Here is a 230,686-nt window from a genome sequence, read left to right on the forward strand (position 1 = left end):
CGCCTGCGCAGCGGCGGGGCGGGGCGCCGTGCGCCCGTGCCCCGGCTGCGCCGCCAGGGCGCCGCCCTGGGCAGCCGCTTGCGCAGGCTGCCCTTCCGGCTCCCTCACCTCCGGCAGGAGGCCGGGGGTGAGGGAGGTTCGCGGCGGGAGCAGCTGCGCCAGCTCTGCCGCGCGGGCGGCTTCCGCCTGCTGCAGGCTATCGTAGCTGGCGGAAGCCGCGGATTGCGCCAGGAGCTCGGCGCCCTGGCGCTCCAGCTCCTCCAGACGGACAGTCGCAGCGTCCGTCAATACCGCCTTCAGCCGGTCGGCAAGCACCAACACGGCCCGGCGGTAGCTGCCCTTGATTTCCTCGGCCAGCTCCCGGTTATAGTTCAATACATATTCGCCGGACACCGTCGCTTCCGAATTCACGGTCCGCGTAATCATATCCTCCCGCACACCGGGAAGTTCAGCGTCCATCAAACTTTCCCATTCGGTATTCCACTCCGTATGATACTCCACGCTTTTACGAAACAGCGAACGCAAATGCCAGTCGATCTGCGATGCGGTCTGTTCCTCCAATCGATGATGGAATGACTCCAGACGACGCCGACGCTCCTCCTCCGTCTTGCCGCCTGTGAATAGAAATCCGACTTTAAAACCACTCTTGCGGCTTTCCAGAAAGGAGAGACTTAAATCCCGAACATCCGCCGGCGTCAAATTGGCATTTGCCAGAAGGGCATCCGCTTCTTTGCGGAGTTCCGTCCGAACGGATTCCGGCAGCAGCCGGGCGGATCTTTTTTGCTCTTCCAGCTCCTGCAGCCGTGCTTTCATCGCCGCAGCTGCCTCCTCGCCACCCATTTCCTCCAGCAGCCGCTCCTTCTCTTCCTGATGGCTCCGGGTATAGACTTCCACATGCTGATCAGCAGCATGACGAATGGAGCAGGATACGCTGTAGCGCAGCAACGGTTCCTTATGGGATATCAACTCACCGATCAAAGCCTTCAGCGTTTCCCATTGGTTATAGGGATGGTCCTGAACTTTAAGCGAAGTGCATAGCAGCCCTTTATATGTGATCTTCCACTGGACGAACGCCTTCTTCACGTCGTTTAGATAAGAAGACAACGTTAATTCATCATCACGATGCTTGTCAATCTGATTGACGATCAGGTACAGCGGTTTCCCCCAATCCGACAAGCTCTTGGCAAACATCAGATTACTCTCCGACTGTACATGATTATAATCCATGACGTAAAAAACGATGTCAGCCATATGCAGGGCGGAATGCGTGGCAAGCCGGTGCCCGTCATCCGTTGAATCGACCCCGGGGGTATCCATCAAGACGCCATCTTCGCCAAGCAGCGGCACATCATCCCACACTTCAATCGCGGAATACTCCCGGCCCTCCTTGCAGTATTCGGCAAGTTCGTCAATCGTTACCGTTATGGGCTCACCAGGCTCACCAGGCTCACCAGCAGATCGGTGAATCAACGCCCGCGGCTCACCGCTTCGGATCGTAACCACATTCGCGCTCGTCGGTATCGGACCTGAAGGCAGCACCTTTTTGCCGCAAAGCGCATTAATCATGCTCGACTTCCCAGCGGAAAAATGCCCGCAGAAAGCAAGCGTCAGCTCGCCGCCTGTACCCTTGCGTATTAAATCCTCAGTCAAAGCGGAGGAAGATTCGTCATTCCACTCCAAGAAACGATCTCGAACTCTGGTTAGTTCCGTCACACTGTATCCGATTTCATGCTCAGCCATCAACTTCAATGTATTTCTCGCTCCTGTCCATTGATCTCTCAATTTCTGACACTATCTATTCACATCATTTTATTTTATCACCGCTTGTGCCGTAAAGGAATCATTGCATTTCATTTTCGGGCGCCTCTCTTGATATGACAGTCCTTATCTATGCAAAATGGCAGGTCAAGGAAGTGATCTTCCTTGCCTGCCATTAATCCAAAGCTTCATAAACCGACACATACAGAAGGAATGAGGTGAGAGTTCACACTCGATTACCCTGTAAGCACCAGGTTTATCTCATTTTTTAAAACATCAAATTTGAAGAACTTAAGATACAACGGTGTTTTCTTCTGCCGGAATCAAAATTTCGAAGACATTTCCGTGCTGCAGAATAGTTAACCCGCGTGATTTATCGCGCATGACCACCACTTCGGGCTTCTGTGACATACGCTCCAAATAATGCTCGGGAGCATCCCCGGAATGACTGAACGTCACGCCTTCGAATTCTTGCTCTTCATTCTCACTCAGCTGGCTTTGGCTCTCCACCACATGTTCAAAAATATCTGAGAACAATTCAAAATTGTCGGTGTAAACAGAGATGCATTTCATGTGTAATCCCATCCTCTTTTAAATTTAGCTCATGCCGATCCAGGATACCGTCCTCTTTCACCTCGCGAAAAACCGACCTTTGATACTGTTGTTTCCAGATCTCCATTCTCCCATGCGGCTAAAGATAGAAATCCGGAGACAAAGGCAAGCTTTGCGCTTGCTTACAATTATGTCCATTTCGCTAGCTATTCATTAAAGTGCCGTATTCCCGATGAATCAGATGAACCTCTTTTTTTGTCTATTTCTTGCTGATTTTACAATTGTTCCTTATTCTTCCTGACTGCTAAGGTTTTCATACGTTTCTTTCCTTCACGGCAAACATCCAGCAATGGACATACCGGGCATTGCGGATTTTGAGCCTTACAGTGATACCGTCCGAAAAAAATGATCCGATGATGGGTCAGCGTCCATTCTTCACGCGGTACCCGCTTCATCAGCTTTTTCTCCACTTCCAGCACGGAATCTTTCCAGGCGGCCAGTCCAAGTCGCTTGGAAACTCGCTCCACATGCGTGTCAACCGCGATGGCAGGCACACCAAAAGCATTGGAAACGACGACATTGGCTGTCTTGCGTCCAACCCCAGGTAATTTAACCAGCTCATCATGAGCCTCCGGCACTTCACCGCCATACTGTTCGATCAGAATCCTGCACAAATTCTGAATATGTTTGGCCTTATTCCGGTATAATCCGATCCGTCTGATATCCTGCTCAAGTTCCTCGATCGGTACCGATACATAATCCAAAGGCGTTTTGTATTTCTGAAACAGATCCTTTGTCACCTTATTAACCGTTTCATCCGTGCACTGAGCGGACAGCAGCACGGCGATGGTCAGCTCAAACGCATTGCTGTGATTCAGCTCGCAATGTGCATCCGGAAACATGCTCTCCATCGTGTCCAAAATATGCCGTACCGTTGCCGCATTCATATGTTTCCCTCCCGCAAAAAAAAATCTTGATGCGGAAATCCCCGCATCAAGACGGTGTTTCTCGAGCAATCCCAGGTCGATAATTTACTGTTTTACGATCTCAACAACGACACCGTTGTTTAAGTACAGTACAATATTATCATTTTCCTTAAGGGATTGCACGGACAAAGTAGTGTCACCTTGATGAACAAATACTTTATCGGATAATGCATACCGGGAATTATCGTTAATCGATTTGCGCTTCACTTGAATTTCCGTATTGCTTGCCTGCCAGAATGCACGTTCAACCTTCTCCAGAACCTGCACGATCGTTACGCCCTGAATATCTTTTCGAATCTCAATGCGATCTCCTGCGGTCAATGTGCTTAAATTCGAAGCCGTCGAACCATTCTTAACGACTTTGACCCCGCCGCTCACACCTAACGTCTGACTGTTGCCTGAATAATCCTTCACGGTCAGTGCATTTCCGGAAACATCTGCGCTTGTCACTTCGCCAAGCGTCAATTTAACTTCGGCAACCGCGACAGGCGTTAAGCCTTGGAACGTTATATTAACGAGTGCTCCCGGACGCAAGTCATTGAGCAGAATTGCTTGTCCGCTTTCACCGGTAAATATGGTTTTTTCGGTATATATATCGCTTGTAGAACCGTTCGCTTTCACTCGAATCCGATTCCTCGTTGGTTCCGTAGATACCACCTCGAATTGTGCGGAAGTTTTGAGTTTTAAGCTCTGCAAGTAATCCTGATTGTTCGACAGCTGGGCTGACACTTCGTCACCAATCCGTAAATCCGCCAGGGTTACGCCTGATCTGCCGAAGATTTCCACAACCGGACTATTGTAGTATGAGATTTCCTCCACTTTTCCGCTAGCGGTCACAATCGAAATTACTCTCTTGGATGTGTTAATGTTGCTGATTTTACCTTCAACTTTATATACCACTTCCAATGAAAGTACGCGGGTACCGATCAGAGAGACACTTACTTTGCGTCCTGAGACAAGCAAAGGTTCCACTCGATCCAGCGTCGTTCCGTAGCTTGATTCCAGCTTTGTCTTGTCATCCAAAACAATCACACGAGGCAGGTTGTTCGCATCCTTAACAGTCAGCCACCTCGTCTTGGCATCGTAGTTTACGACGGTAGCGGCATCCAACTGCTCAATTTGACGACCCGTTACTTCAATTTTCGAAATCTTTTCTTCACCGTTAATGGTCAGTGTCACTTGATCCCCGGATACCGCGTCAGCGAGCAAATCGGACAGAACCGGTTTTGCCACGCCACCCATGATGATTTCCGGCTTCTCTGCCAAATACTTCGTTTCGAGCTGTGTACTTCCACTGCGCTTGTAAGTGATTGTCTTTCCGTTTTCTTCAACAGAGTACAGTGTCGCCTGCACGGTACGATCGACGCTTTGCGTGACTTCCAACGACTGAATAACGCTGTTTCTTACCGAAAAGTTCACGGTGTAGCCATTCTTGAGCTCCGCCGGAGCCAAAATTTGATTCTGATAGCGAATAACGGTTGCATCATCCCATGTGTACGTATCCTCATAACCGGTGCTATCCTTAAGGGTTACTCTTTTGTTGGCCGTATCCACGTTCTGAACGATGCCTGCTCCCGTCTTGTTAACCAAGCCGCTCTTTACGCGGATTGACACGATTTTCTTCTGCGGGCTGTATGTTTCACGTTCAATCGTAAGCAGACTGCCGGCTGCAAGCGTCTTTGGATCGATCTTAGTACCGTTCTGATCCAGGAACACGGTACTTGGGTCGTAACTCAGCTCTTCAAAGGTGCTGCCTGTATCCAGCCAGATGAGATTGTCCGGCGACAAGCGTGCATACGTGCGGTCAAACCGCTCCACTTGCTGGGTTGGATCCGTAATTTCCACGTAAGCAGCCGTTCCGTTATTCACGACAACCACCGCTTGAGTGTAAGGATTGATCTCCGAGAATTGCAATCTCTTCTCCGAATCGGAGGTGAAATACGCTGTGGAATTATCCAGTTTGAATGAATTCAGCTTGCCATCGGCATACAGCTCCAACTTACCGTTCTCGATCGCTGCGATGGAGCCTTTGTATTGGTTCTCGTAATTTGTAGTAATATAGGCTTGAGCCCGGCTGAGGAACGTTGCAAGCTGGGCACGGGTAACGGCCCCTTGCGGATCGAACTTGTTGCCGTTCACGCCTTTTGCAAGTCCAAGCTCAACCGCTACATTCACATAACCCAGACGATCCGGGGATATCTTGGCGTTATCCGCAAAGCCTGTCGCTTTATTATTGGCTGCATTGGCTTCCGCGGTACGTCCAATGGAACGGACAAGCACTTCGGTTATCCATTCCCGGGATGCTTTCTGCGCGCCCCAAATGACTTTCTCATCCGTATATCCGGATTCTTTTTGCTTGTCGAGCAGGTTTTGCTGAAAAGCCAGTTCAACATACTTCGTAAAATAATCGTTCACTTTAATATTTGTCGGTAATGTCGCAGCACCGCTGCTTAATTGATCCTGCTTGCTTAAGAAACGGATCGCCATGGTTACAGCTTCCTGTTGCGTTACTGGATCGTTCGGACGAAACTTTCCGTTATTTCCGGTCACGATCCCCTGTGCTGCTAATTGATAAATATACTTCTCTCCCCAATATCCGGCATTAACGTCACTGAATCCGTTAATGGCCGTTTGGCCGACATTTGCCATTGTCGCATTTGCCGTTTCTTCATCTGCCGAGACGATCGAAGCCCCGCCTCCGAATGCTATAAGTCCGGCCATGACGGCGGAGACCACTTTTTTGGAATGAACATGTTTGCTGTGTCTAAGTACCATTTTCTTTCCCCTCTCAATAACTACTGCTTCATCATATACTAATATTCGACAGCAGATCGTGATCTCCTTCAACCATCATTACCGAGTCATTGGATTTTCCAAATCGACATGACCCATTAACGATTCGGTCTGCTGACCATCCACCAGAATTTGAAGTGATTGTACTTCGTCAAACTGGAAAAAAGTTTTTTTGATCGCATCGACAGCAAACGACTCCCCGCCTGCACCCAGGTTGGCTTCATCCGGGACCGTCACATCGAGTGTCAACGCCCCGTTTTCAAACTTCAGGGAATTCAGCCCGATTTTTTCCCACAGAGGAATCATTTCGGCATTACTACTCTTCTGCAATGCTTGATAAGCCGCTTCGTATTTTTCTTGATCTTCCTTATACGAAATTTCTGCGGTACCTTCTACCAGCTCCATCATATCAGGATTCGTATAATAGGCTTTGATACTCTCTGTTTTCGTTTCCGGCGTTGTCACTTCGCTGCCGTTGCCCGTAGACGATCCACCTGATCCATTCGACGTTCCATTATTACTCTGTCCTGTCTGATCATCAGGTGCAGGCGTTACTTGCCCAGGCGTATTGTCCGGAGCTGCTCCGGGTTTCTGTCCACAACCGGCACCAATCAGCATTACGGCTGTCAGTAGGCCAGCCGACCATATTTTTTTATTCAAAAGTAGCCACCTCCTGCAATCACGATCCCTGTCGTATCGTTAATCAACCTTCAAATAATTTTTGATGCCTCTGACAATGGCCTCTGCCACGCGATCCTGCGTTGCCGGATCAAATAGCTTGCTCTCATCAGTCTTGTTGCTCACGAATCCGACTTCGAGCAAGGCACCGGGCATTTTCGTCTCACGAATCACATGGAAATTACCATATCTCACTCCGCGATCCTTTAATCCCATGGCCTTGACGATCTCTTTATGGAGTGCATTCGCCAGAGCCTTGTCAGATTCATGGTAGTAATACGTTTCGGTTCCGCTTGCAGTGGAAGGGCCACTATTAGCATGTATCGATATGAAAACATCAGCCTTCAGATCATTCGCAATTTTTGCGCGTTCCTTCAGCTCGAGGAAAGTATCGTTACTGCGAGTTAAAACGACTTCGATATTTTGTTCTTTGGCCAACAGTTTCTCAACTTTTAGCGCCATTGCGAGGTTGAAATCCTTCTCCCTCTTCTTCGTTACCCCGATTGCTCCCGGGTCGTGATCTCCATGACCCGCATCAATGACCACGAGTTTCTTACCACCTGTACCAGGTACCGGGTTAGAGCCCGTATTCAAATCCACAATGAACAGGCCCGATCCGTTCTCAAGGCCTGAAACGGTGTAATTCTTGGCGTAGTTGAGATCAATGACAATGCGCACGGTCATCGGATTGCTGTTGTACAAGGAGTAACGTACGGATTTGACATCCGGATACCCCGTTACGTCCATCTGACCGGTCTTCATCACATCATCAAAGCTGGCGTTACTGCTGAACGTATCCGAGAAATTCGTGTTCACCATATCGATGACGATACGGTCCGGATTGCTAAGCTTTGATACATTCGGCTTCGCATTGCCGGTAACGGCGACCATCAGCCTGTTTTCGCTGAAACTGATACCGTCCACGGTCGACGTAGTTACGCCGGGTTCTTCACCAGGGTTACCCCCGTCATAAGACGAGGTCAGATAAACTGCCTTCTGCGCGTTATCCCATCTTACTTGAAGACCCATCTGCTCACTTACAAAACGGAGGGGAACCAGTGTTGTTCCTTCACGAAGAACGGGTGCTTTGGTCATTTGTATACGCTGACCGTTGATGTCAGCTTGCTGACTTCCAATCACCATCGTTACAGTCTGCGAGCCGTCTTGTACAGTTACCGTCTTGGTTGCCTTGCTCCAGTACACATCAAATCCCAAATTCTCGGAAATGACACGGATCGGAACCATGACTGTACCGTTATTGTTCTCGACCTTCACGCCAGATGACAGATTGATTTGTTGGCCATCCAGGTAAATCTTTGCGCTGTACGAACTCGCATCCGCCATTTTAGGAAACGCAATCATGATGACAACAAGAAACATTAAAAAACCGAACTTCTTCATCCTTCACCCCTACCATCCTATTATTTTGCCATAGATTGGCGTTCCTGCACTCGGCCTGTCCGACATTACCTGACAACCTATAGACGCAAAGTCACAATGAAAGTTGCGAAATTGTTCCCTTTTTACCAAAAAAACACCTATTTCAAAAACCGAAATAGGTGTTTAGTCCTTCGTATGAATTTCACAAATAGTTCTTTATGACTATTTTCGAGTCATTGGATGCTCCAGCTCAACATGTCCCATTAAGCTTTCGATCTGTTTACCGTCTACTAGCAATTCCAGAGACTGCACCTCATCGAACTGGAAGAAGGTTTTCTGCAAGGCATCTATCGCAAACATTTCCCCTCCAGCTCCGAGGTTGGCTTCGGCTGGTTTGGTGATATCCAGCGTCAAAGCTCCTTTATCAAACTTGAGAGACTTCAGCGTAATCTTATCCGACCATAGTGGACTGAGTGCGGCATCACTGCTCGTTTGAAGTCCTTCAAAGGCTTTCTTATATTTATCCTCTTCGCCCGAGTATGTGATCTCTTTGCTAGCCTCTTTCAGATCCATGATTTCGGGGTCCGTATAATAGAGTTTAATATTGGCCTTCTTCGCTTGATCCTCCGTGGCATTCACATCCTTTGTATCCACAGGCGTTCCAGTACTTTGACCGGTTGTATTCTGCGGCGGTGTGCTGGCTCCCTCGCCTGCATTTACTGATGTTGCGTCATCTTCCTTATGATCATCAGCCGCCGTTTCTCCCGGATTATCCTGAGGTGTTTGTACTTCTCCTGTTGCGGTCTCCGGATTTGTCTCGGCAGGGGCTGCAGTCGGCTTCTGTCCACAGCCGGCACTAAATGCAAGCAGGAGCGCCAGCAATCCTGTCATCCAATATTTTTTGTTCATGACTTTCGTCCCCCTCTAAGTTCATCAAATCTTGTACACATTATTGTACTTGAAGATATTCTTTAATACCCGCTACAATACCTTGTGCAACACGATTTTGGAAATCGTCTTTAAACAACTGGGCTTCGTCACCCTGGTTGCTCAAAAAGCCAATCTCGAGCAGGACAGCCGGCATCGTTGTTTCTCTCGTAACATGAAGGCTGCTATATTTAACTCCCCGATCCTTAAGACCTGTTGCACTCGCAAGATGTTTGTGGATCACATTCGCCAAGGATTTGCTTGAATCTCTCGTATAATACGTTTCCGTACCGTTCGGACTGCTGGTCGTGCTGCTGTTTCCGTGAATAGACACGAATATATCCGCCTTCAGGTTATTTGCGATCTTGACGCGATCACTAAGTTCAAGGTGTGAATCATCAGTGCGAGTCATCACAACATTGATATTCTTCTCGTTTTTAAGAAGCGCTTCAACCTTCAGAGAAACATCCAAATTAAATGATTTCTCCTTCTTTCCCGAAATGCTGATTGATCCAGGCTTGATTCCACCGTGACCGGCGTCAATAACAACCGTCTTCTTGCCGTTGCCTGTTACCGGGGGAACGGGTGGTACGAGGATTTCTCCCTCGGCGTTCAGATCAACAATAATGAGTCCCGCTTCTTGGGTTACCCCATAACTTTTAGGACTTGTCAGGTCGATAACGATACGCACGGTTGATGGATTGTCACTGAACATGGCATATCGTACATTCATAACGTCAGGATAATCCGTGATTACCATCGCGCCGCCGCTTTGTGCATTGGCTGCATGTCCATCCAAGAACGAAGAAGAGAAGACGGTATTTGGAAGATCGATCACAATCCGGTCCGGTCCCGTTATGCTGGATACTTTCGGCGTAACCGTACCATCTGTAGCAATCATCAACCGGTTGTCGCTAAAGCTTAGCCCTGTCATTGCAGCCTGGTTCCCTGATTCGACGGGCGGGGGCGTTTCACTGCCCGAATGGTTTCCGTCAGCAGGATCAACCTCTCCTTCAGAAACCGGTGGAATGGAGCTGGAGAGAAACACAGCCTTTGTTTGGTTGTCCCATTTCACATCAAGCCCCATCTGCTCACTCACAAACCGGAGCGGCACAAGCGTGTTCTGCCCATTTAAGACAGGGGCCAAGTTCAGTTCAACCTGGGCACCGTTCATCTCAGCCTGCTGGCTGCCGACCACCATACGAACAGCCTTCTCACTGTTCTCGACCGTTACCGTTTGACTGGCCTTCTCCCAACCTACCTTGAACCCGAGATTCTCGGATACCACGCGGATCGGAATCATCACGTTACCTTTCATGTTGGCTACCTGAACGCCCGAAGACAAATTCAATGGTTCTCCGTCAAGAAAAATGCTTGCATTTGAAGAACTGGCTTCGCCACTTTTCGGAAACGCCAGCAAGAAGACTATCAACATCATTACAAACCCTAACTTCTTCATGAATCCACCTCGATCATCCCATGATTAAATTTGAAAAGCAAATCTAGCAAAAAACTAAAAATATGTAAATCAGCACATTCCCGACAACACGCCGCCGGACAAATACTGACATAAAACAGTGGTTCCTCTTGGCTATCGCTGCATATTAATTCCATAATACCAAAAAAAACTTCCATTTCCTACACAGGAAATGGAAGTTTAATAATCTTGTAACCTTTTGCCGTGTAATTACGAGATTAAGCGAACAGACGCTCCCCATGCTTCTTCTCGTAAGCATCGATTGCACTTTCATGCTGCAGTGTCAAACCGATGTCATCCAGTCCTTGAAGCAGGAATTGACGGCGGTGCTCGTCGAGATCAAAGTCAATATGGAGTCCTTGATCATCTGTAATCGTTTTGCTCTCCAGATCGACGTTCAGCTTATAACCTTCTGTAGCTTCTGTGCGCTGGAACAGTTCCTCCACTTGCTCCTCCGACAGTTTGATCGGAAGAATTCCGTTCTTAAAGCAGTTATTGTAGAAAATATCAGCAAACGATGGAGCGATGACCACGCGGAATCCGTAGTCGAGAATCGCCCAAGGGGCATGCTCACGGGAAGAGCCGCAGCCAAAGTTGGCACGGGAAATCAGGATGGTTGAGCCTTGGTAGCGGGGCTGATTCAGCGAGAAGGTGTCGATATTGCCTCCCTCTTCATCAAACCGCCATTCATAAAACAGAAACTGTCCAAATCCTGTACGTTCAATCCGCTTCAAAAACTGTTTCGGAATAATGGCGTCCGTATCTACATTCACCCGGTCCACAGGTGCGACTATACCGTGTAATTTCGTAAATGCTTGCATAAACTTCTCCTCCGTCCTTCTTAGCTCACAACTTCTTCGGCTACAAAGTTCCAGTCACGTACATCCACGAAGCGCCCTTTAACCGCAGCTGCCGCTGCCATTGCCGGCGATACGAGATGCGTTCTGCCGCCCCGGCCTTGGCGTCCTTCGAAGTTACGATTGGACGTTGATGCGCAGCGCTGGCCCGGCTTCAGTACATCCGGATTCATCGCGAGACACATACTGCAGCCTGCTTCACGCCATTCGAAACCCGCTTCAACAAAAATTTTGTCGAGCCCTTCTTGTTCAGCCTGGATCTTCACTCGGCCCGACCCTGGAACAACGATGGCTGTTACATTGCTGGACACTTTATGTCCCTTCGCTACAGCTGCTGCTGCACGCAAATCTTCAATGCGTCCATTCGTGCAAGAACCGATAAAGACATAATCGATCGGAATCTCGGATATTGGAGTCCCTGGCACAAGCGCCATATACTCCAGAGCTTTCTCCGCTGCCTTGCGCTCATTCTCGGTCTTGAAATCCGCAGGGTTTGGAACCGTTGAGGAAATGCCAGTACCCATTCCCGGACTCGTTCCCCAGGTTACTTGTGGGATTAGAGATTCCACATCGAACTCGACCACTACGTCGAATTCAGCGCCTTCGTCTGTGACAAGGTTTTTCCAGGCTGCTACTGCAGCATCAAAAGCTTCCCCTTGCGGAACATGTTGACGTCCGCGCAAGTATTCAAACGTCGTTTCATCCGGAGCGATCATGCCCGCTCTGGCTCCGCCTTCGATGGACATGTTACATACGGTCATGCGCTCTTCCATCGACAGTTCGCGGATCGCTTCACCCGTATACTCAATAACAGAACCTGTTGCAAAATCAGTACCGTATTTCGCGATCACGCCAAGGATCATGTCCTTAGCCGTTACGCCCGGATTGCGACGACCGACAAAACGCACTTCCATGGTCTTCGCTTTGGCCTGCTGCAAACATTGGGTTGCCAGCACATGCTCAACCTCGCTCGTACCGATACCGAACGCAAGCGCGCCGAATGCACCGTGAGTGGATGTATGGCTGTCGCCGCACACAATCGTTTTGCCTGGATGCGTTAAACCAAGTTCCGGCCCCATTACGTGCACAACGCCTTGATCAATCGTATCGAGATCATACAGGGTAACGCCAAAATCCTGACAGTTCTTGGTCAGGGTATCAATTTGCTGCTTCGAAATCGGATCCGTAATGTTAAAACGGTCTTTCGTTGGCACGTTGTGATCCATTGTTGCGAAGGTCAGTTCAGGACGGCGTACTTTACGGCCGCTAAGACGCAAACCTTCAAATGCTTGCGGGGAAGTTACCTCGTGAACCAAGTGCAGGTCGATGTACAAAATACCCGGTTTGCCTTCTTCTTGATGAATAACGTGGTTATCCCAAATTTTCTCGAACATTGTCTTCTTACTCATCATCATCACCCCATTGTTCTTTACGTCCATGAGAAGATAATTGCTTGTTATCTTCTTTTAAGGAAGATCTACAACGCATCATCTTTACGTTGATAGTAATATATCATTTCCTTCTTCATTGTTCCAAGATATAATATCTATAGATGTAATAGGATTCAGCTATAACGGAGTGATGCTTAAATGGAACTGAGACAACTGCAATATACGCTGCAAATCGCGGTGGATAAAAATTTCTCCCGTGCCGCGGAGAAGCTTCATATCGCCCAGCCTTCCTTGAGCCAGCAGCTCTCCAAGCTGGAGAAAGAGCTCGGCGTGCTGCTGTTCCAGCGGAATACGAGCAACGTTGAGCTTACCCATGCCGGAGCCAGCTTTGTCGAGCATGCGCAGAAGATTATGGACGCCGTCGAGCAGCTGAAACAGGAGATGTCGGACATCTCCCAGCTTCGTAAGGGCAAAGTCGTAGTCGGCAGCATGCCGATTACAGGCTCCCACCTGCTGCCACGGGTTTTACCAGCCTTTAAAAAGGGATATCCGGATATTGAGATCACCTTGTTGGAAGACTCCTCCATGAACCTGGAGAAACTGACGGCCAGCGGCAAGGCCGATCTTAGCCTCCTTGCGCTGCCGCTGTCCGAGCCTTCGCTGTCCTGGATTCCGATCGGTGAGGAAATGATCGATTTGGCTGTTCCTCCGCAGCATCCGCTTGCTCTCCGGGCTGCCTCTGATCCCGTTCGGCCCATTACGATCGACGAAATCCGGAACGAAGCATTTGTTGTCCTCAAAAAAGGACAGGGCTTCCGGAAGCTTACCTTTGATATATGTCGGGAGGCCGGCTTTGAACCGAACGTTGTATTCGAGAGCAACAACATCGAGACGCTCCAATCTCTGGTCGCAACCGGAATGGGCATAACGCTGGTGCCTCGTTTTATCGCCCGTGCGAAACGCAGCGAGTTTATTCCGGTCTACTTGCCGCTCGCTGATCCGGTTCCGAGCCGTACGCTGGTCGTGGCTTACCGCAACGGACGGTATTTATCCAAAGCGGCGGATGCGTTCATCGATACGTTCAAGCAGGTTATGGACAAGCTGGTGGTGGAAAGCGTTCAAGATCAATAAACGCAAATGTAAGCAGCCCTATACGAATAAAGAGGCATAACCATCGTCGAATGACAGTGGCTATGCCTCTTTTTCTCCTGAAAGTAAAACGGTTACCCATTTCGTCATAAACGGAGATTTATTTGCGCAAGTTATGCTGGTCAATCAATCGGTTCTGTTCATCCGCAGTACGGGACTGATCCTGAATCGATTCGTTCTTCCCGTTACCGCCTCCGACTACATTCTCAACAAAGCTGCGGAACTGTTGTTTCTGTTCTTCTTCCTGCTCATGGTTTTGGCTGTCGAATTGGTTGTTATCTGCCATCATTCAAAGCCTCCTCTCAGACGGATTACCCATAGTATACCCGCCTCTGCCCAGATGAAACTTCATTTTTTAGAGGAGTTTAACTATAAACACTTATTGAAAATACAAATTCGGACGACGGTCTTCAAAAACCGGAATACGTCCTCTGACTTCATCCGTAAGACGGCAATCCAGCGTACCGGTCAGGATCATTTCCTGCTCATCCCCTTCGGCAATGACCTCACCCCACGGATCGATGATCATGGAGTGACCGAAAAAGTCCGTTTCTCCGCTGGTTCCTACACGATTACACGCAACGACATACATTTGGTTCTCGATCGCTCTGGCCATGAGCAGCGTTCTCCAATGATGCAGCCGTGGATGCGGCCACTCCGCAGGCACAAACAGCACTTGAGCGCCGCTGAGTGCAAGGGTGCGGGACAGTTCTGGAAACCGTATATCGTAACAGATCGATGCGCCCGCTTTCAATTGTTCCAGCTCAAAGGTTACGGTATGCTGTCCGGCTTGAAGAAACTTCTCTTCATCCATCAGACGGAACAAGTGAATTTTAGAGTATTTGGCGATCTGCTCCCCGCTCCGGTTAAACACATACATGCTGTTATAAATCCGATCTTCGATTCGTTCGGCTACAGATCCGCCCACGACTTGGATGCGGTGTTTTCGCGCAAATTCACTCAGCATCCGCGAGGTTTCCTGCCCCATGGGATCGGCAAGCTCTTGAATCCGGTCCAGCGCATACCCCGTATTCCACATTTCCGGCAGTACTATGACATCCGGCTTCATATCAGCTGCTGCGGCCTGCTCCATCATGCCGAACATTTTATTCATATTGGCATTCACGTTTCCTATTTCAATATCAGCTTGGATAAGTGCGATATTCAATTGAGCCTTTGCTTCTCCAGTCATCTTGCAGCCTCCTGTTATTCGGTTGAATCCAGCATCAGCGCCGCTGTGATCAATATATCAACGAACGGGCTATTTTACAGGTTTCATCCATTCTCCTTATGTCATCATCATAGCCTCCTCAAGCCTGCTGCTGCAACACCCAAGCTCCATTTCCCTCTATACACCCCTGATAAATCGTGTTAAATTAATCCTAATTGTTTTCAATATCAGCTGCATTTGAGTGTAATTAGATAACGGAGTGATGAAACTGCAATGAACAATAAATTAAACGAATTCCAAATAGAGCCAGCCGAGATGATGTCCCAGCTGCCCACGCAATTTTTCGCGACCTTGGTCTCCAAGGTAAACCGCCAAGTGGCGCAGGGACATGATGTAATCAATCTGGGGCAGGGAAATCCCGATCAGCCCACACCGCCTCATATCATATCCAGCTTGAAAGAAGCGGCCGACAATCCACAATTTCACAAATATTCGCCTTTTACCGGCTTTTCCTTCCTTAAAGAAGCCATTGCGCATCGATATAAGGAAGACTACAATGTTGATCTCGATCCGGAGACAGAGGTAGCGATTCTGTTTGGAGGAAAAACAGGTCTCGTACAGCTGCCGCAAGTGCTTCTGAACCCGGGCGATGTATGTCTTGTCCCGGACCCCGGTTATCCGGATTACTGGTCAGGTGTAGCTCTGGCCCGTGCCCAAATGAAATTCATGCCGTTAACCGCAGCTAACCAGTTTCTTCCTGATTATGATGCGATCACAACTGCAGACAGAGAAAAAGCGAAGCTGATGTTCCTGAATTACCCGAATAATCCGACATCCGCTGTCGCTCCTCTGTCCTTCTACGAGGATACGGTGGCATTTGCCGCCGAACACGGGATCGTGGTAGCCAGTGATTTTGCTTATGGAGCGATTGGGTTTGATGGTGATCGTCCAGTCAGCTTTTTGCAGGCAGAAGGCGCCAAAGAAGTTGGAGTAGAATTCTACACCCTATCCAAAACCTATAATATGGCCGGATGGCGCGTTGGCTTTGCCCTAGGGAACAAAAAAATCATCTCGCTGATCAATATGCTGCAGGACCACATCTACGTCAGCCTGTTCGGCGGCATTCAGGCTGCAGCGGCTACAGCTCTCACATCTCCGCAAAACTGCGTTGAGGAGTTGGTGGCACGCTACCAATCGAGGAGGGACGCCTTCTATGGCGCCCTGTCCGAAATTGGCTGGGAAGCACAGAAACCAGCAGGCTCCTTCTTTAGCTGGCTACCCGTACCGCAAGGCTTTACCTCGGTATCCTTTGCCGACCTGCTGCTTGAGGAGGCCAAGGTGGCGGTTGCGCCTGGTGTCGGCTTTGGCGATCACGGCGAAGGATATGTCCGCGTCGGCCTGTTAAGCAGCGAAGAACGAATGCGGGAAGCCGCCTACCGAATCGGCAAGCTGAACCTGTTCGGTTAACCTAATTCCTTTTGAAAAAACAAAAACGATGTGCTATTCTTGCAGTAACAATTGAATGCAGTTTTCAAAAACGCAATGACGGGACCAGTACGAAAGCATAGGGCACGATGACCAGAGAGCGAATTCCATGGGCTGAAAGAATTTGCCGTGACCCCCCTTTCCGAATCCTACCCCCGAGCGGCCTGGCTTGCCAGGACAGTGCCTTCTGTTACAGGGTTAAAGCCGGATGAGCTGCGCTCATCAACAAAGGTGGTACCGCGGAAGTTAAACTTTCGTCCTTTTTCATACTGGACGAAAGTTTTTTTATTTTCAGGAAATGGATTCGTTACAGCTATACCAACTAATCATAAATACAAGGAAGTGATCACGATGCTATCACGCATCGTCGTAAAAATCGGCAGCAGCTCCCTGACGACAGATGAAGGCGGACTTAATCTTGATTCCGTCGCCTTCTTTGCCGGAGAACTTGCCGCGCTCCGTAAGGCCGGTCACGAGGTTCTGCTCGTGACATCCGGCGCCGTTGCAGCAGGCTTTCGGGAGATCGGCTACGAAACGAGACCCAAGCTACTGCATGAGAAGCAAGCATCCGCCGCATTGGGCCAAGCGCTACTGATGCGTGCTTACCAGAATGAGCTGGCCTCCCATCAATTGAAGGCCGCGCAAATTCTGTTGACGAGAACGGACTTCGCAAACCGCAAACGCATGAATAATGCCAACATGACGATTACGGAGCTTCTGAAGCAAGGCGTTATTCCGATTATTAATGAGAATGATACCGTTTCGATTGACGAACTGAAATTTGGTGATAACGATACGCTATCCGCGCTGGTAGCGAACTTGGTCCGCGCCCAGCAATTAATCATCCTGACCGATACGGACGGTTTGTACACGGCTGATCCACGCAAGTCGCCGGATGCAACAAAATATGAGGAAATTGATGAAATCACGGGTGAGATTTACAGCATGGCAGGAGGCGCTGGCTCCAGCGTAGGTACTGGCGGTATGCGATCAAAAATCGATGCCGCCAAAATCGCCACCCGCGGCGGTGTCCCCGTCTTCATCGGCAAAGCCAACGAGACCGGGGATTTGCTTAAGGCGTTTAAGCATGCAGGCAAAGGAACTTATTTTGCCACCCACCTATCCTCCCTGCCGATGAAAAAGCAGTGGCTCGGCTTTATGTCCTCGCCGTTAGGCCGGATCGTTGTTGATCCTGGCGCCGAGAAGGCGCTGATTCACGGAGGCCACAGCCTCCTTCCCGTTGGCATTAAACGGATCGAAGGCAGCTTCCATGCAGGAGACGTGGTAGAAGTCGTTAATATGAACAACGAAACGCTCGGCAGAGGGATCGTCAATTACGATGAGGACCAGCTGCAGGCCGTGCTCGGAATGCCAAGCAGTGAAGTGATCGGCATCATCGGGGAAATCCATCGGCTTGAGGTCATTCACCGCGACGAATGGATCACGTTAAAATAATCCGGATCCCATAACCAATATTGTTTTTCCTAATCATCCAAATAAGGAGGAATTATTATGAGTGAGGTACGCAACAAAGCCCAACTCGCCAAACAGGCAGCATTTCGTCTTGGCAGACTGAGCACGGAGGAGAAAAACCAGGCTTTGCTGATCATGGCAGACGCCCTGATCCAGCGGACAGCAGATATCATGGAAGCGAACGCGGAGGATCTTCGCCGTGGGAAAGAGCTCGGCACCTCTGCCTCCCTGCTGGACCGGCTGGCACTGAATGAAGCTCGAATCGAGGACATAGCCGAAGGATTGCGCCAAATCGTTAAGCTGCCGGACCCGATCGGCGACACCCTGGAAACGATCGACCGCCCGAACGGTCTGAACATCGTCAAGAAGCGCGTTCCCCTTGGCGTGATTGGCATCATTTATGAAGCACGTCCCAACGTGACCGTTGATGCAGCCGGGCTATGCTTGAAGACGGGCAATGCGGTCGTGCTGCGCGGTGGTTCATCCGCCCTCTCCTCCAACCGCAAAATCATCGAGGTGCTTCACGAAGCTATGGAACGCACCACACTGCCTAAAGATGCGCTACAGCTTATCGAGGATCCGAACCGTTCCTCCGTGGATGAAATGCTGAAGCTCAACGGACTGCTGGATGTCATCATCCCGCGCGGTGGCAGCTCGCTGATCCAGAATGTTGTGATGAACGCCACGGTACCAGTCATCGAAACCGGAGCCGGGATATGCCATACCTATCTGGATGTTTCGGCAGCCCCGGACATGGCGGCCGCCATCAGTATCAATGCCAAGGTGCAGCGCCCTTCGGTCTGCAATTCCATGGAAACCCTGCTCGTCCATGCGGATTATGCCAAATCGCATTTGACTGGGCTGGCCGAAGCATTCCGTAAGCGTAATGTCGAGCTGCGTGGATGCCAGCGTACCCTGGATTACGTTCCATGGGCTGCAAAAGCTACGTCTGATGATTACGCTACCGAGTATAACGACTATATTTTGAACCTTAAAATTGTGGATCACCTGGATGAGGCCATTGAGCATATTTCGATTTATGGCACCAAGCATTCGGAATGTATCGTTACGGAGAATAAGGATCATGCGCAGCGCTTCTTGCAGGAAGTAGACGCAGCCGCTGTCTATCATAACGCATCGACCCGCTTCACCGATGGCTTTGAATTTGGCTTCGGCGCCGAAATCGGGATCAGTACCCAGAAGCTACATGCCCGGGGACCTATGGGGTTACCCGCGCTTACTTCCTCCAAATATGTTATTATCGGTAGTGGTCAAATACGCGAATAAATCATTCATCTAAAGCCATGAAGGAGGAAATAACGATGTGCCAATCCCCGCAGAACCGACCTTTAATAGATAAAGCAATTACCTTCTACGGCGCCGGCTCGATGGCCGAAGCGATCGTACGAGGATTAGTGAGCCGTTCTGTCGTGCTTCCGGAGAATATTACGATGCTCAACCGAAGCAATGTTCAGCGCCTTCAGGAACTGAGTGAGCGGTACGGCGTCCAGATCAACAATGACGATGCCGCTAAAATCGAAATTCTAAAAACTTCGCCGGTGATCGTGCTTGCCATGAAACCGAAGGATGCTGCTAAAGTGCTGAAAGAACTGGGTCCGAAGCTCTCAAGCGACCAATTGATCATCTCCGTGATTGCCGGATTATCGATTTATACGACACAGACGCTGCTTGGAACCCATCAACCCATTGCACGCACGATGCCGAATACATCTGCCTCTATCGGACTTGGTTCCACAGGAATTGCCTTCTCTAAGGAAATCAGCGAAGAACAGCGCCAGCTGGTCATGACTTTGTTCGAAGCTGTTGGTAATGTAACCGTCATTGAAGAAGAGAAGATGGATATCCTGACCGGTATATCCGGCAGTGGACCGGCTTACTTCTATTACATGATGGAAGCCATGACTGCCGCGGGGATTCGCGGCGGCCTGACGCAGGAGCAAAGTCGCGAGTTGACGCTCCAAACCATTCTGGGCGCGGCCCGGATGGTGCAGCAGACCGGAGAACAGCCTTCATCGCTTCGCGCGAAAATCACATCGCCGAACGGTTCAACACAAGCGGCCCTCGAAACGCTCGACAAAGGCGATTTCTTCGAAACCGTCATTGCCGCCGTAAACCGCTGCGCTGAGCGCTCCAAAGAAATGGGCGCCATGCTGAAGGAGCAAATCTCATGAGCCGCTGTATCGCAATGTACCGAATCTATGACGACCAGGCGGATTTTCGTAAGAAAGCAACTTCCATCGCCGTTGGCATGACGGTTGGCAGCTGGACCGAGCTGCCGCAAGCCAAGCGTGAAGCGATGCAGAAGCATCTTGGCGAAGTTGTTGACATTCAGGTTCACGAGGGCTGGGAGCCAGGCAGTCGTTATGCGGATGTCAGTATTGCTTATCCGGATATTAATTTCAGCCGGGATCTTCCTGCCCTACTGGTGACCGTGTTCGGCAAAATCTCCATGGACGGACGGATCAAGCTGACTTCCCTGGATTTGTCTCCCGACTTCCTGGGTGCGTTCCCCGGACCGAAGTATGGCATCGACGGTGTCCGCGATCTTCTCGGCGTCCATGATCGTCCGCTGCTCATGAGCATCTTCAAATCGGTGATCGGACTGAATGCGGACGAGCTCAGAGCCCAATTTATCCGTCAGGCGCTTGGTGGCGTGGATCTCATCAAAGATGATGAAATCCTGTTCGAGAACGACCTCACCCCGATTGAAAAACGGGTAAGCATGTGCATCCAGGCGGCTGCCGACATTGAACAACAAACTGGCAAAAAGCTGCTCTATGCTGCCAATCTAACCGGCCGGACGTCGCAGCTGCGTGAGCAAGCGCTGCGCGCGATTGATGCCGGCGCTAACGCCCTGCTCTTTAATGTGCTGTCCTACGGGTATGACGTTTTGCACGAGCTAAGCAGCGATCCGGATATCACCGTACCTATCGCGGCTCATCCTGCACTTGCCGGCGCCATTTATCCTTCTCCATACTATGGAATAACAGCTCCGGTGCTGCTCGGCCAGCTGATGCGGATCGCCGGCGCGGATCTGGTGCTCTTCCCTTCTCCTTACGGATCTGTAACGATGCCGAGAGAAGAGAATCTGGCCATACGCGACGAGCTGCATAGCGCTAAACTTGGCGTGAAACGAAGCATGCCGGTACCATCCGCAGGAATCCATCCTGGTCTCGTTCCACGCATCATCCGGGACTTCGGCACTGATGTGGTCGTAAACGCAGGCGGTGGAATCCACGGTCATCCGATGGGAACCGAAGCGGGCGGCAAAGCTTTTGTACAAGCGATTGAGGCAACGATGAAATCCGTGCCGCTCGCTCACTTTGCCGAAGAACACGAAGAGTTGAAAGCCGCACTGGACATCTGGGGAGGAGAAGTATGACATCTGGAGAGAAACAGCCGATCATTTTTTGCGATTTCGACGGAACCATCACGAACAACGATAATATTGTCGCCATCATGAAGCACTTCAAGCCGGAAGGCTTTGAGTCGATCATGCAGGATACACTTGACCGCACTATTTCTATACGGGAAGGCGTAGGCCGCATGTTCGCCCTCTTCCCTTCCTCCATGAGAGAAGAAATTACCGATTATGTTCTAAGCCATGCAGGGATTCGGGAAGGCTTCAGTACATTCCTGGATTATTTAAAATCCGAACAGATTGAATTTTACGTTACAAGCGGCGGCATCGATTTTTTTGTCGATCCTCTGTTGAAGCCCTTTGGCATCCCTGCAGACCATATCTTCTGCAACGGCTCCAATTTCGAAGGTGATCACATCGAGATAACTTGGCCTCATCCTTGCAACGAATCCTGCCAGAACGACTGCGGCATGTGCAAGGTTACGGTGATGGACCGTTTTCCGACCGATCGGTATTACCGGATTCTGATCGGGGACAGCCTTACCGACTTCGAAGGCGCCAAACAGGCGGATCTGGTCTATTCCCGTTCCTCGCTCACCGAGCAGTGCAAGAAGCTTGGTGTTCACCATGTACCCTTCGAGACATTTACCGATATTCAGAACGACATGAAAGACAAGTTCAAACAGGAGGTGCTGTAAGTGGCATTTTCAGATATCCAGCTTGAACAGAAACAGGCTGCCCTGCAGGATCTTAGAGGAATTAAGGAACGGTTTGCTTCTAGAAACTGGTTCCCGGGTACCAGCGGTAATCTATCTGTCCGTGTTGGCGAGTTCAATCCAGAGCAGTTTTATTTTGCGGTGACAGCCAGTGGTAAAGACAAGTCGGTACATACGCCCGAAGATTATCTTTTTGTGGATCAGAACGGCGTACCTTGTGAAGCAACCGGCTTAAAGCCTAGTGCGGAAACTTTGATTCACTGCGAAATTTATCGCAAAACCGGCTGCGGCGCCATTTTCCATGTGCACACCATCAATAACAATCTGATCAGCGACTGGTATGGTGAACAAGGTTATGTCCCTGCCCAAGGAATCGAGCTGATCAAGGCCTTTAACATTTGGGATGAGGACGCGGCGATTCGCATTCCGATCCTGCCGAACTATGCAGACATTCCGCGGATTGCGGAACTCGTTCCGGATGCGCTTGATCCGGCGGTACCCGGCATTTTGCTTCGCAACCACGGCATCTATGCCTGGGGCAAAAATGCTTTCGAAGCAAAGAAACATCTGGAGGCTTTTGAGTTTATATTCGAATACTCCTACCGTCGTCTGCTCTTGAATGCAACCGAATCCAAGGTAAAATAAATCCATATTTGCAGATACAGAGCTTGATCAGCCGGATGCACCGTGATCCAACGTTTTCGGGGTGCATCCGGCGTTATCTTTCCGTTAGGAGTGTATAGGGATGCTCGAAAGTTTAGCCATTGGCATCGTATTTATTTTGTATGGGTTGGTCCTCTTTTTGCTTCCGCCTAAAAGTTCCAAGAGCATTTATGCTTATAAAACTACGTCATCTCTTAAAAATGAACGAAACTTTAAAGTTGCCAATGCCTATGTAAGTCTGCTGCTAATGATCTTTGGGGTCATCCTGCTGCTGATTGCCAGGCTCACCGGCCATATCATGACAACCGGTATTGCGACCGTGATCGTTTTTATCCTAATATACATACTCGTTGAACGAAAACTAAAAAACCTGTAAATGATTCCGATCGTTTACAGGTTTTTTCTTTATATGGATTATAGCCGTTTCTGCTCATGCTCCGTTAGTGAGATCGAAGGCGCAGGTACCTGATCCGGTGATGAGTAGACATTGAAGATAAACAAACAAGTCACAACAAACAGTGCAATATACAGCAGATAATACAGATTCTTGGCCACGATATCTCCCTCCATATCTCGTTCCATATCATTTCATTGATTCGATCGTGATCAATCCCTAATGATCACTTTGACTGCAGAAGGCACGGATAGCGTCACATCAAGTTGTGAGAAGGTTCCCCGAAAGGTATAGCGAGGGGGATCATTCAACTGGACATATAGAATGTTTCCCGACTGTTTAATCTGAATCATCGACGGCAGCTCGGTCGTACTCCACATTTTGATATCTTCCGTCCGCAGGCTGCCAAAGATCAGCATCTCATTCGAACTCGAAGCATCCTGTTGGATATTGTGGTTGTAACTGCCCTGAACAATGACTTTTTTAACCCCGTCCGGAATTGTTATCTTCTGATCCGGTAACGGAATCGTTTGCTGCACGGACATCGTCTCACGGCGAATTTGATCCAGTAAACCCGTCGCACTCAGCACTCCCATGCCGATACAGCAGAAGGCCAGAAAACCGATGAGAAGAATGCTGAATATATCATACTTGACCCAACCGCGTCTCCGAAAAATCAGCGAGTAGCTGACGATCTCGGCACCTAACAGAACAAATACGATCGGCCACCATCTTGCGGCGGAGCTGTACACCTCTACGCCTTTCCAGGCGGAGGACAATACAAGCAAGCCAAGCACGAGCAAGGATAGTCCCATGGAGAGTGTACCTACTCTCCATTGCCGTGCAGACTTCGATGGAGGGCTTCCCAGATCATGAAGGGACATATCATTCGTTGTCGGTATCATAATATGAACGCCTTCCTCTCAATGCATCCTTTTTCGAGCCAGTCATCAGCTTGATTCCTCCTCCGATGAGAAGAACGGCGATAATCGCGGTCTTCAAATAGGAACGAATGCGGTAATCCAGCTGCAAATGAGGGAAATGTGTATCGATATAAGGCATCACCACGCTGGTAAATACGAAATAGACACCAAGTACGAGCAGTCCAAGCCCGAGCCAGCGCTGCTGATTCCCAAGGCCTGAGATGATCGGTCGATCGCGCAGCGGCTCCCTGCCGTAACGGCTTACTTGCTGCAGACCGTCAAAGAATGCATAAAACCAGATCAGCGGAATCAAGAACAGGAACAGCGACAGCTTGAGTACATCCAGCACATAGATGCTGCCAAGAAATAGGACCATGAGCTGCAGTCCCCGTTTTTGCAATCCCAAATACATTTGACCCGCTCCGGGAAAGGCCGATAACAAGGTGGCAAACACTTTACTCCGGCGTCCGCTCTCCCGGCCGCTCTCGAGCTCATCAAACAGCGTGCGATCGATAAGTAATTCTCCAGCTTGCTTGCGGTGAACCAGCTGAACCACATCAAACATACAATAGAGCCAAATGATGGGCAGCATGCCCAGAAACAGCAGAAATACTGATTCGTGCGTCAAGCCCGTCAAGAACAGCAGAATCGTTCCCAGTCCGAAGAATGCGATCAGGAACGACAACCCGCGCTGCATAAGTCCCAGTTGAAAATGCCCCAAACCGGGAATGAAGGACAGCAGTATGGTATAAAAGCGTTCAGACTCATCACTCTTTTCCTGGCGAATCTCCATCGGTCGTCCGTATTCATCGTGGACAATCATTACAGGTGTATAACGAATCAAAGCAATTAGCAGGTCGAGCATGCTGATCCCCCAGATCATTAAAGCACCGAGAATCCCCAGCGCAAAAACCGTATCGGAATGCGACATGATCCCGAGCACAAATCCGCCGAACAAGCCACCGAAGAACAAGAACGGATATAGCAGGGCACGTCCCTTTCTCCCCCAATAATAATGGCCGAGGCCCGGAAGGATATTTAATATAAAGGCAAACCCTTTACTTTTTTGCGGTTGCACAAGGCATCTTCCTTTCATTTTTCTTATCGGGATAATAGCTGGTCAAGCCAGCCGGTTGTTTTTTCCACCCATTGTTTACTGTAGGAAGGTGTTTCAGATAATGGAACCTCACTGTTCATTTCGCCGGGAAGAAGTCGGTCAAATGCCCCGGTGAAGAGGAACAGCATGGTAATGGAGGCGGCAATGGTGTAGTGAACGATCGCGCGTTCGTACCATCGCTTCGGACGTTCCTGAATGCGAAGAGGTGCTTTATGGGTGTATGGCTTTATTTGTTCGTGTTCCACCACCCGCTGCGTAAATGTTTCCGGCTCGGGCAGGTCAGGGAGTTCGGAATCAAGCTCGGCCAGTACCTGCATATAGATCTCCAGCACGCTGTCATCCAATAACATGAGCTCTTCATAAGAAGACCGTTCTTCTGCCGAGCCTTCTCCTCTAACATATCGTTCCGTCAGCATCTTAAGCTCGTTACCCTTTACGTTCATTTCCATTCCTCCTCCTTCCACGATTTCCGAATCCATTGTCTGGCCCGGTATAATTTCGATTCCACCGTCTTGACCGTGACATCCATCTCGGCTGCGATTTGTTCGTAGTTTTTCTCTTCCAAATAAAAAGCCGTTATAATGGCGCGGTGATTGTCCGGCAATTGTTTAATTTTCTCTCGAAGTTCCTCTCTTCTCTCCTTATGTACGAGCAGAGAAACCACGTCTTCATCCCGGGAAGGGAGTTTATCCAGCACTTCATCATGTTCGCCGTGCAGCTGCTCCGGCGGTTTACGGGAAAGCTTCCTCTTCATATCAATCGCTTTATTTAGCGTGATGCGTGTAATCCAGGTTTTAAACCCTTCAGATCGGTACTGGGGGAGAGCTTTGTATACTTGAATAAACACTTCCTGCGACGCATCTTCCGCTTCCTTGGCATCCCGCAGGACCGAGTATGCCGTATGGAACACGTGCTGGCTGTAGTGGTTCACCAGTTCCCGAAAGGCTTCTTGATCCCCTTGCAGGATGCGCGTGATTAACGTTTCAGCATCAATAACTCTCCCCTCCTTCCCAAATACATAGACGTCAGCTTTGAAAGCTGCCCCTGCACTTTTTCGAAAAAAATTTGTATCATTTAAAAACAAGACCAATACAGCTTGTCCCCTATTCTCCCCATACCGGTCAAAACAAAAAAAGAACGTCTATCGACGCCCTTTGGAAAGTGACAGGATCATGCCGCTAAGAACAAATAGAACATTCATCACAAAATGCATAACCATCACGGGAACTAGACCTTTCGAACGTATAGCCAAGCCATAGATAGATGGAATGAAGTTCATTGAACCCATATGATGGTGGCGATCATGATGATCAAGCTGGAGATAAATCCACCTAGGCGATTCGTTACTTGCAAGCTTTTCTCGCCCATTCTGTAACTCATATTATGATACCCTTCTATAATGAGCGGATCAACTAGAGATTTGCACCTCATCTATTTCTAATGACTCCACCACATTCAGCAGAAACGAACGTCCGCTCAAATATTCACGGATATAGGCTAGCGCATAGATTTGCTCACTCTTCAGACTTTCTGTCTCTCTTGGGTTGGAGGCATGGTGGCTGTAGTTCTCCATCATAATCATGATGAAAAAGCACTCCAGTGACTGAATATAATCCGAGCCCAACTTCCGTTCGCTTTCATATCCTTGAAGCACTTTAAATCGTTGGTTCGGAACAAGTGACAACATCACCGCTGCCAGATCGTAAAGAAAAAAACCGTAACCACACCTGCCGAAATCAATCGGGTGAGGAAGTCCACCTTCAAAAACCACATTCCCCAGATGTAAATCGGCATGAATGAGGCCATAATTGCTATCATCAGCGTTCATCTGATCAAGCTGGGACAAAACCTTTTCAGCTGCGAGTTGATACAGTGACCATGAGACTTCTGACAAAAAAGTTCCTGCATATCGCTCCAACTTGACGAGTGCTTCTCTATAGCTGTTCATCCCCCATATGGGTCTCCGGAAATCAGAAGAACTTTCGAAGCCAAGTGCCACTTCATGTAGTCTGGCTATCAAGACACCTACCTGATATGCTTGATCTTCTGTAAGTCTTTCATGGGCATGCACACCATCCACCCACTTCATCACGGTGACATAAGGAGATCTGAATCCATGCTCCGTACCGATTTTCAACATTCTTAATCCATTTGGAGTGGTTATACCTGACGGCACTTTGATACCTGCGGTAATAAGGGCATCCAGGAATTGAAGCTCCAGGTCTATTTCATTACTGGACCGTCGATCCGAATGAATTCTCAATAAGTATGTTTCATTTAAGTTGGTCCTAACTTGATATGTAATCGTGTCCGAAATACCGATAAACTCAATCTCAACCCATCTCAGGTTATATTGCTGAAGTGCCGATATCGCAACCCTCTTGGCCCTAGTGAGCAGCTCACACCGTTGTACTTCTGTTTCAAATTGAAAAAAATCATTCATGAACTCACCTCTGCTCTATCGTTTGAACGTTCTTCCAATGATTATAATTCCCCAGCATCTGCCCTTCCTATATAAGGATTGATTTAAAATGACTTTTACACATAAGAAAAAGCCACATCAGAGTCGTTCCAATGTGACTTTGCATTACTTGTTTTTGGTATATACGATTTTCTTGATGGAATCGCAGGATAAACAAAATTGAGAAGAAAGCTGATCAATCGTAGCGCCCGACGCAAACAACTGCCGGATTTCCAGGTTTCTTTTTTTCAAATACACCCGGCTGCCCGAATTTTCTCCCCATTTCTTACGTAATCCTTCAGGTTTAGGGATGTACACCATCCCGCCCTGTACATATTTCTGTACTTCCTTCAACAGTTCCTCTGGAAGTATAATATCCGCGTTTATATATTTCATGGTAGCTCTGCTCCTTAAAATTAAAATAAAGGTTTTAAGGATGCAAAGTCCATTAGATAAACGGCCCCTCTACACGAGGTAATCAGGCGGTAACTTTCTCATCGCTCCATGCAAACAACCGCCGTTGTTCATCAAATAGACTTTGCATAGAGCTCATTGTCAATCTTCCCTTCATGTTCAGGCCCTCCCTTCATAATAATGACATTCCGACTGGTTATGACCATTATAACCGATGTTACGCGAAAAATCGAAGTGATCTGTCTCATCACAAGCCGATTTTAAACCATTAAGCTAAGCCAGATCCTTGATTTCCAGGAGATCCCTGATCGTATAAGCAGGTCGATGATGATCACTTAAAACGGCACCCCGGCGATTATAATAACAAAAATCAATTCCGGCTCTCGTTGCTCCTTCATAATCATCCGTAAGCGAATCCCCTATGTACAGCACCTCGTCAGGACCTACCTCCAATTCCTGCAAAGCGAGTTCAAATATCTGCGGGTCCGGTTTCCAGCACTTCACCTCATCCGAAATGATAAAGGAGTCAAAATAATGAAACAATCCTCCTGTTGCAAGACGTTTGCGTTGTGCTTCGCCAATGCCGTTAGATATCACCCCTAGCGCAACATCGCCATGCAGGTGTTCCAAAATAAGATCGGCATTCGGCTCCATATGGTTGGAACTGCAGAACAACCCCCAGTAAGTTTCCGAAATCTCCCGGTACTGATGAAATTCCCGATTCAACCTCAGGAATGTGTCCGTGAAGGAATGCTCCAGCACCTGCCTGATATCGTGATTGTTCTGAATTCGGTTCATCCAATAATTAAAATTAATCGGTCCAAACGTGCTCCAGAATTCCTCCCACGTCAGTTCCTCATGCAGCCGGTAGTGCTCCAGTGCCTGCTGCATACATGTCTGCTCGCTTTGGTTGTAATCCAGCAGTGTGTTGTCCAGATCAAAAATAATCGCTTTATATCTCATTTCCAACTCCCCTTCTAGCCGTGCTGCAACGATATGAATTCGCCAATCTGGGGATGTTCTCCTGCTTATGACAGTATTTAGCTGCATATCAGCCAACCCATGACAAAAAAATATCCCCCAGAGCCAAAAGATAAACTCTGTGGGATAGATATTAATGAACGAAACTCTCCGCAATTTGTAGTACTTCCTCTTTCGTTATCGTCGCTTTGCTATTTAACGATATATGATAATAAAGATCATGCTGCTCATCGACCCAAGCCAGGCCCTGATTAAAATAAGCATCCGCATATTTAACGTAAATCATCTCGTGGCCCTTCACGAGCACTTTTTCAACATGATCCGCTTCGGTAAAATGGATTTCCTGTTTGGGGTTCATTCCGCTACGTTTGGCTGCGATTACGCCAATCGAGGTTTCCATATCACTGCCTTTTACGTAAATTAGCGAAACGCTACTCACGCTTGGCGGTTTAATCTCCTTAACGAAAACTTTTTTGTTGTTCGTTGAAGCTTCAGCCTGTCGGATTAACTCATTTTGTATTTCGTAATAAACTTCTGTCGGTTCTCCAGCATGAAATAAATCAGATAGATCCGGATTAAAGGATAGGTAACCTTCATTAAATGAATACTCATTTAATAGCCGGGAAGGAATCTTCATATTAGGCATCCCACGCTTTGTAGCTTCCTCTTGAAGCACATTGAGCGAACCCAGATAAATAGAACCCGTTTGAAATTCGAGCAATGTATCCTCTCCGTATAACTCTCTCTTCAAGTCATTCATCTCTTGGTTATGTATATAATAAGCGATGGCTTGGCCCGGCAAAGCCGAACGCCAGGCTAAGTTTGAGGATGATATATCGATAGAAGATAACCTATCCCATTTTCCTTGTAATTCCTTGGACACTTCAGGTTTAGGTTTGGTCTCCAGCACCACTTTTCCGTCTTTGCTGCGAATCTGTATCAGTTCGGTTGCGGCGTAAACCGTCACCGACAGCGAAGTCACTAGCAGCAGCGACGCTGCCATCACGAGTGGTCTTCTTAACATGTTGGGCTGAGGTTTCTTTGCGGGTAGGCAAGCAATCCGTTCCATGACTGCATCCCTGACATCAATGATATAATGGCTCTTTGGGTCCTGCTCTATCAGCTTTTCTTCCACGTCATTTCGTTTAACTTCCACTGTAGATCCCCCTCTCTGTCAACCATCCACTTTTTTATTTTTTGTATCAGGCGGCTGTAGCGTTTTTTGACCGAATCCTTGGTTTTATCGAGAATTAATCCGATTTCCGCAAAGCTTTTTTCCTCAAAAACCCGCAGAATAAGCAGGTTCCACTCCTCCGGGGACAGCCTACGAAGAGCACGCTCCATGGACTCGCCAATGATATATTTTTGGGCCTCCTGCTCTGCGCTTGCCGCTTGCTCCTTATCCTCTCTCAACAAAGGTGCAATGCTATAGAAGAATCGTTTCCTTCGCAGCATATTTAGACAATGGTGATAAGCAATCTTGTATAACCATGAAGAAAAGGAGGTCTTTGGCTCATATGTCTCCAACTTCTGATAAGCCTTGACCATAATCTCCTGCACGGCATCCTCCGCATCCTGCCGCTGGTTCAATAGCCTCCAGCAATACATGAAAATCTGCTGTTGATACGCCTCGACGATATGTACAAAGGCTTGCCGATCCCCGTTTAAAACTTGTTCTATGGATTCTTCTAGGCGCAAGTCTTTAGGCTCTGAATTCATTGGTTGAAAGCTCACTCCGTTATTCCCCCTTTCATCAGCAATCCATTGTTCAGGTGCCTTCATAAGCTTTAACACATGGCAGCGGAATAAAGGGACATCTTTTTTAAATACGGATTGTAGTTATTTTTGAATAACTACCTTCCATCATGAACCCGATGGCTTGGAAAGGGAATGCAGAATATTACACATAAAAAAGCACGCCCGTAGCGGACGTGCTTCTCATCTATCTTCCGATATTTCTGAATTTCTGCGTATAGGCCTTGGCATCCTGTGCGGTACGCACCCGATTGCGGCTCCATTCAAGCAGGATCCGGTCAATGTAGCGGAAATGCAGTTTGCCCGCAAACACCGCTTCTTTCAGAGCCAATAAGATCAACTCGTCCGGATAGCGATCCGCATCAACCCAGCCGGAGATCGTCTCCAGCTCCATGGGCGATAACGGACGGCCAAACTCTTTTTCGAAAATGGTGAACAAATTCCGCTCTTCCTTCTCAGGAACGGGATTCCCCGATGCAGTTGATTTGTCGGTAGCAGGACGGGCATTCAACAGCGGAGACGCAAACTTGGTTCCATCAGGGGTCTTTTCCTTGTGCTCTTCAGCCAGACACGAAGCGAGCTTCTCATACAATCCGTGGAGATTGTAGCGCTCGTAATGAATCCCCTGTGTTTCGTCCACATACTCATCAATTCCGATTAGCCCTACCTTCATCAAGCGCTGCAAGCTGGTAGCGATGAATCCGGTGGGAGCCCCCGTCACTTCCGCAAGCTCCTCCAGCGAAGGAAACGTCTTGAACTCCACCTGCTGATAACCAATCAAATGGATCACCAGCATGGCTTCACGGTCGCTTAACCCAAGTGACCGATAATGCAGGAGCAAGGCATAAGGAATGATCGCCATTCCTTGGCTCATGCCGGCAGCGGCGCCGGCCGTCCAGCCATTCACACTCGTGTCCACGTTACCGTCGTGGTCCATAGACTTACCTCTCACGGCTTACGGATACAACCGGTACAGGGTCCGTGGGAACGGAATCGTTTCACGCACATGGTCCAAGCCGCAAATCCAGGCAACGGTACGCTCAAGACCTAAACCGAAGCCGGAATGAGGCACGGTGCCGTATTTACGCAAATCCATATACCATTGATAGGTTTCCATCGACAGATCATGCTCCTTGAAGCGCTCTTCAAGCAGCTGCGGATCGTCTATCCGCTGCGATCCGCCAATAATCTCGCCATAACCTTCCGGAGCGATCATATCCGCACAGAGTACGACTTCCGGACGATTCGGATCCGGCTTCATATAGAAAGCCTTGATTCCCGCCGGATAATGCGTAATAAAGACCGGTTTGTCATACTTCTCAGCAATAGCTGTTTCGTGTGGAGCGCCAAAGTCTTCACCCCAAGGAATATCAAAATCTTGCGTATGCAGGAATTCAATAGCCTCATCGTACGTAATCCGCGGGAATGGTGCCTGGATCGCCTCCAGCTTCGAAATGTCGCGACCGATCGTTTCAAGCTCCTGGCGGCAGTTTTTAACCACGGATTGCACCACATGACTAATGAACTGCTCCTGCACCTGAAGACTCTCCTCATGGTCTGTGAAGGCCATCTCAGGCTCAATCATCCAGAACTCGATCAAGTGACGGCGGGTTTTGGACTTTTCGGCACGGAACGTCGGCCCGAAGGAGTATACCTTACCGAGCGCCATGGCGGCAGCTTCCATGTACAACTGTCCGCTCTGGGTCAAATACGCATCCTCATCAAAATACTTCGTGTGGAACAGGTTGGTTGTACCCTCCGCGGACGTTGGGGTCAAAATCGGCGGATCCACAAGCGTAAAACCGTTGGTATCAAAGTAATCTTGAACCGCACGGATAATTTCAGCACGGATCACCATGATCGCACGTTGTTTCTGTGTACGAAGCCACAGATGACGATGGTCCATCAAATAATCGACACCATGCTCTTTAGGCGTAATCGGATAGTTTTCCGTAAGATGTATAATTTCAATGCCGGTAACCGTCATCTCATAACCCGATTGGCTCCGCGGCTCTTCACGTATAACACCCGTCACATACAAAGAGCTTTCTTGTGTCAGGCTTTTCGCGTCATCCCATACTTGTTCGGATACTTCGCTCTTCACAACAACACCCTGGATATATCCGGAGCCATCACGAAGCTGCAGGAATTGAATCTTCCCGCTGGAACGCTTGTTGTTGATCCAGGCGCCGATCGTGACGGTCTCACCGACATGCTGGTTGACGTTACGAATCACACTTTTGGTGGCCATGCTTAAATCTCTCCCTTATATCACTACTATTTAACGGTTGGAAGCTTGTACGATACGATGCGTATCCCGAGCAATAACCAGTTCTTCGTTGGTAGGAACCACAAGTACCTCGACCTTCGAATTTGCCGCAGAAATACGGCGTGGCTCGCCGGAACGAATGCTGTTCAGCTCCTCATCCAATTCTACTCCGAGATAGGTAAGCTGCTCAAGCACTCTTTGACGAAGAACGATTGAATTCTCGCCGACGCCCGCAGTAAATACGATAACATCCACGCCATTCATGGCAGCAGCGTAAGACCCGATGTATTTACGAACACGATACTCATACATCTCAAAGGCCAACGTGGAGTTCGGATCGCCTTTTTCCATGCCTTCCGTAATCTCACGCATATCACTGCTGATTCCGGAAATCGCCAACAGTCCACTATGCTTGTTCAGCATGGAGTTCACTTCATTGACGGTCAGCTCTTCCTTGTTCATGACAAAAGGTACGATCGCCGGATCCAAATCACCGCTGCGCGTACCCATCATAAGCCCTTCCAGCGGGGTCATCCCCATGGAAGTGTCGATGGATTCCCCGCCTTTTACTGCTGTCAGGGAAGCACCGTTACCGATATGACAGGTAATGATCTTCAGATCCTCCAGCGGTCGGTTCAGGAATTCTGCCGCTGCCTGGCTGACATAGGCGTGGGACGTACCGTGCGCACCGTAACGACGTACTTTATATTTATTATAAAGTACTCTCGGAATAGCGTACAGGTATGATTTCTCCGGCATCGTCTGATGGAACGCCGTATCAAATACAACGACCTGCGGAACGCCCGGCATATTGGTTTCTGCTGCCTTAATCCCCATCATCGATGCGGGATTGTGAAGCGGAGCCAAATCGAACAAGCGACGAATTTCCGCTTTGGCATCACTGTCAACGAGCGCGGATTCTTTAAAAGATTCCCCGCCGTGCACTACGCGGTGTCCAACGGCCTGAATGCTTTCGATAGAATCGATCACACCGTGCTCCTCGTTTGTAAGCATGCCCAGAACTTTGCGGATCGCCGTGGTATGCTCCAGAATTTCGCTGACTTCCGTAACATCCTGTTTTCCCGTCGGCTTATGCGTCAGAATCGAGGAATCCATACCGATCCGCTCAACCAAGCCTTTTGCCAATACGGATTCATCCGTCATGTTGTACAGTTGATACTTCAGTGAAGAACTACCTGCATTAATTACGAGAATATTCATACCCGGTCACCATCCTTATCGTACTTGAAAAAGCCTTCTCCGGTTTTGACGCCCAGTTGCCCTGCGCGGACCAGTTTCTTCAAGACAATCGATGGACGGTATTTCAGTTCGCCGTACTCGCGGAACATGCGTTCCAGCGCAGCGAGAATGGAATCCAGTCCGAAACGGTCGGCCATCTCAAGCGGTCCATGCTGGAAGTTATATCCGATTCTCATCGCGTCATCGATATCTTCCGCCGAAGCTACGCCTTCTTGCAGCAGATGCATCGCTTCATTGATCATGAGGGTAATCATGCGGGTTGTTACGAAACCTGGAGACTCATACACCATGATGCCTTTTTTATCCGAAACTTCTTCAACAAAGCGTTTCGTTTCCGTAAACGTATGTTCCGAAGTTTTCAGGCCGCGGATGATTTCAACAAGGTCTACCTTGGAAACAGGATGAATGAAGTGCATGCCAATAACACGCTCAGGATATTTGGTAGAGCTGGCGAGCTCCGTCAAACTAAGCGTGGATGTATTACTTGCTAATATCACATGGCTCGGACATACTTGATCAAGCTGTGAAAATACCTCTTTCTTCGCTTCCAAGTCCTCTATTATGGTCTCAATCACCATATCGCAGGTGCTAAGCTCGGCAAAATGAGTTACTTTTTGAATCCGGTTCAGTATAAGTTTCTTCTCTGCCTGGGTAATTCCCCACTTCTCCAATTGTTTATCTAGACTGGTCTCGATCATTCGGTATGAATAGTCCAGTTTCTCTGGAGTTTTCTCTACGAGCAGTACGTCAAGACCTTTGGCTGCGAGCATCTCCGCAATGCCCTGCCCCATAGTCCCGCCGCCTACAACGCCGATTTTTTTGAAGTACATGGTTTCTACTCCACCCTTTCCTTATCTCTATACTTTATTGTACCCCATTTGTCGAAAAATACATTTTCAGAGCACAAAGTATAATAATATCTTAGCACGACAAAAAAGTAAAAAAAAATAACCAGCATAACAATTTATGCTGGTAAAAGCGCGTTTTCACGAAATTGACAACGAAATTGTTCCCCAGAGAGGATTTCTTCCTTTAAAAGGATATCAAGAGAATTGTCGAATATTGGCCGTTTTTGTCCCAAGAGATTCTTAGTGCGGTTCATTAACTCTTCCAAAATCACATTATTCTCTTTCATTAACTCTTCAGTTGTTACCATATTCATGTTAACAATACCCAGCGACGTCAAACCCGACTTCATCATCGTCTCCACGATGTTCAGCGATTGCTCAAAGTCATTGCTTGAACCTGTGCTTCGCCCCCCGTAAAAGATCTCTTCGGCGGCCGCACCGCCAAGCGCGATCATAATTTGCTCTTCCAGGAAGGATTTTGTGTACAGATATTGTTCCTCCTGCGGGTTATGACGAACATAACCGAGTGCCTTACCACGCGGGCTGAGGGCAACTTGTTTCACACTGCCGGGACGCACAAGCTCTGCCATGATAGCATGTCCCAATTCATGGATGGCAACGCGCTTCTTCTCTTCCAAATTCGATTCGCGATCAGAACGCTCACCCATCATGACCTTGTCAATCGCCATGGACAAATGACGATGACGGATAAACTGCTCATTCTCACGCATCGTATAAATGGCCGCTTCATTCATGACGCTCTCAAGCTGTGCACCCGAGAAGCCGTACGCTTCCTCGGCGATTTTCCCCAGGTCAACATCTTCATGCAGCGGCTTATTACCTGCATGCAGATTCAAGATATGGGTGCGCCCCTTCTTATCCGGCAGATCCACCTGAATATGACGGTCGAATCGCCCTGGACGCAGCAGTGCGCTATCCAGCATTTCCTTCCGGTTTGTTGCGGCGATAACCAGAATGCGAGGCGTATCCTGCGAATAGATGCCATCCATCTCGGTTAGCAGTTGATTGAGCGTCTGGTCATATTCTCGCTGCTGGCCGCCTTCGCGTTTACCGCCAATAACATCGACCTCATCGATGAAGATGATGGCGTTTTGCTTGTTTTCTTTTGCCGCACGGTTCCGGGCATCCTTGAACAAATCCCGGATGCGCCCTGCACCAACACCGACATACATCTCAACAAATTCACTGCCGGATGCAGCGACAAAAATCGAATCCGTGTAATGGGCAGCGGCTTTAGCCATCAACGTCTTCCCTGTTCCCGGAGGCCCGGTGAGGAGAATGCCTTTTAGCGGGCGAATGCCGAATTTCTTAATGTCTTCATGACGAATTAGAAAATCCAATGCTTCTCGCAGCTCTTGCTTGGCATTATCCTGCCCGCCGATTTCTTCGAACGTCAGCTTGGCAGGTCCGCTCTTTTTCCGTTTCCGCTCATTCCCTGCGCCTACAGCGATGCCGCCCTTCATCTTAGCAATAAACAACAAGCCGCCTACAAGTGCTGCAGCGATGAGCAAGGGCACGATGTTCACGCCGACAAACACAAGGAATACCAACAAAACGGGAATAAAGCCTAACATGACTTCTTTAGCTAATTTAGGCATGATTCCACACCTCCATGTTGCCAGGTTGACGCGGCAAGATTATAAATTTACCAGACTTGCCGTCTGACAAGCTGACATAGACATGGGTGTCATCAATCGTTGCCTTTGCTTTCAAATTCGGCGACTGATCAGCAAGCTGCTCGAGCGATGATTGAATATCGGTATACTGCTTATTGTCCATCGCTTCAGCGACTGACAGCATCGCCTTCTCCCACCATTGATCCAGTGCTTCCGAGGAATGGTCCTCGACCTGGATTTTCAATTCCCGCTGGCCAATCACAGACTTGCCTTCCTTCTTAATATGCTGAACCAAGCCTTGTAAATTCGTATCCGGAGCCAAATCAAGATTCAAAGTAACGGTATTCTGTTTAATATCTATATGAGAATCCTTCACGCCGTCATATTGTGACACAACATTGGCCAAAGGGTTCTGCAAAGCCATCTGCCGATACAGAAACCATCCGCCAAAGAGAACCGATGCTGAGATCACGACAGTCAGCATGATAGGTACAATGCGTAGTTTCATGAAGTTCCTCCTTCATTTCCTATATAAAATTTTGTCTATCATTCTGTAACACAATAATACATATAAGAACGATATATTGCGATGCATGTATTTTGTATGCTCTTTTTGTACATGTACGAGTATATCACATCTTATATACTTTTTCATGCATGTCTGTGAAAATATTTAGAACAGTTTTTCCATATTCTTTCTGAATGCGCTTACAATTACTAAAAGAAAAGAGAGGCACCCTATGAATATTAAAGGGCGCCTCTCCTCTTACTACATTTTTATTGATTTGGAAGAATAATGTCATTCCCGATGGTGTTACCATCTTGAAAACGATAAAACCGATACCCGCGCTGACCGTTGTGTTCATACTGCAGCTGCCATGCATACTCGCCCTCATACATTCCAGGCAGCAACCTCTTAATTTCCACGCCAGGCAATTCGTTATAGATCTGATCCCGCATCTGGGCTTCTGATATCCCCGTATTCAATAAAACGGACTGGACAGCCTCAGCACCTTCAACAGGTACGTTGTCATCCGTAAATTTCACCCATACCATACGATCTTGATTGTCCTGATCCTTCCCGCTTACCACCCAATAGTTATTATCCTCGCCCCACACCGATTTATAGGTCTTCCCGGACGTAACCAATTGGCCATGCTGTTTGGCGGCAACAATTGCCATTCTTTCTTCATTCCAAGTATCTTTCATAACATATGAATAATAGAGCTGTAGACCAAGCAGTAACAGCAGCACGCTGGACACACTCAGCAATATCCACTTCGTTTTTTTCTTCAAATCCGTCTTCCTCGCTCCCCTTGATTATTCCCTAGAGGGTTGTAAGACGCTCAAAGGCACGCTGCGCTTCCCGGCGGATACGTTCCTCATCGAGAGTAAGACTCGCGCCATTCTTCACTACCTGCTTACCGTCAACCCATACATGCTCAACATCCTTCGCACTAGCGGAGTAGATAGCATGAGAAATGTAATCCGTCTTCGGAAGAAAGTGCGCCTGATCCGTATTCAGTGCGATCATATCTGCTTTCATACCTACCGCAAGCGTACCGATATCCGCAAGGAAGGCTGACTTAGCTCCATACTCTGTACCCATCCGAAGCGCTTCAGATGCAGGAATTGCGGTTGGATCCCCGCTTATCCCTTTATGAATCAATGCCGCCAGACGCATCTCTTCAAACATATCCAGATTATTATTGCTCGCAGGTCCATCGGTACCCAATGACACGGTGACCCCGGCTTTCAGCAGTGCAGGCACGCGTGCAATGCCGCTGGCAAGCTTCAAATTGCTGCCTGGATTATGCGACACCATGACTTGATGCTTGGCCAGGATATCGATTTCTTCATCGGTCAGATGGACGGCATGCGCAAGCAGCGTTGGACGGGAGAACATGCCAAGCTTCTCCAAATGGGCGACAGGGCGAAGTCCGTAGTCATTTACATTCTGAGCTACTTCCGTTTCCGTTTCGGACATATGGGTATGCAAAGGCAGATTCAAATCATGGGATGCCTGAACGAATTTTTCGATGAAATCCGGCGGGCATGTATAAGGTGCATGCGGCGATATCATCGTCGTAATTCTCCCGTCAGCCTTGCCATGCCAGTCTTTCGCGAATGCAACCGCCTCATCCAGCTTCTGCTGCTGCACCTCAGGCGGACATAATCCAATCACACCGCGTGTCAGAACGCCGCGCATTCCTGAATCCTGCACAACCTTAGCAACCTGATCCATATGATCATACATATCCACAAACGTCGTGGTTCCACCTTTGATCATCTCCAGCACGGAGAGTGCGGTTCCCCAGTATACATCGTCGGCCGTGAATTTGGCTTCCATAGGCCACATTTTTTCCTGAAGCCATACCTGCAGTGCCAGATCGTCGCCATAACCGCGGAGCAGCGACATCGCTGCATGTCCGTGCGTGTTCACCAACCCAGGTAGGAAAAACAGATGAGTTCCGTCGATAATTTCTGTTCCCTCTTGGACGGGTGGCTCTTCTTCACCCAGGTAGGTTATCCGGTCATTCTCCACAACCATATATCCGCGTAACACGGATCTTCCTTCCTCTAGTACCGCAAACGTTCCGTTCTTAACCATCCACTTCGTTGTCGTCATGTGCTGCATCCTCCTTACCGTTATCCAAATAATAGGCCAAACTCTGCAAATCCGTAGTGAAATCAGCCGTATGAATCCGGATATGGGATGGGGCTTTCAGGATGGTTGGCGCAAAATTCAGGATAGCCTCGATGCCTGCGGCGATAAGCTGATTGGCTACATTCTGCGCTTCAAAATCCGGAACGGTGATTATCCCGATACGAATGCCGTACTCATGAACCGTCTTCTCCAGTTCCTCCATCGGCTGTACAACCAAATTGTTAATTTTCATACCAACTTTGGGAGAATACGAATCGAAAACCGCCACAATCTTCATATTGTCCTTCAGAAATGCATTGTAATTCGATAATGCATGTCCAAGATTACCGGCCCCAATCAATGCGACATTGATCTTCTGGTCCAGCTTTAGAATCTGGCGAATTTTCTCGATCAGATAAGATACGTCATATCCGATCCCTTTCCGTCCAAAATCACCGAAATACGCTAGGTCCTTACGAATTTGAGCAGGGTTGAGGTCCAGTTTTTGTCCCAGTTCCTGGGAGGAAACCGTGGAAACCTCCCTTTTCTGAAGCTCATTCAAATAGCGCAAGTATACAGGTAATCTGCGGACCACGGCTTCCGAAATTTTTTCCGATTTCATTCATGCTCCCCCTAAATAATAGGTTAATAACTACATTTTTTTGTGACCGATCATTTCGTTCATTGTTTCACTTTTATTCAGCTTGGTTCTCTACGCCTGCCTCTTCCTGCAGCCATTCCGAAATTCGGGGAACGATCCCCTCTGTCGGCATATGCTCCATCTTCGGCCCCGGCAAAGAATATAAGAAATATTTCCCGTAATAGGATTCAATGACCCGGGTATCGTAGACAATGACAATCCCCTTATCTTGCGCGGTCCGCACCAGTCGGCCAAATCCCTGTTTGAAGCGAATGACCGCTTGCGGAACCGAAAGCTTCATGAACGGGTTCTTCTTCTGCTGCTGCAGCAATTCGCTCTTGGCTTCGACCAAGGGATGATTCGGCGGCTGGAACGGCAGCCGGACGATCGCAAGGCAAGTGAGCGCCTCACCAGGTATGTCTACCCCTTCCCAGAAGGAGCTGGTACCCAGCAGGACCGAAGCGCTGGTATCCTGGAATCTCCGGATTAACTTGGTACGGCTGGTTCCGTCCATCCCTTGTCCCAGTACCGTAATATCGCTGGATGCCAGCGCCTCCTTCAACGGCTCGTGCACCTGACGCAGCATGCGGTACGAGGTGAACAGCACAAGCATGCGGCCATGCGTAGCGATTGCCGTATCGGCCAATGATTGCACAAGTGTATTCACAAAGAGTGCATCCCCGACCGAGCCCTTCACGCTCGGAAAATCGCGCGGCACGACAAGGAGGGCCTGCTCCCTGTAATTAAACGGGGATGGCAGCAGAACCGTGTTCAGGTTGCCGCTATCTGCCGCTTCCTGAAGACCCAAGTTCTCGATCATGAACTGAAACGATTTATCCACCGACAAGGTCGCCGATGTCAGGATCACGCTTTGTTTCTTGTCAAAAAACAATTCCTTCAAGTGGGTGCTTACATCGACAGGCACTGCATAAAGCTGCATCGATTTGCCGCGGAAATTCCCGTTAGCCTCCATCCAGTATACCGTGCCTTCATCATTCAGAGCCATGAAGGACCTCAGGTCCTCGCGGTGTGCGGCCAGGTCCTTAAACAGACCCGATAGGTCTGTTAACAGACTGTCCGCGCTGTAGTCGTCCAGATCTTCCTTCATTTCGGCGATCAGCTTGTCACCCTTGCGAACGACATCGCCTAGCGTCACATGAATTTGATGCTCCAGCTCGGCCAGCGAATCCCAATCCTTCGGCTTCTTCAGAGGCGATAAGCGAAGCGAGAATTGACCGGCATCCCCTGGAGTCGCGTCTCCGCGTTCCGGAAGCAGTCCGAACAATTGATCGCTGAGCCGGTCCCAATTCTCTTTTGCGGTGATCAGATCCGGATAAATCCGGTCTATGATGGAGGACCACTCGACAGCCTTCTCATGCGATGATGCTTGCAGCAGCTGGCGAAGAGCCGGAAGCTGACCGCTGCGGCTGTCTTTGTACATACGGGTCAGCGTATGGACAACCGAAAAATATTTCATTTGCAAGCCAAGGTGCTTGCCGGCGACGTCCTCCAGATGATGCGCTTCATCAATGACGAGACGCTCATAACTCGGAAGCAGCTGATGATTCGCTTTTACGTCGGTGAACAGCTTCGAATGGTTCGTAATGACAACATCCGCGATGCCCGCTTCATGTTTGGCCCTGTGATAGTAGCATTTGCGGAACCATGGGCAGGCACGGCCAAGGCAGGAATCCGAATCGCTGGAGATGGTCTCCCAGAAATCCCCTCCGCGACCGCCAAAGTTCAGCTCTTCATCATCCCCGTTCTCCGTCTGGGTCAGCCAGACCAGCATCTGCGCCGCGGTGATCACATCTTCCTTCGGGGAATGAAAATCTCTTCTATTTATTTTATGTTCAAATTTTCTCAAACACAAATAATGGCCTCTTCCCTTGAAAATAGCCGCTTTAAAAGGAAAAGGAACAACCTGGGTGAGCAGGGGAATATCCCGGTCACGCAGCTGTTCTTGAAGGTTGATTGTATGCGTGCTCACCATAACCTTCTGTTCCTGCTTCACGCTTTGATAAATCGACGGCAGCAAATACCCGAGGGATTTGCCTGTTCCCGTGCCAGCCTCGATTAATAAATGTTTATTGTTATCGAGTGCCTGCATCACTTCCTGGAACATCATGTCCTGGGCATCCCTGCTCTCGTAATGAGGCAGCGTTTCCTTCAGGCGTTCACGGACATCATTCATGTATTGCTCGAAGCTCACATCGGCTAAGGGATTGGGCTCCGTCTCATCCCTGACAGGCGCAATATCGTTCCAATCGTCAACGGCCAGGGCGAATTGACGATAGTACGTATGGGTGTCACCGGCTTGTACAGCCTGGAGTTCCCTGTCAGCACGGATGCCGTCAAAGAACCAGGCCAAGTCGCTGTCCTCGTCCGCAAACAGGTCACTTAACCGCTGCACGGTAAGCAGAGGAAGCTCATCGATCTCCTCCAGGCATTTCAGCAGCGCATGGGCTGTGGCAAGGGCATCGCTGTCCGCCTGATGCGGACGGTCATGCTCTAGGCCGAAATGAGAGGACACCATCCCGAGCTGATAAGAGGGTAGCGAGGGAAAACATATTTTTAAGAAGTGCATCGTATCTAGAATTCGGCCGCTGAACGGTAAATAGCCGCAGCGATCGAGTGCATTTTGCAAAAAGTTAAAATCAAAAGCGACATTATGCCCAACCAATACGACATCGTCGAGCATGGGCACGAGTTCCATCATCATTTCTTCCAATGACGGAGCATCCGCTACATCACTGTCGGAAATGCCGGTCAAACCGGTAATAAAAGGAGGGATCGGAATCCCGGGATTGACATAGGTGCCGTATACGCGGGAGATGCTTCGATCCTCTTCGATGATGGCCAGTCCAACCTGAATGATCTCATCTGCTGACTGGTTGCCCGTGGTTTCAAAATCCAATACGGCAAATTTCATTTCGATAAAATCCCTTTCCTCCAGACTAATTAACAGCATACCAGAAGTTGCGGGTTTTGAACATTCCGGGTAAAAAATCCCCGCGTTCTCCCCCACCGCTCCATACGGCAAAAAGCGATACCAAAGTCTCAGGGATGAGCTCTGGCATCGCTTCTTGTAATGGCTTGATTTCTACAGCAAAGAGATCAATTGGCTGCCGTACTGGAGCTCACCGCGATTCTGCTTGCAGACCTCCAAATTGATAATGGGGTCAGGAAGTGTCGGGTCGCTGTGAATCGCCAGTGCAAAATGCTCCTCGGCTTTCCCTTGTTGTCCGTTCAACACCTCGATGCATCCAAGCGCGTTGTAGATCATCGCTCGCATCTTCTTGTTGTCTGCCATGGGCAGGATGGACACCAATACATCGGACGCTGGTATGGTTTGCCCCAAATAAAGATGGGACATCGCAATATACAGCTTAATCAGAAGGCTATCCGGAAATACTGTGGCGGCCACCTCAAATTGCTGTATAGCCGGCTGGAACATCAACAACTTGTAATAACCTTGGCCGCGAATGAATGCATCAAGCTGCAGTTCCGGCGCTTCGGTCGGTGGAAAAACAGGAGGTGAGGCGGCACCCTCGCGGAAGATAGCCATCTTCTCTTCAAAATGGAGCCATTCCTCGATAATGCCCTCGCTCATGCTTTTGAGCATGTTCCAGTTTTGTACCAGCGCCTGTTTTTGGGGACCTTGAGCAGAAGGGTAATGCTTCACAATTTCATCTAACATGTTGTTCATTTCAGCGAATACATGTTGAAACATAGCTGCATCCCACCCTTAGCGGAAAAATGAGATCAGTGCGTCGACCTGAACTCATTTTCTGTAGAAGTCGGTCTTTTCATCCCTTTAAGGTCCCGACACATTTTGGCTCTTAGGAGACCGTTTAGAGAACCGCGGCGTGAACCTCACGATATTCCGTGTTAACCGGCTTATTCATTTCGTCAACGATCACAACCGTTGGGGTATGATTGTCGTATTCCTCTTTAGACATCATGGCATAAGAAATGATAATGACGTTGTCGCCAGGCTGTACAAGCCTTGCAGCTGCCCCGTTCAGACAAATCACGCCACTGCCGCGTTCGCCTTTGATCACGTACGTTTCCAAACGGGCGCCATTGTTATTGTTCACGATTTGAACTTTTTCATTCTCCAAAAGGTCTGCAGCCTCCATTAGATCCTCATCAATGGTAATGCTGCCCACATAGTTCAGATTGGCTTCCGTCACCGTTGCGCGGTGGATTTTGGATTTCATCATTGTTCTAAACATGGGATCCCCCTACTTTTGGTTGAAGTAACGCATTGTCAATGAGACGGGTGCGGCCAAATCGTACGGCCAGCGCCATAATGACGGTTCTGCCTTCATCCGCAATGCGATATGAATCTTCCACGGGAACAAGTTCCGGGAAAGTGAGCAATTCTGCATAATCAATATCAGCGAGCGGGGACTGGGATATAGATTCCCGAAGATGAACACGGATCTCTCCTGCCGTTGTCGCTAGTCCCTGCTGGATCATCTCCTGAGCGGTCCGCAAAGAGCCCGACAGCACAAGTGCCTGTTCCCGCTCTTCCAGCTTCAAATACACGTTGCGTGAGCTTAGAGCAAGGCCGTCAGATTCGCGGATGATCGGACAAGGCACGATGGTTACGTCCATGTTCAAATCTTGAACCATTTGCTCAATGACGGCTACCTGCTGGGCATCCTTCATTCCGAAGAAAGCATAGTCAGGTTTTACGATATTAAACAATTTGTTAACAACCGTGGTAACACCGTCAAAATGCCCGGGACGGGAGGCCCCGCACAACAAAGACGTAATTTCCGATACAGCGATCTTGGTTTTGGTCGGCTGGGGATACATTTCCTGAACCGTGGGAATAAAAACCACATTCACCCCTTCGGATTCCGCCAACGCCAGATCGCGTGCCTCATCCCGGGGATAGGTCTCATAATCCTCACCCGGTCCGAATTGAATCGGATTGACAAAGATACTGACAACCACCGTACCCGCCATTTCTCGCGCCTTACGCATCAGGCTGGCGTGTCCTTCATGCAAATAACCCATCGTAGGCACAAGTCCTACCGAACCACTGCCGGATTCCCGGCGGTCCTTAAGTTCTGATCTTAATTCCGCAATGGTGCGAATCACTTTCATGATGTCGTGCCCACCTTTTCCTTTTTGCTTCCATATAATGTTGTTGTCGTTTCTGAACCTGCATGATTCTCGGCCTTGAAGACATGCTCCTCTGCCGGGAATGAGCGGTCCTTCACTTCCTTCACATACTGCGTAATGCCTTCACGGATGACGGAGCCTACATCAGCGTATGTTTTCACGAAGCGTTTGTCCCGATAGGGAGACGCATATTTGATTAAATCATGGAATACCAGAACCTGACCGTCGCAGTAACGACCCGCTCCGATGCCAATCGTCGGTATGCTCAGCGCTTTAGATATTTCCGCCGCAGCCTCTTCTGTAACCAGCTCCAATACAATTGCGAATGCTCCAGCCGCTTCAAGTGCCTTTGCATCATTCATGAGCCGCTGAGCGTCTTGGGCATCCTTGCCTTGAATCCGGTAGCCTCCAATTTGATTCACCGACTGAGGCGTCAGCCCGATATGACCCAGTACCGGTACGCCGGACTGTACGATCCGTTTCACGGTGCCGGCGATTTCTTCGCCGCCCTCCATTTTCACGGCATGCGCATGACCTTCCTGCATCAATCTCCGCACCCCACGCAGACTTTCATCAATATCTCCGTGATAGGTCATAAACGGCATATCCGCTACGATAAAAGTTTCTTCCGCTCCACGAGCGACGGCACGGGTATGGTATACCATGTCGTCCAGCGTTACCGGAATTGTGGAGTTATAGCCGAGCACGACATTGCCGAGGGAATCGCCTACCAATATCATATCAATATCCGCTTCCTCCGCCAGCTTGGCGGAAGGATAATCGTACGCGGTCAGCATGGTGATCGGTACACCCTTCTTCTTCATGTTCTTCATCTTCACGATGTTCAGTGGTTGTTTGCCTGCCATTGTGACACAGCCTCCTTTGTGTAAATAAGTTAGACACAATAAAAAAAACCTTTTAGCACATACTTGCTAAAAAGTCCGAAAGGCAAAAAAGAGTCACTCGCGATCGTCCCTTCTGTCTCGGTCCTTTCGGCTCAGAGCAGAATCCAACGTAACCGGCATAACAGTTATGAAGGTGTTCTAAAAAAATAATGCTGTTCAATACCACTTGCTGTAGAGTGCAATTCGCTCATGGCGATACCGCCTCTTGGTCATAGTATAACAAAATCCAACTACGATTTCACCATGTTTCATTTACCTGGTATTAAAAAAGAATTTCACCGGAATATACGGGGATCAGCTCGTCATCCTGATTGCGGACCAGCAGCGCACCATCTCGGTTGAGTCCTGTGGCAATCCCGCTAAAACGGTCACGGGCCGTCTGCACTTGAACTTCCCTGCCCACCGTGCCGGATAAAGCTTCCCAGAGAGAGGCTATAGGCTCGAAGCCCTGCTCGTTGTACAATTCATATAAAACCTCCATCTCCGCCATGATGGACTTGATCAGCTCTGTCCGATTGACGGTTGCTCCGCCAGCCATGCGAATCGAAGTCGCCACGCCGCGCAGCTCCTCCGGAAAATCCGACTCTTTCAGATTGGCGCTGATGCCGATACCGGCAATGCAGTAGCGCACTCTTTCGTCTTCTGTTGCAGACTCCAGCAGAATGCCGCACACCTTTTTGCCCTGAAAGAGAATGTCGTTTGGCCATTTGATATCGGTCTGCACACCGGCGCACTTCGTGATCGCACGGCATACCGCTACGCCTGTCAACAAGGTGAGCTGCTGGGTTAAATGCAGCGGTTGCTTCGGTCTGAGCACCAGGCTCATCCATATGCCTTTGCCTCTGGGGGAGTGGAATTTCTTTCCCATTCTCCCGCGGCCGCCCGTCTGCTCTTCCGAGATCACAAGCGTGCCTTCGGTTGCCCCTTCTTCCGCCAATTGCCGGGCATCTTCCTGAGTTGACGTCGTTTTGTCAAGCAGCTTCAGCGGTTTCCCGAAGTATTGACTGGTCATCCCCGATGTCAGTTGTTCCACGCTCAGTTTGTCCGGTTCATCCATCATGCGGTAGCCAAGCCGCGGAACGGCCTCGAAATCATAACCTAAATGACGGAGCTTATTGATCTGCTTCCATACGGCCGTCCGGCTGATGGACAATTTACGGCTGATCTCTTCTCCGGACAAAAATTGGCCGGAATGCTCCTGGAACATTTTCAGAAGTGCATTGTCTTGATCATAATCCTTCATTATGAATTACCACCCGCTTTGCTTCGTCAATCAACGATTCCTTATCGTTGTTAATTAAACCTGCTGCCGATTTCTCCAGCAATTGCCCGAGAAGTTCGCCTAGCCATGGGCCCCCGCGCTTGTCCAGCGCTTCAAGCAGTTCGTTTCCGGTGATGGACAAATCCTTCAAACTCCGAATTCGGAGTTCCCGGAGCCAACCGTCAAGCTGCTCGAGTACGCTAAGTGAGGCAGACGCCGCTCCCGTTTGGTTCAACGCCGTCTGCAAATGCAGCCAGCCGTGAGCTGCCTCGGCTCCGTGGAAAAGAACCAGCTTAATCCACTGGAGCCTAGCGCTCTTGGTATCTTCCTCTTCCTGCTCTTGCAGATAGGATTCATGAAGCGCCAGCAACTTAACGATGGCTTCCCGCTGCTTATTGGAGAACGTCCACGATCTTAGCAGTCCCTCTGCTTCCTGGGCTGAAATGGCGCAGGCAAGCAGCAGCAGCGTCCAGCGGATCGTAGATTGCTCCGGCTCGATCCGATTCATTGCTTCTATCGCCTGCGTGTCATGCCCGGTATACGGAAACGGCGCCTTCATTCGGGCGTGCAAGCCGCTGCGGACAAACATCTCCAATCCGCGTAAAGGGGCCGGTCCTGTCAATATCTTTTCAAATTCACTGCGAATGCGCTCCATCGCAATCCAGTTTAAGGTATCTCTCTCCGAGAGAATCCCTCTCCATGTATGCACCGCGATGGAGAAACCGAACACGGAGGCAAAACGGATGCAGCGAACCATGCGCAGGGCGTCTTCACGGAAACGAAGATGAGCATCGCCCACGCAGCGGATCACCTGCCTGTCAATATCCGCTCGTCCGCCAAACGGATCCACCCAGGATCCATCAATCCCCCTAGCCATTGCGTTCATCGTAAAATCGCGCCGTCGCAAATCCTCCTTCACATCCCTGACGAAAGCAACCTCCGTTGGATGACGATGGTCTGCATAACCGCTCTCCACGCGATAAGTCGTCACTTCGAAAGACTGACCTTCCATCAGCACCGTCACGGTCCCATGCTTGATTCCTGTAGGAATGACCTTGGGAAAGACGGAACAGGTGACTTCCGGCAAGGCGGAGGTGGTAATATCCATATCACTGACCCTGCGTCCCATGTATTCATCACGGACACAGCCTCCGACCCAATACGCTTCATGTCCATGCCGAAGCAGAGTCCGGATCACGTCCGCACTCCGCTCGGCCATATCGGGATCCGCGTTGCGCCATCGTATTGAATTAAACATATCTGCCATAGTTTCCCGTTCCTTTATCCGAAAAACAACGAGAGGGTCGAGCTTAGCCGCAGACCGGCTTCAGCTCGCTAACCTCCCGTCCCAATACTCGGTAATATATTTCTTCGTACTTGCCCCGTATTAATTCATTGCAGAACATCGTCTTGGAACGATGTAAACAAGCCTTGCGCAGCCGCTCACTAAGCGCTTCATCCTTTAATATTTCAAGCACATGCTGAGCCATCGAATAGGTGTCTCCAATGGGAGCCAAATATCCGGTTTCGCCGTGTGTTATCAACTCGGGAATCCCGCCTGCCGTAGAGCCGACGGTAGGCACTCCACAGGCCATCGCTTCCAGAGCAACCAGGCCAAAGCTTTCTTTCTCGGAAGGAAGCAGCAGCACATCCGCCATCGATATGACGTGTGCAATTTCATCTTGCTTGCCTAGAAAATGGACCTTGCTGGCGAGTCCCAGCTCATTGATCCGGCACTGAATTTTCGGAAGCTCAGGCCCTTCCCCGACAAGCAGCAGTTTCGCCGGCACCTGTTCCTGAACCTGGGCGAATATTTCCAACACGTCCGCTACCCGTTTTACCGGTCGGAAGTTGGAAATGTGCATCAAGATCTTTTCATCCGGATCTGCGTAATCTTTACGCAGCGATTTCGAATCCCGTGGATAATACACCCGCGGATCCACAAAATTGTAGGTAAGGTCAATATCCCGGCTTATATCCAGCAGCTCCCGCGTTTCTCGGATGAGATCCTGAGAAACAGCCGTAACCGCATCACTTTCATTAATAGCGAGTCGAATTAAGTCCTTCAGCGATTCATCCTGCGCCAGAACCGTAATATCGGTTCCATGCAGCGTCGTGACGACCTTCAGCTGATCCCCAACCATCTGCTTCGCTAGGAAGGCACACACGGCATGCGGCACCGCATAGTGCACATGCAGCACATCAAGCTGCTGCATTTTGGCTACCTGAGCCATCTTTGTCGCTAGCGACAGATCATATGGCGGGTATCGAAACACATAGTAGTCGTTCACTTCAACTTCATGATAAAAAATATTTTTATGGAAAGTCCCTAACCGGAACGGAATGCTGTGAGCAATAAAATGAACCTGGTGTCCTTGCTCGGCCAGGAGTTTCCCCAGCTCTGTCGCCACCACGCCCGACCCGCCTAATGAAGGATAACAGGTAATGCCGATTTTTAATGGTTGTTGATTCATGTCAGGCCTCCTTTACGTACGCCTCTATATATTATGCCTGCTTGGAGCCGAATAGATGAACAACATACGGACTTTTACAAGCGAAACCTTCTGCATAAGGAATAAGCCTGCGCGCTCCAAGCAGTGAATCCCTGGCCCGCACACGCTCGATGTACCCCTCAGTCAACGGGGTAGAGACTGCATTTTCTTCAGCCTTCTGGAACTGAGAACGGTAACAAGACAGGGTCTGTTCCTTAACGGCATACTGATCCGTAACGTCAACGACCAGATCCGTTCTTCCGATATCATTAATGAAATAAAAATAAAGCTCGTCCACCTTAACCGGTGGCTGCTCAGGCATGTAACGACGAAGCTTGGCATTAAATACCGCTTCCTCAACTAAACGGCTGCAAGCCACATGGTCCGGATGGCGATCCTCCCAGTAGGGAGCAAACACAATCGAGGGGGAAAACTTGCGAATCTCGGCCGTGACCCGTTCAATATTCTCCGGCGTCACAAATAAACCGCGGTCCGGCAGTCCCAAATTCGTCCGGACCGTAAGATCCAAAATCCGGGCTGCTTGCTCCGCCTCCTGCTTGCGAATGTCGACGGTGCCGTTAGACGACATCTCAGCCTGCGTCAGATCGCAGATCCCGACCGACAGTCCAGCTGCCATATGCTTCGCAATCGTTCCTGCCATTCCGATCTCGGCATCGTCTGCGTGTGCTCCGAAGATTAAGATGTCCAGTTGGCTGTTCATTAGCTATCCACACCCGGTTTGTATTTATGAACAAGTTCCCGCCATGCAAAGTCGCCACGGTCCAGCGCTTTAACAAGAATCTCGGCCGTTGCCACATTGGTAGCAAGCGGAATCCCCTGCACGTCGCACAGACGAAGGAGTGCATTAATGTCCGGTTCATGAGGCTGTGCCATCAAAGGATCCCGCAAAAAAATGATGAGATCCATCTCATTGTCCGCAACAAGCGCGCCAATCTGCTGGTCGCCACCAAGCGGTCCCGAAGCGAAACGGTGAATGCTGAGTTTGGTTTGCTCCATAATACGGGTCCCCGTCGTTCCCGTCGAGTAAAGATTATGATCTTCGAATACATTTTCATAAGCAATAACGAAGTTGACCATTTCCTCTTTTTTACGGTCATGAGCGATAAATGAAATATTCATAGTAATTTCTCCCCTATGTTAGTCGATAAAATGATCAAACCCATAGACCAAGCCGGTGTACTCCATTACCTTCTCTATAGCCATCTTCACGCCCGGCATATAAGCTGCACGCTCATAAGAATCATGTCGGATCTTCAAGCTTTGTCCGTAACCGCCAAATATAACTTCCTGCTGAGCAAATACACCCGGCAGACGAACACTGTGAATACGGAAGCCGTTATAATATCCGCCTCTCGCGCCTTCAATGACCTCTTCTTCCTTCGGATTGCCTTGCCGGAGCTCTTCGCGGTTTGCGGCAATCATTTCCGCTGTCTTGATTGATGTTCCGGATGGCGCATCAAGCTTCTGGTCGCCATGGGTTTCAATGATTTCAACATGAGGCAAATATTTGGCAGCCGCAGCCGCAAACTTCATCATCAGGATCGCTCCGATGGAGAAATTCGGTGCGATCAAACCGCCGATATTCTGCTCTGTACACTGCTTGTCCAACTCTTCGATTTGCTCTGGCGTGAAGCCGGTAGTGCCCATGATCGGACGCACGCCGTGCTTAATGGCCAGAGCCGTGTTGCTATAGGCAAATTGCGGTGCTGTAAAGTCAACCATAACATCTGGTTTCGATTCAACCAGCGCCATCTCCAGATCGGATGTCACCGTAATGCCGCAGGCAGGAAGACCCACAAGCGTCCCTGCATCAGCACCTGCATCCGATCGGCCCACAGCGGCAACCAGTTCCAGTTCCTCGTCGCCCAAAACAAGCTTCACTACTTCTTTACCCATACGGCCGCCGGCACCGGCGACCGCAACTGTCCATTTGTTTGCCATTGTACATGTCCTCACTTTCAATCCGATGCTGTATCCTGCATATATAATTTCAAGCGCTGTTTGAGTTCCTCCATTATATGCTGAAGCCCACTCTCCTGCGGGTACAATGAGATGACCTCTTTTAGTGTAGAAATGGCGCGCCCATGCTCATCGAGTTCGCTATAAACCAGAGCAAGCCACACGTAGGCTTGAGCGTACAAAGGGTCCATCGCTACGGCTGATTTCAGATGAGACACGGCCTGATAGAGCTCAGACTTGGTCACATCCTTGCGATTTTCCACCATTTTTCTGGCACGCTGCACCAGCTCCGCCGCCTTGATATGCTGTAAATGAAGCGCATATTCCGGTTTGTCCGGCTGCAGCCTGACGGCTTCCTCTGCGTGAGTAATCGCCATCTCCAGCTTATTGCTTCTGCCGTAGGTAATGGAGCACCGATAATGCACTTCGGCATCTCCCGGATTCGCGATGATCGCTTGCTCAAACCAACGTAACGCCTCTTCGAAATCATTTTGAAGGATGCATCGATATGCTTTTTGTATATAACTTTCAGGTTTCACGGGCTGTCCCTCCCCACAGCGGGTTTGGTACAGCATATGTAGCAGCAGCCTAATCGGTGTTTATTTTCGTCCAACGATCAGCATCACGCGTCGCAAATTTATGCATGACTTTAGCGTGCGCTTCCGCGAGATCGATGCCAAGGGAATTGGCAAAACAAATCGTAATAAACAATATATCTCCAAGTTCCATTTCGATGGAATTGTCTGCTTCATCGGCCTTTTTCGGCTTCTCACCGAACTGATGATTAACCTCTCTGGCGAGTTCGCCCACCTCTTCGGACATCCGGGCCATCATGGATAAAGGACTGAAATAACCTTCCTTGAATTGTGATATGTATTGATCGACTTCCTGCTGCATTTCAGCCATTGATTTTTCCAAGACTCTATAACTCCCTTCACTGCGCAGTCTGCCTCAACTTGCAATATCCAAGCTGTAAGCAGCATTTTCTTATGACGAGCGATTGGTTTTAAACCTATGTTATCGTAAAGCGGATTTGAAAACAAATAATTTTTTATGGCTGGAACATGATCGGCACATACTAAGCAGGTACAAGCAACCTGACATACGGGTAATATCCACAATTGGAAATGTGAGGGGTCTTATGAAAACGTCCAAGTTGTTAAATCAGCTTCATACCATCATTCCGATCATCGCCGGTTCCGCCATTTACGCATTCGGCCTTCTGTATTTCATCATTCCGAATGAACTCATGGAGGGGGGCGTCACCGGCATTACCGTACTGCTGAACTATGCCTTTAACATATCGCCGTCCATCTCAACCATGGTGCTCAATATCCCGTTATTCTTGGTCGGCATGAAAATCCTCGGTAAACGCCAGTCGATTTACACAGGTCTCGGTATCGCCTCATTAACCCTGTTTCTGTGGCTGTTTGAAGCTTTAATCGATCGCGGCTATGTTGTACCGTTTCAGACCGAGCAGGATTATATTCTTGCTGCGCTCTACGCAGGTGTCACATTGGGGGCTGGACTCGGCATTGTGTTCCGGTTTGGCGGGACGACGGGCGGTTCAGACATCATTGCCAGAATCATCAATCGGAAATTCGGCTTCAGCATGGGCCAGATTATTCTATCCCTTGATATCTTGATCATCGGGCTTTCTTTATTCTTTATCCCGCTCGAGCGGATATTGTATACCCTCGTTGCCGTATTCATCGCTTCCAAGGTCATCGATTTCATACAGGAGGGGGCTTATGCCGCCAAAGCCTTCACCATCATCAGTGATCACGCACCCGATATCGCCCATCGCATATCAACCGAGATGGAGCGCGGAGTAACACTAATCCCTGCCATCGGCGCCTACTCCAAGCAAGCCAAGCATATGGTATACTGCGTCGTATCGAGGCAGGAAATTCGCCGCCTAACGGGAATCGCCAAATCGTTGGACCCTCGGGCATTTATTATCATTAATGATGTCAATGATGTGCATGGCGAAGGATTTAAAGAAGAATAGCCCGGTTTGCACCGGGCCTCAATCAGAACAACTATGGATTCCCGCCTACATTTTGCGAGGGAACATGGGTTTTGCGCTATACAACTGACCTCGGTATTTGCGGTATCCCGCAAACGTTAATGCCGCCAAAATGAAAGCCCCGATGACCAGTTGCCACGTCCATGGCTCCTTGACCTCTCCCAGCGGAGCTAGGGCGGGCTCATCCTTTTTCTTGCCAAACAGCGTGTTGATCATTTCCTCACCCTGCGGAACCACTTTTTGCACCTGTGCCGTGTCCCCAGATGACACCAGACCCCCGGCATAGGATATCCAGGATTCCATCATGTTAACATCCTCAGGCTTTCGCTGTATGACAACAGAAGGACGGATGAGTTCATAATGTCCACTCAGGCTGTCATACGCTCGTCTCATGCCAGCCTGGTCCTGCTGAATGGCATACTCTCCCATGACCCTCAGGTCTTCACGTATGACCTTGTAATATTGCAGCCATAACGCATCTCTGGTATGAATCAGGCTATCGGTTGCCATTCGGAGTTTACCTGCGGACACCATCCAGTGCTGCGGCTCCTGCGTGGCCCTTGCCGTGGCTTCTTTCATCTCCAAAATGCTCTCAGCCAACGCATGAATCCCTTCTACACCGGTCAATCCCTGAAATGACGAAGCCTCAAACATCCCGGATACCCGGCGAACATCCTCCAGCACGGCTTGTACATTGCCTTCCTCCACATGGCGGTATAGCTGCTCCACTTCCTTGTTCAACGCCTTAGCCTGTATGGATGCAGCGGGCGAAGTCTCCGACTGTCCGTTTGCCGGGGTAGCCCACACAACAGGATCACCCATGCTGACAGTAACCAGCATAAGCAGTGCAAACAGACACAGCAGGAGCTTCGGAAAGGTTCGAAACATGGGACATCCCTCCTACCGTATATGTATGGCAGAAGGGATGCTCATAGAACTGTATAACCTAAACGGCTAACGTTGTTTGGAATTCCCATATTTCATGAAGATCCAGCCGGCGAAACCGCTGAAAAGAGTCAAAAGATAAGTAAACAGCTCGACCGCTGATAGGTCGTCATATAACTGCCCCGGCAGCCAAGGAAATACGCCGTACGTATAATCTACGGTATCATTCACCAGTGTCCAGGCAATGGCCCCGGTGAGCGCTGTCCAGCGATAATGAAACAATCGTACGAACAATAACGCTTCCACTGCCATTGCCGTATGCGAAGCGACGAGCATCCAATCCTGCCATCCCAGCACATCCCCTTGGGCTTGTCCGGCAAATATGATGGCAACAGCCCAAATCCCATACTTCACTGATGTCACGACCGCCAGCGCCTCAATGAATTGCTGAAACAAAGAGCCCCCAAGCCCCCGTGGCGGGTAGAGGAGCAGCAGAAGCGCCAAACTGAAGAATAAACTGGCCGTCGGGCTATCCGGGACGAATATGACCTGCCATAGCAAGCCATGATCCACCGTATCGACCATTTGCCCCCCGTACCATATGTATCCATAGATCGTTCCAAGGATGTTGCAGATGAGCAGCAGCCAGAGAATCGATCGCTTGCTTAGAAATTCTCGGCTCCAAAAATACGAAATCGACAAGCTCCGTCCTCCTGTCCTGTTCCTTGTATTCTTACTTTTACGACTAATGCCGATTATACCTAAACTGTGCATATTTTTCATCTATGTACAACATTTAAAAAAGAACCTGACCGCATTCGGTCAGGTTCTTCTATGCATCTTACTCTGCAGCTGCTTCTGCCTTTTGGCTTGCAAGCCAATCAGCCAGCTGATCGAGTTGTTCTTCGGTGACACCAGCCGCAAGCGCCGTGTCTTTCATAGCCGGCATGCCGCCTTGGCCATTTGCAATAATAGCCACGATCTCTTCTTTCGTGTGGGTATCCCCGACACCGCGAAGCGACGGTCCAGATGCCCCTTTCAAATCTGCAGCATGACAAGAGATACAAGTAGCTGTCTTAAAGGTTTCCATCGCGGGATTATCCTTATCAACGATCGCTACAACACTGTCTTCAGCCTGCTTGCCACTAGTCGTTGGTAGACCAGCTGCATGCTTCTCTTCCGCCTCTTCTTCACGCTGGATATGCTCAGGCTTCTGTCCAGTCGCTTCCAGCTCATGCGCATAGTGGGTCCATGCTGCATTTGTCAGATAGATGACTGCAAATAACGACAGAATCATAAGGGCCGAAGTAATAGGGCGCTTGTAGAAGCGTCGCTCTTTCCCCGTATCAAGGAAAGGAACTAGGAGCAATGCACCAAAGGCAACGCCCGAAACGCCAAGGGTACCCAGTACTACATAATCACCGGAAGCGTATGGAAGCTTCAGGTATTCATACAGGAACAGGAAGTACCAATCCGGCATCGGGATTACAGAAGCTCCCGGATCCGCCGGATAACCGAGCGGAGCCGGCTCCGAGATGGTCAGCACAAGGAAACCGACCAGTACAACTACACCAACCATCCATTCCTTCAACAAGAAGTTAGGAATGAACGCTTCTGATTTGCCGGGATAAGCGGTGTAATCCGGTGGCGTAACCCAACCGCTGCCTTTTTTCACACGCGAATCGCCGACATAAACTACTTTCTCATCAGATTTATGACCATGTGCCATAAATATGCGCCTCCCTTCTTCTTATAGTGGACCGGAAATACCTTGTCTGCGGATCATGATAAAGTGTCCTACCAATAGAGCAAGAAGGACAGCCGGAAGGAAGAATACGTGAATCGCGAAGAAACGCGTCAACGTTTCGGCACCTACGATCGTACCACCTTGCAGCAATTCTTTAATGATAGGTCCCAGCCAAGGTACGGAGTTCGCAATCTCCAATGTAACTTTTGTAGCGAAGTAAGCTTTGTTATCCCATGGCAGCAGGTAACCTGTCAAACCAAGACCGAGCATAACAAAGAAAATGAGCATACCAACGACCCAGTTCATTTCACGCGGCGCTTTGTAAGAGCCTGTGAAGAACACGCGCATCGTATGCAAGAACATCATCACGATTACCAAGCTTGCGCCCCAGTGATGCATACCGCGGACAATTTGTCCGAAAGCAACCTGTGTTTGCAGGTACTCAACACTGTTGTAAGCGTTTATGATATCCGGTACATAATACATCGTCAGGAACATCCCCGACAGAATCTGGATGACTGTGATAAAAAACGTCAAGCCGCCGAAACAGTACACAAACGCGGAGAAATGATGCGCCGGGTTTACGTGTTCCGGTACCTCGTGATCTGCAACGTCTCTCCAAATCGGCGTGATATCGAGACGTTCATCAATCCAGTTGTAGACATTCTTCAACATCTGAATCTACGCCTCCTATTTAACTACGGTATTTGGCACGATGGCGCCGAGGTAAATCCAGCCGTTCTCGATTTTCGTCTCGTACTGGTCAAGCGGCTTCGGCGCGACTGCCAGGTTCTTACCGTCCGGTGTATAACGCGCACCGTGGCAAGGGCAGTGGTATTCATCAGGGAAATTTTTGTTGTTATTCCATCCAACAAGGCATCCCAAATGCTTACAAATTGGTGAAAGCGCTACAATTTCACCCTGATCGTTCTTACGAATCCACGCCGTCAAAGTAGCTGTACTGTTGTACCAGCCGTCCTGCTGTTTGAGCTCAAAATGGAATTCCTGTGGATCGTTAGTAATTTTGCTCTCTTCCGCGACCTTTACAAAAGACCCTTCTTCTTTATTTTGAAGAATCGGATCAACGGCAAAGCGAAGCATTGGCAAAACTACTCCAGCAGCCATATAAGCTGTGGCACCGCCCAACGTGTATGTAAGAAATTGTCTGCGGGACATCTCTTTCTGTCGGGGTGGATTGTGCGATTCTTCATGCTCGTCATTGTGGTTGCTGCTCATTCTGTGTTCAACCCCCTTTGTCAACCGTTCTTAAGTGTCATCAATGATTAAAATCACACGACTTACTAGGACATACTAATAATATCTTAGGCACCCAAGACCGTCAAGAATTTGAACCCCAAATTTGGGTTCGCTTCCAATAGCCCTTTCACAAATTGTTGGTTTTTTGTCACATTTGAACTCAGCTTTCCTGCTGCCACATTTCACTGATTTGTCCGGAAACGGTGGCTGAGAGGGGGATACCTTCATTGCCTTCCAACCTGCGCCGGGACAGTACAAGCGTACTTTCAGGCACATCCTCTTTAGAGAGCTCAACATCCGCTGTCATGATAACAACAAATTTAAACCCGATGGATTTGACATTGTGACAAACTTCATTTAGAAGCTTTATATCTTCAGTATTTCCATATTGTATAGCAGGATATGTAACCAATCTTCCCTTAAACGGAATTTCTGCCAAATCCATAAAATCCCGCAGCCGTTCAAGCGCAGCTGTAGCCTCCCATGGCGTTTCCGAACCCGATAATCCGGTAAACGGAATCAGGCACGTGTCCAAAAAAGGTTTAAGTTCCGGCCAATTCTGCTCGTCTACTTCACTAAATTTCATGCAAGGTACATCCTTTCTGCTCACTCATCATCATTTTGTTATCATTATACGAGTGGAAGGACGCGTAAAGCAAAAAAAAGAAGAAATGCGATGAAGCATTTCTTCAATTCAAAGTCCTCAGTTCATCCGTCAGGTTTCGGAAAGCCACTTCGTCGCCGGAAGCCAGCGCTTCATCAATTTCTTTATACAGCTCTTCACTCCGATGCTTGCGCAATGCTTCGTCCCACACCATTTCGGCCGCCAGGCCTAACATAACCTCGTAAGTAACCTTCATCTTATCCATTAGGATGCACCTCCAAACTAAATTTTGCGTATACCTTATATTCTTTCCCTTTAAATACTTTACTTTCAAAAATTTTTACGGCTGCTGCGAATGAATGTAACCAAACAACCATGCTAGAGGATCAGATCATTCGAATCGCTGATATGTATGCCGGCTTCCGCGGCCTTCAAGCCAAGCGCGGTCATTTTGTACGAGGTTCCCATACTCTGACTCTCCCCTATTCTGAGCATCCCCAAATGCATCAGCATGCGGATAATCCGCTGCTCCAAAATATTTTGCGGACTGTCATAATAGAAAGGACGGATTAGCCAGCCCAGCGATTCGTAAAGAGAGGCAGCGGTGACCCAATCTCTTGCGCATTGACTGATCCAGTATACAAGAGAAGAGATATTGGGAATTGCGCCTTTATAAAGTCTTAACCAAAAGCGGAATATCTGTATCACGCTAACTTGATTTCCTTCCTCCATAAACGCAGTGCCACTTTCGGTGAGGATCAACCGGGCATTGTTTTCCCTAATCCATTTTTTGGCGTAAGCATAATCGTACAGCAGCGCAAACCGATCGGGATATTCAATGCAGGAGCGGCCATACCCGAACCGCCATGCTCCCTTGGTAATGGGCGGTTCCGTTATATGCAGCGTACTCATGAGCTGCTGCTGATTTCGCCTATACATAAATCCTTCCTGATTCAACTCAATATCATGTCTGCCGACATATTTAAGAATCAGCATGAGATCTTCTGCGGCTAGTCCTTGCTCATCCCGGTACACTTCCGGGTCATCACTCAATCGCTGCAGATTTTGATGAAGCCGTTGACGCAGCACGTCACGAAAACGTTCCTTCAAATCCGAAGGCACTTGAAACAAATACTTGGTGGAATGGGTAAAGCCGTTAAACAACCAGCCGCTTCGGCGATAACGTGCGACCGCCTCACGCGGACTTTCCGTTTTGGCGGCTGCAGCTTTCTTGTTTGAAGAAGGTTGATCATCCTTCTCCTCCAATTCCGCCGCATGACGGATCGCAGCCGTCAATTCTTCCAGACTGTAGCCTGTTCGAGTGTCAAATGCCAGGTTGTTCAGAAAACGCAAATCGCTTGGTGACAAGCTGCTGACCTGCTCCTCGAAAAACTCTCTGCGTCCAAGCTTGGACAGAATACTCTGGATCAGTTCGTGCTTTGAATTCCGCTTAGCGTCACAATCATAGTGATTCGCTATATTGCTAAGCTGTCCAATATCGGCATATGTGAGCATATCCGCTAGATTCATCTTCCATCGCCTCGCCGTTTTACAACCATTATGGGAAGGTTTGGGACATTTGATACCTGATACGCTTCGGTTTAACGAAATATTTTTTTATTTTTTTGTATATAGAAATGACTATGCTCTCTTATTAAATGATAGAATACTTACTAATTGTTACAGAGAATTCGCTTATAATGTATTGCATCTAAATCAAATGAAAAACCGCTTTATATGAAGGTAATTATTCAATCACTACAGGAGGAATAAAATCATGAGAACTCCAGAACATGAGATATAACTAGGTGCAAATCGAATTCGAGGGCCTCCCTTAAGAGCTTTTTATAAAAATGAAAGAACCATTCATTATAAAAGCTTGGAGGTTATGTGAAATGATAAAAGATGCAGAATTTATGGCCTTTATTCAAGATATGGATCAACCATTTTCAGGATGGGACTTCTCACGAATTACAGCTTCAGGCCGCATGCAGTCCCATGCTCTCCCCTGGTCTTTGGGCAGCATGGTGATCCCGCTAATGCGAGATGCCACTACGATGCTGGACATGGGTACGGGTGGAGGAGAGTTCTTATCTTCCCTCCAGCCACTTCCGGAAACGGTCTATGCAACCGAAGGGTATAAACCAAACGTACCGATTGCACAGCAAAAACTTGAACCGCTTGGCGTAAAGGTTGTCTATTTTGAAGAGGATTCCTCACTTCCGTTGAAGGATCATTTTTTTGATCTGATCATCAATCAGCATGAATCCTATTCTGTGGCGGAAATCAAAAGAATTCTTAACGATCATGGTGTGTTCGTAACCCAACAAGCCGGGGGAACCGACTGTTATGGAATCAACGATTGGTTTGATGTTCCGTTAAATGAAGAGTTCGCTCATTGGGGTCTGAGGACCGCTGTCCAAGAACTGCAGGATCACGGTTTCAACGTCACCTTCAGCCGGGAGGACTTTTCACCGCAGCGGTTTTACGACATCGGTGCACTGATCTATTACCTACAGGCGATCCCTTGGCAGATTCCTGATTTTACGGTGGAACGCTACCTCGAACCTTTATATCAGATTCATCGGGTTATCCGGACTAAGGGTTACTTCGAGGTGCAGCAGCATCGGTTTATTTTAATAGCAGAAGCGTAAAAATTATCCTAGAAACAATAAAAGAGCCTTCCCGCGGGAAGGCTCTTACTACTATTCATGAAGCTCCATGTTACGACTGTTTTGTCAACAGATGCTTGGTACAGTTAAAAAGCAAGGGCGACCAGTCATCATCTTTTCTCTCCAGGACGGTGAGCGACAGATTACCGATCCGCTCGCTCAGGACGCCACGGCACACCAGCTTGTATAGCTGCGCTAAAAAACCACCGTGGCTGACAACCAGAATATTGGCATCCGGGTGTTTATGCCACATATCATCCAGAAAGACAAGCCCCCTGGATTGAAGCTCCAGATCCGTCTCCTGTCCCAAATCGAGCAGGTGCCAATCGGCACCGAACCGCGATTCACGCTCTTCCGCTGTCAATCCTTCCACCTGACCGTACTTGCGCTCACGCAAACGGTTATCCGGTGGCATCAATGGAATGTTCAGCATGGACGAGATGATCTTTGCTGTTTCCTCAGCACGGGAGAGCCCGCTGCTAACCGCAAAGTCCCATTGGTAAGGCTCCTGCAGAAGTCTTTCCCCAAGCAAACGCGCTTGACGACGACCTTCCTCATTCAGTGGTATGTCCGTTTGGCCTTGGATTTTGCCTAACGCATTCCAATCCGTTAATCCATGACGGACCAAGCCGATTTGCATGCCGCATCTCCTCCATCCTAACCATTTTTTATCTTCTGACCCGATTTAATTTCTTCAGGAAGAACATGGCGAATCCGATGCCCAATAGGGATAGTATCATCCAATATTCTGGCTGGGTCGGGCTCATATCAACCACAAAAGGATCAATAATGCCGCTGTTGGTTTTCGGAATGTTATAATCGTCCTGAGTGTTCAGGGTTTGGGCCGTGTCGGCCACCCCCGTAGGGATTATCCCTGTCGTTACCGCTTCCGGAATCGGCTCCGGCTGGTTGCCGGTCGCTGCAAAATAAACGAAGCTGCATACAAACAGAGCCAAAAAACCGGCAATCATAAGTGTCAGCCGTTTGCGGAACACTCGGCTTACCGCCCGACTCTTAGATGTTTCCTCCACCAGCCATGGGAAATCACGATAAATGCGGTCCATCACGTTGCGGTTGATCTGTTCAGCGTCCATGTCGGGGATCTCATGCTCCAGAACATGAACCATGTTCTGGCTTTCCACCCACATTTCGTACTCCGCTGCACATGAGCTGCAGGTTTGAACATGTGCGATCAGCCGTTGTCGCCGCAGATCATTGTCCGGCAAATCCCAGACAGTTTCCATCAGCTCTTGGGCTTCATCGCAAGTCATCTATTCTTCATCCCTCTCAGATCCTCATAAACCGGCTCATAAAAATAGGGTTCGAGCTGAATTTTGACACTGCCGCGAGCTCTGAACAACAACGACTTAACCGAACTGACACTTTGACCTAAAATATCTGCGATTTCCTGATAATCCAGTTGATCATACTCCCGAAGAATCAGCGCCGATCTCTGTTTCTCCGGTAAATTATTTATTGCTTCCCTTACCATATGTACTCGTTCACTGCGTAGTATGGCCTGCTCCGGAGCAACTTCCATCGGAGCCACTGGCACGACCCCACTCTCCTCCAGCGGCAATGTGCCGCTTCGATGCTTGCGCAATTCGCTGAGCACGGTGTTGCGGGCAATGGTATAGAGCCAGGTCGAGAAGGATGCATCCACTTCCCGGAATGAGTGCAAGCTCCGGAAAGCCTTATAAAATGTTTCTGAACATAAGTCTTCAGCCATAAGCTCCATGTGCGAACTTTTTAACATATGATAGACAAATGCTAATATTTTTCTCTGATAACGCCGCATTAATTCGGAATAAAGTTCGGTGTTGCCTTGCTTAATTTCTTGGATTAGTTGGGAATCCGTCATATGATTTTTCGTTCCTCCTTCACCATCCGGTGCCTCTTCCCTGTCCTATACATCTCCACGGATGCAATGATCAAGGATTTGTGCAAAAGTACCGTCAAACCATATATAGTTACGCCTCAAGATGTCTGACTATTCTATGTATTTGGCAATTTCCCCAAATCTTCTACACTAGCACTCTAGCATTATAGCACATCTTGGAGAAAAGTTCAGGTTTGTGGCAGTAGGTTTGCCATGGATAGGAAAAAAGACAAAAAAAATCCGCCTTCAACATTGAAGGCGGTTGCACACAGTGCAATATTTTGGATAGGAGTGGAGAGAAACCATACTGTACTTTTATTATATGTATACGTTTTCATTTTGTCAACACTGAAAACGCATTTATTTCCGGTTGTTTAAAAAACAACCGGAAAATTACTGGTACACCGAGTGCCCTTGCGACAACAATAGCTCCTTAGCCCGCTCCTGCTCAATTTCATTGCGGAAGGAAAGGCGCATCACGCCCGGCACATCTTCTCGACTCTCGATAATCTGCATGTTGCTGAGGTTGATGCTATTCGTCCCCAAATCCGTCGCGATGCGGCCGATGATACCCGGATGGTCAGGCACGTCCAGATACAGATCGTATTGGGATACAATCATCCCCTTCCGTCGCTCTGGGAGCACGCTGCGGAATTCCCCCGCTCTGCGGAAGGCCTCTTCAATAGCTGCCCCGTCCTTCGACTCCAGCATATCCATGAAACGCTGAATTCCTTCGTTCCAATCTCGTAAAAGCGGCAGCATGACATTACGATTATTTAATAGAATGTCCCGCCAAACGACCGGGTCACTGGAAGCGATACGGGTAATATCCCGAAAGCCGCCTGCAGCCAGCGTACGGTACAACGGATTATCGTCATTATAGGAGCTGATCTGGTTCACCAAAGCCACTGCGATCACATGAGGCAGATGACTGATGGCTCCAACAATCTCATCGTGCAGTCTCGGCTCCACCTTTACAATGTGTGCACGCGTATACGATAGAAGCTCTACAAGTACGTCCACCTTCTCCTGAGGGACTTCATCCGGCGGAGTAAGCACATAATATGCATTCTCGAATAATACGGTGGAAGCAGCGCCTACACCGGATCTTTCCGAACCAGCCATCGGATGTCCTCCGATAAAGTAGGCATCCTTCAGCGCAAGTTGGGATGCGCATTCGGCAATACTCGCTTTGGTACTGCCTACATCCGTAATAATGCATCCGGGTTTAAGCCGCAATTCACTCAGACGTTTTATGTACATCTCGAGACTTCCCACCGGAACACACAAAAATATGATGTCCGCGCCCTGGGCAGCTTCTTCTACCGAAAGCGTAACTTTATCGACAACTCCCTTAGCGATAACCTGGTCGGCATACTCATGTGTGTGGGCATAACCGGTCACGGTTATGCCTGGTTTTCCTTTGAAGTTTAATGCTAACGAACCGCCGATCAAGCCGACGCCGAATATAGAAATTTCCATGGTCATGTTCTCTCTCTCACTCGTTTCTAGCTGCGATTATTGTTATGTCATTAGATTAGGCTGGAGCATTTACTTCCTGGAGCACTTGTTCCAATGCGCCGATGAAAGCCTTATTCTGTTCTTCAGAGCCAACGGTTACGCGAATGTAGTTCGGGTAAACTTCAAATCCCGGACGTACGATAATGCCTTTACTTAGCAGGGACTTGAACACTTCGGTGCCCGGCTTCTTCACATCCACCATGATAAAGTTACCGTTCGCAGGGAAATAGGATAACCCAAGACGATCAAACTCCCGCTGGACATAAGTGATTCCCTCGGCATTCAATTGACGGCATTTAGCTACGAATTCCTGATCTTTCAGGGCTGCCTTTGCCGCCACTTGGGCCAGGCGTCCTGTATTAAACGGCTCACGTACCCGGTTAATCAAGGAAATAACCTCAGATTGCCCGATGCCGTAGCCGATGCGAAGGGCAGCTAGGCCGTATATTTTGGAGAAGGTACGCAGGATTACCAAATTCGGATAACGTTCCATTAACTTGATGCTGGCCGGATACGAGGCGTCCGTTACATATTCAAAATAAGCTTCATCGAGAACAACCATCACGTGAGCCGGGACTTCATCCAGGAAAGATACCAGCTCGCTTTCGGAAACGATGGTTCCGGTCGGATTATTCGGATTGCACACCCAGATGATTTTGGTTTTGTTCGTAACGGCTTTGACCATGCCCGGCAGATCATGCTTACCGTTAACCAGAGGTACCTCAATGCTTGTTGCGCCTTCAATATCCGCATTCGTTTTATACACCGAGAAGGTCTGATCGGCCATAATGGTTTCGTCTCCCGGCTCCAGGAACGCCCGAATGATGAGGGCGATGATTTCATCGGATCCACATCCGAAAATAATCTGATTGCGTTCAATACCAAGCTGCTCAGCAAGCTCCGCCGTTAAATCAGCCGCACTTCCATCCGGATACAGGCTGAGCGTACCGAGTTCAGCTGTAATCGCTTCGGTTGCTCGGGGCGAGCAGCCGTATGGATTCTCGTTGGAGGCCAGTTTAATGACAACATCCAAGCCTAATTCTTTTTTGACTTCTTCGATGGGCTTTCCGGGTTGATATACAGGAAGATTAACAATTTGTGCTTTCGGTTTCATACGATATTCGCCTCACCTTTCATAACTGCTATGGACAACACTAACCCTTTAATTGTGACACAAACTCCCTGATTTGCAAAAGTCCCTGCTGTCTTGTCTCTTCCTTCTCAAGAAAAGGAATCGTCGATTCGATCTGACGCACGATGGCACTGCCAACAACGACGCCGTCGCAGATTTTCGAGAATCTGGCAACCTGTTCCCCGGACGAAATGCCAAAGCCAATCGCGATGGGCACGTTGCTGTACTGCTTCACCGTTTCAAGAAATGATTCCACTCCCGAATAAAAATCGGTGCGCTCGCCTGTCACGCCAAGCGAGGATACGCAATACACAAAGCCGGTCGCTTCCGAAGCGATACTCGCAATCCGTTCATGGGAGGTAGGTGCCACCAGCGGAATCAGGTGAACGTCCGCGGCATGAGCCCGTTTCCGAATCTCTTCGGATTCTTCCACCGGCAGATCCGGAATGATCAACCCGCTGATATCATTCCTTACCACTTCTTCAAAGAAAACATCCAGTCCGGTCTGCAGAACCGGATTGTAATAGGTGAACAGAATGAACGGCAGCTTACTGCCCCGTTCTCTCGCCAGGCGCGCAGTCTCCATGCAAGTGCGAATGGTCACCTTGCTCTTCAGGGCGCGCTCGGAAGCACGCTGGATGACCGGGCCATCGGCGAGGGGATCAGAATAAGGAACACCGAGTTCGATGATATCGACTCCTGCAATTTCAAGCTCATGAATGATATCTAGCGTCGATTTCACGTCCGGATCCCCAACGGTCAGATAAGGAATCAAGGCCGTCTTGTTTTGTTGTTTCAACGACGCAAAGGTCTGGTCAATTCGGTTCATTCGGTTTTCCCTCCCGTGTAAGCCATGATGGACTCCACGTCCTTGTCACCGCGACCGGACAAATTAATGACGACGATATCGTCTTCGGTCCACGCGGGCGCCATTTTTACTGCTTGTGCTACGGCATGCGCTGATTCCAGCGCAGGAATAATACCTTCCGTGCGGCATAGCAGTTGCAAGGCATCCAATGCCTCTTGGTCTGTTATAGGCACATACTGCACACGCTCAATATCTTTTAAGTAGGAGTGCTCAGGTCCAACGCCGGGATAATCAAGGCCGGCAGAAATAGAATGCGCCTCCTGTACCTGTCCATACTCATCCTGAAGCAAATAACTCATCGATCCCTGGAATACGCCATGGGTCCCCTTGGACATGGTAGCCGCATGAAAATCGGTATCTACCCCTTTGCCAGCCGCTTCGACACCGATCAAACCGACTTCCTTATCTTCCAGGAAGGGGTAGAACATGCCGATCGCATTGCTCCCTCCACCGATTGGTGCAAGGATCACGTTGGGCAGTCTTCCTTCCGTATCCAGAATCTGCTTGCGGGTCTCGTCACCGATAATCCGCTGGAAGTTCCGCACCATCATCGGATACGGATGCGGACCTACTGCGGAGCCAAGTACATAGAAGGTATCCTCTACGTTGCTGACCCAGTAGCGAAGCGCCTCGTTGCCGGCATCTTTCAGCGTTCGGCTTCCGGACGTCACCGGAATCACTTCGGCTCCGAGCATTTTCATACGGAATACATTCAATTGCTGCCGCTTGGTATCCTCTTCGCCCATGAACACCTTGCATTCGAGACCGAGCAGAGCGGCTACGGTTGCAGTGGCAACGCCATGCTGCCCGGCTCCCGTTTCGGCAATGACCTTGCCTTTGCCCATACGCTTGGCTAACACGCCCTGAGCAATGGCGTTGTTGATTTTGTGTGCGCCTGTATGGTTCAAATCCTCACGCTTCAGATAAATTTTAGCCTTGCCGAGGTGTTTGCTGAGCCGCTCGGCATAATATAACGGCGTTTCCCGTCCGGAATACTGTTTAAGCAAATAAGCAATCTCCTCTTTGAACGCAGGATCCTCCGAAAAGCGGTTATACTCTTGTTCAAGCTCTATTAAAGCGTTCATGAGTGTTTCCGGTACGAACCGGCCACCAAACACTCCGAAACGTCCATTACGATCAGGAAGCTGTGTCATTTCCCCTTCACCCTTTCTACGAAAGCAATCACTTTGTTTATGTCCTTCACGCCAGGTTCACTCTCAACGCCGCTGGATACATCCACGCCGTACGGAGCGTATTGACCTATTAAATGCGATACATTATCCGAATCCAATCCGCCGGCTACAAACAAGGGGATCCCTTGCCGTTTCGCCCACTGCTGGTAAGGTGGGATGAGATCCCAGGCAAATGTCGTACCAGACCCTCCGCCATATACCGGATCGTACGTGTCGATCAACAATCCGTCGATGCTGCCCGCATACGGATCCAGTGCTGACAGACGTTCCGCTTCCGAGCGGTCACTCTCGATCGATACTGCCTTAAAAACGGAAACCGGGAAGCGCTCCTTCACTTCCCGGCAAAATTGCGGCGATTCCTGACCATGCAGCTGCACGACGTCGAGCGCTGCTTCTCGTAGAAGCTCTTCCAGCTCATCCAAATCAGGGTTAACCAAGACGCCGACGGCGGCGGGAATTTTGTCATGATCCCATTCCCGCAATACTTGCATAAGCTGCGCAGCCTGCCGCGGAGATACCTTCCGCCGGCTCTTGGCAAATACGAATCCGATATAATCCACAGGTAAGTTTATCATAGATTTTAGCACTTCAACGCTTTGAAGTCCACATATTTTTAGCGCCGTACTCATCACTTAATATCCCCTTTATTCTATGTCTGCAGCGATCGGCAAGGGTCCCATCAGATCGTTTACTGCACGGAACACATCCTGCTGGCGCATGAAATGCTCCCCTACCAGAACACCATGTGCCCCAACATAATGCAAGTAGGAAATATCGGCGGGGCCTGATATTCCGCTCTCGCTGATCAACGTAACTCCCTGCGGAACTTGTGCCGCGATATCCGCCGTTGTCTGCAGTGATGTTTCAAAGGTCTGCAGATTGCGGTTGTTAATTCCGATAAGCTGAGCTGTTCCCAGCTTAAGAACCGATTCCAGCTCCTGCCCATCATGGACCTCAATCAGGCAATCCAAGCCAATAGAGCCGGCGATGTCTATAAACTCCGCGATCCGTTGCGGCTCCAGTATGCTCGCGATCAAGAGAACCGCGTCCGCACCCAACAGGCGCGCTTCGTAAATCTGAGTCTCGTCGATAATAAAATCCTTGCGCAGCAAAGGAATATTGACAGCCGCCCTTACCGCTTTCAAATACTCTCCACTACCCTGAAAATAGTCCTTGTCGGTCAGCACGGATAGGCAATCGGCATCGGCTGCCTCATAAGCTTTGGCGATCATAATCGGGTCAAAGTCCGGACGAATTAACCCTTTGGATGGCGAAGCCTTCTTCACCTCGGCGATTAACCCCATGCTGCGTTTACGCCCCGTGGACAACGCCTTCTCAAAACCGAGAGTCGGCGGTAAATCCGCGATTTGCCTCTTGGCCTCCGAGATGCTGAATGTTTCTCGCAGTTGGGCAACCTCTCTGCGCTTCGTTTCGACTATTCGATCAAGATACATAACTCATTTCCCCCGTTCTTGAGATCAACTGCTCCAGCTTGGACTGAGCCAGCCCTGAATCGATGGCTCCCGCTGCGCGCTGCACACCTTCGGCCAAACTATCCGCAAGCCCAGACACATAGATGCAGGCACCGGCATTGGCAAGCACGATATCCCGATATGCACTGCGCTCACCACGCAGCACCGATCCGATGATGGCTGCGTTCTCTTTGGCATCACCGCCCAGAATATCGCTCATCGGATGAATTGACAGTCCCAGATCATGCGGATGAATATCATAAGTTCGGACTTCTCCGCCGCGGAGCTCGGAGACTCGCGTAGGCTCAGAGATGCTGATTTCATCCAAACCATCATGGCTGGTCACCACCATGGCCCGCTTTAAGCCAAGCTCCTTGAGCACTTGCGCGATGGTTTCCGTTTTGTTCATATCGTAAATCCCGAGCATCTGCCGATCAGCACCCGCCGGATTTGTCAAAGGCCCCAGCATATTAAATACGGTTCGAACCCCGAGCTCTTTGCGAGGAGCAGCCGCATGTTTCATAGATGGATGATAGATTTGGGCAAACAGGAAACAGATTCCGATGTCGTTCAGACAGGCTGTGGCTTGCTCTGCCGTCAAGTGGATATTGACGCCCAGCGCCTCCAGCACATCCGCGCTGCCCGCCCGTCCCGATGCCGAGCGGTTGCCGTGTTTGGCCACTCTGACCGATACCGAGGAGGAGATTATGGCGGATACGGTAGAGATGTTAAACTTATGAATCCCGGATCCTCCGGTGCCGCATGTATCCAGCAGCTGGTTTCGCTCGGTAACGACGCGCCCGCCCGCACCACGCATCGCCTCGGCGAAGCCGGTGATCTCTTCGACCGTCTCCCCCTTCATTCTCAAAGCAGTAAGCAGCGCCCCGATTTGAGAATGGGTTGCCTGGCCTTCCATAATGGACTGCATGACCCCGCGTGCTACGTCCCGGCTCAAATCTTGACCTTGAATCAGCTTCGTAAGGCTGGATTGCATCGTTTCCATGACGTTCATTACGTTCTCCTCCTTCGGTTTAAGGTGTGTATTGGTACAGATAATCCTGATTAATTAAATCGTTAGCATCCGTGCTGGACGGGAACATCGCTTCCGCGACGCGGATCGCCTTCAGCATCCCTTTGGCTTTGTTGACGGTTTCTTCATATTCCTTCTCCGGTACCGAATCCCATACGATGCCTGCCCCCGCCTGAACATAAGCTTTACCCTGACGGAAAATGATCGTACGGATCGTAATGCAGGAATCCATATTGCCGCCAAAGCCGAGATAACCGATGGCCCCGGCATACGCACCTCTGGCCTCCCGCTCTAGCTCCGCAATGATTTCCATTGCCCTAAGTTTCGGAGCTCCGGATACCGTCCCTGCCGGCAAGCAGGACAGAAAAGCATCGAAGAAATCCTTATCCTCACTCAGTTGACCGGATACGCTGGATACCATATGCATCACATGGGAGTATTTTTCAATCTCCATGAACGTGTCGCACTTCACCGTGCCGAACTCTGACACACGGCCCAGGTCATTACGCCCCAGATCCACCAGCATCAAATGCTCGGCGCGTTCCTTCTCGTCCTGCAGCAGCTCATCGGCCAGCGCCTGGTCTTCGGCCTCATCGCTGCCTCTAGGCCTGGTGCCTGCAATCGGTCTTGTTTCCAGTCTTCGTCCATCCACCTTCACCAGGGCTTCCGGCGATGTGCCCACAATAATGTCGTTGTCCATTTTGAGATAATACATATACGGTGAAGGATTCAGCGTTCTCAATACTCGGTAGACGTGAAGCGGCGATACTTCGGTCTCAATATGGAAGCGCTGAGACAATACCACCTGGAAAATGTCCCCTGCGCGAATGTACTCCTTCGCTTGCTCCACGTTGGAGAGGTACTTCTCTTTTGTCATATTGGATTGAATGTCGCCCATATCAACATCCGCCGGAATGCCTTTGGAGTTCACGTTCTCCCGCGGTCCCTGCTCTTGCAGCTGCTCGGCTGCTTCTTCCAAGGTGCGGCATACATCCCGATAGCTTTGCCGAATGTTTTCGTCCGAATCACCCGGTTTCACGTGTACGTTGCCAACCAGCATGATCTGCTGTTTCACATGGTCGAAGACAATGACTTGATCGCAAAACATGAACCTTATATCATCCATTCCGAGATCGTCCATCGCATGTGCCGGAAGCTTCTCATAATATTGGAGCAGGTCATATCCAAAAAATCCGATAGCCCCTCCGGTAAAAGGTGGCATCTCCTTCAGCTGCGGGCTGCGGTACGTTCGCAGCAGCGCTTTTAACTCCTCGACAGGCTTTCCTTTCAGCAGGGAACGCTCTCCGTTCCTTTCAATTTCGATCTTGCCTTTTTTACCCGTGATCATTAAGAAGGGGTCTGTTCCGATAAACGAATACCGTGCCCACTGTACTCCACCCTCAACGCTTTCAAGTAAAAATGCCCGCTTCCGTTCCGCATACCGCTGAAAAATGCGAATCGGGGTTTCCATATCGGCTAACAGTCTGATCGCTACCGGAATCAGGTTATATTCACCTGCCGTAGCCACCACTTGCTCCATTGATGGATTCGCCATGTCAATCCCTCCTTAATTGATCGTATACAACAACAAAAAAACCTCTACCGAAGTAGAGGTTAACGTTCAGAATAAGTCTATGAAAAAAGAGCGTGGTCAAGGAATTCCAACTATTCAACGACAAACTACAGCGGCTGTTGTTCCTTAGACGGATACAAGAAATAGGCTTGTAACCAGCCGTGTGAACGTGCTGTACTATTCATCATGAAATCAAGTTCATCCTTAATCCCGATTATGTTATTACCTAAAATGCCTCAGCTCTTCTCAACTCAACTCATCTGTAAAACCTAACTCTACTCAGCTATTCTGATATCACTATACAGGATGATGCCGTGTTACTGCAACCCTAAATTTCAACATCAAGCGTTGGAGCCTGATAAATCCGGACGCAGCCGCTTGGCTTCGTTCAAATACACATGCTTGATCTCGCTCTGGCTTTTGTCCGTATTGACCTGCACCATAAACCGGATGCAGCGCGGCAGACTGCCTTGAACCGGTATTTCAACCGAACACATTAAAGGGACGAGATCCCAGCCCTCCAGTTGGCGTATCGCTTTGGCCGGAAACGTCGCATCCAGATCCTGTGTCATCGTAATCCATATGTTGCTGATATACTCCGGCTGGAGCTCGTTGCGTCTCACCATCTCTTCAAGCAGCCGCAGCGTTTCCTGTACAATCTCCTGCTCATCGTTACGGGTGACGGTTGTCGCCCCCCGGATTCCCCGATTCATCATGAACTATCCCTCTCCCTTCAACTGTTCGACCACAGTTCGAACAGCTTCTACCGGTACATCCTTAACGATGCTGACGGAGCCGATGGATTCCGGTACGATAAATACCATATTCCCCTCGGCAAACTTTTTATCGTGCTGCATCGCATCCATAATCCGCTCAACCGAGACGTCACCCGGCAAGGTTACCGGCAGATTCACCGCCTTCAGCATGCTCACTGTCTCGTTGTACAGATCCGCAGATCTGCCAAGCTTTTCGGCAAGACGGGCCGAGCCCGCCATTCCGATTGCAATCGCCTCACCGTGCAAAAAGCGTCCGTAGCCGCCAACCGCTTCAATGGCATGGCCGATGGTGTGCCCTAGATTAAGGATGGCACGCAAACCACCTTCCCGCTCATCCTGGGATACGACGTTCGCCTTGATCGCACATCCGCGCTCCAGGCCGTATATCAGTGTATCGGGATCGAGGCTCAGCAGCTTCGAGCCGTTCTCCCGGCACCAATAGGCAAAATCACGGTCCAGGATCAAGCCATGCTTCACCATTTCTGCAAGACCAGAAGATACCTCACGCGGAGGCAAAGACATCAGCGTATTCACATCGTAAACCACCATCACCGGTTGATGAAACGCGCCGATCATATTTTTAGCTAACGGATGGTTGACCGCCACTTTGCCGCCGACGCTGCTGTCATGGGCCAGGATAGTGGTCGGGATCTGAACAAATGTCACGCCGCGCATGTACGTTGCCGCGACGAATCCGGCCAAATCACCCACAACACCGCCGCCCAGCGCAAATACTGCCGAGCTGCGGTCCAGCTTACCGTTGATCGCTGTCGTCATTACCTCTTCATAGACCTGAAGCGATTTGGAGGATTCACCGGAGGGGACAATGTGAGAAATAACCGTATATCCTTCCGACTTTAACTGCTCCTCCACTTGAGACAAATAATGAGGTGCTACCTTATCATCCGTTACGATCAAATGCGGGCTCTTGCGTGTAATTCCATGCTTCGTGCTTAACTCACCAATCGTATCCAAAATCCCCGCTCCGATATAAATCGGATATGAACGCTCTCCCAGCTCCACCTGAAGTGTTCTCATATCAGTAGTGCTCCAGCTGCTTCAGGTAGTTCTGGTAATTCGCATGAATTTCTTCCATCGAATCACCGCCAAACTTCTCAAGAAACGCCCTCGCTACCTCCCAAGTCACCACATGCTCCATAACAACGCTGGCTGCCGGAACCGCACAGGCATCCGAGCGTTCAACCTGAGCCGTGAAAGCTTCCTTCGTATCGATATCCACGCTTTGAAGCGGCTTGTACAGCGTTGGAATCGGCTTCATGACGCCGCGAACAACGATCGGCATGCCGTTGGTCATCCCGCCTTCAAATCCGCCCAGGCGATTGGTTGCGCGGTGGTATCCGCGCTCTTCACTATACATTATCTCGTCATGCACCTGGGAACCGGGCAGTTCGCCTGCTTCAAATCCGATGCCGACCTCAACACCCTTAAAAGCATTGATGGACATCACGCCTTGTGCGATGCGGCCATCCAGCTTGCGGTCATATTGGACATGGCTGCCCAGTCCGACCGGCAAGCCTTCGATGATACATTCCACGATGCCGCCAATGGAGTCGCCCTCTTTTTTGATCTGATCTATGTAGGCTTCCATCTTCTTCTCCGTCTCTTCATCCACGACGCGAACCGAGGAGGCTTCCGTACGCTCGATCAGCTCATCAATCGAAAGATTATGCGGGGGAGCTTCGATCTCGCCAATCCGGATGACCTGGCCTGCCACTTTGACGCCGAATTGTGCCAGGAATTGTCTGGCGATAGCGCCAACCGCTACGCGGACTGTGGTTTCACGGGCACTGGAGCGTTCCAGCACATTACGCAGATCCTTCAGGTTGTACTTCAAACCGCCGTTCAAGTCAGCATGCCCCGGTCTTGGGCGGTGCACCCGTCTTTTCACCTCGTCGTTACCTTCAATCGGCTCCACATTCATAATGTTCTGCCAATGCTTCCAGTCGTTATTCTGCACGACCAACGCGATTGGCGCACCGGTTGTATATCCGTGACGCACACCCCCAAGGATTTGCGCGGTATCCTTCTCGATCTGCATGCGGCGGCCCCGGCCATATCCCTTCTGTCTCCGATGAAGCTGAAAGTTCAATGCTTCAAAATCAAGCTCCAAATTGCTTGGAAGTCCTTCGATTATGGTAGTCAACTGAGGACCGTGTGTTTCCCCAGCAGTTAAAAAGCGTAAGCTCATGATGCTTTTCCCCCTTTAAACTTTTAAGCGTTAAACCGCTAAACTCCGTAAATATCTTCTGCTCATTATAGTATAGGTCTAACGCTTTGACAAGAATGCCACGGGACAAGCAAAAGCGCCTCTCATCCTCCGGATTGAAAAGCGCTTATGCGTTATGATAGCCATTTCTATTAAATTTTGCGGTAGAAGAAAGTCTCGTTGCTCTCCAGATTATATTGTCCAGGATTAAAGATCTGCTCCGTGCTGCCCACAAACAAAAATCCGCCTGGCTTCAGGCTTGACGCAAACTTCTGGTACAGCTTATGCTTGGCCCCTTCCGTGAAATAAATCATCACGTTTCGGCAAACAATCAGATCATATCCAGTCTCAAACCGGTCCGTCAGCAAATTCTGCTTATGAAAGGTTACTTCCTTCTTCAAATGCTCACTGAAGCGATACACCGAACCTTCTTCCTTAAAATAGCGGGCGGCTACATCCGGAGGCACATCCTTCAACGACCTCTCGACATATAGGCCTTCCTTCGCTTTATGTAATGCCCCATCATCAATGTCTGTCGCCACAATACGCGCACGGCTCAGCATGTTCTGTTCGGACAGTATCATGGCAAGCGTAAATGGCTCCTCACCCGTGGAGCAGGCGGCACTCCATATTTTCAATATCCCGGGATTCTGCCGGGATATCTCTTGTAATATTTTGTCACGGAGAACTTCCCACCGGTTGGGATTGCGCCAAAACTCCGAGACATTAATTGTCATCCGGTCCAAAAACTCATGAAATAATGGCTTGTCCTTCATCATCGCGTCATAGAAAGCCGAAAAGGTTTCAAACCCCTTCTTCAAACGCAGCGTTGTCAGCCTTCGCTTCATCTGCGCCTCTTTATAATCTGCCAGATTGATCCCCGTGCTCCGTTCGATACTGCGAACAAAGCCGATGTAATCCGGATCATCCAGCACAGGTTCATGTTCCGTCATCGTATCATCCTGTTTAATCAGATTATGCCGCTTCCTTAGCTTACAGCCAAGGGGACAGCGTCTTGTTATACTCAATCAATTCCTTCTCTTCAAAGAAATTGGCCATTTCGCGTTGCGCGCTCTCCGGTGAATCCGATCCATGAATCAGATTGTGCGGGGTATGGGCTGAAAAATCCCCCCGAATCGTCCCGGGCAGCGCATCCTTCACATTCGTTTTGCCGATCACTTGGCGGGACAAAGCAATGATGTCGTCCCCTTCCCAAACCATCGCAAACACCGGTCCGGACGTTATAAACCCAACCAGGTTTTCAAAAAAATCTTTGCCTTCATGTTCCGCATAATGGCGCTTGGCCTGCTCGTCTGAAATCTGCAGGAACTTGCCTGCAACCAGCTTGAATCCTTTATCCTCCAAACGGCCGACGATTCGGCCGATCAGCCCACGCTGTACACCATCCGGTTTAATCATTAAAAAAGTACGTTCCATTGGCCTCATCACGCTTCCCCTCATTCTAGGATATTGAACAATCATTCCATGCTCAGGTGATGTTACATGTTTGTACCCGTATTTTAACAGAAAGCAACCTCATGGTTAAGGCTAATATGACCGCTTCGTAATAAAATTTGCGATATCTCTAAGCTGTTTTTTGGTCTTGATGTCAGGCAAAGTATCCAATGCGTCCAATGCTTTACGGATATACTGATCAGCTAGTGCCTCAGATCTCGATATACCATCGCTAGAGGTTACAAGCTTCACAGCGTCAGTCACATCACACAGACCATTCAGTGTATGAATCCGATCCAGCTCTTGCAGCAGCGGCTCCCTCCGCTTGCTATCTTCGAGCGCAAATATAACGGGCAGCGTAATATTCCCCTGCCTCATATCGCTCCCCGGCGGCTTGCCAATCTGCTTCTCCGTCCCGCATAGATCCAAAAGATCGTCTTGAATCTGAAAGGCCATGCCGACGTTATATCCGAATCGATACAGGCTGTTTGCGACCTTGCGGTCTGCATCCGCAGCCAGTGCTCCGAGCTGGCAGCTGACGGCGATCAAGAGCGACGTCTTGCGACGAATGCGAAGAAGATATCTTCTGACGTCCTGATCGGTATTAAAGAAATCGCGAATCTGCTCCATTTCGCCGATAGACATTTCGACTATGGCCTTGGCGAGAATCTGATGAATCTCTGGCTGCTTCAGGTGGGTCGTCAACTCCAGCGCCTTGCCGTAAATATAGTCGCCGGTATACATGGCAATCCGGTTATCCCATTTCGCTTTTACCGTTGGCTTCCCGCGCCGCGTGTCCGCATCATCGATCACGTCATCGTGAACGAGCGATGCGCTGTGAATCATCTCGAGCGGCACGGCCACATATTTCAGCTTGTCAATGTCATAGTCGCCGAACTTACCGCCCATCAGTACAAAAACAGGACGAAGCCGCTTGCCTCCTGCTCTAAGCAGATGCAAGGAAGTCTCTGTTAGCTCGGGGCTGTCGCCCTCGACGCTGAGATAGAGTTCCTTCTCGATAACGTCCATATCTTTTTTTAATGTTCCGAATATGTCAAATCGTTTCATCTTTTCACCCATATGCTTAGATTCTCATTCCATAACTCCGGCACTACCTTGCGATCTTAGCAGGCCAAGTTGATCTACGACTTGAAATATAAGCTTAACCCTTCCTGTTGTCGTTCGTCAAAATCGCAGCACAGGTTCGTAGAGTCGTCATTTCAACAGCCGCTAACGCCTTCGATGCACCCCGGGCCTGCTAGTCTCCCCATCTCGTATACAGTTGATGTTCGATTCGCAAGCTGTCCAATACCTTGCCGACCAGAAAATTCACGATATCATCAATGGTCTTCGGTCCGTAATAGAACGCGGGCATCGCGGGAATGATTTTGACACCAAGCTTGGCCAGCGTCAGCATGTTCTCCAGGTGAATGGCATGCAGAGGCGTCTCTCTCGGGACAAGCACCAGAGGACGGCCCTCTTTCATCATCACATCCGCGGCGCGTCCCATCAGATTGTCGGAAGATCCGTGTGCCACTGAGGATAATGTCCCCATGGAGCATGGCATGATGATCATGCCTTCCACCAGGAAAGATCCACTGGCGATCGTGGCCCCGATGTCGGAGATCGGATGGTACATCACACTCCCCTCGTATCCGCCGAATTTCTCGGCCAGCACTTCTTCGCGGTTTCCTGCCTGAAAGCCCATCTCCTCCTTCAGGACACGCCACCCCGCATTGGAAATGATCAAATGCACATCATAACCCAGCGAGAGCAAGCTCTCGGTGAGGCGAACACCGTAGATGCTGCCGCTGGCTCCCGTAATACCGACAACCCAGCTTTTTCTGCGCATGGATTTCATCAGATATACCGCACCACCAAATCAATTAAAGTGAATACAAACAGGATGATGCTCAGTGTACTGTTCATCGTAAAAAAGGCGGTTTGCAGACGGCTCATATCGTTAGGCGACAAGATGTAATGCTGATAGAACAAAATTCCGCAGGCGATGATCATGCCGATCAGATACCACCAGCCAACCGGCGTGACAAAGAAAAGAATGATAAAGCCGATGGCCGTTACAATGTGAAATCCGCGTGCGAACCACAATGCTTTATGCAAGCCGAACCGGGATGGAATTGAGTACAGCTTTTCTGTTGCATCAAACTTCTCATCCTGGCAAGCGTAGACAATATCAAATCCCGCCGTCCAGAACGCAAGCGCGATATAGAACACAATGGCCTTCCAGTCGATTTGACCGGTTACCGCAACCCATCCGCCAAGAGGAGCCAACGCTGTTGTAAGCCCGAGCACCAGATGACAAAGCCAAGTAAACCGTTTGGTGTATGAATAAATAATAAGCATAAAAATAGCGATAGGCAGCAAACGGAAAGCAAATGGATCCAGCATGTAAGTGGCCCAGAAAAACACCGCGAAAGACAGAATAATGAATAAGATAACTTCCAGCGGCTTCAGCAGCCCTGCCGGAATGGCGCGATTTACGGTGCGGGGGTTCTTGGCATCGATATGCTGGTCCGTAAGCCGATTCAATCCGAACGCAGCGCTGCGTGCACCGAACATGGCAAGAAAGATCCAGCCGATATCTCCCCAGGATGGTAATTGGTCAAACACTACGGCCGATCCTAGAATCGCCCCCATAAAAGCGAAAGGCAGAGCAAACAGTGTATGCTCCACTTTAATCATTTCAAGATAAGTTCCTATTTTCTTAAACATCCAGATTCTCCTTGATCCCAATATGTAAGGCTGCTATGCCACCAGTCAAGGGATAGGCCTGAACCTGTTTAAGTCCGGTCTGACGGAAAGCTTCGGCAAGCTCCTCTCGTCCTGGGAACAAAGCCAGCGATTCCGGCAGCCACTTATACTGCTCGTAACGCTTGGCTACCAGTTTCCCCATCCGAGGCAGCACTTGTTGAAAGTAGAAATAATAAATGCCTTTGAACGGCTGCCAAGTCGGCTTGGACAATTCCAAACATACAACCATCCCGCCAGGCTTAACCACGCGTTTCATCTCATGCAGAACCTGCATGTAATCCGGCACATTGCGAAGACCGAAACCGATCGTCGCGTAATCGAACTGATTGTCTTCGAACGGCAGGCTCATGGCGTTTCCCTGAACCAGGTCTATCTGTTGGTCCAGCCCCTGTTTGGCAACCTTCCCCCGGCCGACATTCAGCATCCCCTCACTGAAATCGAGTCCGACTATGTGTCCTGATTCACTTGCCTGGGCCATACTGATCGTCCAGTCACAAGTACCACAGCATAAATCGATAGCTGTATTGCCTTGGCGCATATTCATCTTTTTCATCGTAAACTTGCGCCAGGCTTTATGTCTTCGAAAGCTCAGAATATCATTCATAATATCATATTTTCCCGAAATGCTTTCAAAGACGGAGTGGACGTATTGCTCTTTCGGATTTTTGCCATCATGTTTATTCATGTCTAACTTCGTTGTTTGATTATCCACAGCATCCCCCTACCCTTCACTTACGACGGACCTATACGTGCTGAGCCGTTTCAGGAACGGGTCCAGCATACCGGCGTACGGGCTCTCTCCTACACGGCTTGCCAGCAGCAGCTGTACGGCATTAACGGATTCGCGCAGCTTGTCCAGCAGCTTCTCCGAAACCTTGTGCCTCAGGATCAGCTTCCTCCAGTCCTTCATATCCGTCTTCTTGCTAACCAGCATTTTCCGTTCCTCGTCGCTCCCCGATTCGATCAGATGCCAGTACACGTAACCGCATCTGCCAATTTCAGGCGTCGCACAGCGTTCCATCTCCCGCACAAGCGTTTCACATTCCGTAAATTCCTTGAGCAGCTTCTCCCATGTTTCTTGTACGGACTTCTCAAGCAGCGGAGTAAAAGAAAGAAACAGCTGCATATTCAGCTGTACCGTTAGCCGTAGATATTCTTCAGAAGGCAGCAGCGTTTTCTTCATTTTGCCGTACAATCTCATCTTCAACACGTTCACATCGCTAACAGCCTTGCTAAGAAGCGAGATGACAGCAATTTCGCCCTTTAAGGCAAGGAGTTGATAAAAACGACTGCTGAAGTAATCCCCTGCAAGCACCTTTAACTGCCGGGATCGCATCATCGCCTCTCCTTGATTGCCCTCCGTAACGTCGATGCTCTCATGCGTATCGAGTCCCACTTGAACCAGTGAGGTAACCAGTGCGTACAATTCTTCATGACCGGCAAGATTTCGTCCCGAATCCTTTAAAAATATGTATAGCAAATGAACACGGGCATCCGGAAAATTCGGAAGTTCCGTGTGGTTTTGAATCATATCATAATTTAAATATTTCTCTGCCAGTTCTGGTACGCGATACGATTTCATTCTCAGCCTCCGTGCACTTGATGTTCTTTTGTCCAATTGAGCCCACAATCCAATCTATTATAACACATGTTCAAGACACGTACATGCCCTGTCACTTACTATTTTACCCCTATCATGGGCTGCTGAACTGCTTTAGCCAAAGATTCGTAAACGTTAGGTTAAGAGCGGCGGCAATAGATGGCGGAACATCGCCGTTCTCAAGTTGGGTTAGAGCTTCTGCATAGCGTGAGTCCCAGGTATCCTTGCTCATATTCGAAGCCAGCAGCATATACCGCTTCCCTCCCCAACGATCGATGGCTACTACTCTTAGATACAACTGCTGCACATTATCCGTTCCCTCGAACGTAAAGGACATAATGCTGGCGATATCCTCATAAACCTCGGCGGCCGTCTCCGCGGGGTCGCTCAATTTGATATCCAGCGTCAACGCGCCTTCATCATAATCTGCCCGGCTTATTTTCAGATGAAGAGGAAGATTCTTTAGGGAGTCCACTAATCCGGCATCGCTTAATTCGCGGCTGTGATAGGGTATCGCCGCTGTCACAGCGCCGACCTTATAACGGGCTTGCGATTGAAGCCCCATTAACAGTGCGAGCATGATGAATGCAATCGCCGCGGGCAGGAGTACGGCTCGTACAGATTGCCAGTGCTTCATATCCTAAACCTCCTCTATTCCTAGTTTCTTCTGGTCCTCATTAGTCCATACCTCATTGTATAAAGAAAAAAAGCAGGCTATGCCTGCTTCAGGTAAAACGAACCGTATTCGGTTTAGAAAAAAGGGTCAAGTCAATGCCACTGCTACCCCCAGCGCGGCGATCCGCGCCAGATTCATGAGCACGAAATTTTGCACCGCGATCACAAATGTCTTCTCTTTGGAAGGATGGGCGGTGAAAACGGCGCTTTTTTTATAAATCGGGACAAGGGTGACAAACACCAGAAGCACTAACACGGGGTGCACCTTCATCAGGAGAAGAGCCGCCAGGTCCAGATATGCAAGACAATACAGAATTCGGAACAGCTTTAGAGAAGGTCTGAATCCTATATATACCGGCAGCGTATACCGCTTATTCTCCATATCCTCATCCATGTCGCAGATGTTGTTGGCCAGCATGATGTTGGCAATCCCAAGTATGGCCGGCAGTGATACCACCAGCAGCAGCAGTACCTCAGGAAGGTTCACCTGAAGGGACAGAACGCTGCCGTGCAGGTCCAAAACCGCCAGATAGCTTCCCTCCGCATGGATCCAAGCCGAAATAAGTATAATGACAAATCCCATAAACAATCCGGAGAACAGCTCGCCTAGCGGCATCCGCGAGATCGGAATCGGTCCGAACGAATATAATATCCCTACGGCAAAAGACAATCCCCCGAGCAGCAGGATCAACCAGCCCGTAGAGAGGAATAGCGCGATCCCCGCACCAATGGCTGTCAAGAGCAGCAAGATGATGACGGACACCACGGCAGGCTCCTTAAGATTATAACGTACAATGGCATTGTGCTCCTCGTAACCGAAGCCGTTCTTTTTAATCGCTTTTTTATAATCGTAATAGTTATTGATTGCCGTCGTTGCCATATCAAACGACAGCAATGATGCGAGCATCAGGGCAAAATGATACCCATCGAACTGCTGAAAACGAAACAGTGCATACAAAGTTCCGAACAGGAACGGAATCATGCTGGCTACCTTTGTCTGAATTTCCACCAGTTTAAAAAAAGCTCGGATTCCCATGACCATCATCCTTTATCCAATTGATCTGATTTCAGATTAAAGGATTTCATGGCCGCGGTCTGTTGGAATTGTACTTGACAAACGCGTTTGCAAAAGTGACGAATGTTACTTTTAGAGTAAAATCAAATTTATTCTGGAATGTCCTGATCCTTGCGCCTGCGGCTCCAAGGCGTACCCAGCAGCGGCAGCGCCCAACGGTCCAGACCATACCAGCCCGCCACTTTCCAGGCCATTACCAGCCATGTGGCCAATATAAAGAATAACGGATTGGAGCTTACCGTGCCCGCGAATAAAAAGCTGGCATTCATTAATCCGCCGAAAAACGCGGCAATGCCCGTCAGCAGACCCAAAATCAGCCCGAGTCCGACCAACACCTCACCGAAGGACACCATATACGAAAACAGCTTGGCGTTGGGAAGCACAAACCCTTCGAGAAAAGAAGCATACCATCCGGTGACGTCCTTCCCCTCTTCCGCCTTAGCCAGCGCTCCCCCGACAAACCCCTGAATGGCCGCGCCGGCTTCGCTTCCCGTCCAGGCTTCCGCCGTCAGCTTTTTCAGCCCCGACGTTAACCAAGAATAACCGAGATACAGCCTCACTAGCAGCCAAATCCAGCCGGAGCGAGTACTGCTGAACAGAAACAGGGATACCGGATTTTCAGGGACCACCACATATTGTCCCTCTCTAAATTGCTTTGCCATGATTTCTTTAAACATCCTTTCGTATTTTTATTCATTCCGCTAGTATATACAACGTTCGCGAATCCAACAAGGGTCCTTTAACAATTGATTAACACACAATCTTTCCACGGAAACATCAAACATAAAAAAGCCCCACCAATTTGGTGGGGCTTAGCCAAGATGATAAGTCTAATCAGATGCCGGATTCAATCTTCCCGTGTTTGGTCATGACCTCAGCTTTGCCGCGGATTTTGACCGCAGATGTATGATCCGTGAACTGGGCGATGATGACCTCGCCTTTGTCCAGCTTCTCGGTATGATGAAACCGGGTGTCCTGACCGCGGGTAAGGCCAATCACCTGCACGCCATGGTCCAGCGCTTTAACGATAAAATAATCCCCGTTTTGAACGTTCTCCATTGTTCAGACCTCCTCACCGTAAGCTAAAAGAAAAGGCCGTGAACGAATTCACGACCTGTGCTCTTAGGTAATATGTAGAAATCTTTATTTGATTCCGTCTTTGAGCGCTTTACCAGGTTTAAATGCAGGAATTTTGCTCGCAGGGATTTCGATTTCTTCACCTGTTTGCGGGTTGCGGCCTTTCCGTGCGGAACGCTCGCGAACCTCGAAGTTGCCAAAGCCGACCAGCTGTACCTTGTCTCCACTTTGCAAAGCTTCGGAGATTGCATCGAAAACGGCATCAACCGCTTTAGTTGCATCCTTCTTGGAAAGCTCAGTAGATTCAGCTACTTGTGTAATCAGATCCGATTTATTCATTCTTTCACCTCCCCAATAAGGAATGTGCTCCACTTGCTATTCACTGTTTCCGTTTTACCGCAAATTATACGTGCAATCGGGTATTTTACCCCTATCTCGCGTTTAGAATGCATGACGCGGAACAAATTTATAGTAATACAGCCACCTCATAATTTCAAGCGTTTTGCTCTGCCCAACCAAAGAAAACACGAAAAACAGCCGCTAATCGGGACTTTAGACCCGTTAGCGACTGCGTATTCAACACCTTATCGATACTCACTTAAAGAATGATCGCGATCAAACCGCCGGAACCTTCGTTGATGATCCGACCTAAAGTTTCTTGCAATTTATATCTCGCATTATCAGGCATCATCGCGATTTTGCCTTGAATGCCTTCACGGACGATCGAGTGCAGCGAGCGTCCGAATATATCGGATTCCCAAATCTTGATCGGATCGTTCTCGAAATCCTGCATCAGATAGCGCACAAGCTCTTCGCTCTGCTTCTCTGTGCCGATAATCGGCGAGAACTCGGATTCCACATCGACTCGAATCATATGGATGGAAGGCGCGGTCGCTTTCAATCTTACCCCGAAGCGAGTGCCTTGACGGATAAGCTCAGGCTCATCCAGCGCCATCTCAGCCAGGGAAGGAGCAGCGATACCGTAACCTGTCGTTTTAACCATTTCAAGCGCTTCAGCAAAGCGGTCGTATTCCCGTTTGGCATGGGAGAACTCCTGCATCAACTGCAGCAAATGATCTTTACCGCGAATCTCGACACCCACAACCTCCATCAAGATCCGGTCATACAGTTCATCAGGTGCGAAGAGATCGATCTCGGCAACGCCCTGACCCATATTCATGCCGCTAAGTCCAGCATGGTTGATGAAGTCATACTCCATGAACTGGCTGACCACCCGATCCACGTCACGCAGACGGCGGATATCCTTCACGGTATCTCTGACCGAGTTCTCATAGTTGCTGCGCAGCCAGTGGTTCTCGTTAAGCACCATAACCCAGCTAGGCAGATTGACGTTCACTTCATGCACTGGGAACTCATACAATACTTCACGAAGAACACCGGTTACATCATCTTCGGTCATCGTAGCTGCACTTAGTGTCATTACTGGAATGTCGTATTTCTCAGCCAGCTCATTACGCAGCTGAAGCGCTTCTTCACTGCGTGGACGCGTCGAGTTAATGACCACCACGAATGGCTTGCCGACTTCCTTCAGTTCCTCGATGACTCGTTCCTCAGCGTCAACATAAGAGCTTCGCGGAATTTCCGCAATGCTTCCGTCTGTTGTGACGACAACGCCAAGTGTGGAGTGCTCCTGGATGACTTTGCGGGTTCCGATTTCTGCCGCTTCCTGAAACGGAATCGGCTCTTCGAACCATGGCGTCGAGATCATTCTTGGGCCATTCTCATCCTCGTAGCCCTTAGCGCCTTCAACGGCATAGCCTACACAATCCACCAATCTGACGTTGACCTCAAGACCTTCCGTAACTTTGATCTGTACCGCATTGTTTGGCACAAATTTCGGCTCGGTTGTCATGATTGTTTTCCCTGCAGCACTTTGAGGCAGCTCATCGACAGCTCTTACTCGATCCGCCTCGTTCGTAATGTTCGGGAGAACAACCGTCTCCATAAACCGCTTGATGAAGGTTGATTTTCCCGTACGGACGGCACCGACAACACCTAAGTAAATGTCCCCTCCGGTCCGTTCGGCAATGTCCTTAAAAATGTCCACTTTTTCCAAAAGAGATCCCCTCCTCAAATTACTCCGAAGGAAAAATGCTTTAAGAGCATCCGCTTCGTGTTCCACTCATAGCCAAAGCCATTGCAACAGATGAGCAGCCTTTACAATGTCGCCAGCATCCCGCCGCCGGTGTTCCATGAGTTTTGATGGAAACGGCAAAGCGGCGTAACTCGTACATGCATTTGGACTAGTAACATCATATGTACCGGGTTCAAAAATATGACGGTTGCCCCTTAAAGTCCGTCCAGTTTTTTTTAAGATATCGAACAGGCCTAAACCAACTAGACACCGCCATCGATACCGCAAAGAAAACTACCGCTGGGGCGCGGTTTATCTTCATGCTGTGCGCCTTCAGACGTTTTCGTATGCCTCATGATGTGGGCAACCGGCTCTTGCCCGCACTACTCTTTCAGATTATGAATATGCGCGCACTTTAATAGATATTCCAAAGAGATTCAACCATTTTCAAAAAAATCTATCGAAGAAGGGTTTCATGGAAAAAATGTAGGCACGCATCATGGCTTCCGCATACTCATTCCTCAACCGATATGGGTCACCATGCGGGATCAACAAAAATACCCGCCGATAACGGCGGGTATAGGTTTAGGATAGCGGCTGAGCAACGGGCTGCCCATCCTTCCATGTATAAGGTACGGATTTTACGGGCACATAATAGGATTCCTGCTCCAGGAACACCCGTAAATCCTCTCCTTCTTGAGGGTCGGAACCGTTTTTCTGGATCGCCTGCATAATATCAAAGGCATAATCGGCGTACACCGTTCCCTCTTCATCCATCATAAAGGCCATCTCCTGACCCGAGTATACACTCATCAATGTAATGGATTTGGCATCGGTCTTGGACAGGTCCACTGCCGTATACCCCGGGTAGAGGGCTTCTCCTGCAGGAAGGGCGTTGTCATGCGCCATTTTGTACACATTCACGGCTCTCTGAACGTCATTCACCTTCTGGGCCGTGGTTAAGTCCATGACCTTCACAGTTGGCTCGGTTTCCTCATTAATAATGAGAAAATATCCGCTGCCGCCCTTCTCAAATGCCGTATTCGGAATTTGGTCGATGTATCCCCGGTTCTTCAGCTGATCCAGATCGACCCGGTATTTCTCATACCGCGGAATTTCCGGACCCGCTGTAATTAACGGCAAGATTCCCTGTTCTTTATAAAAATCATCTACAGCCGATTGTATCCGTTTGACACTTTCCCTATACGAAACCTTGTTCTCCTGCAATTTCTCGTCAGGATAAAGACATCCTGTCAGCAACATCGGAAATAGCACCAGGATTAAGACTGCAGACGTCCGCTTCGAACGGGCTGCCGCTTGGGTCATCCAAGTGATCATACTCAACTAACATCATCCTTCGCTTTAAATAAAGTCATCGGACTCCCGGTTTCTCGCAGCTTCCAGCTGTTTGCGTATCGCAGCTTTGAGCGGATCCTCGGGAATCATTACCTTAATGTGATTCGTAATTCTCGTCTGGCAGGATAGCCGGTAACCTTGTTCAATCATCGAAGTCCCAAGCTTCCTGATTTCCTTGGGCTCCGGAGCAGAGCAATGATTGCGCTCCTCGCTCGGAACGATGATCTTGCACATCAAACAACCGGCTTTGCCTCCGCAACGGGTAGGAATATGCACACCAGCCCGACGCGAGGCATCCAGAACAATCGTGTGCGGACGAACCTTGACCTTTTTCTGATCCGGCTGAAATAGCACCTCATAGTCCAACGGTAACGCGCTCCTTTTCTTATGTACACATTCTGCTAAGCTCCCTGGCCATTTTTCACAGCACTTCGGTTACAATCCGGTTAATCGGTTTAAAATCATTCGATGCTCCCCATGCAGATGGTTCCGGCTTAACAACTGCTGCAGAAGCGGCAGATGATGGTCCACGTCCCGTCGGATCGCTTCCGCAATGGCGACGTATCGATCCGGCCTGTCTCGAAGCACATTAAACACCAGTTCATGGGATAACGGCATCAGGCGCACCGTGACGCCCTGTATATGACTCTCTAGTGCTGCAGGATACAGCAATTGCTCGATCTCAACGCAGTAAGAGGACCTGTTTGAATTCACTTCAAATCCGCCTACCAGTTCAATCGGGACTTTCTCTATTTCATAGTGGCTCAGAATCGAAGAATATATCCCTTCTTGGTCTAAGTGAGGAGCATCCACGGCCATCGAAGCCAGCGACTCATGCAAAGGCTGTACACCCCCTGCATCGGTATAGATATCGATATCTCTCGGCGGCTTGTCCAATGTTACATCCTGAAGAAGCAAGCTGCAGCTTCCACCTAGCAGCCAAGCATTAGGTGCCTGATTCATCTTATGAATGGCAGTAGCTAACACATTCTCCAATTCTGGCAGATCATTCAGCGTCATGCTGCACCCCTTTACCGTATCGTCCGGATTGGCTACCTACGTTATATGATGGAGGCCAGTCCAATAATAAAACCGAAAATCATCATCATAAAGGCTACGAACGACAGTGCCCCGCGCAGAAAACCCTTGGTCTTGCTTCGCGCAAGCGTAACCACAATGACGGACAGTGCCATAATCAATAATGCGACTAGGGACAGCCACATCTTTTGCATTGGATCCATGTCACGAAACTCTCCAATCTCTCATCAATTTCAACCTATTATATCACGAAAATGATAGCGCCTCACCTCAGGTATGTCGAAAAAAAGAACAAAAGCCGCTATCCCATCAGGAGCGTCTTTTGTTCAACATTATCATCGTATCTTATTTGTTCATCATCATTTTCATCAAGGCTTCCATATTGCTCGGATTCATGCCACTCTTCTTCACCGCGCCGACAATCTCCTGGATCGTGTCCTCACTAACAGGTATGTTTGCCATCGAAGATACCTGCTTGATCAACTGGCGGAGCTGGGCTTCATTTTGCATTGTAGACGGCTTAACCGTGCTAGCCAGCTTATTGACAGCCCCTGAAGAAATTTTCTTGCCGCTTTTCTTGTTAATTGCATTCAGTACATCCTTGTGAAAGCTTTTGCTCATTTCCACCCCTCCTCCGACATCCTCACATCAATATATGAGTCAATCATCAGAATGGTGAATAAGCTAGGTGTGCCATTGCTCCCATGTTTCAAGCGGCATCATTTCCATCTCGGTCTTGGGATCCCTGCCCATCAAGGCTTCAACAGCGATGCGGGGATTGCGGTCTTTAAACAACACATGGTACAGCTGGTCGGCAATCGGCATCTGTACGCCGTATTTCTCGGAGATGGCATGTGCGGCTTGGGTCGTGCGTATTCCTTCCACAACCATACCCATGGAACCCAGAACCTCATCTAACTTCTTACCCTGACCCAGCATCGAACCAGCCCGCCAGTTTCGGCTGTGCTGGCTAGTGGCGGTAACCACGAGGTCACCGATCCCTGCAAGCCCGGCAAACGTCATTGGATTCGCGCCCATTTCCATGCCGATTCGCAAAATTTCTGCCAAACCTCTCGTAATAAGCGCTGCCTTGGCATTATCACCGAAGCCTAGTCCGTCGGACATCCCGGCGCCCAAAGCAATGATATTCTTCAAGGCACCGGCCAGCTCAACACCAATCATATCCCGATTCGTGTACACTCTGAAATATGTGTTCATAAACAAATCCTGAGCGGCTACAGCCGCCTCGGCATCCAAAGACGCCACAACGACTGTTGTCGGGCAGCGTCTGACCACTTCCTCCGCATGGCTGGGTCCTGATAATACCACCACGCGGCCTTCCTCACAGCCAAGCTCCTCGGATATGACGGTGGACATCCGCTTCAAGGATTCAATTTCAAATCCTTTAGTCGCATGAATCACCAGCATGTCCTCGGTCCAAAACTGCTTCAGCTGCCCCGTCACTTCCCGCATCGCGGACGAAGGTGCAACGATAACCACAGCAGCAGCCGACGAGACAGCCTCTTTCATATCGGTTGTAGCGCGGATATTCGGTGATAACTCCACCCCGGGTAAATAACGGTTGTTGGTATGCGACTCGTTAATTTCACGAGTCTGTTCCTCTGTTCTTGTCCAGACGACAACATCCAGATCATTATAAGCGAGAACACTTGCCAAAGCGGTTCCCCAACTGCCTGCCACCAGAACAGCGACTTTGTCAGACAACGCGCTTCCCTCCTTTGCCCTTTCCTTTTCCGGAACCCAGCTTGTTTTCACGCCCCTGCACAAGCTTTACGATATTCGAGCGATGCCGCCAGAAGGCGAATACACATATGATGAAGCTCGTCCAAAAGATTGGCCACGAATAATCCGCGATCAATAGAAAAACAGGGGTAAGCACTACAAAAATAAGGGAACCCAAAGATACATAACGGGTAAAAACAATGGATAGAATTGCGATAATGCCTGCTATAACCGCGGGTATAAAGCAAAGCGTAGCAAGCACTCCAATGGCGGTTGCAATCCCTTTTCCGCCTCGAAAACGGAAGTATAGAGGCCAATTATGACCGATAATGGCCGCAATACCGCACAATCCCGGCAGCCAGTCATTGTCCCCCCCGAGCCATCGTCCGATCCAAACCGCAGCGATGCCCTTAATTACATCCAAGACCAATACAAGTATGGCAGGTCCCTTTCCCAGGACACGAAGGGTATTGGTTGCCCCGGCGTTGCCGCTGCCATGCTGACGAATGTCAATCCCTTTCAGGATTTTGGCAAGCAGTACGCTAAAGCTTACCGAACCGAGTAAATAACACACTACTATCGCTACGATCTCCAAAATCAAGCTATTCTCCCCTAACTCTCATCAGACTTTCTTCGAGTAAATATCCTGATGGGTGTACCTTCAAAGTCAAACGCGGACCGAATCTTGTTCTCAAGGTAACGCTCATATGAGAAGTGCATCAATTCGGGATCGTTGACAAATACGACCATGGTCGGCGGCTTAACCGCAACCTGTGTTGAGTAGTTAATACGCAATCTTCTTCCCTTATCCGTTGGAGGCGGATTGATGGCAATCGCATCGGATATGACATCATTAAGGAGGTGTGTCTGTATACGAAGTGAATGCTGATCAGCCACATGCTTAACGACAGGGAGCAGCTTTTGCAAGCGCTGCTTCGTTTTGGCCGACAAGAACACAACCGGCGCGTAGGTCATGAACAAGAAATGATCCCGAATCTTTTTCTCGAACTGCTGCATCGTTTTGTCCTCTTTCTCGACCAAATCCCATTTGTTCACAACGAACAACGATGCTTTACCGGCCTCATAGGCGTAACCGGCAATATGCTTGTCCTGCTCGATGATGCCTTCTTCCCCGTTTATGAGGACGAGAACAACATCCGCACGCTCGATAGCGCGCATGGCACGCATGACGCTGTATTTCTCTGTGGTCTCATAGACTTTCCCGCGTTTGCGCATGCCTGCCGTATCGATGAGCACATACCGCTGCCCATCCTTCTCAAACGGCGTGTCGATCGCATCGCGTGTAGTGCCGGCAACGTCACTGACAATGACACGCTCTTCTCCCAAAATGGCATTAACCAGGGAGGACTTGCCCACATTCGGTCTGCCAATCAGGGCAACTCGAATAACATCCTCGTCATATCCATCGTCTTCCAGCTCAGGCAGATTCTCAACTACAACGTCCAGCAGGTCGCCAATCCCTGTGCCGTGACTGCCCGATATTCCGACAGGATCGCCAAATCCGAGGGAATAGAACTCATAGATATCATCAACGCGCTTCAAATTATCCACTTTGTTTACACTTAGAATGACAGGTTTACCTGAACGGAACAGAATCTGTGCAACTTCCTCGTCCGATTGGGTAACCCCTGCCTTTGCATCGCACATAAATACGATGACGTCCGCTTCTTCAATTGCAAGCTCGGCCTGCATGCGTATGGATTTCAATATCATGTCATCGCCATCAATTTCAATACCGCCGGTATCAATGACACTGAACGCTTTACCATTCCATTCGGCACTACCGTAAATCCGGTCACGGGTAATACCCGGTTTATCTTCAACGATGGCTAATCTGTCGCCAATCAATCGGTTAAATATGGTCGATTTACCGACGTTAGGCCGTCCAACGATAGCCACTACGGGTCTTGCCATAGTCACTCCTCCTGTCAATTCTTACGATTATCATCATAGCAAAAAACGTTACAATTGGCTAACCTTTCATCCTTATTTCTATTATGCTCTACCCCATGTTACAACATCCGTAAACGTTCGTCCCCTAAAAAAACAAATGGCGAACCCAGATTTCTGGGTTCGCCGACTTCGTTATGATAGGTCAATAGACCGAACAAAACTGTTCCCGGGCTTACTTGAATTTGCTCAGCTTATCGCCGAAACGCTCTCCAAGCGTAACGCTCATGCCTTGATTGTTCAAAGAAACGTTCGGATTGTCTTTCAGGTCGATTTTAGGACCTTTGGACGGTTTTTCAGCTCGAGGAGTTTGAGCTGGAGCTTCTTCCGTTTCTTTGATGCTCAGGCTGATACGTTGCTCAGAAGTGTTGATATCAAGCACTTTAACCTGAACTTCTTGGCCTTCTTTCAATACTTCTTGCGGTGTACCGATATGCTTGTGGGAGATTTGGGAGATATGAACCAAACCTTCAACACCTGGTGCGAGCTCAACGAAAGCTCCGAAATTAACCAAACGTTTTACAACGCCTGTTACGATGTCGCCAGTGTTGAATTGCTCGCCAGCTGTTTCCCAAGGACCTGGAGCGGCTGCTTTGATACTGAGGCTGATTTTGCCTTTTTCAGGATCTACTTTCAGTACCTTCACACGCACTTGATCGCCTTCGGACAATACATCAGCAGGCTTGTCGACGTGGCTCCAAGCGATCTCGGATACGTGAACCAATCCGTCTACGCCGCCAACATCAACAAATGCGCCGAATTGCGTAAGGCGTTGTACTGTACCTTCCAGCACTTGGCCATCTTGAAGCTCGGACATTACTTTTTGTTTGTTAGCTTCGAACTCTTCTTCCAGAACATCTTTCTGGGAAAGAATCACTTTGTTGTTCTCGCGGTCCAGTTCCTTCACTTTCACGCGAAGCGTGCGGCCTTTGTAGTCGCTGAAGTCTTCGACGAAATGACGCTCTACCATGGATGCAGGAATAAATCCGCGTGCACCAACATCAGCTACGAGTCCGCCTTTAACCACGTCAGCCACCGTTACTTCGAATACGTCCTGATCCGCAAAATGCTTCTCAAGCTCTTCCCATGAATTCTCGGTGTCGATCGCGCGCTTGGAAAGAACCAGGCTTTCCTTATCGTCGTTAATGCTAACGACTTTGCACTCTACCTCTTGGCCAACCTGAACCGCATCAGATGCATTATCAAGTTGTACAGAAGACAGTTCGCGAACAGGAATTACGCCGTCATATTTATATCCAATGCTTACATAAGCTTGGTTGTCCTCCAGTTTGACGATCGTCCCTTTCACGGTGTCCCCTTTTTTCAAGGATACGATTTGGTCCAGCTGCTCTTGGTTTTCAGCAGCCTCTTGATTTCTTGTTTCTTCCGACATGTCAAATAACCTCCTCAATTCAAACCCCATTTATTTAAACTCGCATTGGCGAAGTTCAAAACATAATTGCTGTAGTATCTTTCCAATCTTCCCATGCTTTTTATGCATGAAGCGAATAAATCAGTTCACGGTTGGTTTGCCGCTTGCGCGCATTTCGTGAATCTTGGCCATGATCAACTCGGTTGCCGCATCCAGAGCTTCCGGTGACTTGTCACCTTCAAACCGGGATAGATCCACAGGTGCACCATAGATGATCTTCACTTTGCGGAAAAGCTTGTAATCTCCAATGATAGCAGCCGGTATGACCGTCGCCCCGCTGCGGAGAGCGAAGCTTGCCGCACCCCGTTTGGCCGCCGTTGAATCGGAATTACGCGTACCCTCAGGGAAAATGCCCATGATCTCACCCGTGCGCAATATCGTGAGCGCGGTTTTGATCGAATCTTTACTTACTCCGTCGCGCTTGACCGGAAATGCTCCAAGCTGACGAACCAGCCATCCGAACACCGGAATGTTGAACAGTTCCGCTTTGGCCATGAACTTAACCTGGCGCTTGACGTGAATGCCTACAGATATCGGATCTCGAATGCTAATATGATTGCTGCAGATTAGCACGCCGCCTTCTGAAGGTATGTTATGTACTCCGACAGATTCGAATCTGTAAAGAATAGCGAACAAACCGCGAACCACCGCTCTGCAAAAAATATAAATCATGCCCATTTCTCCCCATCCCACTTAAGTTTCGCAATATGAAAGAATTGCTTCCACAACCTGGTTGATATCCATATGTGTCGTATCCAGTATGATGGCATCCTCTGCGCATCGGAGCGGCGACACTTCACGTTCCTGGTCAAGCCTGTCACGTTCTGCGATATCTCTTTCCAGTTGTTCCAGCGATATGCCTTCATCACTCAACTCATTGAAGCGGCGGAGAGCACGTTCCTTGACACTGGCCGTCATGAAAATCTTCACCTCGGCATCCGGCAAAACCGTTGTGCCGATGTCACGTCCATCCATGACAACACCCTTGTCTTGTGCCATTTGCTGCTGTAAACGGACAAGCTTTATCCGCAAACCCTCGATTCGTGCATATTGGGATACCACTGCACTAACCTGATGTGAACGAATATATGGTGTGACGTCTTCCCCGTTCAGCCAGACCATTTGACCATGTTCATGCGGTTTTAATTCAATCACCATGTTTTGTGCATGTTGAAGCACTTTTTCGGGATTTTCTGGAGAAATCCCTTGGTTCAGCATGAACCAGGTGACTGCCCTGTACATGGCTCCGGTATCCACGTAGATGTAATGCAGCCTGCTGGCTACCATACGCGCTACGGTGCTTTTACCCGCGCCTGCCGGACCGTCGATGGCAATATTAATTCTGTCGCGATAACCTGTCCCCTGCGTAACCAACGGGGCATTCCTCCTCAAACATATACCTCGAAATCGAAAGGGCTTACCATCCGTTACGGACGGGATCACCGTTTCTCTAGTGAAAACTTATAAGAAAACGCGAATGAAACAAAGGCGTAATCTTATATTTCAAGAAAAAAGCAGGCGCCCGCCTGCGACGTGAAAATTATACCACACTAGCTAGAGTGATGCAAAAGAGAAGGGGTGTTTTCCCCCATCCAATCGTTTACATTTGGCTCGATAACGGGAACACCCTCCATCTGCTGAATGGGCGAAATATAGGGCCGGCTAGGCTCATAATGTAATAGCAGCTGGATGATCACCAGAGCAAGCACAAGCCAGATCAGCAGCTTAAGCAGCATGATTCCATATCGGTCATGAAGGGCTTGTCCCTTCTCCTCATGCTTAACTTCCAGTCTTGTTTTTTCAAGCAGACGGTCTTGATCGTTTACTACTTCTGACATGGCAGACAGCCCCTCCAGGACAAAATTTTCGGATAGTGTGCCACCGGCATGTCCTTTTTATGCATTAACGATTGCGAAAATCAAACTGTCTCTCAAAACAATAACGAATCAGCTTCTGGCGCTCCATATCTGCGATCTGACTAAACTTCAGCATCACGATGCTTCGATTGGTAGGCAGCTCCTTCACCCTCACAACCTCGCCTTCAAACGGAACATGCTCCACGGATCCGTTCTTAAACGGGATGAGTATCCAGCATGTCAGTATACTCCCTTCCGCAATCGTATGATCCGGCTGCAGATAAAAGGATACGCCGCCGCCGCCGACATCATCGGTTTTGGCTAAAAACTGGGTGCCGTCTTTGGTCATGACTGCTACCTCGAGCTCGGCTTGCACCCTTAGGAAGCTTCTTCTCTGTACCTTCGTAATTTGATCCTGCTCCGGCTTCTTGATGCGAACCAGACGGATAATATCCTCATGGTGACTCAGGACGTAGGAATTGAAGAAATTCTTGACTCCTCCTTCCGTTAAAAAATAAGCGGACAACTCATCCCCGATGTACAGCTTTTTCAGCTTGCCCGTCCCTTCCTGCAGCGGAACCTCCATATACATCGACTCGTCATCCATGTCGGAAATGCGGGATTTGTATACAATATTGGCTTCCTTCTCATCCCCCGTATCCAACTGGATATAGAGGACATCGTTAATCTTTGGATACAATTCGCTCACCCACTAATTCATCATAATCATTATTTTCCATTATATCATGGGATGCCACGGCCCATAGGACAAAATCTTCAAACAAAGGTCGAATCCTGTCTATCCTTGGGAAACATGGGACCATCCCCGCTCTTTCATCTCCTTCAGCTCCTTCATCCAAGCAAAAAGCCGGTTCAGGATATCTCCTGAACCGGCTTGAAGCAATACTTGAATTATTTAATTCCTGCCTGTGCATCCTTCACAACCTCAACCGTTTCCTCAAGGCCGGTATCCGAATTAATGTAAATTCGATATTGGGACCCGTTGATTCGCCCGCCAAACTCATAACACAGAACATCCTCGGAGCGGTCGTTTTTGATTAAGGCCTTACGGTGGTAGAGCACTTTGAGCTCAGGATTCAAGACCTTCTCCGCTTCGGCAAGACTAAGTTTCGGCTGCGGGATTTCTCGCTTGATCTGATGCTCATACACAAAGTCGCTGGCCTGGAATCCAATGACATCCCCATTGTCCAGCGCAGAACGAACGGTAATTTTTTCAGGGTAAATCAGCACGCCGTCCTCTTCACGGACAAAGGAGAAGTTGGCCAGGTTGTCATACTGGTCCGCCGAAACAACCGTCATGTCGGAGTAGCCTTTTTTCGTCAGGAATTGCTGGGCTTTGTCGATAGCACTTTGAACGGACGCTTTCTTCGCGCCCACATTCCGCTCATCCGTATAGGAGATCAGCTGGCCGCCTTTTTCGGTAAAGTCCATGCTGAGCATATGACCCTTCGGATGTTGTACCTTCGCCGAATAAGATACCCACTCGGTGCCATTGCCGTTCTTCGTCACTTGTACTTTGGCATTATTACCCACATCCGAGAACTTCAGCGCTTTACGCTTCACATCCGCTTCCGATATCGGCATACCTGCCAATTGCTTCACAGAACGGCGGTCATAAATGCTGCTTACGGATGGTCCCCAGTCAAGCTCAGGGTAGGACTCCACCTTTTTATCAACCGTTTTGAAACCGTCAATAATGGAATTGTCCTCGACTTTATTCGTAGCCAGAGCCGTCTCTACATCCATCCAGCGCAAACTGTTTGCGATAACTTTATTCTGCACATGCTGCAAATCCTTCGTAATTTCACCGGAGTTGGCGTACAAGGATTTCAACGTTTTGACTTCACCCTCACTGAGCGGCTCCTTCGTTAAATCACGTACACCTGTTTTGTAAGCAAAATTCGAAATTCGGGAAAGGAACTCTTCCGTCTTGTTGAAAGGAAGGAGCGTAAGCGGCAGCTGGCTAATTTCATTCTGAGCCTGGCTGGTTAGGCGCCATACATTCATCAAGCCCTTCCGGTGCATCCCTTGGGAGGTAGAGCTTACCGCAAGCGTATTGCCGAGCTCGGCATGAATCCTGTCCATATTGTAAGACAAGTCATGGAACGCCCGTTGGTATTGGTTCTCCGCATTAATCAATATGGCGTTTTTCTCTTTATTCTCTTGATAACCCCATACCAGAGCCCCGATCAATAAAATTGTGGCCACAGGAAACAGAATAGCGCTTAATCGTTTGTACATGATGCGATAGTCTCCTTTCTTCTACTCACTGCCGTTAGTTTGACTAGAAGAAAGAAGTCTTATGCATATCTGTATAATTCCCTTCATCCTTTAAAAATCTTCCTCAATATCGAAGTGATCGCGATTGTTGCACAGACACTGCTTAAATCCGGTTTCGATCCGGCCCTGCTCCTTTTTTCCCCGCAGCACAAAACGTTCACCGCAATCCTTGCAAAGAATTTTCACTTTTACACGCAAAAAAAGACACCTCCCTTTCTATGATTCCCTGGCTGTCAGCCGAGGTCTATAGAAAGAAGTGTGCCCTGATTTGTTAAGTGTTAACCTCTTCCTCCCGCTTGATGAAACGAAAAGGAGAACGGTTGTTAGCTCTAGAGATTTTGCCCATGCCGCCATACCATAGCAGCACCATGAGCGGTACGATGAACCATACCCATGTGTGGGTCAGCAGATTCAGAATCAGGTCGTACAGACCATGCCACATCCAAGGTAGGAACAAGGATAGAACGAGAAAGAACCTTCTTCGTTTTCCTTCCGTGAACCTCGCATGTCCCATGTAGTATCCCATGATGACGCCAAACATCGCATGCCCCGAAACGGGCAGCAGGGCTCGCAAGAACATCGGACCAAAGGCTGCCTGGCTGTACCAGGCGTAAAGCAAATTCTCTACTGTAGCAAATCCCAGCGATATTGCCACTGCATAAAGGATACCGTCATAAGGCTCGTCAAATTCCGTATGGTTAAAAATAATATGGTACATCACGAACCATTTCAGAAATTCCTCAACGCCCGCCGAAACGAACAATGAGTTGACTACCGGATTGTCGCCAAGCCATAGTATCATTCCCCGCTGCAAAATCATAACCGGGAAAACGACCAGAACCCCAAGCATGAACACCTTGATCACCATGTGTAGGGGCTCTTGATCATACCTATCTTTCAGGTAAAAATACGTGAGCAATGCGAGTCCCGGCGCCAAAGCTGACGCAATTACCGAGAACACCAGCACTAAAATTCCCCTTCCGTTAGTTGCGGGCCTGAAGTCCGGCACGCACGCCCACTTGATTAATGCTGACGCTGGAAGTGTGCACAGATAACCTCAACCGCTTGCTGAGGCATGACTTTCTTCCCGTATTCCTCCAGCATAGCCTCCGTTACTGAGGAGGATTCACCGAATTCAGCCAGCATCGCAATCACCGCCGGCAGCTTCTCGCTATCCAATTCCTCAGGATCGAAGAACAAAAACCATCTATCCATATAGTGATAGAGCTTACCCGCTCCGCCTACAAGGTCCTTCAACATATGCGATGCTTCAATGAGCACTTCAAAATCTTGAAAAACATAGACGATAGTATCACTTTGATCCAGCGTTACTTCCATTTCATAAATCTCGTCCGGCATATCTTCTTCGGACAAGCCGCCGAAATGATGATCGTATTTCCCTCTCGTCACAATAACCACCATGCCCTGGGCAGGCAGTGCAAACACCTCAACGGCAAGAGGTCCGGTGGCATCAAATCCGAGTTCACTGTATGCCTGATCCATCATCTCCGTAAACAGGTCATAAACTTTCGGTATTTCCTGCCACATCTCTTCCTTCTGGATCCCTCGCTCACTCAGATCGTCAAACGTGAGGAAAATCCGTATCTTATCTTGACTCAAACGCTCTATTTTCATGACAGGATCCTCCTTACGTAAACAAAAGTTTATAACAAATTATGATGTCTGGATTATGACGTGATAAAAATGGTTTTATATAATTGATTTTATCATTTAATAACCACAAATGCACGCAAATATGTAGCTGTAGAAAAAAGAATCATTCACAAGGGATTCATGTGGCCGCTCCCCGTGAATGATTCAAAATGGTTCATGCCGTTTACAAACCCGGTATGACGGTGTGGGTCTCTTTCAAAATCTGTTCGACTTCATTCTTGACATCAGGATTGTTTCGGATGAAATCCTTGACTTGTTTCAGGTTGGCAGCCTTCGAATGTGTCGATGTCTGTACCCCTGCAGTTCCATTGGAATGAGTGGAATCATGTCGGCCTGAACTGGGAGACACGCTTTCTTGGCTCGAACCAGAATACTTCTGGCTCTTAGTGCCCTGAATTTTACTCATCGCGGTATTCGCAAATCGGCCAAGATTCGCATCTTTCATCATCGAGGAGAAGAGCCTGCTGTTATTACGGGAAATGATTCGGCATGCAACGGCACCGATAATGACACCATATAGAAATGACGAAGTCTTCACACATGATACCTCCTTCTATGATAAACTCGAGATTATTGTTCTCGCACCGCCAGAAACTCATGCTACATAAATATAGGAAAGTGAGATGGAATCATGGTTAGAACACGAACAGTACTTCTGCTGGTTTGCTGCCTTATGCTCAGCGCATGCGGCAACAACGGAATGGATCAGAAACAAAGCACGGCCACGGAAGTCGGTAATGACAAAGCAACGCAGCAAAACGAAACCTCAGGAGCGGTGTCCACTCCGAAAGAAGGTACCGAGAAGGCAACCGAAACGGACAAGCCTAAAGCCGAGCCTGACGTGGATAAATCCGCGGACCCATCAGATGAAGCCGTCAAGGGTCCCGATGCCGAGGCACCGGTTGAACCGAAGTATCACATGAATAAGGTGTATCGCATCGTTCCTAATGATGAGTCCGTCCCCGAAAAAGTAGTGCTGCTCACGTTCGATGACGGCCCCAAGGATGAAACCATGATCAACCAAATGATCGACACGCTGGACAAACATGATGCCAAGGCGATTTTCTTCGTCAATGGATACCGTGCGAAGGCGCATCCAGAGCTGTTGAAACTGATTCATGATCGCGGTCAAATCATTGGGAATCATTCCTGGGATCATATTGACCTGAAAAAAGAAACCAAACAGACAGTGAAGAAACAGATCGGGGATGTCCAGCAAATCGTCAAGGAAGCAACCGGATCGGAACCGAAGTTTTTCCGCCCTCCTTTCGGCTCTGGCGGAGATACGGTCAAGGAAGTTGCCCTGAATCATGACCTGCTGTTTATGACCTGGTCCAACGGTTCGCTCGATTGGGAAAGCAAAAATAAAAACAAACCCGATGCCGTAGTCAGCAATGTGCTGGAACAGCTTCACCCTGGCAGCAACATTCTGATGCATGAGCTTCCATGGACCGTAGAGGCCCTTGATACCTTGCTGACCAAGCTTGAAGCCAAAGGGTACGGCTTCGTGGATCCGCAATTCATCGAACCTAAAATAAGATAAATCCGAAATAAGATAATCCGAGAAACACAAAAACCTTAATTCTGCCGTCACCATCTGACGATCGAATTAAGGTTTTTTGCGTAGTGTAATCACATGATATTCTGCGGGACATTGCAAGCGCAGCGGGATATGGGAAGTACCGAATCCCCGGCTGATCAGCATCCTGGAAGAATGTTTGGTTTCGCCCGCCTTTCTCGGCAGCGTATACCATCCGGATTTAAACTTCTTGTAAAAGCGCGTTAATCGAACGGCTCCGACAATTGGCAGTACAATCTGTCCCCCATGGGTATGTCCTGCCAGTACGAGATCCCCATGCATCGCATCCTTGTCTTTGACCCATATTGGATCATGCACCAGAATAATGTGATACTGGTCTTCGGCTGCATTCCCCCGAAATCTTGTATACGGGTGCTTCCGACTTGCCGGCTGCCTTACCCCGCTGAGAACCATAAGCTCGTTACTGCGCTTTAACGTAACAGTCTTGTCATTCAGCAGAGTAACGCCGCTCTCCCGCAATACTTTACGGACGGCGTCCTTGCCTGCATTCAGATCATGATTCCCCAAGACGGCATACACGGGTGCGATACGGACCAGCACCGACATATTATGCCTCATACGCTGAAGGGGCACGCCTATTTCCGTAATATCTCCTCCAAGCAGTACGCAATCCACCGATGATAGATTGGATAATAGCTTTACTTCTGATAATTGTCTGCGATGTATATCGGTAATGAACAATATCCGAAACCCGTCAAACGAGTGAGGGATACGTTCGGATACCACTTCTTCTTCACGCACCCGATAGCCCCTGGCTTCAGCCCCCATCCAGCCGATAGCGCCTGCTCCGAGTGCCGCAGCACCTGCTATCCACATCAACACACTCATAAAAACTCCTTTAACAATTCCTTTAATGGAGGTGCTCCGATAAGTCCCCACCACAGAAGACCTACCATTAACAATATGAACATGACGATCAATGAGTTCACAAACCATTTGCTCATTCTTACGCGATACGAGGAATATGTATTCGTTCGTTTAGGAGCAGACGCTTCTTCTGCTTGACGCTGGCGGGACCGGGTCGATCTGGAACGGCTCAATCCATCCCCTGTATTGCTGCTCTGGGGCTTTTGTTCCACGGAGCTTGTGGAGGGTGGCGATTTAGATCGACTCCATGTTTCATCTGTTTGTTGCGATTTCGCTGCCGCTCTTTTTTCTGATTGAGCCATTGACTTGTTTTTGCGGCTTTTATTTCGGCTCTGATGTCGCTTCATTCTGCTAAGTTCGTTCATGTTACTCTTTCCTCCGAAACCGAATCAACATTCCTGATATGAAATCAATCAGAAAATGGCACAAGATGGGCGCCCAAATGGTACCCGTTTGAATATAGACGTAACCCAGACCGTAACTGCTCAAGAAAACCCACCCAGTTGGAAGCCAATGTTTTAAATATCTGACATGAATAAGTGCGAACAAGATACTTGTCCAATACGGTCCGAACGCATGCTGGATAGCTCCTCGAAACAATAACTCCTCACAGATGGATACGATCAGAGCTATAACAAAAATATGCCAGACCGGCCTTTTCCGGAACAACATTTCATTGATTCCGCCATCGTCCATACTATCCTCTGACACAAACCGGGATAATACAAAATCCACGACCAGCATTGCTCCTGCAAGTCCGAGCCCCCAATATACAAACTCGATATCCTTCGGAATGACAAAGAGCCCAAACGGATTCCTCTGCTGAAACAGGATCCAGATCAAACCTGCAATTAGTGTCAATGCTTGGGTAAGATACAGATTAATAAGCAGCAGCCGATCATTTAATTGATGGGCCTCAATTCTTTTTACGCGTATTTTAAATTTTTTCATAGAAGATGGGCCTGTCTTTCATCTTGATTTTTAAAGATTATTTTCGTGGACAACCATAGTAATATCAGAATAATTCAATCATAGGCGGGCATATGCATCATAGCAAATTAACGGCATGACATTCAAGGCTAACCCTTGTTTCTTCCCCTACTATAAGGCCTATGGACGGAATAAACACCTATTGACACAATGTTAGAGCCATGATACATTATGAAAAAATTAATCTGTGAAAACCGATGATGGAAAAGAGAAGCTGTAACGTCCTCAGAGAGCCGATGGTTGGTGTAAATCGGTGACGTAAAAGTATTCTTTAGCGTTCCTGAGATATTTCGCTGAAACTTGAAGTAGGCGCAAATCGGATGATATCCGTTACCAATCATGGTCTGAACAGACCGCTTGAGGCTGCCGCATCTTGGCAGCGAATAAGGGTGGCACCACGAATAACTCTCGTCCCTTACTACGGAGGTAGTATGCGGATTGGGAGTTTTTTTATGTTCCTGTCTCTTTGCCACGACACCGCGTCAAACCTGTATAGACCTCTTGCAGTCTTATTGGAATCTTTGGTGTATAACGGAATACGCCCAGCGTAATCCTTATTCAATATTGCAATACCGCAATTTATAGAGGATTTTAAGGAGGAAGAGAAACCATGTTTAAAGTATTGGTATCGGATCCGATCAGTGATTTGGGGATCCAGCAATTAATGGATGCCGCCGATGTGCAGGTAGACAAAAAAACAGGGCTTAATGAAGATGAGCTCACTGCCATTATCGGTGAATATGACGGGCTCCTCGTACGGAGTCAGACACGTGTGACAGAACGCATTATGAATGCAGGAACCAATCTCAAGGTTGTCGGCCGTGCTGGTGTTGGTGTTGACAATATTGATCTTGAAGCCGCTACGAAACGCGGGATCGTTGTTATTAATGCGCCTGACGGTAACACGATTACCACAGCAGAGCATACATTTGCCATGATGATTGCCCTCGCCCGCCACATCCCTCAGGCCTATGCCAAGACCATAGGCGGATCCTGGGACCGCAAATCCTTCCTCGGCGTTGAGCTGCGCAACAAAACGCTGGGCGTTATGGGAATGGGACGGATTGGCAGCGAGGTAGCTAAACGCGCCAAGGCTTTCGGCATGAACATCCTTGCCTTCGATCCGTTCCTGACGGAAGAGCGTGCGGACAAACTGGGCGTGACACTCTCCTCGGTAGATAACATTATCCGCAGCGCAGACTTCATTACGGTCCATACTCCGCTTACGCCGGAAACCCGCCATATGATCGCAAGACCGCAATTCGAAGTCATGAAGCGCGGCATGCGTATCGTGAACTGTGCCCGTGGCGGCATTATTGACGAACGTGCCCTCGTGGAAGCGATCGATGAAGGCATTGTTGCCGGAGCCGCATTTGACGTATTCGAACATGAGCCGCCTGAAAACGATCATCCGTTCCTGAACCATCCAAAGGTTATTGTAACCCCGCATTTGGGTGCATCTACCGTTGAGGCTCAGGAGAACGTTGCGATTGATGTATCGGAACAAGTGCTTCATATCCTGCGCAACGAGCCGTTTAAGAATGCGGTCAACTTCCCGCTGGTAGCGGCTAGCGTGATGAACAAGCTGCAGCCATACTTCTCGCTCGGCGAGAAACTGGGCAGTGTAGCTGCTCAGATCACCGCACACGCGGTGAAGGAGATTCACGTTGACTATGCAGGCGAGCTGGCTGAAGTCGATACGCAAGCCCTGACCCGATACATCGTGAAGGGTGTGCTGGAACGCCACCTCGGTAGCGAAGTGAATATTGTAAACTCCATGCATTTGGCGAAAAGCCGTGATCTGCACGTCGTTGTGTCCCAGACACCAAAAACCAAAGACTTTACCAACCTCGTTACCGTTACGCTTAAAACGCAAAACGGTTTGGAGCGAATTGTTGCAGGTACCCTCCTGCTGGGTTACGGCGAACGGATCGTCCGTTTGGATAAATTCCCGGTCGATATCTCTCCGGAAGGTCATCTGATTCTGATCTCCCATAACGACAAGCCGGGCATTATCGGTCGTGTCGGAACGCTGCTCGGCGAGAACGATGTCAACATCGCCTCCATGCAGGTCGGACGTAAAGTCATCGGCGGGGAAGCCATCATGCTTCTGACGGTGGATAAAGACGTTCCTAAGGACGTTCTGATCAAGCTTACCGGGCTGTCGGAACTGAACACCGCGCAGCAAATTGCGCTGGCCTAAATTCAGGCCAATATAAGATTTAAGGGGTTAATCATTGTTCCACGTAGAACAAGATTAACCTCTTAATTTCAACAAAAAAACACGCTCCCTGTGAGCGTGTTTTGTCTTTTGTGGAGACATTCCCTAAGATTCTCCCGATTTTGTTGGAATGATCATCGTAAACACCGTTCCTTCGCCTACTTCACTTGTTGCGTTAATCGTACCATGATGCGCTGTCACGATATTTTTCACGATGGCGAGGCCAATACCGGTTCCCACCGTCTCCCCCCGCACACGCGCTTTATCGGCCTTGTAGAATCGCTCAAAAACAAATGGCAGATCTTCAGGCGGAATACCGACGCCTTGGTCGCTAATCTTCACCTGGAGAGCCTCTGTGTTCGATACGGTAATCCGATCTGCAATGATTAGAATCTGCTTGCCTGAAGGCGTATGACGAAAAGCGTTGTCCAGCAAATTGGTCAGCACCTGTTCTAGCTTATCTTCATCCGCCGCTTCGAGCAGAAGATTCGAGTGAAGTTTATTAAGCTGAAGATCAATACCGCGCTCCTTGGCACGAACAGTGAACTTCCGGTATACCCTCTCACACAATTCACCTGCATCCATCTCCCGCAGGGACAGCTCTGCATGCCCCGCTTCCATACGGGTTAAATCAAGCAGATCCTTCACCAGTCGGCCCATACGAAGCGATTCCTCATGAATCACCTGTATCAGCTCTCTGCTCTCTTCCGGTGAAGCTGCCATTCCGTCAAGCAGCGCTTCACTGTAGCCCTGCATCATGGACAGTGGTGTACGGATTTCATGCGACACGTTGGCGATGAAATCTGTACGCATCTTCTCCAGCGTAACTTGCTCGGTAATATCTCTTAATACGACAACGGCGCCGCGGATCATATCATCCGAATATAAGGGAGCCATATGGGCTGACCATATTCCCTGCTTCACATGCAGGTCAGCGCTTTGGTCATTTCCTTCGTTCACGGTGGCATAATAAAGCTCACTGAGCGGTTTTGGCATGACATCGGCCGCCCAGCCTCCGCCCTGCAGCTCATCATCCCACTGCAGCCCTTTCCAGGTTTTCATGATTTCCTGCCCTGGCGGGTTCACCAGAATAACCTGACCATGATTATCAAAAGTAATCACCGCGTCGCTCATGCTTCTCAGCACACTGGACAGATGCTCCTTCTCATGGTTCAAATTGCGGATATTCGTCTCCAGCTCTGCCGCCATATGGTTGAACGTATTGGCCAGCTCGCCAATCTCATCACTAGTTACCAAATTTAACCGAGTGCCATACTTCCCTTTGCGGATGTCGTTGGCAGCCTCAATGAGCTGCTGCATGGGCTGGGTAATCTTTGTTAACAGAAACAACCCGAAAAAGGTAGTCATCGAAAAACCGATAATGGCCACATAAGTAAATAAACGTTTGATGGCATCCGAATTCGCAAACGTGGTATCGATATAGGGGAGCAAAAATAATCCGAGCGTCAACAGTACGCACGCGACTAAACAGGTTATCGTAATCCACAACTTGCCGACGAGTGATCTCCAGAAACTCACGTTACTTCGGTACCTCCAGCTTGTAGCCTACTCCCCATACGGTCGTAATCATAGCTGCGGATTCCGCGGATACCTTATTTAACTTCTCGCGCAGCCGCTTTACGTGGGTATCGACGGTGCGAAGATCACCGAAAAATTCATAATTCCATACGTCCTTAAGCAGTTCTTCGCGGGAGAATACTTTGTCCGGGGACGAGGCCAGGTAGTGCAGAAGCTCATACTCCTTCGGCGTCAAACTGATTTCATGCCCTCCAGCCGTCACGCGGTGAGCATCATGTTCAATGATCAAATGCGGGAAAACAATGCTGTTGCTTGGGTTCGGTTCCTTGCTCAAATAAGCCGTAGCGGATGAGCGGCGTAAAATCGCTTTAACACGATAGATCACCTCGCGCGGACTGAACGGCTTCACAACATAATCGTCGGCCCCCACTTCAAATCCCTGTACGCGATTGATCTCCTCACCCTTGGCAGTCAGCATGAGAATAGGCGTAGACTTCACCTGACGGAGACGCGTGCATACTTCGACACCATCCATCCCGGGCAGCATCACATCCAGAATGACGAGCCCGTAATCTTCGGAGCTTGCTTTGCGAAGAGCAGTTTCTCCATCCTCCGCCTCTTCGATTTCATACCCTTCCTTCTCCAAATACATTTTTAACAATCGGCGAATCCGTTCTTCATCATCAACAACTAGTATGCGATTTCCGTGCTCTGACATTGGCAGCCAACTCCTTCATTTTTATAGGGAAAATCAGAAGTGGCCCTCTTGATTAAGAAAGGGCCCTTCTGATTGATCATTCACTGCTATTCGATTTACAATTAATCGGTTCCCGCATAAGAATGCAGACCCGCGATAATCAAGTTGACGCCGACCAGCGTAAACATGACCACGATAAAGCCGATAACGGACAGCCAGGACGAATGTTTACCCTGCCAGCCGCGCGATAACCGGAGATGAAGGTACACGCTGTAGAACAACCATGTAATAAGCGCCCATACTTCCTTCGGATCCCAGCCCCAGAACCGGCCCCATGCAATTTCTGCCCAGATCATGGCGAATATGAGACCTCCCAGTGTAAATACCGGGAACCCAATCGCAATGGCGCGATAACTGATTTCATCCAGATCGTCCGGATCCAATCTATTAAGGGCAGGCTGAATGAACTTGGCCAGCGGCTTGCGCAGGATAAGGCGGAGCAATCCGTACAGAATCAATCCCGTGATCAGCGACCATATCACCGTATTCAGCTTACGTCCAGCGTTCACGCCGTGCATCCAGGACGGAGCTTCCATGAGTGGAGATTTCATGCCCAAGAAGGACTGCATGCTCTCCGTTTCGCTTTTATAAGGTGCGACAAGCGGTGGCATGTTATATTCCACTTTTACTATTGTACTATTTTCTGTCTTCGGGTCAACCAAAGTCTGGTTAAATTCAGCCTGATATCCGCTCGCACGGAAGCTGTATACCGACAAAATAAATCCGATCAAGATCACGATGGCAAACATGCAGAGTTCAAGCCAGCGCTGTTCCCTGCGCGCGCCCTTGTCTGTTCCGCTAAAGTTAACGGTACGGAGCAAGTGCATCAGGCCGGCGATAAAACCGACCGCAAAAAATGCATCGCCCAGCGCAGCCATGGTTACGTGAATCCCCAGCCAATAGGACTGAAGCGAAGGAATCAGCGGCTGCACCTCCTGCGGAAACACAGCTGCATACGCCATGATCAGAATAGCCAGCGGCAGTGCAAACAATCCGAGCAGCGATTTTTTGTAGATAAAATAAAGTACGAGGAAGGCAATCATGATTGCCATCGACAAGAAGGTCATAAACTCATACATGTTGCTGACAGGCACATGTCCAGAGCCCGCCCATCTCGTAAAGAAGTACAGCAGATGTCCGATCAAACCGATCGATGCCGTTACAAATGCAATCTTCCCCCATTTAGCCAAATGGGCTTCCGGGTCCCGCTTGCGGAACCGTCGTCCCATAACGGCAAGTGCATACATGATAAATGCCGCACAATACAAGGTAAAAGCAACGATAAATGCGTTGCCGCTAAAATCAATTAGATTCATGCTTAGTCCCCCTGTTATTCTCCAATGACTTTTCATCGACTTCGATATTCATTTGCTTGAGGATCGCAGAGATCTCCTTGCGAAGCCCAAACCAGTTCTTGTTCGTATGTGCGCCAAGGGTCAGCGTTTGGTTATCAATACGCAGCCAGATCCGGCGATGGGTGAAATAAAAGCCCATGATCAGGCCGAGCATACCGATAAAACAACCAATCCAAATGAACGGCATGGCTTTATCCACACGAATATTCAGATAAGTCGTAGATTCCGAAAAGTCCACATCGTCCATGCTCCGTACATCCAGTTGTACGAGTGCTTCCCCACCCGCCAGCTGTGCATTGATCGCTTCCTGATTAAAGCGTTCCTTATCAATCTGTTTAGGGAAGTAGAAGTATTGAATGCCTTCCTTCGGCAGTTCAGGCCCCTTAATCAGAAATAAGAATGCAGGCGCATTCGGGTTAGGTGACAGGTTTACCGGTTTGCCGTTATCGCCAAGTCCAAAATCGGTAAAGGATTGTGTAAGCGTTAACGTATATTCTCCCGCCTGATACTCTCTTTGAGGATCGTCGATCGACAATGTGATTTTTCCGTATTCCTTCCCGCTCTTACTGTTAATCAGCACTGGCGAAACCGAACGGAGAATCGGGGTCAGATCATAATCGAATTGATAAGCTTTTAACCCTTTGTAATTGAGAGGATGATTCACCTCAATGTTATGGCGTGTCAATTCCACGAGCTGAGGCTTTTTATCAAAATCGTCGCAATTGGCCTCGCACATATACAGGATCGCCTGGGTTTGGAACTCCTTCGGCAGTACTTTATTCTTGCCTTTAAATTCCTCAGGCATATCGTCCTCGGTGTAGAACTCCACCTTAAAGCCATCGTTCAATAAATAGTAACTGGTGTTCTTGATGTGCACAGGCTCATCTTGAGGGAAAGCCATGTGCTCGTCCATATGCAGTCCAGGAAGATTCCGTCCAAGAACAGCAAGCAGAAAAATAATCAGACCGATATGAAGAACATAGGGGCCCCAGCGGCTGAACCGCTGCTTCTCCGCCAGTAGGGTCCCGCCATCCGTTCGCACGCGGTAGCCCTTCTTCTTAATGATTGGCTTCACCCGTTCAACCCAGTCGGCACCGTCTTCATCAACATGCCCTTGGTATACCACCTTCTGGCGGGTAAGGAAGGACATGTGCTTCGGAATCCGCTGTCTGCTGAGCGCTTTGTACAGGGGCAGGACCCGGTCAAGACTGCAAATGACAAGCGATGCGCCGATCATGACAAGCAGCAGCACGAACCACCAAGACGTGTATGTATGAGACAGCCCGAGCAAGTAATAAATATGCCCCAGCTGTCCGTACTCCTCTTTGTAATAGACAGAGGGGTCAATGTTTAGGAATGTGCTTTCCTGCGGAAAGATGGTCCCTAGCGAGGAGCCAATCAGCGTAAGCAATATCAGATATATTGCTACTTTTACCGAAGAAAAGAAATTCCATACCCGATCGATCATACCGGGGTTTTCTTTCTGTGATCGACGAGCAACGCCGTCATACCGCATTTCCAGAATCGGCTGGGCCTCCGCTTCCTCGGTCAGCGGCTTCCCGCAAGCCTCGCAGAGGACCGTCCCCGTTGGATTCTGGTGTCCACAATCACACTTCGTGTTCTGGATCAAAGGCTTGGAACCTTGACTCATTTCGCATTCACCAACTGTTCAATTTGTTTATCAAGGGTGTTCAAATCCAGTTCGCCTATACGAATATGGTCAATCTTGCCAGAGGCCGTAACAAAAAAGGTGGTTGGCATGGGCCCAACCCCGAAGCTGGCAACAGCATTCCGTTTCGGATCCATTAGTATGGGGAACTTTACGCCGGTTTGAGCAACGAAATTCTCAACGGTCATTTTGTTCTCTCCCACATTAATTCCGATGATCTCAACGCCTTGACTGCTCCATTTCTCCCACTGAGCTTGAAGAGCCGGCATTTCCCGCACGCATGGCGGACAGTAGGTGCCCCAGAAATTAATCACCCTGGCCTTACCCTCGTATTCACTCATGGTATGTACGCCGCCATCCATGCCTAGAAGTTCAAAATCCGCTGCCTTTTGACCCACTTTGGGAACCTCATCAGAGCCGAATACAACGGTTGCAACGGCGTACACTCCAACCAGGATAATGGCAAGCAGAATCACAATCTGTACGCTTTTCCTTGATTTGCCCATAAAGCAGCAGCTTCCTTTCTATGACATTCATCATATCGTATACTATGGGTGTGAACATCCTATGAACAATTATAACGAAATTTGTCATAAACGCCGCTCGCCATTTTGAATATTATGTGTCGGGTTTAACGTTTTCTCTTCGGTTTCCCGCCCGGCTTAGCGGCTTTCGCCATCTGCAAAAGCTGGTTGATTTCATCCGCTGTCAAATGGCGGTACAAGCCCCGTTTTAAATTTTGCAGCAGCAGATCCCCGTAAGATATACGCTTCAATCGCGTTACCGGATGGGAAATCGCTTCGAACATCCTTCTCACTTGACGGTTGCGGCCCTCATGAATGGTAATCGATATGACGGATTGTTTATTATCCGGATCCACATCCTTATACTCCACCTCGGCAGGAGACGTCATGCCGTCTTCCAGCATAATCCCTTGGCGAAGCTTGTCCAGTTCGGTGCCATGCGGCACCCCTTTCACGGTAGCCAAATAAGTCTTGGGTACATGATATTTAGGGTGGCTGAGCAGATTGGCAAATTCGCCGTCATTGGTCAGCAGCAGGAGTCCTTCTGTATCATAGTCCAAACGTCCAATCGGATATACCCGCTCTTTAATGCCCTTGAGATAATCCGATACAATTTTTCGGCCTTCGGGATCAGAAGCGCTTGTAATGACTCCCTTCGGCTTATTCAGCATAATGTATACCTTTTTCTCATTCTTTATCGGTTTGCCTGAAACCGTAATGATATCCTGGGCTGGATCGGCCTTTGTGCCGAGTTCGGTAACGGTCTCTCCGTTTACCTGCACCTTGCCTTCAAGAATCAATTCCTCGCACTTGCGGCGGGAAGCGACTCCGGCCTGTGCCATAATTTTCTGTAATCTCTCCATGTTCGTTAGGTCACCTCATTCCTAATGATAACCATCGACAGGATAAATCACAAGCGCGTTCCATGGAAAATGTGCCCCAGGACAGGTGTCGGAGTGAGGAAACAAGTATAACGGGGAAATATCATGGAGTCTGGATAGCTCCAAAATGATTTTGCTGGCGGTAAAAAGCTGTGTTTTCTGGTCCAGCGACATGGACTGGTAGCCGATATTGAAGTCGCCCTCAAGACAGATGTGAATCTGTCCCGGCTGAACCAGCATGGATGAAGAAGAGACCGAGCCGTCCGGGTGGATTTTAAAATCCCAGTTCCGCGGTTCCCGCTCGCACACGGTATGATGAATAACAAAACCCTCGAATTCCATTTCATCACCCCTACTACAATTTGTAACTGCAGCAGTATATGACGCGATGGAATCGAGGGTATAGGCATACGTCCTGTTACATAGAAAAAACGCTCCGTCTTTCTCAGACCGTTCGAATGATCTCAATTAACCGAACACCAGCAGGCAGACAGCAATCGCCGCAATAAAACCGATCAAATCGGAGAACAGCCCCACCTTCAGCGCATACCGGCCATTGCGGATTCCGACGGCGCCAAAGTAGACGGTCAGTACATACAAGGTCGTATCCGTGCTTCCCTGTATGGTCGACGCGATTCGACCAATCATGGAATCTGGACCGTATGCCCGGATCAGTTCAGTCGTGTAAGCGAGAGAGCCTGTACCCGTCAGCGGTCTGAGAATTCCCAAAGGCAAAATCTCGCTCGGTACCCCTAGCGATTGCAGAAAGGGGCCCGTCCAACCCACAAAAAACTCCAGCGCACCGGAAGACCGAAATACGCTAATGGCGACCATCATGCCGACCAAGTGCGGGATGATCCCAATCGCCGTGGAGAAGCCGTCCTTGGCTCCATCCACAAACGATTCATATACGGGCACTTTGCGCGTATAAGCATAAAGCGGAATGAATGCGATAATAATGGGAATAGACCAGGCGGACACGAGATTAATCCATGATAGCAACGCTCATCACCCCTTCACATCCGGGCTCAGGCTTGTACCGATTCCCGGCGGCTTCTGGCGGCGTATCGTCCGTCTTCGATACCATCGGTCAGCCATAATGGCGGCCGCCGTTGCAATCGCAGTGGCCAAAAGCGTGGTACCAACGATTTCCGAAGGATTGGCGGACTCATAATTTAGCCTGATCGCGATTAGCGTTGTCGGTATCAGCGTAATGCTTGCTGTGTTTAATGCAAGCAGCGTACACATCGCCGGAGAAGCTGTGTCCTTATCCGGGTTTAACTTCTGAAGCTCCTGCATCGCTTTGATTCCCATCGGAGTTGCTGCATTGCCCAGACCGAACAAATTGGCGCTCATGTTAGACAATATATATCCCATAGCGGGATGATTCTTCGGTACATCCGGGAATAGGAAACGGACAACCGGGCCCAGCAGCTTGGCAACCTTCTTCAGCAGGCCAGCATCCTCTGCCAGGCGCATCATGCCAAGCCAGAACACCAGTATGCTGATGAGACCGAAGGAGACAGTCACTCCCGTCTGGGCTCCGTCAAACGCGGCTTTTGTAACACTTTCGATGTTTCCGTTCACTGCCGCAAAGCAAACGCCGATCAGTATCATCCCCATCCAAATCAAATTGATCATCTCTTCGCCCCCGTTTGCTGCCCCGCTGCGTGGAGAATCCACGATCTCTTTAGCGAAGGCTAGTTATGATTTGGCCCTGAACAGATGCCTAAGCACTTCTCCTGCGGACTGCCACAGCGACAACGAACCGAGTGGTCCGGATGTGCTTCTGGACTTCTGCAAGACCTCAGGGACTTCAGGAAGCTTGCTTCCTTCCGCATAGACTGGAACTTTGCCGATGCTGACATTATCCAGCAGCAGTTCAATATGACCCCGCAGTCCGAAAGACAAGTCGGGTGTGCTCGCTTTATGCAGCACCAGTCTCTTCACGAGGCGTGCTTCCTCATCATGAGCGAATGCATACGTAAAGGAACTGCCCGTGACGAGTGAATAGCCCTGGACCTTCTGCCCTTTCTCCGTAACTTTTTTCAGTGGAAAATGAGCAAATCCATAATCCAGCATCTTGGAATGGTCATTCCAATCGTTGCCGTCATTCAGCGTGACCGCCGCGATCTGCTGCCCGTTTCGGGTGGCAGAGCTCACCAGGCAGCGGAATGCTTTTTTGGTGTAACCGGTTTTGACGCCGTCCGCTCCCTCGTAGAAACGAAGCATCTTGTTTTTGTTATCCCATTTGTAGTCCCACGCTTCATTCGGATTGGGCGCTTTCTTCGTCGGGGTTTTGACAATCTCGCTAAAGATAGGGTTCTTGAGGGCATACGCCGTCAGTTTGGCTACGTCATTAGCAGAAGAGTAATGTTCATCATGATCCAGTCCATGTGGATTCATAAAATGCGAGTTCGTCAAGCCGAGCCCGGCAGCCTTCTCGTTCATCAGCAACACAAAGCCTTCTTCCGTCCCCCCGACATGTTCGGCAATCGCTGTCGCGGCATCGTTGCCTGATCGCAGCATTAAGCCGTACAGCAAATTCTCAAGCGTCATCTCCTCACCAAGCTTCAGGAAGAGTGAGGAGCCCTCTTTGGCAAAAGCATTTTTGGAGATCTTGACGCGATCGTCCAGCTTGCCGTGTTCAATTGCCACGATAGCTGTCATGATCTTGGTCAGGCTTGCGATTCTTAAACGCTCGTCCCCGTTCTTACTGTACAGCACTCTACCGGAAGTGACATCAATCAGTGCAGCTGCCTGCGCATGATTGGTGGGGCCATTCTCATGATCTGCATGCACGGGGACAGCCGTAACCAGCAAGCAGCTTATGACCATCAACATGGATAACAAAGACTTGCAGTTCGTCCATTTCATTTTCATCATTTTATCCTCCGGTGTTAAGAAATCTTGTACAAGTATATGTCGTTTACGCTAAAGGTATGTCCATTTCGCAATAGAAACGTCTGTTGACGTACTTTTACCAAGACCGACCCCGTTAAAGTGAAGTTACTCCAGCAATGATCGGTTTAAGTTAGCTTCGGCTGAAAGCTTATAAATTCACTAATCTTCACAGCAAAAATCCCTTTCGTTAAGAACGAAAGGGATTTGCTTGCTCCGTCAGTACGCAGGCGGAGGCGTGGTGTCGTTCGCGGCATTGCTGCCTGATTGAAACATCGACTGGATTTGATCGAGTAAATACGGAGTCGCATCAATAATCCGTTCAAACAGATGGGTTTGATTGTCGAGCGGCACGATGTGCACGCCTTCTTTACCCACGACCAGGAAAGCAATCGGCCGAATGGACACGCCACCGCCGCTGCCGCCGCCAAAAGGAAGGGCACTATGATCGTTATGCGTCCCGTTAGTGGTAGTTGAGTGTGTTCCTCCCGCCTCAACGTTGTAGTCGCTACCGCCGGCAGCGAAACCAAAAGCCACTTTACTGATTGGCAGGATAACGCTGCCGTCAGGCGTATTCACCGGGTCGCCTACAATCGTATTAACGTCCACCATTCCCTTGATGTTTTCCATAGCCGTTTGCATCAAGCCTTGAATAGGGTGTTCTGCCATGATCTAATTCCTCCTTTCACCTTTAACACGCGAACTATAAGTACCAGTCCAGCATACATAGCTTTTCCGCAGGAGATTTTCGCTATGCAGTTTAGCTCTGTGGAAATTTGCGGCGGACCGTTAAAGATTGGCACCACATCGATTTGGGGCATCTCTTCCATGATCAGGCGATACGACATCCATCCCAGAAGTGTATGCTTTATGCCATGCAGCAGCCCGGTCGCTACCGCCGTATCGGCCGCATGCTCAAGCGCAATCCGGGTTGACCAGCGCACATCCATGAGATGAACGGCCGCCATCGTCTGCCTCGTCCATTTTTTGAACCCTTTTGTAGACCACAATACCCGCGCATAGTCTCTGTATCGAATGGTTCTGCTTGAAGAATCCTCCTGCTCTTTCGAACGGAGTGGAATCCCCTGCTCTACGGGAACGGTTTCCTTCTTAAACTCGATCCCACCGTTCGCCAGGTGAAAGGGGACTGTATATTTGCGCGTAATCAATCCGAAGATCATTTTAATTTCCGCCAACAGTTTATATTCATCTTTTCTTAGAACCACATCCAGCTTAATCGTTACCTTGGAGCTAAGCACAACGACCAGCAATACGATGAGGAGAACGACCAAACCGACCGCCAGAAAGATCCATACCCTCACGAAGTAACCCCCAAGACGTACTTAGTAAAATGTTATCCGCTTGGCTTAGTATGGCAAAAACGCCCCCAAATGATGCGAAACGATTCCAAGTCCCTGATTTCAAATTTTCGCAAGTGACATTAAAAAATCCCGGACAGTGGATTTCTCCACGCCCAGGATTCTATTACAAGCCAATGTGTTGTATAATGGCTAACTTTCCTCTACATCATCGAACGTAAGCTGACGACCATCAAGCTTATCGAACAACAGCTGCGTTTCCTCTTCCAAATTATCATTATCCTCAAATTGCGACGGCTCCGGTAAATCCTTGATATTGGCAAGTCCGAAATATTCCAGGAAAGACTTGGTTGTTCCATACAAAATCGGTCTGCCAATCGCCTCGGCCCGTCCGACTTCTTCGATCAATCCTTTGCTTACCAGCGTATGGATCGCCCGTTCGGCCTTGACGCCGCGGATGTCTTCAATCTCAACGCGCGTAATCGGTTGACGATAAGCAACGATGGAGAGTGTTTCGAGTGCGGCTTGCGACAAGGAGGAACGGGAAGGCGAATACGCCAGGCGCTCGAAATACGGAGCATGTTCGGCCAGCGTAGCGATTTTGTAACTCCCCGCAATCTGTACGATCTGAATCCCCCGCTCATAACGCTCCCATTCTTCCTTCATGTCCTCAAGCGCTTCGCCAACCAGGCCATCCGACTGCTCGGTGATCTCAGCAATTTGCCTAACCGACAAGCCCTCTTCTCCCGACAGGAACAGAAGCCCCTCAATAATCGATTTCAGCTTCGGATAATCCATCAATGCGTCCTTCCCCTCTCCACTCCATGACGATATCTTCAAACAACTTCTCTTGGTAGCACAAAATTTGCTTCATTTTCATCAGTTCCAAAATGGCCAGGAAGGTTACCACGATTTCATGCCGTACCATTTCTTCGTGAAGCAGCTTGGAGAACAGGATCCTGCCTCCTGGCCCAACCTCCTCCAGGGCATCCATGACCTGACGGATCCGGTCCTTAACCGATATTTCATCCCGCTGAATGCGGGCATACGATGTGCGTTTGACTGCTTTGCTTAATGCTTTTTGAAAAGCAGCGATCAAATCCGAAATATGTAATCCCTGCACCGGATTCTCTTCCACTTCCGGCATGTAAGGCGTGAGGTCTTCGGCTTCCTTGGAATAAATTAAACTGCGTTCCCATTCCTTCTCATGCAAATGGCGGGCGATGCCTTTGTACTTGCGGTATTCGATCAGCTTGGCAATGAGCTCTGCTCTCGGATCCATGTCATCTTCTTCATAAAAATCAAACTCGTCCATCTCGATAACCGGAGGCTTCGGAAGCAATAACTTGCTTTTTATAGACAGCAGCGTTGCAGCCATCACCAGAAACTCACTCGTAATTTCCAGCTCCAGCTCCTGCATGTTGTGCAAATAGGCCATGTATTGTTCGGTAATCTCGCTGACGGGAATATCCTGGATGTCGATTTCCGCTTTATCAATCAAATGCAGCAGCAGATCGAGCGGTCCTTCAAACGTTTCCAGCTTGTATAATACGGTCACGGTGAATCCTCCCGCCAAAAAATAAAATGCAGTGCTCTAAAAAAAGAGCACTACATTAAATAAGCACTATTTTAGGCTTTTCGTCAAGTTCGCCATCTCGATGGCAGCCATCGCGGAATCCCAGCCTTTATTGCCGGCCTTCGTTCCCGCACGCTCCACGGCCTGTTCGATATTCTCCGTCGTGACGACACCGAAAATCGTTGGTACACCGGTCTTCAGGTTAATTGCGGATACCCCCTTGGCCACTTCGTTGCACACATAATCATAATGCGTGGTAGAGCCGCGAATGACGGTTCCCAAGGTGATGATTGCATCGTATTTGCCGCTCTCTGCCATTTTTTGGGCAATGAGCGGGATTTCAAACGCGCCAGGCACCCACGCGACATCCACTTCGTTCTCCTGTGCGCCGTGTCGCTTCAATGCGTCCAGTGCGCCGCTCAGCAGCTTGCTGGTGATGAACTCGTTGAAACGACCTACGACGATACCGTACTTTAATCCCTCGGATACTAATTTACCTTCAAATATAGTTGCCATGATGGAAAACTTCCTTTCGGTTTGGAGTTTATATAAGGTCATGGTGGGAATGACTTCGATGCTTGTTGCCCGCTGCGCTGACGGCTGCTGCTTCCGATCACTGTTAAATCCTGATTTCATGATCTATGATTACAAGGTAGAAATCAGGATTTAAAGGCGACCGCTACCGCTTCTCCAGCAGCATTCCGTCCTCTTCGCTGGGCCATACTAAGAAGCAAACCACCCCACAGGATTGACCTTTTGTTATGTGGTGATTAGTTGGTGCTTTCGTTCTGCTCGATATCGTTGAATTTCAGCATATGACCGAGCTTGGCTTGCTTGGTATGCAGGTAGCCCGTGTTATCCTCGTTCTCCGGCATTTGGATCGGAACGCGCTCAACCACCTCCAGGCCGTATCCTTCGAGGCCTTTGATTTTGCGTGGATTGTTTGTCAGCAAGCGAATTTTTCTGATCCCCAAATCCTTCAGGATCTGGGCTCCGATGCCGTAATCACGCAGATCCGCCGCAAAACCGAGCTTCAGGTTGGCGTCTACAGTGTCGAGTCCCTCTTCCTGGAGCTTGTAGGCTTTCAGTTTGTTGATTAAGCCGATGCCTCGCCCCTCCTGGCGCATGTAGAGAAGAACGCCTCTGCCCGCTTCATCGATTTGGCGGAGGGCCGCCTCGAATTGGGGACCGCAATCGCAGCGATGGGAGTGGAACACATCTCCTGTCAGGCACTCGGAATGCACGCGTACGAGGACAGGCTCATTCCCATCGATCTCCCCTTTTACCAAAGCTACATGCTCTTTATTGTCCACGTCGTTGGTATAGGCGACTGCCTGAAATACGCCGAAGTCGGTCGGCATCCGCACAGCTACCTCTCGCTGGACAAGCTTTTCTTTTTCATTGCGGTAATGAATCAGATCCTTGATGCTGATCAGCTTCAGATCATGCTTCTTCGCAATCTCCACAAGGTCCGGCAGCCGTGCCATTGTGCCGTCTTCCTTGATCACCTCGCAGATGACGCCGGCCGGATAGGACCCGCTCAATCTGGCAAGATCGACAGCGGCCTCCGTATGCCCTGCCCGGCGCAGGACGCCTCCATCTTTTGCGATCAGTGGGAACATATGACCCGGTCTTCGGAAATCGGATGCAGATGCATTCGAATCCAAGATACCTTTGACGGTGATGGACCGCTCATAGGCCGAGATGCCTGTCGTCGTATCCTTATGATCAATGGAGACCGTAAAGGCCGTTCCATGATAATCCGTATTTTGGGTAACCATCGGTTTGAGGTCGAGCTCCTGAGCTCTGGCCTGCGTCATGGGCAAACATACCAACCCTCTGCCTTCGGTGATCATAAAATTAATGACCTCCGGAGTTGCCATATCAGCTAATGCGATAAAATCGCCCTCATTCTCACGGTCTTCATCGTCTACGACAATGACGACTTTGCCTTCCTTCAAATCGGTTAACGCCTCTTCGATTGTATGAAATGAAAAACGCTCATCCATCGCTACTCCTCCTTCTTCTCATGGAGACTCTATGTGAAGCACTCGGCTTAGGCAAATCCATGCTCTGCAAGATAATCCCTGCTGATTCCCGGTTTTGTCCCGCCTCTGCTCCCGGCCCCTTCTGAGCCGTAATGCAGCAGGTGATCCACATATTTCCCTAAAATGTCGCATTCGATATTAATCGTATCCCCTGCTTTTTTATATGCCAGCACCGTTTCCGCCAGCGTATGGGGGATGATCGATACCGTAAAGGAGGAATCTGTTGTTTTGACAACGGTCAAGCTGATTCCATCCAGTGTGACGGAGCCCTTCGGAATGATATATTTGAATACATCCCCACTCGCGGGCGCAATCTCGTATACCACGGCATTCTGATCTGCCTGCACATTCCGAATGACGCCGACGCCATCCACATGCCCCTGAACGATATGGCCTCCAAATCGACCTCCGGCCGCCATTGCCCGTTCCAGATTCACCTTTCCGCCTGGCTGCAGCTCCTTAAGATTAGTATTTCTATAGGTTTCCGGCATCACATCGACCGTAAATATTCCTTTGTCAATCGTTGTGGCTGTCAAACAGACGCCATTAACGGATACGCTGTCCCCCAGCTTTAAATCATCCATGATCCGGCTAGCGGAAATGCTCAGCAGCATGGCTTCGCCTTTCCGTCCGATACGCCTCATTTCGCCGATCTCCTCAACCAATCCAGTAAACACAGGCTTCCCTCCTTTCTTTCTACTTATTTCCAGACCGGAATCCCGGTGACATAAATATTGTCGCCCAGTCTTTCCGTCTCAAGTCCTGTAAGCATAATCGCTTGGTCCATCTGTTCATATCCGCTGAACATGTAATTTCCAGGTGCATCATACCCGCCGATAATCTTAGGGGCGATAAACTGGATGAGGCGATCCACCAGCTTCTGTTCCAGCATCGAGCCATTTAGAGTACCGCCACCTTCCAGCAAAATGGAGGCAATCCCCTTCTGTCCGAGCTTCGCCAGCGCAGCCTTCAGATCCACACGTGGACCTGGCCCGCAGGGGATGACCTGAACGCCCAGCTCTTCCAGCCCGATCCGCTTCGTCTCATCGGCCTTCTCCGTGGTCAAGATCCACGTTGGCGCCAATCCGTCTGTCACGACATGGCTGTCGGGCGGGATTCGCAGGCTGGAATCCACGATGATCCTAATCGGATGCAAACCTTTCACGCCAAGTCTCGTTGTCAGGCTCGGATTATCCGCGATAACTGTTGACACGCCAACCATGATGCCTTGATGGCGATGACGCAGCGTATGCACAAGCTCTCTTGATTCTTCATTGGATATCCACTTGCTATCGCCGGTTTTTGATGCGATTTTGCCGTCCAGCGTGCTGGCTGTCTTTAACGTTACGAAGGGCTGACCCGTCGTAATGAACTTAATGAAGGTTTCGTTCAAGCGAAGCGCACGTTCCTTAAGGACACCGGTCTCAACCCGAATTCCCGCTGCGCGCAGCATTTGAATCCCTTTGCCCGCAACCAGAGGATTAGGGTCCTCGCAAGCAACAACCACTCGCTGAACACCCTCGGCAATCAGCCTCTCGCTGCAGGGCGGCGTCGTACCATAGTGACTGCAGGGCTCCAGTGTCACGTACACCGTACTTCCCGCCGCTTTGTTGCCAGCCATATTCAGGGCATGAACCTCAGCGTGCGGTGTTCCGCGCTCCAAATGTGTTCCCACCCCTGCAAGCGCGCCATCCTTAACAACGACACAGCCAACAACCGGATTTATCCCAGTTTGACCCTGAGCACGTTCAGCCAGGTCCAGCGCAAGTGACATATAGAATTCATCGTTGACGATATCCATGGTAAACATGCCCCTTTCCCAATGTTCACATAAAAAAGCCCTGCCAAAGATTCGGGGAATCCTTAACAGGGCTTGATGGAAGTTAATCATTGACACACTAAATAACCGTCATCAATGCAGGTTTTGCCTATAACAAACGACCCGAATCCGTTACCGGCGACATCCAATCATCGCAAGCACAGATTTGAATTGCATGTGAAAACCTGCACAAAACGTCACGTTGTGTGCGTAGACACAAATAGTACATGTTGCTTATGTGTCTCTCACTCCTTCTCCCATCCAGACTATACTGTCGGTCCCGGATTTTCACCAGGTCCACCGCATACGGTGTGTAACAACACACGCGTATCCGGGTCACGGACTAAGACACAGCCATCTGCTTTCAAAAGCTCAATCACTGCGTTCATCACCGCCGGTAGGGAATTTCACCCTGCCCCGAAGGATAAAACATATGAAATTGTTTGATCTTATGAAGAATCTTATCACCACCTTTTGATAATTGCAAGGAAAAACAACTAACTTTTTTAAAGTTTATAACTTTAATACCAATAAATGCGTTAACTATTGAAGGAGAATACTCCCCCAAGGGAGAACAGTTAAACAAGATAAATACGGGAACTAGTTATAGTTAAAAAGGAGCGCTCTACGATGAAAACTTCGCTGGACATTATCGTCCGTCCTACGGAAATCGACGTGAACGGACATGTAAACAACGCCAAATACCTGGAATATCTGGAGTGGGGCCGTGAGGAATGGTATGAAGCAGGAGGTCTTCAATATGATATGCTGAAACGGCTTGGCGTCCAGACCGTTACCGTCAATATCAACATCAATTACCGCAAGGAGTGTGGCCAAGGCGAACGGCTGACCATCGTGACCGAACCGCATTCTATGGGTCGTACGAGTTATGTGCTGATTCAGGAGATTTACAACAAACAGGAAGAGCTTTGCGCGGATGCCGCCGTTACCAGTGTGGCGATGGATGTACATACTCGTAAAAGCCGGCCTGTTCCGGAAGAGCTTCGTCAATTATTTCCCGACCCTGCGTAACCCCTACCGGAATAACAATAAAAACAGGCTCACCCTTAAGAGTGAGCCTGCCCTGAACAGAAGCTATTTTTATGCTTCGTATACTTCTACTTTTTCCATTTTATCACGGCCTTTGAATGCATCCACGTACTCCATGCCCTCAACAACTTTGCCAAACACCGTATGTTGTCCGTCCAAATGCGGCTGCGGCTCGTAGCAAACATAGAACTGGCTTCCGCCCGTGTTGCGGCCAGCATGCGCCATGGCCAAGCTTCCACGCTCATGCTTGTTAGGGTTGATCTCGCAGTTGATGGTATAGCCAGGACCGCCTGTTCCCGTTCCCTGTGGGCAACCGCCTTGAGCCACGAACCCAGGGATTACGCGATGGAATACAAGACCGTTATAAAACCCGGAGTTTGCCAATTTCTCAAAATTAGCTACCGTGTTCGGTGCATCATTCTCAAACAGATCCAGCACTACCTCTTTGCCGTTCTCCAATGTGATCTTTGCTTTTTTAGCCATATGTGTTATCTCCTTCCGTTATTAGAACGCTTCAATCGATTTTTTTACAATGCATTCTATAGTTTACTATGAATTGAGCCTCGAAGCAAAATGATCTTGTCCCCGTTTGCACATTCCATACCAAGTCCAAGGCATGCCAAAGAGCCCTGACCGCAGCTGGTGGCATTGGCGGGCCCTCTAGGATATTAGAGCCGTAAAACAAACATCCGTTTAGTTCGTTACGGTTTCTTTGGTTACACTTGCCGGCACTACATCGTGGCTGATGATGTCCGCAAGCGACTCGCGGCGTACCACCAGCTTGCTCTGTCCGTCCTTTACGAATACAACCGCAGGTTTGCGGATCCGGTTGTAGTTGCTAGCCATGGAATAGTTGTATGCGCCTGTGCAGGATACGGCCAGCAAATCGCCTGTTGCTACCTTCGGAAGCTCCAGATCCCAGATCAGCATGTCTCCGCTCTCACAGCATTTGCCGGCAATCGAAACCGTCTCCTCCGGCTTCTCGTTTGCACGGTTGGCAAGCAACGCTTCATATTTCGATTCGTACAGCGCCGGACGCGGGTTGTCCGTCATTCCGCCGTCTACGGCAACGTATTTACGGACTCCGGGAATATCCTTGCTTGTGCCCACCGTATAAAGGGTGGTGCCTGCTTCACCGACAATACTGCGCCCCGGCTCTACCCAAATTTCAGGGAGCGTGCTGTCAATGCCGGCGAAGTGGGTCTTCACCGCATCCGTAATCGCTTTTACGTAGTCGGATACATGAAGCGGAGTGTCCCCGTCCACATATCGGATTCCAAATCCGCCGCCAAGATTTACAACCTCGAACGTGATGCCGAGTCCCGCCTTGACCTTGGCCGCAAATTCTGCAACGCGTGAAACAGCCATCTGAAACCCTTCTACCTCAAAAATCTGGGAGCCGATATGGGAATGAATGCCCATCAAATGAATATTCGCTTGAGCCTCGGCAAGCTTTACCGCTTCATAAGCGGAGCCGTTGCCGATATCGAAACCGAATTTCGAATCCGTTTGGCCTGTTGAAATATACTCATGCGTATGAGCCTCAACTCCCGGTGTCACGCGAAGCAAAATGTTGACCTTCTGATTCTTCTCGGCAGCAATCGCTTGCAGCATATGCAGTTCAACTACGTTATCGACAACGAAACAGCCGATTTCCGCATCCAGCGCCATCTCAATCTCTTCCGGCGTTTTATTATTTCCGTGGAAATGAATCCGTTCCGCTGGGAATCCGGCCTCAAGTGCAGTGTACAGCTCTCCGTCGGAAACAACGTCAAGCGACATCCCTTCCTGGTCAGCCAATTGACACATAGCCATCACGCAAAACGCCTTACTGGCATACGCGACTTGGAACTTCAAACCGGACGCCTTGAAGGCCTCGATGTATTCCCGGCAGCGATTACGGACCGACTGCTCGTCTACAATATATAGTGGTGTTCCATATTGAGCTTTTAAATCGGATGTGTCACACCCGCCGATTTCCAAATGCCCCTGATCGTTAATCTTGCTAGTACCGTGTAAAAACATGCTTACAATTCCTCCGATCCATTGATTCAAAATAGGGTAATCGAATAATTGTTCACAGTATAGCAGACAACGGAAGGTAATCAAAATGGATTTTTCAACACAACATTTGTGTTATTGTTAATGCTCGCCTCTCGGATTCATTTCAGGGCCCATCTTCGTGTTATCACGTGTTTTGTTGAGAGCCGGACGTCTTCTTGACATGAGCAGCGGTTTGCGAAACAAAATTTCGCCCATCGCTTTTGCACTAAATGGTATAAACGGCCACAAATAAGATGAGTTATAGGAACGGTGGGTTGTCAGGAGCAGAATCAGAAGCGTCGTCCCGATGACAAAGCCCTTCACCGCGAATAAAGCTGTGGCGAGCAGTAGAATTAGTCTGACAATCCGGTTGGCAAGTCCCAGCTCATAACTCGGGGTCGCGTACATCCCAATGGACGCAACCGCCATATACAGGACGACCTCGTTGACAAACAATCCGGTCTTAACAGCGATATCGCCGATCAAAATCGCAGCGATCAACCCCATCGCCGATGCAAGCGGTGTCGGTGTATGAACGGCAGCCAAACGGAGCAGATCCACGCCGAATTCAACGATCAGAAACTGCAGGATAATCGGAATTTTAGCGTTCTCATGCGGACCGATGATATCGAGTCCCGGCGGCTTCAGTTCAGGATGGACAACCAGCAGCATCCACAGCGGGAGCAGGAACATGGATGCAAAAATACCTATAAAACGTATCCAACGGAGATAAGTCCCCATAAACGGAGTCTGGCGATTCTCCTCGGCATGCTGACAGAGATCCAAAAACGTAGTGGGCATAATCATCACACTCGGCGAAGTATCTACCATGATCACAATTCGGCCTTCGAGCAGATGGGAGGATACAACATCCGGCCGTTCGGAATATCTAACCAGCGGAAAAGGGTGCCAGCCTTTATTCACAATAGCTTCCTCGAGCTGCTTATCACCGAGAGGAAGCCCCTCTAAATCCACTTCCTGGATTTTGCTGCGAATTGCCTCAACCTGGGTGCGGTCCGCGATGTCATCAATGAAAACCAGGCACACATCCGTTCTCGTCCGCCTTCCAACCTTCATGACCTCTACATGCAGTCCCGGATCACGAACTCGTCTTCGCACCAGGTTCACGTTGGTAACGAGTGTCTCCGTAAACCCGTCCCTTGCCCCGCGAACCACGCGTTCCACCGCAGGCTCCTCGAGCCCACGCACAGGATATTTCCGGGTATCCAACAAAATGGCGGAATGCGCGTCTTCAATGAACAGGGCACATATACCGGAAAGCACTTCGTTAATCACTTTGCTTAGTCTTTTATCCTGCTCCACTTGGACATGTGGAATATAGCGGGTCATCATCTCGGTAAGTGCCTGGTTGCTCACATCCTCCGGGGTCAGGTACGTCAGCCTTGTCAATATATCCGTCACCACGACATCATTCGTGAAGCCGTTTAAGAAGAGAAGCCCTGCATTTCTGCCGGCAAAGTTCATTTCACGGAATACCACATCAAAAGAAACCCCAAGACCGATAACTTCCTTAAGCACTTTTTTCAGGTCACTCAGCTTCGCGGGGACATGGTCGGTTTGCTGCCAGTAGATGACGGATTCCTCAGTGCTGTTGGAGGTTTCGGCCTCTCTTTTCTCCTTCAGCTCTTGTTCCCCCAACGCTTTGATGGGAATGACCGGAATATCGCTATCCAGTTCGCCGCTATGTGTTGTTTTATCGTCCATAACCTACCTCCTAGCCATTACTATCACTTGCTGTAAACAAACCAATCGAACAGAGAGCCCGCCACCTTACCTGCCACCATGGCCATAAGAAGACCAAACAAATACCCCGTCAATCGGAGCCGCTTGGCCAGAATCGGCAATACGTTCAATACTTCTGTCAATGCAGCTGCCAGCATGCCGATGAATATCCCGCACATTAATCCGATCACGGTACTCACAACCGGTCCCAATGGAATGGACCATCTCCAGAAATCGGCCACCGTGCCGATGAAAGATCCCGCTATTAAAGCCCCTTCATACCAATGGACCCGGCTGTAAGTTTCCGTCAGTTGGGACAATCTCGGGATGATGTCCAGTACGATGATGAGCGCTATGACTCCGCCGCCGACGGCGATGCCCCCTGCTACGCCAAGAAAACAGATGAATATCCCTTGCAGAATGGACAATATCATGGTTCCTTACCTGTCGTATCGGCGCTGGCGTTCATTTTCCGATATTCTTCGGCGACCACGAACTGATCCAGATTTTCCTGATAGAGGTACATTTCCACCTCAAGCGGTGTCGGCTCTTCATTCCATTTTTTCTTGAACAAATGATTGAAGAACACCGTCATGCCAAATCCGAGCCCCAGCGAGTATGCAATCTGGAACAAATAGGGATGCTCGTCTCTTTTCCCCGTCACCATTTCAACGATTCGGATATGAACCTCAAGCATGTTGACATCGGCATGGAAGTTCATAATGGTCAGTGCGGAACCGAAAAACAAGAGCAGCCAAATGAGCGGGAACCACAACTTTGACCGCTTGCTCTCCGGACCGACAAGCTCCACCAAGGTATGATGGTTTCCCATCGGTTCGATATGGGCGCCAGGAATCAACGCTTGAATCCTCGGGATGATTTGAATCAGATCCATGACAAGGCGGTTGCCATCGAGATCCTTCGGCTGCGTAAGCGGCAGGGCTCTAAGCCGTATCTCCCAGTCGGGATCGCAGACAATGAAGGCGACATCACCTAGTTTGACGGTCTGGTCTCTTGGTAACCGTATGCGGCTCCTTAGCTGCAGAAACACCGTCGGAGTGGGATTAACCTTCATCCGAAACACTCCTTTACTGCTAAATTACCGTTAGTATGGGAAATCTCTCTCCTTTCTACTCGGATTTACCATACTTTCTTATCTGCCAAACGACCAAAAGGTTTTCTAAAAAATGAAAAAACGCCGTCCTCTAAGGGCGGCGTTAAGTTTGAGCAGACTTTCGAATAACGGCTGAGGCCCGCTACTGCGCGATCTCGTTCCGTATGCTCTGCAATATTTTTTTCTCAAGTCGCGATACCTGCACCTGGGATATGCCCAGCCGGCTGGCAACTTCCGACTGCGTCTGATCCCGGTAATACCGCAGATAAACTATGAGCCGCTCCCGTTCGGTCAAGCCTCCTATTGCTTCATTCAAGGCCAGCTTGTCGAACCAGCGTTCTTGCGATTCATCAGCTATCTGATCCATTAGCGTTATGGGATCCCCGTCATTTTCAAATACGGTCTCATGAATTGAGGTTGGCGGTTTATTCGCCTCCTGGGCAAACACCACTTCCTCGGGGGTTACCCCAAGCTCTTCGGCAACCTCTTTCACCGTTGGAAGACGATCGAGCTGCTTGGACAGCTCGTCCCGCTTCTTCCTGACTTTGTTGGCCATTTCCTTAAGCGATCGACTGACCTTCAGGGTCCCGTCATCTCTTAAGAAACGCTGAATTTCTCCGATGATCATCGGTACGGCATAGGTCGAGAACTTTACGTCATAACTGAGATCGAACTTGTCCACGGATTTGAGGAGACCGATACAGCCGATCTGAAACAGATCATCAGGCTCATACCCCCGGTTCATAAACCGCTGAACGACAGACCAGACAAGACGAATATTACAGTTGACGAGCGTGTCCCGGGCGACATTATCCCCGCTTTGGCTAAGTGCAATGAGTCGTTTGACCTCCGCGTCGTCCAAATAAGTCTGCGAAGTTTTCTTCACATCGGCATCCATTTGTCCAACCCCTAATTATATAAAGCTTTCTTAGATTCGATCCTCTTTTTCATTTTGATCGACGTACCGTTGCCTGGTTCGCTGACCACTTCAAATTCGTCCATGAAATTTTCCATGATGGTGAATCCCATGCCGGATCGCTCCAGCTCTGGCTTTGATGTATAGAGTGGCTGCTTGGCCATTTCCAAGTCTTCGATCCCATGGCCGGAATCTTCAATGCACAGCGTAATCATATCCCCGTCTATGGAGGCTTCAATCTTGACAATCCCTTCCGAATCACTATCGTACCCGTGGATAATGCTGTTTGTGACCGCTTCAGAGACTACCGTTTTCAGATCACTCAGCTCATCCATGTTGGGATCCATCTGGGAGATGAACGCAGCCACGGCGACACGGGCAAAGGATTCGTTTTCCGACTTTGCGGCAAACTGCAGAGTCATAAAATTATGCTGTGCTTTTCCTTCATTCATGACACTACCTCCAAACCCGAGAGTGCCGTGCCCTCGTTCTCATATATCGGCATGATCTTGAACAGCCCCGACATTTCAAGCAAGCGGTAAACCTGCGGCTTGACATCGCATACCGCCATCTTTCCGCCCTTTTGCTTGATGAATTTATAGCGTCCCAGGATGACCCCAAGTCCTGAGCTGTCCATAAAGTCCAAGTCCTTTAAGCTCAGTACCAAGTGCTCTGTTTGACGTCTCTGAATAGCTTCATCCAGCTGCATCCGGACATGATCGGCCGTATGATGATCCAGTTCCCCGGACAGTCGGACGATCAGTACATGCCTGTGATGCTCCATATCAACATGCAGATTCATGTTTGCTCACTCTCCTCCCTGACATGAACAAAGATTTCTACATTTGAAAAAGACATTCCTGCATCCCGACAAAACTAGAAGAAAACTCCTATGAATCTACATGAAACAACTTGCCGGTTGTCCGCTTGAACAGCTTCCAGAACCCGGCCTTCTTCACCTCGACAGGAGATGTCAGCTCGAACTCCTTCACCACGTGTTCACCTTGATAGACGGTTAGCTTGCCGACAACTTGTCCGGCGGCTACCGGCGCCTTCAAATTCCGGTCCATCTGGATTTCATGACGGATATCCGGACTTTTTACGCCCTTCTTAACCAGCACGCTGTAATCTTTATCCGCTTGAATCGAAATCTCGGGCACGGTTCCCTTCTGTACCTTCACGATACCCAACACTTCACCCGGTTTATAGATGGAATGCATCGAATACTGGGAAAAGGCATAGTCAAACATGCGAGAAACTTCAGTGTTCCGCGTCTTGGTATCCGAAGCTCCCATAACTACAGCAACAGCGCGCAGTCCGTCCCGCTTGGCCGTTGCCGACAGACAGAACTTGGCCTCTGATGTATATCCGGTTTTCAATCCGTCAGCGCCTGTGTAGAATCGAACCAGCTTGTTCGTATTGACCAGCCAGAACGGTTTGTCCGAATCTTTACGCAAATAATCCTGATAGGCGCCTGTATATTTGGTGATCTGGTCGTATTTCAGCAGTTCCCGGCTCATGACCGCAATGTCGTGGGCCGAAGTATAATGATTCTCAGCAGGAAGGCCGTTGCAGTTCACAAAATGTGTATCCTTCATTCCCAGCTCGGCTGCTTTCTCATTCATCAGCTTCACAAAGGCTTCCTCCGAGCCGGCAATTTTCTCCGCCACTGCGACGGAAGCATCATTGCCTGATGCCATGGCAATGCCTTTGAGCATCTCGTCCACCGTCATTTCTTCACCAGGCTCAAGAAAGATCTGGGATCCGCCCATGGAGGCCGCATATTCGCTGGTACGCACCTTATCTGTCCACTGCAATTGTCCTTCGTCGATGGCCTCCATCGTAAGCAACATCGTCATGATCTTGGTGATGCTCGCCGGAGGCAGCTTATCATGGCTGTTTTTCTCGTAAATAATGGTTCCGGTATCCGCATCCAGCAATATAGCAGAACGAGCACCTGGTGCCAGTTCCTCTTGAGATGATCCTTCGCCGGGTTTGCTATTTTCTGCATAACTTGGTACAGCTACACTGGACAACCATACAAATAGAACCAGAAATCCAGCGATTAACGCTTTTTTCACTTCCATCCCCTCCTGACATTCGTAATGGCATCCCGAAAAGAAACGGGTCTGTTATTCATTGTCGTCAGGATGAAAACAAATTATTCCAGTTTTTACGGAAATATTATCGCCTTGAACTTAAGGGAACATAGAATAGCCCCACAAAGTGGAGCCTATGCTTCGATGCTTATTCCAAATACTTTGCGGGGACCCCAAAAACATATAAATGCGAATAGCTTCGCTGAAAACCTATACATTCTAGAATCTTAAGCAAAAAGGGGGTGTCCCAAAAGATCTTAGATCTGGCGGAATGCCCCCTTTTTCTGTGAGAAGACGCTCCGTGTACGAATCGATCCTCCCATCGCTGTTGCCCCCAAATTTCTTGAAATGGTACTAGGCAAGGATGAAATTCGGGGGCAAAGGCGACCGCTCTCGCTTGTCCGGAATCGTTTCGTCCTCTCCGCTACGTTGTGCGAAAACATACTCTAGACATACGAAAAGAAACCGTTTCTTGGTAAAATGGAAGTGCGACCCACCATCTACGAAAGGAACGATTTCTTTGTACATTCAATATACCATGGACCAACTTTATCTGCCAATGGACTTGGAGGATGACATTCCTCCTTATCATCTTGTTCGCATCGTCAATGAATCGGTCAACCGCTTGGACGACCGCATCTTTTCAGCTGCCTATCCCGGCGGCGGACGAGACAGCTACCATCCCAAGATGCTGACCAAAGTCATCATTTACGCCTATACGCAGCGAATCTACTCCTGTCGTCAGATCGCCAAAGCCGTCCGTGAGAATGTCATGTTCATGTGGCTTGCTGGGAGACAGCGCCCGGACTTCCGCACCATCAATCGTTTTCGTTCCGAGCGTATGAAAGATGTGCTGGAGATCGTCTTCACGAGCGTGCTTCAGTTTCTTGCCCAGGAAAAGTACGTCAATCTGGAACACTATTTTGTCGACGGCACCAAGATCGAAGCCAATGCCAACCGCTACACGTTCGTATGGGGCAAAGCGGTCGTCAAGCACAAGGCGAAGCTGCAGGAGAAAGTCCAGACGTTGTTTTCAACTATCGAAGAGGCCGAGAAACAAGAAGAAGATGAACGAGTGGGACAAGACCTCGCCGAACTCGGCGAGTCGTCCGCGTGGACCAGCGAAACGCTGGAAGTTGCTGTTCAGCAGTTGGAAACGAAACTGCAATTCCGGCCCACGTTCATGCGAATGAACTTAAACCAGGCTACAATGTGCAGATCGGGACGGAAAATCAGTTTATTATCGGTTACAGCTTACATCAACGTCCGACGGACACGCGTTGTCTAAAGCCACATTTAGAGAAGGTCAAAGCCGCTCTGGGAACACTTCCGAAAACGGTGGTCGCGGATGCAGGATACGGCGGGGAAGAAAATTACGCTTACTTGGAAAGCGAGGAACTGGAAGCGTTAGTCAAGTACAGCACGTATCATAAGGAAAAATCAAAGAAGTGGCAACAAGATATCAGCAAGCTAGACAACTGGCAGTACGACGAAGCGGAAGATACATGGACGTGTGCGGCTGGGCGAAAGCTGCGGTTTCGCTATGAAAGTAAGGAAACGACGGAAAGCGGATATGAAATACGGAAGCGACACTACCGAAGCGTGAGCTGCGAAGGGTGTTCATTCAAAGCAGCTTGCACGAAAGCCCAAGGGAACCGGGAAATCAGCGTAAGTCTCAGGTATCTTCGTTACAAGCAGCAAGTGAGAGAGAAACTTCGAAGTGAGGAAGGCTATGCGTTGTCGGTGCGGCGAATGGTCGAACCGGAGAGTGTGTTTGGGCAGTTGAAGAATAACCGGGGATTCCGGCGATTTCTGCTTCGAGGACTGACGAAAGTGAGCCTAGAGGTCGGATGGCTTTCGCTTGCCCATAATCTGCTCAAGCAAGAGGCAACGGACCGAAAAGCAAGAAATGGCGGTGCAAGGAGATAACATCCTGAGCACCGCCATTTCTTTATTTGACACATTTTTTAATCGGACGAACCGTCCGTCAAGTGAGCAAACCTACTTATGAGACAGCTCCCCAGTACTAGAATGATGTTACATTTTTGGGATAATGGCCATGACAAGCGCAAGGAATTTCTCCCGGACCTTCTCCGCTGTCTCCATAACCTCGTCATGGGATAGCGGTTGATCCAATATGCCGGCTGCCATGTTGCTGATGCAAGAGATGCCCAGCACTTCAAGACCGGCATGTCTGGCCACAATGACCTCAGACACGGTGGACATACCAACCGCATCCGCACCGAGCGTACGCAGCATGACGATCTCGGCAGGTGTTTCATAGGTTGGTCCGAGCAAACCTGCATAGACTCCTTCTCTCAGCGCAACCCCTTGACCCACGGCAACTTCTTTTGCCAATTGGCGAAGCTGACGGCTGTAAGCCTGGGACATATCCGGGAATCGCACGCCCAGATCCGGATCATTCGGCCCGATTAACGGGTTGGTGCCTGTCATGTTCAGATGATCGGAGATCAGCATGAGGTCACCCGGCTCGAAGGACGTGTTGATACCGCCGGCCGCATTGGTAACCAGCAGACTCTTCACACCGAGCTCTTTCATGACGCGCACCGGGAAAGCAGTCACTTCCGGACCATAGCCTTCGTACATATGGAACCGGCCCTTCATCAGAACGACAGGTCGATTGTGAATGGTGCCCAGCAGCAATTCTCCTTCATGGCCTTCTACAGTCGATACAGGAAAATGAGGAATGTCCGTGTACGGGATCGAGACCGGATTCTCAATCAATTCCGCCAGCACGCCGAGTCCTGAACCCAAAATCAGGCCGACCTCGGGCTCGACACCCTTCTGCCCGCGTATGTATGCCGCTGCTTCCTTAATGCTTTGCTGATGAATTGAACTCATGTTCATACCTCTCCTAACTGAGAATAAGTTGTAGATCCTAGTAGAGTAGGTCCCGACTAAGATCTCGGGTGATAATGATCGTATACTTCCTTCATGCTTTTCTTGGTGGATTGATACATGCCGGTGGTGGATAATGCCGAGTGACCCAGCATCTCCTGAACCGAACGTAAGTCGGCACCGTTCTGCAGCAAATGAATGGCAAACGAATGACGAAGGGTATGCGGTGTGATCTCCTCATCGATTTCGGCCAGCTTGCCATACTTTTTAATAATTTTCCAAAATCCCTGCCGTGTCAAGCGCGTACCGAGTGAATTCAGGAATAATGCATCCGCATCCGCATCAGCATCTCGAATCAGCTTGTCCCGCATATCTTGCATATAAAAAGCCACACTCTCGGCTGCGATCTGAGTAATCGGAAGAATTCGCTCCTTCCCTCCGGAAACGGCACAGCGCAGGAAGCGCATCTCCATGTTGATGTCATGCGTGCTCAAGTTCACCAGTTCCGATACCTTGATGCCTGAAGCATACAGCAGCTCCAGCATCGCTTTGTCCCGGGCCCCCTGAGGGGTTCCGGAATCCGGGGCCGACAGCAGCTTGTCCACCTGCTCAACGGATAGCGACTTGGGCGGCTTACGTTCCGGCTTCGGATTCTCCAGCAGTTGGGTCGGATCTTGTCCTATAACGGCTTGACGAACCAAATATTGAAAAAAGGAACGCAAGGACGCCGTGCAGCGAAGCAGACTCGATGCCGCCTTGCCCTGCTGCCTCAGTCTTCCCATGTATAATCCAAGCATGGTTCGTGTTACTTCCTGCGGATGGATAACGTCTCTATCCGCGGCAAAAGCCATGAATCCTTGTAAGTCGGCCCGGTACGATTCAATCGTACTTCGGGACAGTCCCTTCACGTCTTCCAGATAGGTTACATATTCGTCCAGATATTGTTTCATAATCTTTTTGCTCCTATTCCCGTGTGCCCTTTACAAGCACGATCACTCCCCATACCAGTAGTACAATCGCAGACGTTCCGCCGGCGAATATCGGGAGTCCATGGTGCTTTCGGGCTGAAAAGCCTTAACCGCTTGACCGGAAGGTGCACGATAAGGATCCATTGGGGTCAGCCAATCTCCCACCCATCCCAGCACGAAGTAAAAAAACATCGTCAGAACGGCAAACATCGTAATAAATCGGATCAGTGAGCCTATTTTTCGGATCGATATAATCACTGGCAGCGCCTCTCTTTCATCTTTGCAATGATCACCAAATGAAAGTGGATATTACAGGTATCACTTCACGTAAAGCCTATGATACAAGCTGCAGGATTATGACGGATTTCACTGATCGTTCTTTAGTCATTAGACTTGACCGTTATTGGGATAGAATAAAAAAAACGTCTTCTCGACGTACGTTGATGATGTAGAAAGCTAGATTGTTCTTGCGTGAACGGTACGGATTCGTGCATGTTCCATCTATATTAGGTTACCATCTAAAAAACCCTCCCGGCTTACCGCCGTAGAGGGCTTGCCGCGATGGTCATCACTGCGGTTTGTTGCATGATATAAATTTATGATTTGTCCTGGTCATTCTTGCCCTTCTCTTTGCAACGGTAGCATATACCATGGAAATCAAGCCGATGGTCATGAACGGTAAAGTTGAACTCTCGCTCTAACCGCTCTTCCAATGGACCGAGCCAATCCTCGCGTATCTCATCCATGCTTCCACATTGAGTACATATCAAATGATGATGGTGATGCTTCGAAGTATCCGTCCGCAAGTCATAACGGGCGACACCATCGCCAAAATTTATCTTCTCGACAACATGAAGCTCACTGAGCAGCTCTAGGGTACGGTACACGGTTGCCAGACCGATCTCCGGAGCCTTCTCTTTCACGAGCATAAATACATCCTCTGCGCTAAGGTGGTCGTCTTCATTTTCCAACAATACGCTTACCGTGGCTTCCCGTTGGGGCGTTAATTTGTATCCTTGGGATTGTAGCTGCTGCTTAATTTTGTCGATCCGCGCTTCCATCGTTTCCCTCCCCCTTGGAAATCACTGCACGTTATTGTTCACTTCCTTCATTATAGGGGGATTTGACAAACAAAGTCAAACGGTTTTGCTTTATGGAAAAATTCGCGGATTATAGCAACATTGGCGTGACCCAGCGCATCATGGCCGGGGTTACCCAGGTTTCAAATGAAGCGACTCCGAGCGTTAACAGGACCATGAAAAAGGTCAGCATCGCATACGAAGCAAAGGGCTTTACCATGCTCCCGCCCCGATTCATAATAAATCGGTCCCTGATGATGTATAGAGAGAAGGTTATCGCCGCTACACTGCACATCATGAGCACGGGGATGATGAGCAAATTTTGCGGCGCAATCGACACCAGGGCGAACAGCAGGCCTTTCCAAGAATACTGTCCGACCAAGTAACCGACCGTAAACCCAATAAGCACTCCTTTTAAGAAGTCCAATATCAATATTCCCGGAAGCCCGATGACGGACAATCCCAGAATCCATATCAAACCAATCCATTTCAGATGAAGGGCTGCGATGCTCCAGTAAGAAGACTGACTCATGGTTTCTCCACCATCCTGCACGTTTACAAAAAAGTGGTTTAAATATCGGGCCATTTCTTGCTGCTGCTCCAATGAAAGTGCATTGACCATTAACGCTCCAAACAGCACCCCAACTAAAAACAAGACGCCAACGAATACATAGAGCATGGTCTGATCCTTAAAGGCTTGGCGGAATGATTGCATAGAATAGAGTCTCCTTTCTGTGTCTCTACTCTACTCTATGACCATCACCCTCCTTGTATGACCTGCGATTGAAAGAGTTGATTGATTTACCGGAGAACCTTTCCGTAAGAGCCTCCGCCGCCATCCGATAAGGACAATGTACCGTTTCGGGCCATCACAATGCTTGCAGCAAGCCCCTCTCCGGCAACAGCGGCAAGCTCCGCTTCCGTAGCCTGGTGAAGGATTTTCATTTCGGTACCGAAAGCCCCCAGCAGCTTCGCCATCGCCGATTTGCCCAGGCCCGGAATGAACTCTAGCGGAACCTGATAGTGATATGCCGGTCGGCTTTCCGGTACAACGGGCTCTTTGCGGTCCGCGATGTTCAGAATCCGATCAAACACGCCCTGTACCAGCTTGGTACTGCCGCAGAATGGACATCGCACCAATTCATGTATATCGCTGCCCTCCTCCAGTATGCTGTCGCAGCCGCTGCAGTAAGAACGATGGTATTTTCCAAGTCTGGGATTCAGCCCGTAGTTCGCGCTGATTCTTCTGCCGTTTCTTGTTCCAAGCGCCTGGCGAAATTCTGCAAATGAAGGCTTTGCCATATCGATTCGGTTGTATTCCCTGCCGATTTTCCCAAGCGAATGCGCATCCGAATTGGTCAGAAAGGAGTAGGCGTCCAGTTCGCTTATCCGCCCTGCCATCGAGGAGTCGGCACTGAGCCCAAGCTCTATACCCGCAATACCGTTCAGGTCCAGCACTTCGCTCATTCGATCCGCCATGTTGCCGTACAGTCCTTTATGAGGCGTAAAGACATGGGCGGGTATCAACAGCCCGCCGCGGTCTAGTATCTCCTGCTGCAGCTCACGGGGGCTGACATAGATACGCTGCGAACTAAGCTGCACGTTCTTCATATATTTTGCCATCCAGGCAGTGAACTCCTGAATGGTGTTCAGGTCAGGGAAATAGGCCAGTACATGGGCTGCACCACGGCCGCTTTCGCGAATTTCAATCTCGCTTCCAAGCAGGATCACCGTATCCTGATACGCGATTCCGCCCCCATCTATCTCCTGCATGACGCCGCTGTCCAAACATTGGAGAATATCGTGCTGTACCGAAGGAGAATGGCAATCGATGATGCCAATCATTTGAATGCCTTTCCGCTCCGAGGCCTCCACGGCTATATTTTCAAAGGTCAAATTGTTACTTGCGCTAATTTTCACAGCTTGTCCGCTGCTTGTGCGCCCTATGTGAATATGCATGTCGCAATAATAGGACTGAAGCTTCTGCTCGGTTGACATGTTCTTTTCAGGCTGCAGCATATCAGATCTTTCCTGTCAGGCTATACATATTCCAAGCATAAACGGCGAGAATAGTCTTCGCATCGCTGATTCTCTCTTCTTGGATGAGCGAATACGCCTCTTCCAGCGAGATTTCCATCATCTCTATAAATTCATCCTCGTCCGGGTTCATGTCACCGCTGACCAGATCCTCTGCCAAATATAAGTGAATAATCTCATCCGCAAACCCCGGGGATGTATAAAAGGAGTGCAGCTTACGAATGGAACCGCAAGTATAACCTGTTTCTTCCTGTAGTTCGCGCTTCGCGGCTTCCAGCGGATCTTCTCCCCGCTCCAGCTTGCCTGCAGGGATTTCAACCTCACAGCGCCCAAGCGGCTGTCGAAATTGATTTACGGCCAACATTTTGTCGCCTTTTAAGGCGAGCACTGCTACTGCACCAGGATGTCTGACAACTTCACGTTTCGCGGTCTGCCCATTTGGCAGCTTCACCGTATCGACCTGCAGTGAAATAATCTTCCCTTCAAAAATCGATTGGGTAGATAGTGTGGTTTCTTCCAGCAATTTATCCGAGGCTTCTCGGTTCTTACTGCCGATATCGCTCACAAAATGACCTCCTCTGTTTAAAAACGGCATGACTGACCATGCGATTGCATAAGGTGTATTATATCAAAATTTCCAAGAAAGAAGGAACTGCCCATGAAAAGCTACAAAGGGGATCATTCAATACATATGGTAGGACAGGCCTGGCAGATACGGATCATGCTGAAACAGTGGCAACAGCAATGGGGCCCGGAAACGAAGATTATGGATATTATTTCTAACTCTTCTAAAAATATTTGCGAAAACAGGATGTGAAATTAGGTCTTTAGACTTGTTTTTCGACTTTTTTCTATTTTTTTCGAATATGGACCATGACCTTTACACCTATACGGGTGTTATATCATTGGGAGGCTTCGACATGCGACATATACCTATTATTGAAACCGAACCAATTACTAATCCACCTTCAACTGAATATGAGCGCGGAAAATGGTACAAAAGACGCGGGTATCTTGAGAAGGCGCTAAGGAGCTTCAAGGAAGCTGCACAATCCGCTCCAACCGACAAGACGAGCTCGGGATGGAAGGAAGTTGATCTAAGCTGGCTCGAATACGGGTTATTGAGCATGCGGATGCGCTCCTTCGGCAAATCGGAGGAAGCTTTCAGAACCGTCGTACAGCATTCCGGTACCTACGTCCAAGAGGCGCTGAATCAATGGGCCGCACTCTTGCACATGCAGGGGATTTCGGATCAAACGATTGGTGAACGCCTCCTAGACGAAACGCGGAACTTTCCATCTTCCAATATCATGGTTGGCAGGTCACTATTCTACATAGGAGCTTATACATATGCTGCCCATTGTTTTGCAAAACAGGGGAGTTTATATCCAGATACCTGCATTCAATATGTGACTTGCTTGATCATGACGGGTCAAGTATTGGAAGCCTTGCCGTTCATCGACAGCTACCTTCGCGATTTGACACACCACCTGCGCGAATTGCCTCGACCAAGAACATTTGAAGGGGCTCAGTTGGCCAGAATCAGGCAGCTCTGCGAGTGGAACATAAAGAATTCAATTCCTGACCGATTTATCGTCATGTCGGAAACTTTAGAATTAGCACGCGCTGCTGTATCACTAAATATGATTTCCATAGCCGAACATCTGCTAACCAATAGCGGCGACCATGCTTATTATGCTCTGATCTGTTTTCTTTATGATGAAGGCCACAGAGGTCTCGCGATTTCAAAATTAAACCAATTGGAAGCGCTGCCGCTTCAAGAGCAAGACAGCCACAGTCTGAAAGTATGCTTTATAGCCGCGGAGAATTTATATGATCAAGGGAGATATGATGAGGCTGCATCTCTGCTCGAGCAGCTTAGACTGGCTTACCCCGGGCGTACAGAGATACGATTCGGCGAAGCCGCTTGTTATTTACAGTCAGCCTTGATCTCCCTCTCTGCCCGCCTTGAGGAGCAATATGCCTCAGCAACGGCGAGGAAAGAGATCGAACAATACCTGGACAACATCAATGCCGCATTGCATGTGGTCGAGAACACAAACTGGCATACCTCCTGGTCGCCTGCCCAAAAAAGACGGGAGAACCACTCGCCCTTGTCATCCTTGAATTAATAAACAAATCTAAAAGCCCGCAGCGGATGTAGAACGTCCGCTGCGGGCTTTATGCATTTTCATATGATCTAATGATCGACTAAGCCTTAGCCGTTTCCTGGATGATCCCCACCACGATCTGCGCAGCCTTGATCAAATCAGAAGCTTGAATACGCTCTTTCGTGGTGTGAATGTCTTGATATCCAATTGCCAAATTGACGGTTGGAATTCCAAGGCCGTTAAAAATGTTGGCGTCACTACCGCCTCCGGACCGGAACGTGCGGGTTGGCAAGCCCAAGCCGCCGATGGCCCGCTGCGCAAGCTGAACAACCTCATCATGTTCGTTAAAACTGAAGGCAGGGTATACGATTTCGCTAATAAACTCACAATTGGCGTTGTACTCACGAACGGTGGTTTCGAGCGCCTCACGCATATCGTTCACTTGCTTATCTACTTTCTCTTGAACGATACTGCGTGCTTCAGCATCAATCTGAACATGGTCACAGACGATGTTGGTTGCGCCCCCGCCCTGGAACTTGCCGATATTTGCCGTGGTTTCTTTGTCGATGCGTCCCAACTTCATTTTGGCTATCGCTTTAGAAGCGACCTGGATGGCACTGATGCCATCCTCCGGATTCACACCGGCATGAGCTGACTTGCCTTTGATAATCATTTTGATTTTCGCTTGGGTCGGTGCGGCGACTGCGATAGATCCTAATTCACCATTGGAATCCAGGGCAAAACCGAGATCCGCATCCAAAACATCAGGGTCAAGCGCCCGAGCTCCCACCAGACCCGACTCCTCACCTACTGTAATGACAAATTGGACTTGTCCATGAGGGATGTTATTTTCCTGGATGACCCGAATACCTTCCAGCAATGCCGCGACGCCCGCTTTGTCATCCGCACCAAGGATGGTCGTTCCGTCACTTCGAATCCAGCCGTCATCACCTAGCGTCGGCTTAATGCCTTTACCCGGCGTTACGGTATCCATATGGCAGGTAAATAGCAGCTTAGGCGCTTGCTGGGCCGCCTCGTCCGCTTTCCAGGTAATAATCAGGTTCCCTGCTCCGTGTCCTGTCTTTTCTTTGGCATCATCTTCAATGACATCAAAACCAAGACTGGAAAATTTATGTTTGAGAACGTTGGAGATCTCCTCTTCATGCTTGGTTTCGCTATCGACCTGAACCAATTCCATAAACTCTTGGATGATACGCTCTTCTGAGATCACTGGACTTCCCTCTCTTTCGCAGATACGATACAATGTCTTTATATCTATATCTCAACTAAATGATGCTGCTGCATGTATGTTCATCATTAAACCTATTTCAAAGGAGTTACACAATGCAACGTAAAAAGTGGTTTCGAATTGTTATCTATCTCATGCTGATTGCCATGGTCGGATCAACACTGCTGGTTATCCTTGAGCCATTGTTCTTTCGCTGATCCCCTGCATTTACGAGCGCCTGAAGTTACAACCAACGAGCCTCATATGGAAATACCCGGGTGAAGAAAGGCACGATCTCCCGGGCTACTTCCTCTACATCAAAAACCCGCCCCGTGCAGTCCTCCAATGAAGTTACACCGTATTCCTGTATACCGCAAGGAATGATGCCTGCAAATCCCGCGTCTGCGATTCCGGATTTAATATTAAACGCAAACCCATGGCTCGTCACAAATCCGCGATGCTGGCGACCTTTATTGAATTTAACGCCGATGGCGCAAATTTTCAAATCCCCTACCCATACCCCGGTGTACTCGGGTTTGCGGCCGGCTTCGATGTTGTATGATGCCAGGTAATCGATGATGACCTGCTCCACATCGCGCAGAAATCCGTGCAGATTCAAATTTTTGCCGCCATCCAGCAGTAACAGCGGATACCCGACAAGCTGCCCTGGACCATGATATGTAATGTCTCCGCCACGATCGATTTCAAACAGGCCGATGCCCTGTTTTTCCAATTCCTCTTTACTTAGGAGCAAGTGCTCCGGATGACGCTGTGACCCCATGGTATAGGTCGGAGGATGTTGGAGGAGCATCAATCGCTCGTGCTGCTCTCCCTGATCGATGGCGGAAACATGTTTTTTCTGAAGCTCCCAAGCCATGCCATAATCTACAATCGGCGTGTACGATACATCTAACGGTTTATTCATGTGCTAACGCCTTCTTTCATAGGGTTCCCACTAACCAATGAATGTCCTGCGATTGACTTCGGTATGAATGACGTCTGCGAACCTTCTTCCGAAGAATCAGGTCCGCAGATCATAGACGAAATTAATAAAGCTTCGTATCCAGGGTATAACCTTCCAGGTTATCTTTAACCCGCTGCAGGAATCTTCCGCAGATTACCCCATCCAAAATCCGATGGTCCAGAGATAAACACAGATTCGCCATCGAACGGACAGCGATCATGTCATTGATGACCACCGGCTTTTTGACAATCGATTCAAACGTCAGAATCGCAGCCTGCGGATAGTTGATGATCGGATAGGACAGAATCGAACCGAAGGATCCCGTATTGTTCACCGTAAAGGTACCGCCCTGCATGTCGTCTAGTTTCAGCTTGCCTTCACGGGTCTTCCGTGCAAGCTCCTCGATCTCTCTTGCCAAGCCGGCAATATTCTTCTGATCGGCACGGTGGATGACCGGCGTCAGCACGGAATCCTCTGTTCCGACAGCCAGGGACAGATTGATATCGCGCTTCACCACGATTTTATCCACGGCCCAGAACGAATTCATGATCGGATAATCTTTAATTGCGTTCACAACGGCTTTCAGCAAAAAGGCCAGGTAGGTCAGATTAACGCCTTCCTTGCGCTTGAACTCATCCTTCAACTGATTACGCAGCAGCACGATGTTGGTCACATCGACCTCAATCATCGTCCATGCATGCGGAATTTCCGTAACGCTCTGACGCATGTTTCTGGCAATGGCATTACGCATCGGGGTAACATCAATAAAGTATTCCGATCTTCCGCCTTCCATTCCTTCCACTTCGATGGTCGGAATTTTCGGTGATTCCGTCAAATGCAGCCCGGAATGACGCACATTCGGAATGGCTGTGCCGAGAGGAGGCGACGGTTCCGCAGTCGTTTGATGCTGCAGCCCTTGAAACGGCGAATTTCCGCTCGGCTGTACCGCTTCCTTCGGCGCTTGGGCGCTCTGGGCAGGTGCTGCTCCGGCAGGAGTGCCTTGGCCTTGGCCTGCCCCTCCCTTTTCAATATAAGCCAGTACGTCCTTACGGGTGATTCTGCCGCCCATGCCTGATCCCTGTACTTGCGAAAGGTCAATCTGATGCTCGGCTGCCAGCGTCTGCACAGCAGGCGAATACCGGAAACGCATCGAACCCTCTTCGCTGCCGCTTCCCTGATGCTGACTCACGGGAGCACTTGCAGCCGCCTGTGGCGAAGGGTCTGCACCTTGACCGGAAGCCACAGAGATCCGGCAAATGATCTCGCCAACATTGACGGTCTGGCCCTCCTGGGCAAGAATCTCTCCCATGACGCCATCCAAGGTGGATGGAATCTCGGCATTGACTTTGTCGGTAATGACTTCACAGATCGGTTCGTACTGCTCGATGGCATCCCCCGGCTTCTTCAGCCACTTGGCAATGGTCGCCGAAACAAGGGATTCCGCCAGCTGAGGCATCGTAACATCGGTCAATTTCTGATTTTCGGACATGCTCACACTCCCTGTTCTTAATAAAGCGCCAATTGACGCATGGATTCTTTGACTTTGTCCTTGTTAAGCATGAAGAATTTCTCCATCGGTGGACTGATTGGCATAGCCGGTACATCCGGACCGCACAAGCGCATGATCGGGGCATCCAGATCATAGAGGCAGTGCTCGGCAATAATCGCGGATACTTCCCCGCCGACGCCGCCGGTTTTATTATCTTCATGAACGATCAGCACTTTACCCGTTGCACGGGCCGCTTCAATAATCGATTCCCGGTCAAGCGGCTGTATGGTACGCAGATCCAGTACATGCGCGCTAATGCCTTCTTCCTTCTCTAGCTCTTCAGCAGCCTGCATCACAAAGTGCAGCGGCATACTGTAGCTGATCACCGTAATATCCGATCCTTCGCGCAGCAGATTCGCCTTGCCGATCGGTACAACGTAATCATCGTCCGGTACATCGCCAGTAATCAGCTTGTAGCATTTTTTGTTCTCAAAGAACAATACCGGATCCGGGTCGCGTATCGCGGCTTTCAGCAGCCCCTTGGCATCATAGGCAGAGTACGGCGCAACGATTTTTAGTCCCGGTGTTCCGAAGAACACCGATTCCGGGCACTGCGAATGGTACAACCCCCCGAATATTCCGCCGCCAATCGGTGCACGAATGACGACAGGACAACTCCAATCGTTATTGGAACGATAGCGGATTTTCGCTGCTTCGCTAATAATCTGATTGGTTGCCGGGAACATAAAGTCCGAATATTGCATCTCGGCAATCGGCTTCATGCCATACATAGCTGCGCCGATAGCCACACCGGCAATCGCGGACTCCGCGAGCGGGGTATCGAGCACCCTCATTTCGCCGAACTGATCCATCAAACCCTTGGTGGTTGTAAATACGCCGCCTTTGACGCCTACATCCTCGCCTAACACAAATACGGACTCGTCACGCTCCATCTCTTCCTTCATGGCCAGACGAATTGCATCGATATATTCCATTACTGCCATCCTTTACACGCTCCCTTCGTCATCGGCATATACGTGAAGAAGCGTATCTTCTGGCTTCGGAAATGGAGCCAAGTCTGCAGATTCCGTCGCTTCTTTGATCTCCAGGTTTAATTGTGCGATCAAATCCTGATCGCGTGCTTCGTCCCAGAGCCCGCAGTCGACCAAATAATTCTTAAAGCGGGCGACGCCGTCTTTCTTCCAATTCTCTTCGACCTCTTCTTTTGTCCGGTACGCCAAATCGTTATCCGATGTGGAGTGCGGAGACAAACGGTACATCATGGATTCGATCAGCGTCGGGCCTTCTCCGCGAATCGCACGTTCACGCGCTTCCTTCACGGCCGCATAAACCTCAAGCGCATCGTTGCCGTCTACTCGAATGCCCGGGAATCCATACCCCAGAGCGCGGTCGCTTACCTTCCCGCTAATCTGTTTATGAAGCGGCACCGAAATGGCATATTGGTTATTCTCGCACATGATAATGACAGGGAGCTTGTGAACGCCCGCAAAGTTGCAGCCCTCATGAAAATCCCCCTGATTGCTCGAGCCTTCGCCAAACGTAACAAACGATACAAAGTCCTTCTTCTGCATCTTCGCCGCCAGCGCGATACCCACTGCATGCGGAAGCTGTGTTGTTACAGGGCTGGAGCCGGTCACAATTCGCAGTCGTTTACTACCAAAGTGTCCCGGCATCTGCCGTCCGCCGCTATTCGGATCTTCAGCCTTGGCAAAAGCCGACAGCATCAGTTCGCGAGGCGTCATGCCCACTGTCAATACGAATCCATAGTCGCGGTAATAGGGTAAAAAGTAATCCTTCTCCCGGTCAAGGGCAAAAGCAGCAGCAACCTGACATGCTTCCTGCCCGATACCGGATACGTGAAAATTAATTTTGCCCGCACGCTGCAGCAGCAAGTTGCGCTCATCGAATTTTCGCGCCAGCACCATATATTTGTACATGTCTAGCACTTGTCCGTCGGTCAGTCCAAGCTGCTCATGCCTATTGTTGTTTGCCGTAACCGTTTCATGTTCTTTCATGGAGATCCCTCCTTTATGTGAGCCATGACTTCAGGCTTGATCATCGGCCTCGTAACATGAGGTTAAAGGGCGTGTTTGATCAAGTATTAAAACCTGGTACTAAGACTTGGCTTAATGTTATTATAATCCCTTTCTCGGCAAAAAGAAATGAGGGATTCCACAAAAGGATGTTCAAATCCTTACAAACCGATGGCTCCTCCATCCACCGCAAGCATCGCTTCGCCGATGATTTCGGATAATGATGGATGGGCATGCACTGCCGCTCCCACTTCCCATGGAGTTGCATCCAGTACTTGTGCCAGCGCCGCTTCGCCGATCAGCTCGGTTACATGCGGTCCAATCATATGCACGCCCAGAATATCCTGCGTCTTCTGATCGGCAATGACCTTCACGAACCCCTCCTTCGTTCCGTGGATCAACGATTTGCCAATCGCCGAGAACGGGAATTTACCGATTCTGATCTCATGTCCGCGTTCTCTGGCCTGCTTCTCCGTCAGTCCGACGCTCGCTACCTCATGCCTTGTATAGATACAGCGAGGAATCCATTCACTGCGGTAGGCTTCTGTCTTCTCGCCAGCCAAATGGTTCACGGCTGCAATCCCTTCGTGGCTTGCCGCATGGGCAAGCTGAAGACCCCCGATGCAATCGCCGATCGCGTAAATATGGGGCTCCGTTGTTTGCATATGGGCATTCACCACAATGACGCCATTTGCAACCTGAACGTCGGTATTCTCAAGCCCGATATTTTCAGTATTGCCGATTCTTCCGACAGAGAGTAACAGCTTGTCCGCTGACAATGTTCTTGTATCGCCCTTTTGCTCGATCGTGACGGACACGCTTTGATTCCGAATCTCACAGCTGTCGGTTTGAAGTGATACGTTGGTGAGCACCTCTACGCCTCTGGCGGTGAGCATCTTTGTCAGCTCACGTCCAATCTCCTCGTCTTCGGCTGGCAGCAGATGGGACGAAGCTTCCACAATCGTGACCTGAACGCCAAAATCATTCAGCATCGAAGCCCATTCCACGCCGATTACGCCGCCGCCTACGATGATGATGGATGCAGGAAGCTCATCCAGCTGAAGCGCATGGTCGCTTGTTAGTATATGTATGCCGTCAGGCTCAAGCCCCGGTAAGTGACGCGGACGCGAGCCGGTCGCGATGATCAGATGAGTGGGAACCACCGTTTCCATCTCGCCATCCGGAAGCTCAACCGCTACGGCCCCGCTGCGCGGAGAGAAGATGGACGGGCCAATGACTCTCCCTTTGCCCTGCACGACGGTAATTTTATTTTTGCGCATCAAATATTGAACGCCCTGGTACAGCTTATCGACGATACCGTCTTTCCGCTTCTGCACTTTGTCAAACGATAGCCGGACCCCGTCCGTCTCGATTCCATAGCTCTCGCTATCCTTCATTTCTGAATACAGTTCGGCACTCCGAAGCAATGATTTGCTCGGAATACAGCCGCGGTGCAAGCAGGTTCCCCCCAGTTTGTCCTGCTCGATGATGACCACATTTTTACCGAGCTGGGCTGCACGGATGGCCGCAACATATCCACCGGTTCCCCCGCCAAGAATTGCTACATCACATGTTATCGCCACTAACGGCACCTCCATAATAAGTCCAATTATACCCTTTCATTGTACTCTCTTTTTTTCGGATTACAAAATCATCACCCATAATCGAAATAGACATTACCCTATGAAAAAGGTATGATAAACGGTAGTTCATTACATCAGTCGCAGGAAGGAATCTTCTATGAAAATGTTAATTTCCCGCTTTATTGCCATCTTGATTTTGGTTATCCCGGGTTTTATGGCAATGATGGGTTTCTTAATGATGAAAGATGCGGTTTTTCTATATATTTCCGTTCATGGGGATGACAGTGTGGCAAACCCCGCTTTCGGTTGGTTATCTTTTCTAGGCGGGCTGGCGCTGTTTGTCATCGGTATCGGATTCTTGGGCGGCTGGATTCTGTTCCGGGACCGCAAGCGAAATTACGTTGGACCAAGATTCAAAAAGAAGCGCCAGGCGCCGAAGTCAGGAACATCATCTAAAAACTAATTCATAAGAAAAATGTCTATCGACGTACTTCAAAGAAGACAGACCGCGGTTAGCTGTAATTTTTCTTGCGATATCAGGAAGCCCATGCTTCGTATGTTTACACTTTATGATATCTTCCAAAAAAACACCGGGGAGCCTCCCCGGTGTTTATCATATGTTCTGGACTCCGCCGTTTATTCCATCAGTGCGTCCTTCAGTTTACTCGACATTCTTGTTTCTCTGGACGTCGCTTTCAGTGCGGTTTTCCGCAGATTGAAATTTTGCTTCGTCAAAGCTTCCAGCTCTTCATACATAGCATGGATTAACGTTAGGGCTTCCGGAGATAAGTCTCCATTGGATTCTACCTTTCGAATACGCTCTTTCCATGCTTCCATCTTGTCGCTCATGCTGATCTTCCTTTCAGGGCACTTCCCTCTTATCTTTCTTCAAATGATAACAATCCTGCCACTTTCGCTAGCGAACCTTTAAATCGGCGGACAATTCCGCAATCAATTTCGGCATCCAGTCGTGCAAATCCCAGAATTTAAACCCGGCAGCTGCCGCTTTGCCATGATCCATCGTCCAATCTCCCGGAATTCCGAACGGAGACATGTGATCAGGTGCTGCTGAAGACTGCAGGGGTGCCGCGCTACCAATTTCCTGCTGAATCAAGTTCATCATTTCTCGGACCGAAATCGTTCCGCTGGAGCAAGCATTTACAGGACCTTCCAATTGCACTTGACCTGCCCATTCCAGAAACTCCGCTGCTTCCTCGGCATGCACAAACGAGATTTGTGCGTCTGGATCAGGCAATCCAATCGCTTCTCCTTGCGCTGCATGCTCAATATGAAAAAGCAGTCTTCGCGTGTAATCATCCGGTCCCAGCACAATCGGCAACCTGACAGCCGTAACGTTCAGATTATGGCGACCGAATAATACCGCCTCTGCCTGGCGTTTGCCTTCCTTATAGCTGTAGTCCCTGCTTTCGTTCGTCATAACAGGGTATCTGTAGGGATCAAACTCCTCTTCCCTCACCGGATGATCCGCAAAATCATATACCGATAACGTGGAGGTCAGCACGTATTGTCCAATTCGTCCGGCAAAGATGTCTGCAGCTTGTCCCGCTTCTTCCGGAGTATAACATATATTATCATATACGATATCAAAGTCCTGGCTTCCCACTGCCTGTTTTAAGCTTTCCGGGTCCTTCCGATCCACGGCAAGCCGCGCAACGGCACCTCCGAAAGAATCCTGGTGATGTCCACGCGTCAAAATCGTAACGGCATCGCCTTTAGCCAGCAGCCGGTTAACCAGCCTTTTTCCGAAAAAGCGGGTCCCGCCCAATACTAATATCTTTGCCATTTATAATTCCTCCTTACCAGGAAATAAGAATATGTTAATTAGAACTACGCTTAATACATCCTTAACCATCTCATAAATCGATCTGTCCTTTTTTCTCCATCCATATCGAAGACTCCTTCTTTTTTCCTACTTTATATTATGCTCCTTACCTCCTAAAATGTAAAAAACCGACCAAGCTGTTAAGCTCAGTCGGTCTGATGTTTGCAAATCCATCCGGTCTCAACCCCAATTACAAAGTCGGCATCATGGCTTGGAGACCGGTTCATGATCCGCTCTTGGCACCCCAAAATTCGGTGTTCCGTCTTCGTTCCACCCGATCACCTGTACTCGCGTATGACGGTTCGGATCATATAGTGGATCTCCCACGATCTCCTTGTAACTTCTTGCATGGTACACCAGCATGTCCTGCGAGCCGTCCTCGGAAATCGTGAAGCTGTTGTGCCCCGGCCCATATTGGCCATTGACCTCAGATGTCTTAAATACGGGTACAGACGATTTAACCCAGGAGCTCGGATTCAGCAAATCACTGTCCTCATCGGCTGTCAACAGCCCCATCGCATAGTTGTGGTCCGTGGCGCTCGCGGAATAAGTCATGAATATGCGCCCGTTGCGCTTAAGAACGGCGGCCCCTTCATTTACAAGATACCCGATCTTCTCCCAGTCATACTCGGGAATCGATATGCATACCTGTTCCCCTGTCAAGGTCCAGGGATTCTCCATCAATGAGATGTATAGATTGGAATTGCCTGGAATGCCCGGATCTTTCTGAGCCCATACATAATACCGTTTGCCTTTATGCTCAAACGTTGTTGCGTCCAAGGCGAAAGATTCCCACTTCGTGATCACTTGCCCCTTCTCTACCCATTCCCCTTCAAGCGGGTTCGCCGAAGCGTTCTCCAGTACGAACATGCGATGATCGAACAATCCGTCTCTCGTTTCTGAAGTATGGGCAGCGGCGTAATACACATACCATTTGCCATCCATATAATGAATCTCGGGTGCCCATATGTTGGCACTCATCAGGCCTGACTCATGCTTGCGCCAGATCGTAATTCCTTCGGCATCCGCAAGCCCTTGAATCGTTTGCGAGCGTCTAAGCTCAATTCGGTCGTACTCCGGCACGGAACCGGTAAAGTAATAATAACCATCGGTATGTTTATAGAGCCAGGGATCTGCCCGCTGTTCGATCAGGGGGTTTTTTATATATATTTCAGTCATGGTGACGACTCCTATACCTTATAGTTTGACTTCCGCTAGCTTTCTATTTTTACTCGACTTTTTGAATCCAATCTTCTTGCTATCCTTTGATGCCTGCGTTTAAGTTGATCGACTGCACAAAATATTTCTGGGCAAACAGGAACAACAGCAGCGTCGGAATGATGGCCAGGATCGCAGAACCCATCAATTGTCCGATCATGCGGTAATTGCCGTAAATGTCCTGTAACAACAGCAGTCCTGCTGTAACCGGCATCTTCTCCACATCCGTATACACGATGACGGGCCAAAGGAAATCATTCCAGGAACCCGTAAATGAAAACAGGCCGCATACAATCAATACAGGTTTCATGAGCGGCAAAATAATAGAGGAATAGATTCTAAAATCTCCCGCTCCATCCACGCGCGCCGATTCATCCAAATCCTTGGGAACGCCCATCATGAATTGTCTGACCAAAAAAATATTCCCCATCCCGGCCAAACCTGGAATGATCATCGCCCAAGACGTATTCACCCATCCCAGCGCATCAATGATTTTATAAGATGGGATCAGATTCACTACCCCAGGAAAGAATGAAATCCCAAGCAAGGTAAAGAACAATGTGTCCCTTCCTTTAAAGTTCATGCGCGAGTATCCATAACCGGTAATGGAAATGACAACGATCACGAGCAGCGTATGCATCGTTGCAATAAACACGGAGTTCATCAACCAGCGTAGGATGGGCGCGGTCGACGTGTTTTGCAGGATCGTGACATAATTATCGAAAATCCAGTTATCGGGCAGCAGTCGGAAACCGCTGGAAACCACCTCCGCCTGGGACCGAAAAGATGTGGTGATGCCAAATATGACCGGAATTGCCCATATCACACACAGGATGATCAGAAATGCGTAAGCTATATATTTGGACACGCTTATGTTGGATGAAATCTTCTTCGGACCCGAGCGACCAAGCTTGGAATCCGTGTTCACTTCATGTACTACCGGGTTCGACATTGCACAGTACACCTACCTTTTATCGTTTCCGTCGTTTGCAAGCTGAACGTGCCGCTAGGACGCGTTTCGGTTCATCACATAATACTGAAGGGCTGAAATGACGAGAATGACCAGTCCGAGCAAAACGGCCATCGCGGAAGCCATGCCGGCAATCGATTCCCCGTGACCGAAGGCTAACTGCCGGATGTACATCATCAACACGGTTGTGCTCTGTCTAGGTCCTCCGTCCGTCATCATTAATGGCTGACCGAATACGTTAAAGGCTCCGGCTGTCGTCATAACAAAGGTATAGATCAGCGGAAAACGAATGGAAGGCAGCGTAATGCTTGAAAATCTGCGGACAGGCCCCGCTCCATCCATCTCGGCCGATTCATACAAATCCTTGGATACCCCGCTGATAGAAGCGCGGTAGATAATCATGTTCCCACCGACTCCGCCCCACACCGTAATGACAATAATGATCAGCCAGGCATAGGGCTGGTTGGCTGCCCAGACTGTTTCGGAGCCGAAGATATTATTCGTGATCCCAAGCTGTTTATTGAAGATTAAAGACCAGATCAGTGCCGCTGCGGAGATTGAAATGAGTCCTGGAATATAGAGAATGGACTGAATGACATTTTTCATCTTCACTTTTTTGTGTTCCAGCGATACGGCAATCATTAACGGAATGATGATTAATATAGGTACACTTAGAACAACAAAGATCAGCGTGTTTTTTAATCCATTCATAAACTGGGTGTAGAAGGTGGACTCCGAGTCAAACAGGATCGTTTTATAGTTGGCCAAGCCAACCCACACAGGATCACTGATCAGATTCCACTGCGTAAAGGAAGCAAAGATCCCGTATAGGGTCGGCAATAGAATAAATACGATAAAAAGTATCAGATGGGGACCTACAAAGAAATAAGGCGTCAACGACTTCTTATTCATACCCTTTCATTTCTCCTTTGGAAAAGAAAAGTGTCATGAAAGCAAGGACATTTTTCTTTTTTTCAATCTGCTCTGCTGTCATTTACTTTACGGCACTGCTTCCTTCCGCGATTTTATCCTCTACAAATTTCTGCATCGTCGCCAGAGTTTCGTCGATGTCAACATTCCCCCGTACGATATCCGCTGCATATGTATCTACAGCCTCCGCTACGTATGGATAGTACTCGTAAGTGTAAATGTACAAGGATTCAATTTCTTTTTGGTTGGAGGTAAAGAATGACTGAATATAGTTATTGTACTCCGGGCTCTCAATGACTTGTTTACTCGCTACGATCTGTCCCGCTTTTGCCCACTCAATCGAGTTTTGGCGGATGAATTCCAGGAACTGACCGATGGCTTGCTCTTTTTCATCCGTTCTCTTATCGTTCTTCAGCATGGTGAATAAGTGCGAAGAAGCTCGGTTCGTATACTTGTCTGCACTCGTCGAATAAATGTTGGTTACGCCGAAGTCCAATCCATCCACTGTTGCGTGTGCCGTTGAGCTCCATGTACCGTCTGTGGAAAATAAAACGTTTCCAGCTTGGAACATCAGATAGCCGTCCTCACCAAATGGGGTCATCAAGCCCGCATCTGATATTTTCTTAATCTCCGTAAACGCTTGTTTCATGGCTTCTGTGTTCACGGCCGGCTTGCCATCTTGTTGAATGTCGCCGCCCAGGTTCTGGATTTGCGCTAACACAACCCAGCCCAAGAGAGCGTCATTGATCACGTAATCGCCTTCATCCAACTTGCCTTGCAGCGACAAAATTTCATCAATGGTCACGACATCATCATCCAGGAAGCTTTCGACATTGTATTTTTTGAGCAAATTTTTGTTGTAGTACATCGCATTGCTGTGAATATCAAGCGGTACCGTATATTGGGTGCCCTCTACGTTTCCGGTCGCCCAGGCCTGCGGCAAATAGTTATCCGCTTTCAATTCTGGTTGTGCTTGCATGACTGCCGTCATCGGCTCCAACACACCTTGCTTCACGAAGCTTGGAACGCGGTCCGCATGAATAATGGACAAATCAGGAACGCCTTTGCCGGAATTAAGAACTGTTGATATTTTTATATACATATCCGAGGTAATCACATGCTTCACTGTGTACTCGGGATTGGTGGCGTTGTAATCCTTTACAAGTTGATCCATGTAAGCCCCGTCATCACCCGTCAAAGGTGTCCAAAAGGTAATGGTGTTCTTATCCCCGTTGCCACATCCCCCTAATACCGCCACCGCTAACAATACAAGTATCAGTGAAACCCCCATTTTTTTCTTCAACAAACTCTCCTCCTATTACTAATCATTTGGTTAATCATTCACCGGCCTGGATGATGAAAACGATTAACTTTGGTTCAGTATACACTCGTTTTGAAAACGGTGTCAATAACATAAATATAAATCTTAATCGATAATATTATATTTAATTAACTAATATGTTAATCATAATATTGGAATTTTGTTGTATTAAATGGTGAGATTTATATGCGAGTTAATAAAGCATGTGTTATGATGCATATTAGTTAATAAATTTTGTTTATGAAAAAATTTGTTGAAAGAAGTGGTCATATGCAATTGGAAATAGACAAGTCATCGCTTGTGGTTTACGAGGCTTTGGCCAGCGAAGTTCGAATCAAGATTATTCAGCTGCTCTCCAAAAACAAAATGAATATCAAAGATTTGGCCCATGAACTTCAAATCAGCAGTCCGATTGTGACAAAACATATTAAAAAACTCGAAGATGCAGGCATTATCCGCACAGAAAAAGTGCCGGGAAAATCGGGCCAGCAGAAAATTTCGATCCTGAAGGTGGATCATATCGAAATCAACTTCCCGAAAAAAATCTTTCATTCCTTTGCTTCTTATGAGGCTTCCGTGCCGATCGGACATTACACGGACTATGACCTGAAGCCTACCTGCGGCCTTGCGACCGAGAAGGAATTTATTGGGCGGGTGGACGAGCCCAAATACTTTATGGATCCCAAACGCGTGGATGCAGAAATACTGTGGTTTACCGAAGGCTTTATCCAATACAACATCGCTAACTTCCTTCAAAAGGATGAAAAGCTGCAGCAGTTCGAAATCAGTTTGGAGATTTCCTCAGAATTTCCTTTTTCCAATGATGTCTGGCCTTCCGACATTACCTTCTCCTTAAACGGGATCGAGCTTGGCACGTGGACAAGCCCGGGGGATTTTGCAGATACGCGGGGGAAATATACGCCTGCATGGTGGCCGCACAACATCAACCAATACGGACTGCTAAAAACGATACGAATTACGAGCCACGGTACGTATATCGATGGAGACCCGCTCTCTGCTGTCTCCGTAGACGATTTGGATGCAACCTGTGATCGCTGGACCTTCCGAATTGAAGTGAAGGAAGATGCAAGACACGTTGGAGGCGCCACCTTATTCGGCAAGAAGTTCGGAAACCACGAGCAGGATATCCAGTTCAAAATGTATTATCTGTGAGGGCAATCGAAGGTACGTAACGTCGAAGGGCGTTTAGCGGGTAAAGTTACCGAAATGAAATCAAACCAGCCGGATTAACGGCTGGTTTGATTTTTTGTTGAAAGTCCATAACCAAACAATAAAATCACTCCTTCACAGATTACGACATCGCAACCAATAAAGGAGTGATTTCAATGTTCCGCACAGGTAGACATTTAGGGCAACCACTTGCATTACCCTAAATCCCTTCCTCAGTCCTTACCCTTTCAAGACACCTTATGCTCAATTCTCAGCTTATCAGCGACCATCGCGATAAACTCGCTGTTGGTTGGCTTGGATTTGCTGATGTTGATGGTGTAGCCAAACAGATGGCTAATGGAATCGATGTTTCCGCGAGTCCAGGCTACTTCGATAGCATGACGGATTGCACGTTCCACACGGGAAGGCGTTGTTTTGAATTTCTCTGCGATCGCTGGATACAATGTTTTGGTGATCGCCCCAAGAATTTCGATATTGTTGTATACCATGGTAATGGCTTCACGCAAATACTGGTAGCCCTTGATATGAGCAGGAACACCAATCTCATGGATAATCGAAGTGATATTCGCGTCCAGATTTTTGCCTTTGCCCATAGGAACCACATTGGATTTCATACTTGTAAATGACGCGCCTGACGAAATGCTGCTGGACGAGCCTACGAGTTGACGAATGCGGCTGGCGAGCACCTCCATATCAAACGGTTTTAAAATATAATAGGAAGCACCCAATTGTACAGCTCGCTGCGTAATATTTTCCTGACCAAATGCCGTAAGCATAATGACTTTCGGCTGCGGAGACAAATTCATATCGCGTAATCGTTCAAGTACGCCAAGGCCGTCCAAATGAGGCATAATAATGTCAAGGATCAGCACATCCGGTACTTTTCCCGTTTCCTCAATCATGCTCAGTACTTCTTCGCCATTATAGGCGATTCCGGATACCACCATATCTTGTTGATCCGAAATGTATTCACCAAGCAGGTTTGTAAACTCACGGTTGTCGTCTGCCAATAATACTTCGATCTTTTGCAATTCGTGCTCCTCCTTTATCAGATCAGTTGTTATTTTAGAACATTTTTCTTGTGTATAAAGTTTTCGACATAGTGATTTAAATTCCTTCTGTCGAAAATTATTTTTCTTTATTTTTTTTTGAAGTTGATTTATAATTAAATATTTTGTTTCAAATTAATCTCTATTTCGTTATTTTACGACAAAAAAATCTCAAGGCACTAACCTGCCTTAAGATTTTGAGGAGTTGATTCTGTAGATTGTAATACGCCGGAGTCCTGGAGCATCCATTCAATAAAGCATCCATACCCCGATTTAGGATCATTTACAAAAACGTGGGTAATCGCTCCAATCAGCTTGCCGTCTTGAACGATTGGACTACCGCTCATGCCTTGTACAATCCCGCCTGTCTTCTTAAGCAGTCTTGGATCGGTAATACGGAGTACAAGCCCTTTCGTTGCGGGAACATCCTGCTTAGAAACATGAACGATATCCACTGTAAAACGTTCAACCTCTTGCCCTTCAACGACCGTTAAAATCTCTGCCGGACCTTCCTTGACCTCATGAGATAAGGCTATCGGAATTGGCTCCTGATACAAACCATGCTCAGGAAGATTATTCATTTTACCGAAGATGCCAAAATGGGTATTGCGCTCAACATTGCCCAAAATCTTGCCGTCTTTTGTGAAGGTTGCCCGTTTTTCTCCCGGCTCGCCTTCTTCACTTCGGCTAATGGATGTAACTTTGGACTGAACAATCTGGCCGCTTCCAACATCAATGGGTGTTTGAGTATTCATATCGGTAATGACATGGCCCAAAGCCCCGTAGACTTTCTGGTGAGGTGCGTAGAAAGTTAAAGTGCCTACACCTGCTGCAGAATCACGGATATACAAACCAAGGCGCCAGCTTTGATCTTCTTGATCATATGCCGGGCTCAGCTTGGTTTCCATTTCTTTGCCGCCACGCTTAAAGGAGATATCCAAAGGCTTGTTGGCTTTACCGGCCTTCTCGACGATATCAGCAACCTTTGTTACATCATTAAGCGACTTTCCATCCATCGTGGTCAGCAGATCGCCAACTTTCAGGCCGGCTGCTTCTCCAGGGGACACTTTAGCACCGTTTTGAACACGTACCAGATGATGTCCAACGACCAGTATACCGGAGGATTTCACTTTGACGCCGATGGTCTGACCTCCAGGAATGACCTTGAGCTCGGGGATTACCTTCACATGAACTGTCTTCAGAGGAATTTTACCAAATAATTTCAGGGTAACTTCGGCATTTCCGCTTTGCTGGGGATTCAGCTGAAGTGGATGCTTTAGCGATACTTGAAGTTTTGACTCGCGGGAGCCGTTGAGCTGCAGGACATCCGGACGATCAACTGAGGCGAGGGCTTGAACAGGCATGGCAACATCAAGACGGGACTGCTGACCGGAAATCAATCTCAGCTCATTAGGCAATGAAGCAAAAGACTGGACAGGATCAGCAGTTCCAATGAAACAAAGAAGGAAAGCAAGAACGAAACCGAGCAGTTTTCTCCTGAGGTTGGGCTTCAATGGCTGTCACGCTCCCTTTTTCTTCTTTCGCTTGACGAAAAGGTGGTCGCCAATTGCGTACCTTTAAGTTACCCTGCCCTTATGGATTTATAACTGTCAATCATTGACCCAGAGCCTTTCTGGAAGCCTTTTGCGCTGCCGCCAGATTGAGCATTTCTTGGGCATGATGAAGTGTTTTTTCGGTGATCTCAACTCCGCCAAGCATCCGTGCAAGCTCTTTTACACGCCCCTCTTCATTCAGGTTTTCTACTTGCGTCATCGTTCTGGAGGCTTCCAGCTTCTTCTCGATTAGATACTGATGATCTGCCATGCATGCGACCTGTGGCAAATGCGTAATGGAGAACACCTGACAGGTTTTGGCCAGCAAAAACAGCTTCTCCGCAATCGATTGGGCAGCCCTTCCACTGACACCTGTGTCGACTTCATCAAAGATTAAGACCGGTATTTGATCATGACGGGCAAATATACTCTTCATCGCCAGCATAATTCTGGACATTTCTCCACCCGAAGCAATTTTGGCAAGCGGACGCAGAGGCTCACCCGGATTGGCGGATATGAGGAATTCGGCCGTATCCATCCCTTGTCTGGTCAACCTTACTTTATGTCCTTCATATTCGTAACCGTTAGGATCCAGCTGCAGTTCCATACGAACCTCAAGCGAGGTGCGCTCCATTTGCAGATCCTTCAGTTCTCCCTCCACTTGCCGTGCTAAATCTTGCGCACACTGCTTGCGGGCAATACTAAGCTCTTTAGCGCTAACCAACAGCACGCTTAATAACTCGTCACGACGCTGTTCCAATGCTTGGATAAACTCATCCTTATTCTCCAGCATATCGGTTTCCTGCTGAATTCTCACGTAGTATTCCAGAATTTGCTCAACATTATCCCCATATTTTCGGCGCAATCCGGAGATCATATCTAAACGAAGCTCAATATCGTTCAGGCGTTCCGGATTAAATTCAATGCTGTCGCGGTAATCCCTTAGCTGGAAAACCGCATCCTCCAGCTGATAATAAGCGGATTGCAGCTGCTCAACAAGCGGCTTTAACCCCTTCTCATCGTAGCCTGACACATCCTCCAATTTGGATAGGGCACGGCTGACGGATTCCAGTCCCGAGGACCCGAACAATAGGTCGTATGCTCCGGCAACGGAATCCATCATCTTCTCGCTGTGGGACAGCTTGGTTCTTTCTTCGGACAATTCCTCGTCTTCACCGGATTTTAGCTCCGCCGCCGCAATCTCCTCCAACTGAAACCGATACATATCGAGCATTTGATACGCCTTCTGGCTTGTCTCCTGCAGGTCCTTGAGATCTCGCTCTACTTTGCTGAATTCTCCGTACAACGCTTGATAGTTCCGCTTGACAGGCCCTATGACCTTATCTCCGTACGTGTCCAGAAGGCTCATATGCTGCTCTGAACGCAGCAAGCTTTGATGTTCATGCTGACCATGGATATTTATGAGCTTTTCTCCAACCTCACGCAGCATGCTTAAATTCAGCAGCTGTCCGTTAATACGGGACGTGCTTTTTCCTTGAGCTGTCAGTTCTCTCCGTATCAACAAATGCTCTTCTGGATCCGCTTCAACACCCAGCTTCTTCAATGTATCCCATACGGGATGCCCCCCAGGCAGCTCGAATAAAGCCTCAATCTCTGCTTTGTCGCAGCCGTAGCGAATCAGTTCAGCCGAGCCGCGGCCGCCGGCAATTAATCCCAGCGCATCGATTATGATGGACTTACCTGCTCCGGTCTCCCCTGTCAGAACGTGAAACCCCGGATAAAAATGCACATCCACGCTTTCTACAACCGCCAGATTCCGAATGGATAGCGTGTTTAACATGTTTCCCACCTCCGCTACTGCTTAAAAAACTGCCAATGAGTCACAACATTGATTACGAAATGAAATTTTTGATTTGGGCAACCACATGTTCTCCATCATCTTCCGTTCGGCAAATCAGCAATATCGTGTCATCGCCACATATGGTCCCCATGATCTGGGTCCATTCCATATTATCGAGCAGCACGGCTACGGAATTGGCTGTTCCAGGCAAGCACTTCATGACGACAAGATTACCAGTACGATCAATGTAAACAAAATTATCGATAAGCGCTCTTTTGAGCTTCTGTACAGGGTTATAACGCTGATCTGTCGGCATGGAGTATTTATATCGCCCATCATCTGTAGGCACCTTGATGAGCAGCAGTTCTTTGATATCACGTGAAATTGTAGCTTGAGTAACCTGAAAACCTTCCGCACGTAATGCGTCTACAAGCTCATCCTGTGTCTCAATATCCTGGTGGGTAATAATATCCCTGATTTTAATATGGCGTTGTCCCTTCATAAAGAGCCTCCTGAGTATTAACTGTTGTAATCATCTTGACCAATCCATTCTTCGTCCGACCAATCCATGCTTAAACGGTGAATCGACTTCTCGTTCACATCAATATAGAGCAGACAGGCACATTCGGGATACAGCAGCAAAAAAGGCATCAACCGATCGCGAATGCCGGCGCCCGTCCAATCGACCGGCATCCGTTCCCGTGCCAGCTTGACCAAGTACAACTCGCCACTGTCATCGGATGCAACGTAATCTATAAACAACCGACTCAAGATGGGTCTCTGCCCCGTTTCAAACGATAAATTTATTTTTACTTTACCCCCAACCACGTCATATCCTTCTTGTTCGAGCATCCCAATGGCTGGGTGATCTGGAATGTGTTCATTGATCGGGATGCCCGGCAGTCGATCCGGTGACGGCGACATCAGCCAACGATTCAGCCTATAACCGATAAGCAAGGCAATGACGACACCAAGCAATATCATTAATAACCAATCATAACGCTCATTCATCCTCTCACCTCGAATTTTGTATTCGCGGATGAGAACATCAATTCCTCTTTTTCAGCAAAAGAAACCCATCATTTCGATGAGTTTCCTGTGAATGTATGAGCCGCTTGTGTTACGACGGTATCAATCCATTGACTCAAATGGACAGATTCTTGTCCATCTCCCTGAGTCGGTTCTTCCGAGCTTTCAGAAACCTCCGGCTCTAATCGCCAGTGGGCCAGGAATTCGATATTGCCTTCCCCTCCCGTAATCGGAGAGAACGTAAGATTTTTTAATTTGAACCCAATTTCATCTGCAAAAGTCAGCACTTGCGTTAGGACTTCCCTGTGAACCTTAGGATCTCGAACCACGCCAGACTTACCAACCTTCTCCCGCCCTGCTTCAAATTGAGGTTTGATCAGAGCAGCCACATCTCCCGGTTTGCCCAGGAGCATCTTCAGAGGTGGCAAAATAATGCGAAGGGATATAAACGAAACGTCTATGCTGGCAAAATCAGGCTGAGGGCCATTCAGGTCGTCCGGCGTCATATAGCGAAAATTCGTACGCTCCATGACACACACGCGTTCATCGTTACGAAGCGACCAATCCAACTGGTTATAACCGACGTCGATCGCGTACACATAACTTGCTCCGTGCTGGAGCGCGCAATCCGTAAAGCCGCCAGTCGAAGAGCCGATATCCAGCATCGTACGTCCCTTCATATCGATATCGAATGAACGAATCGCTTTCTCAAGCTTTAATCCGCCACGGCTGACATAGGGATGAACCGAGCCTTTGACTTTCAGTTCGGACGTCCTCGGAATTTTCATGCCGGCTTTCTCGATCCGCTCGGTTCCGGCATACACCAGACCCGCCATAATCGCGGCTTTGGCTTTTTCGCGACTCTCATAATATCCCTGCTCCACGAGCAGGACATCAATCCGTTCTTTCTGAGATGAATCCATATTATACTCCCGATGGTTTACTAAGACATAAAACTTCTCTTACCAAGTACGGCTGTCCGAGCATTCTTCAAGCTCCGGATCTCCTGACAAAGCGATTCCAATGTCAGCCCTACTTCTTCACGCTGCTGCGGTATGCTTCCATGCTCGATAAACCGGTCTTCGATCCCCATTAAAGATACAACCGCATCATGGATTCCCTGCTCCGCAAAAAACTCTAAAACCGCGCTGCCCATACTACCCGCTTGCGAAGCTTCCTCCAGAACCAGCATGGACGTCCCCGTCTCGGCCAGATTCCGCAGCATACCTCCATCAAGCGGTTTAAGGAAACGGGCATTCACGATTTGCACCGTAATTCCTTCCCGTTTGAGCTGCTCCGCCGCTTCTTCAGCCAATTGAACCATAGGACCCGCTGCCAGAATAGCGTATCCTTCGCCAGGACGAACGACTTCCCAAGTTCCAATAGGAATCGGTACCAGCTCGGTGTCCATTGGAACACCGCGCACATTGTTCCGAGGGTAACGGTATGCGATAGGTCCCTCATTATAATCGAGCGCTGTTTTCATCATATGACGAAGCTCGTTCTCGTCTTTTGGCATCATAATGACGATATTCGGGATATGACGCATGAAGGCTACGTCGTATACCCCTTGATGAGTCTCGCCATCTGCACCGACAAAGCCGGCACGGTCAATTGCAAACATCACGTTGGCGTTATGGCGGCAAATATCATGCACGATTTGGTCGTACGCACGCTGCATGAACGTGGAATACACCGCAAATACAGGTTTCATGCCTTCCATTGCCAATGCTGCGCACAAGGTCGCGGCGTGCTGCTCGGCAATCCCTACATCGATCATACGGTCAGGGAATTTCTTGCTGAACGGGATCAAGCCGGAGCCGCCGGGCATCGCCGGCGTGACGGCCACGATCCGCTTATCTTGCTCACCCAACTCGATCAAGGTTTGCCCGAACACCTCAGTGTACATTGGGTTACCAACAGTTTTGAGCATTTGACCGGATTCGATCTTATAAGGAGTAGAAACACCATGCCATTTATGAGAATCGGATTCAGCTGGCCGATATCCCTTGCCTTTGGTTGTGACGGCATGAATCAGAACAGGTCCGTCCACATTGTCGGCCTGCTTTAACGTATCGATCAGTTTGTTTAGATCATGTCCGTCTACAGGGCCCAGATAGGTAAGTCCGAGTTCCTCGAATAAAACGCCGGGAACCATCATATATTTAAGGCTGTCCTTCATCTTCTCCGCCGTCTTGGCGAGTTTGCCGCCGATGGCAGGAATTTTCTTCAGGAGCATTTCCACTTCGTCCTTGGCACGAAGATAATAACGATCGGAACGGATCTTGCTTAAGTAATTGTGCATGGCACCCACATTCGGTGCAATCGACATTTCATTGTCATTCAGGATGACCATCAGCTTTTTCTGCTCGTGGCCAATATGGTTGAGCGCTTCAAACGCCATGCCGCCGGTAAGGGCCCCGTCACCGATCATGGCGATAACCCGGTTGTTGTCACCTTTCAGATCACGCGCCATCGCCATACCCATTGCAGCAGACAGCGAGGTGCTGCTGTGTCCGGCTTCCCAGACATCATGCTCGCTTTCAGAACGCTTTACGAAGCCGCACAAGCCTTTGTATTTACGGAGCGTATCAAATTTATCCATCCGTCCGGTCAAGATCTTGTGTACATAGGCTTGATGGCCCACGTCAAAAATCATCTTGTCACGAGGGCTGTCAAAGCAATAGTGCAAGGCCAGCGTGAGTTCAACCACTCCCAGATTCGGTGCAAGATGGCCGCCGGTAACGGACAGCTTTTCGATTAGAAAATGACGGATTTGTCCTGCTAAATCCTCGAGTTCGCCCACCGATAGATGTTTAAGTTGTTCGGGATGCTTGATATTTGGAAGAAGCACGAAGAATCTCCCCGCTTTCCTTGATTAAGTTTACGTTTCTTTAGCTGATATAAAATTCAGCCATTAACAGACATTATATCACAAAAAAAACCGTTTGCATGTAAAGCGTGCTTAGTGGTCCCGCGCCATCAAGAAATCGGCAATCTCCAGCAATCTGGAGGGATCATTGAAGTTCCCTTCTGAAATGACCCGCTTAGCTTCTGCTGTCAGGCGCTCAACTTCACGCCTGGATGCGTCCAAACCGATGAAGTACGGATACGTTACTTTTTCCTGTTTCACATCGCTTTGCACCGGCTTCCCAAGCTTGGACTCATCCCCGACCAGATCCAGAATATCATCTTGAATCTGAAAAGCAAGGCCGATATGATGCCCAAAGGTTCGCAAGGATTCAATTTGGGATTCCGAACACCCGGCAATATGCCCGCCTGCCATCAGCGAGAACATGATCAGATCACTCGTCTTGTGCAGGTGGATATACTCAAGCTGCTCCAGCGTCGTTATCCCTTGTTCACCCTCCATATCGGCAACCTGCCCGCCTACCATTCCCCGCGGACCTGCATACTCTGCAAGATCCTCCACAATTGACAGCACACGCTCAGCCGGAATTCCATGCTTTCTGGAAGCCTGGATAACGCTGTAAAAGGCATGCGTCAGCAAGGCATCGCCAGCCAAAATAGCGCTCGCTTCGCCAAAAACCTTATGATTTGTTGGCTTGCCGCGGCGATAATCATCATCATCCATCGCTGGCAGATCATCGTGTATAAGGGAATATGTATGAACCATCTCAACGGCGCAAGCGACCGGAAGGGCTGCGTCACGGTTGCCGCCTCCCGCCTCGCATGCCGCAATGACAAGCAGCGGACGCATTCGCTTCCCGCCTGCCATTAAAGAATACGACATGGACTGGCGAAGGGTTTCAGGAACTTTCCAACCTAGGGGGAAAAGATTGGTTAGCTCGCTATCCAGTCTGTCCCAAATATCATTCATATATTGATGAATCGAAAGTCTGTTATTCACCTAGTTCACCTGTCTCATCCAGCGATCCTCCAAAAGGCTTGCGCTTCAGTTCTCCGCCTTCTTCTACGATCATTTCGATTTTTTGCTCCACCTGCTCCAGCTTTTTGCTGCACATCTGTGACAGCTTCATGCCCTGTTGAAATAAATCGATGGCTTTTTCCAGCGGCACGTCTCCATCTTCCAATTGCTCTACAATCGTCTCAAGCTGAGCCATCGCTTCTTCAAAACTGATCTCCAATGTTTCATTCGCCACTCTCTTCATCCTCCTTCATTCCCCACACTTGACATTGCAGCTGTCCATCGCTGACCCTGACGTTAACCAAATCACCTAACTGAACATCTTCGATGGATTTGACAAGCTTTTGCTCCTGCTCGTCATACACGAGACTATATCCTCTGGACATAATTTTCAGCGGACTGAGTGCATCGAGATGCCGCATTTCGGTTTGCAGCTGCGACATCTTGGATTTCATAATCGACTGCATCGCGTTCATTAACTGCCGGCTCACCTGATCTTTTCTTCTCGCCGCGAACTCCGCTTGGGTCCGCGGGTTATACCGGATTAATCCCTGATGCAGTGATTTTTGCCGCTGGCGGACCAGGGACAGCCGGGATTTCAGGTTGCCCTGCAGCCGCTGGGACAGCATGTCCAACCGTTCGGCATGCTGCAGCATATACCGGCGAGGATGAACCAGAACCGGAGAACGCTGGAGCGAAACTAAACGGTCACGGCTTCGCTTAAGTCGCTGCTGAAGTCCCTGGTTCAGCTGGCGCTGCCTTTGTACAAGCTGCCCCCTCAGTTCCGCACTGCTCGGTACCGCGAGTTCCGCGGCCGCCGTTGGCGTAGCGGCTCGTAAATCCGCTACAAAATCGGCGATCGTAAAATCCGTTTCGTGTCCAACGGCGGAAATGACAGGAATATCGGATTGATAAATAGCTCTTGCAACGATCTCCTCATTAAATGCCCACAGCTCTTCCAGTGATCCGCCGCCGCGCCCAACAATGAGCACATCGGCCTCAGCCATGTCATTCATCATTCGAATAGCCTTCACGATCGAAGGAGCAGCCCCTTTGCCTTGAACCAGCACCGGATACAATATCGCTCTTGCCTGAGGGTACCGTCTCCGGATCGTAATCATAATATCCCGAACAGCGGCACCCGTCGGCGAGGTAATAACACCAATCGTCTTGGGATAACGCGGCAAAGGCCGCTTGCGCTCGGCTGCAAACAGGCCCTCTTCTTCCAGCTTCGACTTCAGCTGTTCATAAGCAAGGTACAAACTACCGATCCCGTCAGGCTGCATTTGAACCGCATAGAATTGGTACTGACCATCCCGTTCATATACCGACACATTACCCCTGGCAATAACGCGAGAGCCTTCCTTCGGTATAAAAGGGAGCCTCTGGTTATGAGTCGCAAACATGATCGCACGAATCCGGCTGCCTTCATCCTTTAAGGTAAAGTACATATGTCCGCTGGAATGATGGGTGAAATTCGAAATTTCACCGCGGATCCATACGTCGGAGAGCCTGGAGTCGCCTTCCATTTTCATACGGATATAACGGTTTAAATCCTTAACGGACAATACTCGTCCTGGATCTGCCGACTTCATATCAGCTCAACCCATTCAGCCTTTTGGCGGCTATCAAGGTATTCTGCATGAGCATCGTAATGGTCATGGGTCCCACCCCTCCGGGAACCGGAGTAATCGGACCTGACACTTCCTTCACGCTCTCAAAGTCAACGTCCCCGGCAAGCTTTCCGTTCTCCAAACGGTTCATGCCGACATCGATCACGACCGCACCGGGCTTCACGTAACTGGCATCAATCATATTCGCTCTGCCGATCGCAACGACCAGGATATCCGCTTGACGAGCGATTTCAGCCATATTCCCCGTTCTGGAGTGACACATCGTAACGGTGGCGTTCTCACGCTGGAGGAGAAGGGATACCGGTTTACCAACGATATTGGATCTCCCGATTACAACAGCATGCTTGCCTGCAATCTCAATGCCTGTTCGCTTGATCATTTCAATCACGCCGGCAGGTGTGCACGGCAGCAGGCTGTCGTCGCCAATTACGAGGTTACCCACATTAACCGGATGGAAACCGTCCACGTCCTTTTCCACTGCAATCGCATCAATGACCGCCTTCTCATGGATGTGTTTGGGCAAAGGGAGCTGGACCAAAATTCCGTGAATCGATTCCTGGGCGTTGAGCTTGTCCACAAGCGCCAGTACTTCTTCCTGGCTGGATTCCGCGGAAAGACGATGCACCTCGGAATAAAAGCCCAGATCCTGACATGCTTTCTCCTTGTTGCGAACGTAAACATGCGAAGCCGGATCATCCCCTACAAGTACAACAGCCAAACCAGGACGTACATTCTGCTTGGACAATTGTTCTACTTCTAACGCAATCCCCTTGCGAATTTCTTCAGAAATCTGTTTTCCGCTAATTATCGTTGCTGCTGTCATCCTAATCTCTCCTCCATTATGATGGAATGATATCGTTTCAAGTTTAGCTTATGCGTACAGATTAAGACTGACGCAGTTTCACCTTGACTTGATCCAGCTCCTGAATCATCCGGCCCAGTACGCCGTTGACGAATTTCCCTGACTCCTCGGTTCCGAAATGCTTGGACAACTCAATCGCTTCATTAACAGCTACCTTGCCAGGCACATCTTCACGGGAAGTCAGTTCATATACAGCCAAACGCAGGATTTGACGATCCACACGGGAAAGACGACTTACCTGCCAGCCTTTTAAATAATGAGCGAGCAGTTCATCAATCGAATCCTTGGATTCCCAGGTTCCATTGACTAATTGCAGCACATACTCCTTCACTTGAACTTCGTCGCCGATGACCCGCTCGGTCTCATTTTCTTCGGCCGCTTCCGAGAGCAGCATCGACACGGCTTCCACACTGTCGACTTCGTTCATCTCCATCTGGTAAAGGCTTTGAACGACAATCTCTCTTACTACACGTCTTTTCATTTTGTTCCTCCTGTGGACCCTGCTGAATCCATTTTTCTAATTATTATGATCCATTTGCCGTCAAGACTTGACAACATTTAAAAGGTCAAAAAAAAAACCTGCGAATATCTCTCTCCGCAAAAAGGGCGCACTACACCTGTCCTCAGCATTTTTTCCGGAGAAAGCATATCACAGGGTTCATTTAAACGGCCGCCAGCGCTCGGAAAGCCATCGTCCCCATTCCTGAAAGTGGAATATGGAACCCTGCTTCAGATCCTTACGCTTGCCAAATATATAGCCGATAAATACCACTAATGCAAAGAACAGCATATCCCAAAAACCGGATAATAAGTAAATCAGTCCGCACACAAGCCCGCCGGTCACCCCGGCAATTCTTCCTCTGTGACTCTCCCATATTTCTTTCCAAGGCATTTGGGAAGCTCACCTCTATTCCACGCGGCTCTTGAAGCTTGGTGCCTGAACCACGTTAGCAATATACACGGATACGGATGACACGGGTATTCCTGTTGTATCTTCAACAAAGTCGTGCACCTGCTTCTGCACTTCCGTTGTCAGCGTAGGAATGGACTCCTCACCATCAACCACGGCGCGAATCGCAATATCAAGACCCGATTGGGATACCTTGATCCGGGATTTCAAATCCTTGATTCCACGGACGCGCGAAGCCGCCTTGAGGCAGAGATTCTCAATCGTCTCCACAGAGATTTGGATGTCACCAAATTCCGTGCGCTGATCGATGGAATTCAGGTTCGAGCGATCGCGCCTTACGGAGATGTAGAAGAAACGGATGCTCAGCAAAAACAAAACCGCAGCTACGATAATTCCAGCCCAGAAAAGGCGTTGTTCCTGAACGCTTGTTAATTCATACGGAACAGCGCCACTCAACAGGAGGATGGCAACTACGGATATAACACCGATACTTAAGCTGTAGATAAACAGCAAAAGTCTGTCCATTAATTTGGCCACGATTCAGCACAGCCTCCTTAAAATTAGATTAAACCCTCGACATCGCTGCCCAGGGCTAGCCTGAAAGTATTCTTATTTCACGCGCTGAGCCAGATCCAATTCTTCCGTCTTCTCTACGGATTTCATGAAATGGACATCATGAATATGTACATTGACTTCAATCACCGTAAGCCCTGTCATATTCTCAATCGAACGTTTCACGTTGCGCTGGATTTCTCCGGCTACTTCAGGAAGACGATGACCATACTCCACGATAACGGATACGTCAACAGCTGCTTCCCGTTGTCCAACTTCCACTTTAACACCCTTGGATAAATTCTTGCGTCCGAGCAATTCGGCAATGCCGCCTGCAAAGCCGCCGCTCATCCCTGCAACCCCACGTACTTCTACCGTAGCAAGTCCAGCGATGACTTCAATAACTTCCGGAGCGATCTGAATTTCACCAATATCTGTACGTTCAAATTCTGTAGGCAAAGTTTCCGCCATTGTCTCAACACACCTTTCGGAATAAGTTAGCGGATGCACCCCAACTGCTTAAGGCATGCGCTCTTATTACTCATACTATACCATTTGGCCAAGTTTATGACAAACTTGGCCAAAGGTTTCAAATCTCATTTTCTTCCAGAAATTTAATATCGAAGTCACCCTTCAAGAAGGTAGGATGCTTGAGCAATTTCTGGTGGAACGGGATGGTTGAATAGATCCCTTCAATCTCGAATTCCGCCAGTGCGCGCCTCATCTTCGCGATGGCTTCATCGCGGGTCGGCGCCCATACAATCAGCTTGGCAATCATCGAATCATAATAAGGCGAAATGGTATAACCGGGATATGCCGCACTGTCTACCCGCACGCCAGGACCTCCTGGAGGCAAATAGAACTGAATGGTTCCAGGCGCAGGCATAAAGTTCTTGTCAGGATTCTCGGCATTAATCCGACATTCGATGGACCAGCCATTAATAACAACTTCCTCTTGCGTGAAAGAAAGCATGTTGCCCTCGGCAACGGAGATCATTTCCTGAATCAGATCAATCCCAGTCACCATCTCGGTCACCGGATGCTCCACCTGAATCCGCGTGTTCATCTCCATGAAGTAGAACTGACCGTCCTGGCCGAGCAAAAATTCAAGTGTACCTGCCCCGGAATAGTTAACGGCCTTTGCGGCCCGAACGGCGGCTTCGCCCATCCGGCTGCGTACCTCTTCACTTAGCACCGGACAAGGAGCTTCCTCAACTAGCTTTTGTCTCCGGCGCTGCACAGAACAGTCACGCTCCCCGAGATGCACGGCGTTGCCATGTTTGTCGGCGATAATTTGAATCTCTACATGCTTCATGCCAGTCAAATATTTTTCCAGATAGACGCCTGCATTGCCGAAGGCCTTCTGGGCTTCCTGCTGTGCGTTTGTAATCTGTTTAACCAGCGATTCTTCATCCTCGGCGATCCGAATTCCTTTACCTCCGCCACCTGCAGTAGCCTTGATAATGACGGGATATCCGATATCGCGGGCAAGCATAACGGCCTCATTCAAATCCTCGACCAATCCGTCGGATCCCGGAATAACCGGAACACCTGCATCCCTCATCGTCTGCTTCGCAACAGCCTTATCTCCCATACGGTTGATCGCATCAGCGGAAGGACCGATAAAGGTAATGTTGCAGAATTCACAAATCTCCGCGAAATCTGCGTTCTCGGCCAAAAAGCCATACCCGGGATGAATGGCGTCACACTCGGTCAGTGTAGCAACGCTCATGATATTGGTAAAATTCAAATAGCTGTCTTTCGATAACGTAGGGCCGATGCAATAGGCCTCATCCGCCAAGCGAACATGCAGGGATTCCCGGTCCGGCTCCGAATATACGGCCACCGTTGCGATGCCAAGTTCCCGGCAGGCCCGGATGATACGAACAGCAATCTCTCCCCGGTTCGCGATTAGCACTTTTTGAAATGTCATGCAGTAACCTCCTTCGGACTCTTGCGACTCTCGTTCTTGGCGAGTCCCTCCATATTACTCCGGTTTCACCAGAAACAGAGGCTGCCCGAATTCTACAAGTTGACCGTTCTGTGCAAGAACCTCTACGATTTCGCCTTTGATCTCTGCTTCCAGTTCATTCATCAGCTTCATGGCCTCAATGATGCAGACCGTCGATTTATCAGTCACCTTGTCCCCGGGGCTGACAAATGGCCCAGCCTCAGGCGATGGGGAACGATAGAAAGTTCCTACCATCGGTGATACGATTTTATGTAATGAGCTGTTGCTATCCTCCACGGAATCCTGCTGTGGTGACGCTGCAGGTGCTTGATTCGCCGTATTCGGCTGTACGATCTGTGGTGCCATCACTTGCTGTGCCGGTATGAACGCTTGCGGCGCTGCCTGATAGTTGTTAACCACCTCGGCTGCATTGGGTTTCTTAATGGATAAGCGTGTACCTTCGCTCTCAATTTCCAGCTCATGCACGGATGTTTGATCCACCAGCTTAATAAGTTCCTTGATTTCGTTTAATTTAAACATTATCGACGTTCACTCCTTCACTTTCTTGGAAGCCCTTGCTTAGGACAGTCAGTCAATAGCTTAGAGTATTATATCACAATCGAGCGAAATAGAAAGAGCCCAAGGCAATCCTTAGACTCTTTCGGTTTTATCGTATATCCGTGATTTATGTTGAAATCTGCGGACAAGCTTATGGCGCAACATATTGAACGGTTACTTTATCCGGCGAAACCTTCAGTTCCTTCATCACAAGACTCACGATGCCGGCTGCACCTTTGGCATCGAGTTTCTCACTCAGTACGACCACATTATACTTCTCGCTCTCTTCCTTCACAACGGCGTTTCCGTATTGCTGCTGAAGGGCTTCTTCGATGCTGAGAATCACTTCCTCTCTCGCTTCGGCCGATTTCAGCTGCTCGGTAGCTTGAGCTGTTTGCTCCGGCTTGTTTTCATGATTGTCGATCTTTGTCATTAACTCATCGTATAATTTCATATTTTTTTGTGAGCGGTCCAATTTATAGGACTCCAACTGGGATGCTGCAGATGTTGCATTGGCAGCCACTTGCTCCAGAACTTCTTCATCCGATTTCTTACCGTTGCTGGTGCTGCTTGTGTCTTTGGAGTCCTTGGCTTCCTCTTTGCCTGTGCTGCTAGCATCTTTGGAATTCTCAGCTCCCTCTTGGGATTCCTTCACTTCCGGCTCTTCCGTTTTACCGGCTTCGCCGCTGGCTTTTCCTTGATCCCCTTGCTCACCCTGTGTTGCTTCTGCAGGGTCTTCCGTACCGGCCGCACCTGTATCGCCCGTTGCAGTCCCCTGCTCATTGGCACCGGAATCACCATCAGTACCTTCTTCAAGCACTTCGTTCACAACGAGCTCGTCGCCAGTGCCTGCGGTTCCGTTTGCTTCTTGTCCGGCGCCTGGCTTCTGACCGTCCACTTGCGTGCTCTCGGCAACCGGTGGCGCTTTCGTTCCCGAATCGTCGGTGAATAAGTAGTAGGCTGACAGGATGACCATCAAACTGAGCATGGATACTAACCATATGGTTTGTCTTTTGTTATTCATTTGAACGTTTCCTCCTTTGAATGAAAACCTTGGCACGAATGATCGGATCATTCGAGAGGCTGCGGTTATTCCTGTTTACGCGGGACAACGGATATACGATAAGACGGGACATTGAGGCCTCGCTGGATCGCATCCACGATCAAGCTCTTTACAACATCATTCTCGGCTCCCTTGGCTACGACGAGCACCCCCCGGACTTGAGGTTTGATCTTCTTGGTGACGATCGGCGTTTCTTCCCCGGAAGATTCATAGGTGACAATCTGGCCATCACGCTGATAACTTGTTACATGGCGCTTACCTCCGCTAGCATCGGTTTCCTCCGTCAGTTCCTGTGTATCTTTCATGTCACGCTGGACGACCAATTCCTCTGTAGATTCCACAGTCACCATGACATCGACGGACCCAACCCCAACAATCTGTTCCAGCATGGTTTTAGTGCGCATTTCAAAATCCTGCTCGATACTTTCAAACTCACCGCCGCCGCTGGTTGAAGTTCCGCCTTGGGTCGTTGAGACCGCGGCCGTCTCCGGCGGCGGCTCGCGACCGATATTCTCATGATCCAGCTTCTTCACATTGACGAAGGAGTTGAACAGCATAATCGCAACGCCGATCAGACCAAGAATGATCAACCACCTGAAGGTTTGCATTTTTCTTGCTCCGCCAGCGCTTCCGCCCAGCCATTGCTCCAACCGCTTCAACCAATTTCCCATCATCCTCACCTCCGCTACAGCTTTTTATCCTGCTCCTGCCCTGGCATATAGATCGTGATCAGATCCGGCTCCAAATCCCACCGGCGGCTAATGTAATTCCGAACCGGCTCTGCTCTTTCTTCCTCGGCCTTGCTCACTGCTTCTGCATTCGTTTTCGCCGCAGTCTTCCCATCCCGTTCCGATTGCGCGGATTCAACATTCACCTGAACGGAATCGACAGGTTCTATGCCGATGGGTTGCTTATCATCGCCGTTCTCTACCTCTGCATTCTCCGATTCACCTCCAACCAGTCTTACGTCAACAGATCGTATCGTAGCGCCTGAATACCCCTTGTCCTGCCTAGCAACTGCAGCCAGCACCACCTTGACCTCCTGAACCGCTTCCCCCGTTTCTGCCGCAATCTCTTCTTTCATCACCCGGGCTAATTCGTTGCCTGCCCACTGAAGGCTTTGACTCTGCTGCGTTTCCTTCAGCTTCTCGGCCTGTGCCAGAATATGCTCCAGCTGAACCTCCTCCGGCAGACCTTTCTCCTGCCGCTCCAGCTCCATCGCCAGTTGATTCTCGGGGGGATCCGTTATCAATGTGATAATCGGGCTAAGCAGCGTAAGCAGAATCAACAGACTCAGGACTAATCTGGCGTATCGTTCAAGCGCCTTGCCAGGCAGTATCAAATCAACGAAGGCTGCAAAGAGAACCACCATGATGACGCTTTTCAACCAACCTCCAAGCCAGTCCATTCGTCATTCCTCCTAAAGATTAGCCGCCGCTATATTCTGCCTCACCTCATCATGACGGTAATGTTGCCTGCCGTGAGCAGAATCGTGATGGCCAGGAAGAACATCATACTGACTGCGGCCAAAGCTGTAAAAACATACAGCATCGTCTTTCCGATCGTCTGCAGGCAGGTGCCGATCGGAGTGTCTCCGAGCGGCTGCATGACGGCCGCTGCAACGTTATATATCAAGGCAAGTGTCAAGATCTTGATCGCAGGGAATGCGCAAAGGAACAAAATAATGATGACCCCTGCCAGCCCGATGGAATTCTTGACGAGTAATGAGGCCGAGATCACGGTATCCGTTGCATCTGCGAACATCTTGCCGACTACCGGAACGAAATTGCCGGTTACATATTTGGCTGCCCGGATCGTCACACCGTCCGTAACCGAGCTGGTAAGTCCTTGAACGGAGATAACCCCCAAGAACACGGTAAGCAGCACACCCAGAACGCCCATCGAAACTCCTCGGAGCAGGTTGCCCAACTGGGTCAGCTTGTACTTTTCGGATAGCGAACTAACCAGATGCAGCAGAGCCGAGAAGAACAGAAGCGGGAACACAATCGTGCTGATCAGCGTACCTACCGTATGTACCATGAAGATGACTAGCGGATGAGCCACCGAGACAGTCACGACATTGCCCATCGAAGCCATCAGTGCAAAGAGCAAGGGAAGCATCGCCATCATGAAATCGATCATTTGGGTAATGGCATCCCGGGCATATCCAATCGCGATGCTGAAGCTGTTAACGGCAATGACCAGGACAACCATGTAACAAATGGTATAGGCAACCCGACTCACGGTGCTTTTTTCGAAGGCCGTCTGCAGATTCTCCAGGATCAGACTCATGATGCTCAGCATCACAATGGTCGCCAGCAGCTTGCCGTTATAAAGAACCTCGTGCCACAAATACTTTCCGATTCCGGACATAACCCCTTTGAAGCTAAGACCATCGCCGCCCGGCAGCAGCATATCCATCAGGGACGGCGTCTTTCCATCCGGGAAGAAACCGCCGTAATCCTTCATGAGCCGGTCCCAGTATTTCTCAACCTGGTCTGTCGGCAGCTGCTGCGTCTGCTGCTCTACCCACTCATCGGCCGGATTTGCTGCGGCAGCCGCACTTATCGTTCCGCAGAACAATCCGGACATAAACAACATCAGGATCAGTAGACGAAACACGGCCAAGCCTTTTCGAAGTATAACTCCTGTAACCATGTCCCCCCACCTTTTTCAAGCCGGGAGGAGCTTCAGGACCGTCTCGATGATGATCCCGATAATCGGTACAGCGAGCACCAATATGAGCACTTTTCCCGCCAGTTCTATTTTGGATGCGATCGATTCCTGTCCGGCATCTCGTACGATCTGGGCCCCCATCTCCGCAATATAGGCAATTCCGATGATTTTCAGTACGGTCTTCAGATAAATGATCTGGACACCGGAGTTCTCCGCCAAATCTTCCAGCATGGATAAGACATTTCCGATCTTCCCGATCAGGAACAGGAAGATGAGGAGTGAGGTCGCCACTGCCAGAAGAAAGGCAAAGAGCGGCTTCTGTTCCTTGACAACCAAGATCAGCACGGTAGCGATGATGCCCAGTCCTACCACCTGGATAATTTCCATATAAGTCCACCTACTGGAATAGAAAAATACTTTTGATTTCCTTGAGCAAATCGTCAAGCAGTCTGACGACCATAAACAGCACAACCACAAACCCGATCAGGGTTACCCAATGTGCCATATCCTCTTTCCCCATCTGTTTCAGGACGGTATGAATCATGGCAATGATGATCCCGATACCGGCAATCTGGAAGATGGCGTTCACTTCAATGTTCATTTCCCTTGGCACCTCGCTAAAAGATCAAAATGACGATCAATGCTCCAATGAGCAGTCCCAGACTTTTGCTCATCTTTTCATATTTGACCTGGTCATCCCTTGCCGCTGCTTCTTCATGCTTGAGCTGTCCCACGGCCAGAGCGATATGTTTGATCTGGTCCTGCCTGTCACTGGTGCCAAGAACGCCGCTTAGCTGCTCCAACACCTCACGCTCGGCACTCTTCATTGATGTTCGCTTCCAGTATTCGCCCAGTGCCTTGCGGATGCTGTCCTTTGCGGATAACCCATAATCGGGTCTCATGTAAAGCGCGGCTGAGGCAAATAAGGATCTGAGCGGTTCACGAAGGGAATCGCCAATTCGTTCCAGCGCATCGGGTAGCGGCGTCAAACCGTAGCTGATCTCCGTTTCAAGCCGTTGAAGCGCGAGAATAAGTTCTCGCAGCTGCCTGGGTCTTGCTGCGAATTGCTGGGCCTGGAAAAATCCGGCTAAAGTTCCTGCTCCCAGCACGAGCACAGCCCCGACCAGTTTAAGCATAGGCATCACCGCCCGGCGGACCGACTGCAGCCGTCTGAAGCGTTCGCTGACCTCCGTCATACAGTTTGTATGTTCTTTGGTCGCTTGTTCTACTGATAACGGCATACATCTCAAACATTCGGTTCTCCAAAAGACCGGCAAGTGCCGGTCGCCCCCGCATATCTTGTATGGATGAGCCATGTGCCGTTGCAATCACGCTAATTCCTGCATGCAAGGCTTCAATGACGGCTTCCGCATCCTCAGGCCGACCGATCTCGTCCACAATCAGCACATCCGGGGACATCGAACGGATCATCATCATCATCCCTTCAGCTTTCGGACAACCATCCAGCACATCCGTACGCGGACCTACGTCGAATCCAGGGACTCCGCGCAAACAACCGGCAATTTCAGAGCGTTCGTCGATGATGCCTACCTTCATTCCCGGCCAATGCACGGCCGAATTCCCCCACTTGCCGTAACTGATCTGCCTCGCCAGATCCCTGAGCAGCGTTGTTTTGCCCTGCTGAGGCGGGGATAAGATCAGCGAGTGCATCACCCTTTTCCGTTTCCGGTCGAGTAAATGCGGGATGATGTCATCCGCCGCTCCCTGAACCTCCTTGGCAATCCGGACATTAAATCCGCTAATATCCCGAATGTGTTCAACCTTACCACCGCTGAGCACCGTCCGGCCGGTGAGCCCGACCCGATGCCCCCCAGGTATCGTGATAAACCCTTTTCGCAATTCCTCTTCCATGGTGTAGAGGGAATGGTTACTGATTAGATCCAGCAACCGATGGGTATCTTCACGCGTCGGCTTATACGCCTCATCAGGCCGCAGTGTAAGCCCGCCACGCCGATCCAGAAAATGATGCTTGCCCGCCGAATTAATCTCCAGCGGACGTTCCTCCCGGATACGTACCTCCTCCACATGATTGAGAAGCTCATTCGACAGGCTCAGCAGCATTCGTTTGACGGTTTCGGGAAACAGGTCTAACCAATTCACTGTCATATCAATTTCCCCCAGGTTGTCCTTTTTGATCATCTTCTAATAAGAGAACTTCATATCCCATGTGTATGCTTGTACCTGAAAAATATGCAGCGAATCTATCATTTTTTTAGAACGCCGTATAAGAGACAGGAGACGCCGCACAAAATCCAGCCGATCTTCCCCCACGACAATTTATCCGCCATTCCCACAAGGCCTATGGTTGTTGTCAGAATCAGTACCAAAGGGCCCATGAAAGCCAGGGCCGAATTCACAGCCAGCGCTTTATCGACTTGGTTCAGACGCAGCATGATGATGGCCGCCACAATCTCGAGACTGCCGGAGAAAAAACGAAGCGTGGCCATACTAGCGACAAACTTGTCCAGCATGCTATATATCCTCCTTCTTCCTTGTTCACATGTGTGATGTTTAAAAATATGCGAGGTACTCTCGTTTTATCTCTATTTTTTCAATTTCATAGAAGCGAACTTTGAATCTTTCGGACAACGCAAAAAATCCCGGTCGCTATAGACCGGGATTACTCTATTTAATATCGATATTATTGCAGAAAATGATTACATAAAAAAAGGTTATCGCCGAACCTGCGGTCCGCCAACGGAAGCCTGCTGATCCGTATCCAATCCGTACGCGGTATGAAGCGCTTGTACGACACCTTCCAGATTGGCTCCTTCAATGACGCAGGATACCTTGATTTCGGACGTGCTGACCATTTTGATGCTGACCCCCTGCCGGGAGATAACATCAAACATTTGTGCGGCCACACCCGGGTGGCTGACCATGCCAGCGCCAACAATCGATACTTTTACCAGATGGTCTTCTGAGGTAACATCACGATACGGAGTTTTGCCGCGAATTTGTTCGATAACTGACAACGCACGCTCCCGATCGGCCAAGGAAACGGTAAAGGAAAAGTCTGCTTCGCCGTTCTGCACACCGCTCTGTACGATAATATCAACATCAATCGCTTCTTTTGCAAGCTCTCCGAACACTTGAGCCAAAACGCCTGGCGTATCGGAAACGCCCAGAATACTGATTCTTACCACATTCTTGTCAAATGCAATTCCGCTGACAACCACACCTTGTTCCATGCTTGTTTCCTCCTTAACAACCGTACCCTCGTTATGATTAAAGCTGGATCTGACAACAAGCTTCACTTGATTATGCTTCGCATACTCCACCGCACGCGGGTGAAGAACAGCTGCACCAAGATTGGCTAACTCCAGCATCTCGTCATAGGAAATCTCCTTCAACTTCCGCGCACATTTGACAACCCGCGGATCCGTGGAGTAAATCCCGTCCACATCTGTATATATTTCACATACATCCGCTTGGATGGCAGCCGCTAGAGCAACCGCCGTGGTATCTGATCCCCCGCGTCCAAACGTTGTAATCTCTCCGTCTTCAGACATTCCCTGGAATCCCGCTACAATGACGACATTTCCTTCGTCAAGAGCTTTAAACACGCGCTCTGGCATAATATCCGTAATGCGGGCTTTGCCATGGACCGCTTCCGTACGGAACCCCGCCTGCCAGCCGGTAAAAGACTTTGCCTTGCGTCCGAGACCGTGAATGGCCATGGATAGCAGCGATATGGATATCTGTTCTCCCGTGGTCATCAGCATATCCATTTCCCGCGCCGGCGGATTCTCGTTCAACAGCTTTGCCTGGTCAATCAAATCGTCTGTCGTATCCCCCATAGCAGACACCACGACTACACATTGATGACCTTCATCTTGTTTCTCTACAATTCTTCTGGCAACACGCTTCATACGTTCTGTATCCCCTACAGAGCTGCCTCCGAATTTCATGACGTACAGTGACAATGCTTCTTTCACTCCCCACTAATATCAGTATGTAACAGCATTCAGGTGGTTTCTCACTTTAAAACAGTATAATACGAAAGTAAGTCATCCCGTCAAGGCTTTTCAAGGCAAAAAGAACTCGGGCTTACCGCATCGGCTTTCGCCCATCACAAAAAAGACTCCCGTACATACGTACAGGAGTCTCGTTGTTTAGAAGATATTGGCACCCCGTCAATCGTTGAAGGGTCCCGTTTAAAGCCTGCTATGCACGGGAGATGTATTTACCTTCGCGTGTATCGATCAGAAGCACATCGTCTTCATTAATGAACAGCGGAACTTGTACATTCAGGCCGGTTTCCACTTTCGCACTCTTCGTTGCGCCCGTAGCCGTGTTGCCTTTGATTCCCGGCTCGGTTTCAACAACTTTCAGCTCCACGCTGTTAGGCAGGTTGATCCCGAGGATTTCCCCTTGGTAGCTGATGATGTTTACATTCATGTTCTCTCTCAGGAAGTTCAGTTCCCATTCCAGCTGCTCGCTAGTCAAGCTGAACTGATCGTAAGTTTCGTTATCCATGAATACATGCTCTTGACCGCTGGCGTAAAGATACTGTACACCACGATTGTCGATGATCGCGCGGCCAATCGTTTCACCTGCACGGAACGTCTTCTCAACGGTGTTGCCGTTGCGAAGGTTTTTCAATTTGGAACGTACGAAAGCTGCACCTTTACCGGGCTTTACGTGCTGAAAATCCAAAACGGTGAATATATCGCCATCTACTTCTACGGTCAAACCTGTTTTAAAATCGTTAACTGAAATCACTAAGATTCCCTCCTAAGGATGCGGTCTAATTAATATAGTACATCATTTTCCTAAAGTACAAATTCAAAAAGCTATCTTTTTGAACAGCCTTTTATAGCACAGTGTAGTCTTTGGACGAGCTTGTTAGTATATGAATACCCGATTCCGTAATGACGATATCATCTTCAATTCGGACACCGCCAAGCCCAGGCAAGTAAATGCCCGGCTCCACCGTTACCACCATACCCGGCTTCAGTACATCATCACTCAGCTTGGACAGTCTCGGAGATTCATGAACCTCCATACCCAATCCATGCCCCGTGCTGTGGCCAAAATATTCCCCGTATCCATAACGGGTTATAATATCACGAGTTAAGGCGTCTGCCTCGCGTCCTGTCATACCAGGTTTAATATGATCCAGTGCATGAAGCTGTGCTTCCAGCACGATATCATAAATCTCCTTCAGTTTAGGATCAGGACTTCCGAGCGCAACGGTTCTTGTGAGATCAGAGCAGTATCCGTCAAGCAGCGCACCGAAATCAAACGTAACGAATTCGTTCCCTTGAATGACACGCTCGCTGGCAACGCCGTGCGGAAGAGCCGAACGCTCACCGGAAGCGACAATGGTATCAAAGGAAGACGCTGTGGCGCCATGCTTGCGCATGAACATTTCCATCTCCAGATCGATTCCCCGCTCCGTTTTGCCGGCAGCCAGAATGGTCAGCACATAGCTGAACGTTTGATCAGCCAAATCGGCAGCCCGCTGCATAATGCTCAATTCTTCCTCATCCTTGAATATCCGCAGATCCTCTACAAGACCCGAAACCGGCACCAGGCTAATTGGCGCGAGCTGTTCCGAATAGGTGGAAAATACGCCGTATGTAACATGGTCCTGTTCAAATCCAAGCGATGTAATCCCCTCGGAAGATAGCAAATCCTTGACCGTCTCCATAACCTTCGGTCCATGCTCAACCACTTGAAACCCGACGGCTTGCTGTGGAGCTTGAGTCATATAGCGGAAATCCGTCAAGAGATAGGCATTATCCCGTGTGATCAACACATAGCCGGCAGACCCGGTAAAGCCAGTCAAATATCTGCGGTTGATCGGGCTTGCAACCAGCATAGCCGTTACGCCTTTGCCTTGAAGTTTCTCGCGCAGTTTAACCACTCGTTTGTTACTCATTCTAACCTCTCCTCTCACCCATTTCCCAAGCTATCCTTCTGGGTCGTTCAGGACTTGCAAAAGGGCCGACAAGCCCAGTGTGTAACTCGCTGCGCCAAAACCCGCGATTTGTCCGACAGCAACAGGTGCGATGACGGAGGTATGACGAAATTCCTCCCTGGCATGAATGTTCGATAGATGAACTTCCACTGTCGGAATACGGGCAGAACTGATGGCATCACGTACAGCGTAGCTGTAGTGGGTCAGTGCTCCCGGGTTAAGTAGTATGCCGTCCGCCTGTCCAATAGCTTCATGAATACGGTCGATGATAGCACCCTCATGATTAGACTGATAGAAGGTAATACCGATACCGGCGAGATCCGCCTGTTTACGCAAATTATCTTCGATCGCCTGCAGGCTGAGTGAACCATAAATGCCCGGTTCACGGAAGCCGAGCAGGTTTAAGTTCGGTCCGTTTATCACCCATATGGATTTCATAGGGCTTCCCACCTTTTCGTCAAATAACCAAAAGCTATTTTACCATAGGCGGCATAGGGTTGAGAAGTTTTTCTTGCTTAGCCCGTCACCTTCTTCGGTTCACGCAGTTTCTCGTCGGTGAATTCCTGCGCAATCGTATAACCGATAAATAGTCCCCATAATATAAAAATACAAACCTCCGAGATGTTTGTATCCCAAGACAGCTTCTTCACCGGGTCTGTCAGCCGAAGCCACGGATTGAGCGCGACGAACAGCACCGCCCACCATATGATTCCGTAAGCAATACCGGGCCACGGGCCCTTCAGCTTCCTGAACAAGGTGACATAGATGAGGGAAGCGATGACAGAAAACGCGATAAAGGACAGCCAACCGGCGATTTGTCCGGCAGTCGTCTTTAGGAACTCATGCTTGAAGAATGGCTCCAGCAAAAAGCCCGGAAGCACCTTCGTGAATTTTAACCAGTAAAATATCCAGACCACGCCCCCCCAAATCAGACCTGCGTAATAGCCCAGTTCCAGGGCAAACACAAATGGATTGGTGACCTGGTTCTGCTGTCGAAATCGATGTTCATGCATCTAATGATTCTCCTCTCTAAGTCATCGAAGTATTGCTCTTACTCCGTTCTTCTCTCAAAGTAGTATGCTCCGGTTCCCTTACGGCTAATCCAACTAGAAATTACTTTCAAAATTCGATACAATAGTTCATAGAACGAAAAACATGTCAGGGAGGGTGAACTGGTTGTCCGATAAGTCAACCCCGATCAGCTATGGAGGCCAAGCTGTAATCGAAGGCGTTATGTTCGGCGGAAAACATGTGAATGTGACGGCCGTGCGGCGTAAAAATAACGAAATCAAGTTTCTCGAGGTGCCTCGCCAAGACAAGACATGGGTTCGGAAGCTGCGGAAGATTCCGCTTCTTCGCGGCATCGTCAGTCTCATAGATTCTACAATTAAGGGTTCCAAACATTTGAATTACTCTGCGGATGCATATGCTGACGATACCCTGGAGCCGGAAGAACGTGAGAAACAGAAGGAGAAAGAAGACTCAGGCTGGAGTTTAAGCATGATTATCGGTGTGGCCGCCGTCAGTGTGCTTTCCTTTGTATTCGGCAAGCTACTGTTTACACTCGTTCCTGTTTTTGTAGAGGATTTCTTTTTTGGCAATACATTTGATCACTATATTGTGCATAACCTGATTGAAGGCGTAATTAAATTAATACTGCTCCTTGTATATTTATGGGCGATCTCCCAGACACCTGTCATTAAAAGACTGTTCCAGTACCACGGTGCTGAACATAAAGTCATCAGCGCATTTGAAGCTGGCGAAGAGTTGACGGTGAAGAATGTTCAGAAATATACACGACTGCATTATCGCTGCGGCAGCAGCTTCATGATGCTGACCATTGTTCTCGGCGTTGTTGTCTACTCGGTGGTGCCATGGGATACCATGACGCAACGGGTCATTCAAAGAATCGCGCTTCTTCCGGTCGTGCTTGGCGTTTCCTTTGAGTTCCTGAAACTTACCAATGCCATGCGAGACATGCCGGTACTCCGTTTCCTCGGTTATCCCGGTCTGTGGCTGCAGCTTCTAACGACGAAGGAACCTAATGATGATCAAGTTGAAGTATCCATCGCATCCTTTAACAGAATGCGTGAGTTAGATGCTCAATACGAGAATGTTACAGTTCACCAATCTGTGACAGGAAGTGTGCTGGATCCCGCGAAAGGGTGATAATTCATGAGAAGGCATGCGATCATTTTTTGGACGGCGATCACGTTAGCCGCCATAGGGCTACTGGTACTCCTGTTAGACCCTGGATCAAGACTGAATATTTTGATTCCACTCATTATTGTTGCTGTCGTGTATGTGCTCTACAAGTTTCCGCCCCGCCGTATGAACAAGCGACCCAAGGTAAAGCCTTCTAAGCGAACGGCAGCAAAGCTGGCGGCAAAAAACAGCACCGTACGGAAGAGCAGTCCAGCTGCAAAACGTAAACAGTACCCGTTTCAAGTCATCGATGGGCAAAAAGGAAAACCCGACCCATCCGATGATGTTCCTAAATATCACTAACAAGAAAACCGTCCAATCGCGCAAAATCATGCCGGTTGGACGGTTTTTTTAATGATCGGATTTCCAGCTGGTGAAAAACATCGTACCTGCCGTTAATCCCGAATTGTATAAATTCTCGCTTTCTTCCTTGGTCAGATTAAAATGTGTGGTGCCAATGCCAAGCGTCGGAATTTTGATCGTTCGATTGCGATTTTGCTGTTCAATATAGCGTTCATCGTGAGCGGAAAGCATCGTCTCGAACATGGCGGTTAACATGCCGATCGGGCCTTCGATCAGATGGGGCAAGTTACTATTCTTTCCGACCATCTGAAAGCCAAGCACTGGCAGCGGCCTAGGTCCTCCCTTCGACTCACGATCAAATAGCCATAACGGAAAGTTGCTCAAAAGCCCCCCATCCACGATATAAACAAACTGTTCTCCGAACGATTTGCCCTTGGCGGCCCTGCCCAATAAACGAAGAATGACGGGATCGAAAAAATACGGAATGCTGCAGCTCATGCGCACAGCCTTGGCCACGGGAAATGTTGCAGGGTTTATGCCATATTGGCGAAGATCGTCCGGAAGCACCAGCAGCCTTCCATTCGTAATGTCGGAAGCCACAATATATAGCTTGCCTGCCGGGATGTCCGAAAAAGTAAATATCCCTTTGGCAAGCAGGATTTCCCGAATCCAGTTCTCCAGGGCTTCTCCGGAATACAGCCCCTTCTTAATCAACACCCGCAAGGCAGGACCGATCAACTTCGTGTTAAAGATCGGTGCTCGCTGGAGAAACGAATGAAAAGGTGTCTCTTCAATAATGCGCTTGATTTCATCTGCTCGGTAACCTGCTGCCAGCACGGATGCCACAATGGAGCCGGAGGATGTTCCGGCAACGCGGCTGAATTCCATGCCGGCATTCTCCGCTGCCTTGACAGCCCCGGCAAGCGAGATTCCCTTGACCCCCCCGCCTTCAAATACCGCATTGATTTGCATATAAAATCCCCCGCCTCACATGGTCTAATGACTATGTATGAGCGCGGGGGATGTTTCATACCTATAGGACGTGCCGATTTATCTATAATATGATTGCAATTGATCTTTAATGCCTAACGGATTGTTTAAAATATTCTCTGCTCTAAAGAAAATGCTGCCTTTAACCTCGGCATAATTCTGATTATACTTCAATTGATTGATGATCTCCGATGCGCTCTGCCAACCGATCTCACTGGTTCCCAGTTTGTAGGGCGCATGACCGATCAGAAGGTCGACGCCGGTTCCTTGCACTTCACTAACCCACCAGTCAACCAGCTTATCATAATCGGCAGCAGGGTTATTCATGCTCCAGTAGATCTGCGGAGCCACGTAATCGATCCACCCATTCTGGATCCAGCCCCTCACATCGGCATACATGCTGTCATAAGCCGTCACACCGGCTTTTGTATCCGATCCCGTCTTATCCACGGATTGGTTACGCCATACGCCGAAAGGACTGATTCCGTATTCCACATCAGGTTTTACACGGTGTACGCTCTCTCCGAGCGTTTGCACAAATGAATTGATATTTCCTCGGCGCCAATCCGCAAGGCTGGAATAAGCACCTTGGTTATATTGGCGGTATGCCGCATCATCGTTGAAAACCGTATTGGATGGGTAGAAATAATCATCCAAGTGAATACCGTCAATATCGTATCCATTCACGACCTCCATAATGGTATCGATGATATGCTGCCGAGCTTCCGGGATCCCTGGATTAATGTACAGCTGCTTACCTATGTTCACGATCCAATCCGGGTGGCTGAGCGCAACATGGGATGGATCGAGTGATGCTGTCAAAATATCGGTGTTTGCCCGGAAAGGATTGAACCATGCGTGGAACTCCATATTCCGTTTATGCGTTTCCTCGACCATGAAAGCTACCGGATCATACCCCGGATCAAGGCCTTGAATGCCTGTCAGCACCTTGGACCATGGCACTATAGTTGAAGGATACAATGCGTCGCCAGCAGGACGTACCTGCACGTACACGGTATTAATGCCCACTTCCTGGAGCGAATCCAGTAAGGCGATGTAAGATGCCTTTTGCTGATCTGCGCTGGTCTTTGTTTTCGGCCAATCCAGATTAAACACTGTGGATATCCAGGCCCCTCTGACTTCATCCCCCGTGGATACCGGTGGTGGAAGAACGACGTCCGTGCCTGTCGACAGCGAGATGCGCTGTGCCGCTTGGTTCCATTCAACTTGCACACCCAGGTTCTCGCTGATAAACCGCAGCGGCACCATAACCCGGCCGGTCTTAACTTCAACCGATGCATCCAGCGGTATGGATGAGCCGTTCACAAGCGCGGTTTTGCTGCCGGATGTCAATTGGAGGCTCGAACCGTCCATCCCGATCGTTACTGTCTTTAACTTCTGATTCCAGGCTACCGAAGCGCCCAGGCCTTCACTGATAATCCGCGTAGGAACCATGGTTACGTTAACCTTCGGCAATATGTAAGGAGATACGTCACTGTTTAAGGTTACGCCGTCCAACTGAATACTGATTGGAGCTGCCTTCGCTTGCGCAGTTGGGACCACCGACGGGAGACACAATAGTAACATAATCAGTACCAACAACCATCTACGAAGCTTCATTTCTATTAATCCTCCGAAAATATGAAATTTGCAGGTAATCTAACTTATTAATATAACACTAGAAATATGACGATTCAGTTTAAAAAAGCATCTGTCACAAGCGGACAGATGCCACATTACGATTCGTTGACTAATTCATTATGAACGTCACGCAAATCCTGAAGTCGATTCTCATCGCGCTTGAAATACTCCACAAGCGTCTCAATTCTCATAATGGAATCCCAGCTTAAATGATGCTCGATTCCCTCAACATCCCTATAAATATTTTCATCCTGTACACCTATCATCTCAAGGAATTCCTCAAGCAAATGATGACGTTCCATGAGCCGTTTGCCCATTTTTTTGCCTTTGCTGGTCAAAACCAAACCACGATATTTTTCATAGATCAAATATTCGTCTTTGTCCAGCTTTTGAATCATTTTCGTGACGGATGAGGGGTGAACCTCCAAGCCTTCGGCAATATCCGAAACGCGCGCATATCCTTTTTCGTCGATCAACTTGTAGATGCGCTCCAAATAATCCTCCATGCTAGGTGTCGGCATCTTATTCCCTCTTTTCTATAATTACATAACCCGTGCAAAAAACTGTTTTACCTGCACTAGTAATGATACATGTTTTTGAGACCGGTTGGCAAGTCCTGGTCCAATCCTATGCCAATAATGACTTATAAATTGGACCAGCCTTCCCTCCAGCTTTAGAATTTAAGCCACTCCGGCGTAATGCCTTGCAGCCAAATCGTAATTTTGTACATTTGATCCGTGAAGAGCAGAACCCCCATCAGAATCATCAAGATACCGCCGACCTTCATCAAGATGTTTGAATACTTCAGAATCCAACGGGTGGAGCCAATGAAAAAGGCCAGAATGAAAAACGGTACTGCAAACCCCAGAGAGTAAGAGGTAATCAGCGGGAACCAGGTTCCCGGATCGGAAGCTGCCAGCGCGATGATGGCCGTTAAGATCGGTCCGACACATGGCGACCAGCCTGCAGCAAACCCGATGCCAAACAGAAATGTTCCTATGTATCCAGTCGGTTTGGATTTAAAATTGAATTTCCGGTCCTTCATTAGAAACCTGGGCTGGAAAACACCAATCAGCATAAGTCCCATTACGATGATAAGCAGCGCGGACAGCTGACGGATCAGGTCCTGATATTCCGTGAAGAACTCCCCGAATAAGCCAGCACCCCAACCGAGGGTATAATAAACGGCAGAAAAACCAAGGATGAACGCGAGTGTATGCGTCATGGTCCGGAATCGGACCTCCTTGCGGTTCTGTTCGCTCTTCAGGTCATTGACCGACATGCCTGTAATAATAGATAAGTAGGACGGGTACAGCGGTAAACAGCATGGAGATATAAAAGAAGCAAAACCGGCAGCAAACGCGATGCCGATATTAATATCAGCCATTTTATTTCAGAACCCCCTTATGTCGTAAAGCCCTTTTTGCCGACAAGCGTAATGATAAGCAAGCTGATTAGCAGCAGCACGATAGTCGCGCCAGGTGCCAAATTAAATATGCCCGCAAGCATCAGTCCCCCGATAACGGCAATTTCGGAGATGATTACCGATAATACGATGGAGCTTCGGAAGCTTCTCGCCAGCAATAAACTGATTGCTACCGGAATCACCAACAATGCGGATACCAGAAGCGCACCCACAATTTTGATGGCGGTGCTTACGACAAGTGCGGTCAGTACCGTAATGATCATGTTCATCATTTTGACAGGCAGGCCGCTGACACTGGCTGCATCCTCCTCGAAGCTGAGCAGGAAGAACTCCTTGAAGAACATAACCACAACCGCAATGACAACGACGGTTACACCACCCACCATATAAATATCGGTAGAATCCAGCGTATAAATGCTGCCAAACAAATAACTCATAACATCCGTATTATAGCCCATTCCCAAGGTGAAAAACAGCGAAGCAAGCGCAACGCCGCCAGACATAATAATGGCGATTGACAGCTCGGCATAACTTTTATATGCCTTTCGCAGCTTCTCAATCGCAAACGAGGCCAGCACCGCAAATACAAGTCCTGCGGCAAGCGGATATACTTCGATCAGAAATCCGAGTGCCACACCCGCAATCGTGACGTGTGACAACGTATCGCCGATCATGGACAGCCTGCGCAGCACGAGGAATATCCCGATTAGCGGGGCTGTGATACCAATCAGAACTCCTCCGATCAGCGCCCGCTGAAAAAAATCGCTAAACAAAATATCAAGCAATGGTAACGTCCCCTTCTCCTGCTTCAAAAAGTTTGTTTCTATACATTATACGAGCGAATGCTGCAGATCCACTTCTGCGCAGTTTTCGATATCATGAGAATGTCTGACAAAAAACTGAATTTTTCCGTTCTGCGATACCGGCGATTCTCCCAAGTAGTCTTTAACCATGTCCAAATCATGGGTGACCATCAAAAACGTCATGCGATGATGGGCATGCATATGGGTAATCAATTCAAAGAATCCGGCCTGGGTATCGGCATCAATGCCAATCGTAGGCTCGTCAAGTATGAGCAGATCCGGACGATTAATGAGCGCCCGGGCGAGAAAAACGCGCTGCTGCTGCCCACCGGACAAAGCGCCGATCCGCTTATCAGCAATATCCTGAATGCGCATCACTTCCAGAGCATCCTCACATTTCTGGTGGTCCAGACGGTTCATACGGCGAAACATTTTCTTCAGATTATATAGCCCGGACATGACGACTTCGCGCACAGTGGCGGGGAACAGCGGATTAAACGAATTTTTCTGCGGAACGTACCCGATTCGCTCCCAGTCCTGAAACTTACGGATCGGCTGACCGAAGAGTTCGATAGACCCTTCCGCGGCAGGCAGCAATCCAACGATCATGCGGAGCAAAGTGGTTTTTCCTGCCCCATTAGACCCGACAATACCTACAAAGTCCCGCTCTTTTATGGTGAAATTGAGATCCTTGATCACCTGTTGCTCGCGGTAATGAAAGGATACATCCTTGATTTGTACAATAGGTTGGTGGCAATCCTGTGCTGCCGGCTCCATAACCAGGCCGCCTTTCTCTCTGTAGTCTTTCTATCTAAATATATGAACATCATAAACATTCATAACACGAAAGAAGAGGGGGATATGCTCCCCCATCTTCCTTATTGTAAAGCCTTCGTTAGATTTTGCAAATTTTTCTCCATCAGCGTGAAATAATTGTCACCGCCGCTTGCCTGCTCCTTCGTCAGTCCCTCCACGGGATTCAATACCAAGGTTTCCACGCCCGCTTCATTCGCCAGCGTTTTGGCAAGTTTATCCGATACAAGCTCTTCGAAGAAAATATATTTGACTTCCTTCTCTTTCACCGTCTTGGTGAGGTTCACCATATCCTGCGCTCTGGGCTCCGCGTCCGGCGATAGTCCCATAATCGCATGCTGCGTCAAGCCATAATCCCGGCACAGATAGCCAAATGCCTGGTGGGAAACGACAATGTCTTTTTTCGGCGTTTGGGACAACTCGTTCGTAAAGTCGTTATCCAGTTTGACCAGCTTCTCTTTCAAGGCTTCAAAGCGCTGCTCATAACCGTCCTTATGTTCAGAATCCACCTCGACAAGACTATTCTTGATATTCTCTGCCATGACCAGTGCCGATTTCGGGCTTACCCATGTATGCGGATCCGTATGATGTGTGTCGGCGCTAGTCCCAGCGGCAGCTTCCTCGTGTTCATGGCCCGCGTGGTCTTCTTCCGTGCCTTCATCATGGCTGTGATCGTGCTCTTCTTCATGAGCTGCTGCCCCGTGTCCATGACCATCGTCTCCCACGGCATCGATCAGCTTGATCCCCTGACTGACTTCAACCGGCTTAACTTGCGTATCTTTGTCAAGTCCCTTCAGAAACCCAGGTACCCAGCCTTCCAGTCCGGCACCGTTATAGAGGAACAGTTGGGCCTTGGAAGTATTCACGATATCCTGGCTGCGCGGTGTCCAATCATGCGGTTCCACGCCCGTTGGCAGAAGATTTACGACATTGACGTCGTCCCCGCCAATTTCCTTCGTAAACTCATAGATTGGATAAAAGGTCGTAATGACGTTTACCTTGCCTTCGACAATGCTGCCGCCGGATTTACTTCCGCACCCCGACAGGATGAGTACCGCCAACAATATAGAGGTTACACTCCAGGTCCAACTGTTAAGTTTGCTTTCTCTCTTTCTTTTGTTCATGTTCATCTCCCATATCCGCTCCGTTCAATTAATCGTAATCTTTACTAATAAGATTATAAGAGCAGGCAGACATCATTGTCAACCAAATCGTAAAAATTACTATTAATTTTCAATAGAGATGTTATATCCCCCGTATTAAAGGAAAAAATAACGGCGTACCCTTTAACAGGGTACACCGTCTATCGCGACTTAATTCAATGAGAAAGCATTTTATTTGACAACGGCGCCGTTAGGCATGCCGTCCGGTACCGTTGCAAGCGTCAGCTGGTCGCCGTGGGAGGCGGCCAGAATCATACCTTGCGACATTTCACCTCTAAGCTTCACCGGCTTCAAGTTCGTTACGCAAATCACTTTGCGTCCGACTAATTCCTCCGGCTTATAGAACTTCGCAATGCCGGATACCACTTGCCGCTGCTCAAATCCGAGATCAAGCTGCAGTTTGAGCAGCTTATCTGCTTTCTTAACCGGCTCAGCAGCGATTACCTGCGCTACGCGCAGCTCGACCTTGGCAAAATCCTCAATGCCGATTTCCTCTTTAAGCTCTACAGGCTCCTCCGTGCTTTCGGCGGACGAAGCTGCTGCCGAGGTCGTAGGTTCCTCCTGGGCGGCCTTCGTACCGCCTGTCATCGCCTCTGCGATGTAGGCCACTTCCTGCTCTGTATCCAGACGTGGGAATATCGGCTCGCCCTTTTGAAGCTTCATGCCGGCCGGTACGGTTCCGAACTGGCGTCCGCTTTCCCAAGTTGTCCATTCGCCTTCCGCCAGACCGAGCTGATCCCACATTTTCTTCGGCGTACGGGTCAGGAACGGCTGCAGCAGGATCGATGCCACGCGGAGCGTCTCCACCAAATGACTCATGACAGATGCCAGTTCATTTCGTTTGCTCTCGTCTTTGGCTAACGTCCATGGCTGTGTCTCATCAATGTATTTGTTGCTGCGGCTGACAAACTGGCTGATCGCCGTCAGCGCAACCGAGAATTCCATATTCTCCATGGCGGTTTCGACTTTCTCATAAACCGACTTAGCCGCTTCCTCGATCGCTGCATCAAACGGTGTTACGCCAGCGGAGAAAGCCGGAACGACTCCGTCAAAATATTTATCGACCATCGCCACGGTACGATTCAACAGATTACCCAAATCATTAGCCAGGTCGGAGTTCACCCGTTCCACGAAGCTTTCCGGCGTAAAGGTACCATCCGCCCCAAATGGAACTTCGCGCAGCAGGTAATAACGAAGCGAATCGAGACCATACCGGTCAATCATCGTAACCGGATCGACCACATTCCCCTTGGACTTGGACATTTTGCCGTCCTTCATCAGCAGCCAGCCGTGAGCAAACACCTTTTTCGGAAGCGGAACATCGAGTGCCATCAGAATAATCGGCCAATAGATCGTATGGAAACGCACAATCTCCTTACTCATCAGGTGTACGTCGGCCGGCCAGTATTTGTCATACAGGCTGGTGTCCTCTGTACCGTATCCGAGTGCCGTTATATAGTTCAGGAGTGCGTCAATCCACACATAGATCACGTGTTTCGGATCGCTCTTTACCTTCACGCCCCACTCATAGGTCGTACGGGACACAGCCAGATCCTCAAGACCCGGTTTAATGAAATTGTTGATCATCTCATTCTTGCGGGATACCGGCTGAATGAAATCCGGATTCTCCTCGTAATACTGGAGCAGGCGGTCCACATATTTGCTCATGCGGAAGAAGTAGCTCTCTTCCTTCACAAGCTCTACGGGTCGGCCACAGTCCGGACAGTTGCCGTTGACAAGCTGACGTTCCAGGAAGAACGACTCACAAGGCGTGCAGTACCAGCCTTCGTATTCACCCTTGTAGATGTCATCCTGCTTCAGCAGACGTTCAAATACCTCCTGCACAACCGTGGTGTGGCGCTGCTCCGTTGTGCGAATGAAATCTTCGTTGGATATGTCCAGCTTCTTCCACAGGTCCTTGATGCCTGCCACGATGTCGTCAACGAACTGCTGCGGGGTTTTTCCAGCCTCCGCCGCTTTGCGTTCAATCTTCTGTCCGTGCTCATCGGTCCCCGTCAAATAACGGACATCGTATCCACGAAGCCGTTTGTAACGAGCCATGGCGTCGCCGGCCACCGTAGTATAAGCATGGCCGATATGCAGCTTGTCGCTTGGATAATAGATTGGTGTTGTAATATAAAACGTCTTTTTGTCTGCCGTCTTTTTGTCTGCCATAGTAACCTTCCTTTACCGTGAAATTGATTGTTTGGTTTGTATCAGGCCATCTCTTTGTTGAAGAACAGCAGTAAACAGCAAAAAACCCCCGTCCCCATGGGACGAGAGTTGTTCTCACGTGTTACCACCCAAATTCCCTGTCCCCTTACGGGTAACAGGCTCATCTGCCGTCATCCGGCCGTCCATTAACGCTGGCTCACGCCGCTTCTTTACGGCAGCCTTCCTAACGGACTGCAGCGCTCAAAAGCGGATCCTCCAAGACCATTTTCCGAAATTCGCCAAGACCGGTTTCCAGCTGCTCCGGCTCTCTGTTCAAGGCAAGCTTTTCGTACTTATCTCTTCCTCGGATATACCTATAATTTCTTACATTTTAATCAAACGGGCTGCGGTGTGTCAAGGTGAGTCGCGTTCTGTGGGATTGCTATGTCCAAAGACAGCATGCAATTCCGCTTCGTATCGATTAGGATACCCAAAAAACGCTATTTCTCTGTCAATGAAGACGACACCTTATCCTTGCGCGGCGGAACCATGTCAATGCCGCCAGGATGAAACGGATGGCATCTTGCTATTCGCTTGGCCGCCAGCCAAGAGCCCTTCAGCGCGCCGTGTACCTCAATCGCTTCCAATGCATAGGCCGAGCAGGTTGGGTAGAATCGGCAAGTCGCCGGTTTCAACGGAGAAATGAATTTCCGATAGAAGTGTATCGGCACCTTCACTACCCTACGTGCCGTGCTCATACCCGGCTGTCCCGCTTTCCTCCACTGGCTGGTGAAGTTTCCTTATCGGTATTGTCCTTGCCGCAGTCCCGGCAGTAGCCGAACACTTCGAATTTATGCTGAACCACCTGGAAATCATCCGGTGCATCGGTCAGCTGCATCGGACAAAACGTAATCGGGTACGTCTTCTGGCACTGCAGGCAGATCATATGATGATGGTGATGCTCTTCGCTGCATCGTCCTCGAAACTTGATGCCTTCCTCGAACACTACCTGCTCCAATACACCAAGCTCGTACAATACCCGAAGATTCCGGTACACGGTATCAAAGCTCAAACCGCTGTACTTCCGGCCCATATATTCGTACACATCCTTGGCCGTCAAATATCCAGGATGTTCCCCAAACAATTTGGCAAGCGTCTTGCGCTGATCGGTAATGCGCAGCCCATGTTCTGACATGGCGTCGATGATCTGTTCCGTCGTAAGCATACGGAGGTAACCTCCTCTACTTGAAGATACTCTCTCCTTATAATGCCTGAAAAATAAGACAGCGTCAATGAAAGCGGTTGTGGATAGACTAAACCCCTGCAAGGTACTGCGCCGGCCGGAACGCGAAACGCTTGGCATTTGACGAGATCCCTTGGCAAGAGCCAACAAATAGGACAGCCCTAACCATATGCTGGCTGTAAGGCTGTCCCTTTGTTATGAATAAATAATGGATTAGTTCTTCACTTGCGGAAGCGGCTGAAGCAGGAAGTTGATTGGCAAACTGCTTCCCGGCGCCGCCGTAAACAGGATTTCCACGGCCTGCTCGTAATTCCCCGTACGGTAGAGAACGGCAGCTTCATTCGGTGCAGATATAGCGCCTCCGCTTGTATTCGGCGTCTGAATGATAGTTCCGTTCACCATCATCGCACCCATGTACTTGCCTCCACGCGGATTCAGCGTGATCAGCGTATTGGGCGCTACGCGGTGCAGCTTGATTTTGTACAGCACACCGAAGTTCCCTGCATTGGATTGATATGAACCGTTAATGCCGTCATACCCTTCCAGATTCGGATCGTTTGTCTTGTCACCGAGCGCGAGACGGGTAGGTGTGTTGCCAACCAGATCATAGGAATCAATGATCCGTGTCGAGTCCGGATACGTCCCCCGGTTATGAACGCCATCGCTCGGATGGAGCTTCAGGTAAGGAAGCTTTTGAATCGGATCCTTGGCTTCATCAATCATGATGACATCATATCGGATCGGCGAATCCGAATAGAGATCAGCAAACATGGACAGCACCTGCTGATTTCTCAAGGTTTGCGCGCTCAAGTCTTGCAGAATGACCCGGCTTTCCCCAGGCGCGAGCGAGATCGTCTTGAAGGAATCAGCTGATTGCATAGACTCGAGGTAGCGCTGAACAGCTGCTTTTCCCGTGGCAGTCGGTATATTAATCGGACCGCCTAATCCCGTATACTCGGTTGTCAGACGCGCCGTCATGGTGTTGATATTAGTGGCGACGACGTACATCTTCATGTTCTTCCCGGTTGCGTTCAAGTGGTGGATCATGAATCGCGTGCTGGCATTGCCGACCTCGCGGTAGACGATACCCTCTTGATAGACGGTTTCAGGAGAGTTGCTGCGAATCAACAGATAAGGTTCAGAGCTTCTTGTAATCGGCATCAGATTCCATGTCGGCACAGCGGATCCGTCAAAGGTATATTTGTCCCCAATGCCCGTAAATAATTGATTGAATTGATCACGCGTATACAATACTTCGCTTGTTACGTTGATAATTTTCTCGTATGAGCTGGTCGCTCCATGTTTATCAGTAACAATCAACAGCACTTTATGCGATCCTGCCGTAAAAAAGGCCTGATCGTTGTTTTCCCACTTATACGTAAGCTCATCGCCAGGATCGTTGTCATAACTCATATTCATGTACGTTATTTTCTCACCGATCTTATATTCCTGTTTATCCGTTTCGAACATGGCAACAGGCGGCGTATTCGGTGCGGATACTTGAATGCTCAATATATACGGTTCGCTCCACTCCCCGCTGGAATCCTGTACCGAGTAGGAAACCGTATGCACGCCGGGTTCGTCAAAAATCTCTTCCCGGCCTTCCCAATGCTCGTCAACAATAGCCAAGCCCGTCGGCGAATAGGCATTCGTCTTATACGTAACCGTTGTTTGTCCAGCGAGGATCTCACCAGGCTGCACCGTGAAGGAAGCTACGGGCTTTGCGCTCAAGCTAAGGATAACCCGCTTATTCGGCTGGTCCACCCGATAGGTGATGTCCAGCGCCTGCGTAATGCTGGTCAGCGGCACCATGAACGTATTGTTGGACTGGTAAGCCGGTCCCTTCATCGATTTTCTGACCCCGTTTACGGTGTAAACGCTGCTGTTTGTCTTAAAACGAAGCTCATCGTTACCACGGATAATAATCGTTTCTTTTGTCTTTCCGTCATAGGTCAGCTTCAGGCCGACACGATCAACGAGGGAGCGAATGGCAACATAGGATACGCCGTTCTTTACGGCCATCGGCTGACCCGCCGTATACGCTTTCCCGTTCTGATACATCTTGTTGCTGTTCATCATCAGGATGAGGTCATTGGACCCGAGATTCGGTATATTCGGAACCTCACTGCCAGATCCCCCGCCGTTATTTCCGCCTGGCTGTTCGCCGTTACCGTTGCCGCTGCCCATACCGGATAGATCGAGAATAACCTTCTTCTCGGGCTGGTTCACCTGGTATGGAATATCAAGCGCTTGCGTGATCGCGGTTAACGGAACCATAAACACATTGTTGCTCTGGTAGGCAGGGCCTTTCATCGGACGTACCTGTCCATTGACTTTATAGTTGCTGCTTCCTGTCGTAAACCGAAGTTCATTACCATCCTTAAGGATGATGGTTTCCTTCGTTTTGTTATCGTAAGACAGCTTCAGTCCTGCACGTTCAACCATGGCGCGAATGGCGACATAGGATACCCCTTGCTTCACAGCCATCGGCTGTCCCGCTTTGTATTTCTTCCCATTATGGTACATCACATTGCTGTTCATCATCAACACAAGTTCATTTGCCGAAACATTGGAAGTACTGACTTCGGGCTCTCCAGATGGGCTGCCCTCTTCGTTCTCTGAAACCTCATTATCGGAAGGATCGTTTTCCGTATCCTCCTGCTGTTCATTGGGTGCAGAAGGTTCGGCATTCGGATCGCTAATCGTACCTTCGACTGAATCAGAAGATGTTTCCTTTGGCGTTGCTGATGTTTCCTCCGCTTGCTGCAAGTCCGTCTGTTGTTCTCCACTCTGCTGGCTTTGTCCTTCCACCGGGGACTGCAGCGCTGATTGGCTATTTAGCGCCGGAGCTGTAATATCCGGTGATTCAGCTGCCGCGGGAAATGCCATGGATACCTGGGCCGCGGCAAGGACTGTAATCATCGAGATTCTCTTGAAATTCATTCTCTACTCCTTTAAAACTCTCAGTATAGTCTGTCTGCCTCTATTGGACATACTATTAGACGCGGACTTTCCCGAAAAGTTGCTCAGAAAAGGCTGGAAAATAGGAAAACCGGAGCATTCCTGGGTAGGAAGACTCCGGTTTGAGCAACCCTTATTTAATTATTGACATAGTCCTGATTACCGCTCCAGCCAAGCGGATAAGTCTCGCTGATTCCTACCGGGAGCTTGCCCTCAGGCGTAACCCGTCCTATTAAGACACCCGCGGCTGCATTCATATAATAAGGTGTGTTCTCGTAGCTGCACAAATATGTCGGAACCGGCGGAAGGTCATTGATATCATAGGGATTACGGGTAGCGACGATAACAAGTGCCACATCCTCAAGTTCAACCAGCTTGTTCACCAGCTTCTGCTGACCCGCGGGAAGACGGCTCTCGGAGGTGTACGTAGCTACTACAATCTGTCTATATCCTTCAGCTGCCTTAACGGCTTGCTCTACCTCTTCATCGGACATATCCGTTCCGACACGCAGATCGTCTGCCTGAACCCCGTAACTTCTCAAAGCATCCCCTAAGGTGTAGCTCTTGCTCCATGCTTCATCCACCTGGGTTGCCTGAAGCAGCTCAGGCCAGATCACCGCAACAGCCTGCTCCGGCTTAAGAGGCAGCTGCCCTTCGTCTTTCACCAGCGTGATTCCTCTGCCTGCAATTTGAGCCAGCAATTGTATGGTCTCTTCCGCAACCTCGCCAATCGGATAGACCGGAAGCTCCTCAGCGAGCTTCGCATTACGCTGCTTAAGCGCCAATATCCGATCTACGACCTTGTCGATCAGCTCTACCGGGAGTCTCCCGCTGCGGACAGCCTCAATGACGGCCGTAATCGCCGCCGTCTGCTCCGATAGATTATGGCTGACCAATACGCAGTCCGCACCCGCTTCGATCGCGCGTATCGCGCCCTCCGGTATCCCGTACTCTTTGGAGATTGCGTGCATCTCAAGGCAGTCTGTTATGATCAAACCTTCAAACCCCATCTCTTCCCTCAGCAAACCCGTTAACACGGCATGGGAGAGCGTTGCCGGCAGATCACTCGGCTCTATCGCCGGGAAACTGACGTGAGCCGTCATGATGGCATCCACGCCGTTCTGGATCGCTTGCGCAAACGGATACAATTCCACGCTGCGGAGCCGTTCCAAATCATGCGGTACAGAAGCCCTCCCGAGATGAGAATCGACGCTGGTGTCGCCATGGCCCGGGAAGTGTTTGGCCGTAGCGGATACACCTTCTTCCTGGTATCCCTTCATCGCCGCAGTCCCAAGAGCGGCAACAGCTTGAGGATCTTCACCGAAGGAACGCACGCCGATGACCGGATTACGAGGATTGTTGTTCACGTCGAGACAAGGAGCGAAATTCATATTTACACCAAGTGAACGCAATTCGCGTGCCCCGATTTGCGCTACCCTGTACGAATCCTCCGCGCTGCCCGCTGCTCCAAGCGCCATATTCCCCGGAATGCGGCTGATGCCTTCATGATCAATTCGTGCAACCATACCGCCCTCTTGATCAATCGAGATCAGAAGCGGGAACTTCTGGCTGTCCGATGCGAGCTGCTGTAAGGACTCCGACAGTTCGGCAAGCTGAGGCAGCGTTTTCACATTCCGGCGAAAATAGCACATACCCCCGACCTGATATTGTTCAATTAGTATTTTGGCATGCTCATTCGGCGTCAGCGCGTTGAAGCCGCATATAAACATCTGTCCTACCTTTTGTTCTAACGATAAGTCTGCTGCCGTCCATTTCATTGATTTCATACCTACCTTCTATCAATTTAAAGGATTTGCAAGCCAGGCGGGATTGATCTAGTGATGACTTTAGCAGCCTGCATGGGTCCTATCAAAACCTATACCGTTGCCTCTCCGGACATTTCCCGGAATTCGGATGGCGTCATGCCGGTAGCCTTCTGAAATACCTTGGTAAAATACCGCCGCTCATGGTAACCGACAAAGGAGCCGATCTGTGCGATATTCTTATCGCTGTTCACCAGCAGGAACTTGGCTGCCTCCATCCGCTGTCTCGTCAAGTACTCCACAAAGGTGAGTCCGACATGGTTCTTAAACAATAAACAGAAGTAGCTGGAGCTGATGCCCAGATGCTCCGAAAGCTCCTCAATCCCCAAGTCCTGCCCCATATGGGTATTGATATATTCCAGAGCAGACGTTACCAATTGTTCCGGCGTTTTCTTTACGGCTTCGGGATTCGGAGCTTCATCAATAAGCGAAACGGTGCTGTAATACTTCTCTTTCGCCCTCTTCTTGCGGATTTCCTCCCCGATATCACGAATCTTCATCTCAAGTTCCCCGTAATGAATCGGCTTGCTGATGTAGTCCTTGACGCCCAGCTTAATTGCTTCCCGGGCATATTCAAACTCCTGATATCCCGTCAGCAAAAAGATCTCTGCCCGGCTTCCTTTCTCCCGAATCTTCGTAATAAAGGTCAGTCCGTCCATGACGGGCATCCGGATATCACACAGAATCAGATCCGGGTTGTACTGATCCGCTACTTCAAGCGCTTCCATCCCGCTTCGGGCAAGTCCGACAACCTTCATGCCCATCTCTTCCCAAGGCAGAACCTTGCTGAGATTGTTCAGGATGGGAGCCTCATCATCAACTAATAATGCCTTCAACATGCTGCCCTTCCCCCCTGTCATAATTGGGTATGACGCATTGTATAACGGTGCCGCCGGGGCGGCTTGAGCATATGAACAGACCGTAATAATCCCCGTATTGAATTCTAAGTCGGTCAGCCACGCTCCGCAGCCCAAGTCCCCGTCGTTCCTGGTTCACTTTGAGATTCTGCAACGTCGTCTGTTCGGATCCGTTATCCTCGGATACCATATATTCAAACATGGACAACTGCTCAGCGGTCATGCCGAGTCCGTTATCCTCGACCCGAATCATGACATTACCGAGTTCCTTCCATGCAGAGATGCGTATCCATCCCGTATAAGAAATGCCTTCAAAGCCATGCTGTATGCTGTTCTCAACCAGCGGCTGCAACGTCAGCTTCAAGATACGGCTGTGCATAAGCTCTTTCGGCACGTCAATCTCGTATTCGAACAGGTCCTCAAACCGAAACTTCTGGATTTCAAGATAACTCTGCAAGTGCTTGATTTCTTCATCCAGCGTAATTTCTTCCTTCTCCTGTATACTGATCCGCAAAATGCTGGCAAGCCGGTAAACCATCTCACTGACCTTGCGTCCTTCATTCTGGACAGCGAGAACATTGATTGATTCCAAGGTGTTAAAGAGGAAGTGCGGCTTGATCTGCGCTTGCAGCACACGCATCTCCGCGTCGGTCTTCTGCCTCTGCTCCTTTTTGATCTGCGCAAACAGATTGTTGATCCGGTTCATCAAGTTGTTGAACCCTTTCGACAGCAGCAGCAGTTCATCCTCTCCCTTCTCTTCAACTCTCGCGTTCAAATCCCCATCTTCCACACGGCGCATAAACCGCACGATAACAGCGATCGTCCCGGTAATCCGATTCATGAACAGACGATTGAACACAATCGCGGTAACAAGACAGAGGCCCATAATGACGAAGAACCACTTGGCAAAGGAAGTAACCTCTTGCGATAGCGAGTTCCAGTCGGTCACCGAGACGAGATTCCAGCCGTAATCATTCAGATGATAGATAGAAACAATATTCTCTTTGCCGTTAAACTTGGCTTTAAAACTTTGGTAGCCTTGCTCAAACTCAACGTCATGCTTCATATATTGACTGATATTTTGACCATCCATATCGTTATTGGGGTCAAATAGAATGAAGCCTTCATTGTTGACCAACATAAAAGATGTGTTCTGCCGATTGTTAGGGAGAGTCAAATTGCGGAAAATCTCTTCAAACTCCCACCTCTTGATCTGGACGACAAGAATGCCCAGCTTGCGGAGTGTTGTGACATCCTTAATCAGCCGGATCTGGGTGAATACCGGCTCCGCGCCCGTCAACTCCGGAAATTCGTGCGGAGCCAGCCATTTGGGAATTCCGTTAAGCCGAACCACCTCTTCATGTAAGGGACTATTCTTAAACTTTTCATAAGGCAGCGTTCTGAAATCTTCTTTACTGAAAATAGGAATCGATGGTGACTCTTTATTAAAATGATATAAAAACGCATAGCTAATCGCTGGATGATTATATAGAAGATTCCGAAAGCTCCGCTGTCTGTCGTTCAATTTCAGCTGGTCCGCATTGGATTCCTTAATCAGGTTCTGCGCATCGGGATCCTTGGCGTTCAGCGCCATGGCGAAGACGGAGGTGGCAATCCCGTTATCCGTGACGTACTCCATCTCCTTAAACACGTTCAGAATGCTGTAACTGATTGCTTTAAGCGAATATTCGGCTTGCTGGCTGTACTTTTTCTCAATCGAATTGTAGGTAATAAAGAATGTAAATAGGCCCAGCACAAATAACGGAATAATAATGAGCCCCAAAAAGGCCGTGAATAGTTTGTTCCGCAAATTCATACGCATGCTCCTGCTCCTCGTATTACCCCTTGACGCTTCCTGCGGTGACGCCTTCAATGATCTTCTCTTGCAGAACGGCATAAATGATAAGGACCGGCAGCACGCTGAATATGATACCCGCAGACATTTGTGCGTAGTTCATATTGTAGGCGTCCCTGAAACCGACCATGCCGACAGGCAGCGTTCTCAGTTCATCATTCGATAGGAAGTAGTTAGCAAGCAAGAATTCGTTCCAGTTACCCAGGAAATTGATAATAAATACGGTAACGATAGCCGGAACAGTCAGAGGTAAGATAATTCTAGCAAACAACCCTCCGGACCTCAATCCATCAATAACCGCAGCCTCCTCGATTTCACCGGGCAGCGACCGCATGAAGGCAGCCAGTATAATAACCGAGAACGGGATGGCATTGGCAACATACGGTAGAATCAAGGCCATATGCGTGTTCAAAATATCCAACTGCCTCATGATGCCATATATCGGCAGCATGAGAGAGTTATTCGGAATCAGCATGCCGATCAAAATACATTGAAAGACGATGGCGCTAATCCGGTTATATCTCATCCGCGTCACGGCAAAGGCCAGCATCGCTGCAAACAGAATCGACAAGCAGGCTGACAACACACCGATGTATAAGCTGTTCCAGAAATACGTGCTAATCTTGGCGTTCACCCATGCGTTCACATAGTTATCAAATACCAGCGTGCTCGGCAAACCAAAAGGGTTCGTTGCAATAGACTGGTTATCCACCTTCACGGAAGAGAACAGGACGAACAGGAAAGGATATAGTATGACGAGCAAGTAAGCCATCAGAAAAATGTGCGGGATCAGTTTCTTTATTGCTCTCATCAGTATTCAATCCTTTCGTTGCGTCTTGCGACCAGCACCTGGTAGAGCACCGTTACGATAATCGTGAAGAGGAAGATCAACACGGCGATCGAGTTGCCAAAGCCATGCTTGAAGCTCGTGATCGCATATCGAATCATATATGTCGCCATAACGTCGGTTGAGCCGGCTGGCCCGCCCTTGGTCATAACCAGAATAATGTCCGCCGCTTTCATGGCTCCCGCGATCGAAAGCATGATCACAACAGAGATAATTGGCATAATTAATGGAAGCGTGATTTTGGTTGCTCTTTGGACCCCTGTCGCGCCATCAATTGCCGCGGCCTCATCCAGCTCTTTAGGTATGGATAGAATTGCGGCAAGAACCATCACGATGTAAAAGCCAGTCCATTGCCACGCATTCGTGATCAGGATGGCAATCATGGCCCATTTGCTATCCGATAACCAGTAGATGGGTTCAATTCCAACCAGCCCTAAAATCTCATTCATCAGGCCAAAGTCCGGGTTGTAAATGAATCCCCATAAAATGCCGATCACAGCCGTCGACATGATGGATGGTGCAAAAACCGCCGTTTTATAAAGCCCCTTCAAACGCTTCACGTTTGCGATTAACAGGGAGAAGAATACGATCGTCGGAACCTGGATCAAACAGGAAAAGAGAATGAAATAAACATTGTTCCTGACAGCCTTCCAAAAAGCATCATCATTCAAGGCTATCACATAGTTATCGAGCCCAATGTACTTCACATCTTTGGAGATGCCGTTCCAGCTCGTAAAGCTGTTGTCAAACGCAGTAAAGATCGGGTATATGAAAAAAGCCAGAAACAATAAGAATGCCGGCAGCACAAAAATGATGTAAATCAGAGGGTTTCTCAGCGCTTTGTTCATGGTAACCTCCGTATTTATGTCTGATGTTGTTTAGGCAAAAGGGCACCCCCATGTACCGCAGCGGGTGGCGCCCTTTCGTCTAGAATTTTAGTTATTCCTCTGAAGCATTGGCGGCTTCTTGCGCTGCTTGCACATTCTCCAGCATCTTCTCGGCATCGAGCTCGCCGCCGATGACCTGCTGAATGCCCATGCTCAGTGCAGTGTTCACGTCTGCTTGAACAAGGCCATCGAAGGCAGGGAAGGACTTGCTGATCTCACTCACGCCTTTGAAAATGTCCTGCATAAGCGGATCATCCGAAGTGGAGTTCATTGTTGCCAGCTCCATCTTCATGGCCGGCAGTACACCGTCTTCTTTCAGACCGCGCAGCTGCATTTCATCTGTCCACATATTTTTAATGAATTCTTTAACCGCTTGAAGTTTACGAGGGTCTTCTGCTACCGCTGCCGAGAATCCATACCCGTTGTTTGCGTCCTGCATGACGATGACAGGGTCACCCTCATTAACCGGAGGCAGGTTGAAGTATCCGACCTTATTTACCAAATCACCTGCTTGAGCCGGATCTCTAAATACGGAGTTTGCCCACGATCCGTCCATCATCATGATGGCTTCGCCAGTGATCATTTGGTTTCTCATGTCCGCATATTCGAAGCCGAGCTCGCCTTTTTTGAAGTACCCCTTCTCAACCCATTCCTGGTGCTTCTTCACACCTTCCACGACTTTTGGATCGGTCCATTTGGTTTCCCCGGTTTTGAAGCCGTAAGTAACCTCTGGCCCTGCGTAATAGCTCCACAGGTTGTTCGTGGTCATGAGCGGAATCCAAGCATCCTTGGAGGATTGGGCAAAAGGAATCTTCCCGTCGGTTTTGATCGTTTCAGCAATTTGCTCCAATTCAGCCAATGTTTTAGGAACATTCAAACCTTTTTGGGTGAAGTAATCCTTGTTATAGAAAATACCCTCAATGGAAATGCCAATCGGCAATCCGTAGATCTTGCCGTCATGTGTAAATGGATCCAGTGTTGAAAATTTATCTTTAATGCCTAGCTCTTCCAAAATCGGGGTCAAATCAAGCATCAAGCCTTCTTTGGAATATACGCCTGCATCCGGGCTGCCGAATACATCGAATACTTCCGGCGGCTTACCGGCTGCCATCTCGCCTCTCAGTTTCTCTTTCCGGTTCACTTCAGAGTCTACAGCGTCCAGCTTGATTTTCAGCCCGGGCACCGCTTCTTCGGTTTTACTAACAACATCGTTCAACATTGCCAGACGAAACTTCTTGGATTCACCTACTTGCGTATGGCGGATGGTGATTTCAAACGGCTCATTGCTGACCGTTCCTTCCGAACCACCTGACGGTTTTTCCGCTGCCTTATTGCCGCCGCATCCAGATAGAAGTGCAGATGAGACGAACAGAAGTGACATTAATAATGCCAGACCCTTTTTTTTCATTGTCTTTGACCCTCCCGAAGTGTTTGTTTATTTGATAGGCGTTTTCCTTACATCTTCATTATAGAAAGCGATTCCATTTTTCGATAGGCCGATATTTTTCTTGCCAAGGGATAAAATCCTCTACAAAAAAACAACAACCTTTCCATATGGGGAAAGGTTGTTGTCAATTATTATAACGCAAATGTGAATTTAGATAGAATTCTTTACTTCTGGACAGTCTGTATTTTCTCGGGTATCTCACCAATCAATCGATAAGCGCGCGCCACTTCCTCCTCAGACGGTGAAGGTACGCCTTCTAATGGATAAGCCATGCCGAGCTCCTTCCATTTGTAAACGCCCATCTGATGGTAAGGCAAGATTTCGAATTTCTCGACGCCGTGCAGCGTCCGAATAAATTGACCGAGCGCAATCAAGTCTTCTTCGCTGTCATGGATGCCCGGCACATAGACGTGGCGGACCCACATGTTCCGATCATGGTCAGACAGCCAGCGGGCCGTCTTTAACGTCCTTTCGTTCGACTTCCCCGTGAGCTTGATATGCTTCTCGTCGTTGATATGCTTCAGATCAAGCAGCACCAAGTCGGTAAACTCCAGCAATTCCGAGATTTTCTCCGGTTCATTATAGCCGTTGCTGTCCAGCGTCGTATGCAAATTCCAGCGGCGTTTCACTTCCTTGAACAGCTCCGTGACAAAGGGATACTGCAATGTCGGCTCACCACCGGAGACGGTTAACCCGCCGCCCGATGAACGGTAGTAGCTCAGATAAGGTTCAATCTCAGCCAGCACGTCCTCCACCGTCATCTCGCGTCCTTCATGCAGTCCCCAGGTATCCGGATTATGACAGTATTGACACTTCAAGAGACAGCCCTGCATGAAGAGCACAAAGCGGATACCCGGACCGTCCACCGTTCCGAACGTTTCTATGGAGTGTACATGACCTTTTAGCATGGTGCGTCATCCTTTCTGTATCCGCTAGGGTTGTCTTCCATCCTTACATCGATCCGTGGAACGTACGGTTGATGACATCGAGCTGCTGCTCACGCGTCAGTTTGACGAAGTTAACTGCATAACCGGAGACCCGAATCGTTAACTGCGGATAATTCTCCGGATGCTCCATCGCATCGATCAGCTGCTCCCGGTCAAATACGTTGACGTTCAGATGATGTGCCTTGCTGCCAAAATAACCGTCCAGCATCGCAACCAGATTGTTCACACGGATATCACTTTCTTTACCAAGGGCTTTCGGCACGATCGAGAACGTGTTCGAGATGCCGTCAAGACTATCCTCATAAGGCAGCTTGGCCACGGAAGTCAGCGAAGCGAGAGCTCCCTTCTTATCGCGTCCGTGCATCGGATTTGCACCCGGCGCAAACGGCTCGCCTGCCTTACGTCCATCCGGCGTGGTTCCTGTTTTCTTGCCGTATACGACGTTCGACGTAATCGTGAGCACCGATTGGGTCGGCATGGCGTCACGGTAAGCCTTGTTCTTGCGAATCATGCTCATGAAGGTCTCGACCAATTCAACGGCGATGCTGTCCACGCGATCATCGTTGTTGCCGTAGCAAGGGAACTCGCCTTCGATTTCAAAATCCACTGCAATTCCTTGCTCATTGCGTACCGGCTTCACCTTCGCATATTTAATTGCACTCAGTGAATCCGCTGCTACGGACAGGCCTGCAATGCCGCATGCCATCGTGCGCAGGATATCCCGGTCGTGAAGCGCCATCTCAATCCGTTCATAGCTGTATTTGTCATGCATGTAATGGATAACGTTAAGTGTATTCATATAGAGCTTCGCGAGCCATTCCATCATCGGCTTGAATCGCTTCATGACTTCATCATAACTCAGGACATCGGCGGAGATAGCCGGGTATTCCGGTCCAACTTGGGCGCCTGATTTCTCATCCTTACCACCGTTGATCGCATAGAGCAGCGCTTTGGCGAGGTTTGCTCTGGCTCCGAAGAACTGCATCTGTTTCCCGATGCGCATGGCGGATACGCAGCAGGCGATGCCGTAATCGTCTCCGTAAATCGGACGCATGAGATCATCATTCTCGTATTGAATCGAGCTGGTTTCGATGGAAACTTTCGAACAATATTTTTTGAAGGCTTCCGGCAGCTTCTCCGACCATAACACCGTCAAGTTCGGTTCTGGAGCAGGTCCCAAATTATACAAGGTATGCAGGAAACGGAAGCTGTTCTTGGTCACTCTCGTCTCACCGTTTATCGACATACCGCCGATGGATTCCGTTACCCACGTTGGGTCCCCGCTGAACAGCTCGTTATAATCTGGCGTACGCAGGAATTTCACGATCCGAAGTTTCATAACGAAATGGTCGACCAGTTCCTGAGCTGTTTCTTCCGTCAGCTTGCCTTCAGCCAGATCCCGTTGAATATAAATATCAAGGAAAGAAGATACTCGGCCAAGCGACATCGCAGCGCCATTCTGTTCCTTGATCGCGGCCAAATAACCGAAATACAACCATTGGAATGCTTCCTTCGCCGTATTCGCAGGTTTGGAAATGTCAAAACCGTGCATACCCGCCATTTCCTTCAGTTCCTTAAGGGCCCGCATTTGCTCAGACAATTCTTCCCGCAAACGGATGACCGGCTCATCCATGGCATCCACTTCAAGCTCGCCGAGTTCTCTCAATTTGTCCTGAATAAGAGCATCTACACCGTATAACGATAGTCTGCGATAGTCACCGATAATACGTCCGCGACCGTACGCATCGGGAAGTCCCGTAATAATCCCGGCTTTGCGCGCTGCTCTCATCTCAGTAGTATAGGCATCAAACACGCCTTGGTTATGCGTTTTGCGTATGCCGTTAAAAATATCCACAACGGCCTGCGGCATTTCAAAGCCGTATGCGTTGCACGCATCAATCATCATCCGGATCCCGCCAAAAGGCTGGATCGAGCGTTTGAACGGTTCATCGGTCTGAACGCCGACAATCTGTTCTTTATCCTTATCCAAATAGCCAGGTTGATGGGAGGTGATGGTTGAAGGTGTATGGACATCCACGTCCAGAACCCCGCCGTTGTCCCGTTCTCTCTTGGTTAAATCCGATACGATGTCCCACAATGCTTTGGTGTTATCCGTGGGTCCTGCCAAAAATTCATCAGAGCCATAATAGGGAGTAATGTTCTCTGCAATAAAATCATTAACGTCAATTTGCTTGGTCCATTTACCTGATTTAAAACCTTTCCAGCCTGTTTCTTTTTCAATCACCGACATATTGAATCCCTCCTAGATTTGCTGGGGCTTGCAGGACAGGCGAGGCCACACCTTGATCTATCTCAGATCTTTAAATGTGATTATTTTCACGATCAATGATGCCACTACCCCGCCTTGTACCTTCAAGCTTCTTTATCAAAGACCTGAGATTCAGCTTCTTGCTACACCTTTATTGTAGTCCTGTTAATCCCTCGCATCTGTGATATTAATCACAAAGTCATCTTTTTCCGTGATTTTTATCACTCTGAGTCTGGTCCTGGATCACTTACCTCAACATCCTCACGGATCTTCATGATCGGCATTCAGAGCCTATCCTATTTAGAACCGACCGTAGAATGCGTTGCGGTAAACTTCTGCGAGCTCTGTCACCAGCGGCAGCTTCGGATTGCTCGTTGTGCACTGGTCTTCAAAAGCCCGGTCCGCCAAATGCTCAACATTTTTCTCGAAATCTTTAGCATCGATGCCAAGCTGCTGGAACGACTCCTCGATACCGAGCTTGCTGTTCAGCTCCCGGATCGCGCCAATCAGACTGTTTACGCCCTCTTCCGTTGTTCTTGCTGGCAGCCCGAGAATCCGTGCGATTTCAGCATATCTCTCATCTGCCACAAAGTGGGTATATTTAGGCCATGCCGCGAATTTTGTTGGCTTCTTGGCGTTGTAACGAATGACGTGAGGCATCAGGATCGCATTGGTGCGTCCGTGTGCCGTATGATACTGGCCGCCCCACTTATGCGCAAGACTGTGGTTGATGCCAAGGAACGCATTCGCAAAAGCCATGCCGGCAAGCGTCGAAGCATTATGCATTTTCTCGCGGGCGAGTTTGTCACCGGTCAGCGCCGACTGCTCAAGATATTGGAACACCAGCTGTATGGCCTTGATGGCAAGCCCATCCGTATAATCGCTGGCCATCACCGATACGTAGGCTTCAATGGCATGTGTCAGAACGTCCATACCGGTATCGGCTACCGCTGTTTTAGGCAGCGTGTATACAAATTCCGGATCGATAATCGCCACATCCGGTGTCAGCTCATAGTCAGCCAGCGGGTACTTGGTATTCCCCAGCCCTTTGTCCGTGATGACGGCAAACGAAGTCACTTCCGAGCCCGTACCCGACGTTGTTGGAATGGCAACGAATTTCGCCTTCCGTCCAAGCTTCGGATATTTGTAGACCCGCTTGCGGATATCCATAAATTTTTGCTTCAGATTGTTAAAGTCCGTATCCGGGTATTCATAGAACAACCACATCGCTTTCGCTGCATCCATTGGCGATCCGCCGCCGAGGGCGATAATGCAGTCCGGCTGGAATCGGGTAAGCATCTCCGTTCCGCGTTCTACTGTCGTTGTTGAAGGATCAGGCTCGACCTCCGAGAAGACCTCGATGGCCACTGGCACTCTGCGCTGACGCAGATAATGCTCTACCCGCTCCACATAACCCAGCTTCACCATCATGGGGTCGGTAACGATCGCAACACGGGTAATTTCCGGCATTTTAGCAAGATACTGCGTGGAGCCTTTTTCAAAGTAAATTTTGTCCGGTACTTTAAACCACTGCATATTCACGGTTCTGCGGTTCACCCTTTTCACGTTGATTAGATTGACAGCCGTCACGTTCGACGAAGTGGAATTACGTCCATACGAGCCGCAACCCAGTGTCAGCGATGGCAGGTTCGTGTTGTAGATATCCCCGATACCGCCTTGCGAAGAAGGCTGGTTCACCAGGATGCGGCAAGTTTTCATCCGATCCGAGAATTGCATAATAATGTCCTCATTGTGCGAGTGGATCACCGACGAGTGGCCCATGCCGCCAAAAGCAACCATCTCTTCAGCGCGTGTTATGCCTTCCTCGGCATCCTTCACCTTATAGCAGGCCAGAACCGGACTCAGTTTCTCGGCGGACAGCGGGTAAGCCGGACCGACCCCTTCCAGCTCGGCGATCAGGATCTTGGTGCTTTCCGGTACCTCGAAACCGCAAGCCTCGGCAATCTTAGCTGCCGGCTTTCCGACGATGGACGGATTAACCGCACATTTCTCCGATACCATCGCATGCGCCGTCAGTTTCGCCAACTCTTCCTTGTTGACAAAATAACAGCCGCTGGCAATCATTTTTTTCTTCACTGTATGATAGATAGGCTCTTCGATAATGACAGCCTGCTCGGAAGCACAGATCATGCCGTTATCAAAGGTCTTCGATAAAATCAAATCGTTCACTGCTTGATCCAGGTCCGCGCTCTTCTCTATAAAGCAAGGCACGTTACCTGGTCCTACGCCGAGGGCCGGCTTGCCGCAGCTGTATGCCGCCTTGACCATCGCCGAACCGCCCGTGGCCAGAATGCAGGCGATGTCAGGATGATTCATGAGTGCATTGGTTTTATCCATGGAAGGAGCTTCGATCCACTGGATGCAATCGGCAGGAGCACCTTGTTTCACGGCGGCATCCCGCAGTATCAGCGCGGCTTCCCGGCTGCATGCCTGCGCGGATGGATGGAATCCGAAGATGATCGGGTTTCTTGTTTTAATGGAGATCAGCGCCTTGAATATGGTTGTGGAGGTCGGATTGGTTACCGGTGTTATCCCCATGATTATCCCGATCGGCTCTGCTATTTTTTGAAAGCTGTCATAGGCGTTGTCTTCAATAATACCCACCGTTTTGTCGTACTTGATGCTGTTGTGGATATACTCTGTGGCGAACAGGTTCTTGATAATCTTGTCTTCGTACACGCCGCGTCCCGTTTCCTCAACCGCCATCTTCGCCAGTTGCATGTGCTTCTCAAGGCCTGCCATGGCCATCGCCTGTACAATCCCGTCGACTTGCTCCTGATTCAATTCCATAAAACTTTCTTTGGCCCGATTCGCCTTGTCAATCAGACCTTGAATGTACTCCGATGCTGTTTGTCCCTTAACTTCAACCGTTCCTTTGCTCACAGCCATATCTCTCATCCTCCCATGGTTCATGGTTTCTTTCTTCTCTACGCTTTGATCGTAACACAGCCGCTCTCAAATTCATGTGAAATATTTCACAATATAATGATTTATATTTTCTGTGTGATTTATACCTGTCTTTCCCTCCTTCTAAGTGAAAGAGATCACAAAGTTTGAAAATTCGCCACGATTTCCCTCATATTCTCCCCCAAAAGTGAATGTTTTCACGTTATAATGTATTTAAAGATTAAACAGATCAAATTTTAGGATGTTAGGGGATACCAACATGAATACTACTGTAGACCATGTAATGGAAATCGAAAACTTAGGGAACACGCAGTGCTTCTCGGAACAAAACCGCAACCGTCTGCTGGTCAGCATGAAGGAAAGGGTACTCCCTGAAGGATCCCATTTGTTCTGGGAAGGTGACTTTGCCGACAAGCTGTACTACGTTAAACAAGGAAGAATTAAATTAACTAAATCGACTGATGAAGGCAAAGAGCTTATTCTATATATGTACCATCCAGGAGACATGGTCGGGCAAGCCGATCCATTCTTCAGCAACAATCACAGTTTCTCGGCAGAGGTGCTGGAGGATAGTGTTGTCGGTGTCATCGAGCACAAGGATCTGGAGCTGCTGATCTGTCAGCATTGCGATTTCGCCATTGATTTTATGAAGTGGATGGGCATTCACCACCGCATTACCCAGACCAAATTCCGTGATCTCATGATGTACGGTAAGCCCGGTGCTTTAACATCGACACTGATCCGTCTGAGCAACACCTACGGACAGCATCAAGCCGATGATACCATTCTCATCAACAAGAAGATTACCCACACCGATCTATCGAACATGATTGGGGCAACCCGGGAAAGCGTCAACCGTATGCTGAGTGACTTACGCAAAAAAGATGCCATCGAATATGCCGGCGGAATGATTGTCATTAAAGATCTTCCGATGCTGCAGGAAATCTGCCATTGCGAGCTGTGTCCGAACGAAATCTGCCGGATTTAATCGGCCTGCTCCCTTCTGTGCATAATATACAGTCATCTGCTTACAATAAACCTTGTCTTTCCAAACCAAATTAAAGGGAGTGCTCAGCATGCGTGAAGGATTGATTCCTGCTGTTCTTGGAACTGTGGTTTCTGCTTCGGGTGCCGCTCTGCTTGGCAGCAAGTATAAACTTGCCGCAACCGGTATTCTCGGCTTCGGACTGGCTCATATTGTGCTTGGTGCGATTGACCTGGTGGAACATCGGTAAAGGATTTGGAAGACAAGGTACACACAGCTGTCCTGTTCAGTCATTGAACTGAAGGGACGGCTTTTCTTTTAGTTGTGCAGATCCCTCACTTTAATTAGACATTCAAAGAGAAACCGTTTCTTTGTATACTCATTAATTAGGTTCAACTTTATCTGCTATTGGCTTGGAGGGCGAAGCCTCCAAATCATCTCGTTTGTATATCGTTAAAGAAGCGGTCAACCGTTTGGTTGACCGCTTCTTTTCTGCTGTCTATCAAGTGAGCAAACCTGCTTACGGAACTGCTCCTACTCTTCGATGTCACCTACAAAACCTACTTTTGCTTGTTCCCTTTTCCCGATGAGATAAACCAATAAGCCATCCCTACAAACAATCCGCCGCCAAGGATGTTCCCCAGCGTGACCGGCACCATGTTGCTTATCCATCCGCCGATGGATATGGTCTCGGGATGCCCCGGTAAAATCGTCGCGAGTGTCAGAAGTGTCATATTAGCTACGCTATGCTCGTACCCTGTTGCAATGAAGGCAAACAGACACCACCATATTAAAATCAGCTTTGTTGTTTCTCCCTTGGCCCGAATTCCCATCCACAAGGCCAGACAGACAAGCCAGTTACACAAGATGCCTCTGAAGAACAGCTCCATAAACGGATCATTCATTTTCTTGGCAGCAGCCGTGAAGATGAGGTGGTCCGGCGGCAGGCCTTTGAACAGGCCGGAAGCATACACCAGATAGCTGAGCAGAATCGCTCCAGCCAGATTGCCGATAAACACGAGTACCCAGTTTTTCAGCGTATCCCCCATCGTCGTTCGTCCGGATAATGTGCTTATCGTAAAAAACATGTGATTTCCGGTAAACAGCTCTGACCCGGCGAACACCACCAACGTGAGCGCGATCCCGAATGCAGCTCCCATGGCGAGGGATTGGAAGGGTGAACCGGCAGCTGCGAGCGGCGCCCCCAGCTTAAAGATTAATACAATCCCTATGCCGACATACGCGCCGGCCAGCATAGCCGATACCATATAGCGCAGCAGATTATGATTCATCTGCTCTTTTTTACCGACGGCGGCATTGACAACGGCTTCCACATCTGTTTTAAACATGGGATACCACCCCTTGATTTCGTCTGTTTATTATGCGATTGCTGGCCTTAAACACCCACCTCAACCTTTCCGTCCACGGCGCGAATCGGGTATACACGAACCTGACCCTTATCCGGAGCCTGTACGAGCCCGGTTGAAAGCTCGATTTTCCAATCGTATAACGGATCGTAGATGTAGTGCCCGGATACGATGGCTTCCGAGAGTGGCCCACCTTTGGGATGAGGGCTTTGATTGTCCAGCGCAAACCATTGATGATCCGAAGTCCGGAAGACGGCAATCTCCCGATCTCCGAGTTGGACCACCCTTCCGAGCTGTGACAGAAAATCATGTTCATTCCCTACCGTAATAAATTTTCCGGTTTCCATAACATTCGACCTCCACTTTTCTTTTCTATCCCCATCCATACTGCGAAAAGCTCTCTATGTTCAGGCGGCAAGAGGGATGTAGATTCCTCCCTCTTTTATTTGCTGCTGACCGGTTTTGCATCCTCAAATAACGTATTGCGCAGCTTCTCGTCGTTCAGCACTTTCTTCCACGGATCCTCGACTTGCTGCAAGGCAAGCTCGATTCTCTCCACCAGTTCCTTACGCTGCTTGGTATCGTCCAGGATAACCGCTCGGATATGTTCCAGTCCCAAGCGCTCTACCCACTCCGATGTTCTCTCCAGGTACTTGCCGGTTTCACGGTAATACTGCATCAAGGCTCCGCAGATTTCGACCAGCTCTTCATCCGTTTTCACTTTGCAGAACGAATCAGCCAGACGTGCCTTCGTTCCGCCGTTGCCTCCAACGAATATTTCCCATCCACCGTCATTGCCTACGATCCCGATGTCTTTCGTGCACGACTCGGCACAGTTTCGCGGACACCCGTTGACTGCCAATTTAAATTTCGCCGGGAAATCCAGTCTTTCGAATTTCTCCTCGAGGAATGCCCCCATGCCCATCGAATCCTGCGTACCGAAACGGCAAAATTGGGAACCTACACAGGTCTTCACGGTCCGCAGCGATTTGGCATAAGCATAACCCGACGGCATATCCAGCTCTTCCCAAACACTCGGTAGATCTTCCTTCTTAACACCGATGAGGTCCAGACGCTGTCCGCCGGTAACCTTTACAACCTTCACATTATATTTAAGCGATACATCCGCGATTTTCTTTAAATCCTCCGGTGTGGTAACGCCGCCGTACATTCTTGGGACTACCGTGTACGTGCCGTCTTTCTGAATGTTGGCGTTCATTCGTTCGTTGACAAAACGGGATTCCCTCTCCTCTTGATGGGTTACCGGGTTCAGCATCGCCAGATAATAATGAATGGCCGGGCGGCATTTCGAGCAGCCTTCCGGGTTGCTGAAGTTTAGAACATGCATGACTTCTTTTGTTGTCTTGAGTCCTTTGGCACGGATTTCGGCGACAATTTCGTCCCGATCAAGGGTTGTGCATGGGCATATGCCTTGTTTGCCTGCCGCCTTAAAGCCATCGCCCAATACGCTCTGGAGTATTTGCTCCACGACAGGTTTACAGCCGCCGCACGAGCGGGTAGCTCCTGTACAAGCTTTGATCTCATCCACAGTCGTATGACCTTCGAGAGTAATAGCATCCACAATGGCTTTTTTGGTTACGCCGTTGCAGCCGCATACGATTTCATCATCGGGCATCTTCTCCAGTGAAAATGCCTTGCCGTTTCCTGTTCCTGCGCTGTCCGTACCCATGATCGAATCGTAAATTTCATCTGTCATGGCTGTCTTTTTCCGAATCATGGATTGAAGGCTTGCCGAATCGCTCACATCTCCGAACAATATCGCCCCAACGATGATATTGTCGCGAATTAATATTTTCTTATAGGTCTTGCGCCAATCATCTTTAGCGGTGATCACCGAGTGCTCGGCTTGCTCCATGAACTCGCCTGCAGAGAAGACATCCACACCGCTGATTTTCAGCTTCGTCGATACAATGCTTCCCTCGTAAGGCTTGCCTTCCACGCCGCATAGATGCTTCGCCAGTACCTGTCCCTGTTCGAACAATGGTGCAACCAGACCGTAGCACGCGCCCCGATGCTCGCAGCATTCGCCAACCGCATACACATCCAGCCAGGAAGTCTGAAGATAATCATTGACGACGATTCCCCGGTTCACTTCGATCCCGCTCGCTTTAGCGATCTCGGTGTTCGCTCTGATGCCCACTGCCATGACCACCAGGTCGGCATCAAGCTCATCCCCATCCTTGAACCGGAGTCCCGTGACTCTGGTATCTCCCAATATTTCGGTTGTTTGTTTACCTAATAAGAAGTTGATGCCCTGCTGTTCAAGCTCCCTTTTCAGCATGCCGGATGCCATCGAATCCAACTGGCTCTCCATCAAATCCTGCATAAGATGAACCACCGTCACCTCCATGCCCAGACTGACCAATCCCTTGGCAGCTTCCAGACCCAGAAGTCCCCCGCCAATGACAGCCGCTTTCTTGTACGCCTTAGCGGCTTGAAGCATCTGCGTGCAATCGGCAATGTTTCGGAAACCGATAACGCCTTCTTTGTCACTGCCCGGTACGGGTAAAATAAAGGGCTTCGAGCCCGTTGCTATCATGACTTTGTCATAAGGCACCGTCAATCCGTTATCGGCGGTCACGACCTTGCGTTCCCTATCGATGGCAGTTACAGTGGCATCCGTGTGCAGAGTGATGTGGTTATCCTCGTACCATTTCCAATCATTCAATACAATGTCATCCAAGGTTTTGCTGCCTTCCAACACATACGACAGCATGATGCGGTTATAATTCGGATGAGGCTCCTGTCCAATGACGGTGATGTCAAAATTTCCACCCAATTTAATGATTTGCTCGACCGTACTAATCCCGGCAATACCGTTGCCAATGACAACTAACTTTTCTCTCTTTATATTGGACATCGATTGATTCCTCCCCAACACATTTATCTAGATCGTGGTATTCCGTTGCTTTCACATAAATTATATCGTCTGACGGCATTAATTTTTGTGATATATTTCACATAAATCGTTAAAATTTAAAATAAAAATGCCAAATAACCCTGTCCGCATCGGAACAAGGTTATGATGAGGCATGCTCTATATAATATCGGCTTCCATATAGGCTCGTTCGCCGCTAGGAACCTTCAAATAAGGACGAATCCCGGCAAATCCCTTCGCGTCCAGGTTCACCCCGGTCATCCAGTTCCCCTCTAATAAACCTCGATCCGATTGCATAATGACGGCAGGTGCCTGGATATGCTCCTGATACAGAACGATGTCCGCTTGAATAGTCTTAAAGGCTTTTCCTTGTTCCACCAACGGTACGGCGCTGATATACGTAGGCACAAAATAATTTGCGATCACATCCAGCTCCTCCCCGTCAAAAAACGGCTCACTGCCAAGGAAAGGATGCAGCATTACGATTTTCTCATAGAGTGACCAGATGATCATCTGCAGAAATCTTCCCGTGCGTCCTATATTCTGCCCGGTGGACGCATGAAATCGATCGGTTTCATAACCAATGAACTTCCATCCGCCGGGGGCTTTGACCCATTTCTGAAACATATCAACAGCATCGGCACCGCTATGGCTAACGGATTCTGCAGATTCCGGGCTTGTTCCAGACGCAGCTAACCACAAGGAATCCGGCACATACTGGCTCAGCATCCGCTTGGTCTTCTCAAAAATATGAAGCACTTTTAATGAAGCGTTTTCAAGTTCTGAGATGTCCTCTTGTCCATAATGGAAACGGGAGATATACGTTCGCTTGGTCATAGGCTCGCCTCCTTGATATGCCGCTCTCGGTATTTACATCATATAGCAGCTGCCTCCGCTTGGTGCATGTCCACCTATTCTTGCCGTAAAGAAACAGGAATCATACTTCCATTTAGAAAAAAAACCCTGAAATGAGGATGTCTCATGCCAGGGTTTAATCATCAAGGGGAGTCTTAAGATGACTCATCTTTCGACCCATTGTTCTGCCCAGGATGCAATTTGCTCCATTACCGGACGTAATGCTTTGCCTTTTTCAGTCAGTTCATATTCAATACGTACCGGTGTTTCCGGATAGACATGACGAATCAAAATGCCTTCGCATTCCAAATCCTTCATCCGCTCGGAGAGCATCTTATCGCTCATGGACGGAATCAAATTCGAAATATCCTTAAAGCGCTTAGGCCCGCTCATCAACGTTTGAATAATCAAACCGTTCCACCGTTTGCCCAGAAAAGAAAATGCAGATTCAAAACGGGGACACATCGTAACATTTGTAACTTCCATATCCCTTCACCTCTTTACGAAGTCACCTTGTTTATAGAAATTCATAAGCTTAACTAAAAACCTAGAAAACTTACGAATTGTAAGTATGTTTCATTTTAGCACATTTCCGAGAAACTGAAAACCACCTAGCCCCTTTTTCCCATAAAATCAGCGCTTATCCCATAATATACGAGCCAAAATATCCAAATCTTTCTCGATCCAAGTGGATAATTTCCTATTATACAGTACCGCCGCTGGATGGAATAGAGGGAATATCTTATAGGTTTCCGCCGAGAACATGTAGCCCCTATCTGGATTCTCCGGATCGGTTGCTTGCTGGACCGGCCCCTCCATCAGTTTGCCGTGCAGCGATGTCACCGTTTCATGGCTTCCGATTAACCGGTGCAGCGCCGTATTTCCCATGGGTGCGATAATGTGCGGGCGAACCCATCGAATCTCTTCATCAAGCAAAGGTGCATGGGCCAATATTTCCGCCTTTGTCGGTGTGCGATTGGAACGGCTGATGACACTCTCGCCCGTGGACCTCACGATTACCTTTTCCTTATAAGGCCTGCTTCTCATGGCACTGGTAATATACACTTGCTCCCGGGTCAGGTTCAGGCGTTCCAGGTAGGCGTTCATCTCTTGTCCGGCCTGCCCTACAAAAGGTAAGCCTTCCAGAACCTCATGGGCCCCGGGTGCTTCTCCAATAAACATAATTTTGGCGAAGCGGACTCCTCTCCCGAGCAGGAAGCCCTCAACGGGTTGATGGGCCAGCTTGGCCTGGCATATGGCGATGGTTGCGGGATCTACAGGTGCGCTTTGTACTTCACTCATGTGTACAGCCCCCCCCTTCTTGTATATCATACAATACCCCATACTTAGGTATATTCTATCCCTAGCCGGCAAAAACATTTCCGTGAACATTCATCGTTAACGATAAAACGAGCCGCTCAAGGACTACACCCTGAACGACTCGTGAACTCATTGCTTTTTAAAAAATGCTGCTCATAGCTTAGACTAAAACGGGAAGCGCACGAACCGGCTGGCTGTTACCGAAGGTTTGCTTGCCTGCCGTGGAATAAGCCCAGTTAATCGCATTAGTGATCACTTTCAGCACTTCGGGGTTGTAGTAGGTTGGATAGGTCTCATGCCCCGGACGGAAGTAGAAAATGTTCCCATGACCGCGCTTGAACGTGCAACCGCTGCGGAATACTTCGCCGCCTTCGAAATTGCTGACAAATACCAGCTCATCTGGGGCTGGAATATCGAAGAATTCCCCGTACATTTCCTCATGCTCGATGATGATCGGACCTGTAATTCCCGCCGCGATTGGATGCGTTGGATTCACGCTCCAAATAATTTCCTGTTCCCCTGCTTCGCGCCATTTCAAATCGCAGCTCGTTCCCATTAACGCTTTGAACGGCTTGGAAAAATGTCCGGAATGAAGAACGATCAGCCCCATCCCATCCTGCACGCGCTTTACGACCTTGCTTACGATTTCGTCACTAACCTGGTCATGAGCCATATGCCCCCACCACAACAGCACATCGGTTGAATCCAGTACATCGTCCGTCAATCCATGCTCCGGCTGGTCGAGCGTTGCCGTTCTGATGACGAAATCCGGATTTTGCAGACCCTCCGCCAATGCTGTATGAATCCCTGTCGGGTAAACGCTGCGAACCTCGTCATGGATTTTCTCGTGCACGAATTCATTCCAAATGGTTACGTTAAGCATGTTGCTGTTCCCCCTAATTGCTTATTCGGCTTACTCTACGCTGTTAAACCCACCACATGTCCCCAAGCGGCTCTTCGATCAGCACTTGCTGAAGGTTTTGCACCGCTTTGGAGAAGCCTTCTTCAATGGACATCAGTCCATCTTCATGTTCAATACTTACAACATAATCATATCCAACCAAACGAAGGGCACTCATCATATCCGCCCATTCCTTCACATCATGTCCATAGCCTACGCTGCGGAACTGCCAAGCGCGATCCAGCATGTTGGCATAAGACTGCATATCGGTCAGACCGTGCTTGTTCACGTTGATCGGGTCAATGCTTGTATCCTTCGCGTGGAAGTGGTGGATTGCCCCTTCGCGGCCCAAAATTTGAATCGCTTGAACAGGATCAATCCCTTGCCACCACATATGACTCGGATCCAGGTTGGCCCCAATCACTTCGCCTGCGGCTTCACGCAAGCGGAGCAGCGTGCCCGGCGTATGAACGGAGAAGCCGCCGTGCAATTCCAAGCCAATCTTCACATTGCGGTCTGCGGCAAATTTACCCCATTCGGTCCAGTAAGGAATGACCTTGTTATCCCACTGCCAAGTCAGAATCTCTTGGTAGTCGTTAGGCCAAGGCGCAACGGGCCAGTTCGGGTATTTGGCATCCTCATGGTCGCCTGGGCAGCCGGAGAATGTGTTAACAACAGGTACTTCAAGTTTCTCGGCAAGTTCTACCGTTTTTACGTATGTGTCATGGAACTCTTTCGCGATTGCTTTTTGCGGATGAAGCGGATTGCCGTGGCAGCTCAGTGCGCTAATAATCAACCCACGGGATTCCACCGCATTTTTGAAGTTTTTCAGCGCGGTTTCATTCTCCAGCAGCTCGACCGGGTTGCAGTGCGCATTTCCCGGATAACCGCCTGTTCCGATCTCAACCGCTTTTAGCCCTTTGGATGCCACGTAGTCCAAAGCATCCTCCAATTTACGTCCGCTCAGCAATACCATAAATACGCCTAATTTCATTGTATACCTCCTGGTTTACCTTAAGTATTAGTAGTGATGGTAAGAATTAGTTATCGAAATAAACCGCTTTTCCTGTCTTCGCCGATTCATAGACCGCTTCCAGAATTTGCGTTACAACAAACGCTTGCTCCGGCTTAACCACAGGGTCCTTATCCTCAATAATGGCTTCCAGCCACATTCTGGCTTCACGGTCCGCATCATTTTCCTTGGATCCGGAATAGAACGCGACGCCGCCAGCATTCAAATCCACTTTGGTTTCATACAATCTGCTCATTTTCTCGCCGTTAATACGCAAACCGTCCTTCATGTCAGCTCCGCCTTCCGTACCAGCAAGGACGGCTTTGGCTTCGCCCGTCTCAACGACGTTAAGAGCCCAACTGGATTCCAGAATAATCGTTGCCCCGTTCTCCATCGTGATGAACCCGAATGCCGAATCCTCTACCTTGAACTCATTCGGATCCCAAGGACCGAACGCATTCGCCGCATTCTCGCGTTGACCCAGTTTATGGAACGTGGATCCAAGCACGCTCTTCGGCTTGTAGTTGTCCATCAACCACAAGGTTAAATCCAGTGCATGGGTGCCGATATCGATCAACGGACCTCCGCCTTGCTTCTCTTCGTCAAGGAATACGCCCCAGGTCGGAACCGCACGGCGGCGAACAGCCAGCGCTTTACCGTAGTAGATCTCGCCCAGCTCGCCTTCCTCGCAGACCTCTTTCAGATACATGCTATCATCCCGGAAACGGTTATTGTAACCGATGGTAAGTTTTTTTCCTGTACGCTTAGCGGCGTCCAGCATGGCTTTAGCTTCGGAAACGGTTTTCGCCATTGGTTTCTCGCACATAACATGCTTGCCTGCTTCCAAAGATGCCACCGTAATCTCGGAGTGCGAATCGTTCGGCGTACACACATGAATGACATCGATACTGCCGTCTTGCAGCAATTCTCTGAAATCCGTGTAGACTTTTGCGCCTTCAACCCCGTATTCGGCAGCCGCCTTCTGTGCGCGCTCTTCAACGATATCGCAAAAAGCTACCAATTCGGCCTGCACCTGCTTCTTCAAGCTCGGCATATGCTTGCCATTGGCAATTCCCCCGCAACCGATAATTCCGATCTTCAATGTTTTCGACATGTCCATTTCCTCCCCATAGGCATTTGATCATTTTGGAAACTCTCCAAATATTAGTGCAACGCTTTCATGCGGATCCTTGCCAAGAACTCATCATCCTGTCAGATCCGTCAGAAGCTGGTTTGCATGTCGTTCATAACCAGTGTACAAGAATATGAACCGGGCTGCCAGTTCGCTACTCCACCTTGTTTGCCTGCTGTGGGGCCGGAAGTTTGCCGTAGCGGTATGTGCTTTGCAGAACGATATGTCTGCCCTCCAGCGAAGACTGCTGGAACGACTGCATAATCTCCAGCACGTGGTATGCCAGACGGGCACTGACGCGATGGTCCTTCTGCTCATGAATCGATTGGATCATATCGTTGATACCGAGCCCCCGCTCGTTCTTCCCGCATTCAAATGCAGGGTCAAGCAGCTCCCATTCATCGGAGCCGTGCTTTCGGAGCTTCACTTCACCGTTAAAGAAGTTCGGATCCCCGAGACTCAGGCTTCCCTGCGTGCCATAGATTTCGATCCAAGGCAGATTCGATCCGCCAAAGATATCAAAACTGGTAATCATGGTTGCAATGGCACCGTTCTCAAAATCCAGCGTCCCTGCCAAATGCGTTGGGGTCTGAACCGTGATCGGTTGTCCTTGGCGCGGACCAGAGCCGATGGCGCGGTCTGGAATCTGGATCCCTGTGGATGCGCTGATCCGGTTTGCAGGACCAAGCAGCTCTACCAGAGCCGATACATAATAAGGACCCATATCCATCATTGGACCTCCACCCGACGCGTAAAAAAATTCAGGATTAGGATGCCAAGCTTCCGGTCCTGAACCCATCATAAACGCCGTTGCGGCAACAGGTCTGCCAATCAGCCCGGATTCAATAGCGGCTTTAGCCGTCTGTACGCCGGAGCCCAAAAACGTATCGGGCGCGCAGCCGACGCGAAGTCCTTTTTGATCTGCCACATTTAGCACGCGGCGAGCTTCATCAAGGGTAATCGCCAGCGGCTTTTCACTGTACACATGCTTCCCTGCTTCCAGGGAGGCGATATCCACATTGGCGTGGCTGGCCGGAATGGTCAGATTAATAATAAACTCAATGTCAGTCTGTGCAAGCATCTCCTCGGTGGTATACACGTTCGGGATGTTGAACTCTTCGGCCTTTTTCTTTGCGTTGTCCGGAATAAGGTCAGCACATGCCACGATTTCAACCCAAGGGCTGTTCTTTAAGTTCGTGAAGTATACGCCGCTGATGGTTCCGCAGCCAATTATACCTGCTTTCATTTTTTTCATCGCTGTCACTCCTTGAGCTTTTAGATGTGCTCGGACTAGTACCATGGTATTCTTTTATGCTTTCGTTTAAAATGAAGAATATGATTAAAACATGAACAATCTGGTCATTATTTTCTTATTCTTCAAAGGGGACTTTAGCAATGGATTCAAATCTTTCCAACCAAGTCGTAGCAGCGGATTTCTCATTTCATCGTAAACCTTTCAAGATGTCCCTGGCTGACGGTTTCGACACCTACTTGATGCGATGGCAGACCGACGGCAAATGCCGTGCCAAAATTGATGACAAGCTGTCACTCGTTGAGGCAGGGGATCTGTTAATCTTCACGCCAGGACAACCCTATGAACTACGAATAGATGACGAATATAACGCTTTGGGTGAGTTAACCATCGAAAGCGGAGATTACCATATTTTCTTTAAGGGGCCATGGGCTGACGCGTGGTGGAATTCTAAGAAACGCCCAACCAAAATTCGAGTTCCACTGGAAGAGCGTTACCTGAGTCTGTTTCGGCAAATTCTGCTGGAGCAGCGTCGTGTATCGGATCCTTATCCGGAAATTTCGGATTACACGGTACGGATTCTGTGCCTCGAAGTGGACCGCCTGTTATCGGAACAGCCATCGACCACGCCCAAGACGTATTTAGCCTACCGCATGAAAAATTACATTGAAGAGAATGCCTCATCGATGTTCAAGCTGGAGGATGTCGCCGCCCATGTCGGCATCAGTGTCTCCCGGGCAGTCCATCTGTTCAAAGAAGCGTTTGGCACCACTATCATGCAATACACCATGGACGTTCGCCTGAGCATGGCCAAGGAACGAATTGTGTTCAGCCCTCTCTCACTGGAGGATGTCGCCGAAACTTCCGGCTTTGCCAACTATACTTATTTTCACCGCGTTTTTCGGTCCCGATTCGGCGTTTCGCCTAAACAATTCCGCATGGCCAGCCGAACGTCAAATTGAGCCGTGCCGTCTGTACGATAAAAAAGCGGGTCGACCAAGGTTTTTCCTTGGTCGACCCGCTTCTCTCTTGAATCACATGTAAGATATGCCATGATTCCACATTTACTTCTTATCAGGGCCTAGCGTGGCCGCTGCCTCGGCTACAACGATAGCCAAGTCTTCATTACCGAATAACGACAGGACACCAAGCAGGGTCTGATCCGGTATTTCACCAGCTTCTTCCTTGGGCACCGTTAATTCCAGCACCCGTGCCAGCCGCTCATTATCCGGCTGATTCGGATATGCCTTACGGTACAGTTCCGCTGGGTCCAGTCCGTGATTCACACACCACTGGGCAAACACGAGGATCATCATATCCTCGTCCTGGCGGTACGACTCCGCAATCCGTTCTTCTACGGATTTTTCCGTAAATTCCATGTATTACCCCTCCTCATGCGAAAAGGGCTTCGGCGCTCTCTTCGTTCATGAAGACATTATACCGTTTACTTTGAGCTCAGACAAAGTCTAAACTAGTCGACCATCTTAACCTGTACCGGGTTGCTCTTCGCTTTTTGGTGATTCTTCTTCTTCATCCAAGTTCCAAGACTGATGATTATGGCGATAACGAGAATTTCAAAACCGTACTTCAGAACGCCATTGGTAAACCAGCTGTGAATCATTGGCTCTTCCACAATCATCTTTGATGCGGTCCAGGCTAACACCGCAGCACCGATCGTGATGATAATTGGAAAGCGATCCGTCAACTTCAGGATAATGGTACTGCCCCACACCATAATTGGAACCGAAATCGCAAGTCCGATAATAACCAGCATGAAGCTTTCTCCAGCAGCGCCAGCTACAGCAAGCACGTTATCCAGTCCCATCATCGCGTCCGCAATAATAATCGTACGGATTGCCGCCCACATCTGGTTGCCAGCGGAAATTTCATGCTGCTTCTCATCCACTATCAGCTTGTAGGCAATCCACAACAGAGCAAATCCACCGATCAAGCGTAAGCCAGGGATCATTAAGAGCTGTACAACGAGGAGTGTGGCCACGATACGAATGATAATCGCTCCGACGGTACCCCACAGGATGACCTTCTTCTGGTCCGCTTTCTGGACATTACGAGCGGCAAGCCCGATAACAATCGCGTTATCGCCTGCCAACACAAGGTCAATGAGGACAATCGATAGCAGCGCCGTCCAAAATTCCATCGACATCAAATCCATGCTTCTCCCATCCTTCCTTCATTTTCTTTAGATTTACCTACCGATGTCCTCCATCCAAAAAAAACGCTGTTGCCTTAGTTAATAAGGTCTACAGCGTTTTTTGGGCGCAAAAATAGACCTCCACCTCATTCATAAATAAATCAGGCAAAGGTCTCGCTAAACAACATAATCGTTGCCAATAAAGCCGGGGATGGTTAATCCCGTAATGACGACTTTACTTATGAAGCTACTCCCCTTTGGGAACTATTCGGTTGGACATATTATAACATATGAAAAATCGCTTGTATATTCAATTTTTTCCACCCTAGATACGATGCTTAGCTGTCCGAAATGTGGGCAGCATTCCTGTTTTTTTGCTATTATGGTGCTATTCTGGTTGAATTTCGCAAAGTGAGGATTCTTCATGAAGAGATGGATCATACCCGCAATTTATACAACAGCACTGACGCTGGCTTTTGCATACCGACAAGAAATCATGGACTGGTTAGGAGGAAATCCCCCACTCTACCTGATGATCCTGCTGGCAACCCTGCTTGCCTTATTTCCCATTGCACCCTACAAAGTCATCATCGCTATTCTTGGCTATGCATATGGAACCGTCTGGGCTGCTGCCATTTCGTGGTTCGGAACCACGATAGCGGCCGTCATCCTGTATGCGGCTGTACGGTCCTTGTACCAGGAGCCCGGCAGGCGACTGCTCAGTAAATATGCGGCTGTCAATAGGTTTACAGCCGTGGTCGAACGGCGCCCCTTTCAGTCGATCCTGCTCGCGCGCCTACTGCCCATCATACCGCAAATGGCCGTCAATATTTATGCAGGTGTCGCATCCATACCATTCTGGACGTACACAACCGCTTCAGCCATCGGTAAAATCCCTGCGATTCTCCTGTATGCTTGGCTAGGCAGCGGGTTTGCCGATCATCCGCTCCTCTTTGCGAGTATCGCGGGCGGACTCATGCTAGTTACCGCATTATGTCTGGCCGCTATCCGGTGGTATAAAGGGAGACAGAATTAAATGGAGCATTGTTTTGGTTTCCCTGACCAAAATGATTATAATATAGAGTAAGACTTACATTTAAAATGTTATAACGATGGAGGGATAATAGATGAATAATCGTTCAACCCCAAGTGAATTGGCTACCTTTGCGGGAGGCTGCTTCTGGTGTATGGTCTCTCCTTTTGATGAGCTGCCGGGCATTCTGAAGGTCGTTTCCGGCTATACGGGCGGCCATAAGGAAAATCCGACCTATGAAGAGGTATGCTCTGATACAACGGGTCATTACGAGGCCGTTCAAATCACATATAACCCGGAAGTGTTCCCTTATGAAAAGCTGCTTGAGCTCTTCTGGCAGCAAATCGATCCTACGGATGAGGGCGGACAATTCCATGATCGGGGGACATCTTACCGGACCGCTATTTTTTACCATACGGAGGAGCAGCGCAAGCTTGCCGAACAATCCAAAGAAGAGGTAGCTGCCAGCGGACGATTCGACGGGCCGATCGTAACGCCCATCATACCAGCCAGCACTTTCTATGAAGCTGAAGAATACCATCAGGATTATCACAAGAAAAATCCGAGCCATTACAAACGCTATCGCAAAGGCTCGGGACGCGAGGATTTCATTGAGCAGCATTGGTCGGATTCGGTAGACCCCGCCGAGCTTAAACAGCGCCTGACACCGATCCAATATGAAGTAACACAGAATAACGCAACCGAACCTCCGTTCCACAATGAGTTCTGGGACCATCACGGAGAAGGCATTTACGTGGACATCGTATCCGGCGAGCCGCTCTTTAGCTCTACGGACAAATATGATGCCGGCTGCGGATGGCCGAGCTTCACCCGTCCGATTCGCGAACACAACATCAAGGAAAAAATGGATCTCACCCATATGATGGTCCGTACCGAGGTAAGAAGCAAAAATGGAGACTCACACCTCGGCCATGTATTTGACGACGGACCTGGACCGAACGGACTTCGTTACTGCATCAATTCCGCGGCACTGCGGTTTGTTCCGAAGGAAGAGATGCAAAAGGAAGGTTATGGCGAGTATTTGCAGTTGTTTGAATAAATCGAAGTATCCCAAGTACATTGTCCTTCAGGGGCAATGTACTTTTTTTGTGCCATTGAACCCGCTTATTCAATTTGGTTACACGGGGTAATATACACTACATACGAATAAACTTGAACTGGAGGGATCGCAATATGCCTTGGAACAAACATGATTATCCGCCATCCATGAAAAATCTGGAGCCGCGGGTGAGGAACAAAGCTGTGGAAATTGCCAATGCCCTGCTGGAGGAAGACTACGACGAAGGACGTGCCATCGCTATCGCCACCGCCAAGGCACAGGAATGGGACGAGAATCATCCCAAAGACGAGGAGTAACCCTAACATCATAGATATACGAAAGAAGCTCACCCTGCATGCGGGTGAGCTTCTCTTAGTTGGACCGTATTATGAACGGCCGCTAACGGTTGGCTGCGCTGTCTTCGGAGTAACCGAAGTGCTTGGGGTACGGACCGCCTTCCGAATCGGTTTCTTTTCCGTTTTCTCGGTACCGTACGTCACGGTGATGGTGATCACTTGTCCGGCAATCGATACGGCTAATATAGTGTATAAGGTTTCAACCAATGGCATGTAGAATAGCGATAATAGCAGAACTACGGCATCCATCAGGAAAAACACCGTCCCTACCTTAAGCCCGCTCCACTCGCTGAACAGCACGGAGATCACGTCGTCACCGCCTGTCGCCCCGCCATAGCGGAGCACGATACCTGCGCCAAAGCCCGTCAATAAACCGGACAGCAGCGCGGCTGCCAGCAAGTTATGATTCAGATCGATCACAAGCGTGGAATACCGCTCGATCAATGCGTAGAACAACGTGAACATGCTCGCCGCAACAACGGTATTGACAATGAACTTCCGACCTTTGATAAACAAGGCAATCAGCAGAACCGGTATGTCCATGAGGACCATACTTAATGCGGGCGGAATATCAAGCGCATATTTGCCAAGCAGCGCAAGGCCGACAAAGCCGCCTTCGGTTAAATGATTATGAAAATTAATGTGATAATACGTAAAAGCCATTAAAAACGTTCCGAACAACATCGCCGACATCGTGATAATTGTGTTTTGTCTTTTCCTCATACAGGATCCCTCTTGTCGTAGTAAATTGGTCAGACATAGGCCAATCTCTACATAGAGGCAACCTGGAGGAGTTCATCCTTCGAACCATAGTTCCCATCCTTTCGTGAGAGACCGTCCTTGTCTTCAGACGTCCGACTTCGCTCTACGAAGGAAGCTATGTGTATGAGAGATCATAACGTTTCCAAATCGTCCTTTGGGGATTCGTCCTTCGGGGACACATGGTATCCTGATCCTTTCTCGTTTTAATTAGACTGCTAATATTATTATAACACAGTTGGCATACAAGCTAAACAGCTGGCTAGAATGAACTGGAATATATATATGGAATATGTAAAAAAACTCGCTTTCAGAACTCTACTCCATAAAAATATCGCTGTTCTGTTCACATATTCGCTAAATCCGATGTGACCAAAATCACAAGTACCCTTTCTTCCCTTGTCTATACTTAAATTGAACACGAATTCGACTTATGAATCAGGGGGAGTCCACATGTTAAGCCAGCATACGATTGAAGTCGTTAAATCGACCGTTCCTGTTCTTGAAACTCATGGAACGGCAATCACGACTGCATTTTACCAAAAATTATTTCATCATCATCCGGAGCTTCTTAACATATTCAACCATGCGAATCAACGAGAAGGAAAACAACCCTTTGCCCTTGCCAATGCCGTGTACGCCGCCGCAGCCCATATCGACCGTCTTGAAGCGATCGTGCCGGTTGTTAAGCAGATCGGACACAAGCACCGGGCATTAAACATTTTGCCCGAGCATTATCCAATCGTCGGCGAAACACTGCTCGCCGCCATGAAAGAAGTGCTGGGAGATGCCGCAACACCCGAAATTATCGAGGCCTGGGACGAAGCTTACGGCGCCATTGCCGATGTCTTCATCGGCATTGAAGCAGATATGTACCAACAAGCCGCGAACGAGACCGGCGGTTGGAGCGGATACCGCAATTTCGTGATTGACCGGAAGGTGGAAGAAAGCTCTGTCATCACTTCCTTTTACCTGGTCCCACAGGATGGCGGTGAGATTTCCGCTTATGAACCCGGTCAGTACATTACGCTCCGGGTAAAACCTGAAGGTGAAACCTATTATCATAATCGTCATTACAGTCTCTCGTCCGCACCGGGTCAGCCTTACTACAGAATAACGGTCAAGCGTGAGGATGAGTTAGAAGGAAAACCTGCCGGCATCGTCTCCACTTGGCTGCACCGTCAGGCTGAGGTTGGGACCGTTCTCGAGGTCACGGCTCCGGCCGGTACATTTACCCTGGATACGGACAGTGATCTTCCGCTTGCCTTGATCAGCGGCGGTGTCGGTTTGACCCCGATGGTGGCTATGCTGGAAACCGTGCTGCTGAATCAACCCGGCCGGAAAGTAACCTTTATCCATGCGGCCAAGTGCGGTAGTCAGCATGCAATGAAGTCTCATATCGATGCACTCGCCTCCAAGCATCCGCAGCTAACCTCTTACGTCATTTATGAACAGCCGGAATCGGAGGATCAGTGCCACCAAGCAGGCTATATTGATCTTGATTTCCTTCGCAAAACCGTCGATGCGAAAGCCGACTTCTACTTCTGCGGTCCGGTTCCGTTCATGCGTGCCGTTAACAGTCAACTGAAATCCATGGAGGTACCTTCCGACCGGATTCATTATGAATTCTTTGGCCCGGCAGGTACATTGGAAGATTAATTAACCATATTAAAGAATCGAACCTAATCAAAGGGTGCCTGTCTTGCATAAAGACAGGCACCCTTTTTGGATTGAACATGTTTGCTGTTAACAATTATTCTGCGAAGAGGTGAACCTTTTGCTAATTCTGGTCGTGAGCATTTTATAAACCTATGTATCCTGGCGTGCATATCGTCCACAAATTTCGGGCTATAGGGCTATATGTGCTTGCCCTGTTCCCGCAGCAGCCGGTTTACCGTTTCTCTTCTCACGCCGATCAGCTGTCCGATCTCTTCCTGAGTCAGATACTCGGTCAAGTGTATTCCCTGTGAATACTCATCCAGCCACTGGATCAGCAGTTCAAGCCGCTCCGCAGGTCCTCCTACCGTCAAGTGATCCAGCCTCATCTGCATGAACCGCACCTTTTCCTGCAGCAATCTGGCGACCTCGAGCGGTTTCTGCGGATCCTCCTCGAGCTGGCGGTACCAAGCTTCAGCCGATATGAGCTCCACTTCGCTCTGGATCAGAGCGATCGCCGTTCCATGTGTCTCCTTCGGGCTGATCAACGAATGATGCGGCACCGTTTCACCAGGATATAAAATATTGAAGAGCACCATATTGCCGTTCGGATGGAGACGGGTCACCTTGAACAATCCGCTCCGGATGTGATATAGATGGTCCCCGCTATCTCCTTGCCTGAACAATATTTCGCCTTTATGAAGAATCATTAATGAATCGCCTCCTGATAATGCAGTTATCAGGAGTGTAAACGATATGCCGCCATGAATCCACTGGGATCAATAAACAATTGCCAATATTTAATGGTTGCACGCCGTATATTGTTGGCATACCATGTGTATGATAGAACATACGTTCTTATGCATTTCATGTCTTAGGATGTGTCTCTTATGATGAAGCCTTCCACGCCTCCTCCGCCTTCACTAGAAGACGAAGCCCTGATCCGAGCTTATCTGCTGCATCACTTCATTCAGTCTGTTCTCGAGCGGGATATTCAAATTCTCAAGACCCTTACACTCAAAATGGCTGACCTCTATATCTTAAATCTGCAGCTAATTAAAAAAGGAGATTCGGATCAAGCCTGGATCATGCAGCAGCAGATGAGGCGGCGCGGCATCCGGATTCGTAGCCAGAGCCGTACAGCCTCGGAAGGACTGCAGGTTCAGTATTTGTGCCGCGGTTATGAATGCAGTCTGCTCTGCGAATGGCATTCCCTGAAGGAAGAGATAAAGGATCGGCTCTTTTCGTATCTTGGCACGGATTTTGCGGCATACTAGCACCAACTACGTACAAGACAGGAGCGCTCATGAAGAATATCTTCCACATATATTCTGCCGATATCCATAGAATCATCCGTAATTGGGCTGCAGGCGTCATCATAGCCGGGCTTGCTATTCTTCCTTCTCTGTATGCCTGGTTTAACATTGAGGCCTCTTGGGATCCCTATGGCCAGACCTCCGGTGTATCCATTGCCGTTGCCAACCTGGATAAAGGCACCACTCTTCGCGACCAACCCATTAACCTGGGAAAAGAAATCGTGGATTCCCTCCATCACAATGAGAAGCTGGGGTGGCGGTTTACGGAGGATAGTGAGAACGCCATTCAGGGTGTACGGCACGGTGATGATTATGCCGCCATCATTATTCCGGAGAACTTTTCTGCCCGGATCGGCACCGTGCTGAGCAATGAGCCTGTCAAAGCTCAGATCCTCTATTATACAAACGAGAAAATCAACGCTATTTCTCCCAAAGTGACGGCCAAGGGTGCATCCGGTGTTGTAGAGGAAATCAGCAAAAATTTCATCAAAACCGCCAACGGCACCATCTTCGAGATTTTCAACACACTCGGGATTGAGATCGAGAACCAGCTTCCGGCCATCAATAAAGTACGAAATCTTCTGTTCCGGCTCGAAAAAAGCTTTCCGGCGCTCAATGAAGCGGTGGGCACAGCCGCAAAGGATATTAAGCTGGCCAACCGATTGGTTCAGCAAGCCGGCACCGCCCTGCCTCGCCTTGAAGGGATTGCCACGGACGGCAAGGCCATGGCCGGTGCGCTGGCGGAGTTCGCGAATGAGGCCGCTGGTGCCTCGAAATCGCTGGAACCTGCTCTGCGTCAGGACTTGGAGGTACTGGCTGCAACCACCGGAGCGCTCTCGCAAGTGCTGGACGCTCTAGGACAAGCCGACATCGACCCGAAAGAGCTTGCCAGCCGCTTGAACGCTGCGCAGGAACGCGCAAAGACAGCAGCGCAAGCCGCGGCCCGGCTGGGTCAATTGTTCAAGCGACTGGGCTCGATCTCCCCGGCGGCAGCTTCCGGGGCGGCGAAGCTTGAGGATATTGCCGCACGATGGACCTCAGCCCAAACCGTGCTCCAAACCATAGCCCAAGCCGTGGAACGGGGAGAAGAAACACCTGCAGATGCCATCGATAAGTTGAAGAAGCTAAACGATGACATTACGGGACTAACCAACACGGTGTTAAGCCGCTACGATACGGAGATCGGTCCAGCGATAAGTAAAGCCTTCACCAAGGGCGCAGGCACGGCCAAGCGTGTTCAGCAGGAGCTGACCCAGGCGCTTGCCAGCGTGCCCGACATTCAGCATTTGCTCAAAGATGCCCAGAAAGGGCTCAAGGTAGGCGGCGAAGAAGTGCAGCTTGCCCAAAGCCGTCTGCCGGAGGCCGAGCTTCGAATTACACAGTTGGCGAATCGGCTGCGTGAGATGGAAGCTGCAGGGGATATCCAAGAGGTTATCGATTTGCTTCAAAATAATTTCGAGCTCGAAAGCCAGTTTTTTGCCGAGCCTGTTACGCTGGAAGAGAATCGACTCTACCCTATCCCGAACTACGGGTCCGCCATGTCTCCCTTCTTCACGACGTTATCCTTGTGGGTAGGTGCCCTGCTGCTTGTTTCCCTGCTCTCCGTTGAGGTTCATGATGAAGAGAGAAGCTTCCGCAGCATCGAGGTTTACTTTGGACGCTATTTAACCTTTCTGACCATTGCCCTGTTCCAAGCGCTATTCGTCACCCTGGGTGATATCTATTTGCTGGGAACCTATGTGGTGAATCCGGGCTGGTTCATCCTGTTTGCGC

General features: G+C 49.2%; 241 protein-coding genes, 1 pseudogene, 1 riboswitch and 1 other annotated feature (1 of these 244 cut by a window edge). Of the genes and pseudogenes, 31 read left to right on the forward strand and 211 right to left on the reverse strand.

Annotation, left to right across the window (positions count from 1 at the left end; genetic code table 11):
* The 10 genes from J7E85_RS05360 to leuC all read right to left on the reverse strand — a co-directional run.
* On the reverse strand, window positions 1–1,740 hold a 1,740-nt coding region (locus J7E85_RS05360; RefSeq protein ID WP_215156228.1), incomplete at its 3' end, for a dynamin family protein.
* A 309-nt stretch (window positions 1,741–2,049) separates the two neighbouring features.
* The gene (locus tag J7E85_RS05365) at window positions 2,050–2,331 is read right to left on the reverse strand and encodes an NAD/NADP transhydrogenase alpha subunit (RefSeq protein WP_215155783.1); all 282 of its coding nucleotides are present in this window, start codon (window positions 2,329–2,331) and stop codon (window positions 2,050–2,052) included.
* Between the two features lie 254 nt (window positions 2,332–2,585).
* Window positions 2,586–3,257, reverse strand: a complete 672-nt coding sequence (nth, locus tag J7E85_RS05370; RefSeq protein WP_076321029.1) for an endonuclease III — start codon at window positions 3,255–3,257, stop codon at window positions 2,586–2,588.
* 84 nt (window positions 3,258–3,341) lie between these two features.
* Window positions 3,342–6,071 (reverse strand): S-layer homology domain-containing protein, encoded by a 2,730-nt coding sequence (locus J7E85_RS05375; protein ID WP_215155785.1) that lies wholly within the window; start codon window positions 6,069–6,071, stop codon window positions 3,342–3,344.
* 78 nt (window positions 6,072–6,149) lie between these two features.
* On the reverse strand, window positions 6,150–6,749 hold the full coding sequence (locus J7E85_RS05380) for a GerMN domain-containing protein (protein ID WP_215155787.1): 600 nt from the start codon (window positions 6,747–6,749) through the stop codon (window positions 6,150–6,152).
* A 39-nt stretch (window positions 6,750–6,788) separates the two neighbouring features.
* Window positions 6,789–8,168, reverse strand: a complete 1,380-nt coding sequence (locus J7E85_RS05385; protein WP_215155788.1) for an N-acetylmuramoyl-L-alanine amidase family protein — start codon at window positions 8,166–8,168, stop codon at window positions 6,789–6,791.
* A gap of 201 nt (window positions 8,169–8,369) precedes the next feature.
* Complete coding sequence (locus J7E85_RS05390) at window positions 8,370–9,056, reverse strand: GerMN domain-containing protein (protein ID WP_215155790.1); 687 nt, start codon at window positions 9,054–9,056, stop codon at window positions 8,370–8,372.
* 40 nt (window positions 9,057–9,096) lie between these two features.
* Entirely contained in the window at window positions 9,097–10,533 is a 1,437-nt protein-coding gene (locus J7E85_RS05395) for an N-acetylmuramoyl-L-alanine amidase family protein (RefSeq protein WP_215155792.1), read from the reverse strand.
* Window positions 10,534–10,769: 236 nt separating this feature from the next.
* The gene (leuD, locus tag J7E85_RS05400) at window positions 10,770–11,372 is read right to left on the reverse strand and encodes a 3-isopropylmalate dehydratase small subunit (RefSeq protein ID WP_076321023.1); all 603 of its coding nucleotides are present in this window, start codon (window positions 11,370–11,372) and stop codon (window positions 10,770–10,772) included.
* Between the two features lie 20 nt (window positions 11,373–11,392).
* Window positions 11,393–12,817 (reverse strand): 3-isopropylmalate dehydratase large subunit, encoded by a 1,425-nt coding sequence (gene leuC / locus J7E85_RS05405; protein ID WP_215155794.1) that lies wholly within the window; start codon window positions 12,815–12,817, stop codon window positions 11,393–11,395.
* A gap of 180 nt (window positions 12,818–12,997) precedes the next feature.
* Here leuC and J7E85_RS05410 point away from each other — a divergent pair, with 180 nt between their 5' ends.
* Window positions 12,998–13,930, forward strand: coding sequence for a LysR family transcriptional regulator (locus tag J7E85_RS05410; RefSeq protein WP_215155796.1), 933 nt, complete (start codon window positions 12,998–13,000; stop codon window positions 13,928–13,930).
* A 118-nt stretch (window positions 13,931–14,048) separates the two neighbouring features.
* On the opposite strand, the gene J7E85_RS05415 is transcribed toward J7E85_RS05410, so the two are convergent.
* Together J7E85_RS05415 and J7E85_RS05420 are read right to left on the reverse strand one after the other, a co-directional pair.
* Window positions 14,049–14,234 (reverse strand): hypothetical protein, encoded by a 186-nt coding sequence (locus J7E85_RS05415; protein ID WP_215155798.1) that lies wholly within the window; start codon window positions 14,232–14,234, stop codon window positions 14,049–14,051.
* 93 nt (window positions 14,235–14,327) lie between these two features.
* Entirely contained in the window at window positions 14,328–15,140 is an 813-nt protein-coding gene (locus J7E85_RS05420) for a carbon-nitrogen family hydrolase (RefSeq protein WP_215155800.1), read from the reverse strand.
* A gap of 252 nt (window positions 15,141–15,392) precedes the next feature.
* Between J7E85_RS05420 and J7E85_RS05425 the strand changes: the two genes are divergently transcribed.
* The 8 genes from J7E85_RS05425 (at window position 15,393) to J7E85_RS05460 (ending at window position 23,214) form a co-directional block, all read left to right on the forward strand.
* Complete coding sequence (locus J7E85_RS05425; protein WP_215155802.1) at window positions 15,393–16,586, forward strand: pyridoxal phosphate-dependent aminotransferase; 1,194 nt, start codon at window positions 15,393–15,395, stop codon at window positions 16,584–16,586.
* Between the two features lie 369 nt (window positions 16,587–16,955).
* The gene (gene proB, locus J7E85_RS05430; protein ID WP_251035493.1) at window positions 16,956–18,059 is read left to right on the forward strand and encodes a glutamate 5-kinase; all 1,104 of its coding nucleotides are present in this window, start codon (window positions 16,956–16,958) and stop codon (window positions 18,057–18,059) included.
* Between the two features lie 57 nt (window positions 18,060–18,116).
* Window positions 18,117–19,364 (forward strand): glutamate-5-semialdehyde dehydrogenase, encoded by a 1,248-nt coding sequence (locus tag J7E85_RS05435; RefSeq protein ID WP_215155807.1) that lies wholly within the window; start codon window positions 18,117–18,119, stop codon window positions 19,362–19,364.
* 35 nt (window positions 19,365–19,399) lie between these two features.
* Complete coding sequence (proC, locus tag J7E85_RS05440) at window positions 19,400–20,269, forward strand: pyrroline-5-carboxylate reductase (protein ID WP_098743065.1); 870 nt, start codon at window positions 19,400–19,402, stop codon at window positions 20,267–20,269.
* Window positions 20,266–21,480, forward strand: a complete 1,215-nt coding sequence (locus J7E85_RS05445) for a 2,3-diketo-5-methylthiopentyl-1-phosphate enolase (protein ID WP_215155809.1) — start codon at window positions 20,266–20,268, stop codon at window positions 21,478–21,480. Before proC ends, J7E85_RS05445 begins: the two co-directional genes overlap by 4 nt.
* A complete protein-coding gene (locus J7E85_RS05450; protein WP_215155817.1) occupies window positions 21,477–22,157 on the forward strand; it encodes a 2-hydroxy-3-keto-5-methylthiopentenyl-1-phosphate phosphatase in 681 nt (226 codons plus the stop codon). The genes J7E85_RS05445 and J7E85_RS05450 overlap by 4 nt, the downstream gene beginning before the upstream one ends.
* Window positions 22,158–22,820, forward strand: a complete 663-nt coding sequence (locus J7E85_RS05455; RefSeq protein ID WP_215155819.1) for a methylthioribulose 1-phosphate dehydratase — start codon at window positions 22,158–22,160, stop codon at window positions 22,818–22,820.
* Window positions 22,821–22,920: 100 nt separating this feature from the next.
* Window positions 22,921–23,214 carry an SdpI family protein gene (locus J7E85_RS05460; RefSeq protein ID WP_215155821.1) on the forward strand — a complete coding sequence of 98 codons (294 nt, stop codon included), beginning with the start codon at window positions 22,921–22,923 and terminating at the stop codon, window positions 23,212–23,214.
* Between the two features lie 38 nt (window positions 23,215–23,252).
* Here J7E85_RS05460 and J7E85_RS05465 read toward each other — a convergent pair whose 3' ends face one another.
* From J7E85_RS05465 to J7E85_RS05620, 32 genes are all read right to left on the reverse strand, one after another.
* A complete protein-coding gene (locus tag J7E85_RS05465; protein WP_215156260.1) occupies window positions 23,253–23,420 on the reverse strand; it encodes a hypothetical protein in 168 nt (55 codons plus the stop codon).
* Between the two features lie 24 nt (window positions 23,421–23,444).
* Window positions 23,445–24,137 carry a hypothetical protein gene (locus J7E85_RS05470; RefSeq protein ID WP_215155823.1) on the reverse strand — a complete coding sequence of 231 codons (693 nt, stop codon included), beginning with the start codon at window positions 24,135–24,137 and terminating at the stop codon, window positions 23,445–23,447.
* Window positions 24,118–25,233 carry a hypothetical protein gene (locus J7E85_RS05475; RefSeq protein WP_215155825.1) on the reverse strand — a complete coding sequence of 372 codons (1,116 nt, stop codon included), beginning with the start codon at window positions 25,231–25,233 and terminating at the stop codon, window positions 24,118–24,120. The genes J7E85_RS05470 and J7E85_RS05475 overlap by 20 nt, the downstream gene beginning before the upstream one ends.
* Window positions 25,234–25,256: 23 nt before the next feature.
* On the reverse strand, window positions 25,257–25,715 hold the full coding sequence (locus J7E85_RS05480) for a hypothetical protein (RefSeq protein ID WP_215155827.1): 459 nt from the start codon (window positions 25,713–25,715) through the stop codon (window positions 25,257–25,259).
* Window positions 25,712–26,362 (reverse strand): RNA polymerase sigma factor, encoded by a 651-nt coding sequence (locus J7E85_RS05485; RefSeq protein WP_285228786.1) that lies wholly within the window; start codon window positions 26,360–26,362, stop codon window positions 25,712–25,714. The genes J7E85_RS05480 and J7E85_RS05485 overlap by 4 nt, the downstream gene beginning before the upstream one ends.
* Window positions 26,363–26,680: 318 nt before the next feature.
* Window positions 26,681–27,715 carry a phosphotransferase enzyme family protein gene (locus tag J7E85_RS05490; protein ID WP_215155829.1) on the reverse strand — a complete coding sequence of 345 codons (1,035 nt, stop codon included), beginning with the start codon at window positions 27,713–27,715 and terminating at the stop codon, window positions 26,681–26,683.
* 144 nt (window positions 27,716–27,859) lie between these two features.
* On the reverse strand, window positions 27,860–28,129 hold the full coding sequence (locus J7E85_RS05495) for a CD3324 family protein (RefSeq protein WP_071218363.1): 270 nt from the start codon (window positions 28,127–28,129) through the stop codon (window positions 27,860–27,862).
* Window positions 28,130–28,420: 291 nt separating this feature from the next.
* Entirely contained in the window at window positions 28,421–29,110 is a 690-nt protein-coding gene (locus tag J7E85_RS05500; RefSeq protein ID WP_251035495.1) for an HAD family hydrolase, read from the reverse strand.
* A 151-nt stretch (window positions 29,111–29,261) separates the two neighbouring features.
* Window positions 29,262–30,284 carry a DUF4367 domain-containing protein gene (locus J7E85_RS34775; protein ID WP_215155833.1) on the reverse strand — a complete coding sequence of 341 codons (1,023 nt, stop codon included), beginning with the start codon at window positions 30,282–30,284 and terminating at the stop codon, window positions 29,262–29,264.
* Complete coding sequence (locus tag J7E85_RS05510) at window positions 30,248–30,862, reverse strand: RNA polymerase sigma factor (RefSeq protein ID WP_215155835.1); 615 nt, start codon at window positions 30,860–30,862, stop codon at window positions 30,248–30,250. The genes J7E85_RS34775 and J7E85_RS05510 overlap by 37 nt, the downstream gene beginning before the upstream one ends.
* Before the next feature lie 208 nt (window positions 30,863–31,070).
* Window positions 31,071–31,820: a DnaD domain-containing protein gene (locus tag J7E85_RS05515; RefSeq protein WP_215155837.1), complete on the reverse strand. Its 750-nt coding sequence runs from the start codon at window positions 31,818–31,820 to the stop codon at window positions 31,071–31,073.
* 18 nt (window positions 31,821–31,838) lie between these two features.
* On the reverse strand, window positions 31,839–33,134 hold the full coding sequence (gene asnS, locus J7E85_RS05520) for an asparagine--tRNA ligase (protein ID WP_215155839.1): 1,296 nt from the start codon (window positions 33,132–33,134) through the stop codon (window positions 31,839–31,841).
* A 30-nt stretch (window positions 33,135–33,164) separates the two neighbouring features.
* On the reverse strand, window positions 33,165–34,373 hold the full coding sequence (locus J7E85_RS05525; protein ID WP_215155841.1) for an acetate/propionate family kinase: 1,209 nt from the start codon (window positions 34,371–34,373) through the stop codon (window positions 33,165–33,167).
* Window positions 34,370–35,242: a 3-hydroxyacyl-CoA dehydrogenase family protein gene (locus J7E85_RS05530; protein ID WP_076321003.1), complete on the reverse strand. Its 873-nt coding sequence runs from the start codon at window positions 35,240–35,242 to the stop codon at window positions 34,370–34,372. Before J7E85_RS05530 ends, J7E85_RS05525 begins: the two co-directional genes overlap by 4 nt.
* A 134-nt stretch (window positions 35,243–35,376) precedes the next feature.
* Window positions 35,377–36,879: an AAA family ATPase gene (locus tag J7E85_RS05535; protein ID WP_215155848.1), complete on the reverse strand. Its 1,503-nt coding sequence runs from the start codon at window positions 36,877–36,879 to the stop codon at window positions 35,377–35,379.
* Window positions 36,872–37,405: a hypothetical protein gene (locus J7E85_RS05540; RefSeq protein ID WP_215155850.1), complete on the reverse strand. Its 534-nt coding sequence runs from the start codon at window positions 37,403–37,405 to the stop codon at window positions 36,872–36,874. Before J7E85_RS05540 ends, J7E85_RS05535 begins: the two co-directional genes overlap by 8 nt.
* Window positions 37,406–37,674: 269 nt before the next feature.
* The gene (locus J7E85_RS05545; RefSeq protein ID WP_215155852.1) at window positions 37,675–38,193 is read right to left on the reverse strand and encodes a cell wall elongation regulator TseB-like domain-containing protein; all 519 of its coding nucleotides are present in this window, start codon (window positions 38,191–38,193) and stop codon (window positions 37,675–37,677) included.
* A gap of 31 nt (window positions 38,194–38,224) precedes the next feature.
* Window positions 38,225–39,526, reverse strand: coding sequence for an amidohydrolase (locus J7E85_RS05550; RefSeq protein WP_215155859.1), 1,302 nt, complete (start codon window positions 39,524–39,526; stop codon window positions 38,225–38,227).
* Window positions 39,501–40,166, reverse strand: a complete 666-nt coding sequence (locus J7E85_RS05555; RefSeq protein ID WP_076320998.1) for a redox-sensing transcriptional repressor Rex — start codon at window positions 40,164–40,166, stop codon at window positions 39,501–39,503. The genes J7E85_RS05550 and J7E85_RS05555 overlap by 26 nt, the downstream gene beginning before the upstream one ends.
* Before the next feature lie 73 nt (window positions 40,167–40,239).
* Window positions 40,240–43,116, reverse strand: coding sequence for an ATP-dependent DNA helicase DinG (gene dinG, locus J7E85_RS05560; RefSeq protein ID WP_215156233.1), 2,877 nt, complete (start codon window positions 43,114–43,116; stop codon window positions 40,240–40,242).
* Between the two features lie 171 nt (window positions 43,117–43,287).
* Window positions 43,288–43,893 (reverse strand): hypothetical protein, encoded by a 606-nt coding sequence (locus J7E85_RS05565; RefSeq protein ID WP_251035496.1) that lies wholly within the window; start codon window positions 43,891–43,893, stop codon window positions 43,288–43,290.
* 145 nt (window positions 43,894–44,038) lie between these two features.
* Complete coding sequence (gene panD, locus J7E85_RS05570) at window positions 44,039–44,422, reverse strand: aspartate 1-decarboxylase (RefSeq protein ID WP_076320996.1); 384 nt, start codon at window positions 44,420–44,422, stop codon at window positions 44,039–44,041.
* Window positions 44,415–45,305, reverse strand: coding sequence for a pantoate--beta-alanine ligase (gene panC / locus J7E85_RS05575; RefSeq protein ID WP_215155863.1), 891 nt, complete (start codon window positions 45,303–45,305; stop codon window positions 44,415–44,417). Before panC ends, panD begins: the two co-directional genes overlap by 8 nt.
* Complete coding sequence (gene panB, locus J7E85_RS05580; protein WP_098743047.1) at window positions 45,302–46,189, reverse strand: 3-methyl-2-oxobutanoate hydroxymethyltransferase; 888 nt, start codon at window positions 46,187–46,189, stop codon at window positions 45,302–45,304. Before panB ends, panC begins: the two co-directional genes overlap by 4 nt.
* Window positions 46,190–46,490: 301 nt before the next feature.
* On the reverse strand, window positions 46,491–47,471 hold the full coding sequence (locus J7E85_RS05585) for a biotin--[acetyl-CoA-carboxylase] ligase (protein WP_215155865.1): 981 nt from the start codon (window positions 47,469–47,471) through the stop codon (window positions 46,491–46,493).
* Window positions 47,458–48,756 (reverse strand): CCA tRNA nucleotidyltransferase, encoded by a 1,299-nt coding sequence (locus J7E85_RS05590; protein ID WP_215155867.1) that lies wholly within the window; start codon window positions 48,754–48,756, stop codon window positions 47,458–47,460. The genes J7E85_RS05585 and J7E85_RS05590 overlap by 14 nt, the downstream gene beginning before the upstream one ends.
* 43 nt (window positions 48,757–48,799) lie before the next feature.
* Window positions 48,800–49,963 (reverse strand): N-acetyl-alpha-D-glucosaminyl L-malate synthase BshA, encoded by a 1,164-nt coding sequence (gene bshA, locus J7E85_RS05595; RefSeq protein WP_215155869.1) that lies wholly within the window; start codon window positions 49,961–49,963, stop codon window positions 48,800–48,802.
* A 31-nt stretch (window positions 49,964–49,994) separates the two neighbouring features.
* On the reverse strand, window positions 49,995–50,702 hold the full coding sequence (gene bshB1 / locus J7E85_RS05600) for a bacillithiol biosynthesis deacetylase BshB1 (RefSeq protein WP_215155871.1): 708 nt from the start codon (window positions 50,700–50,702) through the stop codon (window positions 49,995–49,997).
* Complete coding sequence (mgsA, locus tag J7E85_RS05605; protein WP_098743043.1) at window positions 50,702–51,121, reverse strand: methylglyoxal synthase; 420 nt, start codon at window positions 51,119–51,121, stop codon at window positions 50,702–50,704. The genes bshB1 and mgsA overlap by 1 nt, the downstream gene beginning before the upstream one ends.
* A gap of 18 nt (window positions 51,122–51,139) precedes the next feature.
* On the reverse strand, window positions 51,140–51,943 hold the full coding sequence (dapB, locus tag J7E85_RS05610; protein WP_215155872.1) for a 4-hydroxy-tetrahydrodipicolinate reductase: 804 nt from the start codon (window positions 51,941–51,943) through the stop codon (window positions 51,140–51,142).
* Window positions 51,944–51,960: 17 nt separating this feature from the next.
* A complete protein-coding gene (locus tag J7E85_RS05615; RefSeq protein ID WP_215155874.1) occupies window positions 51,961–52,500 on the reverse strand; it encodes a tetratricopeptide repeat protein in 540 nt (179 codons plus the stop codon).
* Between the two features lie 49 nt (window positions 52,501–52,549).
* Window positions 52,550–52,879 (reverse strand): nucleotide pyrophosphohydrolase, encoded by a 330-nt coding sequence (locus J7E85_RS05620; RefSeq protein ID WP_076320987.1) that lies wholly within the window; start codon window positions 52,877–52,879, stop codon window positions 52,550–52,552.
* 223 nt (window positions 52,880–53,102) lie between these two features.
* Here J7E85_RS05620 and J7E85_RS05625 point away from each other — a divergent pair, with 223 nt between their 5' ends.
* A complete protein-coding gene (locus tag J7E85_RS05625) occupies window positions 53,103–53,972 on the forward strand; it encodes a YitT family protein (RefSeq protein WP_076320986.1) in 870 nt (289 codons plus the stop codon).
* Window positions 53,973–54,017: 45 nt separating this feature from the next.
* Here the strand turns inward: J7E85_RS05625 and J7E85_RS05630 are convergent, their stop codons facing one another.
* The 8 genes from J7E85_RS05630 to J7E85_RS05665 form a co-directional block, all read right to left on the reverse strand.
* On the reverse strand, window positions 54,018–54,878 hold the full coding sequence (locus tag J7E85_RS05630) for a sporulation protein YpjB (protein ID WP_215155876.1): 861 nt from the start codon (window positions 54,876–54,878) through the stop codon (window positions 54,018–54,020).
* Window positions 54,879–54,944: 66 nt separating this feature from the next.
* Window positions 54,945–55,577: a DUF1405 domain-containing protein gene (locus J7E85_RS05635; RefSeq protein WP_215155878.1), complete on the reverse strand. Its 633-nt coding sequence runs from the start codon at window positions 55,575–55,577 to the stop codon at window positions 54,945–54,947.
* Between the two features lie 139 nt (window positions 55,578–55,716).
* Window positions 55,717–56,604 carry a menaquinol-cytochrome c reductase cytochrome b/c subunit gene (locus J7E85_RS05640; protein ID WP_076320983.1) on the reverse strand — a complete coding sequence of 296 codons (888 nt, stop codon included), beginning with the start codon at window positions 56,602–56,604 and terminating at the stop codon, window positions 55,717–55,719.
* Window positions 56,605–56,625: 21 nt separating this feature from the next.
* Window positions 56,626–57,297: a menaquinol-cytochrome c reductase cytochrome b subunit gene (gene qcrB, locus J7E85_RS05645; RefSeq protein WP_006209500.1), complete on the reverse strand. Its 672-nt coding sequence runs from the start codon at window positions 57,295–57,297 to the stop codon at window positions 56,626–56,628.
* Window positions 57,298–57,312: 15 nt separating this feature from the next.
* Entirely contained in the window at window positions 57,313–57,858 is a 546-nt protein-coding gene (locus J7E85_RS05650; protein WP_015734548.1) for a Rieske (2Fe-2S) protein, read from the reverse strand.
* 181 nt (window positions 57,859–58,039) lie between these two features.
* Window positions 58,040–58,465 carry a DUF2487 family protein gene (locus J7E85_RS05655; protein ID WP_215155880.1) on the reverse strand — a complete coding sequence of 142 codons (426 nt, stop codon included), beginning with the start codon at window positions 58,463–58,465 and terminating at the stop codon, window positions 58,040–58,042.
* A gap of 103 nt (window positions 58,466–58,568) precedes the next feature.
* Window positions 58,569–58,748, reverse strand: a complete 180-nt coding sequence (locus J7E85_RS05660) for an IDEAL domain-containing protein (protein WP_006209497.1) — start codon at window positions 58,746–58,748, stop codon at window positions 58,569–58,571.
* 113 nt (window positions 58,749–58,861) lie between these two features.
* Entirely contained in the window at window positions 58,862–60,013 is a 1,152-nt protein-coding gene (locus J7E85_RS05665; RefSeq protein WP_215155882.1) for a hypothetical protein, read from the reverse strand.
* Between the two features lie 365 nt (window positions 60,014–60,378).
* Here J7E85_RS05665 and J7E85_RS05670 point away from each other — a divergent pair, with 365 nt between their 5' ends.
* Window positions 60,379–61,137: a methyltransferase domain-containing protein gene (locus J7E85_RS05670; RefSeq protein WP_215155884.1), complete on the forward strand. Its 759-nt coding sequence runs from the start codon at window positions 60,379–60,381 to the stop codon at window positions 61,135–61,137.
* A gap of 70 nt (window positions 61,138–61,207) precedes the next feature.
* On the opposite strand, the gene J7E85_RS05675 is transcribed toward J7E85_RS05670, so the two are convergent.
* The 45 genes from J7E85_RS05675 to J7E85_RS05895 form a co-directional block, all read right to left on the reverse strand.
* Complete coding sequence (locus tag J7E85_RS05675) at window positions 61,208–61,795, reverse strand: histidine phosphatase family protein (RefSeq protein ID WP_215155886.1); 588 nt, start codon at window positions 61,793–61,795, stop codon at window positions 61,208–61,210.
* Window positions 61,796–61,823: 28 nt separating this feature from the next.
* The gene (locus tag J7E85_RS05680) at window positions 61,824–62,426 is read right to left on the reverse strand and encodes an anti-sigma factor family protein (protein WP_215155888.1); all 603 of its coding nucleotides are present in this window, start codon (window positions 62,424–62,426) and stop codon (window positions 61,824–61,826) included.
* Window positions 62,423–63,016, reverse strand: coding sequence for an RNA polymerase sigma factor (locus J7E85_RS05685; RefSeq protein ID WP_215155890.1), 594 nt, complete (start codon window positions 63,014–63,016; stop codon window positions 62,423–62,425). The genes J7E85_RS05680 and J7E85_RS05685 overlap by 4 nt, the downstream gene beginning before the upstream one ends.
* Before the next feature lie 411 nt (window positions 63,017–63,427).
* The gene (locus J7E85_RS05690) at window positions 63,428–64,516 is read right to left on the reverse strand and encodes a prephenate dehydrogenase (protein ID WP_215156235.1); all 1,089 of its coding nucleotides are present in this window, start codon (window positions 64,514–64,516) and stop codon (window positions 63,428–63,430) included.
* A 55-nt stretch (window positions 64,517–64,571) separates the two neighbouring features.
* Window positions 64,572–65,669, reverse strand: a complete 1,098-nt coding sequence (gene hisC / locus J7E85_RS05695) for a histidinol-phosphate transaminase (protein ID WP_215155892.1) — start codon at window positions 65,667–65,669, stop codon at window positions 64,572–64,574.
* Between the two features lie 40 nt (window positions 65,670–65,709).
* Window positions 65,710–66,516, reverse strand: coding sequence for a tryptophan synthase subunit alpha (gene trpA, locus J7E85_RS05700; protein ID WP_215155894.1), 807 nt, complete (start codon window positions 66,514–66,516; stop codon window positions 65,710–65,712).
* A complete protein-coding gene (trpB, locus tag J7E85_RS05705; RefSeq protein WP_215155896.1) occupies window positions 66,513–67,709 on the reverse strand; it encodes a tryptophan synthase subunit beta in 1,197 nt (398 codons plus the stop codon). The genes trpA and trpB overlap by 4 nt, the downstream gene beginning before the upstream one ends.
* Window positions 67,706–68,377, reverse strand: a complete 672-nt coding sequence (locus J7E85_RS05710; RefSeq protein ID WP_285228787.1) for a phosphoribosylanthranilate isomerase — start codon at window positions 68,375–68,377, stop codon at window positions 67,706–67,708. The genes trpB and J7E85_RS05710 overlap by 4 nt, the downstream gene beginning before the upstream one ends.
* Window positions 68,378–68,392: 15 nt before the next feature.
* Complete coding sequence (trpC, locus tag J7E85_RS05715) at window positions 68,393–69,202, reverse strand: indole-3-glycerol phosphate synthase TrpC (protein ID WP_215155900.1); 810 nt, start codon at window positions 69,200–69,202, stop codon at window positions 68,393–68,395.
* Window positions 69,192–70,232 carry an anthranilate phosphoribosyltransferase gene (gene trpD / locus J7E85_RS05720; protein WP_215155902.1) on the reverse strand — a complete coding sequence of 347 codons (1,041 nt, stop codon included), beginning with the start codon at window positions 70,230–70,232 and terminating at the stop codon, window positions 69,192–69,194. Before trpD ends, trpC begins: the two co-directional genes overlap by 11 nt.
* Before the next feature lie 19 nt (window positions 70,233–70,251).
* Window positions 70,252–71,805: an anthranilate synthase component I gene (gene trpE / locus J7E85_RS05725; protein WP_215155904.1), complete on the reverse strand. Its 1,554-nt coding sequence runs from the start codon at window positions 71,803–71,805 to the stop codon at window positions 70,252–70,254.
* Window positions 71,806–72,164: 359 nt separating this feature from the next.
* Window positions 72,165–72,539, reverse strand: a complete 375-nt coding sequence (gene aroH, locus J7E85_RS05730; RefSeq protein ID WP_009595253.1) for a chorismate mutase — start codon at window positions 72,537–72,539, stop codon at window positions 72,165–72,167.
* Between the two features lie 3 nt (window positions 72,540–72,542).
* Window positions 72,543–73,637, reverse strand: a complete 1,095-nt coding sequence (gene aroB, locus J7E85_RS05735; protein WP_215155906.1) for a 3-dehydroquinate synthase — start codon at window positions 73,635–73,637, stop codon at window positions 72,543–72,545.
* Between the two features lies 1 nt (window position 73,638).
* Entirely contained in the window at window positions 73,639–74,808 is a 1,170-nt protein-coding gene (gene aroC / locus J7E85_RS05740) for a chorismate synthase (protein ID WP_215155908.1), read from the reverse strand.
* A 170-nt stretch (window positions 74,809–74,978) separates the two neighbouring features.
* A complete protein-coding gene (locus J7E85_RS05745) occupies window positions 74,979–75,779 on the reverse strand; it encodes a CheR family methyltransferase (protein WP_215155910.1) in 801 nt (266 codons plus the stop codon).
* A gap of 40 nt (window positions 75,780–75,819) precedes the next feature.
* Window positions 75,820–76,263, reverse strand: a complete 444-nt coding sequence (gene ndk, locus J7E85_RS05750; RefSeq protein ID WP_215156237.1) for a nucleoside-diphosphate kinase — start codon at window positions 76,261–76,263, stop codon at window positions 75,820–75,822.
* A 111-nt stretch (window positions 76,264–76,374) separates the two neighbouring features.
* Window positions 76,375–77,349 carry a polyprenyl synthetase family protein gene (locus J7E85_RS05755; RefSeq protein WP_215155912.1) on the reverse strand — a complete coding sequence of 325 codons (975 nt, stop codon included), beginning with the start codon at window positions 77,347–77,349 and terminating at the stop codon, window positions 76,375–76,377.
* Between the two features lie 190 nt (window positions 77,350–77,539).
* Window positions 77,540–78,142 (reverse strand): UbiX family flavin prenyltransferase, encoded by a 603-nt coding sequence (locus tag J7E85_RS05760; protein ID WP_213645127.1) that lies wholly within the window; start codon window positions 78,140–78,142, stop codon window positions 77,540–77,542.
* The gene (locus tag J7E85_RS05765) at window positions 78,142–79,014 is read right to left on the reverse strand and encodes a UbiA-like polyprenyltransferase (protein ID WP_215155914.1); all 873 of its coding nucleotides are present in this window, start codon (window positions 79,012–79,014) and stop codon (window positions 78,142–78,144) included. The genes J7E85_RS05760 and J7E85_RS05765 overlap by 1 nt, the downstream gene beginning before the upstream one ends.
* Window positions 79,007–79,738 (reverse strand): demethylmenaquinone methyltransferase, encoded by a 732-nt coding sequence (locus J7E85_RS05770; protein WP_215155916.1) that lies wholly within the window; start codon window positions 79,736–79,738, stop codon window positions 79,007–79,009. The genes J7E85_RS05765 and J7E85_RS05770 overlap by 8 nt, the downstream gene beginning before the upstream one ends.
* A gap of 36 nt (window positions 79,739–79,774) precedes the next feature.
* Window positions 79,775–80,635 (reverse strand): heptaprenyl diphosphate synthase component 1, encoded by an 861-nt coding sequence (locus J7E85_RS05775; protein ID WP_215155918.1) that lies wholly within the window; start codon window positions 80,633–80,635, stop codon window positions 79,775–79,777.
* A 112-nt stretch (window positions 80,636–80,747) separates the two neighbouring features.
* A complete protein-coding gene (locus J7E85_RS05780; RefSeq protein WP_215155920.1) occupies window positions 80,748–81,290 on the reverse strand; it encodes a hypothetical protein in 543 nt (180 codons plus the stop codon).
* Window positions 81,291–81,416: 126 nt separating this feature from the next.
* The gene (locus tag J7E85_RS05785) at window positions 81,417–82,364 is read right to left on the reverse strand and encodes a 1,4-dihydroxy-2-naphthoate polyprenyltransferase (RefSeq protein WP_215155922.1); all 948 of its coding nucleotides are present in this window, start codon (window positions 82,362–82,364) and stop codon (window positions 81,417–81,419) included.
* Window positions 82,365–82,492: 128 nt separating this feature from the next.
* The gene (locus J7E85_RS05790; protein WP_076320960.1) at window positions 82,493–83,065 is read right to left on the reverse strand and encodes a DoxX family membrane protein; all 573 of its coding nucleotides are present in this window, start codon (window positions 83,063–83,065) and stop codon (window positions 82,493–82,495) included.
* Window positions 83,066–83,237: 172 nt separating this feature from the next.
* Complete coding sequence (mtrB, locus tag J7E85_RS05795; protein WP_071223937.1) at window positions 83,238–83,462, reverse strand: trp RNA-binding attenuation protein MtrB; 225 nt, start codon at window positions 83,460–83,462, stop codon at window positions 83,238–83,240.
* 84 nt (window positions 83,463–83,546) lie between these two features.
* The gene (locus J7E85_RS05800) at window positions 83,547–83,819 is read right to left on the reverse strand and encodes an HU family DNA-binding protein (RefSeq protein WP_006209463.1); all 273 of its coding nucleotides are present in this window, start codon (window positions 83,817–83,819) and stop codon (window positions 83,547–83,549) included.
* Between the two features lie 259 nt (window positions 83,820–84,078).
* Complete coding sequence (spoIVA, locus tag J7E85_RS05805; protein ID WP_076320959.1) at window positions 84,079–85,557, reverse strand: stage IV sporulation protein A; 1,479 nt, start codon at window positions 85,555–85,557, stop codon at window positions 84,079–84,081.
* Window positions 85,558–86,160: 603 nt separating this feature from the next.
* Complete coding sequence (locus tag J7E85_RS05810) at window positions 86,161–86,913, reverse strand: hypothetical protein (RefSeq protein ID WP_251035509.1); 753 nt, start codon at window positions 86,911–86,913, stop codon at window positions 86,161–86,163.
* A 24-nt stretch (window positions 86,914–86,937) separates the two neighbouring features.
* Window positions 86,938–87,297, reverse strand: coding sequence for a 2Fe-2S iron-sulfur cluster-binding protein (locus J7E85_RS05815; protein WP_215155924.1), 360 nt, complete (start codon window positions 87,295–87,297; stop codon window positions 86,938–86,940).
* A gap of 69 nt (window positions 87,298–87,366) precedes the next feature.
* Window positions 87,367–87,951: a hypothetical protein gene (locus J7E85_RS05820; RefSeq protein WP_215155926.1), complete on the reverse strand. Its 585-nt coding sequence runs from the start codon at window positions 87,949–87,951 to the stop codon at window positions 87,367–87,369.
* 41 nt (window positions 87,952–87,992) lie between these two features.
* A complete protein-coding gene (locus J7E85_RS05825; protein WP_071223929.1) occupies window positions 87,993–88,172 on the reverse strand; it encodes a DUF2768 family protein in 180 nt (59 codons plus the stop codon).
* Between the two features lie 142 nt (window positions 88,173–88,314).
* Window positions 88,315–88,590, reverse strand: coding sequence for a stage VI sporulation protein F (locus tag J7E85_RS05830; RefSeq protein WP_006209456.1), 276 nt, complete (start codon window positions 88,588–88,590; stop codon window positions 88,315–88,317).
* Between the two features lie 63 nt (window positions 88,591–88,653).
* Entirely contained in the window at window positions 88,654–89,694 is a 1,041-nt protein-coding gene (locus J7E85_RS05835; RefSeq protein WP_215155928.1) for an NAD(P)H-dependent glycerol-3-phosphate dehydrogenase, read from the reverse strand.
* Entirely contained in the window at window positions 89,687–90,313 is a 627-nt protein-coding gene (gene plsY / locus J7E85_RS05840) for a glycerol-3-phosphate 1-O-acyltransferase PlsY (RefSeq protein ID WP_215155930.1), read from the reverse strand. Before plsY ends, J7E85_RS05835 begins: the two co-directional genes overlap by 8 nt.
* Window positions 90,314–90,324: 11 nt before the next feature.
* A complete protein-coding gene (gene der, locus J7E85_RS05845; RefSeq protein ID WP_215155932.1) occupies window positions 90,325–91,647 on the reverse strand; it encodes a ribosome biogenesis GTPase Der in 1,323 nt (440 codons plus the stop codon).
* A gap of 211 nt (window positions 91,648–91,858) precedes the next feature.
* Complete coding sequence (gene rpsA, locus J7E85_RS05850) at window positions 91,859–93,076, reverse strand: 30S ribosomal protein S1 (protein ID WP_215155934.1); 1,218 nt, start codon at window positions 93,074–93,076, stop codon at window positions 91,859–91,861.
* A 120-nt stretch (window positions 93,077–93,196) separates the two neighbouring features.
* Entirely contained in the window at window positions 93,197–93,787 is a 591-nt protein-coding gene (locus J7E85_RS05855) for a lysophospholipid acyltransferase family protein (RefSeq protein ID WP_215155936.1), read from the reverse strand.
* A gap of 21 nt (window positions 93,788–93,808) precedes the next feature.
* A complete protein-coding gene (gene cmk, locus J7E85_RS05860; protein ID WP_076320951.1) occupies window positions 93,809–94,489 on the reverse strand; it encodes a (d)CMP kinase in 681 nt (226 codons plus the stop codon).
* 176 nt (window positions 94,490–94,665) lie between these two features.
* Entirely contained in the window at window positions 94,666–94,953 is a 288-nt protein-coding gene (locus tag J7E85_RS05865) for a DUF5359 family protein (RefSeq protein WP_215155938.1), read from the reverse strand.
* A gap of 64 nt (window positions 94,954–95,017) precedes the next feature.
* On the reverse strand, window positions 95,018–95,680 hold the full coding sequence (locus J7E85_RS05870; protein ID WP_215155940.1) for a flagellar brake protein: 663 nt from the start codon (window positions 95,678–95,680) through the stop codon (window positions 95,018–95,020).
* A gap of 203 nt (window positions 95,681–95,883) precedes the next feature.
* Window positions 95,884–97,233 (reverse strand): germination protein YpeB, encoded by a 1,350-nt coding sequence (gene ypeB / locus J7E85_RS05875; RefSeq protein WP_215155943.1) that lies wholly within the window; start codon window positions 97,231–97,233, stop codon window positions 95,884–95,886.
* Between the two features lie 90 nt (window positions 97,234–97,323).
* Window positions 97,324–97,470 carry a hypothetical protein gene (locus J7E85_RS05880; RefSeq protein ID WP_009595221.1) on the reverse strand — a complete coding sequence of 49 codons (147 nt, stop codon included), beginning with the start codon at window positions 97,468–97,470 and terminating at the stop codon, window positions 97,324–97,326.
* Window positions 97,471–97,543: 73 nt separating this feature from the next.
* Window positions 97,544–98,239 (reverse strand): glutamic-type intramembrane protease PrsW, encoded by a 696-nt coding sequence (gene prsW, locus J7E85_RS05885; protein ID WP_213645533.1) that lies wholly within the window; start codon window positions 98,237–98,239, stop codon window positions 97,544–97,546.
* Between the two features lie 56 nt (window positions 98,240–98,295).
* Window positions 98,296–98,907: a genetic competence negative regulator gene (locus J7E85_RS05890; protein ID WP_215155945.1), complete on the reverse strand. Its 612-nt coding sequence runs from the start codon at window positions 98,905–98,907 to the stop codon at window positions 98,296–98,298.
* Between the two features lie 202 nt (window positions 98,908–99,109).
* Window positions 99,110–99,484: a hypothetical protein gene (locus J7E85_RS05895; protein WP_215155947.1), complete on the reverse strand. Its 375-nt coding sequence runs from the start codon at window positions 99,482–99,484 to the stop codon at window positions 99,110–99,112.
* 93 nt (window positions 99,485–99,577) lie between these two features.
* Between J7E85_RS05895 and J7E85_RS05900 the strand changes: the two genes are divergently transcribed.
* The gene (locus J7E85_RS05900) at window positions 99,578–100,489 is read left to right on the forward strand and encodes a polysaccharide deacetylase family protein (RefSeq protein ID WP_215155949.1); all 912 of its coding nucleotides are present in this window, start codon (window positions 99,578–99,580) and stop codon (window positions 100,487–100,489) included.
* Window positions 100,490–100,555: 66 nt separating this feature from the next.
* On the opposite strand, the gene J7E85_RS05905 is transcribed toward J7E85_RS05900, so the two are convergent.
* The 3 genes from J7E85_RS05905 to J7E85_RS05915 all read right to left on the reverse strand — a co-directional run bounded on the left by J7E85_RS05905 (window position 100,556) and on the right by J7E85_RS05915 (window position 102,364).
* Window positions 100,556–101,374: a metallophosphoesterase gene (locus tag J7E85_RS05905; protein WP_215155951.1), complete on the reverse strand. Its 819-nt coding sequence runs from the start codon at window positions 101,372–101,374 to the stop codon at window positions 100,556–100,558.
* Window positions 101,371–101,625 (reverse strand): hypothetical protein, encoded by a 255-nt coding sequence (locus tag J7E85_RS33880; protein ID WP_251035499.1) that lies wholly within the window; start codon window positions 101,623–101,625, stop codon window positions 101,371–101,373. Before J7E85_RS33880 ends, J7E85_RS05905 begins: the two co-directional genes overlap by 4 nt.
* 154 nt (window positions 101,626–101,779) lie before the next feature.
* The gene (locus J7E85_RS05915; protein WP_215155955.1) at window positions 101,780–102,364 is read right to left on the reverse strand and encodes a CPBP family intramembrane glutamic endopeptidase; all 585 of its coding nucleotides are present in this window, start codon (window positions 102,362–102,364) and stop codon (window positions 101,780–101,782) included.
* 227 nt (window positions 102,365–102,591) lie between these two features.
* Window positions 102,592–102,822: a binding site (T-box leader), on the forward strand.
* 191 nt (window positions 102,823–103,013) lie between these two features.
* On the opposite strand from J7E85_RS05915, the gene serA reads away from it, so the two are divergent.
* Window positions 103,014–104,606, forward strand: a complete 1,593-nt coding sequence (gene serA, locus J7E85_RS05920) for a phosphoglycerate dehydrogenase (RefSeq protein ID WP_215155957.1) — start codon at window positions 103,014–103,016, stop codon at window positions 104,604–104,606.
* 123 nt (window positions 104,607–104,729) lie between these two features.
* Here serA and J7E85_RS05925 read toward each other — a convergent pair whose 3' ends face one another.
* The 18 genes from J7E85_RS05925 to ribD form a co-directional block, all read right to left on the reverse strand.
* Window positions 104,730–106,163 (reverse strand): ATP-binding protein, encoded by a 1,434-nt coding sequence (locus tag J7E85_RS05925; protein WP_215155959.1) that lies wholly within the window; start codon window positions 106,161–106,163, stop codon window positions 104,730–104,732.
* 1 nt (window position 106,164) lies between these two features.
* A complete protein-coding gene (locus J7E85_RS05930) occupies window positions 106,165–106,881 on the reverse strand; it encodes a response regulator transcription factor (protein WP_009595176.1) in 717 nt (238 codons plus the stop codon).
* Between the two features lie 101 nt (window positions 106,882–106,982).
* Window positions 106,983–108,236: a c-type cytochrome biogenesis protein CcsB gene (ccsB, locus tag J7E85_RS05935; RefSeq protein WP_215155961.1), complete on the reverse strand. Its 1,254-nt coding sequence runs from the start codon at window positions 108,234–108,236 to the stop codon at window positions 106,983–106,985.
* Window positions 108,223–109,926, reverse strand: a complete 1,704-nt coding sequence (gene resB / locus J7E85_RS05940) for a cytochrome c biogenesis protein ResB (protein WP_213645142.1) — start codon at window positions 109,924–109,926, stop codon at window positions 108,223–108,225. The genes ccsB and resB overlap by 14 nt, the downstream gene beginning before the upstream one ends.
* The gene (locus tag J7E85_RS05945) at window positions 109,923–110,450 is read right to left on the reverse strand and encodes a redoxin domain-containing protein (RefSeq protein ID WP_215155963.1); all 528 of its coding nucleotides are present in this window, start codon (window positions 110,448–110,450) and stop codon (window positions 109,923–109,925) included. Before J7E85_RS05945 ends, resB begins: the two co-directional genes overlap by 4 nt.
* A 125-nt stretch (window positions 110,451–110,575) precedes the next feature.
* A complete protein-coding gene (locus J7E85_RS05950) occupies window positions 110,576–111,331 on the reverse strand; it encodes a pseudouridine synthase (protein ID WP_071223906.1) in 756 nt (251 codons plus the stop codon).
* Between the two features lie 21 nt (window positions 111,332–111,352).
* Window positions 111,353–111,691 carry an N-acetylmuramoyl-L-alanine amidase gene (locus J7E85_RS05955; protein ID WP_098742998.1) on the reverse strand — a complete coding sequence of 113 codons (339 nt, stop codon included), beginning with the start codon at window positions 111,689–111,691 and terminating at the stop codon, window positions 111,353–111,355.
* Window positions 111,692–111,817: 126 nt separating this feature from the next.
* Window positions 111,818–112,351 (reverse strand): spore maturation protein, encoded by a 534-nt coding sequence (locus J7E85_RS05960; protein ID WP_076320934.1) that lies wholly within the window; start codon window positions 112,349–112,351, stop codon window positions 111,818–111,820.
* A gap of 6 nt (window positions 112,352–112,357) precedes the next feature.
* Complete coding sequence (locus J7E85_RS05965; protein WP_215156242.1) at window positions 112,358–112,990, reverse strand: nucleoside recognition domain-containing protein; 633 nt, start codon at window positions 112,988–112,990, stop codon at window positions 112,358–112,360.
* 63 nt (window positions 112,991–113,053) lie between these two features.
* Complete coding sequence (locus J7E85_RS05970; protein WP_215155965.1) at window positions 113,054–114,235, reverse strand: D-alanyl-D-alanine carboxypeptidase family protein; 1,182 nt, start codon at window positions 114,233–114,235, stop codon at window positions 113,054–113,056.
* Between the two features lie 234 nt (window positions 114,236–114,469).
* Entirely contained in the window at window positions 114,470–114,919 is a 450-nt protein-coding gene (ytfJ, locus tag J7E85_RS05975) for a GerW family sporulation protein (protein WP_215155968.1), read from the reverse strand.
* On the reverse strand, window positions 114,892–115,572 hold the full coding sequence (locus J7E85_RS05980; protein ID WP_215155970.1) for a DUF2953 domain-containing protein: 681 nt from the start codon (window positions 115,570–115,572) through the stop codon (window positions 114,892–114,894). Before J7E85_RS05980 ends, ytfJ begins: the two co-directional genes overlap by 28 nt.
* Window positions 115,573–115,761: 189 nt before the next feature.
* Complete coding sequence (scpB, locus tag J7E85_RS05985; protein ID WP_098742993.1) at window positions 115,762–116,367, reverse strand: SMC-Scp complex subunit ScpB; 606 nt, start codon at window positions 116,365–116,367, stop codon at window positions 115,762–115,764.
* Window positions 116,336–117,127 carry a segregation and condensation protein A gene (locus tag J7E85_RS05990; RefSeq protein ID WP_071223898.1) on the reverse strand — a complete coding sequence of 264 codons (792 nt, stop codon included), beginning with the start codon at window positions 117,125–117,127 and terminating at the stop codon, window positions 116,336–116,338. Before J7E85_RS05990 ends, scpB begins: the two co-directional genes overlap by 32 nt.
* A 66-nt stretch (window positions 117,128–117,193) precedes the next feature.
* Window positions 117,194–117,661, reverse strand: a complete 468-nt coding sequence (gene ribH / locus J7E85_RS05995) for a 6,7-dimethyl-8-ribityllumazine synthase (RefSeq protein WP_006209422.1) — start codon at window positions 117,659–117,661, stop codon at window positions 117,194–117,196.
* Between the two features lie 254 nt (window positions 117,662–117,915).
* Complete coding sequence (locus J7E85_RS06000; protein WP_076320927.1) at window positions 117,916–119,154, reverse strand: bifunctional 3,4-dihydroxy-2-butanone-4-phosphate synthase/GTP cyclohydrolase II; 1,239 nt, start codon at window positions 119,152–119,154, stop codon at window positions 117,916–117,918.
* A gap of 47 nt (window positions 119,155–119,201) precedes the next feature.
* Complete coding sequence (gene ribE / locus J7E85_RS06005; protein ID WP_098742989.1) at window positions 119,202–119,870, reverse strand: riboflavin synthase; 669 nt, start codon at window positions 119,868–119,870, stop codon at window positions 119,202–119,204.
* A gap of 23 nt (window positions 119,871–119,893) precedes the next feature.
* On the reverse strand, window positions 119,894–120,994 hold the full coding sequence (gene ribD / locus J7E85_RS06010; RefSeq protein WP_215155971.1) for a bifunctional diaminohydroxyphosphoribosylaminopyrimidine deaminase/5-amino-6-(5-phosphoribosylamino)uracil reductase RibD: 1,101 nt from the start codon (window positions 120,992–120,994) through the stop codon (window positions 119,894–119,896).
* A gap of 263 nt (window positions 120,995–121,257) precedes the next feature.
* Window positions 121,258–121,441, reverse strand: a riboswitch (FMN riboswitch).
* 201 nt (window positions 121,442–121,642) lie between these two features.
* Here ribD and J7E85_RS06015 point away from each other — a divergent pair.
* Window positions 121,643–122,044, forward strand: a complete 402-nt coding sequence (locus J7E85_RS06015) for an acyl-CoA thioesterase (RefSeq protein WP_215155973.1) — start codon at window positions 121,643–121,645, stop codon at window positions 122,042–122,044.
* A gap of 69 nt (window positions 122,045–122,113) precedes the next feature.
* Here J7E85_RS06015 and J7E85_RS06020 read toward each other — a convergent pair whose 3' ends face one another.
* The 9 genes from J7E85_RS06020 to J7E85_RS06060 all read right to left on the reverse strand — a co-directional run bounded on the left by J7E85_RS06020 (window position 122,114) and on the right by J7E85_RS06060 (window position 129,959).
* Window positions 122,114–122,545: a peptidylprolyl isomerase gene (locus J7E85_RS06020; protein ID WP_009595227.1), complete on the reverse strand. Its 432-nt coding sequence runs from the start codon at window positions 122,543–122,545 to the stop codon at window positions 122,114–122,116.
* Window positions 122,546–122,755: 210 nt separating this feature from the next.
* Window positions 122,756–124,087 (reverse strand): diaminopimelate decarboxylase, encoded by a 1,332-nt coding sequence (gene lysA / locus J7E85_RS06025; protein WP_215155975.1) that lies wholly within the window; start codon window positions 124,085–124,087, stop codon window positions 122,756–122,758.
* A 117-nt stretch (window positions 124,088–124,204) separates the two neighbouring features.
* Window positions 124,205–125,830, reverse strand: a complete 1,626-nt coding sequence (locus tag J7E85_RS06030) for a spore germination protein (RefSeq protein ID WP_215155977.1) — start codon at window positions 125,828–125,830, stop codon at window positions 124,205–124,207.
* A gap of 23 nt (window positions 125,831–125,853) precedes the next feature.
* The gene (locus J7E85_RS06035; protein ID WP_215155979.1) at window positions 125,854–126,282 is read right to left on the reverse strand and encodes a stage V sporulation protein AB; all 429 of its coding nucleotides are present in this window, start codon (window positions 126,280–126,282) and stop codon (window positions 125,854–125,856) included.
* The gene (locus tag J7E85_RS06040) at window positions 126,279–126,923 is read right to left on the reverse strand and encodes a stage V sporulation protein AA (protein WP_215155981.1); all 645 of its coding nucleotides are present in this window, start codon (window positions 126,921–126,923) and stop codon (window positions 126,279–126,281) included. The genes J7E85_RS06035 and J7E85_RS06040 overlap by 4 nt, the downstream gene beginning before the upstream one ends.
* Window positions 126,924–127,104: 181 nt before the next feature.
* Window positions 127,105–127,860: an RNA polymerase sporulation sigma factor SigF gene (gene sigF / locus J7E85_RS06045; protein ID WP_006209412.1), complete on the reverse strand. Its 756-nt coding sequence runs from the start codon at window positions 127,858–127,860 to the stop codon at window positions 127,105–127,107.
* 11 nt (window positions 127,861–127,871) lie between these two features.
* Window positions 127,872–128,330, reverse strand: a complete 459-nt coding sequence (gene spoIIAB / locus J7E85_RS06050) for an anti-sigma F factor (protein WP_098742982.1) — start codon at window positions 128,328–128,330, stop codon at window positions 127,872–127,874.
* The gene (spoIIAA, locus tag J7E85_RS06055) at window positions 128,327–128,680 is read right to left on the reverse strand and encodes an anti-sigma F factor antagonist (protein WP_076320918.1); all 354 of its coding nucleotides are present in this window, start codon (window positions 128,678–128,680) and stop codon (window positions 128,327–128,329) included. Before spoIIAA ends, spoIIAB begins: the two co-directional genes overlap by 4 nt.
* An 88-nt stretch (window positions 128,681–128,768) precedes the next feature.
* Window positions 128,769–129,959: a D-alanyl-D-alanine carboxypeptidase family protein gene (locus tag J7E85_RS06060; protein ID WP_215155983.1), complete on the reverse strand. Its 1,191-nt coding sequence runs from the start codon at window positions 129,957–129,959 to the stop codon at window positions 128,769–128,771.
* Window positions 129,960–130,497: 538 nt separating this feature from the next.
* Here J7E85_RS06060 and J7E85_RS35105 point away from each other — a divergent pair.
* A pseudogene (locus J7E85_RS35105) lies at window positions 130,498–131,906 on the forward strand (IS1182 family transposase).
* Window positions 131,907–132,014: 108 nt separating this feature from the next.
* Here J7E85_RS35105 and J7E85_RS06070 read toward each other — a convergent pair.
* The 7 genes from J7E85_RS06070 to J7E85_RS06100 all read right to left on the reverse strand — a co-directional run bounded on the left by J7E85_RS06070 (window position 132,015) and on the right by J7E85_RS06100 (window position 137,485).
* Window positions 132,015–132,839: a purine-nucleoside phosphorylase gene (locus tag J7E85_RS06070; RefSeq protein ID WP_076320916.1), complete on the reverse strand. Its 825-nt coding sequence runs from the start codon at window positions 132,837–132,839 to the stop codon at window positions 132,015–132,017.
* A gap of 56 nt (window positions 132,840–132,895) precedes the next feature.
* A complete protein-coding gene (locus J7E85_RS06075) occupies window positions 132,896–133,786 on the reverse strand; it encodes a site-specific tyrosine recombinase (RefSeq protein WP_215155985.1) in 891 nt (296 codons plus the stop codon).
* Window positions 133,787–133,828: 42 nt separating this feature from the next.
* Window positions 133,829–134,062 carry a YqzK family protein gene (locus J7E85_RS06080; RefSeq protein WP_098742979.1) on the reverse strand — a complete coding sequence of 78 codons (234 nt, stop codon included), beginning with the start codon at window positions 134,060–134,062 and terminating at the stop codon, window positions 133,829–133,831.
* Window positions 134,063–134,400: 338 nt separating this feature from the next.
* Window positions 134,401–134,865 carry a ferric iron uptake transcriptional regulator gene (fur, locus tag J7E85_RS06085; protein WP_006209405.1) on the reverse strand — a complete coding sequence of 155 codons (465 nt, stop codon included), beginning with the start codon at window positions 134,863–134,865 and terminating at the stop codon, window positions 134,401–134,403.
* A 109-nt stretch (window positions 134,866–134,974) separates the two neighbouring features.
* Window positions 134,975–135,598: a stage II sporulation protein M gene (gene spoIIM, locus J7E85_RS06090; RefSeq protein ID WP_076320913.1), complete on the reverse strand. Its 624-nt coding sequence runs from the start codon at window positions 135,596–135,598 to the stop codon at window positions 134,975–134,977.
* An 86-nt stretch (window positions 135,599–135,684) separates the two neighbouring features.
* Entirely contained in the window at window positions 135,685–136,902 is a 1,218-nt protein-coding gene (locus J7E85_RS06095) for an endonuclease Q family protein (protein WP_215155987.1), read from the reverse strand.
* A 1-nt stretch (window position 136,903) separates the two neighbouring features.
* A complete protein-coding gene (locus tag J7E85_RS06100; protein ID WP_213645160.1) occupies window positions 136,904–137,485 on the reverse strand; it encodes an NUDIX domain-containing protein in 582 nt (193 codons plus the stop codon).
* Between the two features lie 93 nt (window positions 137,486–137,578).
* Here J7E85_RS06100 and mciZ point away from each other — a divergent pair, with 93 nt between their 5' ends.
* Both mciZ and J7E85_RS06110 read left to right on the forward strand, forming a co-directional pair.
* Window positions 137,579–137,737, forward strand: coding sequence for a Z-ring formation inhibitor MciZ (mciZ, locus tag J7E85_RS06105; RefSeq protein WP_215155989.1), 159 nt, complete (start codon window positions 137,579–137,581; stop codon window positions 137,735–137,737).
* 103 nt (window positions 137,738–137,840) lie between these two features.
* Window positions 137,841–139,052, forward strand: a complete 1,212-nt coding sequence (locus tag J7E85_RS06110) for a tetratricopeptide repeat protein (protein WP_215155991.1) — start codon at window positions 137,841–137,843, stop codon at window positions 139,050–139,052.
* Between the two features lie 79 nt (window positions 139,053–139,131).
* Here J7E85_RS06110 and J7E85_RS06115 read toward each other — a convergent pair whose 3' ends face one another.
* Window positions 139,132–140,262 carry a tripeptidase T gene (locus tag J7E85_RS06115; RefSeq protein WP_215155993.1) on the reverse strand — a complete coding sequence of 377 codons (1,131 nt, stop codon included), beginning with the start codon at window positions 140,260–140,262 and terminating at the stop codon, window positions 139,132–139,134.
* Between the two features lie 113 nt (window positions 140,263–140,375).
* On the opposite strand from J7E85_RS06115, the gene prli42 reads away from it, so the two are divergent.
* Window positions 140,376–140,477, forward strand: coding sequence for a stressosome-associated protein Prli42 (prli42, locus tag J7E85_RS06120; RefSeq protein ID WP_098742973.1), 102 nt, complete (start codon window positions 140,376–140,378; stop codon window positions 140,475–140,477).
* 26 nt (window positions 140,478–140,503) lie between these two features.
* On the opposite strand, the gene lipB is transcribed toward prli42, so the two are convergent.
* The 5 genes from lipB to lpdA all read right to left on the reverse strand — a co-directional run bounded on the left by lipB (window position 140,504) and on the right by lpdA (window position 146,349).
* Window positions 140,504–141,184 carry a lipoyl(octanoyl) transferase LipB gene (gene lipB, locus J7E85_RS06125; RefSeq protein ID WP_215156001.1) on the reverse strand — a complete coding sequence of 227 codons (681 nt, stop codon included), beginning with the start codon at window positions 141,182–141,184 and terminating at the stop codon, window positions 140,504–140,506.
* Between the two features lie 121 nt (window positions 141,185–141,305).
* Window positions 141,306–142,712, reverse strand: a complete 1,407-nt coding sequence (locus tag J7E85_RS06130) for a dihydrolipoamide acetyltransferase family protein (RefSeq protein WP_215156003.1) — start codon at window positions 142,710–142,712, stop codon at window positions 141,306–141,308.
* Between the two features lie 17 nt (window positions 142,713–142,729).
* Window positions 142,730–143,716 carry an alpha-ketoacid dehydrogenase subunit beta gene (locus J7E85_RS06135; protein ID WP_215156005.1) on the reverse strand — a complete coding sequence of 329 codons (987 nt, stop codon included), beginning with the start codon at window positions 143,714–143,716 and terminating at the stop codon, window positions 142,730–142,732.
* 3 nt (window positions 143,717–143,719) lie between these two features.
* Window positions 143,720–144,748, reverse strand: a complete 1,029-nt coding sequence (locus J7E85_RS06140) for a thiamine pyrophosphate-dependent dehydrogenase E1 component subunit alpha (protein ID WP_076320904.1) — start codon at window positions 144,746–144,748, stop codon at window positions 143,720–143,722.
* A gap of 179 nt (window positions 144,749–144,927) precedes the next feature.
* Complete coding sequence (lpdA, locus tag J7E85_RS06145) at window positions 144,928–146,349, reverse strand: dihydrolipoyl dehydrogenase (protein ID WP_215156007.1); 1,422 nt, start codon at window positions 146,347–146,349, stop codon at window positions 144,928–144,930.
* A 157-nt stretch (window positions 146,350–146,506) separates the two neighbouring features.
* Here lpdA and J7E85_RS06150 point away from each other — a divergent pair, with 157 nt between their 5' ends.
* Window positions 146,507–146,812 (forward strand): DUF2627 domain-containing protein, encoded by a 306-nt coding sequence (locus J7E85_RS06150; RefSeq protein ID WP_215156009.1) that lies wholly within the window; start codon window positions 146,507–146,509, stop codon window positions 146,810–146,812.
* A 173-nt stretch (window positions 146,813–146,985) separates the two neighbouring features.
* Here J7E85_RS06150 and J7E85_RS06155 read toward each other — a convergent pair whose 3' ends face one another.
* The 6 genes from J7E85_RS06155 to J7E85_RS06180 all read right to left on the reverse strand — a co-directional run bounded on the left by J7E85_RS06155 (window position 146,986) and on the right by J7E85_RS06180 (window position 152,616).
* Window positions 146,986–147,198, reverse strand: coding sequence for a hypothetical protein (locus J7E85_RS06155; protein WP_215156011.1), 213 nt, complete (start codon window positions 147,196–147,198; stop codon window positions 146,986–146,988).
* Window positions 147,199–147,265: 67 nt separating this feature from the next.
* Entirely contained in the window at window positions 147,266–148,153 is an 888-nt protein-coding gene (locus tag J7E85_RS06160) for an NAD-dependent epimerase/dehydratase family protein (RefSeq protein ID WP_215156013.1), read from the reverse strand.
* A gap of 243 nt (window positions 148,154–148,396) precedes the next feature.
* Window positions 148,397–149,371, reverse strand: a complete 975-nt coding sequence (locus J7E85_RS06165; protein WP_215156014.1) for a glycoside hydrolase family 43 protein — start codon at window positions 149,369–149,371, stop codon at window positions 148,397–148,399.
* A gap of 79 nt (window positions 149,372–149,450) precedes the next feature.
* Window positions 149,451–150,362, reverse strand: a complete 912-nt coding sequence (locus J7E85_RS06170) for a carbohydrate ABC transporter permease (protein WP_215156016.1) — start codon at window positions 150,360–150,362, stop codon at window positions 149,451–149,453.
* Between the two features lie 54 nt (window positions 150,363–150,416).
* On the reverse strand, window positions 150,417–151,292 hold the full coding sequence (locus tag J7E85_RS06175) for a carbohydrate ABC transporter permease (protein ID WP_215156017.1): 876 nt from the start codon (window positions 151,290–151,292) through the stop codon (window positions 150,417–150,419).
* A gap of 82 nt (window positions 151,293–151,374) precedes the next feature.
* Complete coding sequence (locus tag J7E85_RS06180) at window positions 151,375–152,616, reverse strand: extracellular solute-binding protein (RefSeq protein ID WP_251035502.1); 1,242 nt, start codon at window positions 152,614–152,616, stop codon at window positions 151,375–151,377.
* A gap of 285 nt (window positions 152,617–152,901) precedes the next feature.
* On the opposite strand from J7E85_RS06180, the gene J7E85_RS06185 reads away from it, so the two are divergent.
* The gene (locus tag J7E85_RS06185; RefSeq protein ID WP_098742961.1) at window positions 152,902–153,804 is read left to right on the forward strand and encodes an ArsR/SmtB family transcription factor; all 903 of its coding nucleotides are present in this window, start codon (window positions 152,902–152,904) and stop codon (window positions 153,802–153,804) included.
* 245 nt (window positions 153,805–154,049) lie between these two features.
* Here the strand turns inward: J7E85_RS06185 and spo0A are convergent, their stop codons facing one another.
* From spo0A to J7E85_RS06340, 31 genes are all read right to left on the reverse strand, one after another.
* Complete coding sequence (spo0A, locus tag J7E85_RS06190; RefSeq protein WP_076320894.1) at window positions 154,050–154,853, reverse strand: sporulation transcription factor Spo0A; 804 nt, start codon at window positions 154,851–154,853, stop codon at window positions 154,050–154,052.
* 197 nt (window positions 154,854–155,050) lie between these two features.
* Complete coding sequence (spoIVB, locus tag J7E85_RS06195; RefSeq protein WP_215156018.1) at window positions 155,051–156,385, reverse strand: SpoIVB peptidase; 1,335 nt, start codon at window positions 156,383–156,385, stop codon at window positions 155,051–155,053.
* A 100-nt stretch (window positions 156,386–156,485) separates the two neighbouring features.
* On the reverse strand, window positions 156,486–158,225 hold the full coding sequence (recN, locus tag J7E85_RS06200; RefSeq protein ID WP_215156020.1) for a DNA repair protein RecN: 1,740 nt from the start codon (window positions 158,223–158,225) through the stop codon (window positions 156,486–156,488).
* Window positions 158,226–158,277: 52 nt separating this feature from the next.
* On the reverse strand, window positions 158,278–158,727 hold the full coding sequence (ahrC, locus tag J7E85_RS06205; protein WP_076320891.1) for a transcriptional regulator AhrC/ArgR: 450 nt from the start codon (window positions 158,725–158,727) through the stop codon (window positions 158,278–158,280).
* Between the two features lie 17 nt (window positions 158,728–158,744).
* Window positions 158,745–159,236, reverse strand: coding sequence for a hypothetical protein (locus J7E85_RS06210; protein WP_215156022.1), 492 nt, complete (start codon window positions 159,234–159,236; stop codon window positions 158,745–158,747).
* Between the two features lie 68 nt (window positions 159,237–159,304).
* Window positions 159,305–160,177 carry a TlyA family RNA methyltransferase gene (locus J7E85_RS06215; RefSeq protein ID WP_076320889.1) on the reverse strand — a complete coding sequence of 291 codons (873 nt, stop codon included), beginning with the start codon at window positions 160,175–160,177 and terminating at the stop codon, window positions 159,305–159,307.
* A 20-nt stretch (window positions 160,178–160,197) separates the two neighbouring features.
* Window positions 160,198–162,108 carry a 1-deoxy-D-xylulose-5-phosphate synthase gene (dxs, locus tag J7E85_RS06220; RefSeq protein ID WP_215156025.1) on the reverse strand — a complete coding sequence of 637 codons (1,911 nt, stop codon included), beginning with the start codon at window positions 162,106–162,108 and terminating at the stop codon, window positions 160,198–160,200.
* A 111-nt stretch (window positions 162,109–162,219) separates the two neighbouring features.
* Entirely contained in the window at window positions 162,220–163,095 is an 876-nt protein-coding gene (locus J7E85_RS06225; protein ID WP_215156246.1) for a polyprenyl synthetase family protein, read from the reverse strand.
* 22 nt (window positions 163,096–163,117) lie between these two features.
* On the reverse strand, window positions 163,118–163,378 hold the full coding sequence (gene xseB / locus J7E85_RS06230; RefSeq protein WP_076320886.1) for an exodeoxyribonuclease VII small subunit: 261 nt from the start codon (window positions 163,376–163,378) through the stop codon (window positions 163,118–163,120).
* The gene (xseA, locus tag J7E85_RS06235; protein WP_215156028.1) at window positions 163,368–164,738 is read right to left on the reverse strand and encodes an exodeoxyribonuclease VII large subunit; all 1,371 of its coding nucleotides are present in this window, start codon (window positions 164,736–164,738) and stop codon (window positions 163,368–163,370) included. The genes xseB and xseA overlap by 11 nt, the downstream gene beginning before the upstream one ends.
* Before the next feature lies 1 nt (window position 164,739).
* On the reverse strand, window positions 164,740–165,600 hold the full coding sequence (gene folD, locus J7E85_RS06240) for a bifunctional methylenetetrahydrofolate dehydrogenase/methenyltetrahydrofolate cyclohydrolase FolD (RefSeq protein ID WP_100536241.1): 861 nt from the start codon (window positions 165,598–165,600) through the stop codon (window positions 164,740–164,742).
* A 61-nt stretch (window positions 165,601–165,661) separates the two neighbouring features.
* Window positions 165,662–166,120 carry a transcription antitermination factor NusB gene (gene nusB, locus J7E85_RS06245; protein WP_215156030.1) on the reverse strand — a complete coding sequence of 153 codons (459 nt, stop codon included), beginning with the start codon at window positions 166,118–166,120 and terminating at the stop codon, window positions 165,662–165,664.
* 177 nt (window positions 166,121–166,297) lie between these two features.
* Window positions 166,298–166,531 (reverse strand): DUF2273 domain-containing protein, encoded by a 234-nt coding sequence (locus J7E85_RS06250; RefSeq protein ID WP_215156032.1) that lies wholly within the window; start codon window positions 166,529–166,531, stop codon window positions 166,298–166,300.
* 15 nt (window positions 166,532–166,546) lie between these two features.
* Complete coding sequence (amaP, locus tag J7E85_RS06255) at window positions 166,547–167,086, reverse strand: alkaline shock response membrane anchor protein AmaP (RefSeq protein WP_215156034.1); 540 nt, start codon at window positions 167,084–167,086, stop codon at window positions 166,547–166,549.
* A gap of 72 nt (window positions 167,087–167,158) precedes the next feature.
* The gene (locus J7E85_RS06260) at window positions 167,159–167,572 is read right to left on the reverse strand and encodes an Asp23/Gls24 family envelope stress response protein (RefSeq protein ID WP_009591235.1); all 414 of its coding nucleotides are present in this window, start codon (window positions 167,570–167,572) and stop codon (window positions 167,159–167,161) included.
* Window positions 167,573–167,690: 118 nt separating this feature from the next.
* Window positions 167,691–169,034: an acetyl-CoA carboxylase biotin carboxylase subunit gene (gene accC / locus J7E85_RS06265; protein WP_215156036.1), complete on the reverse strand. Its 1,344-nt coding sequence runs from the start codon at window positions 169,032–169,034 to the stop codon at window positions 167,691–167,693.
* A gap of 54 nt (window positions 169,035–169,088) precedes the next feature.
* Window positions 169,089–169,592 carry an acetyl-CoA carboxylase biotin carboxyl carrier protein gene (gene accB / locus J7E85_RS06270; RefSeq protein WP_215156038.1) on the reverse strand — a complete coding sequence of 168 codons (504 nt, stop codon included), beginning with the start codon at window positions 169,590–169,592 and terminating at the stop codon, window positions 169,089–169,091.
* Window positions 169,593–169,761: 169 nt separating this feature from the next.
* Window positions 169,762–170,634, reverse strand: coding sequence for a SpoIIIAH-like family protein (locus tag J7E85_RS06275; protein ID WP_215156040.1), 873 nt, complete (start codon window positions 170,632–170,634; stop codon window positions 169,762–169,764).
* Window positions 170,635–170,699: 65 nt separating this feature from the next.
* Complete coding sequence (gene spoIIIAG / locus J7E85_RS06280; RefSeq protein ID WP_215156050.1) at window positions 170,700–171,344, reverse strand: stage III sporulation protein AG; 645 nt, start codon at window positions 171,342–171,344, stop codon at window positions 170,700–170,702.
* Window positions 171,345–171,358: 14 nt separating this feature from the next.
* The gene (gene spoIIIAF, locus J7E85_RS06285) at window positions 171,359–172,081 is read right to left on the reverse strand and encodes a stage III sporulation protein AF (RefSeq protein ID WP_215156052.1); all 723 of its coding nucleotides are present in this window, start codon (window positions 172,079–172,081) and stop codon (window positions 171,359–171,361) included.
* Window positions 172,082–172,122: 41 nt separating this feature from the next.
* On the reverse strand, window positions 172,123–173,274 hold the full coding sequence (gene spoIIIAE / locus J7E85_RS06290) for a stage III sporulation protein AE (protein ID WP_483311302.1): 1,152 nt from the start codon (window positions 173,272–173,274) through the stop codon (window positions 172,123–172,125).
* Window positions 173,275–173,346: 72 nt separating this feature from the next.
* Entirely contained in the window at window positions 173,347–173,736 is a 390-nt protein-coding gene (spoIIIAD, locus tag J7E85_RS06295) for a stage III sporulation protein AD (RefSeq protein ID WP_071223846.1), read from the reverse strand.
* A 10-nt stretch (window positions 173,737–173,746) separates the two neighbouring features.
* Entirely contained in the window at window positions 173,747–173,950 is a 204-nt protein-coding gene (gene spoIIIAC / locus J7E85_RS06300) for a stage III sporulation protein AC (RefSeq protein ID WP_007129715.1), read from the reverse strand.
* 16 nt (window positions 173,951–173,966) lie between these two features.
* On the reverse strand, window positions 173,967–174,485 hold the full coding sequence (gene spoIIIAB / locus J7E85_RS06305) for a stage III sporulation protein SpoIIIAB (protein WP_215156056.1): 519 nt from the start codon (window positions 174,483–174,485) through the stop codon (window positions 173,967–173,969).
* A complete protein-coding gene (spoIIIAA, locus tag J7E85_RS06310) occupies window positions 174,478–175,476 on the reverse strand; it encodes a stage III sporulation protein AA (RefSeq protein WP_215156064.1) in 999 nt (332 codons plus the stop codon). The genes spoIIIAB and spoIIIAA overlap by 8 nt, the downstream gene beginning before the upstream one ends.
* Window positions 175,477–175,574: 98 nt before the next feature.
* Window positions 175,575–175,841 (reverse strand): YqhV family protein, encoded by a 267-nt coding sequence (locus J7E85_RS06315; RefSeq protein WP_076320872.1) that lies wholly within the window; start codon window positions 175,839–175,841, stop codon window positions 175,575–175,577.
* A gap of 201 nt (window positions 175,842–176,042) precedes the next feature.
* Window positions 176,043–177,296 (reverse strand): aspartate kinase, encoded by a 1,254-nt coding sequence (locus J7E85_RS06320; RefSeq protein ID WP_215156248.1) that lies wholly within the window; start codon window positions 177,294–177,296, stop codon window positions 176,043–176,045.
* A gap of 241 nt (window positions 177,297–177,537) precedes the next feature.
* Entirely contained in the window at window positions 177,538–178,095 is a 558-nt protein-coding gene (efp, locus tag J7E85_RS06325; RefSeq protein ID WP_076320870.1) for an elongation factor P, read from the reverse strand.
* 91 nt (window positions 178,096–178,186) lie between these two features.
* Window positions 178,187–179,257 carry a M24 family metallopeptidase gene (locus tag J7E85_RS06330; protein WP_215156066.1) on the reverse strand — a complete coding sequence of 357 codons (1,071 nt, stop codon included), beginning with the start codon at window positions 179,255–179,257 and terminating at the stop codon, window positions 178,187–178,189.
* 30 nt (window positions 179,258–179,287) lie between these two features.
* Window positions 179,288–179,734, reverse strand: a complete 447-nt coding sequence (gene aroQ, locus J7E85_RS06335) for a type II 3-dehydroquinate dehydratase (RefSeq protein ID WP_076320868.1) — start codon at window positions 179,732–179,734, stop codon at window positions 179,288–179,290.
* Between the two features lie 77 nt (window positions 179,735–179,811).
* Window positions 179,812–180,309 carry a YqhR family membrane protein gene (locus J7E85_RS06340; RefSeq protein WP_215156068.1) on the reverse strand — a complete coding sequence of 166 codons (498 nt, stop codon included), beginning with the start codon at window positions 180,307–180,309 and terminating at the stop codon, window positions 179,812–179,814.
* A gap of 163 nt (window positions 180,310–180,472) precedes the next feature.
* Between J7E85_RS06340 and J7E85_RS06345 the strand changes: the two genes are divergently transcribed.
* Entirely contained in the window at window positions 180,473–181,465 is a 993-nt protein-coding gene (locus J7E85_RS06345) for a DUF1385 domain-containing protein (RefSeq protein WP_215156070.1), read from the forward strand.
* A gap of 6 nt (window positions 181,466–181,471) precedes the next feature.
* Window positions 181,472–181,804: a hypothetical protein gene (locus J7E85_RS06350; protein ID WP_215156072.1), complete on the forward strand. Its 333-nt coding sequence runs from the start codon at window positions 181,472–181,474 to the stop codon at window positions 181,802–181,804.
* A gap of 48 nt (window positions 181,805–181,852) precedes the next feature.
* Here the strand turns inward: J7E85_RS06350 and J7E85_RS06355 are convergent, their stop codons facing one another.
* From J7E85_RS06355 to adhE, 20 genes are all read right to left on the reverse strand, one after another.
* Window positions 181,853–182,776, reverse strand: coding sequence for a patatin-like phospholipase family protein (locus tag J7E85_RS06355; RefSeq protein WP_215156074.1), 924 nt, complete (start codon window positions 182,774–182,776; stop codon window positions 181,853–181,855).
* A 78-nt stretch (window positions 182,777–182,854) separates the two neighbouring features.
* Window positions 182,855–184,414, reverse strand: a complete 1,560-nt coding sequence (locus J7E85_RS06360; RefSeq protein WP_215156076.1) for a family 10 glycosylhydrolase — start codon at window positions 184,412–184,414, stop codon at window positions 182,855–182,857.
* Window positions 184,415–184,530: 116 nt separating this feature from the next.
* Window positions 184,531–184,956 (reverse strand): transcriptional regulator MntR, encoded by a 426-nt coding sequence (gene mntR, locus J7E85_RS06365; protein ID WP_076320862.1) that lies wholly within the window; start codon window positions 184,954–184,956, stop codon window positions 184,531–184,533.
* Between the two features lie 152 nt (window positions 184,957–185,108).
* Window positions 185,109–185,822: a cytochrome c biogenesis CcdA family protein gene (locus J7E85_RS06370; RefSeq protein ID WP_098742939.1), complete on the reverse strand. Its 714-nt coding sequence runs from the start codon at window positions 185,820–185,822 to the stop codon at window positions 185,109–185,111.
* Window positions 185,823–185,839: 17 nt separating this feature from the next.
* On the reverse strand, window positions 185,840–186,646 hold the full coding sequence (locus tag J7E85_RS06375; RefSeq protein ID WP_076320860.1) for a metal ABC transporter permease: 807 nt from the start codon (window positions 186,644–186,646) through the stop codon (window positions 185,840–185,842).
* 45 nt (window positions 186,647–186,691) lie between these two features.
* Complete coding sequence (locus tag J7E85_RS06380) at window positions 186,692–187,441, reverse strand: metal ABC transporter ATP-binding protein (RefSeq protein WP_215156078.1); 750 nt, start codon at window positions 187,439–187,441, stop codon at window positions 186,692–186,694.
* Window positions 187,442–187,542: 101 nt separating this feature from the next.
* Entirely contained in the window at window positions 187,543–188,601 is a 1,059-nt protein-coding gene (locus tag J7E85_RS06385; protein ID WP_215156080.1) for a metal ABC transporter solute-binding protein, Zn/Mn family, read from the reverse strand.
* A 210-nt stretch (window positions 188,602–188,811) separates the two neighbouring features.
* Window positions 188,812–190,815: a methionine--tRNA ligase gene (gene metG, locus J7E85_RS06390; RefSeq protein ID WP_215156082.1), complete on the reverse strand. Its 2,004-nt coding sequence runs from the start codon at window positions 190,813–190,815 to the stop codon at window positions 188,812–188,814.
* Window positions 190,816–191,294: 479 nt separating this feature from the next.
* Entirely contained in the window at window positions 191,295–191,552 is a 258-nt protein-coding gene (yidD, locus tag J7E85_RS06395; protein WP_076320856.1) for a membrane protein insertion efficiency factor YidD, read from the reverse strand.
* Entirely contained in the window at window positions 191,549–192,019 is a 471-nt protein-coding gene (locus tag J7E85_RS06400; RefSeq protein WP_076320855.1) for a Fur family transcriptional regulator, read from the reverse strand. The genes yidD and J7E85_RS06400 overlap by 4 nt, the downstream gene beginning before the upstream one ends.
* A 231-nt stretch (window positions 192,020–192,250) precedes the next feature.
* Window positions 192,251–194,980 (reverse strand): copper amine oxidase N-terminal domain-containing protein, encoded by a 2,730-nt coding sequence (locus tag J7E85_RS06405; RefSeq protein WP_215156084.1) that lies wholly within the window; start codon window positions 194,978–194,980, stop codon window positions 192,251–192,253.
* Between the two features lie 155 nt (window positions 194,981–195,135).
* Entirely contained in the window at window positions 195,136–196,776 is a 1,641-nt protein-coding gene (nagZ, locus tag J7E85_RS06410) for a beta-N-acetylhexosaminidase (RefSeq protein WP_215156250.1), read from the reverse strand.
* Between the two features lie 98 nt (window positions 196,777–196,874).
* The gene (locus J7E85_RS06415; RefSeq protein ID WP_076320853.1) at window positions 196,875–197,660 is read right to left on the reverse strand and encodes a response regulator transcription factor; all 786 of its coding nucleotides are present in this window, start codon (window positions 197,658–197,660) and stop codon (window positions 196,875–196,877) included.
* Window positions 197,638–199,494, reverse strand: a complete 1,857-nt coding sequence (locus tag J7E85_RS06420) for a cache domain-containing sensor histidine kinase (RefSeq protein ID WP_215156252.1) — start codon at window positions 199,492–199,494, stop codon at window positions 197,638–197,640. Before J7E85_RS06420 ends, J7E85_RS06415 begins: the two co-directional genes overlap by 23 nt.
* Window positions 199,495–199,516: 22 nt before the next feature.
* Window positions 199,517–200,344 carry a carbohydrate ABC transporter permease gene (locus J7E85_RS06425; protein WP_213645192.1) on the reverse strand — a complete coding sequence of 276 codons (828 nt, stop codon included), beginning with the start codon at window positions 200,342–200,344 and terminating at the stop codon, window positions 199,517–199,519.
* Entirely contained in the window at window positions 200,344–201,228 is an 885-nt protein-coding gene (locus J7E85_RS06430) for a carbohydrate ABC transporter permease (RefSeq protein ID WP_215156086.1), read from the reverse strand. Before J7E85_RS06430 ends, J7E85_RS06425 begins: the two co-directional genes overlap by 1 nt.
* A 91-nt stretch (window positions 201,229–201,319) precedes the next feature.
* Complete coding sequence (locus J7E85_RS06435; RefSeq protein ID WP_215156088.1) at window positions 201,320–202,675, reverse strand: ABC transporter substrate-binding protein; 1,356 nt, start codon at window positions 202,673–202,675, stop codon at window positions 201,320–201,322.
* A gap of 203 nt (window positions 202,676–202,878) precedes the next feature.
* Window positions 202,879–203,622 carry a pyruvate formate-lyase-activating protein gene (gene pflA, locus J7E85_RS06440; protein WP_215156090.1) on the reverse strand — a complete coding sequence of 248 codons (744 nt, stop codon included), beginning with the start codon at window positions 203,620–203,622 and terminating at the stop codon, window positions 202,879–202,881.
* Window positions 203,623–203,665: 43 nt separating this feature from the next.
* A complete protein-coding gene (gene pflB, locus J7E85_RS06445) occupies window positions 203,666–205,912 on the reverse strand; it encodes a formate C-acetyltransferase (RefSeq protein WP_215156092.1) in 2,247 nt (748 codons plus the stop codon).
* Between the two features lie 318 nt (window positions 205,913–206,230).
* Window positions 206,231–208,840: a bifunctional acetaldehyde-CoA/alcohol dehydrogenase gene (gene adhE / locus J7E85_RS06450; protein ID WP_215156094.1), complete on the reverse strand. Its 2,610-nt coding sequence runs from the start codon at window positions 208,838–208,840 to the stop codon at window positions 206,231–206,233.
* Between the two features lie 277 nt (window positions 208,841–209,117).
* Here adhE and J7E85_RS06455 point away from each other — a divergent pair, with 277 nt between their 5' ends.
* A complete protein-coding gene (locus J7E85_RS06455) occupies window positions 209,118–209,846 on the forward strand; it encodes a Crp/Fnr family transcriptional regulator (protein ID WP_098742928.1) in 729 nt (242 codons plus the stop codon).
* A gap of 88 nt (window positions 209,847–209,934) precedes the next feature.
* On the forward strand, window positions 209,935–210,093 hold the full coding sequence (locus tag J7E85_RS06460; protein WP_071223816.1) for an asparagine synthase: 159 nt from the start codon (window positions 209,935–209,937) through the stop codon (window positions 210,091–210,093).
* Between the two features lie 310 nt (window positions 210,094–210,403).
* Here J7E85_RS06460 and J7E85_RS06465 read toward each other — a convergent pair whose 3' ends face one another.
* The 10 genes from J7E85_RS06465 to J7E85_RS06510 form a co-directional block, all read right to left on the reverse strand.
* The gene (locus J7E85_RS06465; protein WP_215156096.1) at window positions 210,404–211,192 is read right to left on the reverse strand and encodes a formate/nitrite transporter family protein; all 789 of its coding nucleotides are present in this window, start codon (window positions 211,190–211,192) and stop codon (window positions 210,404–210,406) included.
* 47 nt (window positions 211,193–211,239) lie between these two features.
* Window positions 211,240–211,557, reverse strand: coding sequence for a nitrite reductase small subunit NirD (gene nirD / locus J7E85_RS06470; RefSeq protein WP_076320844.1), 318 nt, complete (start codon window positions 211,555–211,557; stop codon window positions 211,240–211,242).
* Between the two features lie 95 nt (window positions 211,558–211,652).
* The gene (gene nirB, locus J7E85_RS06475; RefSeq protein ID WP_251035503.1) at window positions 211,653–214,091 is read right to left on the reverse strand and encodes a nitrite reductase large subunit NirB; all 2,439 of its coding nucleotides are present in this window, start codon (window positions 214,089–214,091) and stop codon (window positions 211,653–211,655) included.
* A 177-nt stretch (window positions 214,092–214,268) separates the two neighbouring features.
* Complete coding sequence (locus tag J7E85_RS06480; protein ID WP_215156098.1) at window positions 214,269–214,946, reverse strand: hypothetical protein; 678 nt, start codon at window positions 214,944–214,946, stop codon at window positions 214,269–214,271.
* A gap of 183 nt (window positions 214,947–215,129) precedes the next feature.
* Window positions 215,130–215,450: a winged helix-turn-helix transcriptional regulator gene (locus tag J7E85_RS06485; protein ID WP_071223811.1), complete on the reverse strand. Its 321-nt coding sequence runs from the start codon at window positions 215,448–215,450 to the stop codon at window positions 215,130–215,132.
* 147 nt (window positions 215,451–215,597) lie between these two features.
* On the reverse strand, window positions 215,598–216,266 hold the full coding sequence (locus J7E85_RS06490) for a uracil-DNA glycosylase (protein WP_213645198.1): 669 nt from the start codon (window positions 216,264–216,266) through the stop codon (window positions 215,598–215,600).
* A 178-nt stretch (window positions 216,267–216,444) separates the two neighbouring features.
* Window positions 216,445–217,167 carry a ThuA domain-containing protein gene (locus J7E85_RS06495; RefSeq protein ID WP_076320839.1) on the reverse strand — a complete coding sequence of 241 codons (723 nt, stop codon included), beginning with the start codon at window positions 217,165–217,167 and terminating at the stop codon, window positions 216,445–216,447.
* 43 nt (window positions 217,168–217,210) lie between these two features.
* The gene (locus J7E85_RS06500) at window positions 217,211–218,179 is read right to left on the reverse strand and encodes a sugar phosphate isomerase/epimerase family protein (protein WP_076320838.1); all 969 of its coding nucleotides are present in this window, start codon (window positions 218,177–218,179) and stop codon (window positions 217,211–217,213) included.
* A 46-nt stretch (window positions 218,180–218,225) separates the two neighbouring features.
* On the reverse strand, window positions 218,226–219,311 hold the full coding sequence (locus tag J7E85_RS06505; RefSeq protein WP_215156100.1) for a Gfo/Idh/MocA family protein: 1,086 nt from the start codon (window positions 219,309–219,311) through the stop codon (window positions 218,226–218,228).
* A 172-nt stretch (window positions 219,312–219,483) separates the two neighbouring features.
* Complete coding sequence (locus J7E85_RS06510) at window positions 219,484–220,584, reverse strand: Gfo/Idh/MocA family protein (RefSeq protein WP_215156102.1); 1,101 nt, start codon at window positions 220,582–220,584, stop codon at window positions 219,484–219,486.
* Window positions 220,585–220,724: 140 nt separating this feature from the next.
* Between J7E85_RS06510 and J7E85_RS06515 the strand changes: the two genes are divergently transcribed.
* Window positions 220,725–221,543: an AraC family transcriptional regulator gene (locus J7E85_RS06515; RefSeq protein ID WP_098742920.1), complete on the forward strand. Its 819-nt coding sequence runs from the start codon at window positions 220,725–220,727 to the stop codon at window positions 221,541–221,543.
* A 102-nt stretch (window positions 221,544–221,645) separates the two neighbouring features.
* Here J7E85_RS06515 and J7E85_RS06520 read toward each other — a convergent pair whose 3' ends face one another.
* Complete coding sequence (locus tag J7E85_RS06520) at window positions 221,646–221,960, reverse strand: hypothetical protein (RefSeq protein ID WP_076320834.1); 315 nt, start codon at window positions 221,958–221,960, stop codon at window positions 221,646–221,648.
* A 92-nt stretch (window positions 221,961–222,052) separates the two neighbouring features.
* Window positions 222,053–222,754: a TerC family protein gene (locus J7E85_RS06525; RefSeq protein WP_215156104.1), complete on the reverse strand. Its 702-nt coding sequence runs from the start codon at window positions 222,752–222,754 to the stop codon at window positions 222,053–222,055.
* Window positions 222,755–223,157: 403 nt separating this feature from the next.
* Between J7E85_RS06525 and J7E85_RS06530 the strand changes: the two genes are divergently transcribed.
* From J7E85_RS06530 to J7E85_RS06540, 3 genes are all read left to right on the forward strand, one after another.
* On the forward strand, window positions 223,158–223,769 hold the full coding sequence (locus tag J7E85_RS06530) for a TVP38/TMEM64 family protein (RefSeq protein WP_076320832.1): 612 nt from the start codon (window positions 223,158–223,160) through the stop codon (window positions 223,767–223,769).
* 91 nt (window positions 223,770–223,860) lie between these two features.
* Window positions 223,861–224,826, forward strand: coding sequence for a peptide-methionine (S)-S-oxide reductase MsrA (gene msrA / locus J7E85_RS06535; RefSeq protein WP_215156106.1), 966 nt, complete (start codon window positions 223,861–223,863; stop codon window positions 224,824–224,826).
* A gap of 134 nt (window positions 224,827–224,960) precedes the next feature.
* The gene (locus J7E85_RS06540; RefSeq protein WP_076320830.1) at window positions 224,961–225,143 is read left to right on the forward strand and encodes a DUF2188 domain-containing protein; all 183 of its coding nucleotides are present in this window, start codon (window positions 224,961–224,963) and stop codon (window positions 225,141–225,143) included.
* 69 nt (window positions 225,144–225,212) lie between these two features.
* On the opposite strand, the gene J7E85_RS06545 is transcribed toward J7E85_RS06540, so the two are convergent.
* Window positions 225,213–225,905, reverse strand: a complete 693-nt coding sequence (locus J7E85_RS06545; RefSeq protein ID WP_215156108.1) for a YitT family protein — start codon at window positions 225,903–225,905, stop codon at window positions 225,213–225,215.
* 489 nt (window positions 225,906–226,394) lie between these two features.
* On the opposite strand from J7E85_RS06545, the gene hmpA reads away from it, so the two are divergent.
* Complete coding sequence (hmpA, locus tag J7E85_RS06550) at window positions 226,395–227,600, forward strand: NO-inducible flavohemoprotein (RefSeq protein ID WP_215156110.1); 1,206 nt, start codon at window positions 226,395–226,397, stop codon at window positions 227,598–227,600.
* 197 nt (window positions 227,601–227,797) lie between these two features.
* On the opposite strand, the gene J7E85_RS06555 is transcribed toward hmpA, so the two are convergent.
* On the reverse strand, window positions 227,798–228,307 hold the full coding sequence (locus tag J7E85_RS06555; RefSeq protein WP_076320827.1) for a Crp/Fnr family transcriptional regulator: 510 nt from the start codon (window positions 228,305–228,307) through the stop codon (window positions 227,798–227,800).
* A 180-nt stretch (window positions 228,308–228,487) separates the two neighbouring features.
* Between J7E85_RS06555 and J7E85_RS06560 the strand changes: the two genes are divergently transcribed.
* Together J7E85_RS06560 and J7E85_RS06565 are read left to right on the forward strand one after the other, a co-directional pair.
* Window positions 228,488–228,874 (forward strand): YhjD family protein, encoded by a 387-nt coding sequence (locus J7E85_RS06560; RefSeq protein ID WP_215156112.1) that lies wholly within the window; start codon window positions 228,488–228,490, stop codon window positions 228,872–228,874.
* A gap of 29 nt (window positions 228,875–228,903) precedes the next feature.
* Window positions 228,904–230,686 carry the 5' portion of a YhgE/Pip family protein gene (locus J7E85_RS06565; protein WP_215156114.1) on the forward strand. 365 nt of this gene lie beyond the right edge of the window, so only the first 1,783 of its 2,148 coding nucleotides appear in the window; the start codon lies at window positions 228,904–228,906; its stop codon lies beyond the right edge, outside the window.

The sequence above is a fragment of the Paenibacillus sp. ISL-20 genome (assembly GCF_018613005.1).
Classification (GTDB): Bacteria; Bacillota; Bacilli; order Paenibacillales; family Paenibacillaceae; genus Paenibacillus_AQ.

What these genes read in the sequence shown, in the direction of transcription:
- J7E85_RS05365 (WP_215155783.1), bottom strand. Translation starts at nt 2,331, where the DNA reads ATGAAATGCATCTCTGTTTACACCGACAATTTTGAATTGTTCTCAGAT.
- nth (WP_076321029.1), bottom strand. Translation starts at nt 3,257, where the DNA reads ATGAATGCGGCAACGGTACGGCATATTTTGGACACGATGGAGAGCATG.
- J7E85_RS05375 (WP_215155785.1), bottom strand. Translation starts at nt 6,071, where the DNA reads ATGGTACTTAGACACAGCAAACATGTTCATTCCAAAAAAGTGGTCTCC.
- J7E85_RS05385 (WP_215155788.1), bottom strand. Translation starts at nt 8,168, where the DNA reads ATGAAGAAGTTCGGTTTTTTAATGTTTCTTGTTGTCATCATGATTGCG.
- J7E85_RS05390 (WP_215155790.1), bottom strand. Translation starts at nt 9,056, where the DNA reads ATGAACAAAAAATATTGGATGACAGGATTGCTGGCGCTCCTGCTTGCA.
- J7E85_RS05395 (WP_215155792.1), bottom strand. Translation starts at nt 10,533, where the DNA reads ATGAAGAAGTTAGGGTTTGTAATGATGTTGATAGTCTTCTTGCTGGCG.
- leuD (WP_076321023.1), bottom strand. Translation starts at nt 11,372, where the DNA reads ATGCAAGCATTTACGAAATTACACGGTATAGTCGCACCTGTGGACCGG.
- leuC (WP_215155794.1), bottom strand. Translation starts at nt 12,817, where the DNA reads ATGAGTAAGAAGACAATGTTCGAGAAAATTTGGGATAACCACGTTATT.
- J7E85_RS05410 (WP_215155796.1), top strand. Translation starts at nt 12,998, where the DNA reads ATGGAACTGAGACAACTGCAATATACGCTGCAAATCGCGGTGGATAAA.
- J7E85_RS05415 (WP_215155798.1), bottom strand. Translation starts at nt 14,234, where the DNA reads ATGGCAGATAACAACCAATTCGACAGCCAAAACCATGAGCAGGAAGAA.
- J7E85_RS05420 (WP_215155800.1), bottom strand. Translation starts at nt 15,140, where the DNA reads ATGACTGGAGAAGCAAAGGCTCAATTGAATATCGCACTTATCCAAGCT.
- J7E85_RS05425 (WP_215155802.1), top strand. Translation starts at nt 15,393, where the DNA reads ATGAACAATAAATTAAACGAATTCCAAATAGAGCCAGCCGAGATGATG.
- proB (WP_251035493.1), top strand. Translation starts at nt 16,956, where the DNA reads ATGCTATCACGCATCGTCGTAAAAATCGGCAGCAGCTCCCTGACGACA.
- J7E85_RS05435 (WP_215155807.1), top strand. Translation starts at nt 18,117, where the DNA reads ATGAGTGAGGTACGCAACAAAGCCCAACTCGCCAAACAGGCAGCATTT.
- proC (WP_098743065.1), top strand. Translation starts at nt 19,400, where the DNA reads ATGTGCCAATCCCCGCAGAACCGACCTTTAATAGATAAAGCAATTACC.
- J7E85_RS05445 (WP_215155809.1), top strand. Translation starts at nt 20,266, where the DNA reads ATGAGCCGCTGTATCGCAATGTACCGAATCTATGACGACCAGGCGGAT.
- J7E85_RS05450 (WP_215155817.1), top strand. Translation starts at nt 21,477, where the DNA reads ATGACATCTGGAGAGAAACAGCCGATCATTTTTTGCGATTTCGACGGA.
- J7E85_RS05460 (WP_215155821.1), top strand. Translation starts at nt 22,921, where the DNA reads ATGCTCGAAAGTTTAGCCATTGGCATCGTATTTATTTTGTATGGGTTG.
- J7E85_RS05465 (WP_215156260.1), bottom strand. Translation starts at nt 23,420, where the DNA reads ATGGAACGAGATATGGAGGGAGATATCGTGGCCAAGAATCTGTATTAT.
- J7E85_RS05470 (WP_215155823.1), bottom strand. Translation starts at nt 24,137, where the DNA reads ATGATACCGACAACGAATGATATGTCCCTTCATGATCTGGGAAGCCCT.
- J7E85_RS05480 (WP_215155827.1), bottom strand. Translation starts at nt 25,715, where the DNA reads ATGAACGTAAAGGGTAACGAGCTTAAGATGCTGACGGAACGATATGTT.
- J7E85_RS05490 (WP_215155829.1), bottom strand. Translation starts at nt 27,715, where the DNA reads ATGAATGATTTTTTTCAATTTGAAACAGAAGTACAACGGTGTGAGCTG.
- J7E85_RS05495 (WP_071218363.1), bottom strand. Translation starts at nt 28,129, where the DNA reads ATGAAATATATAAACGCGGATATTATACTTCCAGAGGAACTGTTGAAG.
- J7E85_RS05500 (WP_251035495.1), bottom strand. Translation starts at nt 29,110, where the DNA reads ATGAGATATAAAGCGATTATTTTTGATCTGGACAACACACTGCTGGAT.
- J7E85_RS05515 (WP_215155837.1), bottom strand. Translation starts at nt 31,820, where the DNA reads ATGGACCACGACGGTAACGTGGACACGAGTGTGAATGGCTGGACGGCC.
- asnS (WP_215155839.1), bottom strand. Translation starts at nt 33,134, where the DNA reads ATGGCCACCAAAAGTGTGATTCGTAACGTCAACCAGCATGTCGGTGAG.
- J7E85_RS05525 (WP_215155841.1), bottom strand. Translation starts at nt 34,373, where the DNA reads ATGAATATTCTCGTAATTAATGCAGGTAGTTCTTCACTGAAGTATCAA.
- J7E85_RS05530 (WP_076321003.1), bottom strand. Translation starts at nt 35,242, where the DNA reads ATGTACTTCAAAAAAATCGGCGTTGTAGGCGGCGGGACTATGGGGCAG.
- J7E85_RS05535 (WP_215155848.1), bottom strand. Translation starts at nt 36,879, where the DNA reads ATGCCTAAATTAGCTAAAGAAGTCATGTTAGGCTTTATTCCCGTTTTG.
- J7E85_RS05540 (WP_215155850.1), bottom strand. Translation starts at nt 37,405, where the DNA reads ATGAAACTACGCATTGTACCTATCATGCTGACTGTCGTGATCTCAGCA.
- J7E85_RS05550 (WP_215155859.1), bottom strand. Translation starts at nt 39,526, where the DNA reads ATGACGACAACGAAGTGGATGGTTAAGAACGGAACGTTTGCGGTACTA.
- J7E85_RS05555 (WP_076320998.1), bottom strand. Translation starts at nt 40,166, where the DNA reads ATGAAATCGGAAAAAATTTCGGAAGCCGTGGTCCGCAGATTACCTGTA.
- dinG (WP_215156233.1), bottom strand. Translation starts at nt 43,116, where the DNA reads ATGAAATTTGCCGTATTGGATTTTGAAACCACGGGCAACCAGTCAGCA.
- J7E85_RS05565 (WP_251035496.1), bottom strand. Translation starts at nt 43,893, where the DNA reads ATGAACAACATGTTAGATGAAATTGTGAAGCATTACCCTTCTGCTCAA.
- panD (WP_076320996.1), bottom strand. Translation starts at nt 44,422, where the DNA reads ATGTTTAGAACAATGATGAAATCCAAAATCCACCGCGCAACGGTGACG.
- panC (WP_215155863.1), bottom strand. Translation starts at nt 45,305, where the DNA reads ATGAAAGTGATTCGCACCATTGCGGAATTAAGATCAGAACTTAAGGAC.
- panB (WP_098743047.1), bottom strand. Translation starts at nt 46,189, where the DNA reads ATGGCAGGCAAACAACCACTGAACATCGTGAAGATGAAGAACATGAAG.
- J7E85_RS05585 (WP_215155865.1), bottom strand. Translation starts at nt 47,471, where the DNA reads ATGAAGGATTATGATCAAGACAATGCACTTCTGAAAATGTTCCAGGAG.
- J7E85_RS05590 (WP_215155867.1), bottom strand. Translation starts at nt 48,756, where the DNA reads ATGGCAGATATGTTTAATTCAATACGATGGCGCAACGCGGATCCCGAT.
- bshA (WP_215155869.1), bottom strand. Translation starts at nt 49,963, where the DNA reads ATGAATCAACAACCATTAAAAATCGGCATTACCTGTTATCCTTCATTA.
- bshB1 (WP_215155871.1), bottom strand. Translation starts at nt 50,702, where the DNA reads ATGAACAGCCAACTGGACATCTTAATCTTCGGAGCACACGCAGACGAT.
- mgsA (WP_098743043.1), bottom strand. Translation starts at nt 51,121, where the DNA reads ATGAATATTTCATTTATCGCTCATGACCGTAAAAAAGAGGAAATGGTC.
- dapB (WP_215155872.1), bottom strand. Translation starts at nt 51,943, where the DNA reads ATGGCAAACAAATGGACAGTTGCGGTCGCCGGTGCCGGCGGCCGTATG.
- J7E85_RS05625 (WP_076320986.1), top strand. Translation starts at nt 53,103, where the DNA reads ATGAAAACGTCCAAGTTGTTAAATCAGCTTCATACCATCATTCCGATC.
- J7E85_RS05630 (WP_215155876.1), bottom strand. Translation starts at nt 54,878, where the DNA reads ATGTTTCGAACCTTTCCGAAGCTCCTGCTGTGTCTGTTTGCACTGCTT.
- J7E85_RS05640 (WP_076320983.1), bottom strand. Translation starts at nt 56,604, where the DNA reads ATGGCACATGGTCATAAATCTGATGAGAAAGTAGTTTATGTCGGCGAT.
- qcrB (WP_006209500.1), bottom strand. Translation starts at nt 57,297, where the DNA reads ATGTTGAAGAATGTCTACAACTGGATTGATGAACGTCTCGATATCACG.
- J7E85_RS05650 (WP_015734548.1), bottom strand. Translation starts at nt 57,858, where the DNA reads ATGAGCAGCAACCACAATGACGAGCATGAAGAATCGCACAATCCACCC.
- J7E85_RS05655 (WP_215155880.1), bottom strand. Translation starts at nt 58,465, where the DNA reads ATGAAATTTAGTGAAGTAGACGAGCAGAATTGGCCGGAACTTAAACCT.
- J7E85_RS05660 (WP_006209497.1), bottom strand. Translation starts at nt 58,748, where the DNA reads ATGGATAAGATGAAGGTTACTTACGAGGTTATGTTAGGCCTGGCGGCC.
- J7E85_RS05665 (WP_215155882.1), bottom strand. Translation starts at nt 60,013, where the DNA reads ATGAATCTAGCGGATATGCTCACATATGCCGATATTGGACAGCTTAGC.
- J7E85_RS05670 (WP_215155884.1), top strand. Translation starts at nt 60,379, where the DNA reads ATGATAAAAGATGCAGAATTTATGGCCTTTATTCAAGATATGGATCAA.
- J7E85_RS05675 (WP_215155886.1), bottom strand. Translation starts at nt 61,795, where the DNA reads ATGCAAATCGGCTTGGTCCGTCATGGATTAACGGATTGGAATGCGTTA.
- J7E85_RS05680 (WP_215155888.1), bottom strand. Translation starts at nt 62,426, where the DNA reads ATGACTTGCGATGAAGCCCAAGAGCTGATGGAAACTGTCTGGGATTTG.
- J7E85_RS05685 (WP_215155890.1), bottom strand. Translation starts at nt 63,016, where the DNA reads ATGACGGATTCCCAACTAATCCAAGAAATTAAGCAAGGCAACACCGAA.
- J7E85_RS05690 (WP_215156235.1), bottom strand. Translation starts at nt 64,516, where the DNA reads ATGGAAATTTCTATATTCGGCGTCGGCTTGATCGGCGGTTCGTTAGCA.
- hisC (WP_215155892.1), bottom strand. Translation starts at nt 65,669, where the DNA reads ATGAAACCGAAAGCACAAATTGTTAATCTTCCTGTATATCAACCCGGA.
- trpA (WP_215155894.1), bottom strand. Translation starts at nt 66,516, where the DNA reads ATGAACCGAATTGACCAGACCTTTGCGTCGTTGAAACAACAAAACAAG.
- trpB (WP_215155896.1), bottom strand. Translation starts at nt 67,709, where the DNA reads ATGACACAGCTTCCTGATCGTAATGGACGTTTCGGAGTGTTTGGTGGC.
- J7E85_RS05710 (WP_285228787.1), bottom strand. Translation starts at nt 68,377, where the DNA reads ATGAGTACGGCGCTAAAAATATGTGGACTTCAAAGCGTTGAAGTGCTA.
- trpC (WP_215155900.1), bottom strand. Translation starts at nt 69,202, where the DNA reads ATGTATCTTGATCGAATAGTCGAAACGAAGCGCAGAGAGGTTGCCCAA.
- trpD (WP_215155902.1), bottom strand. Translation starts at nt 70,232, where the DNA reads ATGAACGTCATGGAAACGATGCAATCCAGCCTTACGAAGCTGATTCAA.
- trpE (WP_215155904.1), bottom strand. Translation starts at nt 71,805, where the DNA reads ATGGCGAATCCATCAATGGAGCAAGTGGTGGCTACGGCAGGTGAATAT.
- aroH (WP_009595253.1), bottom strand. Translation starts at nt 72,539, where the DNA reads ATGATGAATCGGGGAATCCGGGGGGCGACAACCGTCACCCGTAACGAT.
- aroB (WP_215155906.1), bottom strand. Translation starts at nt 73,637, where the DNA reads ATGAGAACACTTCAGGTGGAGCTGGGAGAGCGTTCATATCCGATTTAT.
- aroC (WP_215155908.1), bottom strand. Translation starts at nt 74,808, where the DNA reads ATGAGCTTACGCTTTTTAACTGCTGGGGAAACACACGGTCCTCAGTTG.
- J7E85_RS05745 (WP_215155910.1), bottom strand. Translation starts at nt 75,779, where the DNA reads ATGACGGAACATGAACCTGTGCTGGATGATCCGGATTACATCGGCTTT.
- ndk (WP_215156237.1), bottom strand. Translation starts at nt 76,263, where the DNA reads ATGGAACGTACTTTTTTAATGATTAAACCGGATGGTGTACAGCGTGGG.
- J7E85_RS05755 (WP_215155912.1), bottom strand. Translation starts at nt 77,349, where the DNA reads ATGAAACGATTTGACATATTCGGAACATTAAAAAAAGATATGGACGTT.
- J7E85_RS05760 (WP_213645127.1), bottom strand. Translation starts at nt 78,142, where the DNA reads ATGAAATCCATGCGCAGAAAAAGCTGGGTTGTCGGTATTACGGGAGCC.
- J7E85_RS05765 (WP_215155914.1), bottom strand. Translation starts at nt 79,014, where the DNA reads ATGTTTAAGAAAATAGGAACTTATCTTGAAATGATTAAAGTGGAGCAT.
- J7E85_RS05770 (WP_215155916.1), bottom strand. Translation starts at nt 79,738, where the DNA reads ATGAATAAACATGATGGCAAAAATCCGAAAGAGCAATACGTCCACTCC.
- J7E85_RS05775 (WP_215155918.1), bottom strand. Translation starts at nt 80,635, where the DNA reads ATGAAATCGTATCGCGTACCAGAACTGGCAGAGAAATATTTAAATTAT.
- J7E85_RS05780 (WP_215155920.1), bottom strand. Translation starts at nt 81,290, where the DNA reads ATGAAGCACTGGCAATCTGTACGAGCCGTACTCCTGCCCGCGGCGATT.
- J7E85_RS05785 (WP_215155922.1), bottom strand. Translation starts at nt 82,364, where the DNA reads ATGGGAATCCGAGCTTTTTTTAAACTGGTGGAAATTCAGACAAAGGTA.
- J7E85_RS05790 (WP_076320960.1), bottom strand. Translation starts at nt 83,065, where the DNA reads ATGGCAAAGCAATTTAGAGAGGGACAATATGTGGTGGTCCCTGAAAAT.
- mtrB (WP_071223937.1), bottom strand. Translation starts at nt 83,462, where the DNA reads ATGGAGAACGTTCAAAACGGGGATTATTTTATCGTTAAAGCGCTGGAC.
- J7E85_RS05800 (WP_006209463.1), bottom strand. Translation starts at nt 83,819, where the DNA reads ATGAATAAATCGGATCTGATTACACAAGTAGCTGAATCTACTGAGCTT.
- J7E85_RS05810 (WP_251035509.1), bottom strand. Translation starts at nt 86,913, where the DNA reads ATGATCACTTGGATGACCCAAGCGGCAGCCCGTTCGAAGCGGACGTCT.
- J7E85_RS05820 (WP_215155926.1), bottom strand. Translation starts at nt 87,951, where the DNA reads ATGACGCTGAATGATCTGCCAGAATTGGAGAATGTGTTAGCTACTGCC.
- J7E85_RS05825 (WP_071223929.1), bottom strand. Translation starts at nt 88,172, where the DNA reads ATGGATCCAATGCAAAAGATGTGGCTGTCCCTAGTCGCATTATTGATT.
- J7E85_RS05830 (WP_006209456.1), bottom strand. Translation starts at nt 88,590, where the DNA reads ATGAGCAAAAGCTTTCACAAGGATGTACTGAATGCAATTAACAAGAAA.
- der (WP_215155932.1), bottom strand. Translation starts at nt 91,647, where the DNA reads ATGGCAAGACCCGTAGTGGCTATCGTTGGACGGCCTAACGTCGGTAAA.
- rpsA (WP_215155934.1), bottom strand. Translation starts at nt 93,076, where the DNA reads ATGTCGGAAGAAACAAGAAATCAAGAGGCTGCTGAAAACCAAGAGCAG.
- J7E85_RS05855 (WP_215155936.1), bottom strand. Translation starts at nt 93,787, where the DNA reads ATGATTTATATTTTTTGCAGAGCGGTGGTTCGCGGTTTGTTCGCTATT.
- J7E85_RS05865 (WP_215155938.1), bottom strand. Translation starts at nt 94,953, where the DNA reads ATGTCAGAAGTAGTAAACGATCAAGACCGTCTGCTTGAAAAAACAAGA.
- ypeB (WP_215155943.1), bottom strand. Translation starts at nt 97,233, where the DNA reads ATGTACAAACGATTAAGCGCTATTCTGTTTCCTGTGGCCACAATTTTA.
- J7E85_RS05890 (WP_215155945.1), bottom strand. Translation starts at nt 98,907, where the DNA reads ATGAAAATAGAGCGTTTGAGTCAAGATAAGATACGGATTTTCCTCACG.
- J7E85_RS05900 (WP_215155949.1), top strand. Translation starts at nt 99,578, where the DNA reads ATGGTTAGAACACGAACAGTACTTCTGCTGGTTTGCTGCCTTATGCTC.
- J7E85_RS05905 (WP_215155951.1), bottom strand. Translation starts at nt 101,374, where the DNA reads ATGAGTGTGTTGATGTGGATAGCAGGTGCTGCGGCACTCGGAGCAGGC.
- J7E85_RS05915 (WP_215155955.1), bottom strand. Translation starts at nt 102,364, where the DNA reads ATGAAAAAATTTAAAATACGCGTAAAAAGAATTGAGGCCCATCAATTA.
- serA (WP_215155957.1), top strand. Translation starts at nt 103,014, where the DNA reads ATGTTTAAAGTATTGGTATCGGATCCGATCAGTGATTTGGGGATCCAG.
- J7E85_RS05930 (WP_009595176.1), bottom strand. Translation starts at nt 106,881, where the DNA reads ATGTCAGAGCACGGAAATCGCATACTAGTTGTTGATGATGAAGAACGG.
- ccsB (WP_215155961.1), bottom strand. Translation starts at nt 108,236, where the DNA reads ATGAATCTAATTGATTTTAGCGGCAACGCATTTATCGTTGCTTTTACC.
- resB (WP_213645142.1), bottom strand. Translation starts at nt 109,926, where the DNA reads ATGAGTCAAGGTTCCAAGCCTTTGATCCAGAACACGAAGTGTGATTGT.
- J7E85_RS05945 (WP_215155963.1), bottom strand. Translation starts at nt 110,450, where the DNA reads ATGGGCAAATCAAGGAAAAGCGTACAGATTGTGATTCTGCTTGCCATT.
- J7E85_RS05950 (WP_071223906.1), bottom strand. Translation starts at nt 111,331, where the DNA reads ATGGAGAGATTACAGAAAATTATGGCACAGGCCGGAGTCGCTTCCCGC.
- J7E85_RS05955 (WP_098742998.1), bottom strand. Translation starts at nt 111,691, where the DNA reads ATGGAATTCGAGGGTTTTGTTATTCATCATACCGTGTGCGAGCGGGAA.
- J7E85_RS05965 (WP_215156242.1), bottom strand. Translation starts at nt 112,990, where the DNA reads ATGATCAATTTGATTTGGATGGGGATGATACTGATCGGCGTTTGCTTT.
- J7E85_RS05970 (WP_215155965.1), bottom strand. Translation starts at nt 114,235, where the DNA reads ATGATGAAAATGAAATGGACGAACTGCAAGTCTTTGTTATCCATGTTG.
- ytfJ (WP_215155968.1), bottom strand. Translation starts at nt 114,919, where the DNA reads ATGGCAGAACACCCTATTCAAGGCTTGATGCAAACGGCTATGGAAAAC.
- scpB (WP_098742993.1), bottom strand. Translation starts at nt 116,367, where the DNA reads ATGGATTATCCGAAGCTGAAATCGATTATTGAGGGGCTTCTGTTCCTG.
- ribH (WP_006209422.1), bottom strand. Translation starts at nt 117,661, where the DNA reads ATGGCAACTATATTTGAAGGTAAATTAGTATCCGAGGGATTAAAGTAC.
- J7E85_RS06000 (WP_076320927.1), bottom strand. Translation starts at nt 119,154, where the DNA reads ATGGATGAGCGTTTTTCATTTCATACAATCGAAGAGGCGTTAACCGAT.
- ribD (WP_215155971.1), bottom strand. Translation starts at nt 120,994, where the DNA reads ATGGATATCGTCAACGATGAATTCTATATGTCACTTGCGCTGGACCTG.
- J7E85_RS06015 (WP_215155973.1), top strand. Translation starts at nt 121,643, where the DNA reads ATGAAAACTTCGCTGGACATTATCGTCCGTCCTACGGAAATCGACGTG.
- J7E85_RS06020 (WP_009595227.1), bottom strand. Translation starts at nt 122,545, where the DNA reads ATGGCTAAAAAAGCAAAGATCACATTGGAGAACGGCAAAGAGGTAGTG.
- lysA (WP_215155975.1), bottom strand. Translation starts at nt 124,087, where the DNA reads ATGTTTTTACACGGTACTAGCAAGATTAACGATCAGGGGCATTTGGAA.
- J7E85_RS06030 (WP_215155977.1), bottom strand. Translation starts at nt 125,830, where the DNA reads ATGGACGATAAAACAACACATAGCGGCGAACTGGATAGCGATATTCCG.
- J7E85_RS06035 (WP_215155979.1), bottom strand. Translation starts at nt 126,282, where the DNA reads ATGATATTGTCCATTCTGCAAGGGATATTCATCTGTTTTCTTGGCGTA.
- J7E85_RS06040 (WP_215155981.1), bottom strand. Translation starts at nt 126,923, where the DNA reads ATGAAGGTTAATCCCACTCCGACGGTGTTTCTGCAGCTAAGGAGCCGC.
- sigF (WP_006209412.1), bottom strand. Translation starts at nt 127,860, where the DNA reads ATGGATGCCGATGTGAAGAAAACTTCGCAGACTTATTTGGACGACGCG.
- spoIIAB (WP_098742982.1), bottom strand. Translation starts at nt 128,330, where the DNA reads ATGAATGAAGGAAAAGCACAGCATAATTTTATGACTCTGCAGTTTGCC.
- spoIIAA (WP_076320918.1), bottom strand. Translation starts at nt 128,680, where the DNA reads ATGAATCTGCATGTTGATATGGAGCATCACAGGCATGTACTGATCGTC.
- J7E85_RS06070 (WP_076320916.1), bottom strand. Translation starts at nt 132,839, where the DNA reads ATGAGTTCAATTCATCAGCAAAGCATTAAGGAAGCAGCGGCATACATA.
- J7E85_RS06075 (WP_215155985.1), bottom strand. Translation starts at nt 133,786, where the DNA reads ATGAAACAATATCTGGACGAATATGTAACCTATCTGGAAGACGTGAAG.
- fur (WP_006209405.1), bottom strand. Translation starts at nt 134,865, where the DNA reads ATGGAAGCGCGGATCGACAAAATTAAGCAGCAGCTACAATCCCAAGGA.
- spoIIM (WP_076320913.1), bottom strand. Translation starts at nt 135,598, where the DNA reads ATGCAATCATTCCGCCAAGCCTTTAAGGATCAGACCATGCTCTATGTA.
- J7E85_RS06095 (WP_215155987.1), bottom strand. Translation starts at nt 136,902, where the DNA reads ATGCTGCAGCCTGAAAAGAACATGTCAACCGAGCAGAAGCTTCAGTCC.
- mciZ (WP_215155989.1), top strand. Translation starts at nt 137,579, where the DNA reads ATGAAAAGCTACAAAGGGGATCATTCAATACATATGGTAGGACAGGCC.
- J7E85_RS06110 (WP_215155991.1), top strand. Translation starts at nt 137,841, where the DNA reads ATGCGACATATACCTATTATTGAAACCGAACCAATTACTAATCCACCT.
- prli42 (WP_098742973.1), top strand. Translation starts at nt 140,376, where the DNA reads ATGCAACGTAAAAAGTGGTTTCGAATTGTTATCTATCTCATGCTGATT.
- lipB (WP_215156001.1), bottom strand. Translation starts at nt 141,184, where the DNA reads ATGAATAAACCGTTAGATGTATCGTACACGCCGATTGTAGATTATGGC.
- J7E85_RS06130 (WP_215156003.1), bottom strand. Translation starts at nt 142,712, where the DNA reads ATGTCCGAAAATCAGAAATTGACCGATGTTACGATGCCTCAGCTGGCG.
- J7E85_RS06135 (WP_215156005.1), bottom strand. Translation starts at nt 143,716, where the DNA reads ATGGCAGTAATGGAATATATCGATGCAATTCGTCTGGCCATGAAGGAA.
- J7E85_RS06140 (WP_076320904.1), bottom strand. Translation starts at nt 144,748, where the DNA reads ATGAAAGAACATGAAACGGTTACGGCAAACAACAATAGGCATGAGCAG.
- J7E85_RS06150 (WP_215156009.1), top strand. Translation starts at nt 146,507, where the DNA reads ATGAAAATGTTAATTTCCCGCTTTATTGCCATCTTGATTTTGGTTATC.
- J7E85_RS06155 (WP_215156011.1), bottom strand. Translation starts at nt 147,198, where the DNA reads ATGAGCGACAAGATGGAAGCATGGAAAGAGCGTATTCGAAAGGTAGAA.
- J7E85_RS06160 (WP_215156013.1), bottom strand. Translation starts at nt 148,153, where the DNA reads ATGGCAAAGATATTAGTATTGGGCGGGACCCGCTTTTTCGGAAAAAGG.
- J7E85_RS06165 (WP_215156014.1), bottom strand. Translation starts at nt 149,371, where the DNA reads ATGACTGAAATATATATAAAAAACCCCCTGATCGAACAGCGGGCAGAT.
- J7E85_RS06170 (WP_215156016.1), bottom strand. Translation starts at nt 150,362, where the DNA reads ATGTCGAACCCGGTAGTACATGAAGTGAACACGGATTCCAAGCTTGGT.
- J7E85_RS06175 (WP_215156017.1), bottom strand. Translation starts at nt 151,292, where the DNA reads ATGAATAAGAAGTCGTTGACGCCTTATTTCTTTGTAGGTCCCCATCTG.
- J7E85_RS06185 (WP_098742961.1), top strand. Translation starts at nt 152,902, where the DNA reads ATGCAATTGGAAATAGACAAGTCATCGCTTGTGGTTTACGAGGCTTTG.
- recN (WP_215156020.1), bottom strand. Translation starts at nt 158,225, where the DNA reads ATGTTAAACACGCTATCCATTCGGAATCTGGCGGTTGTAGAAAGCGTG.
- ahrC (WP_076320891.1), bottom strand. Translation starts at nt 158,727, where the DNA reads ATGAAGGGACAACGCCATATTAAAATCAGGGATATTATTACCCACCAG.
- J7E85_RS06210 (WP_215156022.1), bottom strand. Translation starts at nt 159,236, where the DNA reads ATGAATGAGCGTTATGATTGGTTATTAATGATATTGCTTGGTGTCGTC.
- J7E85_RS06215 (WP_076320889.1), bottom strand. Translation starts at nt 160,177, where the DNA reads ATGGATTCATCTCAGAAAGAACGGATTGATGTCCTGCTCGTGGAGCAG.
- J7E85_RS06225 (WP_215156246.1), bottom strand. Translation starts at nt 163,095, where the DNA reads ATGAATGATATTTGGGACAGACTGGATAGCGAGCTAACCAATCTTTTC.
- xseA (WP_215156028.1), bottom strand. Translation starts at nt 164,738, where the DNA reads ATGAAGTCGGCAGATCCAGGACGAGTATTGTCCGTTAAGGATTTAAAC.
- folD (WP_100536241.1), bottom strand. Translation starts at nt 165,600, where the DNA reads ATGACAGCAGCAACGATAATTAGCGGAAAACAGATTTCTGAAGAAATT.
- nusB (WP_215156030.1), bottom strand. Translation starts at nt 166,120, where the DNA reads ATGAAAAGACGTGTAGTAAGAGAGATTGTCGTTCAAAGCCTTTACCAG.
- J7E85_RS06250 (WP_215156032.1), bottom strand. Translation starts at nt 166,531, where the DNA reads ATGCCTTGGAAAGAAATATGGGAGAGTCACAGAGGAAGAATTGCCGGG.
- J7E85_RS06260 (WP_009591235.1), bottom strand. Translation starts at nt 167,572, where the DNA reads ATGGCGGAAACTTTGCCTACAGAATTTGAACGTACAGATATTGGTGAA.
- accC (WP_215156036.1), bottom strand. Translation starts at nt 169,034, where the DNA reads ATGACATTTCAAAAAGTGCTAATCGCGAACCGGGGAGAGATTGCTGTT.
- accB (WP_215156038.1), bottom strand. Translation starts at nt 169,592, where the DNA reads ATGTTTAAATTAAACGAAATCAAGGAACTTATTAAGCTGGTGGATCAA.
- J7E85_RS06275 (WP_215156040.1), bottom strand. Translation starts at nt 170,634, where the DNA reads ATGAATAACAAAAGACAAACCATATGGTTAGTATCCATGCTCAGTTTG.
- spoIIIAG (WP_215156050.1), bottom strand. Translation starts at nt 171,344, where the DNA reads ATGGGAAATTGGTTGAAGCGGTTGGAGCAATGGCTGGGCGGAAGCGCT.
- spoIIIAF (WP_215156052.1), bottom strand. Translation starts at nt 172,081, where the DNA reads ATGGACTGGCTTGGAGGTTGGTTGAAAAGCGTCATCATGGTGGTTCTC.
- spoIIIAE (WP_483311302.1), bottom strand. Translation starts at nt 173,274, where the DNA reads ATGTTGTTTATGTCCGGATTGTTCTGCGGAACGATAAGTGCGGCTGCC.
- spoIIIAD (WP_071223846.1), bottom strand. Translation starts at nt 173,736, where the DNA reads ATGGAAATTATCCAGGTGGTAGGACTGGGCATCATCGCTACCGTGCTG.
- spoIIIAC (WP_007129715.1), bottom strand. Translation starts at nt 173,950, where the DNA reads ATGAACATTGAAGTGAACGCCATCTTCCAGATTGCCGGTATCGGGATC.
- spoIIIAB (WP_215156056.1), bottom strand. Translation starts at nt 174,485, where the DNA reads ATGCTTAAACTGGTCGGGGCTGTGCTCGTGCTGGGAGCAGGAACTTTA.
- spoIIIAA (WP_215156064.1), bottom strand. Translation starts at nt 175,476, where the DNA reads ATGACAGTGAATTGGTTAGACCTGTTTCCCGAAACCGTCAAACGAATG.
- J7E85_RS06315 (WP_076320872.1), bottom strand. Translation starts at nt 175,841, where the DNA reads ATGCTGGACAAGTTTGTCGCTAGTATGGCCACGCTTCGTTTTTTCTCC.
- J7E85_RS06330 (WP_215156066.1), bottom strand. Translation starts at nt 179,257, where the DNA reads ATGAGTAACAAACGAGTGGTTAAACTGCGCGAGAAACTTCAAGGCAAA.
- aroQ (WP_076320868.1), bottom strand. Translation starts at nt 179,734, where the DNA reads ATGAAATCCATATGGGTGATAAACGGACCGAACTTAAACCTGCTCGGC.
- J7E85_RS06340 (WP_215156068.1), bottom strand. Translation starts at nt 180,309, where the DNA reads ATGCATGAACATCGATTTCGACAGCAGAACCAGGTCACCAATCCATTT.
- J7E85_RS06350 (WP_215156072.1), top strand. Translation starts at nt 181,472, where the DNA reads ATGAGAAGGCATGCGATCATTTTTTGGACGGCGATCACGTTAGCCGCC.
- J7E85_RS06355 (WP_215156074.1), bottom strand. Translation starts at nt 182,776, where the DNA reads ATGCAAATCAATGCGGTATTTGAAGGCGGGGGGGTCAAGGGAATCTCG.
- J7E85_RS06360 (WP_215156076.1), bottom strand. Translation starts at nt 184,414, where the DNA reads ATGAAGCTTCGTAGATGGTTGTTGGTACTGATTATGTTACTATTGTGT.
- mntR (WP_076320862.1), bottom strand. Translation starts at nt 184,956, where the DNA reads ATGCCGACACCTAGCATGGAGGATTATTTGGAGCGCATCTACAAGTTG.
- J7E85_RS06370 (WP_098742939.1), bottom strand. Translation starts at nt 185,822, where the DNA reads ATGGCTGATATTAATATCGGCATCGCGTTTGCTGCCGGTTTTGCTTCT.
- J7E85_RS06380 (WP_215156078.1), bottom strand. Translation starts at nt 187,441, where the DNA reads ATGGAGCCGGCAGCACAGGATTGCCACCAACCTATTGTACAAATCAAG.
- J7E85_RS06385 (WP_215156080.1), bottom strand. Translation starts at nt 188,601, where the DNA reads ATGAACAAAAGAAAGAGAGAAAGCAAACTTAACAGTTGGACCTGGAGT.
- metG (WP_215156082.1), bottom strand. Translation starts at nt 190,815, where the DNA reads ATGGCAGACAAAAAGACGGCAGACAAAAAGACGTTTTATATTACAACA.
- yidD (WP_076320856.1), bottom strand. Translation starts at nt 191,552, where the DNA reads ATGAGCACGGCACGTAGGGTAGTGAAGGTGCCGATACACTTCTATCGG.
- J7E85_RS06400 (WP_076320855.1), bottom strand. Translation starts at nt 192,019, where the DNA reads ATGCTTACGACGGAACAGATCATCGACGCCATGTCAGAACATGGGCTG.
- J7E85_RS06405 (WP_215156084.1), bottom strand. Translation starts at nt 194,980, where the DNA reads ATGAATTTCAAGAGAATCTCGATGATTACAGTCCTTGCCGCGGCCCAG.
- nagZ (WP_215156250.1), bottom strand. Translation starts at nt 196,776, where the DNA reads ATGAAATGGACGGCAGCAGACTTATCGTTAGAACAAAAGGTAGGACAG.
- J7E85_RS06415 (WP_076320853.1), bottom strand. Translation starts at nt 197,660, where the DNA reads ATGTTGAAGGCATTATTAGTTGATGATGAGGCTCCCATCCTGAACAAT.
- J7E85_RS06420 (WP_215156252.1), bottom strand. Translation starts at nt 199,494, where the DNA reads ATGAATTTGCGGAACAAACTATTCACGGCCTTTTTGGGGCTCATTATT.
- J7E85_RS06425 (WP_213645192.1), bottom strand. Translation starts at nt 200,344, where the DNA reads ATGAGAGCAATAAAGAAACTGATCCCGCACATTTTTCTGATGGCTTAC.
- J7E85_RS06430 (WP_215156086.1), bottom strand. Translation starts at nt 201,228, where the DNA reads ATGAACAAAGCGCTGAGAAACCCTCTGATTTACATCATTTTTGTGCTG.
- J7E85_RS06435 (WP_215156088.1), bottom strand. Translation starts at nt 202,675, where the DNA reads ATGAAAAAAAAGGGTCTGGCATTATTAATGTCACTTCTGTTCGTCTCA.
- pflA (WP_215156090.1), bottom strand. Translation starts at nt 203,622, where the DNA reads ATGCTAAAAGGTCATGTACACTCCATAGAAACGTTCGGAACGGTGGAC.
- pflB (WP_215156092.1), bottom strand. Translation starts at nt 205,912, where the DNA reads ATGTCGGTGATTGAAAAAGAAACAGGCTGGAAAGGTTTTAAATCAGGT.
- adhE (WP_215156094.1), bottom strand. Translation starts at nt 208,840, where the DNA reads ATGGCTGTGAGCAAAGGAACGGTTGAAGTTAAGGGACAAACAGCATCG.
- J7E85_RS06455 (WP_098742928.1), top strand. Translation starts at nt 209,118, where the DNA reads ATGAATACTACTGTAGACCATGTAATGGAAATCGAAAACTTAGGGAAC.
- J7E85_RS06460 (WP_071223816.1), top strand. Translation starts at nt 209,935, where the DNA reads ATGCGTGAAGGATTGATTCCTGCTGTTCTTGGAACTGTGGTTTCTGCT.
- J7E85_RS06465 (WP_215156096.1), bottom strand. Translation starts at nt 211,192, where the DNA reads ATGTTTAAAACAGATGTGGAAGCCGTTGTCAATGCCGCCGTCGGTAAA.
- nirD (WP_076320844.1), bottom strand. Translation starts at nt 211,557, where the DNA reads ATGGAAACCGGAAAATTTATTACGGTAGGGAATGAACATGATTTTCTG.
- nirB (WP_251035503.1), bottom strand. Translation starts at nt 214,091, where the DNA reads ATGTCCAATATAAAGAGAGAAAAGTTAGTTGTCATTGGCAACGGTATT.
- J7E85_RS06480 (WP_215156098.1), bottom strand. Translation starts at nt 214,946, where the DNA reads ATGACCAAGCGAACGTATATCTCCCGTTTCCATTATGGACAAGAGGAC.
- J7E85_RS06485 (WP_071223811.1), bottom strand. Translation starts at nt 215,450, where the DNA reads ATGGAAGTTACAAATGTTACGATGTGTCCCCGTTTTGAATCTGCATTT.
- J7E85_RS06490 (WP_213645198.1), bottom strand. Translation starts at nt 216,266, where the DNA reads ATGAGTGAAGTACAAAGCGCACCTGTAGATCCCGCAACCATCGCCATA.
- J7E85_RS06495 (WP_076320839.1), bottom strand. Translation starts at nt 217,167, where the DNA reads ATGCTTAACGTAACCATTTGGAATGAATTCGTGCACGAGAAAATCCAT.
- J7E85_RS06500 (WP_076320838.1), bottom strand. Translation starts at nt 218,179, where the DNA reads ATGAAATTAGGCGTATTTATGGTATTGCTGAGCGGACGTAAATTGGAG.
- J7E85_RS06505 (WP_215156100.1), bottom strand. Translation starts at nt 219,311, where the DNA reads ATGTCGAAAACATTGAAGATCGGAATTATCGGTTGCGGGGGAATTGCC.
- J7E85_RS06510 (WP_215156102.1), bottom strand. Translation starts at nt 220,584, where the DNA reads ATGAAAAAAATGAAAGCAGGTATAATTGGCTGCGGAACCATCAGCGGC.
- J7E85_RS06515 (WP_098742920.1), top strand. Translation starts at nt 220,725, where the DNA reads ATGGATTCAAATCTTTCCAACCAAGTCGTAGCAGCGGATTTCTCATTT.
- J7E85_RS06520 (WP_076320834.1), bottom strand. Translation starts at nt 221,960, where the DNA reads ATGGAATTTACGGAAAAATCCGTAGAAGAACGGATTGCGGAGTCGTAC.
- J7E85_RS06525 (WP_215156104.1), bottom strand. Translation starts at nt 222,754, where the DNA reads ATGGATTTGATGTCGATGGAATTTTGGACGGCGCTGCTATCGATTGTC.
- J7E85_RS06530 (WP_076320832.1), top strand. Translation starts at nt 223,158, where the DNA reads ATGAAGAGATGGATCATACCCGCAATTTATACAACAGCACTGACGCTG.
- msrA (WP_215156106.1), top strand. Translation starts at nt 223,861, where the DNA reads ATGAATAATCGTTCAACCCCAAGTGAATTGGCTACCTTTGCGGGAGGC.
- J7E85_RS06540 (WP_076320830.1), top strand. Translation starts at nt 224,961, where the DNA reads ATGCCTTGGAACAAACATGATTATCCGCCATCCATGAAAAATCTGGAG.
- J7E85_RS06545 (WP_215156108.1), bottom strand. Translation starts at nt 225,905, where the DNA reads ATGAGGAAAAGACAAAACACAATTATCACGATGTCGGCGATGTTGTTC.
- hmpA (WP_215156110.1), top strand. Translation starts at nt 226,395, where the DNA reads ATGTTAAGCCAGCATACGATTGAAGTCGTTAAATCGACCGTTCCTGTT.
- J7E85_RS06555 (WP_076320827.1), bottom strand. Translation starts at nt 228,307, where the DNA reads ATGATTCTTCATAAAGGCGAAATATTGTTCAGGCAAGGAGATAGCGGG.
- J7E85_RS06560 (WP_215156112.1), top strand. Translation starts at nt 228,488, where the DNA reads ATGATGAAGCCTTCCACGCCTCCTCCGCCTTCACTAGAAGACGAAGCC.